205 protein-coding genes, 2 tRNA genes, 1 pseudogene and 1 riboswitch (2 of these 209 running past the window's edge) are annotated in these 230686 nt (G+C 62.9%); of the genes and pseudogenes, 131 read left to right on the forward strand and 77 right to left on the reverse strand.

Annotated elements, in window-relative coordinates:
- On the forward strand, positions 1 to 271 hold the 3' portion of the coding sequence (locus tag OK352_RS05975; protein ID WP_265140536.1) for a small multi-drug export protein. 200 nt of this gene lie to the left of the window's left edge; 271 of the gene's 471 nt are visible here — the last part of the coding sequence; the start codon falls outside the window, past its left edge; it ends in the stop codon at positions 269 to 271.
- Here OK352_RS05975 and OK352_RS05980 read toward each other — a convergent pair whose 3' ends face one another.
- Both OK352_RS05980 and folE read right to left on the reverse strand, forming a co-directional pair.
- A complete protein-coding gene (locus OK352_RS05980) occupies positions 272 to 1486 on the reverse strand; it encodes an NAD(P)/FAD-dependent oxidoreductase (protein WP_265140537.1) in 1215 nt (404 codons plus the stop codon).
- 45 nt (positions 1487 to 1531) lie between these two features.
- Positions 1532 to 2116, reverse strand: a complete 585-nt coding sequence (gene folE / locus OK352_RS05985; protein WP_265140538.1) for a GTP cyclohydrolase I — start codon at positions 2114 to 2116, stop codon at positions 1532 to 1534.
- Positions 2117 to 2204: 88 nt separating this feature from the next.
- Between folE and OK352_RS05990 the strand changes: the two genes are divergently transcribed.
- The 6 genes from OK352_RS05990 (at position 2205) to OK352_RS06015 (ending at position 9764) form a co-directional block, all read left to right on the forward strand.
- Positions 2205 to 2906, forward strand: a complete 702-nt coding sequence (locus OK352_RS05990; protein WP_265140539.1) for a helix-turn-helix transcriptional regulator — start codon at positions 2205 to 2207, stop codon at positions 2904 to 2906.
- Positions 2907 to 3027: 121 nt separating this feature from the next.
- The gene (locus OK352_RS05995; RefSeq protein WP_265140540.1) at positions 3028 to 4950 is read left to right on the forward strand and encodes a M3 family metallopeptidase; all 1923 of its coding nucleotides are present in this window, start codon (positions 3028 to 3030) and stop codon (positions 4948 to 4950) included.
- Between the two features lie 125 nt (positions 4951 to 5075).
- A complete protein-coding gene (locus OK352_RS06000; protein WP_265140541.1) occupies positions 5076 to 5774 on the forward strand; it encodes a DedA family protein in 699 nt (232 codons plus the stop codon).
- A gap of 118 nt (positions 5775 to 5892) precedes the next feature.
- On the forward strand, positions 5893 to 6408 hold the full coding sequence (gene purE, locus OK352_RS06005; protein WP_372338081.1) for a 5-(carboxyamino)imidazole ribonucleotide mutase: 516 nt from the start codon (positions 5893 to 5895) through the stop codon (positions 6406 to 6408).
- On the forward strand, positions 6405 to 7763 hold the full coding sequence (locus tag OK352_RS06010; protein ID WP_265140543.1) for an LCP family protein: 1359 nt from the start codon (positions 6405 to 6407) through the stop codon (positions 7761 to 7763). Before purE ends, OK352_RS06010 begins: the two co-directional genes overlap by 4 nt.
- 9 nt (positions 7764 to 7772) lie before the next feature.
- Positions 7773 to 9764, forward strand: coding sequence for an acyltransferase family protein (locus tag OK352_RS06015; protein WP_265140544.1), 1992 nt, complete (start codon positions 7773 to 7775; stop codon positions 9762 to 9764).
- Positions 9765 to 9774: 10 nt separating this feature from the next.
- Here OK352_RS06015 and OK352_RS06020 read toward each other — a convergent pair whose 3' ends face one another.
- Both OK352_RS06020 and OK352_RS06025 read right to left on the reverse strand, forming a co-directional pair.
- Positions 9775 to 10959, reverse strand: coding sequence for a MarP family serine protease (locus tag OK352_RS06020; protein ID WP_265140545.1), 1185 nt, complete (start codon positions 10957 to 10959; stop codon positions 9775 to 9777).
- A gap of 14 nt (positions 10960 to 10973) precedes the next feature.
- A complete protein-coding gene (locus OK352_RS06025) occupies positions 10974 to 12107 on the reverse strand; it encodes a glycosyltransferase family 4 protein (RefSeq protein ID WP_265140546.1) in 1134 nt (377 codons plus the stop codon).
- Between the two features lie 106 nt (positions 12108 to 12213).
- Here OK352_RS06025 and OK352_RS06030 point away from each other — a divergent pair, with 106 nt between their 5' ends.
- The 4 genes from OK352_RS06030 (at position 12214) to OK352_RS06045 (ending at position 18073) form a co-directional block, all read left to right on the forward strand.
- Positions 12214 to 14184, forward strand: coding sequence for an LGFP repeat-containing protein (locus tag OK352_RS06030; RefSeq protein WP_265140547.1), 1971 nt, complete (start codon positions 12214 to 12216; stop codon positions 14182 to 14184).
- Positions 14185 to 14252: 68 nt separating this feature from the next.
- Positions 14253 to 15206 (forward strand): glycosyltransferase, encoded by a 954-nt coding sequence (locus OK352_RS06035; RefSeq protein WP_265140548.1) that lies wholly within the window; start codon positions 14253 to 14255, stop codon positions 15204 to 15206.
- A 5-nt stretch (positions 15207 to 15211) separates the two neighbouring features.
- A complete protein-coding gene (locus OK352_RS06040) occupies positions 15212 to 16081 on the forward strand; it encodes a glycosyltransferase (protein WP_265140549.1) in 870 nt (289 codons plus the stop codon).
- Positions 16082 to 16123: 42 nt separating this feature from the next.
- Positions 16124 to 18073 (forward strand): DUF6541 family protein, encoded by a 1950-nt coding sequence (locus OK352_RS06045; protein ID WP_265140550.1) that lies wholly within the window; start codon positions 16124 to 16126, stop codon positions 18071 to 18073.
- Here OK352_RS06045 and OK352_RS06050 read toward each other — a convergent pair.
- Both OK352_RS06050 and OK352_RS06055 read right to left on the reverse strand, forming a co-directional pair.
- Positions 18070 to 18453, reverse strand: coding sequence for a DUF2304 domain-containing protein (locus OK352_RS06050; protein ID WP_265140551.1), 384 nt, complete (start codon positions 18451 to 18453; stop codon positions 18070 to 18072). The genes OK352_RS06045 and OK352_RS06050 overlap by 4 nt on opposite strands.
- A 7-nt stretch (positions 18454 to 18460) precedes the next feature.
- A complete protein-coding gene (locus tag OK352_RS06055; protein WP_265140552.1) occupies positions 18461 to 19165 on the reverse strand; it encodes a glycosyltransferase family 2 protein in 705 nt (234 codons plus the stop codon).
- An 84-nt stretch (positions 19166 to 19249) separates the two neighbouring features.
- On the opposite strand from OK352_RS06055, the gene OK352_RS06060 reads away from it, so the two are divergent.
- From OK352_RS06060 to OK352_RS06080, 6 genes are read left to right on the forward strand one after another with little or no spacing between them, the layout of a single operon-like run.
- Positions 19250 to 19837 (forward strand): acyltransferase, encoded by a 588-nt coding sequence (locus tag OK352_RS06060; RefSeq protein ID WP_265140553.1) that lies wholly within the window; start codon positions 19250 to 19252, stop codon positions 19835 to 19837.
- Positions 19834 to 20937, forward strand: a complete 1104-nt coding sequence (locus tag OK352_RS06065; RefSeq protein WP_372338085.1) for a DegT/DnrJ/EryC1/StrS family aminotransferase — start codon at positions 19834 to 19836, stop codon at positions 20935 to 20937. The genes OK352_RS06060 and OK352_RS06065 overlap by 4 nt, the downstream gene beginning before the upstream one ends.
- Positions 20937 to 21926: a Gfo/Idh/MocA family protein gene (locus OK352_RS06070; protein WP_265140555.1), complete on the forward strand. Its 990-nt coding sequence runs from the start codon at positions 20937 to 20939 to the stop codon at positions 21924 to 21926. The genes OK352_RS06065 and OK352_RS06070 overlap by 1 nt, the downstream gene beginning before the upstream one ends.
- Before the next feature lie 3 nt (positions 21927 to 21929).
- Positions 21930 to 23117, forward strand: a complete 1188-nt coding sequence (locus OK352_RS17690) for a glycosyltransferase family 4 protein (RefSeq protein ID WP_372338082.1) — start codon at positions 21930 to 21932, stop codon at positions 23115 to 23117.
- A gap of 8 nt (positions 23118 to 23125) precedes the next feature.
- Positions 23126 to 24286: a glycosyltransferase family protein gene (locus OK352_RS06075; RefSeq protein WP_265140556.1), complete on the forward strand. Its 1161-nt coding sequence runs from the start codon at positions 23126 to 23128 to the stop codon at positions 24284 to 24286.
- Positions 24283 to 26091 (forward strand): ABC transporter ATP-binding protein, encoded by a 1809-nt coding sequence (locus OK352_RS06080; protein ID WP_265140557.1) that lies wholly within the window; start codon positions 24283 to 24285, stop codon positions 26089 to 26091. Before OK352_RS06075 ends, OK352_RS06080 begins: the two co-directional genes overlap by 4 nt.
- Here the strand turns inward: OK352_RS06080 and OK352_RS06085 are convergent.
- Positions 26077 to 27213: a glycosyltransferase family protein gene (locus tag OK352_RS06085; protein ID WP_265140834.1), complete on the reverse strand. Its 1137-nt coding sequence runs from the start codon at positions 27211 to 27213 to the stop codon at positions 26077 to 26079. The genes OK352_RS06080 and OK352_RS06085 overlap by 15 nt on opposite strands.
- A 94-nt stretch (positions 27214 to 27307) precedes the next feature.
- Here OK352_RS06085 and OK352_RS06090 point away from each other — a divergent pair, with 94 nt between their 5' ends.
- Genes OK352_RS06090 through OK352_RS06110 form a run of 5 tightly spaced genes read left to right on the forward strand, consistent with a single transcriptional unit; the run spans position 27308 to position 32554 of the window.
- Positions 27308 to 28603 (forward strand): nucleotide sugar dehydrogenase, encoded by a 1296-nt coding sequence (locus OK352_RS06090; protein ID WP_265140558.1) that lies wholly within the window; start codon positions 27308 to 27310, stop codon positions 28601 to 28603.
- Positions 28604 to 28635: 32 nt separating this feature from the next.
- Positions 28636 to 29613 (forward strand): UDP-glucose 4-epimerase GalE, encoded by a 978-nt coding sequence (gene galE, locus OK352_RS06095; protein ID WP_265140559.1) that lies wholly within the window; start codon positions 28636 to 28638, stop codon positions 29611 to 29613.
- A 46-nt stretch (positions 29614 to 29659) separates the two neighbouring features.
- On the forward strand, positions 29660 to 30805 hold the full coding sequence (gene glf / locus OK352_RS06100) for a UDP-galactopyranose mutase (RefSeq protein ID WP_265140560.1): 1146 nt from the start codon (positions 29660 to 29662) through the stop codon (positions 30803 to 30805).
- Positions 30806 to 30815: 10 nt separating this feature from the next.
- A complete protein-coding gene (locus OK352_RS06105; protein ID WP_265140561.1) occupies positions 30816 to 32345 on the forward strand; it encodes a class I SAM-dependent methyltransferase in 1530 nt (509 codons plus the stop codon).
- 2 nt (positions 32346 to 32347) lie between these two features.
- Positions 32348 to 32554 (forward strand): DUF6752 domain-containing protein, encoded by a 207-nt coding sequence (locus OK352_RS06110; protein WP_265140562.1) that lies wholly within the window; start codon positions 32348 to 32350, stop codon positions 32552 to 32554.
- A 226-nt stretch (positions 32555 to 32780) separates the two neighbouring features.
- Here the strand turns inward: OK352_RS06110 and OK352_RS06115 are convergent, their stop codons facing one another.
- The gene (locus tag OK352_RS06115; RefSeq protein WP_265140563.1) at positions 32781 to 34355 is read right to left on the reverse strand and encodes a polysaccharide pyruvyl transferase family protein; all 1575 of its coding nucleotides are present in this window, start codon (positions 34353 to 34355) and stop codon (positions 32781 to 32783) included.
- The gene (locus tag OK352_RS06120; RefSeq protein WP_265140564.1) at positions 34355 to 37858 is read right to left on the reverse strand and encodes a bifunctional glycosyltransferase/CDP-glycerol:glycerophosphate glycerophosphotransferase; all 3504 of its coding nucleotides are present in this window, start codon (positions 37856 to 37858) and stop codon (positions 34355 to 34357) included. Before OK352_RS06120 ends, OK352_RS06115 begins: the two co-directional genes overlap by 1 nt.
- Before the next feature lie 306 nt (positions 37859 to 38164).
- On the opposite strand from OK352_RS06120, the gene OK352_RS06125 reads away from it, so the two are divergent.
- Positions 38165 to 39646 carry a polysaccharide pyruvyl transferase family protein gene (locus OK352_RS06125; RefSeq protein ID WP_265140565.1) on the forward strand — a complete coding sequence of 494 codons (1482 nt, stop codon included), beginning with the start codon at positions 38165 to 38167 and terminating at the stop codon, positions 39644 to 39646.
- On the opposite strand, the gene OK352_RS06130 is transcribed toward OK352_RS06125, so the two are convergent.
- From OK352_RS06130 to OK352_RS06140, 3 genes are read right to left on the reverse strand one after another with little or no spacing between them, the layout of a single operon-like run.
- Entirely contained in the window at positions 39638 to 40744 is a 1107-nt protein-coding gene (locus tag OK352_RS06130) for an acyltransferase family protein (protein ID WP_306387780.1), read from the reverse strand. The genes OK352_RS06125 and OK352_RS06130 overlap by 9 nt on opposite strands.
- A gap of 10 nt (positions 40745 to 40754) precedes the next feature.
- Positions 40755 to 42164 (reverse strand): bifunctional cytidylyltransferase/SDR family oxidoreductase, encoded by a 1410-nt coding sequence (locus tag OK352_RS06135; RefSeq protein WP_265140566.1) that lies wholly within the window; start codon positions 42162 to 42164, stop codon positions 40755 to 40757.
- Positions 42137 to 44047 carry a glycosyltransferase gene (locus tag OK352_RS06140; RefSeq protein WP_265140567.1) on the reverse strand — a complete coding sequence of 637 codons (1911 nt, stop codon included), beginning with the start codon at positions 44045 to 44047 and terminating at the stop codon, positions 42137 to 42139. The genes OK352_RS06135 and OK352_RS06140 overlap by 28 nt, the downstream gene beginning before the upstream one ends.
- Before the next feature lie 181 nt (positions 44048 to 44228).
- On the opposite strand from OK352_RS06140, the gene OK352_RS06145 reads away from it, so the two are divergent.
- Positions 44229 to 45089 carry an ABC transporter permease gene (locus OK352_RS06145; RefSeq protein WP_265140836.1) on the forward strand — a complete coding sequence of 287 codons (861 nt, stop codon included), beginning with the start codon at positions 44229 to 44231 and terminating at the stop codon, positions 45087 to 45089.
- Between the two features lie 10 nt (positions 45090 to 45099).
- Positions 45100 to 45840, forward strand: coding sequence for an ABC transporter ATP-binding protein (locus tag OK352_RS06150; protein ID WP_265140837.1), 741 nt, complete (start codon positions 45100 to 45102; stop codon positions 45838 to 45840).
- Positions 45841 to 45844: 4 nt separating this feature from the next.
- Here the strand turns inward: OK352_RS06150 and OK352_RS06155 are convergent, their stop codons facing one another.
- The 4 genes from OK352_RS06155 to OK352_RS06170 form a co-directional block, all read right to left on the reverse strand.
- On the reverse strand, positions 45845 to 47179 hold the full coding sequence (locus tag OK352_RS06155) for an O-antigen ligase family protein (protein WP_265140568.1): 1335 nt from the start codon (positions 47177 to 47179) through the stop codon (positions 45845 to 45847).
- Positions 47176 to 48513 (reverse strand): O-antigen ligase family protein, encoded by a 1338-nt coding sequence (locus OK352_RS06160; protein ID WP_265140569.1) that lies wholly within the window; start codon positions 48511 to 48513, stop codon positions 47176 to 47178. The genes OK352_RS06155 and OK352_RS06160 overlap by 4 nt, the downstream gene beginning before the upstream one ends.
- Positions 48514 to 48584: 71 nt before the next feature.
- Entirely contained in the window at positions 48585 to 49091 is a 507-nt protein-coding gene (locus OK352_RS06165) for an SMI1/KNR4 family protein (RefSeq protein ID WP_265140570.1), read from the reverse strand.
- A 137-nt stretch (positions 49092 to 49228) separates the two neighbouring features.
- Positions 49229 to 50407, reverse strand: a complete 1179-nt coding sequence (locus OK352_RS06170) for an acyl-CoA dehydrogenase family protein (protein ID WP_265140571.1) — start codon at positions 50405 to 50407, stop codon at positions 49229 to 49231.
- A gap of 214 nt (positions 50408 to 50621) precedes the next feature.
- Between OK352_RS06170 and manA the strand changes: the two genes are divergently transcribed.
- Complete coding sequence (gene manA, locus OK352_RS06175) at positions 50622 to 51815, forward strand: mannose-6-phosphate isomerase, class I (RefSeq protein ID WP_265140572.1); 1194 nt, start codon at positions 50622 to 50624, stop codon at positions 51813 to 51815.
- Between the two features lie 13 nt (positions 51816 to 51828).
- On the opposite strand, the gene OK352_RS06180 is transcribed toward manA, so the two are convergent.
- Both OK352_RS06180 and OK352_RS06185 read right to left on the reverse strand, forming a co-directional pair.
- The gene (locus tag OK352_RS06180; protein ID WP_265140573.1) at positions 51829 to 52236 is read right to left on the reverse strand and encodes a type II toxin-antitoxin system VapC family toxin; all 408 of its coding nucleotides are present in this window, start codon (positions 52234 to 52236) and stop codon (positions 51829 to 51831) included.
- Position 52237: 1 nt separating this feature from the next.
- A complete protein-coding gene (locus tag OK352_RS06185) occupies positions 52238 to 52495 on the reverse strand; it encodes a type II toxin-antitoxin system Phd/YefM family antitoxin (protein ID WP_265140574.1) in 258 nt (85 codons plus the stop codon).
- Positions 52496 to 52601: 106 nt separating this feature from the next.
- Between OK352_RS06185 and OK352_RS06190 the strand changes: the two are divergent.
- From OK352_RS06190 to msuE, 4 genes and pseudogenes are all read left to right on the forward strand, one after another.
- Positions 52602 to 53126 (forward strand): annotated as a pseudogene (locus tag OK352_RS06190) (ribonuclease H); the annotation flags it as partial.
- 99 nt (positions 53127 to 53225) lie between these two features.
- The gene (locus OK352_RS06195; RefSeq protein WP_265140575.1) at positions 53226 to 54065 is read left to right on the forward strand and encodes an aldo/keto reductase; all 840 of its coding nucleotides are present in this window, start codon (positions 53226 to 53228) and stop codon (positions 54063 to 54065) included.
- A gap of 95 nt (positions 54066 to 54160) precedes the next feature.
- Entirely contained in the window at positions 54161 to 54952 is a 792-nt protein-coding gene (locus tag OK352_RS06200) for a DUF1684 domain-containing protein (protein WP_265140576.1), read from the forward strand.
- A gap of 92 nt (positions 54953 to 55044) precedes the next feature.
- Positions 55045 to 55641, forward strand: coding sequence for an FMN reductase (msuE, locus tag OK352_RS06205; RefSeq protein ID WP_265140577.1), 597 nt, complete (start codon positions 55045 to 55047; stop codon positions 55639 to 55641).
- Positions 55642 to 55913: 272 nt separating this feature from the next.
- Here msuE and OK352_RS06210 read toward each other — a convergent pair whose 3' ends face one another.
- Positions 55914 to 57383 (reverse strand): hypothetical protein, encoded by a 1470-nt coding sequence (locus OK352_RS06210; protein WP_265140578.1) that lies wholly within the window; start codon positions 57381 to 57383, stop codon positions 55914 to 55916.
- Between the two features lie 528 nt (positions 57384 to 57911).
- Between OK352_RS06210 and OK352_RS06215 the strand changes: the two genes are divergently transcribed.
- A complete protein-coding gene (locus OK352_RS06215) occupies positions 57912 to 59762 on the forward strand; it encodes an HNH endonuclease signature motif containing protein (protein ID WP_265140579.1) in 1851 nt (616 codons plus the stop codon).
- A gap of 919 nt (positions 59763 to 60681) precedes the next feature.
- Here OK352_RS06215 and OK352_RS06220 read toward each other — a convergent pair.
- Positions 60682 to 61320, reverse strand: a complete 639-nt coding sequence (locus tag OK352_RS06220) for a TetR/AcrR family transcriptional regulator (protein ID WP_265140580.1) — start codon at positions 61318 to 61320, stop codon at positions 60682 to 60684.
- 156 nt (positions 61321 to 61476) lie between these two features.
- Here OK352_RS06220 and OK352_RS06225 point away from each other — a divergent pair, with 156 nt between their 5' ends.
- The 4 genes from OK352_RS06225 to OK352_RS06240 all read left to right on the forward strand — a co-directional run bounded on the left by OK352_RS06225 (position 61477) and on the right by OK352_RS06240 (position 66443).
- Entirely contained in the window at positions 61477 to 62016 is a 540-nt protein-coding gene (locus tag OK352_RS06225; protein ID WP_265140581.1) for a hypothetical protein, read from the forward strand.
- A gap of 20 nt (positions 62017 to 62036) precedes the next feature.
- Positions 62037 to 62735 (forward strand): VC0807 family protein, encoded by a 699-nt coding sequence (locus OK352_RS06230; RefSeq protein WP_265140582.1) that lies wholly within the window; start codon positions 62037 to 62039, stop codon positions 62733 to 62735.
- A complete protein-coding gene (locus tag OK352_RS06235; RefSeq protein ID WP_265140583.1) occupies positions 62732 to 64222 on the forward strand; it encodes a carboxylesterase/lipase family protein in 1491 nt (496 codons plus the stop codon). Before OK352_RS06230 ends, OK352_RS06235 begins: the two co-directional genes overlap by 4 nt.
- 292 nt (positions 64223 to 64514) lie before the next feature.
- Positions 64515 to 66443, forward strand: coding sequence for a thioredoxin domain-containing protein (locus OK352_RS06240; RefSeq protein ID WP_265140584.1), 1929 nt, complete (start codon positions 64515 to 64517; stop codon positions 66441 to 66443).
- Positions 66444 to 66717: 274 nt separating this feature from the next.
- On the opposite strand, the gene OK352_RS06245 is transcribed toward OK352_RS06240, so the two are convergent.
- The gene (locus tag OK352_RS06245) at positions 66718 to 68073 is read right to left on the reverse strand and encodes an L-serine ammonia-lyase (protein ID WP_265140585.1); all 1356 of its coding nucleotides are present in this window, start codon (positions 68071 to 68073) and stop codon (positions 66718 to 66720) included.
- A gap of 84 nt (positions 68074 to 68157) precedes the next feature.
- Here OK352_RS06245 and OK352_RS06250 point away from each other — a divergent pair, with 84 nt between their 5' ends.
- The 4 genes from OK352_RS06250 to OK352_RS06265 all read left to right on the forward strand — a co-directional run bounded on the left by OK352_RS06250 (position 68158) and on the right by OK352_RS06265 (position 72934).
- On the forward strand, positions 68158 to 68955 hold the full coding sequence (locus tag OK352_RS06250; protein ID WP_265140586.1) for a fructosamine kinase family protein: 798 nt from the start codon (positions 68158 to 68160) through the stop codon (positions 68953 to 68955).
- Positions 68956 to 69024: 69 nt separating this feature from the next.
- On the forward strand, positions 69025 to 69771 hold the full coding sequence (locus tag OK352_RS06255) for a sulfite exporter TauE/SafE family protein (protein WP_265140587.1): 747 nt from the start codon (positions 69025 to 69027) through the stop codon (positions 69769 to 69771).
- 55 nt (positions 69772 to 69826) lie between these two features.
- Positions 69827 to 71392: an SLC13 family permease gene (locus OK352_RS06260; RefSeq protein WP_265140588.1), complete on the forward strand. Its 1566-nt coding sequence runs from the start codon at positions 69827 to 69829 to the stop codon at positions 71390 to 71392.
- A gap of 216 nt (positions 71393 to 71608) precedes the next feature.
- Positions 71609 to 72934, forward strand: a complete 1326-nt coding sequence (locus OK352_RS06265) for an acyltransferase family protein (RefSeq protein WP_265140589.1) — start codon at positions 71609 to 71611, stop codon at positions 72932 to 72934.
- Between the two features lie 44 nt (positions 72935 to 72978).
- Here OK352_RS06265 and OK352_RS06270 read toward each other — a convergent pair whose 3' ends face one another.
- The 3 genes from OK352_RS06270 to OK352_RS06280 are packed head-to-tail and all read right to left on the reverse strand — an operon-like array spanning position 72979 to position 75646.
- Positions 72979 to 73458, reverse strand: a complete 480-nt coding sequence (locus OK352_RS06270) for a hypothetical protein (RefSeq protein WP_265140590.1) — start codon at positions 73456 to 73458, stop codon at positions 72979 to 72981.
- The gene (locus OK352_RS06275; protein ID WP_265140591.1) at positions 73455 to 74960 is read right to left on the reverse strand and encodes a sensor histidine kinase; all 1506 of its coding nucleotides are present in this window, start codon (positions 74958 to 74960) and stop codon (positions 73455 to 73457) included. Before OK352_RS06275 ends, OK352_RS06270 begins: the two co-directional genes overlap by 4 nt.
- An 11-nt stretch (positions 74961 to 74971) precedes the next feature.
- The gene (locus OK352_RS06280; protein ID WP_265140592.1) at positions 74972 to 75646 is read right to left on the reverse strand and encodes a response regulator transcription factor; all 675 of its coding nucleotides are present in this window, start codon (positions 75644 to 75646) and stop codon (positions 74972 to 74974) included.
- Positions 75647 to 75758: 112 nt separating this feature from the next.
- Between OK352_RS06280 and OK352_RS06285 the strand changes: the two genes are divergently transcribed.
- From OK352_RS06285 to OK352_RS06300, 4 genes are all read left to right on the forward strand, one after another.
- Positions 75759 to 76586: an SGNH/GDSL hydrolase family protein gene (locus OK352_RS06285; protein WP_265140593.1), complete on the forward strand. Its 828-nt coding sequence runs from the start codon at positions 75759 to 75761 to the stop codon at positions 76584 to 76586.
- Between the two features lie 136 nt (positions 76587 to 76722).
- Positions 76723 to 77703 carry an ATP-binding cassette domain-containing protein gene (locus OK352_RS06290; protein ID WP_265140594.1) on the forward strand — a complete coding sequence of 327 codons (981 nt, stop codon included), beginning with the start codon at positions 76723 to 76725 and terminating at the stop codon, positions 77701 to 77703.
- Positions 77700 to 78557 (forward strand): ABC transporter permease, encoded by an 858-nt coding sequence (locus OK352_RS06295; protein ID WP_265140595.1) that lies wholly within the window; start codon positions 77700 to 77702, stop codon positions 78555 to 78557. Before OK352_RS06290 ends, OK352_RS06295 begins: the two co-directional genes overlap by 4 nt.
- 175 nt (positions 78558 to 78732) lie before the next feature.
- Positions 78733 to 80679: a cation:proton antiporter gene (locus OK352_RS06300; RefSeq protein ID WP_265140596.1), complete on the forward strand. Its 1947-nt coding sequence runs from the start codon at positions 78733 to 78735 to the stop codon at positions 80677 to 80679.
- Between the two features lie 71 nt (positions 80680 to 80750).
- On the opposite strand, the gene OK352_RS06305 is transcribed toward OK352_RS06300, so the two are convergent.
- Complete coding sequence (locus OK352_RS06305; RefSeq protein WP_265140597.1) at positions 80751 to 83996, reverse strand: AfsR/SARP family transcriptional regulator; 3246 nt, start codon at positions 83994 to 83996, stop codon at positions 80751 to 80753.
- Positions 83997 to 84037: 41 nt separating this feature from the next.
- Here OK352_RS06305 and OK352_RS06310 point away from each other — a divergent pair, with 41 nt between their 5' ends.
- On the forward strand, positions 84038 to 84652 hold the full coding sequence (locus OK352_RS06310; protein ID WP_265140598.1) for a class I SAM-dependent methyltransferase: 615 nt from the start codon (positions 84038 to 84040) through the stop codon (positions 84650 to 84652).
- Positions 84653 to 84851: 199 nt separating this feature from the next.
- On the opposite strand, the gene OK352_RS06315 is transcribed toward OK352_RS06310, so the two are convergent.
- Entirely contained in the window at positions 84852 to 85409 is a 558-nt protein-coding gene (locus tag OK352_RS06315; protein ID WP_265140599.1) for a MarR family winged helix-turn-helix transcriptional regulator, read from the reverse strand.
- Positions 85410 to 85500: 91 nt separating this feature from the next.
- Here OK352_RS06315 and OK352_RS06320 point away from each other — a divergent pair, with 91 nt between their 5' ends.
- Positions 85501 to 87750 carry an MMPL family transporter gene (locus tag OK352_RS06320; protein ID WP_265140600.1) on the forward strand — a complete coding sequence of 750 codons (2250 nt, stop codon included), beginning with the start codon at positions 85501 to 85503 and terminating at the stop codon, positions 87748 to 87750.
- A gap of 263 nt (positions 87751 to 88013) precedes the next feature.
- Here the strand turns inward: OK352_RS06320 and OK352_RS06325 are convergent, their stop codons facing one another.
- The 5 genes from OK352_RS06325 to OK352_RS06345 form a co-directional block, all read right to left on the reverse strand.
- Positions 88014 to 88766 (reverse strand): tyrosine-protein phosphatase, encoded by a 753-nt coding sequence (locus OK352_RS06325; RefSeq protein WP_265140601.1) that lies wholly within the window; start codon positions 88764 to 88766, stop codon positions 88014 to 88016.
- A 189-nt stretch (positions 88767 to 88955) separates the two neighbouring features.
- On the reverse strand, positions 88956 to 89912 hold the full coding sequence (locus tag OK352_RS06330; protein WP_265140602.1) for a CPBP family intramembrane glutamic endopeptidase: 957 nt from the start codon (positions 89910 to 89912) through the stop codon (positions 88956 to 88958).
- 95 nt (positions 89913 to 90007) lie between these two features.
- Positions 90008 to 90910 (reverse strand): CPBP family intramembrane glutamic endopeptidase, encoded by a 903-nt coding sequence (locus tag OK352_RS06335; RefSeq protein ID WP_265140603.1) that lies wholly within the window; start codon positions 90908 to 90910, stop codon positions 90008 to 90010.
- A 159-nt stretch (positions 90911 to 91069) separates the two neighbouring features.
- Positions 91070 to 91588, reverse strand: coding sequence for a CoA-binding protein (locus OK352_RS06340; protein ID WP_265140838.1), 519 nt, complete (start codon positions 91586 to 91588; stop codon positions 91070 to 91072).
- 155 nt (positions 91589 to 91743) lie between these two features.
- A complete protein-coding gene (locus OK352_RS06345; protein ID WP_265140604.1) occupies positions 91744 to 93033 on the reverse strand; it encodes an O-acetylhomoserine aminocarboxypropyltransferase/cysteine synthase family protein in 1290 nt (429 codons plus the stop codon).
- 192 nt (positions 93034 to 93225) lie between these two features.
- Between OK352_RS06345 and OK352_RS06350 the strand changes: the two genes are divergently transcribed.
- From OK352_RS06350 to OK352_RS06380, 7 genes are all read left to right on the forward strand, one after another.
- The gene (locus tag OK352_RS06350) at positions 93226 to 94260 is read left to right on the forward strand and encodes a LacI family DNA-binding transcriptional regulator (protein WP_265140605.1); all 1035 of its coding nucleotides are present in this window, start codon (positions 93226 to 93228) and stop codon (positions 94258 to 94260) included.
- A gap of 126 nt (positions 94261 to 94386) precedes the next feature.
- A complete protein-coding gene (locus tag OK352_RS06355; protein ID WP_265140606.1) occupies positions 94387 to 95796 on the forward strand; it encodes an aminopeptidase P family N-terminal domain-containing protein in 1410 nt (469 codons plus the stop codon).
- Positions 95797 to 95833: 37 nt separating this feature from the next.
- Complete coding sequence (locus OK352_RS06360; RefSeq protein ID WP_265140607.1) at positions 95834 to 97354, forward strand: M81 family metallopeptidase; 1521 nt, start codon at positions 95834 to 95836, stop codon at positions 97352 to 97354.
- Positions 97355 to 97437: 83 nt separating this feature from the next.
- A complete protein-coding gene (locus OK352_RS06365; protein WP_265140608.1) occupies positions 97438 to 98766 on the forward strand; it encodes an ABC transporter substrate-binding protein in 1329 nt (442 codons plus the stop codon).
- A 26-nt stretch (positions 98767 to 98792) separates the two neighbouring features.
- On the forward strand, positions 98793 to 99782 hold the full coding sequence (locus OK352_RS06370; protein ID WP_265140609.1) for a carbohydrate ABC transporter permease: 990 nt from the start codon (positions 98793 to 98795) through the stop codon (positions 99780 to 99782).
- Positions 99779 to 100684 carry a carbohydrate ABC transporter permease gene (locus OK352_RS06375; RefSeq protein ID WP_265140610.1) on the forward strand — a complete coding sequence of 302 codons (906 nt, stop codon included), beginning with the start codon at positions 99779 to 99781 and terminating at the stop codon, positions 100682 to 100684. Before OK352_RS06370 ends, OK352_RS06375 begins: the two co-directional genes overlap by 4 nt.
- A gap of 412 nt (positions 100685 to 101096) precedes the next feature.
- Complete coding sequence (locus OK352_RS06380) at positions 101097 to 102437, forward strand: CynX/NimT family MFS transporter (protein WP_265140612.1); 1341 nt, start codon at positions 101097 to 101099, stop codon at positions 102435 to 102437.
- A 58-nt stretch (positions 102438 to 102495) separates the two neighbouring features.
- On the opposite strand, the gene OK352_RS06385 is transcribed toward OK352_RS06380, so the two are convergent.
- The 3 genes from OK352_RS06385 to OK352_RS06395 all read right to left on the reverse strand — a co-directional run bounded on the left by OK352_RS06385 (position 102496) and on the right by OK352_RS06395 (position 106381).
- Positions 102496 to 103392, reverse strand: a complete 897-nt coding sequence (locus OK352_RS06385; RefSeq protein ID WP_265140613.1) for an aminoglycoside phosphotransferase family protein — start codon at positions 103390 to 103392, stop codon at positions 102496 to 102498.
- Between the two features lie 164 nt (positions 103393 to 103556).
- Entirely contained in the window at positions 103557 to 104561 is a 1005-nt protein-coding gene (locus OK352_RS06390) for a YeiH family protein (RefSeq protein WP_265140839.1), read from the reverse strand.
- Between the two features lie 77 nt (positions 104562 to 104638).
- On the reverse strand, positions 104639 to 106381 hold the full coding sequence (locus OK352_RS06395) for a dolichyl-phosphate-mannose--protein mannosyltransferase (protein ID WP_265140614.1): 1743 nt from the start codon (positions 106379 to 106381) through the stop codon (positions 104639 to 104641).
- Between the two features lie 56 nt (positions 106382 to 106437).
- On the opposite strand from OK352_RS06395, the gene rsmI reads away from it, so the two are divergent.
- On the forward strand, positions 106438 to 107253 hold the full coding sequence (gene rsmI, locus OK352_RS06400; protein ID WP_265140615.1) for a 16S rRNA (cytidine(1402)-2'-O)-methyltransferase: 816 nt from the start codon (positions 106438 to 106440) through the stop codon (positions 107251 to 107253).
- Between the two features lie 117 nt (positions 107254 to 107370).
- Positions 107371 to 108717 carry a hypothetical protein gene (locus OK352_RS06405; protein WP_265140616.1) on the forward strand — a complete coding sequence of 449 codons (1347 nt, stop codon included), beginning with the start codon at positions 107371 to 107373 and terminating at the stop codon, positions 108715 to 108717.
- Positions 108718 to 108819: 102 nt separating this feature from the next.
- On the opposite strand, the gene OK352_RS06410 is transcribed toward OK352_RS06405, so the two are convergent.
- The gene (locus tag OK352_RS06410; RefSeq protein WP_265140617.1) at positions 108820 to 109938 is read right to left on the reverse strand and encodes an FAD-dependent oxidoreductase; all 1119 of its coding nucleotides are present in this window, start codon (positions 109936 to 109938) and stop codon (positions 108820 to 108822) included.
- Entirely contained in the window at positions 109935 to 110456 is a 522-nt protein-coding gene (locus OK352_RS06415) for an ASCH domain-containing protein (protein WP_265140618.1), read from the reverse strand. Before OK352_RS06415 ends, OK352_RS06410 begins: the two co-directional genes overlap by 4 nt.
- A 47-nt stretch (positions 110457 to 110503) precedes the next feature.
- Between OK352_RS06415 and OK352_RS06420 the strand changes: the two genes are divergently transcribed.
- Positions 110504 to 110872: a hypothetical protein gene (locus OK352_RS06420; protein ID WP_265140619.1), complete on the forward strand. Its 369-nt coding sequence runs from the start codon at positions 110504 to 110506 to the stop codon at positions 110870 to 110872.
- A gap of 253 nt (positions 110873 to 111125) precedes the next feature.
- Here the strand turns inward: OK352_RS06420 and OK352_RS06425 are convergent, their stop codons facing one another.
- Positions 111126 to 111983, reverse strand: coding sequence for an aldo/keto reductase (locus tag OK352_RS06425; RefSeq protein WP_265140620.1), 858 nt, complete (start codon positions 111981 to 111983; stop codon positions 111126 to 111128).
- Positions 111984 to 112118: 135 nt separating this feature from the next.
- Between OK352_RS06425 and OK352_RS06430 the strand changes: the two genes are divergently transcribed.
- The 6 genes from OK352_RS06430 to OK352_RS06455 all read left to right on the forward strand — a co-directional run bounded on the left by OK352_RS06430 (position 112119) and on the right by OK352_RS06455 (position 120046).
- Positions 112119 to 113945, forward strand: a complete 1827-nt coding sequence (locus OK352_RS06430; protein WP_265140621.1) for a thiamine pyrophosphate-requiring protein — start codon at positions 112119 to 112121, stop codon at positions 113943 to 113945.
- Positions 113946 to 114057: 112 nt separating this feature from the next.
- Positions 114058 to 115641, forward strand: coding sequence for a methionine--tRNA ligase (metG, locus tag OK352_RS06435; protein WP_265140622.1), 1584 nt, complete (start codon positions 114058 to 114060; stop codon positions 115639 to 115641).
- Positions 115642 to 115681: 40 nt separating this feature from the next.
- Positions 115682 to 116608 carry a TatD family hydrolase gene (locus OK352_RS06440; protein ID WP_265140623.1) on the forward strand — a complete coding sequence of 309 codons (927 nt, stop codon included), beginning with the start codon at positions 115682 to 115684 and terminating at the stop codon, positions 116606 to 116608.
- A gap of 8 nt (positions 116609 to 116616) precedes the next feature.
- A complete protein-coding gene (locus tag OK352_RS06445; protein WP_372338083.1) occupies positions 116617 to 117678 on the forward strand; it encodes a ribosomal RNA small subunit methyltransferase A in 1062 nt (353 codons plus the stop codon).
- Positions 117679 to 118329: 651 nt separating this feature from the next.
- Positions 118330 to 118875, forward strand: a complete 546-nt coding sequence (locus tag OK352_RS06450) for a hypothetical protein (protein ID WP_265140625.1) — start codon at positions 118330 to 118332, stop codon at positions 118873 to 118875.
- Between the two features lie 235 nt (positions 118876 to 119110).
- Complete coding sequence (locus OK352_RS06455; RefSeq protein WP_265140626.1) at positions 119111 to 120046, forward strand: 4-(cytidine 5'-diphospho)-2-C-methyl-D-erythritol kinase; 936 nt, start codon at positions 119111 to 119113, stop codon at positions 120044 to 120046.
- Between the two features lie 24 nt (positions 120047 to 120070).
- Here OK352_RS06455 and OK352_RS06460 read toward each other — a convergent pair whose 3' ends face one another.
- On the reverse strand, positions 120071 to 120937 hold the full coding sequence (locus OK352_RS06460; RefSeq protein WP_265140627.1) for an SDR family oxidoreductase: 867 nt from the start codon (positions 120935 to 120937) through the stop codon (positions 120071 to 120073).
- Between the two features lie 133 nt (positions 120938 to 121070).
- On the opposite strand from OK352_RS06460, the gene OK352_RS06465 reads away from it, so the two are divergent.
- The 5 genes from OK352_RS06465 to OK352_RS06485 all read left to right on the forward strand — a co-directional run bounded on the left by OK352_RS06465 (position 121071) and on the right by OK352_RS06485 (position 126838).
- On the forward strand, positions 121071 to 122861 hold the full coding sequence (locus tag OK352_RS06465) for an ABC-F family ATP-binding cassette domain-containing protein (RefSeq protein ID WP_265140628.1): 1791 nt from the start codon (positions 121071 to 121073) through the stop codon (positions 122859 to 122861).
- A 299-nt stretch (positions 122862 to 123160) separates the two neighbouring features.
- Positions 123161 to 124081, forward strand: a complete 921-nt coding sequence (locus OK352_RS06470; RefSeq protein WP_265140629.1) for an ABC transporter ATP-binding protein — start codon at positions 123161 to 123163, stop codon at positions 124079 to 124081.
- Positions 124078 to 124899, forward strand: a complete 822-nt coding sequence (locus tag OK352_RS06475; protein WP_265140630.1) for an ABC transporter permease — start codon at positions 124078 to 124080, stop codon at positions 124897 to 124899. Before OK352_RS06470 ends, OK352_RS06475 begins: the two co-directional genes overlap by 4 nt.
- 32 nt (positions 124900 to 124931) lie before the next feature.
- On the forward strand, positions 124932 to 126104 hold the full coding sequence (locus tag OK352_RS06480; RefSeq protein WP_265140631.1) for a sensor histidine kinase: 1173 nt from the start codon (positions 124932 to 124934) through the stop codon (positions 126102 to 126104).
- A gap of 23 nt (positions 126105 to 126127) precedes the next feature.
- The gene (locus tag OK352_RS06485; protein ID WP_265140632.1) at positions 126128 to 126838 is read left to right on the forward strand and encodes a response regulator; all 711 of its coding nucleotides are present in this window, start codon (positions 126128 to 126130) and stop codon (positions 126836 to 126838) included.
- A 7-nt stretch (positions 126839 to 126845) separates the two neighbouring features.
- Here the strand turns inward: OK352_RS06485 and OK352_RS06490 are convergent, their stop codons facing one another.
- On the reverse strand, positions 126846 to 127817 hold the full coding sequence (locus tag OK352_RS06490; RefSeq protein WP_306387775.1) for a LysR family transcriptional regulator: 972 nt from the start codon (positions 127815 to 127817) through the stop codon (positions 126846 to 126848).
- A 70-nt stretch (positions 127818 to 127887) separates the two neighbouring features.
- Here OK352_RS06490 and OK352_RS06495 point away from each other — a divergent pair, with 70 nt between their 5' ends.
- The 5 genes from OK352_RS06495 to OK352_RS06515 all read left to right on the forward strand — a co-directional run bounded on the left by OK352_RS06495 (position 127888) and on the right by OK352_RS06515 (position 133506).
- A complete protein-coding gene (locus OK352_RS06495) occupies positions 127888 to 129624 on the forward strand; it encodes an L-aspartate oxidase (protein ID WP_265140633.1) in 1737 nt (578 codons plus the stop codon).
- Positions 129625 to 130033: 409 nt separating this feature from the next.
- Positions 130034 to 130543 (forward strand): hypothetical protein, encoded by a 510-nt coding sequence (locus OK352_RS06500; RefSeq protein ID WP_265140634.1) that lies wholly within the window; start codon positions 130034 to 130036, stop codon positions 130541 to 130543.
- 138 nt (positions 130544 to 130681) lie between these two features.
- On the forward strand, positions 130682 to 131683 hold the full coding sequence (locus OK352_RS06505) for an ABC transporter substrate-binding protein (protein WP_265140635.1): 1002 nt from the start codon (positions 130682 to 130684) through the stop codon (positions 131681 to 131683).
- Positions 131684 to 131707: 24 nt separating this feature from the next.
- Positions 131708 to 132709 (forward strand): ABC transporter permease, encoded by a 1002-nt coding sequence (locus OK352_RS06510; protein ID WP_265140636.1) that lies wholly within the window; start codon positions 131708 to 131710, stop codon positions 132707 to 132709.
- Between the two features lie 5 nt (positions 132710 to 132714).
- Entirely contained in the window at positions 132715 to 133506 is a 792-nt protein-coding gene (locus OK352_RS06515) for an ABC transporter ATP-binding protein (RefSeq protein WP_265140637.1), read from the forward strand.
- 4 nt (positions 133507 to 133510) lie between these two features.
- On the opposite strand, the gene OK352_RS06520 is transcribed toward OK352_RS06515, so the two are convergent.
- Both OK352_RS06520 and OK352_RS06525 read right to left on the reverse strand, forming a co-directional pair.
- Complete coding sequence (locus OK352_RS06520) at positions 133511 to 133837, reverse strand: hypothetical protein (RefSeq protein WP_265140638.1); 327 nt, start codon at positions 133835 to 133837, stop codon at positions 133511 to 133513.
- A gap of 216 nt (positions 133838 to 134053) precedes the next feature.
- Positions 134054 to 134260 (reverse strand): cold-shock protein, encoded by a 207-nt coding sequence (locus OK352_RS06525; RefSeq protein ID WP_166984301.1) that lies wholly within the window; start codon positions 134258 to 134260, stop codon positions 134054 to 134056.
- Positions 134261 to 134570: 310 nt separating this feature from the next.
- Here OK352_RS06525 and OK352_RS06530 point away from each other — a divergent pair, with 310 nt between their 5' ends.
- The 3 genes from OK352_RS06530 (at position 134571) to OK352_RS06540 (ending at position 137242) form a co-directional block, all read left to right on the forward strand.
- Positions 134571 to 135473: a MetQ/NlpA family ABC transporter substrate-binding protein gene (locus tag OK352_RS06530; RefSeq protein ID WP_265140639.1), complete on the forward strand. Its 903-nt coding sequence runs from the start codon at positions 134571 to 134573 to the stop codon at positions 135471 to 135473.
- Between the two features lie 81 nt (positions 135474 to 135554).
- The gene (locus OK352_RS06535) at positions 135555 to 136583 is read left to right on the forward strand and encodes a methionine ABC transporter ATP-binding protein (RefSeq protein ID WP_265140640.1); all 1029 of its coding nucleotides are present in this window, start codon (positions 135555 to 135557) and stop codon (positions 136581 to 136583) included.
- A complete protein-coding gene (locus OK352_RS06540) occupies positions 136583 to 137242 on the forward strand; it encodes a methionine ABC transporter permease (protein WP_265140641.1) in 660 nt (219 codons plus the stop codon). Before OK352_RS06535 ends, OK352_RS06540 begins: the two co-directional genes overlap by 1 nt.
- Here the strand turns inward: OK352_RS06540 and OK352_RS06545 are convergent, their stop codons facing one another.
- Positions 137243 to 137743, reverse strand: a complete 501-nt coding sequence (locus OK352_RS06545; RefSeq protein ID WP_265140642.1) for a MarR family winged helix-turn-helix transcriptional regulator — start codon at positions 137741 to 137743, stop codon at positions 137243 to 137245.
- Between the two features lie 84 nt (positions 137744 to 137827).
- On the opposite strand from OK352_RS06545, the gene OK352_RS06550 reads away from it, so the two are divergent.
- The 3 genes from OK352_RS06550 (at position 137828) to OK352_RS06560 (ending at position 140350) form a co-directional block, all read left to right on the forward strand.
- A tRNA-Gln gene (locus OK352_RS06550) sits at positions 137828 to 137899 on the forward strand.
- Between the two features lies 1 nt (position 137900).
- A complete protein-coding gene (gene glmU, locus OK352_RS06555) occupies positions 137901 to 139334 on the forward strand; it encodes a bifunctional UDP-N-acetylglucosamine diphosphorylase/glucosamine-1-phosphate N-acetyltransferase GlmU (protein ID WP_265140643.1) in 1434 nt (477 codons plus the stop codon).
- 38 nt (positions 139335 to 139372) lie between these two features.
- On the forward strand, positions 139373 to 140350 hold the full coding sequence (locus OK352_RS06560; protein ID WP_265140644.1) for a ribose-phosphate diphosphokinase: 978 nt from the start codon (positions 139373 to 139375) through the stop codon (positions 140348 to 140350).
- Between the two features lie 79 nt (positions 140351 to 140429).
- Here the strand turns inward: OK352_RS06560 and OK352_RS06565 are convergent, their stop codons facing one another.
- Positions 140430 to 141359, reverse strand: coding sequence for a LysR family transcriptional regulator (locus tag OK352_RS06565; RefSeq protein ID WP_265140645.1), 930 nt, complete (start codon positions 141357 to 141359; stop codon positions 140430 to 140432).
- A gap of 126 nt (positions 141360 to 141485) precedes the next feature.
- Between OK352_RS06565 and OK352_RS06570 the strand changes: the two genes are divergently transcribed.
- The 4 genes from OK352_RS06570 to OK352_RS06585 are packed head-to-tail and all read left to right on the forward strand — an operon-like array spanning position 141486 to position 145409.
- Positions 141486 to 142394, forward strand: coding sequence for an ABC transporter substrate-binding protein (locus OK352_RS06570; protein ID WP_265140646.1), 909 nt, complete (start codon positions 141486 to 141488; stop codon positions 142392 to 142394).
- Positions 142391 to 143344: an amino acid ABC transporter permease gene (locus OK352_RS06575; protein WP_265140647.1), complete on the forward strand. Its 954-nt coding sequence runs from the start codon at positions 142391 to 142393 to the stop codon at positions 143342 to 143344. Before OK352_RS06570 ends, OK352_RS06575 begins: the two co-directional genes overlap by 4 nt.
- Entirely contained in the window at positions 143341 to 144162 is an 822-nt protein-coding gene (locus OK352_RS06580) for an amino acid ABC transporter ATP-binding protein (protein WP_306387776.1), read from the forward strand. Before OK352_RS06575 ends, OK352_RS06580 begins: the two co-directional genes overlap by 4 nt.
- A gap of 53 nt (positions 144163 to 144215) precedes the next feature.
- Entirely contained in the window at positions 144216 to 145409 is a 1194-nt protein-coding gene (locus OK352_RS06585; RefSeq protein WP_265140648.1) for a MalY/PatB family protein, read from the forward strand.
- Between the two features lie 59 nt (positions 145410 to 145468).
- On the opposite strand, the gene gndA is transcribed toward OK352_RS06585, so the two are convergent.
- Positions 145469 to 146920 (reverse strand): NADP-dependent phosphogluconate dehydrogenase, encoded by a 1452-nt coding sequence (gene gndA / locus OK352_RS06590; RefSeq protein WP_265140649.1) that lies wholly within the window; start codon positions 146918 to 146920, stop codon positions 145469 to 145471.
- Positions 146921 to 147232: 312 nt separating this feature from the next.
- Between gndA and manD the strand changes: the two genes are divergently transcribed.
- From manD to mfd, 6 genes are all read left to right on the forward strand, one after another.
- Positions 147233 to 148471 (forward strand): D-mannonate dehydratase ManD, encoded by a 1239-nt coding sequence (manD, locus tag OK352_RS06595; protein ID WP_265140650.1) that lies wholly within the window; start codon positions 147233 to 147235, stop codon positions 148469 to 148471.
- Positions 148472 to 148490: 19 nt separating this feature from the next.
- Positions 148491 to 149030 carry a gluconokinase gene (locus OK352_RS06600; protein ID WP_265140651.1) on the forward strand — a complete coding sequence of 180 codons (540 nt, stop codon included), beginning with the start codon at positions 148491 to 148493 and terminating at the stop codon, positions 149028 to 149030.
- A gap of 58 nt (positions 149031 to 149088) precedes the next feature.
- Positions 149089 to 150180 (forward strand): hypothetical protein, encoded by a 1092-nt coding sequence (locus OK352_RS06605; protein WP_265140652.1) that lies wholly within the window; start codon positions 149089 to 149091, stop codon positions 150178 to 150180.
- 186 nt (positions 150181 to 150366) lie between these two features.
- Positions 150367 to 150984 (forward strand): 50S ribosomal protein L25/general stress protein Ctc, encoded by a 618-nt coding sequence (locus OK352_RS06610; RefSeq protein ID WP_265140653.1) that lies wholly within the window; start codon positions 150367 to 150369, stop codon positions 150982 to 150984.
- Between the two features lie 81 nt (positions 150985 to 151065).
- A complete protein-coding gene (pth, locus tag OK352_RS06615) occupies positions 151066 to 151650 on the forward strand; it encodes an aminoacyl-tRNA hydrolase (RefSeq protein ID WP_265140654.1) in 585 nt (194 codons plus the stop codon).
- Positions 151651 to 151685: 35 nt separating this feature from the next.
- Positions 151686 to 155306, forward strand: a complete 3621-nt coding sequence (mfd, locus tag OK352_RS06620; RefSeq protein ID WP_265140655.1) for a transcription-repair coupling factor — start codon at positions 151686 to 151688, stop codon at positions 155304 to 155306.
- Positions 155307 to 155312: 6 nt separating this feature from the next.
- Here the strand turns inward: mfd and OK352_RS06625 are convergent, their stop codons facing one another.
- The gene (locus tag OK352_RS06625) at positions 155313 to 155801 is read right to left on the reverse strand and encodes an HIT family protein (RefSeq protein ID WP_265140656.1); all 489 of its coding nucleotides are present in this window, start codon (positions 155799 to 155801) and stop codon (positions 155313 to 155315) included.
- 352 nt (positions 155802 to 156153) lie between these two features.
- Between OK352_RS06625 and OK352_RS06630 the strand changes: the two genes are divergently transcribed.
- Positions 156154 to 156279 carry a hypothetical protein gene (locus tag OK352_RS06630; RefSeq protein ID WP_265140657.1) on the forward strand — a complete coding sequence of 42 codons (126 nt, stop codon included), beginning with the start codon at positions 156154 to 156156 and terminating at the stop codon, positions 156277 to 156279.
- 48 nt (positions 156280 to 156327) lie between these two features.
- Here the strand turns inward: OK352_RS06630 and nhaA are convergent, their stop codons facing one another.
- The gene (gene nhaA / locus OK352_RS06635) at positions 156328 to 157662 is read right to left on the reverse strand and encodes a Na+/H+ antiporter NhaA (protein ID WP_265140658.1); all 1335 of its coding nucleotides are present in this window, start codon (positions 157660 to 157662) and stop codon (positions 156328 to 156330) included.
- Positions 157663 to 157921: 259 nt separating this feature from the next.
- On the opposite strand from nhaA, the gene OK352_RS06640 reads away from it, so the two are divergent.
- From OK352_RS06640 to OK352_RS06685, 10 genes are all read left to right on the forward strand, one after another.
- On the forward strand, positions 157922 to 159382 hold the full coding sequence (locus OK352_RS06640) for an aldehyde dehydrogenase family protein (RefSeq protein WP_265140842.1): 1461 nt from the start codon (positions 157922 to 157924) through the stop codon (positions 159380 to 159382).
- Positions 159375 to 160259 (forward strand): MazG nucleotide pyrophosphohydrolase domain-containing protein, encoded by an 885-nt coding sequence (locus tag OK352_RS06645; RefSeq protein WP_265140659.1) that lies wholly within the window; start codon positions 159375 to 159377, stop codon positions 160257 to 160259. The genes OK352_RS06640 and OK352_RS06645 overlap by 8 nt, the downstream gene beginning before the upstream one ends.
- Positions 160260 to 160286: 27 nt before the next feature.
- Positions 160287 to 161612, forward strand: coding sequence for a histidine--tRNA ligase (hisS, locus tag OK352_RS06650; RefSeq protein ID WP_265140660.1), 1326 nt, complete (start codon positions 160287 to 160289; stop codon positions 161610 to 161612).
- Positions 161613 to 161707: 95 nt separating this feature from the next.
- The gene (gene eno / locus OK352_RS06655) at positions 161708 to 162988 is read left to right on the forward strand and encodes a phosphopyruvate hydratase (RefSeq protein WP_265140661.1); all 1281 of its coding nucleotides are present in this window, start codon (positions 161708 to 161710) and stop codon (positions 162986 to 162988) included.
- 78 nt (positions 162989 to 163066) lie between these two features.
- Complete coding sequence (locus OK352_RS06660) at positions 163067 to 163630, forward strand: FtsB family cell division protein (protein ID WP_265140662.1); 564 nt, start codon at positions 163067 to 163069, stop codon at positions 163628 to 163630.
- A gap of 4 nt (positions 163631 to 163634) precedes the next feature.
- Complete coding sequence (locus tag OK352_RS06665) at positions 163635 to 164159, forward strand: DUF501 domain-containing protein (protein WP_265140663.1); 525 nt, start codon at positions 163635 to 163637, stop codon at positions 164157 to 164159.
- A gap of 14 nt (positions 164160 to 164173) precedes the next feature.
- Positions 164174 to 165466, forward strand: coding sequence for a S8/S53 family peptidase (locus tag OK352_RS06670; protein WP_265140664.1), 1293 nt, complete (start codon positions 164174 to 164176; stop codon positions 165464 to 165466).
- A gap of 99 nt (positions 165467 to 165565) precedes the next feature.
- Positions 165566 to 166867 (forward strand): S8 family peptidase, encoded by a 1302-nt coding sequence (locus OK352_RS06675; protein WP_265140665.1) that lies wholly within the window; start codon positions 165566 to 165568, stop codon positions 166865 to 166867.
- A gap of 46 nt (positions 166868 to 166913) precedes the next feature.
- On the forward strand, positions 166914 to 168473 hold the full coding sequence (locus tag OK352_RS06680; RefSeq protein ID WP_265140666.1) for an NAD(P)/FAD-dependent oxidoreductase: 1560 nt from the start codon (positions 166914 to 166916) through the stop codon (positions 168471 to 168473).
- Between the two features lie 89 nt (positions 168474 to 168562).
- Positions 168563 to 168639: transfer RNA gene (locus OK352_RS06685), tRNA-Leu, on the forward strand.
- 277 nt (positions 168640 to 168916) lie between these two features.
- Here OK352_RS06685 and OK352_RS06690 read toward each other — a convergent pair.
- Complete coding sequence (locus OK352_RS06690; RefSeq protein ID WP_265140667.1) at positions 168917 to 169552, reverse strand: SGNH/GDSL hydrolase family protein; 636 nt, start codon at positions 169550 to 169552, stop codon at positions 168917 to 168919.
- Between the two features lie 170 nt (positions 169553 to 169722).
- On the opposite strand from OK352_RS06690, the gene OK352_RS06695 reads away from it, so the two are divergent.
- Positions 169723 to 170370, forward strand: coding sequence for a nucleotidyltransferase domain-containing protein (locus OK352_RS06695; RefSeq protein WP_265140668.1), 648 nt, complete (start codon positions 169723 to 169725; stop codon positions 170368 to 170370).
- Positions 170371 to 170460: 90 nt separating this feature from the next.
- Here the strand turns inward: OK352_RS06695 and OK352_RS06700 are convergent, their stop codons facing one another.
- Positions 170461 to 172026 carry a bifunctional hydroxymethylpyrimidine kinase/phosphomethylpyrimidine kinase gene (locus tag OK352_RS06700; protein ID WP_265140669.1) on the reverse strand — a complete coding sequence of 522 codons (1566 nt, stop codon included), beginning with the start codon at positions 172024 to 172026 and terminating at the stop codon, positions 170461 to 170463.
- Positions 172018 to 172109: riboswitch (TPP riboswitch) on the reverse strand. Its footprint overlaps the gene before it by 9 nt.
- Positions 172110 to 172156: 47 nt before the next feature.
- Positions 172157 to 173815, reverse strand: a complete 1659-nt coding sequence (locus OK352_RS06705; RefSeq protein ID WP_265140670.1) for a bifunctional 3'-5' exonuclease/DNA polymerase — start codon at positions 173813 to 173815, stop codon at positions 172157 to 172159.
- 53 nt (positions 173816 to 173868) lie between these two features.
- Between OK352_RS06705 and OK352_RS06710 the strand changes: the two genes are divergently transcribed.
- Positions 173869 to 174177 carry a rhodanese-like domain-containing protein gene (locus OK352_RS06710; protein WP_265140671.1) on the forward strand — a complete coding sequence of 103 codons (309 nt, stop codon included), beginning with the start codon at positions 173869 to 173871 and terminating at the stop codon, positions 174175 to 174177.
- 2 nt (positions 174178 to 174179) lie between these two features.
- Here OK352_RS06710 and OK352_RS06715 read toward each other — a convergent pair whose 3' ends face one another.
- Entirely contained in the window at positions 174180 to 176216 is a 2037-nt protein-coding gene (locus OK352_RS06715; RefSeq protein ID WP_265140672.1) for an Ig-like domain-containing protein, read from the reverse strand.
- A gap of 315 nt (positions 176217 to 176531) precedes the next feature.
- Here OK352_RS06715 and OK352_RS06720 point away from each other — a divergent pair, with 315 nt between their 5' ends.
- The 5 genes from OK352_RS06720 (at position 176532) to OK352_RS06740 (ending at position 182879) form a co-directional block, all read left to right on the forward strand.
- Entirely contained in the window at positions 176532 to 177785 is a 1254-nt protein-coding gene (locus OK352_RS06720; protein ID WP_265140673.1) for an amino acid deaminase/aldolase, read from the forward strand.
- Positions 177782 to 179095, forward strand: a complete 1314-nt coding sequence (locus OK352_RS06725; protein WP_265140674.1) for a D-arabinono-1,4-lactone oxidase — start codon at positions 177782 to 177784, stop codon at positions 179093 to 179095. The genes OK352_RS06720 and OK352_RS06725 overlap by 4 nt, the downstream gene beginning before the upstream one ends.
- 122 nt (positions 179096 to 179217) lie before the next feature.
- Entirely contained in the window at positions 179218 to 179784 is a 567-nt protein-coding gene (locus tag OK352_RS06730; RefSeq protein WP_265140675.1) for a LemA family protein, read from the forward strand.
- A 73-nt stretch (positions 179785 to 179857) separates the two neighbouring features.
- Positions 179858 to 180751 (forward strand): M48 family metalloprotease, encoded by an 894-nt coding sequence (locus OK352_RS06735; protein ID WP_265140676.1) that lies wholly within the window; start codon positions 179858 to 179860, stop codon positions 180749 to 180751.
- 292 nt (positions 180752 to 181043) lie between these two features.
- Positions 181044 to 182879: an HNH endonuclease signature motif containing protein gene (locus OK352_RS06740; protein WP_265140677.1), complete on the forward strand. Its 1836-nt coding sequence runs from the start codon at positions 181044 to 181046 to the stop codon at positions 182877 to 182879.
- 682 nt (positions 182880 to 183561) lie between these two features.
- Here the strand turns inward: OK352_RS06740 and OK352_RS06745 are convergent.
- Together OK352_RS06745 and OK352_RS06750 are read right to left on the reverse strand one after the other, a co-directional pair.
- Positions 183562 to 184959 carry a zinc ribbon domain-containing protein gene (locus tag OK352_RS06745; protein ID WP_265140678.1) on the reverse strand — a complete coding sequence of 466 codons (1398 nt, stop codon included), beginning with the start codon at positions 184957 to 184959 and terminating at the stop codon, positions 183562 to 183564.
- Positions 184960 to 185059: 100 nt separating this feature from the next.
- Positions 185060 to 186289: a winged helix-turn-helix domain-containing protein gene (locus tag OK352_RS06750; RefSeq protein ID WP_265140679.1), complete on the reverse strand. Its 1230-nt coding sequence runs from the start codon at positions 186287 to 186289 to the stop codon at positions 185060 to 185062.
- An 84-nt stretch (positions 186290 to 186373) separates the two neighbouring features.
- Here OK352_RS06750 and OK352_RS06755 point away from each other — a divergent pair, with 84 nt between their 5' ends.
- Together OK352_RS06755 and ilvA are read left to right on the forward strand one after the other, a co-directional pair.
- Positions 186374 to 187612, forward strand: coding sequence for an AI-2E family transporter (locus OK352_RS06755; RefSeq protein ID WP_265140680.1), 1239 nt, complete (start codon positions 186374 to 186376; stop codon positions 187610 to 187612).
- 13 nt (positions 187613 to 187625) lie between these two features.
- Positions 187626 to 188858 carry a threonine ammonia-lyase gene (ilvA, locus tag OK352_RS06760; protein WP_265140681.1) on the forward strand — a complete coding sequence of 411 codons (1233 nt, stop codon included), beginning with the start codon at positions 187626 to 187628 and terminating at the stop codon, positions 188856 to 188858.
- A 59-nt stretch (positions 188859 to 188917) separates the two neighbouring features.
- Here the strand turns inward: ilvA and greA are convergent, their stop codons facing one another.
- Together greA and OK352_RS06770 are read right to left on the reverse strand one after the other, a co-directional pair.
- A complete protein-coding gene (gene greA, locus OK352_RS06765) occupies positions 188918 to 189406 on the reverse strand; it encodes a transcription elongation factor GreA (protein WP_265140682.1) in 489 nt (162 codons plus the stop codon).
- 82 nt (positions 189407 to 189488) lie between these two features.
- Positions 189489 to 189947: a DUF4307 domain-containing protein gene (locus tag OK352_RS06770; protein ID WP_265140683.1), complete on the reverse strand. Its 459-nt coding sequence runs from the start codon at positions 189945 to 189947 to the stop codon at positions 189489 to 189491.
- Between the two features lie 71 nt (positions 189948 to 190018).
- Between OK352_RS06770 and mca the strand changes: the two genes are divergently transcribed.
- Together mca and OK352_RS06780 are read left to right on the forward strand one after the other, a co-directional pair.
- Positions 190019 to 190894, forward strand: a complete 876-nt coding sequence (mca, locus tag OK352_RS06775; RefSeq protein WP_265140684.1) for a mycothiol conjugate amidase Mca — start codon at positions 190019 to 190021, stop codon at positions 190892 to 190894.
- Entirely contained in the window at positions 190891 to 191322 is a 432-nt protein-coding gene (locus tag OK352_RS06780; protein ID WP_265140685.1) for a hypothetical protein, read from the forward strand. Before mca ends, OK352_RS06780 begins: the two co-directional genes overlap by 4 nt.
- Positions 191323 to 191328: 6 nt before the next feature.
- Here the strand turns inward: OK352_RS06780 and OK352_RS06785 are convergent, their stop codons facing one another.
- Entirely contained in the window at positions 191329 to 192060 is a 732-nt protein-coding gene (locus OK352_RS06785) for a PAQR family membrane homeostasis protein TrhA (protein WP_265140686.1), read from the reverse strand.
- Positions 192061 to 192142: 82 nt separating this feature from the next.
- On the opposite strand from OK352_RS06785, the gene OK352_RS06790 reads away from it, so the two are divergent.
- From OK352_RS06790 to OK352_RS06810, 5 genes are all read left to right on the forward strand, one after another.
- A complete protein-coding gene (locus OK352_RS06790; protein WP_265140843.1) occupies positions 192143 to 192907 on the forward strand; it encodes an isoprenyl transferase in 765 nt (254 codons plus the stop codon).
- A 1-nt stretch (position 192908) separates the two neighbouring features.
- Positions 192909 to 194033, forward strand: a complete 1125-nt coding sequence (locus tag OK352_RS06795) for an aminotransferase class V-fold PLP-dependent enzyme (protein ID WP_265140687.1) — start codon at positions 192909 to 192911, stop codon at positions 194031 to 194033.
- Between the two features lie 205 nt (positions 194034 to 194238).
- Positions 194239 to 195591: a PhoH family protein gene (locus tag OK352_RS06800; protein WP_265140844.1), complete on the forward strand. Its 1353-nt coding sequence runs from the start codon at positions 194239 to 194241 to the stop codon at positions 195589 to 195591.
- 157 nt (positions 195592 to 195748) lie between these two features.
- Positions 195749 to 196333, forward strand: a complete 585-nt coding sequence (locus OK352_RS06805) for a prepilin peptidase (protein ID WP_265140688.1) — start codon at positions 195749 to 195751, stop codon at positions 196331 to 196333.
- Between the two features lie 9 nt (positions 196334 to 196342).
- A complete protein-coding gene (locus tag OK352_RS06810) occupies positions 196343 to 197326 on the forward strand; it encodes an aldo/keto reductase (protein ID WP_265140689.1) in 984 nt (327 codons plus the stop codon).
- 236 nt (positions 197327 to 197562) lie between these two features.
- Here the strand turns inward: OK352_RS06810 and OK352_RS06815 are convergent, their stop codons facing one another.
- The 5 genes from OK352_RS06815 to xseA form a co-directional block, all read right to left on the reverse strand.
- Positions 197563 to 198957: a class II fumarate hydratase gene (locus OK352_RS06815; RefSeq protein WP_265140690.1), complete on the reverse strand. Its 1395-nt coding sequence runs from the start codon at positions 198955 to 198957 to the stop codon at positions 197563 to 197565.
- Between the two features lie 69 nt (positions 198958 to 199026).
- Entirely contained in the window at positions 199027 to 199671 is a 645-nt protein-coding gene (locus OK352_RS06820; RefSeq protein ID WP_265140691.1) for a carbonic anhydrase, read from the reverse strand.
- A gap of 20 nt (positions 199672 to 199691) precedes the next feature.
- Positions 199692 to 200345: a DUF4245 domain-containing protein gene (locus tag OK352_RS06825; RefSeq protein ID WP_265140692.1), complete on the reverse strand. Its 654-nt coding sequence runs from the start codon at positions 200343 to 200345 to the stop codon at positions 199692 to 199694.
- On the reverse strand, positions 200342 to 200569 hold the full coding sequence (locus OK352_RS06830) for an exodeoxyribonuclease VII small subunit (protein ID WP_265140693.1): 228 nt from the start codon (positions 200567 to 200569) through the stop codon (positions 200342 to 200344). The genes OK352_RS06825 and OK352_RS06830 overlap by 4 nt, the downstream gene beginning before the upstream one ends.
- A 32-nt stretch (positions 200570 to 200601) precedes the next feature.
- On the reverse strand, positions 200602 to 201819 hold the full coding sequence (gene xseA / locus OK352_RS06835) for an exodeoxyribonuclease VII large subunit (RefSeq protein WP_265140694.1): 1218 nt from the start codon (positions 201817 to 201819) through the stop codon (positions 200602 to 200604).
- A 70-nt stretch (positions 201820 to 201889) separates the two neighbouring features.
- On the opposite strand from xseA, the gene OK352_RS06840 reads away from it, so the two are divergent.
- Both OK352_RS06840 and OK352_RS06845 read left to right on the forward strand, forming a co-directional pair.
- Positions 201890 to 202924: a 4-hydroxy-3-methylbut-2-enyl diphosphate reductase gene (locus OK352_RS06840; RefSeq protein ID WP_265140845.1), complete on the forward strand. Its 1035-nt coding sequence runs from the start codon at positions 201890 to 201892 to the stop codon at positions 202922 to 202924.
- A gap of 6 nt (positions 202925 to 202930) precedes the next feature.
- A complete protein-coding gene (locus OK352_RS06845) occupies positions 202931 to 203644 on the forward strand; it encodes a DUF6264 family protein (protein ID WP_265140695.1) in 714 nt (237 codons plus the stop codon).
- 501 nt (positions 203645 to 204145) lie between these two features.
- On the opposite strand, the gene OK352_RS06850 is transcribed toward OK352_RS06845, so the two are convergent.
- Complete coding sequence (locus tag OK352_RS06850) at positions 204146 to 204919, reverse strand: alpha/beta fold hydrolase (protein WP_265140696.1); 774 nt, start codon at positions 204917 to 204919, stop codon at positions 204146 to 204148.
- 122 nt (positions 204920 to 205041) lie between these two features.
- Between OK352_RS06850 and OK352_RS06855 the strand changes: the two genes are divergently transcribed.
- Positions 205042 to 205878, forward strand: coding sequence for an AraC family transcriptional regulator (locus OK352_RS06855; RefSeq protein ID WP_265140697.1), 837 nt, complete (start codon positions 205042 to 205044; stop codon positions 205876 to 205878).
- A gap of 398 nt (positions 205879 to 206276) precedes the next feature.
- Here the strand turns inward: OK352_RS06855 and fbaA are convergent, their stop codons facing one another.
- Positions 206277 to 207308: a class II fructose-bisphosphate aldolase gene (gene fbaA, locus OK352_RS06860; RefSeq protein WP_265140698.1), complete on the reverse strand. Its 1032-nt coding sequence runs from the start codon at positions 207306 to 207308 to the stop codon at positions 206277 to 206279.
- Positions 207309 to 207405: 97 nt separating this feature from the next.
- Between fbaA and OK352_RS06865 the strand changes: the two genes are divergently transcribed.
- Positions 207406 to 208350 carry a fructose-bisphosphatase class II family protein gene (locus OK352_RS06865; RefSeq protein ID WP_265140699.1) on the forward strand — a complete coding sequence of 315 codons (945 nt, stop codon included), beginning with the start codon at positions 207406 to 207408 and terminating at the stop codon, positions 208348 to 208350.
- 198 nt (positions 208351 to 208548) lie between these two features.
- Positions 208549 to 209544 (forward strand): class II fructose-bisphosphatase, encoded by a 996-nt coding sequence (gene glpX / locus OK352_RS06870; RefSeq protein WP_265140700.1) that lies wholly within the window; start codon positions 208549 to 208551, stop codon positions 209542 to 209544.
- A gap of 93 nt (positions 209545 to 209637) precedes the next feature.
- Here the strand turns inward: glpX and rmuC are convergent, their stop codons facing one another.
- On the reverse strand, positions 209638 to 210945 hold the full coding sequence (rmuC, locus tag OK352_RS06875; RefSeq protein ID WP_265140701.1) for a DNA recombination protein RmuC: 1308 nt from the start codon (positions 210943 to 210945) through the stop codon (positions 209638 to 209640).
- Positions 210946 to 211024: 79 nt separating this feature from the next.
- On the opposite strand from rmuC, the gene ychF reads away from it, so the two are divergent.
- Positions 211025 to 212098: a redox-regulated ATPase YchF gene (gene ychF / locus OK352_RS06880; protein ID WP_265140702.1), complete on the forward strand. Its 1074-nt coding sequence runs from the start codon at positions 211025 to 211027 to the stop codon at positions 212096 to 212098.
- A 164-nt stretch (positions 212099 to 212262) separates the two neighbouring features.
- On the opposite strand, the gene OK352_RS06885 is transcribed toward ychF, so the two are convergent.
- The 3 genes from OK352_RS06885 to OK352_RS06895 are packed head-to-tail and all read right to left on the reverse strand — an operon-like array spanning position 212263 to position 215268.
- Positions 212263 to 213672, reverse strand: a complete 1410-nt coding sequence (locus tag OK352_RS06885; RefSeq protein ID WP_265140846.1) for an MFS transporter — start codon at positions 213670 to 213672, stop codon at positions 212263 to 212265.
- Entirely contained in the window at positions 213672 to 214271 is a 600-nt protein-coding gene (locus OK352_RS06890; RefSeq protein ID WP_265140703.1) for a TetR/AcrR family transcriptional regulator, read from the reverse strand. The genes OK352_RS06885 and OK352_RS06890 overlap by 1 nt, the downstream gene beginning before the upstream one ends.
- Before the next feature lie 10 nt (positions 214272 to 214281).
- Positions 214282 to 215268: an arsenic resistance protein gene (locus OK352_RS06895; RefSeq protein ID WP_265140704.1), complete on the reverse strand. Its 987-nt coding sequence runs from the start codon at positions 215266 to 215268 to the stop codon at positions 214282 to 214284.
- Between the two features lie 105 nt (positions 215269 to 215373).
- Here OK352_RS06895 and OK352_RS06900 point away from each other — a divergent pair, with 105 nt between their 5' ends.
- The 4 genes from OK352_RS06900 to OK352_RS06915 are packed head-to-tail and all read left to right on the forward strand — an operon-like array spanning position 215374 to position 217216.
- Positions 215374 to 215802, forward strand: a complete 429-nt coding sequence (locus OK352_RS06900) for a MerR family transcriptional regulator (RefSeq protein WP_265140705.1) — start codon at positions 215374 to 215376, stop codon at positions 215800 to 215802.
- Positions 215803 to 215835: 33 nt separating this feature from the next.
- Positions 215836 to 216195 (forward strand): Cd(II)/Pb(II)-sensing metalloregulatory transcriptional regulator CmtR, encoded by a 360-nt coding sequence (locus OK352_RS06905; RefSeq protein ID WP_265140706.1) that lies wholly within the window; start codon positions 215836 to 215838, stop codon positions 216193 to 216195.
- Entirely contained in the window at positions 216192 to 216884 is a 693-nt protein-coding gene (locus tag OK352_RS06910; protein ID WP_265140707.1) for a cation efflux transmembrane domain-containing protein, read from the forward strand. Before OK352_RS06905 ends, OK352_RS06910 begins: the two co-directional genes overlap by 4 nt.
- 17 nt (positions 216885 to 216901) lie before the next feature.
- Positions 216902 to 217216 carry a hypothetical protein gene (locus tag OK352_RS06915; protein ID WP_265140708.1) on the forward strand — a complete coding sequence of 105 codons (315 nt, stop codon included), beginning with the start codon at positions 216902 to 216904 and terminating at the stop codon, positions 217214 to 217216.
- 225 nt (positions 217217 to 217441) lie between these two features.
- Here OK352_RS06915 and OK352_RS06920 read toward each other — a convergent pair whose 3' ends face one another.
- The 10 genes from OK352_RS06920 to OK352_RS06965 form a co-directional block, all read right to left on the reverse strand.
- Positions 217442 to 218230, reverse strand: a complete 789-nt coding sequence (locus OK352_RS06920; protein WP_265140709.1) for an ABC transporter permease — start codon at positions 218228 to 218230, stop codon at positions 217442 to 217444.
- An 11-nt stretch (positions 218231 to 218241) separates the two neighbouring features.
- On the reverse strand, positions 218242 to 219039 hold the full coding sequence (locus OK352_RS06925) for an ABC transporter permease subunit (RefSeq protein ID WP_265140710.1): 798 nt from the start codon (positions 219037 to 219039) through the stop codon (positions 218242 to 218244).
- Positions 219040 to 219046: 7 nt separating this feature from the next.
- Complete coding sequence (locus OK352_RS06930) at positions 219047 to 219925, reverse strand: ABC transporter ATP-binding protein (protein ID WP_265140711.1); 879 nt, start codon at positions 219923 to 219925, stop codon at positions 219047 to 219049.
- Positions 219922 to 220539 carry a TetR/AcrR family transcriptional regulator gene (locus tag OK352_RS06935; RefSeq protein ID WP_265140712.1) on the reverse strand — a complete coding sequence of 206 codons (618 nt, stop codon included), beginning with the start codon at positions 220537 to 220539 and terminating at the stop codon, positions 219922 to 219924. Before OK352_RS06935 ends, OK352_RS06930 begins: the two co-directional genes overlap by 4 nt.
- 669 nt (positions 220540 to 221208) lie before the next feature.
- The gene (locus tag OK352_RS06940; protein WP_265140713.1) at positions 221209 to 222780 is read right to left on the reverse strand and encodes an ABC transporter permease; all 1572 of its coding nucleotides are present in this window, start codon (positions 222778 to 222780) and stop codon (positions 221209 to 221211) included.
- The gene (locus OK352_RS06945) at positions 222773 to 223669 is read right to left on the reverse strand and encodes an ABC transporter ATP-binding protein (protein ID WP_015069808.1); all 897 of its coding nucleotides are present in this window, start codon (positions 223667 to 223669) and stop codon (positions 222773 to 222775) included. The genes OK352_RS06940 and OK352_RS06945 overlap by 8 nt, the downstream gene beginning before the upstream one ends.
- Positions 223666 to 224289: a TetR/AcrR family transcriptional regulator gene (locus OK352_RS06950; protein ID WP_265140714.1), complete on the reverse strand. Its 624-nt coding sequence runs from the start codon at positions 224287 to 224289 to the stop codon at positions 223666 to 223668. The genes OK352_RS06945 and OK352_RS06950 overlap by 4 nt, the downstream gene beginning before the upstream one ends.
- A 169-nt stretch (positions 224290 to 224458) precedes the next feature.
- Positions 224459 to 224962, reverse strand: coding sequence for a TetR/AcrR family transcriptional regulator C-terminal domain-containing protein (locus OK352_RS06955; protein ID WP_265140715.1), 504 nt, complete (start codon positions 224960 to 224962; stop codon positions 224459 to 224461).
- A gap of 89 nt (positions 224963 to 225051) precedes the next feature.
- Positions 225052 to 225465, reverse strand: coding sequence for a hypothetical protein (locus OK352_RS06960; RefSeq protein WP_265140716.1), 414 nt, complete (start codon positions 225463 to 225465; stop codon positions 225052 to 225054).
- Between the two features lie 91 nt (positions 225466 to 225556).
- Complete coding sequence (locus OK352_RS06965; RefSeq protein WP_265140717.1) at positions 225557 to 225844, reverse strand: hypothetical protein; 288 nt, start codon at positions 225842 to 225844, stop codon at positions 225557 to 225559.
- A 164-nt stretch (positions 225845 to 226008) separates the two neighbouring features.
- Between OK352_RS06965 and OK352_RS06970 the strand changes: the two genes are divergently transcribed.
- From OK352_RS06970 to OK352_RS07000, 7 genes are all read left to right on the forward strand, one after another.
- Complete coding sequence (locus OK352_RS06970) at positions 226009 to 226428, forward strand: PIN domain nuclease (RefSeq protein ID WP_265140718.1); 420 nt, start codon at positions 226009 to 226011, stop codon at positions 226426 to 226428.
- 170 nt (positions 226429 to 226598) lie between these two features.
- On the forward strand, positions 226599 to 226832 hold the full coding sequence (locus OK352_RS06975) for a FitA-like ribbon-helix-helix domain-containing protein (protein WP_265140719.1): 234 nt from the start codon (positions 226599 to 226601) through the stop codon (positions 226830 to 226832).
- On the forward strand, positions 226829 to 227254 hold the full coding sequence (locus tag OK352_RS06980; RefSeq protein ID WP_265140720.1) for a type II toxin-antitoxin system VapC family toxin: 426 nt from the start codon (positions 226829 to 226831) through the stop codon (positions 227252 to 227254). Before OK352_RS06975 ends, OK352_RS06980 begins: the two co-directional genes overlap by 4 nt.
- A 153-nt stretch (positions 227255 to 227407) precedes the next feature.
- Entirely contained in the window at positions 227408 to 227851 is a 444-nt protein-coding gene (locus OK352_RS06985) for a DUF6357 family protein (protein ID WP_265140721.1), read from the forward strand.
- Positions 227852 to 228091: 240 nt separating this feature from the next.
- A complete protein-coding gene (locus OK352_RS06990) occupies positions 228092 to 228532 on the forward strand; it encodes a DUF6357 family protein (RefSeq protein WP_265140722.1) in 441 nt (146 codons plus the stop codon).
- Positions 228533 to 228624: 92 nt separating this feature from the next.
- Positions 228625 to 228750, forward strand: a complete 126-nt coding sequence (locus OK352_RS06995; protein ID WP_265140723.1) for a hypothetical protein — start codon at positions 228625 to 228627, stop codon at positions 228748 to 228750.
- A gap of 607 nt (positions 228751 to 229357) precedes the next feature.
- On the forward strand, positions 229358 to 229543 hold the full coding sequence (locus OK352_RS07000) for a hypothetical protein (protein ID WP_265140724.1): 186 nt from the start codon (positions 229358 to 229360) through the stop codon (positions 229541 to 229543).
- 484 nt (positions 229544 to 230027) lie between these two features.
- Here OK352_RS07000 and OK352_RS07005 read toward each other — a convergent pair whose 3' ends face one another.
- A protein-coding gene (locus OK352_RS07005; RefSeq protein WP_096160935.1) for a TetR/AcrR family transcriptional regulator crosses the window boundary here: on the reverse strand, positions 230028 to 230686 show its 3' portion. The gene runs 31 nt beyond the window's last position; only the last 659 of its 690 coding nucleotides appear in the window; its start codon lies off the right edge, out of view — the gene reads right to left on this strand; the stop codon is at positions 230028 to 230030.

Below are 230686 nucleotides of genomic sequence, written 5' to 3' on the forward strand. Positions count from 1 at the left end.
CGCTCATGCCGTCCGGCGGAAGGTGACAGCGCGGGCCGAGCCGAGGGAGGAGTCCGCGCGGCGTCGCAAGCTGCGTGAGCGCTTCGACCGCTACGGTGTTGCGGGTGTCAGCCTGGCAGGCCAGGCCCTGCTCCCCAGTCAGATCACATCGGCGGCGATGGTCTCGTTCGGGGCGTCGAAGAATGCTGTGGTCTTCTGGCAGATCATCTCGATCATCCTGTGGGGCGTGGCATTCGGCGTGTTGGCCACGCTGGGCGTCAGCTTCCTGTGATCAGCCGGCGAGGTCGCCGAGGGCGACGCTCTCGTCCGTGAGGCGTGCGGCGTCGACCTCGCGGCCGATCACGGCGCGCAGGTCGTCGTTGACATCCCAGATGTTCACGTTCATCGCCGCAGTGACACGGCCGGCGTTCGTCCAGAACGCGATGAACTCACCAGTGCTCAGGTCACCGCGCACGTGCACGTCGTCGTCAGAGCTGCCGTGCCCGACATACTCCATGCCGAAGTCGAACTGGTCGGTGAAGAAGTACGGCTGCCAGTCGTAGGCCGCGCCCGTTCCCATGATGGTCGATGCCGCAAGCTCGCCCTGGCGCATCGCGTTATCCCAGTGCTCGACGCGCAGCGGACCGCCGACCGCCGTGTTCTGGGCGCGGGCGATGTCGCCCACGGCGAGCACAGCCGGGTTTGCCGTGCGCAGGTGCTCGTCGACGACGACCCCGTTGTCGACAGCAAGACCAGCGGATGCTGCCAGCTCCATGTTCGGCGCGGCACCCACCCCGATCACCACGGCGTCGGCGTCGAAGTGCCCAGCCGAGCTGTCGACGCCCGTCACCCGTCCGTTCTCTCCGATGATCGCGGTGACACCGACATTGGTGCGCAGGTCGACGCCGTTCTCGGTGTGCAGGTCGTACATGTAGGCGGCGAGCGTGTTGCCGAGCACCTGCTGCAGCGGCAGCGGCGCATACTCGAGGACGGTCACGTCGGTGCCTGCCAGGCGCGCAGCGGCGGCCACTTCGAGGCCGATCCAGCCGGCACCGATGATCACGATCTTCTTCCCCACGCCGAAGTGCGCCTTGATCGCTGCCGTGTCGGGCATGCGGCGCAGCGTGTGCACGCCAGCGAGGTCGGCGCCGTCGAGGGGGAGAGTTCGCGGCGTCGACCCCGTGGCCAGAACAACGTACTCGTAGCCGATGACATCGCTGTTCTCGAGCGTCACGGTGGAGTTGGCGACGTTCAGCGCCACCGCCGCGGTGCCGAAGCGCGTGGTCACGGAGTTCTTCGCGTACCAGTCGGCGTCATGCACATAGAGGGTCGACGCATCGTCCTTTCCGAGCAGGACTTCTTTCGATAGGCCCGGGCGCTCGTAGGGGCGTTCCGGCTCGTCTCCGATCAGCGTGATCGGCTCGGTGTAGCCGCTGGCGCGCAGCTTCTCTGCGACCTTCGCTCCGGCGAGGCCGGCTCCGACGATGACGGTTCCCTGTGTACTCATGACTGCTCCTCTGTGCGTGTTGGTCTGTCTTCGCTCCGGCGGCGCTCAGCGCGCGGATGCGAGAAATTCTGCCCGCGCGGCCGGGTCGCGAAGCTCTCCTGTGACGGTCACGGTGCGCGTGCGCGCCGACTCTGCCCGTACGCCTCGCAGCGACATGCACGCGTGCTCGGCCTCGATGACGACGCCCACCCCGCGTGGCTCCAACGTGGAGTTGAGCCTGTCGGCGATCTGGCGGGTCAGTGACTCCTGCGTCTGCGGCCGGTGGGCGAACGCCTCGACCGTGCGCGCGAGCTTCGAAAGCCCCACGAGATGTGCGCCGGGCAGATAGCCGACGTGTGCGACGCCGGTGAACGGCAAGAAGTGGTGTTCGCACAGCGACTGCACGGGGATCGACGACACCAGCACGAGCTCGCTGTAGCCCTCGTCATTGTCGAACGTCGTCATCTCGAACGGGTCGCTCGACAACATCTCGAGATACGCCTTCGCCATCCGTTCCGCACTCGTGCGCCGCGCCGGCGTATCAAGATCAACGCCGAGAGCTTCGAGAAACCCGCGCGCGTGTTCGGCTGCACGCTCGACGTCGGGCAGGGTCTGCTCCACGGTGCGAGCAAGAGGACTGGTCAAGGTCATGGCGCATCTGCTTTCTAACGGATATCATTGTCTACGTTAGAACCGACGGGCAAGACCGTCAAGGGCGACAGCAACGTGACGAGCGGAAATGATGGCACAGAACGAACAGCTGGCGGGCAGCATCGCGGGAGTGAGCGCGCTCGCCGATGACACGAGGCGCTCCCTGTATCTGTATGTGTGCGCCCAGCCGCATCCGGTTTCTCGTGATCAAGCGGCACGGGCCGCGCAGGTGCCCATGCACACGGCGAAGTTTCATCTCGACAAACTCGAGTCCGCGGGGCTTCTGCGTTCCTCCTACGCGCGCACGACCGGCAGATCGGGTCCGGGTGCCGGTCGCAGCGCCAAACTCTACGAGCGGTCAGACGTCGAGCTCGACGTGTCGTTGCCCGAGCGCGACTATGTGCTGGCGGGGGAGCTCATGGCGCAGGCCATCGCCCGGTCGGCGCGAGAGGGAGATGATATCGCCTCTGCGCTCACGGCTGTGGCCCGCGAGCGGGGAGCACGTCTTGCGGCGAACCAGGCCAGCCAGGGGGCGGATGCTGTCGCGGCATTCGCTATCGCAGAGACGACGCTGCGCGGGCTGGGGTATGAGCCGCGCGTTGAGGATGAACGCCTCGTCATGGCGAACTGCCCGTTCCATCAGCTGGCGGGTGCGCACACCGAGCTGGTCTGCGGTATGAATTACGACATGCTGAGCGCCTACACCGAGACGGTGGCGCCCGGGGTGCTGCGCGCCGATCTCGATCCGGCGCCCGGACGCTGTTGCGTCACGCTCTGCGCTCGCCGGTAAGGTCCCTCCCGCATCTCCCCGTCACAGGTTGATCGGTTCGGCGATGCACGTGAAAGGGGGTATCGAAACTCGTCGTCGAGCGTGAACCCGCTGTCGCGATGGTCGCCGTAGAGTGGCGTTCATGACTGTGGAACCACTCGCTCTGCCCACCTCACCCGCCGCCTGGGACACCTTCATCCGTGAGGGTGCCGAATCCGCGCTCGCCGCAGCCTGCGACGTCGGAGCTCAGTTGAAAGACGGCACGCTCCGCACCGCGAACGAGGTGCTCGAGCTGTGGAACGACGCCGAGGCACAGCTGGCGACAGCATCCGGTTTCACCTCGCTCTTCGCCGAGGTGCATCCCGAGCCGAGCATCCGCGAACTGTCTGAGCAGAAAACGCAGGAGATCACCGCCTTTCTCACAGAGCGCGGGCACGATCGCGCCCTGTACGAGGTTTTCGCGGCGCTCGACCCCTCCGAGCTCGACGCCGAGGCCGCGCGCCTGCTCGAGCACGTGCTGCGCGACTTTCGCCGCAGCGGTGTTGACCGTGACGACGCAACGCGCGCCCGGCTCACCGAGATCAGTGAGCGCTCGACGCTTGTCGGGCAAGAGTTCTCACGCAACATCCGTGACGACGTGCGCACGCTGCGGCTGCGCCCCGAACAGCTCGACGGGTTGCCGCAGGACTACATTGACGCGCGCCCGGCCGACGCGGATGGACTCGTCGCCATCACGACCGACTACCCGGACACCGTGCCGTTCCTGACGTTCGCGAACGATCGCGAGGCACGCCACGCCGTCTCGCGCCAATTCAACAACCGTGCCTGGCCCGCCAACGACGAGCTTCTGCACGAGCTGCTCGATCTGCGCGCCGAGCAGGCCCGGCTGCTCGGGTACGATTCGTGGCCCGACTTCGACGCCGAGGTGAAGATGATCGGCACGGGAGACGCCATCGGCACCTTCATCGATCGCATCACCCAGTTGGCCGACGCGGGTGGTCGCGCCGAACGGGAGACGCTCCTGCGCCGCGCGCAGCAGGATGCCCCGGGCATCACCGAGATCACGTCGGGGGACTGGGCGCACTATGCCGAGCTCGTGCGGCGCGAGCAGTACGACGTGGATGCTCAGCAGGTGCGTCGCTACTTCGACTTTGAGAATGTGCGCGCCGGTCTGCTCGAGGTGACGGGGCGTCTGTTCGGTATCAGCTACCGTGAGCGCGATGATGTGCCGCGCTGGGCTGACGACGTGACCTGCTACGACGTGCTCCGCGACGGCGAGCGCATCGGCCGCATCTACCTCGACCTGCACCCGCGCGAAGGCAAGTACAAGCACGCGGCGCAGTTTGACCTTGCCACCGGTGTGCACGGACGCCAGCTTCCGGAAGGCACGCTCGTCTGCAACTTCCCGCGCGGCCTGATGGAGCACGATCAGGTGGTCACGCTCTTTCACGAGTTCGGCCACCTCGTGCACCACATTCTGGGCGGGGACCAGCGGTGGGCGCGCTTCTCGGGGGTCGCCACCGAATGGGACTTCGTCGAGGCACCGTCGCAGATGCTCGAAGAATGGGCGTGGGATGCTGACATCCTGCGCACGTTCGCTGTCGATGCGGACGGCGAGTCGATTCCCGCGGATCTGGTCGCGCGCATGCGCACGGCCGAAGACTTCGGGCGTGCCTTCCGTGTGCGCACCCAGATGCACTATGCCGCGGTGTCCTACCGTCTGCATCTGGAGCGCCCGGACGATCACGACGCGGCGGTGGCAGAGCTCGCGCGCCAGTATTCGCTCATCACACCGCTGCCCGACACGCACTTCCAAGCCGCGTTCGGGCACCTCGAAGGCTACGGCTCCGGCTACTACACCTACATGTGGAGCCTCGTGATCGCGAAAGACCTGCTCTCAGCGTTTGACCCCGCCGATCTCTTCAACGTCGACGTGGCCTCGCGCTACCGCGACACGATCCTCGCGCGCGGTGGGTCGCGGGATGCCGCGGACTTGGTCGCCGACTTCTTGGGAAGGCCGTACTCGTTCGACGCGTTCGGGCGGTGGCTCAGTGGGGACGCCTGAGCACAGGCCACATTGCGCGGCGCCCGTGTGACGGTCATCCGCACGGCTGAATGACGACAGCATCCGGTCATTCTGGATGATGACAAACGGGATTTCGTCAGCGACGTTCGGCTACGGTGAACATCATGCTGATCGCCGCTTCTGACTCCGCGCTCTCGGGCGTTGCCGCCTGGGCCGTGTCACTCATGGAGACCCTCGGAGGAGTCGGAGCCGGCATTGCCATCGCGCTCGAAAACCTGTTTCCGCCGCTGCCGAGCGAGATCATCCTGCCGCTGGCCGGCTTCACCGCGAGCCAAGGCAACATGTCCCTTGCCGAGGCGATCATCTGGACGACGCTCGGCTCGGTCGTGGGCGCTTTCGCGCTCTACGGGCTCGGCGCCTGGCTCGGCCGTGAACGGCTGATCAAAATCGCCGACTGGATGCCGCTGGTCAAAGTGTCCGAGGTCGAAAGCGCCGAGAAATGGTTCGCCAAACACGGCAAGAAGGCGATCTTCTTCGGGCGCATGCTGCCGATCTTTCGCAGCCTGATCTCGATTCCCGCCGGAATCGAGCGCATGGGGCTGGGTGTTTTCGGAGTGCTCACCCTGGCGGGCAGCCTCATCTGGAACACCGTGTTCATTCTTGCTGGCTTCTACCTCGGCGAGAACTGGCACATTGTCGAGCAGTACGCCGACATCCTGAAATACGTGGTCATCGCGGGCGTCGTCGTCGCGCTTGCCGTGTGGATCATCTACCGCGTGCGGTCGGCGCGGAAGGCCCGCGGTCGCGCAGATTCATCGGCACCGGAGTCGGATTCCACGGCGGGTGGCACAGACGAGGCGTAGACGAACAAATCACCTGGTTGTGGCTCCCGAACAAACCGGTAATCTGCCGCCGGCACCTCGCAATACAGGCGGATAAGCGTGCCGTAGCCGCGAATTTCCAGCCAGCGCCCGTAGCATTATGCGCATGCCACACCACGATTCCGAACGCCCTCTAGTCGGCGTCGTCATGGGAAGCGATTCCGACTGGCGCGTCATGAGCGATGCGAGCCAGGTGCTGAGCGACTTCGCGATTGATCACGAGGTCGAAGTCGTCAGCGCGCACCGCACCCCCGAGAAGATGATCGCCTACGGCAAGGATGCTGCTGCGCGCGGCCTCAAGGTCATCATCGCCGGTGCGGGGGGCGCCGCTCACCTGCCCGGCATGCTCGCCGCGGTGACGACGCTCCCGGTCGTGGGAGTTCCCGTGCCCCTGGCAAAACTCGACGGGCTCGATTCGCTGCTCTCGATCGTGCAGATGCCCGCGGGCGTCCCCGTCGCCACTGTGTCGATCGGCGGTGCCAAGAACGCCGGTCTGATTGCCGCGAAGATTCTCGCCACGGCAGATTCAGCCCTGCAGTCACGACTTGAAACGTACGCCGCCGACCTCGCCGCCCAGGTCGAGGTCAAGAACGAGAATCTCAAAAACTCTCTATGAGCTCACTGGTCGCAAATCCGATCAGATATCCGGATACCGCGTCGTCACCCCTGATGACGCGGCGCGCGTGGTGGCTGCTCGTCGTGGGTTTTCTCATCCCCGGCTCGGCGCAGGTTCTCGCCGGAAACCGTAAGCTGGGGCGCTTCGGACTCGGAGCGACGCTGGGAATGTGGGCGGCAGCGATCATCGCCGTGCTGCTGTTCGCGTTTCTGCGTACGCCGTTCATCACCCTGGCCACGCAGGGCTGGTTCCTCCTGCTCGTGCAGGCTGTGCTCATCGCGTATGCGCTGCTCTGGCTCATCCTCACGCTCAACACGTTCCGGCTTCTCAAGATCATCAAAGCGCGGCCGGGTGCACGCTTCTGGATCGCCGCGGCGACGGTGATCCTCCTCGTGCTCTCGGTGGGCAGCGCCAGCGGTGCGGCCTATTACGCGGGAATCGCTCGCGGTGCGCTCGGCTCGATCTTCGGCAACTCGGCACCGGTCGCGCCCGTCGATGGCCGCTACAACATTCTGCTTCTCGGCGGTGACGCCGGTGAGGATCGCGAGGGTCTGCGACCCGACAGCATCTCCGTCGTCAGCATCGACGCGAACACGGGAGCGGCGACGATCATTGGCCTGCCGCGCGATATGCTCCGCGTTCCGTTCTCCGAAGGCCCGTTCCACGACGCGTACCCGGACGGTTATCAGCACTGCGACGTAGGCGTCTGCAAGCTCAACTCGGTCTATACAGAGGCTCAGCTGCGGCATCCTGACTGGTACCCGGATGCTGAAGCGCAGGGCAGTTCTCCGGGCATCGAAGCCACGCGCGATGCGGCTGAGGGCATCACCGGCCTCACCGTGCAGTTCTATGTGCTGATCGACATGGCCGGATTCTCACAGCTGATCGATGCGCTGGGCGGCGTCGAGATCGACGTGAAGGAGCGCCTGCCCATCGGGGGAGACGAGAACCTCAACAACGTCGACGAGTGGATCGAACCGGGCAAGCAGAAGCTCGACGGCTACCACGCCGAGTGGTATGCGCGCTCGCGGCACTCGACGAGCGACTGGGATCGCATGCGCCGTCAGCACGAACTGCAGGAGGCGATTCTGCGGCAGTTCACTCCGGGCAACGTGCTCTCGAAGTTCCAGGCGATCGCCGATGCCGGCAGCCAGGTCGTGAAGACCGATGTGCCGCAGTCGATGCTGGGGTATTTCAGCGACCTGGCGCTCAAGACCCGCAAGCAGGAGATCACCAACCTGGAGCTCTCGCCGCCCACGGTGCCGGATCAGGACAACCCGAACTTCGAGCACATCAGGGGGCTCGTGGAGGACGCCGTTGCACCGCCCGAGACCTCGTCGAGCGATAGCAAGTAACGTCTACGTGTGAAGGTCAGGCGAATCGGGTTCCGCCCGGATATTCAGGCGCTGCGAGCAATCGCCGTGCTGCTTGTGGTGATCTACCACGCTGGAGTGCCGTGGCTTTCTGGCGGGTACATCGGAGTCGATGTCTTCTTCGTCATCTCGGGCTTCCTCATCACGGCACACCTGGCGTCTGAGCTCAGTACGCACGGCCGAATTCGATTCGCCACGTTCTACGCCCGCCGCATCCGCCGTATTCTGCCCACCTCGCTCGTCGTCGTCGCACTGAGCGTCGTCGCAGCTGCAATCTGGATCCCACCGCTGCTGCAGTCCCGATCGTTCAAAGAGTCGGTATTCACGGCCCTATACGTTCCGAACTTCTATTTCGCCGGTGAGAAGGTCGACTACTTATCCAATCCCAACCCGTCGATCTTCCAGCATTTCTGGTCGCTCGGCGTTGAGGAGCAGTTCTACCTGATCTGGCCCGCCGCGATCGCCCTGGTGTTCTTCCTCACGCGCAAGTCGACCTGGGGCCTCATCGCGACGCTTGGAACGGTGTTCGTCATCGGGCTCGTCGGATCAATCTGGCTCACGGAACGGTCACAGCCGCTCGCTTTCTTCATGATGCCGAGCCGGGCATGGGAGTTTGCCCTTGGTGGGCTGCTCGCGTTGCTGGTGACGGCAACGTCGTTCGCTCTCGCACCTGCCGTCAGGTGGCTCATCGGATGGGTCGGCGTCGTCTCGCTTGTCGTGTGTGGAGTCGTTTACGACGGCGCAACTATTTTCCCCGGCACCGCGGCGATCGTTCCCGTGGTTGGAACCGTGCTTGTGATTGCCGCAGGCTCGCGCGTTGATGACACCGAGAGCGTTCTGGACCGCACATCGGCTACCGGGCTGCTATCAAACCGACCGATGATCTTCATCGGCACAATCTCGTACTCTCTCTACCTTGTGCACTGGCCGCTGCTCACGATTCCTCAGATCGCGGTCGGAGACCAACGACCACTGTCACCTGTCGTCACGCTGGCCCTCGCCGCGGCAGGGATCCCCCTTGCTTGGCTGCTGTACCGCTACATTGAGACCCCTCTCCGCGTGTCTCGGGACAAGTCCTGGCCGACGATCGTGATCGCTGCGGGCGTTACGGTGTGCCTGGTGCTCGCGTGCGGCGTGACGTATCGGGGATCGCTTGACCGGCAGTTCCACACCGACAGGAATGTGGCCGTTTCCGCGCCATCAACGCGGGTCAAGGCAACGCAATTTGTGCCTGCCAACATGACCCCGACCGTGAAAGACGCCAGTGATGATAATCCTGACGTGTACTCCGAGGGATGCCATCTCAGCGACGGGGAATCAACGGTCGACGAGTGCCGAGTGGAAACGAATGCTGACGCGCCAACGGTCATGCTGTTCGGAGACTCGCATGCCGCCCAGTGGTATCCGGCCCTGCAGGCACTCGCTGAGCGCGGCGACATCACACTCGTATCGAATACGAAGAGCAACTGCGCTGCATATGATGTTCCGAGCTCAAACGAGTGCCGCACATGGCGAGCAAACGTGGTCCGGGCGATCGGCGACGAGCAACCGGAACTGACGATCATCGCCGGCTATGTTGGCGCAACCGGAACGCAGCTTCCTCCCGACACGTGGGGGCGAGACGTGGGTAAAGGAATTGAATCGCTTACATCAGCGACGAACGTTGCTGTCATGATTGACAATCCTCAGTTCGGCATGGATCCAGCGACGTGCCTTTCCGCCAATATCAATAACGCCACCGCGTGTGGAGCGCCGCCGAACCAAGCGCTGTTCGCCGACCATGGCGAGGCTATGCGGCAGGCTGCTCAAGCGCACGACGCAACCGTCCTCGACATGACCGACTACCTATGCAGCGACGACTTGTGCCCCGTCGTGATCGGAGATCGTCTCGTCTATCGTGATGCCCACCACATCTCTGCCACATATTCTCGGGCCCTCGCCGATGCGGTCTGGACGCAGATTGAGCCAGCGCTGGGAGCATGATTATAACTGGCTAATCAGCAGAACACGCGCCCGTCGCTACGGGCGAGGTCAGGGACTCGGCCTGCGCGAGCACGGGGGAGAGCTCGGCCATTGAAAGTGCGAAGCCCACGTCGGGCTGGCTCACTGCCTTCGCGAAGATCATTCCGACGACGGCGCCGTCCGCATCGAGGAGCGGGCCGCCCGAATTTCCGTGGTCGACGTCGGCAGCGATCGTCGTGACCGAGCGTGTCGCGCCCGGCTGGCCATAAATGTCGTTGACGCTCATCTCACCCGTCGTGACGACAGCAGCGCTGCGCGAGGCAAAAGGGCCGCCAAACGGGTACCCCTGAAAGAACACCGTCGCGCCGTCGTCGGGCGTCGCGCTGAAGGGCAGCGGCCCCGCACTGAGCCCGTCGACTGCGAGTACCGCGATATCGGCCTCGGCGTCGAAATAGACGACGGATGCTGCGCGCGGCAGTTCGCTGCGCGGCTCGACGACGACGGTGCTGGACCCCGCGACGACGTGAGCGTTGGTCATGACCAGGTCATCGCCGATGACGAACCCGCTCCCTGAACTGCGTGTGCCGCATGAGGGAGCGTTCGCGGTGATCCGAGTGACGGATTCGGACGCGACCTGCAGCGCGGGTGACTGGGTGTCGGCGACGGGAATTTCGACGTCGTCCGGCACCCCGGCGGCATCGAGAACCGAGGGGATGCCGTCGGAGATCACGATCCCGCGAAACTGCGAGATCGCACCGAGCACCGGTGCAGGAGTCGCGTTCTGCAGCGACTTCATCAGAGTCGATGACGCCATCGCCTGTGTGAGAGCGGGGATGCCCAGTGCACTTGTGCTCATGCCGAGCATCAGTGCAACCAGAAGCGTGACGATGCCGCTCACGGCAGCGCCGAGAAGCCGATCGACGGCTCCGAGCTTCAGCTTGCGCACCGGGCCTGCGACGAGCCGCCCGATCCACGAGCCGAGGCTGATGCCGAGACCGACGATGATCACCCCACTCGCGAGGGCCGCGGCGACGTTCCATCCCGCCGCAGGCACGGCGCCTGAGACGACAGGCATGACGAGGAGGGCAATCACGCCACCGACGATCAGCCCGGCGATCGCGCCGATCGTGTGCAGCATTCCGCGCTGCCACCCACCGACGAGCGCGACAAGAAGGGCGACGACCAGAACGACATCGACCACAATGCCAGTGACCACGGGCATCCCCTCACTCAGAGATCAGCGTGCAGAGCCCAGATGGACTCTGCGGCAGACGACCAGCTGAACGAGTGCCCGCGGTCCTGCGAAAGAATAGTGAGCCGCTCGCGCAGCTCGGCATCCTCGACGACACGGCTGACGGCTTCGGCCAGTCGCTCCGGGTGACCGGGACCATCGGCTTCGACGACGAGCCCGCTTCCCCCCGCCGTTTCCAGAAGTGCGCTGTCGTCCGAGTGGATGACCGGGGCCCCGAACGTGAAGGCCTCGACGAGCGGAAGACCGAATCCTTCCCCCACGCTGGGGAAGACGAACGCTGTCGCGCGGGACAAGACCAGAGCGAGGTCGGCATCCGAAAGCTGGCCCAACCCGGCAACGCGCCCTTCAGGCACACCGGCTTCGTCAGCGACGGTTTCGATTGTGAGTTCGCCCCAGCTTTCGGGCCCGATAATCAGCAACGGGATGTCGGGTGCTGACGGTAGCGCCATCGCTGAGATCAGATCGACGATCCCGTGCCGCGGATCAAGGGACCCCTTCGCGATGATGTATTGCGGTGGTAGCCCTAACTCGAGGGCACGCTGCTCAGGAACGACAGGAAGGCGCAGCGAGCTTGGGGCGGCTCCGGCGACCACGCGCACGCGGTCACCGAAGTCAGCGATGTCGTTGAGGCGTTCGGCGACGGCGTGTGTGGGAACGACGATGGCGTCGGCGTGCTTGCGCGCACGTTTTAAGAGCGCCTTTTGTAACGCGATCGTTGTCGGTGTGAATGACTTCGGATGGGTCCAGGGAAGTGTGTCGTGCACGGTGACGGTGGTCTGCGAACCCGCATCGGGGTCGTGTTTAACCAAGGGGGCGAGCAGCGTGGGGGAGTGCACGAGGCCCGTGGCCCACGAGGCGGCTCCGACTCCCATCTGCCAGGCGGCGCTTAATTCGCGACGGCGCAGTGTGGTGGGGGTCAGGCGCGCGAGCCCGCCGAGACGGGTCGTGACCGCCGCGACATCCTCATCGTCGTGAGCTGCCATGACGCCTTCCACATCGCAACCAGAGGGAGCATGTCGGATGAGAGCGCGGGTCAGGTCGCGAGTGTACGAACCCAGGTCCCCCCGTACAGGGGGCACCATATCGTCCACCACTACGCGCATTGTGACCATGCAAGCCCCCTCCGTGTGCCGTGTTGCCGCGAAAACAACTAGACACAGTCTTACTTAAGAGAGGTGGGAAAACCTGAATTGGTTCGGGGCCGATATTGTGAAAGGTGTGGCGTTTGTGAAAGATGTGAATATTATGGGAATCATGTCAACACGCGCCCGAGGTATTGGCCTCCGCACAATTGTGCTGTTTGCGGTCGGAATCATGGCTGCCGCCGTGCTGACAGCAATGCCCATTGCGACCCCGAAAGCTGAAGCGGCGTCGTTCGATGCTGGCCACATCATCGACGATGAGGTCTTCTACGATTCGACGACGATGACCGAGTCGCAGATTCGGTCATTCATCAACAGCAAAGTGCCGAAGTGCCGCTCGGGCTATACCTGTCTCGATGCGTACAAAGAGAACACGACGGCCCGGTCGGCGAACAAGTACTGCAAGGCGATCTCCAGCGGCAAGAACGAGGATGCCGCTCGCATCATCTACAAAGTGTCGCGAGCGTGTGACATCAACCCGCAGGTCATTCTCGTCACTCTGCAAAAAGAACAGGGGCTCCTGACTCACGAATGGCCATCCGAGTGGCGCTACACGATCGCCATGGGCTTCGGCTGCCCCGACGGTGCTGATTGCAACTCAAAGTATTTCGGCTTCCAGAACCAGCTCTATCTCGGTGCGCGGCAGTTCCAGATCTACCGCCTGTACCCGAATGACTTTGGCTACCGCGCCGGCCGTACGAACACGATCAAGTGGCACCCCAACTCCTCGTGCGGGACGAGCCAGGTCCACATCGAGAACCAGGCCACGGCTGGCCTCTACAATTACACGCCGTACCGCCCGAACTCGGCTGCGCTGAAGGCAGGCTACGGCGTCGGAGACTCGTGCTCGTCGTACGGGAACCGCAACTTCTTCCTGTATTTCACCGATTGGTTCGGCAGCACATATAAAGGGCCAGCATTGCACCCGAAGCTGCAAAGCTACTATTCGCAGAATGGCGGAGCCTCAGGACTCCTGGGTAAGCCAGTAAGCTCTGCAAAGACCTACTCTGACGGCGGGGTGGGGCAGAAATTTGAAAAGTATGTTCTTTACCGCACCCCGCAGGGCAAGTACCTGAGGACGACGGGGACCGTGGGAGATCGTCATTGGGCTCTCGGCGGGGGTGGTGGGGTTCTCGGATATCCGAGTGGTAACTACACCAAGCACTCAAACGGCGGCCGGAGCCAGGCCTTCGACAACGGAACGCTTTACTGGATCAGCAAATACGGAACTGAGTACACAACCGGCGTAGTTCGTACAAAGCATGACCAACTCGGTGGTGGCGATGGAGTCTTAGGATTCCCGAAAGGTAAGTACACCGTGGTTGGTGAGGGTCGGTCCCAGGTTTTTGCTTATGGCGGTATCTACTGGTCACCAAGGACAGGTGCACGATTCATTCTTGGTGGAATGGCTAAGACGTTTGAAAAGGCTGGCGGGCCCAACGGAGATCTTGGATTCCCGACGAGTGACTACATCACACACGAGAGCGGTCTGAGATCCCAGAGCTTCCAGTCGGGAAACATGTATTGGATAGCGGATCGTGGCGGCGTGCGCTACATTCTCGGTGGAATGGCTAAGACCTATGAAAGGGCTGGCGGGCCCATGGGGGAGCTTGGTTACCCGACGAGCGATTACATCAAGAATAAGGATGGGTCGCGGTTCCAGAGCTTCGAATCGGGTGCCATGTACTGGGCTCCTGGCAAAGTGGTCAGGTATATGCTCGGCGGTTTTGCCACCGAGTATGCATCCTCTGGAGGACCTGGTGGGGATCTAGGCTATCCGACGAGCGATTACGTCAAGAATAAGGATGGGTCCCGGTTTCAGAGCTTTGAAGTAGGCGATATGTACTGGGCTCCTGGCAAGAAAGTGCGCTACATCCTCGGTGGTATGGCAAAGGAATATGCCGCAGCCGGGGGACCTTCGAGCGAGCTTGGGTACCCGACGAGCGCGTATATGAAACACAAGGATGGTTCTCGTTCCCAGACCTTTGAACATGGAACTATGGAGTGGGCCCCAGGCGGGTCTGTCATCATCTCACTGTCCGAATGACGGTCGTACACCACGTTCTGTGGGGTAAACTCACCACGCGTTGCCCTCCATAAACGAAAGGTCTCGACTTGGTCACTCCGCCGCGGGTCGTTGCGGTCGTTGTCGCTTACAACCGACGAGATCTGTTGGTGGAGGTTCTTTCAGCGCTTTCGAAGCAGACACGTCCCGTAGAGGCGATTGTGGTGGTGAACAACGCATCCACCGATGACACCTCGCAGGTAGTTCGTACCTGGGCCGAAGCAATTACCCTTATTGATCTTGCTGAAAATACTGGGGGGGCCGGGGGCTTTGCTGTTGGAATGGCAGCTGCAGTTACTAGGCACAATCCAGACTGGATCTGGGTGATGGACGATGACACCGTCCCTGAGAGGAATGCGCTCCTCGGGCTGATGAACACGGCTACTGCCTATCAGGGCAAGAACCTCGCGGCTGTCGGATCCCGTGTGGAGTGGACGGACGGTGGCGAACACCCCATGAATACTCCTCGATTCAACCCGTTTGCAACAGCACGTGAGAAGAGAGCCGCTCATACAGTCGAGGCGATGCCGGTGCGATCGCTCTCTTTCGTCTCATCGATGTATCGCGCTGATGTCGTCCGATCAGTCGGATATCCCATTGCTGATTATTTCCTCTGGAACGACGACTTCGAATACAGTACCCGTGTGCTGAAGGGACGGTGTGGCCTCTCGTCGGCCGCAAGCGTGGTCGTGCACAAGACAGCACGTCGCGGATCAACTGACGACGACCCGGGCGCGCGCTTTCGGTTCGAAGTCCGGAATAAAATCTGGCTCTTTCGCTACTCTCAGTCGCTCAGGCCTGGGGAGAAGGTCGTATACGGCGCATCAAGTGTGGCGCGCTGGGCGCGAACCTTTATGCGTTCCGCAGAGAGAAAAGTGCTTCGCGAAGGTTTCACGCAAGGTAGGCGAGAAGCTGAGGAGCGGCCGCCTCGCTCGAATGCCGAAACTCTGAAGGATGCCGGTGTTCCCGAGGACATCTTCGCCGAGCTGCGGCGTGCGGAGTGACGGACATGTCAGCAGATCAGAAATTTTCTTTGCTGCTTCCGGTGTACGGCAATGACGAACCGGACCAGTTTGAACGAGCATTCGCAAGTGCGACGTCGGGTCAGACGTTGCAACCTACGGAAGTAGTGCTTGTTCAAGATGGTCCAATTCCCGACCGTCTTGAGCGTTCCATCGATCATGTGAAGGCTGAATGTCCAATGCCGGTGACGCACATTGTGCTTGAGGAGCGGGGCGGGCTGGCTCAAGCTTTGACGATCGGCCTCGAGCACTGCTCATTCGACATCGTCGCGCGCATGGACGCCGACGATGTGGCGTTGTCAGAGCGGTTCGCGAAGCAGATGACCAAGATGTCCGAAGGCTTTGACCTTGTCGGAACCGGAATGTATGAGTTCGCAGACGACACGAGCGAGGTTTTGGGACGCCGAACACCTCCCATCGGTGCCGATGCGATCGCGAAGTACGCACGATTTCACGACCCGTTCAACCATCCGACTGTGATGTACCGCAAGGCGACAGTGGCCCGTGCAGGCAGCTATGACGATATCGGTCTGATGGAGGACTACTGGTTGTTCGCACGCATGATCCATGCCGGCGCACGGGTGGAGAACCTACCCGACCCGCTCGTGATGTACCGCGTCGGTGACGGTGCCTACGCGCGCCGAGGCGGACGCCGTCAGTTTGAAGCCGAATGGAACCTGCAACGTGCGCTACGCCGCATCGGGTTCACGACCCGAGCCCAGTTCACACGTAACATTGCCGTGCGCGGCATCTATCGGTTCGTTCCCGTTGGATTGAGAAAACTGATGTACCGCCGCATGATTCAACGAGGCTTCTCGGACGTCGGTCCGGAGGCAGCCGAATCGAGTGAGAACTGATCGTGACACGCGCAGCATGAGAGTGAGGGAGAGACTGCGGCCATGACCTGGCTTGAAGCTATCCCGGTAGCGCTACTCGCGGTGCTGATCATCTACATTCCGGGTGGCCTCATCGCAGCTGCAGCTGGCGCTCGGCGCCTTCTCCTTTCTCTGGCTGCACCTGCCGTGACGATTGCCGTTCTGGCCGTGGCTGCAATCGCTTTCGGCTTAGCTGGGGTGCCGTGGACGTTGATCTCGGCTCTGGGTGCGTTCGTCGTCCTCGCCGCGGCGACCTTGGTGATCAGACGCGCGATCACGGGCGCGTGGTTCCCGAAGTCAGTGGTGAGTGTCGTGGGTTTTTCGCCCGCCTTCGTCGCTGGAACTGCGATCGCTGTGGTGATCATCGGCGTGCAGTTGGGGTTCGCAATTGGTGCCCCGGGCAATGTGTCGCAGACGTATGACGCGCCTTTCCACCTCAATGGAGTGCGATACATCATCGACACTGCAAACGGGTCGTCGTTGAATGTGACCGGGCTGATCCTTCCTCCTGGCCGATCGACCTTTTATCCAGCGGCCTGGCACGATCTGGTGTCGGTTGTAGCGATGGCAGCACCGTGGGCTGGTCTCGTCGAGACCGCGAACATCGTCAACGTGGTTGTTGCCGCCCTGGTGTGGCCGGTGGGCGTTCTCGCACTCGTGCGTCTTCTTGTTCCGGCGCGACGTTCTGCGCTCGTAGTTGGCGGGGTCGCGGCCGGAGCTTTTCCAGCATTTCCCTTGGGAATGCTTGACTACGGCGTCTTGTTCTCCTACTTCCTGGCGCTCGCGCTGCTGCCTGCTGGCTTCGCAGTGGGACTGAGCCTGTTTCGACTCGTGAATGGTCGTCGGCTCGGCTCTGTGACGTTGCAGATCTTGAGCTTGGCGTGTGTCGTTGTGGCGATCGGTCTGTCGCAGCCCTCCGTAGTTTTCGGGCTCGGTTTGTTCGGCGTCATCGGACTCGTCGCTGTCGCTGCGAATTGGATACACGCAGCGAAGAGCACAGGTGTGCGAGTGACGCTCGTCATCGGGGTTCTCGTCGTGGTTGCCGGCTATGCGTTGATCTGGCGTCGTATCGGTAGCTTCGGTTACACAGCGCCGTGGAACCGGTACGGGTCAGTTCCGGAAGTGCTGCTCGATACCTTCGGATTCTCTCGCGGTGACCGACCTATCGCCATTGTGGTCGCCGTGTTCATCATCGTGGGACTCGTCGTCGCTCTTCGGCGTCGGCAGTGGTGGTTTGTCGTCATGTGGGCGGCGGCTGCCGGACTCTTCTTTCTCGGTGGGGTACTGCCGGCAGGAGACCTCAGGAATCTCTCGCTTGGAATGTTCTATAAAGATGTTCCCCGGCTCGAGGCGTTCCTCGTCCTACCGGCCCTCGTCCTTGTCGTTGTCGGGGTAGAAGCTGTCTGGCGGTTGCTCGCCCGACGAATGTCGCGGAGTTCTCGGCCCGTGCGATTCGTGACAGCATCCGCGGCACTTGTTGTTCTGATCGCTTCGACGCAGCTCACGGCAATGACGCATGCCGTCGCACACGCGGCAGATGCGTACCGGCTTGACGGTCGCTCACGCATTCTTGATGACGACGAATACGCGCTCATTCAGAGGCTGCGTGACGAGGTCGGAGACGACGCGATCATCGTGGGTAATCCATGGACGGGAACATCCTGGGCGATGGCGCTCGCTGATCGGGAGGTGCTCAATCCCCACTTCAACACCTCGCACGCCGAGCCGAATGTCGTCGTGAACACGGAGCTCAATGAGGCAGGGGACGACCCGAGCGTCTGCGATGCGATCCGTGAGACGGGCGCGCGCTACGTTCTCGACTTCGGCGCTGACCGCTTTAATGGCAGCCGGCTCGACGTCAAGACGTGGATTGGCTTCGAGGGTCTGCTTGATCTTGAGAACTCGGATGCTGTTGAAGAAGTCGACCGCGAGGGTGACAAAGTTCTGTATCGGATCGTGGCCTGTGGGCTCTAGGAGCCGTCGGTCTTCGGGCTCGGGCGCGTCGAGTCGTCACTCGCCTCGACATTGTCGATAGCAGCAGTAGCGAGTGTGATCTGCCGCGCGAGGCGAGTGATACGGCGATTGACCTGAACATTGCGCCGATACGTCGTCGACACAAATACGAGGAAAGCGAGTACAAGAGCGTAGAGAAGAAGGTCGGCACCGCGGCCGACTCCGATCAGGTTTGCAAACCACGTGAGCCAGGTCGGAAAGATGATCGAGAGGATCGCAACGATGACGAAGGCTCCGAGGAACAGTCTTCGGAGCGCAAGATGGCTGTCGCTTCCGGTCGGCCGGGTAAAGAATATGCCGACGGCTATGACCCCGATGACAAGAATAATCTGAATGAGCACGATGCGCCTAACGGACGATGAGGTCGACGAGGATGTTGATCGAGTTCAAAACTGACTGTCCCTTCGCCTTTGAATAGTCGGTGTAAAGCAGCTCGACGGGGTACTCGCGCCACGGGAGTTTTGTGCGCCCTAGTTTCAGGACGATCTCCGTCGCGTGCGCCATACGGTCTTGCACGAGAGCGATCTTCGAGAGCGCGTCGGTGCGGATGACGCGAAGGCCGTTGTGGGCGTCGGTGAGCCTCAGTCCCGTTGTCATGTTGGTCACCCAGACCGCAGTCTTCAGGATGATTCGTTTGAGAACTCCAGGACGTGTGCGCTTATCAAGGAATCGAGAACCGAAGACAATCGCGAGGTCCTCCGAGCGCGCAAGAGCCACCATGCTGACGGCGTCCTCGACGCGATGCTGTCCGTCAGCGTCGAAGGTGACGACGTAGCGGGCGTTCGGCTGTGTCAAAACGTACTCAAAACCAGTCTGAAGCGACGCACCCTGACCGAGGTTCACCGGGTGCCGGAGTACCTTCGCACCCGCTCGACGTGCCACATCCCCCGAACCGTCCGAACTCCCGTCGTCGATACAGACAATCTTGGTGAACTCTTGGTGAAGATCGTGAATCACCGTCTCGATGACACTTTTTTCGTTGAACAGCGGGATCACTACCCACGTATCTCCGGTGCCAACGCGGCTGTTGGCACGGGGTTCGGGTGGCGTCATGGCTCCATTCTGGCAGACCCGCTAGTCTGAGACGCGCCCGGACCGTTCGACGAAAGCGAGAAAACGGTGCAACAAAGACCAAACGTGCGAATTGTCGACTCCGCGGACGTCGCGCAGAGCGCTGAAATCGGCGCAGGCTCGTCGGTCTGGCACCTCGCTCAGGTCCGCGAAGACGCGATGCTGGGGGCAAACTGCGTGATTGGTCGGGGCGCCTACATTGGCACAGGAGTGCGCCTGGGCGACAACTGCAAGATTCAAAACTATGCCCTCGTCTACGAGCCAGCCGACCTTGCTGATGGTGTCTTTATCGGGCCCGCCGCAGTATTGACGAACGACACATACCCGCGTGCAATCAACGCTGATGGCACGCAGAAGTCGGCCGACGATTGGGAAGCTGTCGGCGTGACGCTCAAGCGGGGTGCTTCGGTCGGGGCTCGTGCCGTCTGCGTCGCTCCCGTGACAATTGGTACGTGGGCGACGGTGGCGGCTGGAGCCGTCGTGACGAAAGACGTTCCGGATCACGCTCTTGTTGCCGGCGTTCCTGCTCGGCACATTGGATGGGTCGGCACGTCGGGGCATCCGCTCAGTGAGCGTGACGGATACTGGATGTGCCCAGTCACGGGCGATCGTTATGCTGAAATCGATGGCGAGCTGAAAGAGGTATCAAAATAGTGACGGACGACTTCATCCCCCCGGCGAAGCCGATCATCGGAGACGACGAGAGGGCTGCTGTCGACCGTGTTCTGATGAGCGGGATGGTGGCGCAGGGGCCAGAGGTTGCAGCGTTCGAGACCGAGTTTGCAGAGCATTTCGTGCCTGGCCGCACCGTGGTTGCGGTGAACTCAGGCACGTCAGGATTGCACGTCGGTCTTTTGGCCGCCGGAATCGGTGAGGGTGACGAAGTCATCGTGCCATCCTTCACGTTTGCGGCGACGGGAAACGCTGTCGCGTTGACCGGTGCGACCCCTGTTTTCGTCGATATCGAACCGGATCAGTTCACTCTTGATCCGATCGCTGTCGAGGCCGCGATTACCTCGCGGACAAAGGGCATCATGCCGGTCCATCTATACGGACACCCGGCGCATATGCACGAACTTAGGGGCATCGCAGACAAGCACGGGGTTGCTCTCTTTGAGGACGCCGCGCAAGCTCATGGGGCATCTCTTGACGGGCGCACCGTGGGCAATTTTGGCGCATTCGGCATGTTCAGCCTTTATCCGACGAAGAACATGACCAGCGGCGAAGGCGGCATGATTTCTTTTGACGACGCCGAACTCGTGCGCCGAGCCAAACTGCTGCGCAACCAGGGTATGGAGAAGCAGTACGAGAACGAGCTCGTGGGGTTCAACTATCGAATGACTGATATTCATGCGGCGATTGGTCGCGTCCAGCTGAGCAAGGTTGACGCATGGACGGCAACTCGTCAGCAGAATGCGGCATTCCTCGATGCCAACCTGACTGGAGTGGTCACTCCACCGGTCGCAATCGGAGCCGTACACGTCTATCACCAGTACACCGTGCGCGTTCCTGACGACCGCGACGGCTTCGTCGCGGCACTTCGGAGCGAGCATAACGTGGGTGCGGGTGTCTATTACCCGGTGCCCAACCACCGACTTCCATCGCTGGCGGGATTCGCACAAGGTCTTGAGCTCCCAGAGACAGAGCGCGCAGCAGCGCAGGTCGTCTCGCTTCCCGTCCATCCTTCGCTCACATCGGATGAGCTCGAACGCATCATCACGGCTGTCAACGCTGTCTCGCAGGCTGGAGCATAATGGCTGACGATCTACGCGCAGGTCTTCTCGGAATTGGGATGATGGGGAGGCACCATGCACGCGTACTCCGCGAGATTGACGGGGTTGATCTCGTCGCGATAGCGGATCCCGCCGGAGATCCTCACGGTGTGTCTGGTGACCTAGACGTCCATCCAGATGTTGAGGGGCTCATCGCGGCAGGCATCGACATGGCAGTCGTGGCAGTGCCCACGCGCTTTCATGAGGACGCGGCATTGAAGCTTGCATCAGCGGGTGTGCACACGTTTGTCGAAAAGCCGATTGCCGAGACTGTTGAGGCGGGTCGGCGCATGACTGAGGCATTCGCGCAGGCCGGTTTGGTCGGTGCCGTCGGGCACATTGAGCGATTCAATCCAGCGCTGCAGGAACTGCGTCGCCGTCTGGCCGCTGGCGAATTGGGAAGCGTGTATCAAGTGGCGACACGACGCCAGGGGCCGTTTCCGGCTCGAATCGCTGACGTCGGCGTCGGCAAAGACCTGGCCACACATGACATCGACCTCACTGCATGGGTGACACAGAGCGACTACACCCGGGTGTTTGCCCAGACGGCATTCAAAAGTGGGCGCAAGCACGAAGACATGATCGCGGTCACCGGACGACTTGAGTCGGGCGCGGTTGTAAGTCATCTGGTGAACTGGCTCAGCCCGATGAAAGAGCGCGTCACGGTCGTCACCGGTGAAAAGGGCGCCTTCGTGGCAGACACGGCGACGGGCGATCTCACGTTCTACGCCAACGGAACAATTCCGCTCGAATGGGAGTCCGTGAGCGCATTCCGCGGGGTTTCGGAGGGCGACGTCACCCGGTATGCCTTTGCCAAGCGCGAGCCGCTTCGGGTTGAACACGAAGCATTCCGCGATGCAGTGCTCGGTGAACCAAGCGATATCGTCACGATGCAGCAAGGGCTCCGGGCGCTCGAGGTCGTTGAAGCAACGCTCGAATCGGCGAGGTCGGGTGAAGCAGTCGCTGTGTGACCTATGCGGATCTCACTCGTCACCAGAATATTTTCCCCTGAGCCCGGTGCGGCGTCGTTTCGACTGAGTGCAGTCGCTCAGTCGTGTGCAGAGAAATCACACGCTGTCACTGTGTTCACTTCGACTCCTCCGCCCGGGCTGTCGAGCGACGTTGAGCTCGACGAGCCCGCCGTAACGGTCAGGAGGGCGCGAGTCCTTAGAGATCGTGCCGGTTATGTGCGCGGATACCTGCAGTACATGAGTTTCGACATACCTCTGGTTCTGAGATTGATTGTGTCGCGGCGGGCTGACGTCGTCCTAGTCGAACCACCGCCGACGACCGGGGCCGTCGTACGACTAGTGTGTGCTCTTCGACGAATCCCGTACGCGTACTACGCTGCCGATATCTGGTCTGATGCTTCGCAAACGGCCGGAGCTCCCGGGCTTGTCGTCACATTCGTACGTTGGCTCGAGAGATTCGCAATGCGCGGGGCGCAGCTCGTGCTCTCCGTCAGCGACGGCGTCACACAGCGGCTTCGTGAGCTGGGTGTGACAGCGAACGTCCGAACTGTTGGGAACGGGTCAGATCTCACAGCGTTCTCACCGGAAGGCCCTACTCAACGGATCAGCGCTCCGTATTTCATTTATACAGGTACAGCGTCAGAGGTCCATGGCGCACGAATCTTTGTTGATGCGTTTCGGAAGGTTCGCCGCGATCACCCCGAGGCAGCCCTCGTGTACGTCGGCCAGGGGAGTGACTTTCCCGCGATAACCGAAAGTGCAGAATCAATGGCCGATGGAGCCATTCAAGTGTTGCCTCGTACGAGCCCCGCGGAAATTGCACGCTGGCTCAGAGGAGCGACTGCTGCCCTTGCCTCCGTGAAACCCGGTGTTGGGTACGACTTCGCCTTTCCGACCAAAATGTACGCGGCCACGAGTTGCGGCACGCCCGTGATCTACGCTGGAACGGGCCCGGGCCGGGACTTCATCGATGAGGTTGGCTACGGAATCGCATCCGACTACGATGTCGATTCAGTCGCCGCTGCGATGCGTGACATGCTCGACACAACAACAACCGTCTCTGACAGAGGCCGCGCTGCCGCGTGGGCTCGTGAGAACGTAGATATCACCGCAGTTGCAGCTCGAGTTCGAGGAGCCTTGGAAGCCATCGCCTCTAGCCGCACACGACGCCACCAGCAGAAACCGATATAACAGTGAACGTGCCCGGCAAGAAGCGAATCCTCGTCCTTACGTATACCCCGATAAAGAGCGCCCCGCGTGCTCTGAAGCAGATCAACAAATTCGTCGAGGACTACGACGTCACCACAGCAGGTTTCGGGGAGTCGCCCCACCCTGATGTCGTCGAGCACATTGAGTTCAAACAGCCAGCGCTGAGGCGCGGTCTGCCTGGTTTGTGGGATCGTTTCATCTATCCCTTTACGTTACTCACGCGCCTCTACACGCTGACTTATCGTACGGCGCCGCGGAACAAGATGGCGGCTAAGGCGCTGAAGGGCCGAGAGTGGGATCTCATCATCACTCACGACGTTGCCACCACACCTCTGGCGATGAGCCTTCCCTCCACTCACGGAGTCATCGTTGACCTGCACGAGTACGCTCCGCGGCAAAACGAGCATTCGCGGCTCTGGCGGTTTCTGATCGCACCGTACTTTCGTTGGATTCTGCGCGCCCATGTCGCGCACGCGGCCGGAGTCGGGACCGTCAGCCAGGGCATCGTCGACGAGTATTCCCGCAATTTCGATTTCGTCCCTGAGCTGATAACTAACGCAACCCCCTATCAGGATCTTCCTATCGGCGAGGTGTCTCAGACCATCAAACTGGTACATAGCGGGATCGCGGCTCCAGCCCGCAAGCTGGAGGTCATGATCGAGGCAGTGCGTGACGCAGATGCTGACGTCACGCTCGATCTGTACCTCATGCATAAGATCCCGGAATACTCTGACAAGCTTCGGGCTCTTGCACAAGGGAGCGACAGGATTCGCTTTATGGATCCTGTGCCATACAGCGAACTCGTGCAGACGCTTAATAACTATGACGTGGGAGTGTCTATTATCGCGCCGACGACGTTCAATCTGGCGTGGTGCCTGCCCAACAAATTTTTTGACTACATTCAGGCGCGTCTTGGCATCATCATCGGCCCATCTCCTGAGATGATGCGGATTCTTGACGAGCACAAGCTCGGCGCGGTTGCGGGAGGATTCGAGGTCGCCGAGTTCAAGCGAACACTTGAGTCGATGACCGTCGACGACGTGAAATTGTGGAAGCGAAACTCTGACGCGAATGCTCAGAAACTCTCGGGTGAAGAGCAAGTTGCGATCTGGCAGCAGATGGTGCGCCGCATCCTCGAGGACGACCGATGAAAGCACTCTACGGGCTTTATAGAGATGTCCTGAAAATACTGCCGGGCAACGCCAAGCGGTTCTTGACCGGTTATTCCATCGGACTGGGAATTCTTGCGATTCTGGATGCCGCAGCGCTCGGTGTGCTGGCGATCGTCATCTCACCTTTGATCAGCCAGACAACGATCACGCTCCCCATAGTGGGTGAGGTCGGAGGACCTGGTCTGATCGGTGCCATTGCGCTTGTCTGCGGGCTCATCGTGTTTAAGGGTGTCGGTGCGGTCATCCTTCTGCGAATCGCGACGAAGCGCTTTGCGGTGTACGAGCTCGAATTGGGAACGATGCTGTTTGAGTCCTTCACTGCGCTTCCCTGGACGGAGCGGCTGAAGAAGAACTCCTCCGATATCGTCAGGCTTACGGATGGAAGTGTGGGGGCGATCGTCGCTGGATTCCTGCTTCCAGGGTCGACTGTGCTGGGCGAGACGATGAGTTTTGTCGCCGTTGTTGCCGTCTTGGCCGTGGCACAGCCCGTTGTCGCGATCATCACGCTTGTCTATATGGGCTTCCTCGGTTTTCTGCTGTATATCGTCGTCGCGAAGCGGTCACGGATTGCGGGAAAGACCAACCTCAAATTTACGCTTCGCACGTCGCGTCTCATCACCGAAATGGTTGGTGCGTTGAAAGAGGTGACGCTGCGCAACAAGCTTGGTGAGGTCTCAGACGTGGTGCGCGCGGGCCGAGTTCACAGTTCGCGGGCCCGGGCGAATGTTCAGTTCTACGGACAAGTTCCCCGGTATGTGCTTGAGGCGGGCATTGTTGGCGGATTTGTCCTCGTCGGAATCGCTGGGTTCCTCGGGGGCGGCGTGGAGCAAGCCATGGCAGCCATCGCCATGTTCGGTTTGGCCGGATTCCGTGTCGCACCATCGATCGTCAGGGTCCAGACGATCGTGAACAAGATGACGGCAAACGCTCCCCACGCAGAGCTCGTACTCCGCGAGATCAAGGGCGGTGAGAGCGCTAAACAATCTGTCGCTGAGAAGGACTCGTCTGCGCTCCCTGACTCACCCGAGAAGATTGATCTGCACGATGTCTCGTTCTCGTATTCAGACGACGGAGTGCGTGCCCTCGATTCTGTGCGCTTCACCATTCCCTTTGGCTCCACCGTGGCCTTCGTCGGGTCATCGGGCGCAGGCAAATCGACAATGATCGATCTGGTTCTCGGGCTCATCGTCCCGACGGCCGGCACTGTTTCAATCGACGGGACAAACCTGAACTCGATCAGACGAGCCTGGCGATCACGAGTCGGTTACGTCCCTCAAGATGTCGCACTTTTCGACGCGACGGTCGCACAGAACGTTGCGTTGAGTTGGACCGACGATGTGGACCGGGAGCGTGTTCGCGAGGTATTGCGGCAGGCGCAGCTGCTCGAGACAATCGAGACGCGTCCAGGCGGAATCGACGCCCGAATCGGCGAACGTGGCCTCTCACTTTCCGGCGGGCAACGTCAGCGACTCGGGATCGCTCGGGCACTGTACGGCCGTCCGCTGGTCTTGGTCATGGACGAGGCCACGAGCGCCTTGGATTCCCGCACAGAAGCCGCCGTGTCGCACGCGATTTCCGAACTGCAAGGCGAGGTCACAGTCATCTTGGTCGCGCATCGGCTGTCGACGATCAAGGACGCAGACCAGATCTACTTCCTGCGTGAAGGCAGAGTCGATGCGCAGGGCACATTCTCAGAGCTTGTTCGCGACGTTCCGGATTTCGCCGAGCAGGCTGCGTTGTCCGGAATAGGACAGGTCGGTGACGGCGAGTCAGAGGCGAAGTAGCTTCGACACGATTGCGCGCTCGGTTGTGACATCGGTCTCTGCACTCAAAGCGGACGCCGCCTCGTTCGCATTCTGCTTGAAGGAGGCGATCTCTTCCCGGGTGAGCTGTTTGAGGGTTACGGCCATATCGTCCGCAGTGAAACCGGGCGTGACCGCGCCAAGACTGTACGCGGATATGACGGCGTCTGTTTCGACGGAGGGGCTGAACACAACAGCGAGACGCGCCTGAACGAAATCAAAGAGTTTGTTCGGCAGCATGAGGCGGTGATTAGTCGTTCGCGGGGGAAGGTTGAAGATTCCGACGTCGTATTGATTCAGAACGCGCGGGAGCTCCGCGGGAAGGACCGCGTCATGAAAGCGGATCCGCTCGCTGTCCGCGGCCATCGCGCGAAGCGATTTCCAGTAAGCCCCACCGTCTCTCCCTTGAATGAGATAGAGGTCAAGGCTAAACCGATGGTCCAAGCTCAACGTAGCCGTGATGAGACTCTCGATATCGCGCCCAGGCACGGCCGCGCCACTGTGCACCAGACGAATACGGTCAGGCTCCATCCTCGACGGGGAAAGATCCTCAAAGCCACGAGCATTTCGCACGACCTCGGCAGACGTTCCGAACTGTTGATCGTACAGGCGAGCAATTGACGAATTCACTGTCGTCACGGCATCGGTCAATGGAAGGTATTTCTCGCACACGTGGCGCATGTACGGTGCCACGAGCAGCCTCCACGACAACACGTGAGTACGTTCCTCAGGGGCCCATTCATGCATGTCACCCCAGACTGGGGCTTTCCCCCTCACCGCATGCGCGAGCGGAAGTGCACGTGCCTCATTGGCGACGACAAGGTCGAAGGAGCGTGATCCGATGAGGTCCAGCGCCGCTACTTCAGCGGGGGCGGTCAACTCGGCCCAGCTATGACGTCTGAGCCCCAGCTTGGCCGCGCCCGGAATGGTTTGAGGAAGCGAGGCGCGGTCACGTGGGATCTCGAGGTGGTCGCTCGCGCCGTGCGGCAATGGTCCATAACCAATTGTCGTGACATCGCCAAAATCCTTCAGCACATCGAGCTGTCGAAGTACTCGTGCGTCAGAGCTGAAATCTGAGAACGAAATGGCGAGGATCCGAGGCATGCGGGGCACACTGCAATGGTAATGCTCTGGCTTCCGAGAACCCGAGCCTCCAGAGCCACCATTCATTCATCTCAGTACCCGTAGACTGATGCTCATGCAGATTGCGGTTGTCGCCCTTGGGAAAATCGGTCTACCTCTCGCCGTTCAGTTCGCTGATGCCGGTCACGATGTGATCGGCGTCGACGTCAACCAGAATGTGGTTGATCTTGTGAACAAGGGGGCCGAGCCATTCCCTGGTGAGGCACACTTGCAAGAGAAGCTTTCAGAGCTCGTGCCGGCCGGTCGGCTGAAGGCCACGACAGACTATGCCGAGGCGATTCCGAATGCGGATGCCGTGGTTCTCGTCGTTCCTCTCTTCGTCAACGACGAGACCTGGGACCCAGACTTCGCCTGGATGGATGCTGCAACTACGTCGCTCTCTGAGCACCTCACCAAAGACACACTCGTTTCGTATGAGACGACGTTGCCCGTGGGAACCACGCGCAACCGGTGGAAGCCGATGCTTGAACAGGGCTCAGGGCTCACGGAGGGAACGGACTTCCATCTCGTGTTCTCGCCGGAGCGGGTTCTCACGGGACGCGTTTTTGACGACCTGCGCAAGTACCCCAAGCTGATCGGCGGTCTGTCTGAGGAGGGTGCACGCCGCGCGAAAGAATTCTACGAGGCTGTACTTACGTTCGATGAGCGGCCGGATTTGTCTCGCGAGAACGGTGTCTGGGATCTCGGCACGGCGGAAGCAGCCGAGATGGCCAAGCTTGCCGAGACGACCTATCGCGACGTCAACATCGGCCTGGCCAACCAGTTCGCCGTGTACGCCGACACCGTCGGCGTTGACGTGTACCAGGTGATCGAAGCCTGCAACTCGCAGCCCTACAGCCACATTCACCGCCCGGGGATCGCCGTAGGCGGGCACTGCATCCCGGTCTACCCGCGCCTGTACCTCTCGACAGACCCGAATGCCGACATTGTGCGCCAGGCACGGCTCTTCAATGCATCGATGCCCGGCCGCGTCGTTGACAAGGCAGAAGAAGTGCTTGGCAGCCTCGCCGGGGTCAATGCCGTTGTGCTCGGTGCTTCGTACCGTGGCGGAGTGAAAGAGACAGCGTTCTCCGGGGTCTTCGAGACCGTCAACGCGCTCCGTGGCCGCGGTGCGACCGTCACAGTGCACGACCCGATGTACTCCGATGACGAACTCGCTGCTTTCGGCTGGGACGCCTATCACCTAGGCGACAACGTGGATCTCGCCATCATCCAAGCAGACCACGCCGAGTATAAGACGATGACCGCAACTGACCTTCCGGGCGTGAAGCTCCTGATCGACGGACGCAACACCACCGAGCCTTCGGTGTGGGCGGGAACGCCGCGCCTCGTCATCGGCGGCGGTCAGTGATCATCCCGAACGACATTCACTGAGGGGGTCTTGTGAGCGTTCTCGTTACGGGGGGAGCCGGCTACATCGGCGCCCATATCGTTCGGATGCTGGAAAAGAACGGCGACGTTGTCGTTGTCGACAACTTCAGCACCGGAGACCGCGATCGCATCGGGGACGTTGATGCGTATGAGCTGGATCTGACGGCGCCCTCGGCGGTTGCCGAATTGCGCCATATTCTGTCGAAGCATCGCATCGACGCAGTGATTCACATGGCCGCACTCAAGCAAGTCGCGGAGTCTGTCCAGCATCCGATTCGCTACTATCGCGAGAACATGCAGACGCTCGCTCACATGCTCGAGGCGATGCAGGCGGAAAGCGTGCCGATGCTCGTGTTCTCATCATCCGCCGCCGTGTACGGAAACCCGAAGAACGCGCTTGTCAGCGAAGATGACGAGACGACGCCGGTGAACCCGTACGGTGCGTCGAAGCTGACGGGGGAGTGGCTGGTACGAGATGTTGCCCGGGCGTCGTCGATCCGCGCCGTGAGCTTGCGCTACTTCAACGTGGCGGGAGCGGGTGCCCCTGAACTCGCAGACATGATCCCGGCGAATCTGGTCACGCTCGCTGTGGAAGCACTGGAATCAGGGGATGTTCCGCAGATCTTCGGCGACGATTACGACACGAGAGACGGCACCGGCGTGCGAGATTATGTGCACGTACAGGATCTCGCGGCTGCCCACATTGCCGCGGTCGACTACCTTCGTTCTGCACGTGAGAGCTATTCGGTCTTCAACGTGGGCACGGGCCAGGGTGCCAGCGTGCGTGAGGTCCTGACAGAACTCTCAGCGGTGAGCGGAATGCCGTTCGAACCTCGGGTTGTCGGGCGACGGCCGGGGGATCCGGCATCTGTCGTTGCCGATTCTCATCGAATCGAGTCCAGTTTTGACTGGTCACCGACGCATTCGATCAGGGACATGGTCGAATCGGCGTGGGCCGCGCGAAGCTGCGCCCAAGCTGACTCAGACTAGAGTCATTACTGACGTTTGCACGTGCTACCTAGGAGTATGAACACCCGTGGACTGTGACCTTCTTGTCGTGGGTTCAGGTTTTTTTGGCCTGACCATCGCTGAACGTGCTGCTGAAAGCGGCCGCAAGGTCACGGTTATCGACAGGCGACCGCACATCGGTGGGAACGCGTATAGTGCGCCGGAGCCCGATACCGGCATTGAGGTGCACCAGTATGGAGCCCACCTCTTCCACACGTCGAACCCGTCAGTGTGGGAGTACGTCAATCGGTTCACAACGTTTACGAACTACGTGCACAAGGTCTATTCGACCCACAACGGTGTCGTCTACCCGATGCCCGTCAACCTCGGTACGATCAACCAGTTCTTCCAGGCCGCATATTCGCCGACCGAGGCACGAGAACTTATCGCGGAACAGGCCGGCGAATTCAACGTCAAAGATGCAGCGAACTTTGTCGAGAAGGGGATCGCCTTGGTGGGCCGCCCCCTCTACGAAGCGTTCTTTCGCGATTACACAGCCAAGCAGTGGCAGACAGACCCTGAGGAACTGTCAGCATCAATTGTGAGCCGACTTCCCGTCCGGTACACCTACGATAACCGCTACTTCAGCGATAAATGGGAGGGACTGCCCACCGAGGGGTACACAGCGTGGCTGGAGCGCATGGCAGACCACCCAAACATTGATGTGAAGCTGAACGTTGATTTCTTCGACGAGAGCCAACCATTCAACAAGAAGGACACGGTGGGGCAGATACCGATCGTCTATACGGGCCCTGTCGACAAGTACTTCGACTACGCCGAGGGTGAGCTGTCATGGAGGACTCTCGACTTCGAGCAAGAAGTCCTGCCCGTCGGAGATTTCCAAGGCACTCCAGTGATGAACTATCCCGACATGGACGTCCCCTTCACTCGCATCCATGAGTTCCGGCACTTCCACCCCGAGCGCGACAACTATCCCAATGACAAGACAGTGATCATGCGAGAGTTCTCGCGTTTCGCTGAGCGTGGCGATGAACCCTACTATCCGGTGAACACCTCGTCAGACCGTGAGGGTCTTCTGAAATATCGCGAGCTGCAGGGCGGCGAGCCGGACGTCTATTTCGGCGGCCGGCTGGGTACCTACCAGTACCTCGACATGCACATGGCGATCGGCTCAGCGCTGTCGATGTGGAACAACAAGCTTGCAACGCAGTAGAGTCGCCATCGTGAAAGCAGTGTTGCTGAACAAACGGGGGATGCTCGTACGTCCCGGTATCGGTGCCAGAGAGCTGAATGTCTACTTGGACGGTGAGCATCTCTGGACGGTGTCTCCTGAGTCCGCGACCCGCAGAGCGGGCGTTCTTGTGCCATGGCCCGATGAACTCCTTCGAGTTATGGACGGGCGGAGCCGATTTGAAGTGCGGGACGGCAGCGATACCGTTCTTGATCGTCGCACGCTAGCCTTCGGCACGTCTGATCAGCCGATCGTGCTGAGGGATGCCGATGGGCGAGGCCTTACCGTCAATAAATGGGGAAGACTCACTCACGGCTTCGAACAGCAGACTCGAGAAGACAAAGACCGACTAATTCAGCGAACCGCGGAGGTTCTTCAACAACTTCGCGAGTTCGGATTTGACGCATTCATTGTTGGCGGGACGCTGTTGGGCGCAGTTCGTGACGGCGACGTGCTGCAGCACGACGACGATGCAGACACCGCCTACCTCAGCAAACATTCTCACCCGTCCGACGTCGCCCTGGAAAGCTTTAAACTCCAGCGCGACTTCGAGGCCCTCGGATATTGGATTGTTCGCCACAGCGTCAGCCACTTCCAAGTCATGTTCAAGACTGAGTCTGGGCACATCGACCATTTCGTGGATGTATTCACCGCACTGTTCAAGGACGGCCAGTTCTTCGAGCCGATTCACGTGGATACTGATGAGATCGCCCCAGATGACATTGTTCCCACCACAACGTTGTCGCTTGGAGGCGTCGACCTTGCGGCACCGGCAGACCCGGAGAAATGGCTCGCCGCTTGCTACGGGCCCCACTGGCGAACTCCAGACCCGACGTTTACCTTTGAGACCCCGGAGGACACAGTTCGGCGTTTCCACTTCTGGTTCGGGCGTCAGAGTCTCCATCGACTTTATTGGGACGCCCGGTACCAGAGCATCGCTGAGTTGCGGAGTCCATCTGACGCGGTGAAGCGGTTTGCGGAGCGGCTGCCGCCAGGCGCTCTTGTCCTCGAGGTTGCGTGTGGTGCCGGAGCCGATGCCGCGTATTTGGCGGCACAAGGGCACGAGGTTGTTGCCTTTGATTTCTCGTGGGTTGCAATTGACCGGGCGAGGAAAGCGGCAGAATCAAGACAGGCTCAGGTCGACTATCGCGTCGCGAATCTCTATGACCGCAAGGAGATGCTGTCCCTTGCGATCGAGTTGCGAGCCAGTGAACGACCGATCTATATCTTTATGCGTCATGCGATTGATGGAGTTACAAACTCGGCGCGTATCAATGCCGCGTTGCTCTGCAAATATCTTCTGCGGGCTGATTCTTTCGCGTTTATGACGTCATTTGCATCGCCCGGGCGAGGCTTTGACATGGAGCGCCCGCAGACATGGCACATCCCCCTCAACGCGATGTACAAGACTGCTGCGGAACTCGGCTTGACAGTGCGCATTGATCGTTCGAAGACTGAAACGAGTGGTGAAGGCAAGAGACTGGTCACGGATGCGGTGATTGGGTTGAGAACGGAGAGGTAGTAATGGGTATAAAAAGTAGGCTTCAACAACTTGCGTGGTCAGCTGCACCGGAAGGATTGGTCGCGAGCGAAGAAATCCAGGTTTTGCGCCGTCAAGTTGCCGATCTTCGGCTTGAAGTGGAGCGTTTGAAAAAGGATGTCGACGAGGCCCGTCGCGATAGCTTACGAATAGCCGAGCTCACGGACCTCGTCGTCGAGAAGATCGCTTGAGAGTGTAGTTAAGCAATAGCAAACGCCAGGAGACTTCTTAGTACACTCGCTGAAAATTTTGCACCCGGAGAACCATCTGGGCTCGTTACGGTCTTGAGTTTTCGCGATAAGAGAGAACTCGCAGTACTCTGTAGGTAATGTACAGCCCCAATTTGACTCATCAAAAATCAGGGTGTCGTCATTAAAATCCCTCATTCCCGCCCGCTTGGGCAAGAAGCAGCAAACGTTACCTTCTAACGAACGATCGAACAAGTCTTCCCAACGTATCGGCGATACGGACAACTTTGCGAGAATTGGCTGCGCGCAGCTCCTCACGTAGGGACCGAGATTCCGCGTCAGACTGCCTCTTAGCCACACTCAGCGCATCCCGATCCCGTTTCGCTTGGGCTGCCGACTTCTCCGCACGTATCCGCGCATTACTTTCCACCTGGAGTGATTTAGTCACGACGCTGAACTCGTTATACGCATCGAACTCACAGCGGCTAATCATTGGAACATGATCGAGGTGCAAAGCATCAACCTTCGCGAAGCTCAGTTTTGGGATGTCAGATGGAGCCTTTATTTGTTCGACTAACGTGTCCCACCACCTCGATGATTCCTCTTCACGGGTTTTTTTGATCGCGTCGATATGGCTAACGAACTTCTGACGCTGAAGAGTAAGTTGTTGAGCCATTGAAGCCACTGTTTCGGGTGTTGCACGTTTTGCAGGCAAATGGAGTGCTTGAGTTCCGAAGTTTTGTTGAGCACCATGCATACGCACGAAGGAATAGGGGTCCATCCCAATTGAGATCGTCGGGATCCCGACACGCTGTCCGAGCACAATGGGGTGATAGCGCGTACTAATTGCCATCGTAGCCTTGGCCATGATTGCAAGAGACTGAGTGGCAGAGATGACCGGGAGGGGCCGTAGACGGCCTGAAGTTGAAAGGCTTACCACCTGTTGGTGAGAGAGCTGATCATGCTTCTCGTCGTCCGGGAGCGGGGAACCCGCGTGCGGAATCAACAGTATTTCTTGCCCCATCTGATTTGCGACTGCGTCCAATATCTCTGCCATCTGCTGATAGTAGAAATCTTTAGCCCAAAAGGCGTTAGCAATATGTGGTGACACCGATGCAACCGCATAGCCCTCATCCAAGTCAAGACTAGCCGACCATTGGTGGTCTGCCTCCGTGGCCTTTAAAAGGAAGGCGTCGTCCACCGATCGATATGCCGGCGCTCTTCCCTGGGTGAGGTCGTTGATCAACTCGAACGTGTGATTCTCACGGGCGGCTACCATCTGAGAACCCTCGAGGATCTCGGCGATAATCCCACGATGATCATCATCGATCGAGGGGCCTATGGTTTGGCTCGTAAGGAAAACAGGTTTTCTGGCTTCTTTGGCAATCTTTACGAGGACAGATCGCTCATACACGTGGTAGAGGTATCGAGAGGTGATGTTACCTCCACCCGCAATGAGGACTGCGTCTGCGGCTCTCAGAAGCGAGAGAATCGCATGCGCTGGATCGTTCTCTGGGAGTGAACCGAAGTCATTTTCGATATCTGCCACCAAGGTTCGATATCGATCATCGAGCTTTGTTCGACTCCAACGAGGGCCAAATCCCAATCTGTCAATCGCTTTCACACCGTATCGTTCGCGCGCGGGCCTAGCCTCGGCCGCGATCAAAGTGATGTCCGTCACCCCGCGATCCTGCATCGCTTTTATCGCGGCTTCAGTCATTGCCTCGTCACCGAGGTGGTAGAGTCCAGCCCAACCAACATCGCCGATCATTGCGATCTTGGGGCCTGCGCTGACTTGCGGCATTATGCATCCCCGCGCGAGGCGAAGACAGCATCAACGAGACGTTCAGTAGCATGGCCGTCTTCTAATTCCATGTATCGGGAAACGAACAGTTCACGCTGGGGTTCGAATGTGCGTGCAACGTCATCCGCGTTGCCAATTGACTCGACGAGGTCAGCTGCTGTGCGAACAAACGGGCCGGGCGCAGTCTCCTCGAACGGTACAAAGCTCTCACGGCCTGTGAAGTAGCGCTCGAAATCGGGGACGTAATACAACGATGGCTTTCCCGTAAGCGCGTAGTCGAAACGTAAGGACGAGTAGTCAAGAACACCTATATCCGATGCCAATATGAGGTCATTGATGTCCGGGTAGTCCGTCACGTTGATGATGTCTTCATCAGCGGAGGTACCTTGGCGAGCGTTGAAGGGATGCCCCCGTAGCAAGATAACGTAGCCGCTGCCAAGCGCACGCACGAGCTTTGTGAGGTCGATAAATTCGACCATCGCTGCAGACATATCGTCAGCTGATACATAATCGCGGAAGGTCGGGGCGTAAAGCACGGCTTTCTGACCTGGACGAATTCCGAGACGTTCACGAACCCTATTCCGAACACTATCGGCGTCGGTGGCGAGCAAAGCGTCGTTTCGCGGGTAGCCAATCTCGAGAATGTCCGACTCGATCGATGAGCCAGGGCGGTAGAACTCTTTCAAGAACGGGGTTGCATAGCTAGCAGGGGAAACGAGGTAGTCCCATTCAGACGCGCGTTTGAAGAAAGACTCTTGGCGTTCGGCAGTGAATCCGAGCTTCTGCCACCACTTATACCCGTTCAGTTTAAAAGGATACCCATGGAATGTTTCGATCAGAATCTGGCCTTCTCGCTTGACGTACCAATCAGGCTGGTGGACGTTGACCATGACATAATCTGCAGTCCCGAATGCCTCGTAATAACGCCGAGAATCTTCAAGGACAACTCGTGCACCGTCTGGGACTTCAATGGAATGATCCCTTACAGCCCAAATGAGCTCGAGGGGACTATCGCGACGTTGCAACTCCTTGTGCACGGCGAGTGCCGAATCATTCGCTGCTTCACCATACAAGTTCCGGAACACAATCGACTTTGGTTTTCTCGGTGAGAGCGTGTAGAACCAATCCTTCATTCTCCAACGATTGCCCCCACCGATCTCATCGTCCCGTAGTGGGGGTTCCAAGCTAAGTCCAAGTCGCCCGCCGTGTTCGCGCGATACATTGATCCGAAGCTGATCTGTCTCAAATGATTGGGGCAGGTCGGGCGCGAGCGCATCATGTACATCGAGTGCAACCGAGCCTGACTCCGAATTCTCGAGTTGAAAAATATAGTCGCCACTTGGGAAAGCACGCTGATCGTGACCCCACTTCGCGGCCGAGAGTGGCACATGGATTGACACGCCGTCGGCCGTGAGTACGATCGGGAGATCGAACGTCGTAGAGCCAACGTGGGCAGTTGCTCGAACTGGGTCAAGGCTTGTGCGCGTGCGACGACAATTGATCACGAGCCCGTTCAGGTCATCGAGCCCGACACTGACTACGTTCAGGCAGTTTCGCTTATCTACAAGTGTCAGGCAGCCGCTGGTGAACTCTTGGACCGTATTTCCCCGGGAATCTTCTGAGTTGCGCGTTCTGACCCGCCTGGACCATACGAAGCGCCCATCGGCGTTGATTTCGTTTACATTGGGTAATTGCGGGGAGACATAGACCGTGTGTGGTGTACCGTCCGGCTCGACGACTCTAAGGTCATACGTCACACGTCCGTAACTCGATGCGAGGCTACGAGGCACGTTGATGTTGGCTGTCCACAGTCCTTCAGAAAACTCCAGTTTCTGGACAGAACGGTTGAGGCTGAATCTGTCACCGTCTCGGACCAGCGAGACTTGTGCCAATGGAACTGCACTTCGTAATGCGATATTTGCAGTGCCCCCGTCCAAGCTCGCGTGCTCAGCTGTGACTTTGGGGGTCGAAGTTTTGAAGATTACTGATCTATCAGGTCGTCGAATGGTAACGAGGACTCTACTATCAGCCAGTTCGAGTGCCGTTGATCGTATTGATTTCCAGTCAGTTGTTACGCGCGACCATCGGCGGAGCTCGCCGCACGTTGCGCTCACCTGTATTTCATACTCGCCATCCTGTTCAAAGGCAACATCAGGGATTGTGACGTTGAACAGAGCATCCCGCATATCCGCGTATCGACGTGTGTGCCCCAGAACCGCGCCCTCAACAGTTGTTGTCGTACTTGCGAGGGCACGGCGTTCACCGTTCTTGATATTGACGAGTTCAAATAGCATCGAATCGATATCGTCCGGACGAATCCGGTCCACATACGCGATAACCGTGAGCTCGATTTGATCCGTCGCCGACCTGCTCATTTTTCGAGCGACTGCTCTGAGCATTGTCTCAGTTGGCGAAAGCACGAATGTATTGTCGTCGAGCACTGATTGGAGTTCTTCTCGGAGTGGGAAGCTCCCAAGGATCTGCTGACCGTGGACGACACCAGCGAAGTGATCAGGCTGCCAGCCCTGATGTTCAAGAAATTTCAACGCGAGTTCACGATTTTCTCGGGCAACTAGACCTAGAAGGATCTTTTTCCGGGCGTCCACTAGATCCCACAACTCAGTGTCCGTGACTTGGGAGAGTAAATATTCTATAAACTCTACGAAGATCGGCCACGCCTCGGCATCCATCTGGCGAATGTTGGGGAGAAATTCGCCAAGATTGTTGTTGAGGATCTGGCGCAAACGTTCTTGGCGAACTTCCGAAGTGCTGTATTTCTCCAATGCATCGAGCGAATCTCGCACCGCGATGTGGTGATGTTGAATGTTTCGTGCGGAAGTTACTTGTTGGGTGATAGACGATTGATCGTCTCGCTGGCGCCAATTGATGCTGACACGAGATAGCACGTCGAAGCATTCGGCACGGGCAAAAGCTTCCATAGAGATGGCTTGATCCTCGTAAAGCAGACCCTCCGGGAATGTGAAGTTGCACCTGTCCCAGAAGTCCCGTCTGTATACCTTGCTCCACGCGACTGCATTGACAAGTATGTCGGGAAATTCGGGGAGCGTTGTTGCTTTGCGTTCGGTGCGGTGAGCAGACCTAATCCACGGTGCAGCTGGAGGAAACGAACCTTTGAGTTCGCGCCGGTAAGGCATTACAGCAAAGCTTGACCCGGATTCCTGCAGGATACTCATCGCGTCCTGATAAGCGTGGCGATCGACAAAATCGTCGCTGTCGAGAAAAGCGAGGAACTCGCCGCGAGCATGGGCCACCCCTGCATTTCGTGCCGAGCTTAGCCCGCCGTTCTTCTTCTGTACGACTCGAATCCGAGGGTCTCGCTTGGACCAGCGTAGCGCGATGTCATAGCTTCGGTCTGGAGAGCCGTCATCGACGACGATTACTTCGACTCTGCGGTAGTTTTGCACGCTGAGCGACCGGAGACATTCATCAATGTAACGTTCAACTTCGTACGCGGGGACTACGATGCTCAGCAGACCAGGCACGTACGCACCTTTGTCTCGCGCTAGAAGCGAACGTAGTTTGACTCCAGAAGCCCAACGCCCGAGGTTTCGAACCCTTTCACGGGCCGACAACAACTCTGGACGAGCTAGAAAATCGACTGCGAGATTTCGGAAACTGCCCAATATACGATCCTCAACATCCGTGGCGGCCCTTCAGCTTCCCTGACGGCCGACGTTCTTACGTCCGGATCAGTCTAAACGTGGTCTACGTCTGGGATCTGAAAGAGTCCGCTGAGCAGATACAGTTGAGCGGGCATAGTCCGATTCAGCTTGGAGGCGTGAATAGTCGTGAGGATTCTTGTACGAGCCGGAAAAGCTCCGCACGATGTGGTTAGTCCGGAAGCGTCATTCGCGCGAAACCGTTCGGGAGTATTTGGCGCCAATGTCGGCAATCTTCTGTTCACGAACGCCGTATACCGCGCTATTTACGTTCCAGGCAGCGAGGTCGTTGTCGATTCGCTCGAAACTGAATCTGTTCGAGTCAACGACAAGTACGTCGATAGAATCAATAGCGAATTCGATGTATTTGTCTTGCCGCTCGCCAACGCCTTCCGGACACAATTTCTTCCCTGGCTTGATCGACTTTCCGCAGTGATTGAAAGACTAAAGATTCCGGTAGTCGTTGTTGGTGTTGGGGCTCAGCTCGGGTTGAGTGGGGACTATTCCGGAGTATCTGACAAAACCAATGCGTCAGTCGCTAGATTTATGCGTGCAGTGCTAGATCACTCGGCCTCTGTCGGAGTTAGAGGCGAGATCACGGCTGATTATCTGAATTCTCTCGGCTTCGGGGAAGAGCATGTAGACGTTATTGGGTGTCCCTCAATGTACGACAACGGACGCCAAATGACGGTTGAAAAGAAGACGGTGCCGCCGTCAAAAGGTGCCCGACTGGGGCTGAACGTTACGCCTTCCATCCCCGGTATGGGGAAGAACCTAATGGCAGTTGCAGAGCAGTATCCAAACTCGGTCTACATACCGCAAGAGCACAGAGAACTCGCCTTGCTCTTGTGGGGGCAGAAGGTAGCAGGAAAGCTAGCCCAGGGAGTACCCGGCGATACGTCCCACCCGCTTTACAAACAAGACCGCATTCGATTTTTTCTTGACCCTCAAACGTGGCGCGACTATTTGTCAACATGTGAATTCGCCTTCGGGAACCGGATTCACGGCAACGTCGCAGCTCTTACAGCTGGTACTCCAGCTGTGTTGCTATCGCATGATTCGCGAACTCTCGAACTAGCGCAGTATCACGGTATACCGTACCGTCCTGTACCTTCTGCCGAGGAAGGTATTGACGTTGGTCATTTGTACGCCGATGCAGATTTCACCGAGCTCAATCGAGTGAGCTCGGAGAATTTTGACCGGTATACCGCGTTCCTTGGTAAGAACAACATCTCGAATATATTTGACCACGGGCAGGCCAACTCCGACTACGAGCGCCAGCTGTCGTCAACCTCGTATCCACGGCCGGTCGGGACATTGTATGCGGACGATCGTGAAGCTCTTATCTCCCGTGTGCGCTGGCTTTGGCAAGGAGTCGAGGCGGATCAGGGTCGAAGAGTTGGCGCATATACGCCTCCATTTGCCCCGCGTCCGTCCTCGAGTGCCGATGAACTGGCTGCGTTAAAAGCCGAGGTAAGTCGACTGGAACATAAACTCAATGAGCACGAAGGCACTCTAACGTACCTTCGTCAGCCTGCAGAAAAGCGAGTCATCGAAGGTCTGAGAGTCCGCGCAGGACGGTTTCGACGTCAACACCGCAAGTCACGCTGATTTTCGAGGTTCACTGCCGGCCGTAACCAGAGCAGCGAGATGGCGGTTCAATATTTTGCGCATTCGGGGGCCGATCGGCTTCTCGATCAACACATTGATCAGCCAAGCAATAAGAAGGACTCCGAAGGTTGCCAAACACAAGGCGATCCAGTTTGGCACAGACTGAAGGTTCGTGAGCATCCACCACCCCCAGTGCTCGTGAATAAGATAAAGGGGGTAAGTCATTAGCCCAAGGACTGTCATCCAACGTGCCCGCACTCGATTTAGCCTTGTCAGCGCAAAGGCGCAGATTGCGGAAGCGCCTACGCCAAGGACGAGCGCGATGATGATCGGATTTAAGGCGTCGTCTGTATTTGATTGGGCCCCGAGTCGAGTGCCCCCATTTGTCTGGAAGACTGAAAATACCCAATTAACAGCGAGCGTGGCCCAGAGGACAAAGTTTCGTGGCTGTTTGACGAGCAGGTAGATGATGATCCCCATGCAAAATAGCGGTGCCTGCTCAGGCATGAAGATCATGTCGACAACATCCGAATTCAAACGCTGAAAGATGGCCGCGATCGGTGGCCAGAGCACAGCAACCGCTAATGCAACAGCTCGAGTCAACCCGATTGTGATGAGGCCGAAGACGAGAACGTAAAACCGAAGTTCTGCCCACAGCGTCCAGTAGACGCCATCAACGTGCGGCACGTCAAAGACTTCTTGCAACATCGTCAGGTTGATGAGTGATTGCGCGATTGAGATGTCTTTGCCTGCTGGCCATAGGAATAGGAGCAGGAGAGACGTCAATATGACTCCTGCCCAGTACGCTGGGTAAACTCTGCTTACTCGTGAGGCAATGAATGCTATCGGTTTGCGCCCCTCGGCGCTCAGCAGAATCACAAATCCGCTGATAACAAAGAAGATCTCGACGCCGAGGAAACCGTACTTTGCAACCGGAAATAGCTCAGGAAATACCTGGTCGACAGGTTCGTCCCAAGCATCATTATCACGAGCAACGAAATGGTAAAGCAACACAGCCGCGGCGGCGGCAAATCTCGTGAGATCAATAAGTGCGAATCGTGGTCGTGCCGACTCGGCCGAGGATGAAGCGAGTTGGATAAATGCTTCCTTACAGACGAACGCTGATGACCTGACCGGTCATCGTGGAATCCATGACACGTGTCGAGACTTCAGCCACCGCTTCTGCAGATAAGAGCGTGTTCTCGGGCTCTTTGCCGAAAGCCTGCGTTCTCATGGGCGTGTGAGTGCGTTGCGGATTGACGCAGTTCACGCGCACGTGATCCTCATCCCACTCCTCTGCGAGGGCCTGAGTAAGGTTGACGACGCCTGCCTTAGTTGCCGAATACAAACTGTAGCCCGCCCGCCCACGTGTGTAGGAACTAGACGTGAAAAGCGTCAGTGAACCTTGGGACTCCTTCAAGAAGTCGAAGGCTTCTTGAGCAACGATGGCCGGAGCCGTCAGGTTTGTTCTAATGGTTTTCTTGATTTCCTTCTTCGGCGCGCTCACCAATGGTGCGACCGAAAGCACTCCCGCCGTCAGGATCACGTAGTCAACGGATCCCGCCTCAGCGTGGGCTCGATTCAGCGCCCTGCGCACACTGCTGCGAGACGTCACATCGGTGTCCGTTTCGCTGCGGCTGAAGGCAAATACTCGCGCCCCCAAGTTCTCGGTAAGCTCAGCGATGCTTTTGCCGATTCCATAGCTACCGCCGAAGACCACCACAGACTTGCCTGTGAGAGAGGGAAGGTCCGCCGAGTCGGCCGAGAGGCTCTTCGACTGAAGCTGGAAAAGCTTGTCTGCGATATGAATGTCGATCGGCTCGGTGACCTTCATGTTCTCCGCCGTGCCGTCGACTACGTAGATCTTCACGTCTGGCAGGTAGGTGAAGATCACGCCACAGTCGTCGGTCGCTTTGAAGTTGGGGTCGTCTGCAGCGATCTCATATGCTCGGCGAATCGTTGAAAGCTTGAATGCCTGAGGAGTTTGGCCGCGCCGGAGGACGGACCGATCAGGCATGTCGGAGATGCAGCCATCATCATCAACCTGAATAATCGTGTCTGCCGAACGTATGGCGGTGTCAACGGCGTCATACGTGTCCAGAGCGCTGACACAGTCGTCAAGGATCCTGTCGTCAATGAACGGACGCACAGCGTCGTGGAAGAGCACCTTGCATTCATTATCAGGAAGCGCGGCAAGCGCGAGCTTTGTCGTGTCGTTGCGCGTCTCGCCACCCGGGAGCACACGTGTCAGCTTGCTGAACCGATCATCCTTCCGTAGGTGATCCAGCTCGTGAATTGACTCGGCATTCATCATGATGATGATTTCGTCAATATTCGAGTTGTTCTCAATGGCTTCGAGCGTGTGTTCAACGATTGCTTTCCCGGCAATCTTGATGAGTTGCTTAGGGATGCCAAGTCCGACACGCACGCCGACTCCGCCGGCAAGGATGACTGCGACAGTTCTCATTCTTTCCTCGTTGCTCTCTACGGTCACTTCGCTGTGAACGACTTGTTCCACTCATCAACTGACGTCAATGTCGGCATCACCCGTCGATAGGTCTTGGACAGGGAGTTCCAGTTGCTGCGCAATTGGCGGTGAAGCGAAAAACTTTCTGCCAGCAGGCGCCGGAAAGTCGCTCGGTCACGTTGGAACAAGGACTTTCCGGAGCCATCTGCCGTCGATACAAGTGCGCTGTCATAATGCGGGGTACGGAACCAGGTTGCGTCTCTTTTTGCGAGTTCGACTTGTGGGCGTTTCTGGTTTGCTGTAGCCGGACGGGTGAACCAGTGCCGAAGCGACATCTTGGCTGTGAAGACAGCGAGACTGATGCCTCTCGGCCCGGGACTTGATGAGTGGGGCGGCGGCACGGGAAAGACGGGCTTGCCCTGGTTCGTCGGCGGAATCTCGTCGTCAGTGCGTAGCACCTTCATTTCTGAGAAGGACGCCGCAGCATTACGTAGCACTGAGAGTTGAGTCGGAAGCTGCTGGTGCATGTGGTCGGGACCGCTGAGAAGATCTCTCAGTGCCATGTGGCGAAGAGTTACCGCGTAATACTGCATCGAGAGCAGATGCTTGAGGTCAAGCCGGAAACTATCGAGCAGGAGGTCCCCGCTCTTGGGCCTGCGAGAGTGGAGCAGGCCAGTAACGATGCGGTTGCGTGCGTGGAAGTACGCCTGCCAATCGATGGAGTCATCTTTGTCGAGCCACGACACATGCCACAGCGCGGCTCCCGGCAATGTCACCGTAGGGATGCCCTGTTCCCGAGCACGAAGGCTGTACTCGGCGTCATCCCACTTGATGAATGCGGGCAGTGACAGGCCGATTTCTTGAATGACCTTCTTGGGGATCAGGCAGAACCACCAGCCGTTATAGTCGGCATCCATGCGAGAGTGCATCCATCGTGTCTGCCGAAGGTTTGTGGTGCGGAAGTCATGCGGGAAAAGCTCCCGGTGCTGCGGACGCCAGATAAACGGCTTCTCATCCACGATTTCTGCATATGCGTGGAGAACTGGTCGATTCAGTAGGTCGAACATGTGGCCGCCCACGAGGGTCGGACGCTTGCTATGACGGGCGAACGCGATAGCCCGAAGAATGCTTTCAGGCTCGATCTTGACGTCGTCGTCGAGTAGCACGAGGAAATCGCTGTCATCGCGCTTCAACACCTCGGACATAGAGCGTGAGAAGCCACCTGAGCCACCGAGATTCGCCTGCTCGATGATCTCCAGCTGGTCGCCGAGTGCTTCACTGACGGCGTCGAATCCGGCTTCGTCTGAGACTCTCTGCGTTCCCTGATCGATGATGAATATGCGGTCGATGAGATCAAGGACCTCGGGACTCTGCGCGAGAGCGTCGAGGGTATTCACGCAGTAATCGGGCTTATTGAACGTCGTCGTCCCGAGAGATGCTTTGCCAGACACCTTCTGTTTTGCGTCAGTCATCCACGTTCCGCTCTCGAGTACGAGACCGTCATCGTCCGCCTCAAGCTCAAACCAGTACCAACCCCCATCGCCGAATGTCTTGAGGGCAAGATCGAACGTACTCATCTCATTGCCCGCAACTCGTCGGGACTCGACGCGCTGCTGAGCTCCCTGGGAATTCGATCGGTACACAAGAATTGTGCCCGAACCAGACGTCTTGAGCTCGAGCCGCACATTCTTGACGTTCGTCCAGTGCTGCCAATACGAGGCGGGGAACGCGTTGAAGTAGCTCGCAAACGACACGCGCCGTCCGCCATTAACCCGCGCACTTGTGCGCGACAGCACATTATCAATGTGGGCGTGATTGCTGACCTTCACGTTCTGCCCGTCGATGGTTGTCCAGGTCTCGGGATCAGCGTAGAGAGGAAGGACGTCTGGGTCGCGATCCAGCGGGAAGACGACGTTCTGCAGCGATGTCCACATGCGCGGCGTGTGACTCCTATTCTCGTGGTTGATCTGCCTAATGCCACTGTCGAGCCTAGCTTCCACGATCCATGAAATGCTGGCAGGACTCTGCAACAGGCGGGAATTCAGACAGACAGCGCTATGATTCCAGTTGGCCCCCACCGCTAAACTCGAGAGCACAACGACATTGGCAGACGGATTGACGAACCCTCACCTGAGCGACTTCAGGACCCCCGGTAGGGGTAACGGTATCCTCGATATCTTCACGAAACGATATCTGCTCAAGGTGCTCGTGAAAAAGGACGTCAGCACTAGATATCGGAATTCGATATTTGGTTGGCTCTGGTCGTACGCAAAACCTCTGGCGCAGTTCCTGGTCTACTTCTTAGTTATCGGGATCATCCTGCAGATGGACCGGGGAGTAGATAACTTCCCGGTGTACCTGTTCTCAGGACTCGTTGTCGTCAACCTTTTCAACGAAGCATTCAACAACGCGACGCGTTCAATCGTTGGGAACAAAGCGCTCGTCAGGAAGATTTACCTTCCCCGCGAGCTGTTCCCCGTCTCTACCGTGATCGTCGCATTCGTCCATTTCCTTCCGCAGGTCGTGATCCTGATTCTGGCTGCCCTGCTCTACGGCTGGGTGCCGAGCCTCCTTGGGATCGTCGCGGCACTCGTGGGTATGCTCCTGATCACCTTGTTCTCGACAGGGCTCGGACTGTTGTTCGGAGCCCTGAACGTTGCATATCGGGATGCACAGAACTTCGTTGAGATTATCCGCACTTTCTCAACGTGGAGCGCGCCGGTGCTTTACTCATGGGACATGCTGGCGCATCGTGCTCCAGACTGGCTATTCCATATCTATATGTCGAACCCGCTGACCGCGTCCGTTGAACTCTTCCATTACGCATTTTGGTTCGACACCTCTGATGGAAGCCTCGCGACTCCGCCGCTTCTGCTGATCTACGTCGCCGTGGCGTTTGTTATTGCCATCGCTTCGATCTTCATCGGACAGTTCGTATTCCGTCGCTTTGAGCGCAACTTCGCACAGGACCTGTAAGCGCATGACCATGACAGACACTCGACCGAGCATCATCGTCGACAACGTTCGCAAGACGTTCCTCATTAGGCACAGCCACTCAATGAAGGAAGCTGTGATCGGAAAGATCCGTGGCCGCAAAGTCGGGTCAACTCCTTTCCAAGCACTCGACGAGGTCTCGTTCACGGTCAACGAGGGGGAATCCGTCGCGATCCTTGGCCACAACGGCTCGGGTAAGTCGACAATGCTGAAGCTCATTTCGGGAGTTCTAGAGCCGAACGCCGGACGCATTCTCGTGCGTGGCCGACTTGCCGGACTCATCGAGGTGGGCGCCGGCTTTCACCCCGATCTTTCCGGGCGCGAAAACGTCTACCTGAACGCCGCGATTCTCGGTATGACGGAGAAAGAGACCGACGAGCGGTTTGACGACATCGTTGACTTTTCCGGCATCCGGGAGTTCATTGACCAGGAGGTCAAGCACTACTCATCAGGCATGTTCATGCGCCTCGCCTTCTCCGTGGCGATCCACACGGAACTTGATGTGCTTCTCGTTGATGAGATCCTCTCGGTCGGCGACGCACCTTTCCGCGAAAAATGTAACCAAAAGATTCGCGAGCTCAGCGACGCGGGCAAGACGATGGTGGTCGTGAGCCACAGCGTCGGCACTGTGCGAGAGCTGTGCACGCGAGGGATTGTGTTGCGCAAGGGTAAGAAGATCTTCGACGGGCCCATCGAAGAAGCACTCGAGGTTCACAAAGCGAAGAACAAGTAGATCGTCACGGAATCTGGTCCGGGTGATTCAGTGGCATTGAGGACGGTCCCGCGGGCCGTTTATCGATCCTCTGCCGCCAACTCTGCGATTGCGATGCCTTAGCCGCGCAGATCACGAGCAGGAACCAGCCGGCTCCAGTCAGGATGTGGCTCTCGGCTGACGATCCGGCGAGAAGCGTCACCAGGACGAGCGCGGGCCACGTGTAGATGAGACTCCGGCGGTTCGAGGCGAGGTTCCACGAGCGCAGGAACGCGAACAGGCACAGCACGAGGAAGAGGAAGATCCCGACGAGCCCAACCTGCAGATACACGTCGAGGTACGCATTGAGCGCAGACGCGTGGACGCGGTCAACCTGAATATTTATCAGGATGTACGGGAAGGTGTCATCGCGCCACGAGCCGATCCATCCCCACCCCTCGAGGAAGTTGTCCTTCACCAGGTCCCACGTGGCTCGCCACAGATGGTAGCGCACACCGAACTCGCTGCCGGCATCCAGCATCCGGATGATCAGGTTGCGCGCGATATAGACGGCCACGAACCCGACGAATCCCACCGTGAGCAGGAACGCTTGAATCAGCGTTCGGCGCTCGGCTGACGACTTGCGCAGCCACAGGAGAGCGAGCGTGGCCACCAGCACCACGAGAATCAGGAGCTGGTTGATGGGGGACTGCGAGAGCAGAAGGCACAGCACCGCGAGTGCGATGGATCCGATCGCGAGCGGCCGGTCTACAGAATGCGTGCGCCACTCGATCACGAACGTGATGAGTCCGATCACCGCCATCAGGCCAAGCAAATTGCGGGTGACGAAGATCCCCTGAATGGGCCCGCCGAGAGCAATGTTTCCCTCGATGCTGAGAAACGGGATCGGCACGTCAAAGAAGATGCCGCTGAGCATCTCGAGGCCGATCGAGACGGCGAGAAGCAGGCGCAGCACTCCGCCGACAGCGCGCACGATCTGGATCATGTCGCGCGTCAGCGCAATGGTCATGGCGAGAATGACGACGACGACTTGATAGCCGAGGCCGATGAGCCCCGATGTCGTGTAGTCACTCCAGAACATGCTGAGCGCGCACCAGGCGACGAAGGCGAAGATCGACAGCGGCCACCAGCCCCGCCATTCGATGTAGTGCCGGCGCCCGATGAGGACGACAGCGGCCAGCACGACGAGGGTGCACAACGCGCCGACGACGCCTGGCCAGCCGAGTAGATTACGGATGAGCGGGATCGAAAATGTTGTCCCAATCGCACACAGTGCAAACGCCTGGGCGAAGGGGGCCGAACTCACGAGCTCGTCAAGCCCGCGGGGGACACGCCCGGATGCTCCGCCGGTTCCCGTCATATTGCCCCGTCTGGAACGATCGTGCGCTCACGTTTGGTCTTGAGCGAGAAGAGGACGACGAGCACCCAGCCCGATTCCACAAGGATGCGGCTCTCGGCGAGGCTTTGCACGACGAGCACGACAACGAACAGCAGCGGCAGAAGCGAGAGCGCCGAATACGGTCGGTCGGTGCGCAGGTCGAACCGGGGACGATCGATGCTGGTGAACCACGAGCGCCACAGCAGCGACACGATGATGGCGGCGAAGATGACCACGCCGACGATGCCGAGCTGCAGCCACACATCAAGCCAGGCGTTGTGCGCGTGAAGCTGCACGACGTGATGCCGGACGAGCGGATCGTCGAGGGGGAGTTGCCCGGGTACCCAGGGACTGGAGTATCCCCAGCCGAACCACGGACGCTCGGATGCTCTGTGGATGACGCGCGTCCAGAACTCCGTGCGGCCCGTGAGATCTTCGCTCTTGCCGAGCAGGTCGAGAAGGCGGTCTGAGAACAGGGCGACGGTCGTGACGATCGAGGCCACGATGACGACGCCCACGGCGTACAGCGTCACTCGTCCGCGTGGGTTTGCCCGCCGTGCAACCATCACAGTGAGCCAGACAACGGCCACTACGAGTGCGGCGATGATGATCGTGCTCGAGCGCGTGAGCACGAAGGTGGCAACTGAGAGCACCATCCAAAACCAGCCCCAGCGGCGGCGAACCGAACCGATGGCCAACTGAATGCCGACAGCGATGATCGCGAGAAGGGCGCAGATGCACAGCAGGTTCGAATTGCCGAGGATCCCCTGGATCTTGCCGCCCGAGAACAGTAGGTTGCGTGACCAGTACGCCAGAAGCGGCGGATCATCGCCCACGTAGACGCCGCCCGAGAGCGGCAGCACCATGTCGCGTACGAAGACCGACACCCAGAGCTCGAAGGCGAGCGAGAGGCCGACGACCCATTTGAGGGCGTTGGCGAGCCGTGTCAGCACCTCCTGCCACGTGAACATCAGCGCCACGAACACACCGACCACGGTGCACATGAACGCGCCCAGATACGTGAGGAGTGTCGCGCCTGCGTAAGACGACCAGGTCACCGAGATGAGTGCGTACGCCAGGAAGGCGAGCAGCGCTTTCGGGAGCATCCGTGTCGTGAGACGCGGGCGTGCCCGCACTAGAACGATCAGCGAGATGACCGTGTACAGGCTGACGATGACGACGTAAGCGGGCCAGCCGACAAGATTCCGGATGCCGTCGCCGCCGAACGCCACAAAGAGCCCGAACGTGCCGTGCGCCGCAGTGACCCGAGCCCTGGTGGACAGGGTCGAGGGTGGGGCGACGACGGGCGAGCTCATTCCTACAATCTATCGCGTGCTCCACGGAGAAAGCCGAAGTGTGCGTAGCCGCGTCGCACATGTCACACGGGCTACCTGTTGTAGCGCCCACTCTTCATATCGGTAAGTAGCTTTCTGGCGTAGAGGATCATCGACGCGAAGTACTCTCCGAAGCTTGTGTACGTATCGATGAGTTCGCCTTCGGCGAGCCAGTGAACGATCGGATCCACGCGGCCATTCGTGATCGGCATCACGAAGACGTCAGCCTCGACGGGAGTAGCTGCGATGGGAAGAAGTCGTTCTGCCGGAATGCGGAGATCTTCTTCAAGCACTTCTGGAGCGTACGTAAATGCCTCAAGCGCGGCGTCGCGGTCCGGACCAGAAACCAATGCTGCCGTTCCCATGAGGTTGACACTGTGATGAAAGCATCGCCAGCCGTCAGCGAAGCTGAGGAACGAACGGTGCTCCGAGTCGAGCACGACTCCAAGCGCAGATTCGGTCTGTGCAATGGCTTGCTCTGACGCTGCGACCTCGGGGAAGAAATTCGGGAAAATTCCCTGTGGATCCCACTGGGCAATGTCATTCTTGACTGTATGCATTTCGACGATCAGTGGTCGCCAATCCGTTAGTCCTCCCACACGTCATCGCCTCCATCAGCATCCGAATGAATTGTGCATTGCTCAAATGCTAAGTTCACGGCGGGAAAACCGCATGGGGGAGAAGTGCCCTTTTGCGGTTACACGAAGGCGTTGTGGCCCGTGATCGAGCGCCCCACGATGAGGGAGTTCATCTCGTGCGTTCCCTCATACGAGTAGAGCGCCTCTGCGTCGGCGAAGAAGCGTGCTGCTTCGTAGTCGAGCACGATGCCGTTGCCGCCCATCGCCTCGCGTGCCCACGCCACGGTCTCGCGCATCCGCGCCGTGCAGAAGCCCTTCGCCATCGCCGAGTGCTCATCACGCTGCGTTCCCTCGTCGAGCATCTGCGAGACACGCACGCACATCGCAATCGATGCCGTGATGTTGCTGAGGCAGCGGGCAAGATGATCCTGAATCAGCTGGTGCTGTGCGATCGGCTTGCCGAACTGCTCACGCTCCTTCGCGTACGCGACAGCGGCATCGTAGGCTCCGATGGAGACGCCGATGGACGACCACGCGACCTGAGCGCGGGTGAGCCGCAGCACACGCGCGGTGTCGCGGAACGAGGTAGCCTCTTGCAGGCGCAGGCTCTCTGGAACGCGCACGTTCTCAAGCGTGATGTCCGCGTTGATGACAGAGCGCAGACTGATCTTCCGCTCGATCTTCGTCGCTGAGTAGCCCGGCGTCGATGTCGGGACGATGAATCCCTTCACCTGGCCATCGGCCTCGTCTTTCGCCCAGATGATCGTGATGTCGCTAAACGTGGCATTGCCGATCCAGCGCTTGGCGCCGTTGATGACCCACTCGTCACCCTCACGCCGCGCCGTCGTACGCAGGCCCTTGGCGCTGTCGCTGCCGGACAGCGGTTCCGTCAGCCCAAACGCTCCGATGACCTCACCAGAGGCGAGCTTCGGCAGCCACTCGGCCCGTTGCTCGGCAGAGCCCGTGACGCCGATGGACCCCATCGCGAGGCCTTCCTGCACGCCGATGAACGTCGCCATCGAAGCATCCACTCGAGACATCTCGAGCGCCGCGAAGCCACGGAAGACCGCCGAATTCTCAAACGGGGCTGTCTCGTCAAACGCATACCGTGCGACATCCGTCGCCATGAACTCCGGGACCAGCTGGCTGGGGAACTCGGCGCGCTCCCAATAGTCATTGATTACGGGGCGAACGCTGGTCTCCATGAAGTCACGGATGCGCTGGAGTGCCTGTTTCTCGTGATCGCTGAGCAGCGTGGAGAATCCGTAGAAATCGGCGGTGATGGGTTCGAACGTCATGGGCTGGCTCCCGGTGATGAGTGGCTCTGCGCAGCGGGTGTCGTTGCGGCGGTGCAGTGAGCCTATGCGGGGTGTCGCGCACGTGGGAAACCGTTGGTAGGTTGATGCAAGTGCTCCCTGCCGGGTTCCGGCGTGATTGTGGGGAGGCAACAAGCCCCAGTCGCACGAGACCGGCAGATGTGCCGACCGCGTGCCCTGATAGTGAGGTGCAGAATTGTTCGTTGCCATTGAGAACACGCCGCGTCCCTACGCCTGGGGCTCGCACACGGCGATTGCCGAACTGCAGGGCCGAGAGCCCTCCGGTGAACCAGAAGCCGAGCTGTGGCTCGGTGCCCACCCCGGCTCTCCGTCGCGGATCTTCCCCGGATCGGGTGTTGGATTTCCCGACCTCGCCGAGTGGATCTCTGCCGATCCGGCATCGGCAGGTGTCGCGAGCGGCCGGCTGCCGTTTCTACTGAAGCTGCTGGCCGCGGAGTCCCCGCTCTCGCTGCAGGCGCACCCGTCACCCGAGCAGGCCGAGGCCGGTTATGCCCGCGAGGATGCGGCAGGCATTCCCCTGGACGCCCCGCACCGCAACTACAAGGATGCTTTTCACAAGCCGGAGCTCGTTGTCGCCCTGAGCGAGACCTACGATGCGCTGTGCGGATTCAGGCCGGTCTCTGAGGCGATCACCGACATCGACGCGCTGGTCGCGGTGGCCACGGACGCTGGGCAGGCGCTCGCCGCTGCCGAACTGACCGGGCTGCGTGAACGGCTCGACGGTGACGACGCCGACGTGTTGCGCGACGTAATCGAGTACCTGCTGGGGTCGGACGTGTCGGCGTTGGTGTCGGCTGTCACGGACGTGGCAGCATCCGCCCCTCTCACGCCCGCCGTCGACACTGTGCGTCTGCTCGCCGAGCACTATGCGGGGGACCCCGGCATCGTCGTGTCGCTGTTCATCAACCGGGTCACGCTGAAGCGAGGCGAGGCGCTGTATCTGCCCGCCGGGAACATTCATGCCTACCTGCGCGGCTTCGGCGTGGAGCTGATGGCCGCAAGCGACAACGTGCTGCGCGGAGGGCTGACGCCCAAGCACGTCGATGTTGCCGAGCTGCTCACCGTGCTGAACTTCGACCCCGTTCCGGTGCCGTACCTTCAGCCTGCGTGGGTGAGCGACGGAGTCGACCGGTTCGCCGTCGATGTGCCGGATTTTGAGCTGTACCGCATGGAAGTGCAGGACACCGACGCGACGATGGACCTGGAAAAGGCGGCGATCGCTGTCGTGACCCGTGGCGAGGCGGAACTCACTGGCGGGCAGGGGGCGGCGACGCTGACAGCCGGGCAGGCCGTGTACGTGACCCCGGATGAGTCGGCGCTGTCGGCGACAGGCGACGGCGAGGTGTTTGTCGCGACGTCGCGGGTGTGACGGGCGAGAATCCTCAGTGGAACGGGTTCAACACAGCAAGTTCGGGAACGTCAAAGTCACGCTCGTTCCGCGTGACGACCGTGAGGCCGCGCTGGAGAGCCGTCGCCGCAATAAGGGCATCAGCAAATGGGAGACGATCAGGAACGTTGAGGCCTGCGCACAGCCGCGCCGTCTCGGGATGAACCGGCAGGATTCGGTCGGCGAAAACATCACGGACACCCTCAAGCCATCTGCGATGCCTGGGCGCTCGCTGCCCGTCTTTTCGTTCCTTCATCAGAACTCCGAGCTCGAGCTCATATTCGGTGATAGCGCTGAGAAAGAGATGTTCTTGCTCAATGGAGTCGATCCACGTGAGAACGGCGCGATTTCCCGTCTGAGGCAGACGGGTTTCTGAAATGACGTTGGTGTCGAGAAGAAACATCTCAGAACTCGACGACGTCGCGACCGGTGCTGGTATCGCGAGGGAACTCGATGTCGTCGAGATCGTGGCCATCTGCTGGGGCCAGACGTTCGCTGAGACGCGTGGGATTCGCTCGTGACGTCAATCGCCGGTAATCCTCGATGCGCATCAAGACAAATGCGGGTTCGCCGCGACGCGTCACGATGACGGGCTCGTCCGCAGCACTGCGCTGGGCAGCGGCAACAGACTGGTTGAACTCTCGCGCTGACATGGTGACCATCGTGCCTCCCTCGCCGATGTCGTGATGTTGCTACATCACGTGTAGGGAAATCCGCGCACGACACCGCTGATGTGGATGACGAGTGCAGCCGTGGAAAGATGGACGCATGACGATCACGGCTGCCGCTGACGGCTCTGCACTCGGGAACCCCGGCCCCGCCGGCTGGGCCTGGTACATCAACGACTCTTCGTGGGCGGCGGGCGGATGGCCCCACGGCACCAACAACATGGGTGAGCTCATGGCCGTTCTCGATCTGTTCCGCGCCACGGCTCACGTCGCCGATGAACACCTGCACATCCTCTGCGACAGTCAGTACGCGATCAACTGCATCTCGAAATGGATGCCGGGCTGGAAGCGCAAGGGCTGGCGCAAAGCCGACGGCAAGCCCGTCATGAACGTCGATCTGTTGAAGCAGCTCGACGACGCCATCGCGGGCCGCGACTACTCGTTCGAGTGGGTCAAGGGCCACGCAGGGCACGACATGAACGAGGCAGCGGATGCTCGAGCGCGCGCCGTTGCGACGGCGTATCAGAACGGCACTGAGATCCCGACGGGGCCCGGCTTCGACGGGCGCGGCACAGCGGTTGAGCGCACCACAGAACCCGCTGCCGCGGACGCGCCAGGCGAACCGGACCTCTTCAGCGGTCTCGAAGGATTCGACATCGGCCGGTGATCGTTCGCCCGTCGCGGAACCTCGTTCAGCGGCATCCGATTGTGATTAGCTGAGATCATGACTCACGCGTATGTCCCTTCTATCGAACTGAACGACGGTCACCACATTCCGCAGCTGGGTTTCGGCGTCTTCCGCGTCGACCCCGAGCAGACGGAGCGCATCGTCACTGACGCTCTCGAGGCCGGCTACCGGCACATCGACACGGCTGCGATCTATGGCAACGAGGAGGGCGTCGGTCGCGCGATCGCCGCAAGCGGCATCCCGCGTGACGAACTGTTCATCACGACAAAGCTGTGGAACGACGCTCAGGGTACGCAGTCAGCCTTCGACGCCATCGACACGAGCCTCGAGAAGCTCGGCCTCGACCACGTCGACCTGTACCTGATCCATTGGCCGGACCCGGAGCGCGACCTCTACGCTGAAACGTGGCGCGCTCTGGAACGGATCAAGGCTGACGGCAAGGCGCGTTCGGTCGGCGTCTCGAACTTCCTCCGCCCGCACCTGGAGCGCATCATGGCCGAGAGCAGCACGGTTCCGGCCATCGACCAGATCGAACTGCACCCGGCGCTGCAGTCCCGTGAGCTGACCGAGTTCGCCCGGTCGCAGGGGATCCACATCGAAGCGTGGGGCCCGCTCGGCCAGGGCAAGTACCCGCTGTTTGAGGAGAAGGCCGTTGTCTCGGCGGCCGAGGCACATGGCAAGACTCCGGCACAGGCGGTCATCCGCTGGCACCTGCAGAACGGCACGATCGTGTTCCCGAAGTCGAACAACGCCGCGCGCATCGCCGAGAACTTCGACGTTCTCGACTTCACGCTCACCGCCGACGAGATGGCAGCGATCGACGCGCTCGAGCGCGGCCAGCGAGTCGGCTCCCACCCAGACCCGACACTGCAGTGACGCGAACTGCATCCATCGCCCGGCTGACATAGGCTGGGCGATGTGCGTACGGCGGTGCTCAGCGCTGCCGCGGCCCGTACGACTCGAGGAGAAGCATGACTGATACCAACGATTTCGCCGCCACGTGGGCGGACTGGCACGAGTCGCGGGTTCGCGCCACGTCGTCTCCGCTCGGCCTGGCATCGCTGGTTGCAACACACTGGCTGACGGCGGAGCCGGCAGAGTATGAGGGCGTGCCGGGAACCTGGCAGGCATCCGGCGAGACGATCGTGGGAACAGCTCCGGGCCTGCACGGCAAGACCATCCTGCAAGACGGTCGCCCCGTGGGAACCGTCGAGGGCGCCTCGATCTCACTCGAGACGGGCCAGGACATCGAGTGGGGCGACAAGCGGGTGCGGTACTTCTCGCGCGACGGAGCGCTTGCCCTGCGGCTGATCGATCCGGATGCTGTGACACGCACCAGCATCCGTGATCTCGACGCCTTCGAGCCCGACGAATCATGGGTGGTCACCGGCCAGTTCACGAGTGCTGGCGAGGGCGCCACGCAGAACGTCGAGGCGATTGACGGACACGTGAGCGAAGACGAACTGGCCGGACGCGTTGACGTGACGCTTCCGGGCGGAGAGCACGCGACACTGGCGGTGACGACGGATCCGCGCGGTTTGCGCGCTGTGATCAGCGACGGCACGAGCGGAGCAGAGACCTACCGTTTCCGCTTTCTGCCGATCACCGCTCCGGATGAGCGCGGCGCTGTGACTGTGGACTTCAACCGGGCATACCTTCCGCCGTGCGCGTTCGCCGACCACTATGTCTGCCCGCTCCCGCCCGCCGAGAACCGGCTGACGACGGCAGTGCGTGCCGGAGAGAAGTCGGTCGTCCGCGACTGAGATTCGCTGGCGCGCGTGGCGCGACAGCATCCATTACGTCTTGTGTCAGCGTGAGATGTCGCTCGCGTGCCTCACTGGCGTACTGTCGCAACATGCCTGAACACGACGCAACGACTCTGAAGGTGGTCGCCGTCTCGGGGAGCCTGCACGAGCCCTCGAAGACCACGGCCTTGATTCGCGCAATCGCGGGCGAGGTGGCGCTGCGCGAGACCGTGAACGTTGAGCTGATCGAGCTTGTCGAGATCGGTTCCGGATTCGCGGGTGCGCTGACGCGCGACCAAGTGTCGCCGCAAGCTGAAGCCGCGCTGCGCTCGATTGAGACAGCGGATCTGCTGATCGTGGGAAGCCCTGTCTACCGTGGCTCGTTCACCGGGCTGTTCAAGCACCTGTTCGACTTCGTGGGACAGTACGAGCTGATTGACACTCCGGTGCTGCTGGCCGCCACGGGCGGGGGAGAGAAGCATGCGCTCATTCTGGAGCACCAGTTCCGGCCTCTGTTCGGGTTCTTCCAGGCGTTGACACTGCCGATCGGCGTCTACGCGTCCAACACCGATTTCGCGGGGTATGAACTGACGAGCGAGTCTGTGCAATCACGTGTGGAGCTTGCCGTGCGGCGCGGTCTGCCGTTTGTGCGACAGCGGGGGATTCCTTCTGAGATTCCGGCATCCACCTACGTGGGCACCTGGTAGGCCCCTGGCTCGAGTGTGGTCGCTGTCCGAGTGGCACACTGCCTTGGTGACGGCTGCGCTGTGGTGACGGGCCCGTCGTGCTGACGGGGCTATCTTGCTGACGGGGCTGTCGTGCTCATGACCTGGCTTCGGTTGCGCCGCTTTCTAGGTGATGGCGCCTTCTATGTGACAGCAATTTCTGCGTGACAGCATTGTGTTGGTGGCGAGCATGTTCGGGTATCGGGCCCGCTTTGGTCACGAACGATGGGCTGGTTGGACGATGAGCGTGCGATTCAGACGATGTCGTCCTGCTCCGTCCCCGGAGTCAGTGCGGGCCCGACTCGTGCGGGGATCTTGCGTTTCTTGCCTCCCGAATTTAAGAGTGACTCGGTTGTCTGTTTGGGAAGTTGCGGCCAGCGCGCCATGAGCAGGGCACGCAGGTCGGCGTCGCGCTGGAAGGCCACGGCGTTCCAGATCCACGCGACAATGACGAGAAGCACACCGACGGCGGTCGCAATTGCCGAGATCGACGACGCTGGTGCGAACATTGACGATGCGCCCTCAAACGCTTCGTTATCGGTGACGCTGAGGATCAGCGTTGTTGACCCGGCGACGAGCAGCGCCGCTGCGAGTGCCGTCATCACGCTCGCCAACTGTATGGAGCTGCGCGTTGCGTAGTCGGCGACGAGCGATGCCTTGGTGCGGAGTGAATCAGGGTCAGATGCCGCTTTGAGTAGGGCATGACGTTCAGCCCGGCGCCCTGCGCCCTGAACGATGTGGCCGATGACCATTCCTATGAGCGAGACGGTGGCGCACGCGAGGATGACAAGGAGGGCGAGTGTCAGGAGGGACTCGAATCCAGGGCTCAGATTGATTCGTTCCCCGGCGCCATGAAATTGCGAGCCATTCGGATACAGGACGAACATGATCGCGAAAATCGCGATAATGCTCGCGGCGAAGAGAAATCCTGCATATTTGACGATCTTCGCACCTCGATCAGCGCGAGGGTCGCGTTCGACGCGGGTTGAGTTCGACGTGGTCTTCTCAGATCCTCGCGCCGACGCACGAGCGGCCGCCCACGCTTGCTTCTCATCTTCGGTCGTCCACCATTCGCAGATGATGAGCCGGCGGCGGTGATGCGCTGGATGGAGGACGGCGCTCATGAACCACACAAGGGCACCGAATAGTGCGGCGACTCCGAGCGTGAGGAACCCGATGCTGCTGAAGTCTGAATACCCCTCGGTTGTGGCGACGATGATCATGATGATCGCGAATAATGCGAGCGCGCCCGTCGTGTAGATCGACAGCAGCCACAGCCCGTTGAACCGCTTCTTGATGACGGACTCGACCTGTGCGGGGGAAGGAACCGCTATGCGTGGCTCCTCGGAGCGTGCTGCCTTCACAAGGGCTTTCGACGTCGCGATGTCACGAATGCACATCGCGACAGCGGCGGCGAGCCCGATCGCGTAGGCCAGGAGAAGCATGGGGAATGCAGACATCCGGGTCGCATAGTCGAGGAGGTCCGAGATCGGCTCCCAGTCGTTATATGTCACCCCGAGATTCAGCAAGGCGTTGAAGATGGCGTCTTCTTCGTAGGTGATGCCGACGACCAGGACGAGCAGAAACGTGAAGACGATGCCCACGCCGAACGGGGCCAGAATGCGCAGCGTTGACTGCGCGCCTTCCCCGACCGCGCCGATCGGATACTCGCGCCAGTGCGGTGTCGAAGTGGTCAGGGACTCACCATCGTGTTCCTGGTGCATGTGCAACACGTTACCAATGCGTGCATCGTCGACTGCGGTACCCGCGCCCTCGGTGGAAGGCGCAAAGCCTTCTCGGGTTTCTCTGGCGTGGGTGTTCGGATCATCACCGTAAAGGGAATTGTGTTTCCTTGGGCACGCAAGGCAGATATCTCTCTCGTGTCGATCAGGTCGAGGGTGAGAAGCGATTGAAAATCGCGGTATTGTGCAGGCTCCGAGAGTCCTGATGTGGAGCCCGTTCCAGATCTCGCGCTCAACTCTGCGACGCGTCTTCGGTGTTCCTGGCGAGATCATCGAGGCTCGTCCCGTCAGTTCCGTCAACCAACCGCTGGCCGTCCCATCCACACCTCCGTAATCAGAGTCTTGCAACCATCGGTTGAATCCGTCTTGAGTGCTGAGTCTTCTGTTCGCGAGGCATCACGAGTACGTGATCTATCCACAAAGTTAAGTCGAATATGGCTTCGAAAAAGAGTTATCCACAATGCCATAATTTATCGAACAAATGTCGGTGGTCTGTGCTGAAATTGATGCATGGATGATTACAGAGAGTCCCCTTCGGACCCCGGCGATTGGGTGTCACGAGGTGGGCATGAAGTTGAATATCACGGGCCTCCGTCATCGCTCGAGAGTGCTGCTGAGGCTCAGGCAGAGGGCCGCGAAGCTGGCGGTGACGCTTCTGACGACAACTCCGCTGGGGATGGCGATATGGAGGACAGTGTTGCGGCTGATAACTCCGGTGACGATGAGGCCGCTGACAACGGAATCGGTGACGATGAAGCCGCTAACGATGAAACCAGCGATCATGAAGCCGGTGACGACGGAACAGCAGATGATGGAACCGGTGATGGCGGAACGGCCGACGACAAAACCGGTGACGATGAAACCAGCGATGATGAAACTGGTGACGACGGAACAGCAGATGATGGAACCGGTGATGGCGGAACGGCCGACGACAAAACCGGTGACGATGAAACCAGCGATGATGAAACTGGTGACGACGGAACAGCTGACGACGAAACCGCTGACGACGGCCTTGACGCTGTCGTGTCCGGTCTTCGTTCTCGGCTTGATGCTGTGGTCGATGACTCGCGCCTGATCGCGGCAGCCGAGGCGTCTCGGTTCCGCAACATGTATCTGATGCTTCAAGATGCGCTCGACAACCCCGGTGTTTTCATTCCGAATGCTGACGGGATCACGAGAAAAGAATTGACGGGCGATTCTGAGGGGTGGGTGCGGTCGTCATTGGCTCAAGAGATCGGCGCTGCTTTGGGCATTACGAAGGGACAAGCGGCAGGACTCCTCATGGATGCTGAAGCCCTCTGCGAAACGCTCCCAGAAACGCTGGATGCGTTGGAAGAGGGTGAGATTACGCGGCAGCACACGAATGCGATGCTTCGCCAGGCATCGGGATTGAACGCCGAGGAGACAGCAGCGTTGGAAGACGTGGCGTTGCCGAAAGCCGCCGCCCAGTCTCCGACTCAGTTCGGGCGAGCCGTAGTCAAGATTCGTGAAGGCTTGTTTCCGGACACAATCACGGAGCGCCGTCGCGAGGCGGTGAAGGCACGTCGTACGGAGTGTTATGGAACTCCTGACGGCATGGGCGCTCTCACGGTGCATGCTCCGATCGAGGTCGTGCAGAGCCTGCACAACGCCGCTCGGGCAACAGCACGTGCGTTGAAAGCGGCAGGAGACGATCGGACACTTGCACAGATCGAAGCCGATGCGCTTGTGGATGCGATCATGATCGGATTCACCCAAGACGCCGGACAGAACCCTGGCGTCGATGCTGCAGGGACAGGGGCGAATCGGATCGGCAAGATCCGGCCGAACGTGCATGTCACCGTTCCCGTTCTCACTCTCCTGGGCACATCAGAGGAGCCGGGGCATCTTGATGGGTACGGGCCGATTGCTCCCGATGTTGCGCGGCAACTGGCTGCACAAGCACCAAGTTTTATCCGGTTGTTGACACATCCGGAGACCGGTGCGGTGCTCTCAGTCGGACGAGACAGCTACAAGGTTCCCGCTGATCTGAAGCGCAGTATCCAGTTGAGGGATGAGACGTGCACCGGGATCGGCTGTGATCGGTCTGCTACGACATGTGATCTGGATCACGTGCGGGAATGGCAGAACGGTGGGGAAACCCGTTTGACGAATGTGGCGAGTGAGTGTGAACAGCACCATATGATTCGACACCATACGACCTGGCAGATCCGTATCACCGATGTGGGTGAGGTCGAATGGACCTCACCACTCGGGCTGATGTATCGGGTGCCGAGAACATCTAACGTCCAATTTGCCGAAACGACGGACAGCGAAGAGAACAGCAGTGGGGGAGGTCGCGTGGCAAATACGAACGAGTACGGCAGTGCGCCGTCGTTCTAAACAGAATCCGCGCAGACGGCGTATCGATGTGGGTTCTGTGTCGTAGGCGACGATGAGCGGGATGCGGGATGCGGGATGCGGGATGCGGGGTGCCGGGTGGTGAGCGTTGCAAGCTGCACTCCGAAGGTTGAGCGTTGCAAGCTGCAACGTGCAACGTGCAAGCTGCATGGTGACGTCGACACTGACACTGACACTGACACTGACGTTGACGTTGACGTCGGTCGTTGAACGATGCGGGTGCGACGTCGAATGTCGCACGCTGAGTTCTCGATGCCGTATTTTGAACGCCGTTCGGTTCACATCGAATGCTTCAAGCTGCGCATCGAATGTCGGTACACAGACGCGGCACTGAACTCGACTCTGCGACGGGGTGCCGGGTGTCGCCACGCAGACGTGGCATTGAACTCGGCACCACGATAGAGCCGTCGACCCGGTGAAAACGTACTCGAGTGCAGGTAGAAGTGCACTCGAGCCTGTCGCCATGCCCGAAAACTGTGTGAATAAGTGTCGTGATTGTCTCATCCCGCTTGTGCCAGCAGTCCCTCGATTCTGCCCAGGCTCCTTGACTCTGCTCGGTGCCCCGACTGCACCTGGCGTAGGTCGATGCTGGCCGGCGTACTTCGACCCAGCCTCGGCATCCCGACTCTGCTTTAGCTCGCTGACGCTGCCCAGGCGCCTCAATGCTGCCCGGCGCGCCTCGACGCTGCCCAGGAACCTTGACTCTGCTCGGGAACCTTGACCGTGACCGGGTGCCCTGTGAGTCCGCCCTGGCGCCTCGACTCCGCCCGACGTGCCTCGACTTTGCCCGGAGCCGCGATTCTGCCCGGGCGCCCAATCTCTGCCCGGGCGCCCAGTCTCTGCCCGGCGTACCCGACAGTGCCCAGAATCAACGACAGTTCTTCCAGGACCTTGCACGCAACTAGTGATTCAGAATGAGCGCACATTCAAAGATGTCGGCAAGCTCCTCAGCATCCGCTATCGCGTCATAGTGAGCATCAGCACGCAACTGCACCAGCAGGCCGTCGAGCGCACTACGAACAGTTCGCGCCATAATCGGCGTCGAGAATTGCCGAAACTCGCCACTCTGCTTTCCACGTTCCAGCAGCTCACCGACAGCCGAGAGTTCCTGATCGTTCGCCCGAGACTGCTCGGTATGCTGCAATGATCCATCGTCACTGCGGGAATGGCTGACGATTTCGTGAAGAGCAGCCATATGAGTGGGAAAGTCCTGATAGAACTGTGCGCTGCCGACAATAAACCTTCGGACCGCCAGCAGCGCCGTCGGCTGCGACTGAATCGACACGCTGAGCTGCTCCGTTGCGATGCCGTATACCTCGGCAACGACAGCGTCGAGCAGCTCGCCACGATCAGCAAAGTGGTAGGGAATGACACCTCGACTCACACCCGCACGCTTGGCAATGCGTGAGAGTGAGGCAGCCGCATAGCCGTCTTCGGCAAGCACGTTGATTGCGCACTCGACAAGCTGCGCTCGCCGAGTGCGCTGAATAAACGTCAACGTGGACGTTTCGTCTGCAGTCTGCTCTGTCATGTCAGTCATGTCGCTCTGGAAACCATCATCGCTCATCGGGCCGCACGCACGAGCGCGTATGCGACGCGGAGCCTGACGTGTTGTGAGGGTGAACGTTTCCCGAGCATTTTTATCACCATAGATAAAAAACTATCACCCCTGCTAATTTTTTGCTAACCTGCCCGCATGACTGACCACACACGTACCGATTCACCCGACGAGATCGGCGTCACACAGATCTCTCGCCGCTTCGCGTGGGTCGAGATCCCGACACCGCTTCGCTGGCTCGTCCCTGCCGTGGGCGTCGGCATTGCTCTGCTGATCGCACTGCCGATTGCCATGATGATCGGCAGAGACGGTTTTCTCGCCGACAGCATCCGGGCCAATGATCCGAGCCTCGACCCACGGCACATGGAATTCGCCATCAACGCCTCGATCATCTACGCCGTCGTGCTCCACGCCATTGACGTCGCACTCTCAATCTGGCTGGTAGTGAAGCTGCTGCAGGGACGACAGTGGGCGCGCATCGCACTCTCGGCCTACCTGGTGATTGCGACGCTGTGCAGCCTCTACTCGGCGGCGGCAGGAAGCGCCTACCTGTGGGCGGTGATCCCCGGCGACAGCATCCACGTGATCATGCTCATCCTGCTGTGGGCACCCGCATCCGTTCGTCGTTTCTTCGCGGAACATCGGCGAGGACGCGCTTCCTCTCGAGCCAACGCATGACGCACACGGAAAGGAGCGCGATGGCCGAGCCACGCAGCACGCCACGGCAGAACTCCGGTCTGGGCGGTCAGATCGGCATGATCGTGACCGATCTCGTGGTTCCCGTCGCCGGCTTCTACATCCTTCGCGGGTTCGGCGTCGATCAGATGCTGGCGCTAATCTTCGCGGGATCTCCCACGGTCGTCGCGATCGGCATCCGCTCGATCAGACAGCGAAAGGTCGGTGCACTGGGGCTCTTCGTTCTGATCGTGCTCGCGGGAAGCGTGTTGCTCTCGTTTGTCACGGGAAGCCCGCGCTTTTTGTTAGCGAAGGAAGGCTGGTTCACAGGCGCGATCGGCGTGGCCTTTCTCGTCAGCCTGCGTTTTCGGCGCCCGGTCGCATTCACATTTGCCCGCACGATGATCGAGCCGACACCCATGACGACACGATTGCGCCCCGATCTCTGGGACGAGATCTGGGATGCCGACGCCGCGTTCCGGAGCATCTGGCGCACGGCGACAGTGTTGTGGGGAGTCGGGATGATCGCCGACGCCATCGTTCGCGTGGTGATGGCCTACGCCCTGCCGGTGGACCTCGTTCCGGTGATTGCCGGTGCGCTGTGGGCAGTGACATTCGTCGTGCTGCAGATCGTGCAGCACCGCTACTTCACACGCGTCGGACTGTGGCGACGCGTCTCTGAATACGCCACAGCGCGCACAGACCAGAAGAGCCCCGAATGACACATGAGCCGCTCAACGTCAGGATCGATACCGGGCGCGTCCGGGGCAGACGCACCCGCTGGGCACGTGTCTTCGAGGGAATTCGCTACGCGCAGCCACCGGTCGACGAACTGCGCTGGCATCTGCCGAAACCAGCTGTTGCCTGGTCGGGCACCGTCGACGCGACGCGGCCGGGACCCCTGTGCCCTCAACCGGGACAGCCGCCCGAGCTGACAGACGAGGACTGCCTGTTCGTGAACGTCACGACACCGCTCCCGCACGCACACGAACTGCGACCCGTGATGGTGTGGCTGCATGGCGGCGGATTCACAACGGGAGGCGGGCATCTGTACGATTCGCAGCGACTTGCGAAGCAGGGCGACGTCGTCGTCGTGACGGTCAACTATCGGCTTGGTGTCTTCGGGTACTTCGGACATGATGGTCTGGCAGGCTCGGGAAATTTCGGGTTCGCCGACCAGCTCGAGGCGCTGCGCTGGGTGCAACGCAATGCCGCAGCCTTCGGGGGCGACCCGAGCAACGTCACGGTTTTCGGACAGTCCGCCGGGGCCATGAGCATCGGGGCACTGCTGGCGACCCCGAGTGCGGCGGGCTTGTTCCACAAGGCGATTCTTCAGTCAGGGTCGCCGATGCTGCACTGGGGGCGCGGCGTGATGTTTCCCCGCTCGCCCGAGCACACGCCGTATCTGCCGGTCTCGCAGGTTGCGCAGAGGGGAGCAGGGCTTGCCAAGACGTTGGGAGCCGAGGGAGCGGATGCTGTTGCCGCGCTGCGAGCGATGAGCGCTGACGTGCTTGTCGAGCACACAGCTACGTTCGCAAACTGCCTCGCGTGCGAAACGGAGCTGCTTCCACAGCATCCGTCCGAAGCGATTCGTCATGGCGGCGTGCTTCGCGTTCCGATGATTTCGGGCATCACTCGCGACGAGTCGAGAGCGTTCATCGCGGGAGCACACACAGTGAATCCGATCACCCGCGCAAGGCTGCCCGAACTGCTCGTGAACTCGTTCGGCGACAATGCCCCACGTGTGGCCGATCGCTATGAGTCTGCGGATGACGCGGCAGTCATGACCTGGTCAACGATCACGACTGACGCATCATGGGCGTTTGCGGTGCATCGTGAACACGAACTGCTGTCAGAACGCGCACCGGTCTTCGCCTACGAGTTCGCCGACCGTACGGCCCCCACCTTGGCGGACGACGACGGCGTGCCCGGTCTGCCGTTGGGAGCGACGCACGCGACAGATCTTCCCTACATCTTCGACCTCGGGGGAATCGACATGCTCACTCCAAAGCAAAGGATGCTGTCTGACCTGATGATCGACTACTGGACGTCGTTCGCGCGCAGAGGGGTGCCTCAGTCGCAACGCGGTCCGGGCTGGCAGTCATTCGGCGGCGGGCAGAATGCGTTGGGCTTTGACGATCGTGTGGTGGGGTCCATCGACTTTCGACGACGGCACAACGTTGATTTCTGGGCGAGCTTGCGGGTTTAGTGACGCACAGGGCTTGCGGGGCGAGGCATCTGCGATTGATGCGGGGTCACGTGGTGGGAAACATGTGATGGCGCTTACGCGGTGGGGCGCCCGTGCTGGGCCTCATGCGGCAGGAGCATGCGGCAGGGGCATGTGGCGGGGCCCTGCGGCAGGAGCATGTGACGGGGCCCTGTGGCAGGGCACATGCAGCGGGGCACGTGCAGCGGGGCACCTGCAACGGGGTACAAGCAGCAGGGCACATGCAGCAGGGCACGTTCTGTTCACGAGCAGACGACGGTCGTAGTGTGGGAGCATGGTCAATCGCCTCGCTGGAGCGATGAGCCCGTACCTCAGGTCTCACGCCGAAAACCCCGTTTCCTGGCAGCCATGGAGCGGGGATGCCTTTGCGGAGGCGACAGCTCGTGACGTGCCGGTCTTCATCTCGATCGGCTACGCAACCTGCCACTGGTGCCACGTGATGGCCCGCGAGTCGTTCAGCGATCCGGATGTCGCCACCTACCTGAACGACAACTTCGTCTGCATCAAAGTCGACCGCGAAGAGCATCCCAGCGTCGACGCAAGCTACCTCGCACAGGCCGCCGCCTTCACACAGGGCCTGGGGTGGCCACTGAGCGTCTTCGCGACACCCACGGGCGCGGCATTCCATGCGGGCACGTACTACCCACCCGAGCCAATGGGCGGGCGCCCCTCGTTCCGGCAGGTCCTGGAGGCCGTCGTCAGCGCGTGGACAACACGCCGGGACGTGGCCACAAACACCGCGGCAGCCGTTGCCGATGCAGTGCGCGCGGCGGGAGAGAGCAGTGCTGAGGTTGCTCCGCTGCCCACACATGAGCAGCTGACAGCATCCGTCGGTCGTCTGGAAACAGCCGAAGACGAGCTCTTCGGCGGATTCGGCAGCGCCCCAAAGTTTCCTGTCGCCCCAGTGCTCGGATTTCTGCAGACCTACGGAGCCGACGACCTCGCGACACGAACGCTCACAACAATGGCCCGCTCGCCGCTGCGAGACCGCGACGGCGGGTTCTTCCGCTATGCCACCCAGCGCGACTGGTCAGAGCCACACTATGAGCGGATGCTGTACGACAACGCGCTGCTGCTCGGAGAGTACACGCGGGCGTGGCAATCCGGAGACGAGGATGCTGCGGCGACAGCCACGGGCATCGCCGATTTTCTTCTTGACACCCTGCACCTGGGCTGGGGGTTCGCCAGCGGGCAGGACTCCGAGAGCACGATCGACGGAGTGCGCACCGAGGGCGGGTATTACACAGCGTCGAATCGTGACGCGCTTGAACCGCCGCCCCTCGACAGAAAGGTGCTCACCGGATGGAACGGCCTCGCGATCGAGAACCTGGCCCGGGCCGGCGTCGTTCTGGCCAGGCCCGACTGGGTCGAGGCCGCCCAGACAGTGGCCGATGAGTTGCTGGCCCGCCACGATGACGGTGACGCCCTCGTGCGGGCATCGACGGAGGAGCAGATCTCGACGGCCGTCGCCGCCCTCGAAGACTACGGAATGCTCGCGTGCGGCCTCATCGAAGTGGGTTGCGCGACCGGCGACGGAACGTATCTGGAACGGGCGCGCGACCTGATCGACCGCGTGACGAGCGCCGACGGATTCGTTGAGCCGCAACAGGACGCCGTTCTCGCCGCGAACGGGCTCGCGCTTCTCGACGACCCGAGCGAGGGCGCCTACCCATCCGGTCTGAGCGCCTGTGCTCGAGCGAGCCGGATGCTGTGGCTGCTGACCGGCGACCGCGACCTGCGCGCGCGGGCCGAGGCCGCCATCGCCCCGTTCGTCGAGCAGGCACTGCAGAACCCTGTCGGTTTCGGAGCGCTTCTCGAGGAAGCGTGCCGGCTCGGATCTGCCGCCCGCCAGATCGTCGTCATTGTGCCCGACGGCGCGGACGGCGCGGGCGATGCAGATGGTGCGAACGGCGCGGAGGACGCGGGCGGCGCGGATGGCGCGGACGATGCGGGCAGCGTGGGGAGCGCGGACGGTACGGAGGACGCGGGCGGTGCGGACAGCGCGCAAGCCGCGGAGTCCACCCTGCCGGAACGCGTACGACGGCAGCAGGCTGATGTGGTGTTGATCGTCGCCGAATCGCGTGCGCGTCAGCTGGCAGCATCCGGATTCTCTCTTGCCGAGGACCGACCCGTCATCGAGGGTCTGCCGACACTGTACGTCTGCGACGACTTCACATGCCAGCTGCCTGAGCCGCTGCGCTGACGGCCTGTCGGCTAGTGACGTGTGCGGTTGTTGCTCAGCCGTCTGCCGACGTGCCGCGCTGACGGCCACCCGGCTGCTGCGCTGACGGCCAACCGTTCGCTGAGGTGTGCGGCTGGTGCTCAGCTGATTGCCGATGCGGACTGCAGGCGTTCAGCCGTCTGTCGACGTGCTGCGCTGACGGCCAGCCGTTCGCCGAGGCGTGCGGGTGCTGCTCAGCTGATTGCCGATGCGGACTGCAGGCGTTCAGCCGTCTGTCGACCCGTGCCGAAGTCGTTCAGCACTCAATGACGTTCACCGCGAGACCGCCCTCACTCGTCTCCTTGTACTTAGTCGACATGTCGAGGCCGGTCTGACGCATCGTCTCAATCACAGCATCGAGCGAGACCACGTGAGTGCCATCGCCATTCAACGACAAACGCGCCGCCGTGACCGCCGTCGACGACGCGATGGCATTGCGCTCAATGCACGGCACCTGCACGAGACCCGCGACCGGGTCACACGTGAGGCCCAGATGATGCTCCATTGCGATCTCAGCAGCGTTCTCGACCTGCGCCGGCGTCCCACCGAGAACCGCACACAGCGCCCCGGCCGCCATCGCACACGCAGAACCCACCTCGGCCTGGCAGCCGCCGACAGCACCCGAGATCGACGCATTCGCCTTGAACAACGTCCCGATCGCCGTTGCCGTGAGCAGATACGTACGCATACCCTCCACGCTCGCGCCATCCACAAAGGTCAAGTAGTAACGCCCCACCGCAGGGATGATGCCGGCCGCACCGTTGGTGGGTGCCGTGACGACCCGCCCGCCTGAAGCATTCTCTTCGTTGACCGCAAGCGCGTAGGCGAGCAGCCACTCACCGGGAAGAGAGCGTCCGTTCTCGGCCTCGGTGGTCTCAAGCTTTTCACGCAGCGCCTTGGCACGCTTCGCCACCATGAGGGGCCCGGGAAGCGTTCCGCCTGTCGCCAGACCGTTGTCGATGCAGGCATCCATCACACGCCAGAGCTCGTCGAGCCCGGCGTCCACCTCATCGCTTCCGCGCAGCGATTCCTCATTGCGGCGTGCGATCTGAGCGATATCGGTGTCATGCGCGGCGCAAAGCTCGAGCAGTTCCTCCGCACTGCGATACTGCAGCGGAACCTCGTTCGTTGCCTCGTTATCGTCGTCGCCCTCGCGTTGGATGAACCCGCCGCCGACCGAAAAGTAGGTGTGTTCCATCAGCGGAACCGCGCTGTCAGACCAGGCAGCAAGCGTCAGGGCATTCGGATGCTGGAGGCGCGTACGGGGTTCGAGCGCAACGTCGTCGTGTTCGAAGTCGATACGGTGCTCGCCACCGAGCGCGAGGGCACCTGCTCCGGCGGCAGCATCCCAGGCCCCGCGAACGAGGTCGGGGTCGCAGGTTGTCGGCTCGAGCCCCGCAAGGCCCGCGACAATCGCATCAGGTGTTCCGTGGCCGAGGCCCGTCGCTCCGAGGGAGCCGTAAAGAGCGCATCCAATGCGGCGCACGTGGGGGAGATCGCCAGACTCGCGAAGCCGCCTGACGAAGTCGATGCTTGCCCGCATAGGGCCGACTGTGTGCGAACTCGACGGTCCGATGCCGATCGAGAACAGGTCGAACACTGAAACGTACATGCTCCTCCTTGAACCGCCTCCAGGTTACGTCTCATTCACTGACTCTCGGGCGATCTGCGCGAACTCACGGCGTACACTGCCGGTGTGACCGAGACGTTCGTGAAAGCAGGACCGAACCCACCAGGAGAAGCCGCCGGATTACGGTGGCTGGCCGAAGCGCAGGCGAACGGCGGTGCCCGCATTGCCGAGGTCATCGATGTGACAGATCAACGTCTGGAGATCGAGCACATCGAGGGCGCTCCGCCGAGTTCCGACGGTGCGCGTGCCTTCGGGCGAGCACTTGCACGCACCCACGCGGCAGGAGCCGACTGGTGGGGGTGCCCGCCGGATGGCTGGCAGGGCCCGGCGTGGGTCGGGAACTCACAAACACCACTCGTCGTCGACCGGGACTTGGCTCCGAGAACGTGGGGGCAGTTCTACGCACGGCACCGGATCGAGGATTTTGCGCGACGTCTTCGGCAGAACGGTGTGATCGATGCCGATGATGCGCGGCTCTACGATCGGCTGGCTGCGCGGCTCGACGACGGTGCCTACGATGCGGCACAACCGCAGCTCGTCGCCGAAGCCGGTCACGATGTGGCCCGCGTTCACGGCGACATGTGGTCGGGGAATGTGCTGTACGACGGAGCGTCGTCGGGTGCAGCACTCATCGACCCCATGGCCCACGGCGGCCACGCCGAAACCGACCTGGCGACGTTGTCAGTGTTCGGTTTTCCGTTCCTCGACGATGTGTACGCGGGGTATGACGAAGCGTCGCCGCTCGCCGACGGCTGGCGCGACCGCATCGGCCTGCACCAGCTGGGCATCGTGATCATGCACGCGCACCTCTTCGAAGGCAGCTATGTGACAATGTCGGCGCGGCTCGCCGCGCAGTATGCGTGACGTCGCGTGCGCAGCCGAACGTCAGATGTAGCCTGAGCAGATGCCAGCGATTGTGACCGCGGAGACCGTGTGGATCTGACCACCGCCCTCATCGCCGCCGTTGCGATTTTCATCGGAACAATCCTGCAGCGGTTGTCCGGCACCGGCGTGGGGCTCGTGGTCGCACCGATCCTGACCGTGCTGCTCGGGCCGGTCGCGGGCATCCTCGTGACCAATGCCACAACCGTCGTCTCGGGTCTCCTGATTCTGCTGTCACTGCGCCGCAACATCGAATGGAAACGGTATTTGGGCTTCCTCCCGGGAATCATCGTCGGTGCCATTGCCGCGTCCTTCGTCGTCCGTGCCGCACCCGCCAGCTGGCTGCAGATCCTCATCGGAGCGATCGTTCTTCTCGCTCTCGCGACGACGTTCGGTGTTCCGAATCTGCCCGTGGTTAGAACCCGAGCACTTGGCCCCGTCACCGGTGCCGTCGGTGGGTTCTTCAACACGTGCGCCGGCGTGGCGGCACCAGTCATGGTGATTGATGCCACGCTGACGCGCTGGAACCAGACCTCGTTTGCCGCAACGATGCAGCCCACATTCCTGACGATGGGACTGCTTTCGGTCATCTCGAAGATCAGCCTCGGTGCCACGACGTTGGCGGAGCTACCTCCGCTGTGGACGTTCGGCGTGATCATCGTCATCGTCGTTGCGGGCATCGTCATCGGCAGCATCCTGAGTTCTCGCGTGTCCTCGCGCGCCGCCCGCAACACAGCGATTACCCTCGCCGCGATTGGAGGTGCTGCAGCCCTGATCAGAGGTGTGGTGGCGTTGTGAACCCGATGGCGTCGCCGTCTGCAACCACTGTCGTCAACTCAGCGAAGGAGCTGTCATGTCAACGTCAGAACGTGTGAAATCACCGGGCCAGCTCGATACCGGAATCGAAAAGAAGACAAACAGACGACGATGGACCGGCTTCGCACTCGGTCTCATCCTCGCTATCGTCGTGTTTCTCGCGATGCCCGCCGATCTCGATCATTCTCCAAAAATCACGGCGGCCACGGCCGTGCTCATGGGCGTCTGGTGGATGACCGAGGCGATTCCCATCCCGGCGACGGCGCTTTTGCCCGTACTCATCTTTCCCCTCGCAGCGATGGTCGACTCCAACGGGGATTCCATCGGGTTCGATGATGTCGGAGCCTCCTACGGAAACCACATCATCTTCCTCTTCATGGGGGGATTCCTCATCGCCCTGGCGATGCAGCGCTGGAATCTGCATCGGCGTATCGCATTGCACATTGTGCGCCTCATGGGCGGAAAGTCGCAGCCGATGATCGGCGGTTTCATGATCGCCACCGGATTCATCAGCATGTGGGTGTCGAACACTGCAACCGCCGTCATGATGCTGCCGCTCGGCACATCCGTGCTCGTCCTGGTCTCAGAGCAGATGTCAGACGGGAAGGAGACGGCGGAAGGCCCTGAGAAGGGCGTGGCGAGCAAGGTTCACGATGTGATCCGCACGAATTTCGGGACCGCTCTGATGCTCGGCATCGCATACTCCGCCTCGCTCGGGTCGCTGAGCACTATTATCGGCACGCCGCCCAACACGTTGCTGGTCGGATACCTGGCGAGTAACCACGATATTCACATTGGCTTTGGCCAGTGGATGCTGGTGGGGCTGCCAATCGCCATCGTCTTCACGTTCTTGTGCTGGTTCCTCCTCACGCACGTCCTGTTCAAACCAGAGATCTCGGAGATTCCCGGGGGTCGCGAGCTCGTCGCCAATGAGCTGCGCAAGCTGGGCCCGATGGCGACGGGGGAGAAGCTCGTGCTCACCGTCTTCGCATTGGCCGCCGTGAGTTGGATCTTCATTCCCGTCATCTTCGAGGACCCGCCCATTGACGATGCGGGAATCGCGATCGCGGCCGGGCTTGTGCTCTTCCTCTTCCCCGCGAAGGCCAACCGAGGGGTCAAGCTACTCGACTGGGACTCAGCGGTCGAGCTTCCGTGGGGAGTGCTGCTGCTTTTCGGAGGCGGACTCGCCCTCTCGGCGCAGTTCACGGAGTCGGGGCTGTCGAAGTGGATCGGCACGCAAGCTGAAGCTGTTGGCGTGCTGCCGGTGGTCCTGATCGTGGCCATCATCACGACGCTGATCATCTTCCTCACCGAGCTGACGAGCAACACGGCCACGGCGGCGACGTTCCTGCCCGTCGTCGGCGGTGTCGCTCTCGGCGTGGGCCTCGACCCGCTGCTGCTCACCATCCCGACGGCTCTCGCCGCGTCGTGCGCGTTCATGCTCCCGGTCGCCACACCACCGAACGCTGTCGCCTTCGGTTCCGGGTATGTGACGATCGGCTCCATGATCAAGGGAGGAATCTGGCTGAACCTGATCGGGATCGTTCTCGTGACGGCGACCACAATGACCCTTGCCGTCTGGGTCTTCGGCATCAGCTACTGAGGCCAAGCGCGTGCGGCCGGTGCTGTCACCGGCTGCACGCGCATGTCAGCGGGGGTGCGCGCCTCGTACCCAGACTGCGCGCTCTTCCACGGCAGAAAGATGCTCACACTGTTCGCTCTGTGAGGCGCTGCCGTTGTTCAGCTGGCCCTCCCGCTGTGACACAGTTGCGACATGGCCGCGATCATGCGGTGAAGACGCGTGACCAGACTCGTGTCTATGCCCCAACAGACACCATTACGCGTTCGCGAGCAATCACGCGGACGGTCAACGCAATCGTACGTGTCCGCCCTGGACGGTTTGCGCGGCGCCGCCGTCAGCGGAGTCGTGCTCTTCCATACCGGGTATCTCTCCGGCGGCTTCCTCGGCGTCGACTTGTTTTTCGTGCTCTCCGGTTTTCTCATTACGGGACAGCTCGTGAACGAGGCAGCAGACACTGGTCGTGTTCACCTTGTGCGTTTCTGGGGGCGCCGACTGCGACGGCTCTTTCCCGCGTTAGCGCTCATGATGGGCGTCACGGCTCTGACAGTGTGGGCGCTGGAGCGAGCACGAATCGCACCTTGGCGCAGCGGCCTGGTCAGCACAACGCTATCTGACGGGCTCTGGGCCCAGTTGAACATCATTAACTGGCACTTGATCGCTGAGGATGCAAGCTACTGGGATGCGTTCGGGCAGTCGCGTGTCTTCGAGCATCTCTGGAGTATCGCTGTCGAAGAGCAGTTCTACCTGGTCTGGCCACTCATTATCGGCCTCGTCATCGCGGTCACGGCGTGGGGGCGCCGACACGGGCACGCGCAGTTTGATGTCTCGGTCATCGTCATAGCGGGAGTGTTCTCGGTTGCGTCTTTCATTGTGATGATCGCCGCCGTCGACCCCGCGGATCCCACCCGGGTCTATACGGGAACGGACTCCCGGGCATTTTCTCTCGTGATAGGAGCAGCTGCTGCGACCCTTCCCATCCGTCGGCTCTGCGAACGTGCGGTGACCGCTTATCCGAGAGCAGCGACCGGAGTGATCGGAGCTCTCGGGGTGGCGCTTGCTGCGGCATGGGTCGCAGCGGACGGAATATCGACGCCGGGGCTCTTTACCGGAGGTCTGTTCGTTCACGCAGTCATATGTGCCGCGCTCATCGCGCTTGTTGCCACGGTGACACGGCAGCATGTGACGAACAATGACGGGTCTCAGACTGACGGGGCTCAAAGACTGCCGGTTCCCGTGCGCTTGCTGCAGAATCGTCAGCTGGTGTGGCTCGGAGGAATTTCCTACAGCCTGTATCTGTGGCACTGGCCGGTGATCACGCTGATTCCCGCTCACGGCGACTCAGAGATCGGGATGCTGATGCACACCGCAGTCGTCATTGGAATTTCGCTCGCTGCGGCAGCGGCGTCACGGTACTTCGTGGAAGACCCCATTCGGTTCCGCGCTCGGTGGGCACGCGGACGAGCCGGGCTCGGTGCTCTTCTCGCAGTTTCAGTCCTGCTGCTTCTTTTCTGGGTGGTCGTGCCTCACATGGAGTCAACAGTCATCGACGTCAGCGTGTTGTGACGCGCGGGATTCATTGATTGGCAGTGTCTGCGGTGAGCAGCAGCTTACGGAAGCACTGGGCAGGTGCGCGTCGTGTCAGAACCGACGGTGAAGTGGACGGTCACCGTGGTATCGGGCGATCCGCCCGACTGAATGTGGCTCGCGAGTGCGGTGCAGACGATTTGATCCGTGCCCACATCAGTCGCCTCCGTCGCCGTCAAAGGAACGACGATTGACATCTGATCACCGCTGAGCCGTACTTCGGTGCGGGTGACTGTTGTGGGCGTCAGGGCGGTGGTCAGCCCAGACGAACCTGGGCCCGTCAGCAGGAGCGCGATGGCGTCCTGCACGCTTCCAAGCCGACCGGTATCACGCTGCTGCGCGGTGAGGGTGCCGGAGGAGTCGTAGAAGTACAGCGTCATCCCCGCCGAAACACCGGTTGGTGCAGCCGCACCCTGCTCGACGCCAGAAGGCCCGAGCCCGCATCCTGAGAGCGCGAGCGCGATGCTTCCTATCGCAAGTGCGCTCACGATTCGCTGTCTCATCTGTGATCCTCCTCTGGCGTCTCGCTCGCGTCTGGCTCGCCCAGCGGGAGCCACAGCGTAAACACAGCTCCGCCGCCATCTCGGTTCTCTGCGGTCAGAGTTCCGCCGTGCGCGAGAGCGTTCTCGCGGGCAATGGCCAGCCCGAGACCGCTCCCGTGCGCGCGCGTGCGCGTCGTGTCTGCTTTATAGAATCGCGTGAAGACATGTGCGAGATCGTCCGGCGGAATCCCCGGGCCCGAGTCGATCACGGCCACACTCACACCACCATCGCGCGTTGACATCTCGACGTGCACGGGGGCGCGACCATGCGTGAGGGCGTTCCCGATGAGGTTGGCGAGAATCACATCCAGACGAGCCCGATCTGCGCGCACGGTGACGGAGCGCCCGTTGGCGCTGCGTGCGGGACCTCTGGTGATGCGAACATCATCAGACCAGCCGCGAACGCTGACGCATTCGCGCGCGACCTCGGCGATGTCGACTGTCTCTCTCCGCACCTGCGTGGTTCCCGCGTCGAAGCGAGCGACCTCCATGATGTCTTCGACGAGAGCCACCAGACGCTGTGTCTCGTGAAATGCCAGCTCGGCGGATTCGCGAGCGTCGTCGTCGCTCAGGTCGGCGTGATCCGCGCGCGCGAGCACGTCATGGAGCACCTCGACAGCCGCAGTCAACGTGCTCAACGGAGTGCGGAGCTCATGCGAGACATCGGCGGCGAAACGACGAGAGCCTTCCTCCATCTGCGCCAATGACTCCATTGAGCTCTGAAGCGACTCGGCCATCTCATTGACCGTCCGGGTGAGCTGTGCCAATTCGTCGACTCCTGCCGACTCTGAACGTGCCGTGAGATCCCCAGCGGCGAGGCTCTGCGCCGTCGCGCGAAGACGAGCGATGGGGCGCAAGACGCTTCGCGACGCGAGGATCGCGAGAAGCACGGCCAGTGGGAGGACGAGTGCCGTCGTGACCGCCGCGCCTCGCACAAGAGCATCCACTTGCTGGCCAACGTCGGTGAGATCGTATGCCGCGTACACCTCGATTCCCGAGGGCGCCCGCTCTCCCTCGGGGGACGTGATCATGACCGGTGTGCCGATCACGAGCCAGGAGGTGCCGTCGGCTTCCACTCGCTGCGTCGATACGCGAGCGTCATCGCTGCGCTCCTGCGCCGTGATTGCCGCGCGCAGATCTGAAGGAACCGATTCCCATCCCGATGCGAAGAACCCGCTGCTTGAGGTGTTGCCGTCGAAACCGACAAGAGCGTTCACCCCCACGGCGTTTCTGAGCTGATCGAGCGAGTCTTGGCGCGGGGGATAGCGCACGGACGGGGACACCTGGGTGACGCGACTGATCAGATCTGCCGCTGCGGAGTCGGTATGGGAGCTGATGAGCGATGCTGTGGACTGCTGAACACCAGCCCACGCGGCAGCTGCGGCGCCCAGCACCATGACCGCAACGAACGTCCCGATGAGGCGGCCACGCAGCCCAGACGAGGCGCGGAGTGCTCTCAGCATCCACGAGGGCATCATGCTCGCCTGAACCTATAGCCGAACCCGCGGACGGTCTCGACATACTCGGGTTGTGCGGGGTCGCGCTCGATCTTCGAGCGCAATCTCATCACGCCGTTGTCGACGAGCCGAGAGTCTCCGAGATACCCCTGCTCCCACACCTCTTCGAGCAGCTGTTCACGGCTGAATACCCGACCGGGAACACGCGACAGTGTCAAGAGCAATCGCAATTCGGTGGGAGTGAGGCTCACCGCGTGACCGTCGACGGTGACGGCGAGCGACACCGTATCGATCTGCAGGCCACCGTGTACGCGAACCCCATCGACATCGCTCACCGAACGGCGCAGAACGGCGCGAATGCGAGCGTCCAAGACCGTCGGCTGCACGGGCTTCGTGACGTAGTCGTCAGCGCCCGCCTCGAGCCCGGTGATGATGTCGAAGTCATCACCACGAGCCGTCAGCATGATGATCGGCGTCTGGGCGCGTTCTCGGATTCTGCGGCACACCTCGAACCCGTCGATTCCGGGGAGCATCACATCGAGAATCACGACGTCGACATCGCCCTCGCCAAAGCGCGTCAGCGCGGCCTCACCGTCTTCTGCCGTCTCGACATCGTGGCCGTGTCGCTTGAGAGCGAGTTGCATGCCGCGGCGCACAAACTCGTCGTCCTCAACCAGAAGGGCCACAACCATGCCCACATGCTACGTGCTCGCCCCCGAAACAAGGAGGCCGAGACAGGATCTTGTGACAGGACTGCGACACGGCGAGGGTGGAGCTGCGACATCGGCTTGTGAGAGTCGAACTATGACAAACCCAACGAATAATTCAGATGCAACTTCGCCCTCGAGGCATCGCGTCGCACAGCCGGTTCGTGCTGTCGCTGCGCTCACCACAGCTTTGGCTGCGTTCGCGCTGACCGCCTGCGGAACCAACCCCAACGCGAGCTCCGCGGAAAGCCAGGGCTGGACGGAATCATCGCAGGCCGCCGAGGCAGGCCTCTCGCCCGTGCTTTTTCTTGGTGATTCCGTCGCAGCGGGTCAGGCAGCGGCGCTGAGGCAGGGCCTGGCAGAGAGCGGCGTGAAGTTCGTCGACGCGACGTCGGTGGGAGGGGGAAACGTTGTGGGCCCCAACGCCGAGAAGCAGTGGGACACCCTTCCAGACCAGCTTGAGGATGCCGACGGCGGGGTCGTGATGTATCAGGTGACGACGTACGACTGGGGGTCTCCGGATGAACAGCGTGACGCCTACCGGCGACTCGCAGAAGCGACGTCGAGGAATGATGCCGACCTGATCTTCATCTCGATGCCGCCGCTGGCGCCCGACGATTTCTACGCGCCCCATATGGATGAGCTCGCGGCGGCGAACGAGCAGGCCAAGAGCGTCGCAGACGATCTCGACGGTGTCGAGTATCTCGATGCCAGCGCCGTCTGGGGTGATGACTTCTCGCGAAAACACGATGGCGCGATCGACCGAAGCGACGACGGCATCCACACGTGTCCGCAGGGAGCCGCGCGCTTCACCAGCTGGGCTCTCGACGAGCTCGCGGCGCTGTATTCGGGATTCACTCCCGCGGAACCTGACGCCTGGGCGAACACGGGCTGGGCAGACAGCGATGTGTTTCATGGCTGCTGATCCACACGGCGGCGGCTCGTGCGAACGGAATCTCGTCCGCACGAGCCGCTGTCACCGGCCGCACGCGCATGTCAGCGCCATGACAGTGCCGTGAAAGTGGAGCGTCGGAGTCTTGTTCCTGATGAAAGGAACACCTATGACATCCACAGAACTCGCCGTCGATGCGACCGGGCTCGTCAAGACCTTCGGCACAAACCGCGCCGTCGACGGCGTCGACCTCGCCGTCCGTGCCGGGAGCATCTACGGAGTTCTCGGCCCCAACGGGGCAGGCAAGACCACAACCATCAGCATGCTCGCCACGCTTCTGAGGCCAGACGGCGGAAGCGCCCGCATCTTCGGGCACGATGTTCAACGCGACGCCGGCATCGTCCGCCAGCTGATCGGCGTGACCGGGCAGTACGCTTCGGTCGACGATTCCCTCAGCGCCATCGAGAACCTCGTGCTCTTCGGCCGGCTCCTCGGCCTGAGCGGCCGTGACGCCAAACGCATAGCGAAGAACCTGCTCGATGAATTCTCACTGAGCGATGCGGCCACCCGCCCGCTGAAGAAGTTCTCGGGCGGAATGCGCCGGCGCCTCGACCTCGCAGCCAGCCTGATCGCCCAGCCGCCGCTCATCTTCCTCGACGAGCCCACGACCGGGCTCGACCCGCGCACCCGCAACCAGATGTGGGACACCATCCGTCGCCTGGTCGCAAACGGCTCCACGGTCATGCTGACCACCCAATACCTCGATGAAGCCGACCAGCTGGCCGACCGCATCGCCGTGATCGACACGGGACGAGTCGTCGCCGAGGGAACGGCGGACCAGCTCAAAGCATCCGTCGGTGCCTCCGCCCTGCAGGTCACGCTGACCGATGCACACGACACGGATGCTGCCGTGCAGACCATGCGCGATGTGCTCGGTTTCCGCGGCAACCCCGCCTTCCGCGGCGATCAGATCAGTGTGCCCATGGCCGATGCCGATCGCGTGACAGACCTGCTGGTCGAACTGCGATCTCGCGGCATCCACCTCGCCGAGATGAGCGTGCAGAAGCCGACGCTCGACGAGGTCTTTCTCTCCATTACCGGCCACGGCGCTGAGCCCGCAGCCGACGAGCTCGAAGGAGCACACGCATGAGCACAGCATCTCTCGATACAGCATCCCGTGGCCCGGCATCCCCGGGCTCCCCGTCAGACAGCGTTCTCGGCAGGCCGCTCACCAACTCGGTCAGCCTGGCCGACACCGTTTCGCACTCTCTCTCGATGGCCAAGCGTGGGCTTCTCAAGATCAAACGCACGCCGGAGCAACTCATCGATGTGACCGTGCAGCCGATCATTTTCACCCTGATGTTCACCTACATCTTCGGCGGCGCGATCTCCGGGGACATTGCGAGCTACCTGCCCGTCATCATCCCCGGCATCCTCGTGCAGACAGTCATCACCACGTCCGTCGTGACGGGAGTTCAACTGCGTGAAGACATGGACAAGGGCGTGTTCGACAGGTTCCGCTCGCTGCCCATCGCCCGCATCGCGCCGCTCGCCGGTGCGCTGCTCGCCGACACCGTGCGCTACACGATCGCCACGACCCTCACATTCGTGATGGGCTTCATCATGGGATGGCGTGCCTCGGGCGGCATCGGCAGCGTCGTGCTCGCGGGCCTCGCGGTCATCGTCTGTGCGTGGGCGATCAGCTGGATCTTCGCCTTCTTCGGCGTCATCGCACGAACAGCATCCAGCGTTCAGGGCATCTCAATGATCATCCTGTTCCCACTGACATTCCTGTCAAACGCCTTCGTTCCGGTCGAGACGATGCCCGACTGGCTGCAGGGCTTCGTGCACGTCAACCCGATTTCGCACCTCGTGACAGCGGTGCGAGAACTGGCCAACAACGGTGTCGTGGGTGCCGACCTCGTGATCTCGCTCATCGGCGCCGCCGTGATCGTTGCCGTGTTCGCCCCGCTGACCGTACGTGCATACATGCGCAAGGCGTAGTCGCGAAGACTGCCCGGGTACATCCCACCGTGCCCGGGCCGGAACGGATGCTGTCACCCCGGCAGCATCCGTTCTACGCTGTGAACGGTACCTGCGCGCGAACATCGCCTCCACGGGTTCGCTCGGCCCGCACGCCGAGCAGACCGCTCAACATCTCAACCTGAAGGGAGACGCGATGGAGACGATCCTCATCATCGCCGTCCTCGGTCTCATCGTGATCGCGGCCGTCACCACGTTTGCGTCGCGGCTCGGCGTCGCCGCTCCGCTTCTGCTCGTCGTGCTCGGCATCGGAATCACGCTGTTCCCGGCCGTTCCCGCGATCGAGATCGACCCCGAATGGATCCTCGCCGGTGTGCTGCCCCCGCTGCTCTATTCGGCGTCGGTGTCCATGCCGTCCGTCGACTTCCGCCGCGAGTTCACGGCGATCGGCGGGCTATCCGTCGCTCTCGTCGTCGTCAGCAGCATCCTGTTGGGCCTGTTCTTCTGGTGGGTCATCCCCGATATTTCTCTCGCCTGGGGCATCGCGCTGGGAGCCGTCGTCAGCCCAACGGATGCTGTCGCCACATCGATCGTCAAGGGGCTCGGCGTCTCACCGCGCATCGTCACAATGCTCGAGGGCGAAAGCCTGCTGAACGACGCGACGGCGCTGGTGATGCTGCGCACCGCAATTGCAGGAGCAGCGGCTGCCGTGTCGTTCTGGGGTGTGCTGGGCGACTTCGTCTATGCGATCCTCGTCGCGACGGCGATCGGTGCCGTCGTCGGCTGGCTGAACCTCGCCGTGCGCTCGCGAATCACCGATGCAACAGTGGGCACGGTGATCTCGTTCGCTGTGCCGTTTATCGCGTCGATTCCGGCCGAGATGCTCGGGGCGTCTGGTCTCGTCGCCGCCGTCGTCGCCGGGCTGGTGACCGGGCGTGGCGCGCTGAAACGCCTGACGCCGTGGCACCGGCTGACCGAGCAGCAGAACTGGCGCACGATCGAGCTGCTGCTCGAAAGCGCTGTCTTCCTGCTGCTCGGACTCGAGCTGATGGGCATCGTGAAAGACGTCATCGCCAGCCATGACGGTGTTCTTCCCGCCGTACTCGTGGCACTCGCGGCGCTCGTTCTCACCGTCGTCGTGCGCAGCGGCTACGTGTCGCTTCTCGTGAACTCACTGCAACGGCGTGCCCGGAGACACGAGCGGATGCGGAAGCGCATCACGATCATCAAAAAGCGGTTCGACGAACGCGACGCCTTCCTCTCGGGAGCGCCGCTGCCCGAAGACTCACCGTTGCGCGGGCTCAGCGCAGGACCCTTCGGCGGCTCCGCTCCGGGCCACAACGAGGAATCCACCGGAGAGGGCACCGCTGGAGAGGGATCTGCCGGAGAGGGCGCCGCCGGAGAGGGCACTGCCGGAGAAGGCGCCCCAAACGACACCGGACCGTTTCTCGCTGGATCAGCCCCTCAGGACGCTGTTTCTCCGATCGGACCCTTCTCACCGGGTCAGCGCCCTCCCTTTCCCGCAGCAGCCGGACGCCCGCCGTTTCCCGGCCGCGAGGGCCAGCCGTTCCTCGGCCGCGAGGGCCAGCCGTTCCCACGACCGACGATGGGAGCACGTGCCGTGCAGCGCATCGAGCGCCTCCGCGCGCGCATCACGCGGATGGTCGCCGATGTCAACTACTTCCTCGAGAGGCCGTTCGGCTGGCGCGAGGGAACCGTCGTCGTGTGGGCCGGTATGCGCGGCGCCGTGACCGTTGCTGCAGCACAGACCTTCCCCGCCGACACGCCGCACCGGTCGACGCTCGTCCTGATCGCATTCCTCGTCGCCGCCGTCTCACTGCTGCTGCAGGGCGGGACGCTGAAATGGGTCATCTCCCGCGTGAAGCCGCGCCCCGAACCGGCCGGTGCCTTAGCCGACGAACGGCGCCGTCTGGCGACCATGCTCGAAGAGACCGCTGAGGCGAAACGCGCGGCGGCTGCCGCTGACGGGGGAGAGGCTGACGAGATGATGATCATCACGGCACAGCGCGATGCCCTGCTGCGCGTGCGTGACGACGGCACGTTCTCGACGGACACGCTCTCGCGCGCGCTGGACGTGCTGGACGCCGAGCAGATCAGCGTCGAGCTGCGCCACGGTCAGTGACGGCTGGCCGCACCGCCACGCTCGGTGACGGCTGGGCGCACCGCCACGCTCGGTGACGGCTGGGCGCACCGCTACGGTCGGTGACGGCTGGGCGCACCGCTACGGTCGGTGACGGCCGATCGCGTTGCCGCGAGGTTGTCAAGCAGCGTGACGATGCGGTCGAGCCGCCCGATCGGGGTGTGGGATGCTGCCCGAGCACGTGCCTCGGCGACAGCATCCGCCCCGCAGGTCGCCTCCGCACGGTCGAGCAGTGTCCGTTCGGCAAGCACAGCGAAGTCGCGCCGGTAGCCCATGCGCTCGGCCAGCAGAATCAGCTCGACCCCGATAGCCGCGGATTCGGCATCGTCAAGGGCGATCGCTCCGATGGCAGCGACTCCCGATCCGACGACGGGCTGATCTGTCGACCAGCCCCGCAGGCGGATCAGCGCGCGGATCCGAGCCGATAGGCGGTCGCCGTCGGCGATGATCGATTCGCGCGGTGCACCGGCGCGCTGCCGCGTCAGTGCACGTGTCGCCATCGCCAGCACGAGCCACGGCGCTGACCGCCCGCCCGTGGTCTCCAGCAGCGCTTGCGCATCGTCGAGCGAGGCGACGGCGTCGCTGTACCGCTCCTCGTGCACAGCGAGCTCGGCGTCCAGGGTCAGGAGGAGCCCCCGCAGTTCGCCCGGAGCGTCGTCGTTGAGTTCGTCCAACATGCTGCGGGCGACGGACGGATCACCCAGTTGAAGCTGCGTCAGCGACAGCATCCACCGGGCCTGCGCTCTGTCGCCGTCTGCGTCGATCTGGGCGAGAGTATCTGCCGCCCTGTGCGCCCAGGGGATGACTTCGCTCGCGCGCCCGTTCTGACTGAGCAGCTGCGCGACTGTCGAGGCGGCCGCGCTCTGCAGCCACGTGTCGCCGAGAGCAATGGCTCGGCTGTAGGCGGCACGACCGTAGGCGACGGCTCGCTCGAACTCGCCGAAGTTCTCGGCTCCGTTCGCGCCGAGAGAGCCCGCGTAGGCTGCCCGCGCATCATCAGCCGAGCGCAGCTGTGCATCGAACCAGGCGAACATGCTCTCCATGCCGTCGTCGGTGTTCGCAGACGGCAGCGATAGCAGCTCGGCGAGGACCAGCGCACGGGAGTCGGTGACGGTGCCGGTACGCACGAGGTGCCGGATGCGCGAGATCGCGAGGTAGGCAACACGGCGCGCTCCGACGAGCGTGAACGTCGCCGCCAGCAGAGCCAGCCCGTGAACGGCGACGTTGGCGATGTGGGGCGAAGTCGGGCGCTTCTCCGTCGCGCTCAGAACGTCAGATCCGAACGCCAGGAACTCTTCGTGCTCGCCCCTGATCGACCAGAACAACGACAAGAGCCCGAACAGTGTGTAGACGACATCGCTATGTGCCCGGGCGATTGCGTGACGCAGCGCCGCGACAAGGTTCTCGCGTTCTGAGATCGCGACGGCGAGGGCGTCAAGCTGACCCGGGCCGAGCAGCCGGTCGAACAGGTCGAGCGCGAGGCCGGTGATCCACTGCTCGTATCGCTCCTCGATGGTGGCGCTCTCAGCGGCCTCGTCGAGGCGCTCGCGCGCGAACTCCCGCACGGTCTCCAGAAGGCGATACCGCACGGTGTCGGCGTCTTCGTGCACCTGAACGAGCGATTGCATCACGAGCGCATCGAGATCATCGACAATGTCTGTGCCGTTCGCGGCCATGTGCGCGGCAGCATCCGCTGTGAACCCGTCGACGAAGAGGGACAGACGCCTCAGTGTCTGCCGCTGTCGGGGCTCCAGCAGTTTCCAGCTCCAGTCGATCACGGCAAACAGCGTGCGATGGCGCGCGGGTGCTGAGCGGTCAACAGTCGTGAGCAGCGCAAAGCGGTCACGGAGTCGACGCTCGATGTCGGTGAGCGACAGGGAGCGTACCCGGGCCGCCGCCAGTTCGATGGCCAGGGGGAGGCCGTCGAGGCTTGCGCAGATGCGGCTGACGGCGTCCAGAGGAAGATCGGCGCCCGGGCGCACAGCGCGGGCACGCTGCAGAAAGAGGGCGACCGCGGGACCGGGCGCGCCGCCCTCCGTGAGGGCGAGGGCGGGCAGAGCCACGACCTGCTCACCTTCGATCGCGAGAGGGGAGCGGCTTGTCGCGAGGATGCGCAATGAAGGAACGGCGCTGAGCAGGTCGTCTGCGAGATCTGCTGCCGCGTCGACGAGGTGCTCGCAGTTGTCGAGAATGAGAAGTGTCTCGTTGTCGGCAAGCGCGGCGATCACCCGCGAGCGCACGTCGGTGCGCACCATGGGGTCGGACATTCGGGCGACCGAGCTGATCGTGCGGATGCCGAGGGTCGTCGTCACCGTGATGAGAACGTCGTCTGGGCTCGTCGCCCCCGCGAGCTCGACGACGACAGTGACGGGCGCAGTCGACCGGCGCGCGACCTCCTGCGCAAGGCTGGTTTTTCCGAGCCCGCCGACTCCGAGGATCGTCGTCAGCCGATGCGTTGCAATGCTGTGCTCGACCTCGTCGATGTCACCGTCGCGCCCGATCAGCGGGCTGCGGCGCGTGCGCACGCCGACCTGCTGCTGCCGCTGCTCGGTGCGCGCCTCACCGCGCAGCAGGCGCGTGTTGAGCGCGACGGCTTCGGTTCCCGGGTCAGTTCCCAGCGCGTCGGCGAGGGATTCGCGCAGCCGGGCGAAGGCGGCGAGGGCCTCAGTGCGTCGTCCTGCGTTCTCGAGCGCGGTCATGAGGCCTACAGCGGCGGGCTCGTCGATCGGGTTCGTCGCGACGAGGTGCTGATAGGCAGTGACGGCTTCTGCCCACTGTTGGCCATCGGCAAGCTGGCGAGCCCGTTGCCGCAGGAACGCGCCGTGCAGCCGGTCGGATTCGCTCCGCAACTCCGTGGCCACCGGCGCCTCACCCAGATCTGCAGCGGCGTCGCCGTGCCAGAGATCATCGCGCCATGCCTCGCCGACCTGCGAGTCGCTGCCTCCGCGAGCGGGTGCATTGACGGCATCCTCGCCCTGAGCCATCGTCCGAGCAGCATCGAGATCTGACGTCACGGTGAGCCGGTACCCGGCGGCGGAACGCTCGATGGCGTCGGAACCGAGCACGGCCCGGGTGCGAGAGACGAGGGTCTGCAGGGACGCCCGCACGTTCTCCGGCAGGTCGTCGCCCCAGACAGCATCCGCGAGCGCATCCGTGCTGAGCGGGTGCGGGCGGGCCAGAGCGAGAGCGGCGATGAGTCGGCGGGGGAGCAGCCCCGTCACCGATGCGTCGTCAACGAGCACCGGACCGAGGACGCGCACGCGCATCGGATCGTCTGTGCTGTCTCCACGCTCGGTCACGTGGCAAGTGTAGTGTCGCCGGACTGTGTAAGCATGGACTCATGACGACGACGCCGTTCGATTGGGATGCCTATTACGAGGCGATGTCGGGGCGCCCGCTGCGCAAGAACCTCGTCGCCGCCCTCGAGCACTGGGGTGATCGGCCGCCCGGGAATGCCGTTGACCTCGGCGCAGGCGACGGTCTCGAGACACGTGAGCTTGCCTCGCGCGGGTGGCAGGTCACGGCGATCGACGGCCATGCCGATCTGAGCACACAGCTGGCCGGGGTGGAAGGCGTCGTGGCACAGCACGCCGATTTCGCGCAGATCACCGAGCTGCCAGCATCCGATCTCGTGGTCGCCGCCTTCTCGTTGCCGTTCTGCCCACCCGCGCATTTCGACCCACTGTGGGGTGCGATCCGCACGTGTCTGCGCCCGGGCGGAATTCTCGCCGTCGAGTTTTTCGGTGTGCGAGATAAGTGGGCCGGAACTCCGGGAATGACCTTCCACACGCACAACGATGTCGAGAGGATGCTGTGGGGGCTTGAGACGCTGCTGCTCGACGAAGACGAGCGCGACGGTCGCGCGTTCGACGGGCCGAAGCACTGGCACGTCTTTCACGTCATCGCCCGATGTCCGGAAGGGGAGCGTCACTCACCCGAACCCTCAACGGACTGAGCAGGCGGTTGACCGAGCGGACGGCGACAGGTGGTCGCGGGCCCGGTAGGTGGGTGCAACGATCAGTAAGTCTGCGGTCTGCGGTCTGCGGGTTGTGGTCTGCGGGTTGCGGCCACCGGTTCAAAATCAGCGGTCAGCAAGCGGTGTGCGATCCGATCAGTATTCTGCGATCAGATCAGCGGTCTGAATCTGCGTTCGCTCAGTCCGCATCAGTGAGGGCGATCTCGTTCGCCATGTCATCGAGAAAGCGAGCGACGATCTGACGCTCGTCGCTCGAAAGTCGTGCCGCGGCGTAGAAGCGCTTTGCCTGCTGGCGGCCGACAGTGTTCAACGCCGCTTCTCGCGTCGTCGGTGTGATCGAGATCGCCAGGGCGCGCCTGTCGTGGGGGTGAGGCTGCCGTGTGATGTGTCCGGCGCGTTCGAGTCGGTCGAGAAGTTTCGTCGTCGACGCCGTCGAGATGGCGAGGTGCGTGGCGATGGCTCCCGGTGTGGCGATCGTGTGACGGTTCTCGGCCACGATCAGGTAGTGCAGGGCGCGCATGTCCGACTGATTGAGCTTCATATACTGCAGAGATGCCTCGGTCAAGCGCTGCTCGGCATCGCGCAGGCGCGCGAGCGAGGCCATGAGGGTGTTGATCTCGCTGACGTCAGCATCCGAGAGGGCAGACCTGTCGACAAGTTCGCTGAACGGATCACTCGCGTCAAGGTCATAGATGCCCGATGACGTTGTCTCAGAATCGTCGCCGGAAACCGTCATGCCGCAAGTCTAGCGGGGCGTGAAGCACACTGAGATTTCTGCATGCTACCGTTATAGCTAGCCTAGCTAGTGAAATCTCGGGGGAAACCGCATGTCCACAAAGCACCCAGCGACGGACGAAAGAGTCGGGTCACACGGTGCCGAGCGTGCGCGTTCTCGCGTGCCGCGCTGGCTCCGGATCGTGCTTCCCGCACTTCTGATCATCGTGTGGCTCGCCGCTGCTTCCGTCGGCGGACCGTACTTCGGCAAGGTCGACGAGGTGTCGTCGAACGACCAGACGGCGTACCTTCCCGAATCCGCTGACGCAACACAGGTGCACGAGCTTCTCGGAGAGTTCAGCGACTCAGACGCGATTCCCGCGATCGTCGTGTTTGCAAGCGACGACGAGCTGACTGATGAGCAGATCGACGCGATCTCCGACAGCATCGAGGATCTCGATGGCACCGCGGGCATCGCCTCAGACATCTCGCCGGCGATTCCCTCCGATGACGATCGCGCCGTCCAGGCATTCGTGCCGATCAACTCAGACGCAGAGGTGGGAGATGTTGTGACGGAAATCGGAGATGCCCTGCGCGCGTCGGCGCCCGACAACGTCTCTGTGCATGTCACGGGGCCAGCCGGATTCTCGGCCGATCTCGTGGAGAGCTTCGCGGGAATCGACGGGCTGCTGCTCGGCGTCGCCCTGCTTGCCGTCTTCATCATTCTGATCCTCGTATACCGCTCGTTCCTTCTGCCGATCGCCGTGCTGTCGACGAGCCTCTTCGCGCTCTGCGTTGCCCTGCTCACCGTCTGGTGGCTCGCGAAGGCGGACGTTCTTCTGCTGAGCGGTCAGACGCAGGGAATTCTCTTCATCCTCGTGATCGGAGCGGCGACGGACTATTCGCTTCTCTACGTCTCGCGCTATCGCGAAGAACTGCGGGTGAGCTCTGACAAATGGGAGGCCACGCTGCGCGCTTTGCGCGGAGCGGTCGAGCCCATTGCAGCATCCGGCGGCACCGTGATCGCGGGGCTGCTCTGCCTGCTTTTGAGCGATCTGAAGTCGAATAGCACGCTGGGCCCCGTCACCGCCATCGGCATTGTGTTTGCCATGCTTGCCGCTCTGACCCTTTTGCCCGCGCTGCTCTTTGCCTTCGGCCGTGCCGCGTTCTGGCCGCGCCGGCCGCGCTACGAGCCCGAGGTCGTGGACGCCGAAAACGGTATGCCCGCACGGGGCCCCTGGGTGCGCGTTGCGCGGCAGGTCACGCGCCACCCTCGACTGATCTGGACAGTGACGAGCGTCGTGCTGCTCGTCGGTGCATTTGGCGTGATGCAGCTGAATGCGTCGGGCGTTCCGCAATCGGACCTCGTGCTGGGTCAATCGGAGGCCCGTGACGGCCAGGCGGTGCTCGGCGAGCACTTTCCCGGCGGATCAGGAAGCCCCGCGCAGATCGTCGTCGACGAGTCGGCTCTGGACGAGGCATCCGACATCCTTCTCGACCACACGGGCATCGACAGTGTTGCCGTGGTGACGGCGGATTCGCCAAGCGGAACGGCCCCCGTCACCGAGGACGGAATCAGCGCGCTCGGACCTCCGGGGACGCCTGTACCCGAACCGACGGTCGTCGACGGTGACGTGATGCTGCAGGCTACCCTTTCGGACGCCGCGGACTCGGATGCTGCCGCCGAGACGGTGAGCGATCTGCGAACCCAACTGGCGGATGCTGTTCCCGGAGCGCTTGTCGGGGGAGTGACAGCGACGGCAATCGACACGAACGATGCGTCGATTCACGACCGCAACCTGATCATTCCCGTCATTCTCGTCGTGATCATGCTGATCCTCATGTTGCTGCTCCGCTCGATCCTTGCGCCGCTGCTGCTCATTGCCACCACCGTTCTGTCGTTCGGGACGGCGCTTGGCATCGCAGCGCTGATGTTCAACCATGTTTTCCAGTTCTCGGGTGCCGACCCCGCTGTTCCCCTTTACGGGTTCGTGTTCCTCGTGGCGTTGGGAATCGACTACAACATCTTCCTCATGACACGTGTGCGCGAAGAGACGATCAAACACGGCACGCGTGACGGCATCGTGCGCGGACTCGCGATCACCGGCGGCGTCATCACGTCTGCCGGCGTGGTTCTCGCCGCGACATTCGCCGCGCTTTCCGTGATCCCCGTGCTCTTCCTCGTGCAGATCGCGTTCATCGTCGCCTTCGGGGTGCTGCTTGATACGTTCATCGTGCGGTCACTGCTTGTTCCCGCACTGACGTACGACATCGGGCGAGCCATCTGGTGGCCGTCGAAGCTTTCGCGACGCGCAGCCGAGAACGGGTTGCTGACACAGCGGTCGCACAAGCACGCGCGGTGAAGCTCATGCTCTGCTCCGTGGCATCGGCGAGGATTCGCGGTGTCACGCGTCGTTGACTTGAGTCTCGAGCCCTGGGCCCTGAGCCCTGGGCCCTGGGCCCTGAGCCGCGGGTCCTGAGCCGCGGGCCCTGGGCTCTGAGTAGTGAGCCGGATGCCCGAGTGACCTGTCTGGCGCGGCGATTCCAAGTCGACCTGGCCGTTGCGCGGCGCCGGGGTCTTAGCCCGTGAGCCCTGAGTTCCACATCGTGCGCGAGCGTTCGATGTTCACCGGGTCGAGGCAGTGTCCTCGACGAGACTGTTGCGCAGTGCCTTCAGGGTCTCATCGTCGAGCCCATGAGCGGCAAAGTATTCGCGAGAGCCGCCATACTCGGCATCGACGTGCGCGAGCGTCGCGTGCATCGCGTCGGCATCGGTACCGCACACCACCATCTCGATCTCCTCGGTCACCTCAATACCCATCTGGCGCACAAGAGCCAGCATCTTCTCACTCCACACACCGGCGAGATTCTCGGCCGAGACGACATAGTCACTGACAATCTCCGAACGATGCACACCGACGGCATCCAGCATGAGTGCCACGGCGACACCCGTACGGTCTTTGCCCGCCGTACAGTGCACGAGCACGCCTCCTGCCGCTCGCAGAGCCACCCACTCGGCGATCCGCGCGAAGCTCTCGCCGGCTTCGGCGACGAGGTCCGTGTACAACTCGGTGAGGGTTGGAACGTGGGTGACGGTGTCGTGAACCGCGCCCTCAAGAAGAGGAAGCGAGATATAGTCGGCCAGTGTCGACTCGTCGAGCATCGGCTGAGTCTGCTCGACTTCGACACGGCTGCGCAGGTCGAAGATCGTCGTGATTCCCGTCTCGCCGAACTGCGTGCGCCCCGCCGGACTCATCGCCATGAGAGCATCCGATCGGAAAAGACGGCCATACCGGATGCTGCCGCCCGCAGCCGTCAGCCCGCCAACGTCCCGAAAATTGCTGAGCCCCTCGGGCGCCGGCACTGCTGACTCTGTCATGAGAACTCCCTTGCGATCACGGCACCTGCCAGGGTAGCGGGTCGCTTCCCCGTGGCGGCATCCGGGTGCTGCATGCGCCTACCGAATGCCTGCGTGGGAGTCAGCACCTATTCGGTGACGAATTACGGGGTGGTCGGCGCGATGAGCTCGCTTCTCTCGTCACGGGTCTGGGCTGTGGGCGCGGCACCGTCAATTCTCCGCGCGATCGCTTGCCGGGACCGTTGCGGTTGGAGCGCCCGCGAGCTCGAGCTGACGCCGCGGCTGCTTCAGCAGTACCAGCGCCACGATGACGATGCCCATCGCGATCCAGCCGGGAGCGCCGAGAATGGTTGAGAATGCCGCGTCGAAGTTCGCCGGAAGCCAGAGGAAGGTCAGCGATGTGACGGAGTTGAGCGCACCGTGGCCGACCGCGGCGGGCCAGATGTTGCCCGTCCAGTAGCGGGCCCACTGCAGCAGCACTCCCACGCAGAGTGTGAACCCGCACATCCAGAGCAGCCCGGTCAGATCCGTGCGGTTGAAGTTGTAGCCGAGCAGGATGATCGGCGCGTGCCACAGCCCCCAGATGACGCCGATGATGCCGGCGGACTTCCAGAAGCCGAGGGGTGCGAGGGCCGACGTGAGGAAGCCGCGCCAACCGAGTTCTTCGCCGAATGCGGACACGGAGCTCATCAGCACCGTGAGGGGCAGCCAGGCGAACGAGGCAGCCATGTACGAGGCGACGGTCATGTCACCGCCGAGCGCGCCTTGCAGGCTTGACGACGACCAATCGGGCGTCGTCCACCCGAGCAGGACGGCGATGAAGAAGGCTCCGAACGCCAGGATGAGAAAGATGATCGGCCACCCGAGAAACAGCACGATGTTGCGCCAGACCGGGCGGAACGGAACGAAACCGAGGTATCGCGCTTTCTTGGCGGGGCGCACCATCGTGAAGGTCACGATGAGCGCGGCGACAGACGGCGTGAGCATCATCGCGCCGATCAGCGGCATCGCCATCGGACTCGACAGCCCATTGCCGAGCCAGAGCGGTAGCATGACGAGCCACGCAAGTCCGCACGCGAGCACCGTGTACACGACGACGGCGGCCCAGGGCACTCGTGCGGCGTGCCCTGCAGAAGATGCCTGTTGAGTCTGCGTTGACGTATCCATACCACCGACGGTACGAAGAACGGATGCTGCAGACATCCGCACGCAGACGGAACTTTGCTCTCCGCCTCACGGGGGAGAAACGCCGACGGCGCCGCCTATCTGCCGGGTGGAGGAGCTTCGAGCTCCAGGCTGCGGCGCGGTTGCCGAAGAAGCGCAAGAATAGCGATTGCGACCCCCATCAGCATCCACCCGGGTAAACCAAGAAGCGTCGATGTCACGACCGATGCCTCGCCCGACGGCCAGAGAAGTGTGTGTGGGATCACGGCGTTCACGGCACCGTGACCGATCGTCGTCGTCCAGATGTTTCCGGTGGCATAGCGTGCCCACTGCAGAATGACCGTGAGGCCGATCGCGAAGACCATCATGAACAGCGCGCCTGCAGCATCCACGCGGTCAAAGTAGTACCCGAGCATGATGAGCGGCGAATACCAGACGCCGGCAATCACACCCGTGAGAAGCGCTGACTGCCAGAAGCCGAGCGGAGCAAGCGCGGAGGCGAGGAAGCCGCGCCAGCCGAGTTCTTGACCGAATGCGGTGAGCGACGAGACGAGCGTTGAGAATGGGAGCCCGGAGAGCAGAACCAACGCGTAGGTGCTTACCGTGATTTGGTCGCCGTACAGGTGGTACATATCGCTCGAGAACCACTCGGTTGTCGTCATGCCGAATTGCACGGCTAAGAAGAAGGCGAGGACGCCGATGACGGCCCAGAACACCGGCCAGATGACGATCAGGACGACACTGCGCCACGCCGGTGTGAACGGAAGGAAGCCGAGGAATCGCGAGGGTCGTGACGGTTTCACCATCGTGAACGTGACGATGAGCGCGGAGACGGCCGGGGTGAACATCATCGCCGCGGTGAGGACGATCGCGAATGGTGACGAGAAGCCGTCGCCCAACCAGAGGGGGAGGAGCGCGAGCCAGGCCAACGCCCACGACAGAAGCGTGAAGATGCCGACAGCTTTCCACGGAACCTGCGTCAGACGCGCTGCAGTGTCCATGTGCGCGACACTAGGGGATCTGCGGGCGGCTCGCCACCGACAGGCCCGATTGCACGTGAATCTGTGAGGGGTGCGCGCTGGCGTCGAGCCCGGATTCCGACGTCATTCGGCTCCAGCGTACGCACCCTGCGTGCGTGCTCCCTCGGCGGGGCCACGTGGTTAGCGCAGACCCTTCTTCGACGAGATCACGCCGGTGTCGAAGCCGAAGAGGTACAGTCCGCGGTGGAAGCGTGCGTGCTCCACCTTGATGCAGCGGTCCATGACGACGGTGAGGCCCTTCGCCTCGGCATCGTAGGCGGCTTCTTCGTTCCAGATGCCCAGCTGCACCCAGATCGTGTCGATTCCCGCTGCCTTCACCTCGTCGACGACCTGAGGAATGTCGCTCGGCTTGCGAAACACGACGGCGATGTCTGGCGTCTCCGGCAGTGAAGCGAGATCGGGATAGGCCTTTTCGCCGAGGATCTCGTCAGCGTTGGGGTTGACGAAGTACAGCGTATAGTCGCTCGACTGCTGCAGGTACGTTCCCACAAAGTAACTCGCGCGCGCCGGGTTCGCCGACGCTCCGACGATCGCGACGGATTTCGCTGCCTTGAGGATGGCCAGGCGCTGCTTGGCGTCGGGGCCCACCCAGGTGCGCTGCGACTTCAGCAGTTTGGCGAGGGGCGAGTCGGCGGGCATCTCGCAGCTCAGCCTGTTCTGCAGGGTGACGATGTCTGTGGCGTCCGGATCGGCCGCTGCGGAGTGCGTCTCGACGTCGCCCTGCGTGGCGTGTGCTTGTTCTGTGTTGTCCTTGGGCGCGCCGACGTCTGCCACGCTGTTCTGCTCTGCCATGATCATGCCTCCACTGCCTGGCTGAGAGCCTGGTCGAGATCGTAGATGATGTCTGCAGCATCCTCGATGCCGACGCTGAGCCTCACGAGACCCGGCTGCACACCAGCATCCTCGAGCTGCTGTTCGGTCAGTTGCGCGTGAGTCGTCGATCCCGGGTGAATGATGAGCGTCTTCGTGTCGCCGATGTTGGCGACGTGGCTTGCAAGGTTGACCGACTCGATGAGGGCCTGGCCCGCCGCACGCCCGCCCTTGATGACGAAGCTGAACACCGAGCTGGGGCCGAGCGGCAGGTACTTCTGGGCACGCTCAAAGTGTGGGTGGCTCTCGAGCCCAGCCCAGTACACGGATTCGATGCGGTCGTCGGCCTCGAGCCAGGCCGCCACCTCGCGGGCATTCTCCACGTGCGCGCTCATGCGGAACGGCAACGTCTCGATGCCCTGCGCCAGCTGCTGCGCGCTCGTTGCCGACAGCGCCGGTCCGATGTCGCGCAACTGCTCGGCGCGCAGACGCGTGAGGAACGCGTATTCGCCAAAGTTTCCCGCCCACTGCAGACCGCCGTATGTGTGCACGGGCTCGTGGAACAACGGAAACTTCTCGCGCGAATATGTGAACCGGCCCGACTCCACGACGAGTCCGCCCATGGTGGTGCCGTGGCCGCCGAGAAACTTCGTCGCCGAGTGCGTCACGATATCGGCGCCCCACTCGATCGGCCGGTTGAGGTACGGAGTCGCGATCGTGGAATCGATGATGAGTGGCACGTCGTGGGCGTGCGCGACGTCGGCGAGACCAGAAATATCGGCAATCTCGCCCGACGGGTTCGCGATGGTCTCGGCGAAGATGGCCTTTGTCTTGTCGGTAATTGCCGCGGCGTAGTCGGCTGGGTCTGTTGAGTGCACGAATGTGGTGTCGACGCCGAACCGGCGCAGCGTGACGTCAAGCTGCGTGATCGAGCCGCCGTAGAGGCTCGACGAGGCGACGATGTGGTCGCCCGCGCCGACGATGCTGGCGAACGTGATGTATTGGGCCGAGAGACCGGATGCTGTCGCGACGGCGCCGAGCCCGCCCTCGAGGCTCGCCACGCGCTCTTCGAGACTCGCGACTGTGGGGTTCGCCAGGCGTGCGTAGATATTGCCGTACTTCTGCAGGGCGAAGCGAGCCGAGGCATCCGCTGAATCGTCGAAGACGAAGGCTGTCGACTGGTAGACGGGGAGCGCTCGGGCGCCGGTCTCGGGGTCGGGGATGTTGCCCGCGTGGATTGCCCGCGTGCGGAAGCCATACTCGCGATCTGCCATGCTTTGAGGCTAGCGGGGCGGATGCCGCGGAGGCGAAGCAGCGCGTAACACTGTTACCGGCTAAGGGCCTCCGTATGGAAGTGTTTTGATCTACGCAATTTGCGCAAAATACGAGTATGCTTTGATCGACATTCAGTGAGACTCAGGCAGTTTCATCGACGCAAACGGCGAGGTATGTGAGGAGCCCTAGAATTGGCGAAGCGCAAAGCAACCCTGAATGATGTTGCTCATGAGGCCGGCGTCTCCGCGTCCACTGTGTCTCGATACTTGAAGGGCGAGCTGAACCTGCGCCCCGACACCGAGCGCAAGATCATTGACGCAATCAGCTCTGAGGGATACGTCCGACCATCCAGTCGAAGCAACTCAGCGCAGAGCGAGTCGTCTGTTGGAACAATTGGCGTTGTGGTGCCCGAGGTTGGGAATGACTACTTCAGTCGCATCGCAGACCAGGTGGTCGCGGCCGCAGAAGCAAATGGGTATTCGGTTCTGATAACAAGTACCTCAAACAATTCGCGTCGTCAGCTTGACTACGTGCGGTTGCTGACAAGCCTGGGCGTCGATGGGCTGGTCTACCTCGGAAACTATGCATCGAACGCGGCTCTAGCGGCCGAAGTAGCGGCAGATTTTCCAGTGGTGGTCGTTGATGAGCAACTAGCGGGAATTCCATCCGTCGATACAGTTCTCGTTGATGATTACGCGGGCGCGTACCAAGCAATCACGTATCTCAGCTCCCTCGGGCACGAGCAAATAGCCTTCGTCGGGGGGCCCGCATGGCTCCATTCGGTTCAGGAGAGAAAACGTGGATGGCGAGATGCGTTGACGCGCTCAGGGGCAGATGCTGATGATCAGCTCATTCTCAACGGCACGTTTAGCGAAGAGTTTGGGGCTGCGTCGCTCTCCCACATCCTGGCGACAGCGAGGAACCCGACAGCCGTATTTGCAGCGAGCGACACGATTGCGCTTGGGTTGATGGCGGCTGCGAGGAGACTTGGAATGTCTATTCCGAAGGATCTGTCGATCGTCGGCTTCGACGACGTACCGGCCGCAAACCTCGTAACGCCGAGACTCACGACCATCCATACACCGGTCGGGCAGATGGCCTCGACTGCCGTCACCATGCTTACGGAACGCCTTGACGGGTCTCGCAGTGCTGCCGCGTCCCGAGTGACCAGCGTCTCGCTCGTTGTTGGGGAGTCTGCGGCGGCACCTCGCCAGCGATCCAGCTGAGTCAAGGCAGCCAAACGTTCGTTAGAGATAACGTTGCGAAAGTATTGCGCAATTAGCGCAAACTTAGTAGCGTGTGATTCACACACGACGCAAAGCAGCGTTGTGGGCGTCTAACGAAGGAGCACAGTGACTGACTTGTCGGTGGCAGATTTTGGCGTAGAGCTTGCGTCGGTCGACAGGCCGAACATCACGTTGCCGAGGGACCTGCCCGAAATTCCAATTGACGTTTACGATTCTCGCCTAGCGGCCGCGATGCAGCGCGCCCAAGATCTCGGAATCGATGCGCTCGTCGTATATGGAGATCGGGAGCATTTCGCCAACACGTCCTACCTGACTGGATTCGACCCACGGTATGAAGAGTCCATTCTTATCTTGGTTCCGGGGCGCAGACCACGATTGCTGGTCGGGAACGAGTCCGTAAATTATGCGAACTCTACTGTTTACCCCACCGAGGTCATCCGCTATTCGAAACTTTCGCTTGTGGGGCAGCCGGATCCGGAAGACCTGGCACTCGCCGACCTCCTAGCGGATGCGGGCCTCGGTTCTCCGTCAATTAAAACTGTCGGAATGGTCGGCTGGAAGTACTTTGAAGGAAACGGGGCAGAGGACTACATCGATTCCCCTCATTACCTCACTCGAGAAGTGGGAGCACTTGTCGAACGCGTGGTCAATGCTTCAGGAATCTTCATTGACCCCGACCGTGGGCTAAGGTTCGACAACGAAGTGGAGCAGATCGCGTACTTCGAGTTCGCCGCAAGTCACGGGTCGCAGGCAATGATCCGGATGCTTGAGGGAATTCGCCCTGGAATGACCGAACTCGAGGCTTCTGGCCTCATGAATCCGATCTTGATGCCCTTCAACTATCACCCGACAATGCTCTCGGGTTATAGCCGAGCTCCTCTGGGCGTCGCGTCGCCGTCAAGTCGTGAGCTTGCGCTCGGCGACCCTGTATCGGCAGGAATTGGATACTGGGGCTCGAACACTGCACGCAGTGGTTTTCTCGCAGCGTCAGAACAAGACTTACCAGCAAATGCCAAAGACTACGTCGAGAAGTTGATAGCGCCGTATTTCGCCACCGCTGCGGCGTGGTACGAGACCGTGCGCATCGGTCTCACTGCCGGTGAACTCTACGAAGTGACAGCATCCCGAATCGGTGATCCTTGGTTTGGCGTATTCCTCAACCCCGGGCACTTCATCCACCTTGACGAGTGGCCGGCCTCGCCCGTGAGGAAGGGGAGCCGAACTGTGCTGCGATCGGGGAATGCGATGCAGCTTGACATCATCCCGGCGACGGGAACGGAATACCACACGGCGCAGATTGAAGATGGCATTGTGCTCGCGGACGAAAACCTCCGCTCGCGTATTCGGGAAGTGTATCCGCAGATGTGGGACAGGGTGCAGGCACGTCGGGCGATGCTGGCTGACATCTTTGGCATTCATATCCACGAAGATGTGCTCCCGCTCTCAAACACAGCCGGCTACCTTCCTCCTTACTGGATGCGCCCCGACTTGGCGATGCGCAAGGTGCGCGCCTGACATCGGACACGCAGCGTAGACAAGGAGGTCTTTAACAGTGAGAATCGCGGTCTGTGGCATCTCGGTCGAATGCAGCACATTTAGCAGCCATGTGACTGAACTCGACGATTTCATCATTAGGCGGGGTGACGAAGCACTCGCCGGGATCGCCACAGACGAGTGGGCGCCGGGAGCTGAGATCTTCGGCATCGTCGTTGCGACTGCGGGCGCAGGAGGTCCGATTAGACAGGACGCCTTTGACAGTCTCGAAGCCGAGATGCTGTCGGGTCTGCGCTCCGCAGGGCACATCGATGGCGTGTGGATGCAGTTCCACGGCGGCATGTCTGTTATCGGTCGCACCGGCGCCGAAGAGCGGCTGGTGCGCAAGGTCCGTGAGATCACTGGCCCGGATACCGTTATCTCGGGATCGTTCGATACGCACGGGAACATGTCTCGCGAGCTCGCTGGTCTCATTGACCTAGCTGCGTTCCACAGGCATGCCCCTCATGTCGACTCGGAGGTCACCCGGGAACGTGCGGTGAAAAATCTCGTGCGCGTTGTCGAACATGGGATGAAGCCCTACAAGGCGTGGGTGGAGGTGCCGATCCTTCTCGCTGGGGAAGCTGCGATGACATCCGTAGAACCTGGGGAATCAGTATTCGGCGCGCAGCTCGAGGTCATACAGCGTTATGGCCTTGTCGACGCCGCGATATGCATAGGCTTCCTCTGGGCGGATGAAGCGAGGAATTCCGCGGCTGTCTTTACGACGTCGTGGGTTGCTCAGGACGCGGCCGCCGCGGCCTCTGAACTTGCGACAGAGTTCTGGCGACGCCGCGCCGAATTTCATATCGACGACAGCAATTCCGGTACATGGGAGGAGGCGCTTGCGCACGTTCGAGCGCGACGAACGAAACCGCTCTACATCTCCGACTCGGGTGACAATGTGACCGCTGGAGCGAGCGGAGACATTACTTACGCACTCTCGCGGACACTGAGCAATCGTGAGCTTGTCGCCTCCGGGGCCCAGATTCTATTTGCAGGTCTTTGGGATCCCGATGCTGTCGCAGCAGCAGTCGCGGCGGGTGAAGGCGGCACAATATTTCGAGCTATCGGTGCCTGGAATGACGCGCGGCATGGTGAACCGGTGCTGGGGCCCTGGCGTGTCGTGCGTATTATTCCCGGGCCCTCTGGCGACGCCGAAGAAGCACTGCTGCGTGGCAAAGGCGTCGACCTTACCGTGCGTACCAGTCGGATGCCATTTGCACATCCAGATGACCCTGCCTTTCCCCCGGACATGTTCGTCGGCCCGGAACCGATCGAGACTGCCGCCTACGACGCCGTCGTCGTGAAAAATGGGTATCTATTTCCGACCCAGCAAGCGAACGCTGGGGATCATTTCATGGCACTCACACCTGGTGGCACTGATCTGGTCATCGGCCGCCTCAACTATTCGCATCGGCGTCGCCCACTCTATCCATGGGAGAGCGACGCAGATGCCCCAAACTCTGTCGAGATCATCCACCCGCTCCACGGCGAGATGGTCGAGGCCGAGATGTCCTTCGCGCCGCCGTCGCCGTGACGGCGCCCCCTCACTAACGGAACGAAATCTGAAGAGAATCGGAGTTGATCTCAATGAGGACGGAATCCACAACACACAATCGCATGCTCAAAGTTGGAGCGGTTGTGGCATCCATAGCGATGCTGATGGCCGCATGCGCCTCGGAAGAACAGGCGAGAGGTAAGCAGAGCGGTGGTGATGCTGAATACTACAAAGCGGCTGTTGCAGAAGCTGAAGCAATTGCAGAAGGAAAGGACCTCAACACATCCTTGGAGATGGTTGGCCTCAACAGCGGAGGCGATGGGCAGGCACTTCAGGAGCTGTATAAAGCCTTCACTGAGGGCACCGGAGTGAAGGTCAAGTACACCGGAGCTCCCGATGTCAACAACATAGTCCAGTCCCGACTGCAGGCAGGCAACCCGCCCGACGTCGCCGACCTATCGCTCGGGATAGGGCTCAGCTACGCGAAGAAGGGAGACACGATCGATCTCACCAGTGCCTTCGGCGACGAACTGAGGGAAAACTTCAGTGAAGAAGCGCTCGACAATACCTCGGTAGACGGAAAAGTATTCGGCGTTTACCAAGGGTTTAACAACTTCATGCTCTGGTACAACCCCGAGACATACACGGGGCCAGAAGATCCCGCATCATGGGAGCAGATCAAGGAGTGGACGTCTGAGCAAGCTGACGAGGGCAACTCGGTCTGGTGCGCGGCACAGAATGCCGGTGCACAAAGTGGTTTTCCCGGCGCGCAGTTCCTCGAGAACATCTTCCTAAAGAAGTATGGCCCCGAACTGTATCGGGAGTGGGGCGAGGGCAAATTGCCGTGGACTAGCCCCGAAGTGAAGGATGCATTCGAGGAGTTCGGCGAGTTGATCGGCAACGACAGCAACGTAGACGGTGGGGTCTCAGGAATTCTCTCAACGCAGATCGCCACCGGTTACAACGGGCTCACGTCCGACCCAGCGACCTGCCAGGCGATACTTTGGGGTGCGTGGGTGCCAGGATATCTGGGTGATTCAGTCCGGCCCGGCGAGAACCTCGACTTTTACCGAGTGCCCGCGACGAATGAGGAATTCTCTGACTACGAGCTGTTCCAATCCTCGGCAAGCGTCGGATTCACAGACAACGACACCACAAAGGCATTCTTGCAGTTCATTTCGTCTACCCCCGCACAAACGTACCTTGCGTCACTTGGACGTTGGCCAGTGGCAAACGAGAATGTGCCGAGCGACGCCTATCCGACGACGATTCTGAAGAAGATCTCGAAGGAGTACTTCGGTTCGGGTGAGACCAAGCCGGCGATCGGCCCCAACGCTTTGGCAGATCCCGAAACACAGAATGCCTATTGGAAGGGCGTCGTCACCTACCTGCAGAACCCCTCTCAACTAGACGGCGTTCTCAAGACGATCCAAGCTGCGTCCGAAGAGTAATCGGGCAAAGACACGGATTTGGACACATGCAGATGATGGAATTTATCGAGAACGTACCGCTTCTGATCATCGTTGGTGCGATCGGGCTGCCCATCGCTGTCTACGCGATTCTCGGTGTCGGGGAGCGGATGCTTACTCTGCTCCCCGGCCCGTTCGCAAAAAGCCTGCGGCCGTGGTTGTGGCTTCTGATACCGCTCGTGCTGATCGCGCTAATTCTTGTGTATCCGCTCCTGAGCACCGTGGTTACGGCCTTCTTTAGCCCGGATTCGTCAACTTACGTCGGGATGGACAACTTCATCTGGTCTTTCACGGGCGAGATGGTCGGAGTCATCGGGAACAACCTTCTCTGGCTTGTCGTGTTCCCGGTTGTCACGCTAGTTCTCGCCCTGCTGGCGGCTGTGTTTTTTGACAAAGTCAAGTACGAGAAATTGGCGATGACACTGATCATTCTGCCCACCGCGATTTCATTCACCGCGGGAGCAGTGATCTGGACCCACATGTATTCATACCAGCCAGCTGGAGCGACGCAAATTGGCACAGTAAATGCTGTTTTGACCACACTTGTGCCGGGCGCAGAGCCCGTCCCCTGGCTTCAGACACCGTTTATCAACAATCTTGCACTCATCGCGGTTGCGGTGTGGCTCTCGCTCGGTATTGCGACGCTGATTCTCTCCGCCGCGGTTAAGAACGTGGCAGGGGAGCTGCTGGAAGCGGCGAGGCTTGATGGAGCAGGAGAACTTCGTGTCTTCTTTTCTGTCACGCTCCGCAGCATCCTGCCAGCTGTTCTTGTCGTCATTACGACCGAGATCATTGCGGCTCTCAAAGTGTTCGACATCGTCTACGTCATGACAAATGGCAACTTGAACACGGACGTGATCGCCAACCGAATGTACAACGAATTGTTCGCCGCGAACGATCTTGGCCATGCGAGCGCAATCGCAGTCATTCTTTTGATCGCAGCCTTGCCTGTCGTGTTCATTAACGTTTTCCAATTCAGAGCGGAGGCGCAGTCATGACTGTTCGAGCACCGATCGCGACAGCTGAGGTGGTGAACGCCAAAAAGATCCCCACGCATATCCGTCGCTCTCATTGGTCGTGGCGTTGGCTTATCCACGTCGTAGTCGTCGTTTTCATCGTCAGCTGGTTTGTGCCAATCCTCGCGCTGCTGGTCTCGTCGCTCAGAACTCAAGATGATACGGCGAGCTCAGGGTGGTGGATGGCCTTCATCGAGCCTCTGTTTACGATCTACAATTACGAGCTCGCACTGGACGGTGCCGGGGTGGTCGGGAGCCTGACGACGTCGCTGGCGATCGCGGTTCCGACTACAGTTCTGACAACTGTGTTATCGACTATCGGTGCATACGCTTTGACCCGAATGCGCTTTGCTGGGAGGGCTGCGCTTTCGCTGCTGCTCGTCTCTTTGTTGGTGACTCCACCGCAAATCACGCTCGTGCCTCTCCTCAAGGTGTACAACGACATTGGGCTGTCTGGCACTGTTCCAGGGATTTGGGTGTATCAGGTTGGCTTTACTGTACCGTTCGGAATTTTTCTGATCCGTGGGTTCATCTCCAGCATCCCAAACGAACTGTTCGAATCGGCGAGCGTCGATGGGGCGAGTCCACTACGCATGTTTCGGTCAGTTGCAATTCCGTTGTCGATGCCTGTGATGGCGTCACTCGCGATCATGCAGTTTCTTTGGTCGTGGAACGACCTGCTCGTGCCATTGATTTTTCTCGGGGGCTCGCAGCTTCCGAATCCGATTACCGTCGAGCTCGCGGGCATGGCACAGCAGATTTCGCAAGGGCAAGGAACCTTACTGGCAACAACCTTCCTATCGGTGGCGGTGCCGCTCATCCTCGTTATCTCACTCCAGCGCTATTTTGTCCGAGGCGTCCTGGGAGGTGCTGTCAAAGGCTAATCCGCGTGAGTAGGGAACGAAGCGTTGCGTGACAGTCGCACTTTCGTCACTGGGCGAGTTCCCACAATGCGGGCAATGCTAATAGACGAACAGCTGTAGCAAAATTACTGAGCAATACTGGTTACTCAAACGTAATTTATCGCGGGAGTACGTGCGCAGGAATTTGAGTTTATTTGGCGTTGGCACGCGGCGTGGGGACCAAGAGCCTTCAACAGCACTCGGACCTGCCGTTCGCCACAAACACCTGAGGCGGCAGGCTCGCGCCACGGGTTCATATGGCGCAAATGCACGAAATATCCGCGGAATCACGCCATCTTTGCCACCTGAACACGGCGGACCCACAGGATCGGCGGCTGGATTCCACATGGTGGAGGATTTCAGAGCGCCAGCGGAAAAACTATAGAGTTGAACAATGACTTCTCGCGGCTCCGAATCAGACGGTGGAGCCTCGACGCCCGCAGACAACAGCGGAGCAGGCTCTGGCGGGTCTCGCAGTTCCGGCAGCGCACAGGGCGGCGGCCCCGTCTCTGGCGGAGGTAGCGGCTCAGCAGAGGGCGGGGGAGCGGCACGTCGCCTGCGGCCCGGGTTCGTCATCATCGGCATCCTGCTCGTCGCATCAAACCTGCGTGCCTCCATCACCGCCGTCGGACCAGTACTCGACCAAGCGCGCGCCGGCGCAGACCTCTCGGCCATCGAAGCATCCGCACTCATCAGCGTCCCACTTCTCGCCTTTGCCGTCTTCTCGCCGATCATGCCGGCCATCGCCGTGAAGCTCGGCCTTGAACGCACCATCGGAGCCTCGCTCATCGTTCTTGCCGCGGGTATCATCGCGCGGTCGGTTCCGGGCGATGGCTTCCTTTGGGCAGGAACGCTGGCGCTCGGTGCCGCGATCGCCGCCATCAATGTGCTGCTGCCGTCTGTGCTCAAGCGTGACTTCCCACGCGAGATCGGCCGGCTGACGGGCGTCTACTCGGCCGTGCAGTCCGCCTTCGCGGCCGTGGCTGCCGGAATCGCCGTTCCGATCGCTGGACTCTCGGACGACGGGTGGCGGCTGGCATACGGTGTCTGGGCGGGTCTGGCACTCATCTCGTTCGCTGTGTTTGCTCCGCAGATGCGCCGGCCGGGTACGGTAACGCTCGAGATGCGTGCCGTGCAGCTGGCCGACGAGCCGCCACGGGGCCGGTCGCCGTGGAAGCAGGCGCTCGCCTGGCAGGTGACGGTGTTCATGGGCCTGCAGTCGACGATCTTCTACGCGGTGATCACCTGGATGCCCGCGATCGAGCACTCCGCCGGCTTCGACGCGTTCACCGCGGGCTGGCATCAGAGCGCATTCCAGGTATTCGGGATCGTCGGCACACTCACAGCAGCCGGGATGCTGCACAAGTGGCAGCGCGACCAACGCATTGTCGTCACGATCTACTCCGTCTCGTCAGCGCTCGGGATCCTCGGCGTCCTGCTGCACCCCGCGTTCGTGCTGCTGTGGCTCGCCATGATCGGCTTCGCCCAGGGCGGTCTCATTGTGCTGTCGCTCGCGCTCTTCGGCCTGCGCACCAGCAATCACCGCGCGGCGGCCGCGCTCTCCGGAATGGCCCAGTCGATTGGCTACCTGCTCGCGGCGATCGGCCCGATCCTGATCGGTGCGATCCATGACGCGACCGGTGCCTGGGAGCTGCCGCTCACCGTCATGTTGGGCGTCGTCGCCGTGCAGTTCGTCTGCGGTGTGCTGGCGAGCCGTCCGCGTGTGCTGACGTAGCACAACCGGACTCAGCTCCCACGGCGTTCCGTGCGCTTGTCAGCACACGCTGTCGACGTCAGGCGTTCTCGCTCGCTGCCTCGGCAAGAACCTCCGCGATGACGTGGCGGGCGTTGGTCGCGAGTGCCAGGTTCGTTGTTTTGTAATACGGGAGCTGCACGAGGGCCTGCGCCAATGCTCGGGCACGCGCTCGCAGCCAGGTCGCCTCATCGACGCCGCTGGCCTCGCGCAGCGTCGGGCGTATGTCGCGAGGCAGCAGGTTCCACGCAACCTGCAGATCGATCGCGGGATCGCCGACGCCGCACCACGAGAAGTCGATCATGCCGTGCAGCCGGCTCTCACGTAGCAGAAGGTTGCCCGGGGCGATATCGCTGTGCACCCAGGTCAGAACCGCCGCGTCGGGCAGCGTCAGCGCGTCATCCCACACCGCTGTCACAGCATCCGCGTCGATCTCATCGCGCAGGGCGTCGATATCGCGCCGCACGTGGGCATCCCGATCGGCGAGAGTGCGGCCCGTCGCGGGTGCTCCGTCCGTGTCGATCGCGCGCATGGCTCGAGTAACGGCGCCGATGTCGCGTGCAAGAGCGTGCGGATGCTGCAGCTCACCGACACGCGGATTCTCGCCGTCCAACCACGTCATAATGAGCCACGGATACGGGTAACCGCGACCGGGAGCGCCCAGCGCAACCGGCTCAGGGACAGCGACGGGCAGATGCGGAGCGAGCTCGGTCAGCCAGCGATGCTCGTGGGCCGGACGATCGTCCATGCCCGGGCGCCGCGGCAGCCGCACCGCGAGGTCAGCGCCAAGCCGGAACATCGCATTGTCCGTGCCCGATGACGACACGGGGGTGACGGGAAGGCCCTGGAAGCGCGGATGCTGGTCAGCGATGAGCTGCGTCACCTGCGCAGCATCTGGGATCACCTCGTCGTCGTGCGTGCGTGGGATCGCGGTCATGCCTTGACGATACAGAATCCGGATGCTGGTCGGCACCGCGTGGCAGCGTGCACAATTTCGGAAAAGTCGTTGGGGTCGCGCGGGGGATCCGCGTGATTGCGGGGATCGACGCCGACGGCTCTGAAAAGCGAAGCGAGATTTCCGAAATACGTGCGCGGCCCGCCTCAGGAGAGGTGCACGGCCCCCAACGCGAGAGCGGCAATGAGCACCCACGACAGCAGTCCGACAGCGAGAGCACGCCATCCGGTGGTGAGCAGCCGCTTGAGGTCGACAGCGGTGCCGAGGCCGAAGAGCGCCATCGCGAGCAAAATGGTCTGCACGACGTCTGCGCCACTCAGAACCGCTTCGGGAAGCGGAACGAACGAACGCAGCAGGATCGCGACAATGAACCCGGCGACGAACAGCGGCACGATCGGAGGACGCTTCGCATCAGGAGCGGTCTCGGCTCGTCGCCGCTCCAGCGCGCCCGTAATGGCGACGATCGGCGCAAGCATCAGCACACGGGTGAGCTTGACGACGAGCGCGATAGCCAGTGCAGAACCACCGGCGATCTGCGCCGTCGCGACAACCTGCCCCACATCGTGAACTCCAGCACCGACCCAGTGCCCGAACTGCTCATCGGAGAGACCGAGCGGCCCCCACAGGGCAGGAAGAACGAAGATCGCGAGGGTTCCGCAGAGCGTGACAAGCGCCACCGGATGTGCCTGCTCACGGCGCTTCGCACCCACGACGCCCGACATGGCACCGATCGCGCTGGCCCCACAGATCGAGAAGCCGGTCGCCATGAGCAGAGGTTCATGGCCAGGCAGCTTGAAGAGCCGCCCGAGACCGTACGTTCCGGCGAAGGTGATCAGAACGATGGCGATCGTCGTGAGCAGTGTCACCCAGCCGAGTCCGGCCACATCGACAAGGCTCAACTTCAACCCGAGCAGCACGATTCCGGCGCGCATGAGCTTCTTCGACGAGAACGCCAGCCCCGGAGCGAAGACGCCGCGGATGAGCGCCTGCGTTCCCGGAAGCTGGGCGAAGATGATCCCCAGCGCGACGCACGCGGTGAGCAGCGGAATTTCCGGCACCCCAGACGAAATGCCCCACGACACCAGCGCGGCCGCCCCGCACGCGGCGATGCCCGGCAGCATCCGGATGCTGTTTTTCAGCGAACCGCCCATCGAGCTCTTCGTCGTGACTGTATCCACGAGCCTCCTCATCTTTGCCCTACGTCAGGCTACGCCGTTGCGGCACGCGGTCAGATCCAGCTCTGCAGCCAATAGTGCAGGCCGACGAACCAGGTCGGCACAGGCGTCGCCGTCCACATCGGGTACCAGAACGCGGTGAGCAGCATACAGAGGACACCGAACACGCCGACAGCCAGGATGACGCTGGTGCGACGGTCTGGCGGCGAATCGGGTCTGCCGAGCAGCAGCCCGATCACGAGGGTGAGCGCCAGCACCAGGTACGGTTCGAACGCGATCGAGTAGAACTGGAAAACCGTGCGGTTGGTGTACAGCAGCCACGGCAGGTAGCCGCCGGCGAAGCCCATCAGGATGAGCCCCGTCGTCCATTCGCGCTTCAGCACGAGCCGCACCAGAAGATACACGGATGCCGCCGCCCCGGCCCACCAGATCAGCGGGTTCGCGATCGATGTGATGTCGACGACGCAATCGCTGGAGCATCCGCCTGTGCCGGCGGGAACGCCGTCGTACCACATGGCGACGGGCCGCAGCATGAGCAGCCACGTCCACGGGTTCGACTGGTACGGGTGCGGCGTCGAGAGGCTGACGTGGAAGTCGTACATCGACTGGTGGTACGCGACGAGACTCTGCACAGCCAGCGGCATCCACGAGAACGCGCCCGCCCAGGCATTGCCGTCAGCCGCGTACTGCCGGTCGTAGCCGCCGTCGGTGACGAACCAGCCCGTCCAGCTCACGACATAGACGACGAGCGCGACGGGAACGAGCAGCAGGAACGTCGCGGGGCCCTGCTTGAGAATCGCCGCGGACGCCCAGAACGGCACACCGGCGCGGCGGCGGTCGAGAGCATCCACGGCCACCAGATACAGCCCGAACGCCGCCAAGAAGTAGAGCCCCGACCATTTCGTCGCGGTGCAGAGGCCGAAGGCCACTCCAGCGGCGACCACCCAGGGTCTGGCCCAAATCGCCGGGCCCCACGTGAGAGGGCGGCCGGATGCTGTGCGGGCAGCGAGAGCGGAGGCCAGGCGTCTTTCATGCCAGCGCCTGTCGAGCAGCACGCACGCGAACCCGCACAGCGCGAAGAACATGACGTAGGTGTCGAGGAGGGCGACGCGGGACATCACGATCGCGTGACCGTCGATGGCGAGGAGGCCTCCGGCGATCACACCGAGCAGCTTCGACTGGAACAGCTGGCGCGCGATCAGCGTGACCAGAAGCACCGCGAGAATGCCGACGACCGCCGTGGAGATGCGCCAGCCCACACTCGAGTCCGCGCCGAAGATCGCCATGCCGAGGCCGATCAGCCACTTCGCCAGGGGCGGGTGCACGACGTACGAGCCGGTGGTGCTGTACTGGTCGGTCTCTCCGTTGGCGAAAGCGGCGTCGGCGTTCTCAGGCCAGGTCGTGGAGTAGCCGTTGTTCCACTGAGACCAGGCGTCTTTCACATAGAACGTCTCGTCGAAGACGAGCGCGTGCGGAGTGCCGAGGTTCCAGAGACGCAGCACGGCGGCGAGCAGTGTGACGAAAACGGGTCCGCCCCAGCTCCAGAGTCGCTGGCGTGCGGGGGTCGACAGCATCCGGTTCCACCAGAGGTCGATGCGCGAGAGCGTGCCTGTCGCGCTGTCGCTGGGTGTGCTGTGGCGTGGAGTGCTGTGGCTTGGTGTGCTGGGACTTGGTGTGCTGGGAATGGCTGCAGTGGGGGCGGGTGCCGTGGCGCCCAATGTCTCGGGAACGCCACGGGAGCCGTGCACGACGGAATCGAACGAATCGTCGTCTGCGGGAGTCTGGCGGCCTGGCACTCTGCCATGCTAACGAGCGATCGGCTGAGAAGATCGGGCGATGGCAGACTTACAGCATGATCATTCTTGCGGCAACGCCCATCGGCAACCTCGGTGACGCCTCACAACGGCTGATCGAAACACTCGGCAGCGCCGAGTTCGTGGCGGCAGAAGACACCAGGTCAACCGTGCGCCTGCTGGCGGGCCTCGGCATCGAGAACCGACCGCACATCGTGGCGCTGCACGACCACAACGAACGCGAAAAATCGGCTGAGCTGGTGGAACGGGCTCGTGACAGCGACATTGTGGTGATGAGCGACGCCGGAATGCCCACCGTGTCTGATCCCGGCTACCACCTGGTGCAAGCGGCCATCGCCGCCGACGTCGATGTGACCGTGATTCCCGGCCCGAGCGCCGTCGTCACCGCCCTCGCGCTGTCCGGCATGCCCACCGATCGGTTCACATTCGAGGGGTTCCTGCCGCGCAAGCCCGCGGATCGCCGTAAGACGCTGCGCGCGCTCGCCGACGAACGACGCACCATGGTCTTCTTCGAATCACCGCAGCGGATTGCGTCAGCACTCGGCGATGTCGCGTCAGAGCTCGGAGATGAGCGTCGCGTCGCTGTGTGTCGTGAGCTGACGAAGCTGTTCGAACAGGTGAAGCGCGGCACGGCGTCAGATGTCGCCGCCTGGGCGGCGGACGGTGTGAAGGGCGAGATCGTCCTCGTGATTCACGGTGCGGACGCAGCATCCTTCTCGCTTGACGACGGTCTCGCTCGGGTGACGGATCGCGTCGCCGCGGGGGAGAGGCTGAAGGATGCCGCTGCCGCGGTCGCCGCCGAGACGGGGCTCGGCAAGCGCGACCTCTACCAGGCAGCCCTTGACGCGCGATAGCGGGCAGCATGCCGCGGGGTCACCGTGCCTGCACCCCCGAAAAGGGGGTCGCGGGGAGTCTTACGTCTGTGCGCAGAATATACAGTTGCGCTTTCTTGCGATCGAAGGGGACGACCTGTGACTGTTGCACCACCAAGAATCCGTGTTGTCAAAGTGCTCAGTCTGGGTCTTGCAGCGGGCGCGCTGGTTGCCTCTCCGGCACTTGTCAGCGCAGAATCTGCTCAGGCAGCTCCCGAGCGAACAGCATGGACTGCGTCCGGCCCTACTGGCACATTCTCGCTTGACTCGGATGGCACCGCAGCACCCGCGCAGTTCTCATACGACATGGATCCCGCCGGTCAGGAACAACTACGCACCTGGTCGATGATGACAACGGCGACTCAAGACAGCACAGTGACCGCTGAGTACGAGTGGGTGGGGAATCACGCGTGGTGCGACGCTGTAACACTCCTTGACCAGGTGATTGACTCCGGCAGCGATCGCACAACGACATCCATCATCGATGAAGGGCCGAATTGTGCGTCTCAGCCTCCCAACGGAAGCTTCACGTACTCCGGCACCGTGACATTCGATGTTTCTGCCGGAGACAGCTACGGCTTTGAACTGAGCGGCCAGAACAGAGATCTCAACAACTTCTTACGAGGCACGCTGCGGATCGGCATCCCCGAGCTTCCAGAATCGCAGACGATCACGTTCCCCGAGATCGCCGATACGCCTCTTGACGCGGGACCTGTTGATCTGCAGGCGACCGCGAGTTCTGAGCTCCCCGTCAGCTATGCCAGCACAACACCGGCAACATGCTCAGTTGACGAAGGCGCCGTCACCCTGCTCGCGGTGGGTACCTGCAGCATTGAAGCGACACAAGATAGTGCTCCATTCGAGTTCGATCCTGCTCCGGCGCAGACACAGTCGTTTGAGATTCTCCCGGTCACGACGCAGTTCAGCGTGGGTGCGACTGGGCAAGCCACGATCGGGGACAGCATTGCCGGATCGGCAACGGTGATACCCGCATCATCGGGGCAGGTGCAGTTCGCCGTCTACAGCGACGAACTCTGCCAGACGGAGCCGGTGTTCACGTCGACCGCTCCGCTCTCCGACGACGGAACTGCGGAGTCGGATGAGTTCATCCCGGAAGACGCGGGAACCCTGTATTGGCTCATCTCTTACGAAGGTGATGTTCCATCGACATCCGTCGAGTCCGCCTGTGGCGACCTTCAGACTGTCGTGACTGCTGCAGAGAACCCGGCGACACCCGCACCGACAGAATCGGCGACCCCGCCCTCTGCAACGCCAGACAACCCGTCGACGGGCGAACAGGACGCCGTCAACGCCGAGTCGGAGCTCCCGAGAACGGGTGCCGAGGGGGCAGGAACCGCCGCCGCACTAGCGTTCGCCCTGCTGGCCTCCGGGCTTGTGCTGCTGATGACACGAGTTTTCGGCCGGGTGCGTGCGCGTCGACGCTGACGCGACGTCGTGAGTGGAAACGCCCCTGCGGGTGCAGGTTGGGCGGGCAAGACACCGATGCGGTTGCCTGCCCGGCCTCGCTCGGGAGGCGGCTGCCGTTCGTCAGTGTTGCCGACGACGCCCCGACGCGAGCGCCAGCCCGGAGTTTCGCAGCCACAGACCGGACCGACTCGTCGGTACCAGAAAGTGAGAACTGACACCGGCAAACCGTTGCAGAGCGCGCAGCCGCCGGCGATGGACGGCCTCGTAGGCGGCAAAGGCGTACGGCTGGTCGTTCGGATGAGCCGCGAGGGCATCAGAGAGCGTCTTCGCCGCCACGATGGCGGTGCTCGACCCCTCACCCAAAAGTGAGATGCAGTTGGCGGCGTCTCCCAGCAATCCGACCCGGCCACGTGACCACGACGGCATGGCGATACGCGTGACCTCGTCGAAATAGACGTCGTCTGATGCACACCACTCGGCGACAGCCTCGTCGGTCTGCCAACCCTGGCCGGAGTACGCCGACGTGACGAGGTGCTTTCGGGCTTCAGCGCTGTGCCTGTCGTATCGTTCTCTGCTGCGGAAGATGAACGCGGCCAGAGGCTCCCCGCCTGCGGGGTGCACAGACAACGAGATGTTCGGCCGGTTGAACATCACGACCTCAGAGGCATCGCCGCCCTCGAGCGTCGTGCGCATCGTCCCGACAAACATGCCGAACGGCCGAGAGAAATCCCCTTCGGGACCGAACACGAGCCGTCGAACGTTGGAGTGCAGCCCGTCGGCACCGAGAACGATGTCGAAACGTCGACGACGTCCCGAGGCGAACCCGACGTCGACGCCACCAGCATACTGAGCGATGTCGGAAATCGAGTCACCGACGATCAGCTCAGCATCGTTCGTTGCTGCCTTCAGAAGCACCGAGGCAAGCGTCGCCCGGGCAACCTCGACCTCCTTCTGCGGGTCCGGCGTCGTTCGCGTGGCAACCGTCGCTCGACGTCTGCCCTGCGCGTCCACGACCACGAGGGTGTCCACTCCCGTTGCGGACCGCTGAATCTCTGGCCACAGCCCCATCTGGTGAACGATCGACGCCGCCTGTCCGCGCACATCGATGGGATTGCCGCTTGAGCGAATCTGCGCGGCCTTCTCAACGATCGTGACATTCCACCCCGAACGGCTGAGCCAGAACGCTGCTGTGGCACCGGCGATCCCGGCCCCAGAGATCAGGACAGACTTTTGCGTCATGGCTGCAACGGAACCGCGTCGGCGACTTCGGGAGGCCACACCACGGCGAAGCGTTCAAGAATCAGCTCGTCGTCTTCGCTGAACGTTGCTCGGCGGGCCGCGCAGACGCGACTGAAGAAGCGCCAGTGCTCGTGCCGCCACGATTCGAGTGTCCGGTCGTCCTCGCCCTCGTCGTACGCGAACTGTGCGTCCACTGCGGCGAACGGTGCCACTCGCAGCTCGACGATGCGGCGAATCGCCCGGGGGATGCCGCTGCCATCGCACGAGATCCAGTGCGAGCCGATGGCAGGGAACTGGTCACCATCGTTGCGGTACTCGGCGGCGTGCGATGACGTCGCGCGCTTCCGGCCATCCAGAATCAGGGCGAGCAGCTCGTCAGCCATCTCGGCCGAGTCGCCGAACTGCTCAGCCTCGTAGATGTCGAACAGCTGGGCGACGCCAGGATTCGCTACGGCATAGTCGCGCCACATGGCACTCGCAGCATCCGCATCGATGGGAGTCATCGGAGTCGTTTCCACGGCTCCGAGCCTAGCCGCGATGCGGGCAGGCGGCGTATCGTGACGCCATGTCGACTTCGCGCACACGATCGTTCATCGCCGGAGTGCTTGTTGCAAACAGCGCACCGCACCTCGCCACCGCTGTCGCTGGCCGGCAGCACCTCACGCCTCTGGGAGGTCGGCGGTCCGGACCCGGCATCAACGCGATTTGGGGTGTACTGAACCTCGCCGGAGGGCTTGCTCTGCTCGCGAGAGGCCGAAGCAAATCGGATGTTCAGCGACGCGCGGGGTCAGCGCGCTGGACCGACGATCTGCCGAGCTTTGAAACGGGCTACCTGGTGTTCGCCGCCTGGATGGCCATCTCCGAACGCCTCATGAAGACGAACCACGACGAGAGGATGGGGCAGCAGCCCGACTCCCGACGTTCGCGACGGTGACAGGCAGGATGCCGCGGCCGCGGTTGCCGCCTCGGCAAGCGCGACCTCTACCAGGCGGCACTCGACGCGCGGTAGCGTGCGATGGGCTCCGTACGCGACGTGGCCTCTGTGCTGCTCGATACTGTGCGTCGAGGGTGCCGCATGTGCACATAATCGGAAATCTCTGGCGACACGCCGGTTAGACAGCGCTTTCCATCGGCGTGTCGCACGAAATTTCCGAATGTAGGCACGAGTCATACGCAGAGCTCGTTGGTCACCTGCCGAGTCGGGCGAGCTGTTCGTCACTGAGCTCGAGGTCCGCCGCCTTCGCCGAGTCGATGATCGACGACGGTCTGCTGGCTCCCGGAATCGGCACGACGACGTCGGCAAGCGAGAGCTCCCACGCCAGCGCAACCTGCTGCGGGCTCACATCGAGCTCAGCAGCCACATCGCCGAACGCCGTGTGGTCTTCCGCCAAGTCGCCCGCCCGGCGAATACCGCCAAGCGGGCTCCACGGCAGAAATGCCAGCCCCAGCTCGGCACACAGATCAAGCTCCGCGCGGCTGTCGGTGTGCGCGGGTGAAAACTGGTTCTGCACCGAGACGAGATCGTCACCCAGGATGCTGTGAGCCTCACGGATCTGATCGGTGTCGGCATTGGAGATACCCGCATGCACGATCACGCCCTCCTGCACCAGGTCTTTCAGCGCGCCAATCGACTCGGCATACGGAACATCCGGGTCAGGGCGGTGGAACTGGTACAGACCGATCGCGTCGACGCCCAGACGCGCGGCTGACTGTTTAGCAGCATCCGTGAGATAAGTCGGCGTCCCTCTGCGCGCCCAGGGGCCCGGATCTGCGTAAATCAGGCCGCCCTTTGTCGCAACGAGGACGGACGACGAATCACCGCCGTAGCTGGAGAGCGCCTCAGCGATGAGCTCTTCATTGTGGCCCTGGGCATCACCGGGGGAGGTGTAGGCGTCGGCGGTGTCGATGAGGGTGACGCCGGCGTCGAGGGCGGCGTGCACGGTGGCGATCGACGTCGCGCGGTCTTTGCGTCCGGGAATCGACATTGGCATGCCGCCGAGGCCGATCGCGCTGACAGAGAAAGATCCGATGCGTCGTTGTCTCATGGTGCGAGCCTACGCCGCAGCATCCGGTTCTTGACCCTGAGCATGGCACGCGTTGTACTGAGGCTGTGGGGTCGAGCGCTGCTGCCCGGTTGCACCACGGTCGTCCGTGACCGCGCCGAACGCGAGGAGGAAAGCATGTCGACAGTGAGCGATTTCATCATTCAGCGGATCCGTGAGTGGGGAGTGTCGCGCGTCTTCGGGTACCCGGGCGACGGAATCGGCGAATTCGACGGGGCTCTCGGCGCAGCTGAGCGCGACGGCGACGGTCTCGAGTACATTCGCCCGACGCACGAGGAGATCTGCGCGCTCATGGCGACCGCGCATGCCAAGTTCACCGGTGAGGTCGGCGTGTGCGTCTCGACGTCGAGCCCCGGCGCCTTCCACATGATGAACGGTCTCTACGACGCGAAGATGGACAACCAGCCCGTCGTCGCCATCGTCGGCCAGCAGGGGCTGAACTCGCTCGGAACAGGCAGTCAGCAGGAGAGCAATCTCGAGCGTGCACTGGCTGACGTCGCCGAATACGTGCAGACCGTCGTGTCTCCCGAACAGGCGCAAGCGGTCATCGACACCGCATTTCGCACTGCCCGCACCCGGCTCGGGCCGACAGCCGTGATCCTGCCGCACGACGTGCAGGGCATGACGATGCCGGATCTGTCGCCGGAGAGCTGGGTGTCGCGCTCAAGCGCTGTCGCCCCGTCGACGCGCGTGGTGCCGCCTGAGACCGACATCGTGCGAGCCGCTGAGGTGATCAACGCGGGATCGAAAGTGACGTTCCTCGTCGGGCACGGAGCGAACGGCGCGACGGACGAGGTGCTTGAAGCGGCGCGGCTCGCGGGAGCCGGCATCATCACGAGCCTGCGCGGCAAACAGGTCGTCCCTGCCGATGTGCCGCATCACACGCAGCAGCTCGGTCTTCTCGGCTCGCTCGCCAGCTACACGCAGATCAAGAACTGCGACACCCTCGTGCTGCTGGGCACGAACTATCCGTATGGGCAGTTCCTGCCGAAGAGCGGCCAGGCTCGCGCCGTGCAGGTGGATCTCAAACCCGAGCACACCGGCGTGCGGTACCCGACCGAGGTTGCCCTGTGGGGTGATGTGAAAGAGACGCTGACGGCGCTCATTCCGCATCTCAACGAGACGACGGATCTCTCGTGGCAGAACTCCGCCGCCGAGGACATGCGCGACTGGGAACGCGAGATGGACGCTCAGGCGAGTGTCCGATATTCGGATGGCGTCAATCCCCGCGGCGTCTTCCACGAGCTCAACAAGCGTCTGCCGGCCGGGGCGATCGTGACAGCGGATGCTGGGACGACAGCCGACTGGTACGGCCACCACATTCGCCTGCAACGCGGTATGACGGGCGACCTGTCCGGGCGCCTCGCCACAATGCTCGCCGCCATGCCCTATGCGGTGGCGGCGAAGTTCGCACATCCGACGCGACCCGTGATCTGCACGATCGGCGACGGCGCGTTCCAGATGCTCGGCATGAACGAGCTGATCACCGTCAAGAAGTACCTGTCGCGGTGGGAGAATCCGCAGTTGATCATCCTCGTCGTGCACAACGACGACCTCGGGCAGGTGTCGTGGGAGATGCGCACCGAAGACGGCAACCCGCTGTGGCGCACGTCGCAAGATGTTGAGTCTGTCGACTATGCGGGGTGGGCCGAGCTGCTGGGCTTCACCGGCATCCGGGTTCACAGTGATGACGATGTCGCCGGTGCCTGGGACCGCGCGTTCGCGACACGCGGCGTCACGCTCATCGACGCATATGTGAGTCGTAACGTGCCGCCGCTCCCGCCGCACATCACGTTCGAGTTCGCGAAGAACACGGGAGAGGCTCTTCTGAAGAACGACCCGTTCGCGTTCGATGTCATCAAGGACTCCGCCGAGGCGATGGTGACGGAGGGCGTGCAGCGTCTCAAGAACAAATTCCGCTCGGACGACGACGAGGATCGCTAGCCTCACCAGCACGAGCCCAGCTGCCGACGGCACGAGCGTGCGTGTGTGGTGCCTGTGACGATCCGTGTCATGTGGGGCGAACCAGCAGGAGTGTCGCTTTAGGATGGAAGCCATGCGCTCAGGCAATTCCTTTTATGTCACGACCCCCATCTTCTATGTGAACGACGCCCCGCACATCGGGCATGCGTACACCGAGGTCGCGGCCGACGTGCTCGCACGCTGGCACCGGCAGGCGGGGGACGACACCTGGATGCTGACGGGCACAGACGAGCACGGTGAGAAGATCCTGCGCACGGCCACCGCCAACGGCGTCAGCCCGAAGGAATGGGCGGACACGCTCGTCGAGAAGAGCTGGCGTCCGCTCCTCGAGACGATCAACGTTGCCAATGACGACTTCATCCGCACGACCGAAGAGCGGCACGAGAGCGCCGTCCAGAAGTTTCTGCAGAAGCTCTACGACGACGGCTACATCTACGCGGGCGAGTACGAGGGGTACTACTGCGTCGGCTGCGAGGAGTACAAGCAGGAGTCCGACCTCGTCGCGGGTACAGGGCCCTACGAGGGGCAGCAGGTCTGCGCCATCCACTCAAAGCCCGTCGAGCTGCTGCAGGAGCGCAACTACTTCTTCCGCATGAGCGAGTTCGCCGACCGTCTGCTCGCGCTGTACAGTGAGCGGCCCGACTTCGTGCAGCCCGAATCGGCGCGCAACGAGGTCACGCAGTTCGTCAGGCAGGGGCTGAGCGACCTCTCGATCTCACGCTCCAGCTTCGACTGGGGCGTCAAGGTTCCGTGGGACGACACACACGTCGTCTACGTCTGGTTCGACGCCCTGCTGAACTACATCACGGCCATCGGCTACGGCGACGACGCGTCAGACCAGCTCGAGCGCCTCTGGCCCGGCGTCCACATCGTGGGCAAAGACATCCTGCGCTTCCACGCCGTGATCTGGCCGGCCATGCTCATGGCTGCCGGCCTCGAGGTGCCGCACCGCGTGTACGGTCACGGGTGGCTGCTCGTCGGCGGCGAGAAGATGTCGAAGTCGAAGCTCACGGGAATCGCGCCCACCGAGATCACCGACACATTCGGTTCCGACGCCTTCCGCTACTACTTCTCGCGCGCCATCGCGTTCGGCCAGGACGGCTCGTTCAGCTGGGAGGACCTCTCGGCGCGCTACCAGTCCGAGCTCGCCAACGGTTTCGGCAACCTCGCATCGCGCGTTCTGGCGATGGTGACGAAGTACTTCGAGGGCGTCGTGCCCGCAGCATCCGAGTATTCAGACGCCGACCTCCATGTGCAGCAGGTGGTGGCGGATGCTGCCAGCGCAGCTGATGCCGCCATCGAGAAGCTCGCGATCCACGACGCTCTCGCTGAGATCTGGACGATCGTCGACCAGCTGAACGGGTACATCACCGAACAGCAGCCCTGGGTGCTCGCCAAGGACGAGAGCACACGTGACCGCCTCGCTACCGTGCTGTACACGGTGACCGAGGGGCTGCGCGCGCTCGCCGTGCTGCTGGCCCCGGTTACGCCGATCGCAACGGCTAAGCTGTGGGCGGCGCTCGGTGTCACCGATGCGCTCGGCGCGCTGGAGGATCAGCCGCTCCGGGACGCGGGACGCTGGGGGCAGCTGCCCGCCGGCACGACGGTGGGTCGTCTCGAAGCGCTCTTCCCGCGCATCGAGACGACAACGGATTGAGGACACAACGCGAAAACGCGAAGCGACGAACGGAGCAGTGATGAGTGGGCGCTCGGCGAAGAAGCACCGTGACCGGAGCTACCCGCCCGTTCCCGAGGAACTCGTCGTTCCCGTCTACGACAATCACACCCACATCGACCCGTCGATCATCGACGACTTCCCGGTCGACGGCGACTCCCTGAGTCCGGCGGAGCAGCTCGATCGGGCCTCAGCTGCTGGCGTGCGCGGCATCGTTCAGGTGGGCACCGACGTTGCGTCGTCGCAGTGGTCTGCGGATGCAGCATCCACCGAACCCCGGATGCTGGCGGCCGTCGCCATCCATCCGAACGAAGCCCCGGTGCTCGATGCCGCGGGTACGCTCGACGACGGACTCGCGCAGATCGCGGAGCTCGCGCGACGCCCGCGGGTGCGCTGCATCGGTGAGACGGGACTCGACTACTACCGCACAGAGGAGGACGGCCGGGGCGCGCAGATCCGCTCGTTCGAGGCGCACATTGAGATCGCCAAGCAGAACGATCTCGCGCTGCAGATCCACGACCGTGACGCGCACGATGATGTCGTCTCCACGCTCAAGCGAGTGGGGGCGCCGGAGCGCACCGTGTTTCACTGCTTCTCGGGAGATACCGAGCTTGCCGAGATCTGCACCGAGAACGGCTGGTACATGTCGTTCGCCGGAACCGCGACGTTCAAAAACGCGAAGAACCTTCGTCGTGCCCTCGACGTCGCGCCGCGTGCGCTCGTGCTGGTCGAGACTGACGCGCCGTTCCTCACCCCGATGCCGTACCGCGGGCGGCCCAACGCCTCGTATCTGCTGCCCCACACCGTGCGCTTCATCGCCGACCACCTGGACACCGATGTGACGATGCTGGCGGCGCAGATCCTCTCGAACACCGAGTACGTGTACGGGCGGTGGGACACCGACCCGGTCGTCGCACCCGGGGATCCCTACGCACCGGGCCCGCAATGAGCGACGTGATGCTTCTCGGTCCTGCTGAGATCCGCGACCTCGCGCAGCTGCTCGGCGTGCAGCCAACCAAGAAGCTCGGTCAGAACTTCGTCGTCGACGCCAACACGGTGCGCAAGATCGTCGCGTCGGCTCACGTGAAGACGGGCGATCGTGTGATCGAGGTGGGGCCCGGCCTCGGCTCGCTCACTCTCGGGCTGCTTGAAGTCGGGGCCGATGTCCTCGCGATCGAGATCGACAAGCGCCTCGCCGAGCAGCTGCCGCGGACCGTCGCGGAGATGGCTCCGGGCGTTGCCCTCGGTGACGGTGCGCCCGACTCGGTATCCGGTGATGTGACCGCTGTGGCATCTGACCCGGTTTCCGACGGTGTGCCTACTGAGGCGTCCAGGCTGGTTTCCGGTGCCGCGGCCGACGCCGAGCCTAGTGGTGTGTCTGGTGGTGCGGCCGGCGCCGAGTCTGGTGGTGTGTCTGGTGGTGTGGTCGATACCGAGCCTGCGGCACGCAGCGAGGCGTCAGCGGGCGCTGCTCTGACGGTGCTGGCCGCAGACGCCATGCGGGTGCGCGACCTCTCCGGCAATCCGACACGGTTGGTCGCCAACCTGCCCTACAACGTCTCCGTCCCCGTGCTGCTGCATCTCATGCAGACAGTGCCGAGCCTTTCCGCCGGAGTCGTGATGGTGCAGGCCGAGGTGGGCTACCGTCTGGCTGCCGACCCCGGCTCGAAGGTCTACGGCAGCCCCAGCGTGAAGGCGGCTTGGTACGGATCGTGGCGCACCGCGGGTACCGTGAGCAGGCAGGTGTTCTGGCCGGTGCCGAACGTTGACAGCGTGCTCGTGGAGTTCGCGCGGCACGACGAACCGTTCGGCACGGAGGCCGAGCGCGAGAGAACCTTCGCCCTCGTGGATGCTGCGTTCGCGCAGCGCCGCAAGATGCTGCGGCAGTCGTTGGGCTCCGTTCTGGGCAGCTCGGCTGACGCATCCGAGGTCCTAGAGCGCGCTGGCGTGGCCCCGACGGGCCGTGGCGAGACGCTCACTGTTCACGACTTCCTGCGGATCGCCCGCGCTGCGTTGTAATTTCTGAGGGTCGCCCGCACTGTGTGGTGAAGATTTGTAGGTCGCCCGCGCTGCGTGATGACGTGCGGGGGCTTGGGCTACGTGACGTTCCTTGCGGGTGCATGCGCTGGGTGGCCTTCTCCGCGAGGGCTCGGGCTGCGTGACGTTTTCTGCGAGGGCTCGGGCTGCGTGACGTTTTCTGCGAGGGCTCGGGCTGCGTGACGTTTTCTGCGAGGGCTCGGGCTGTTCTTGATTGCCGAGGGGTGCCTGCACTGCGTCGTCGTTCGTGCCAGTCGCCCCGCACAAAGTCTCGCTCTGTACACGCGGCGCAGCGAGCGCATCTGGTTCCTTCATTCGGAGATTTGCGGCGACACGCCGTTGAATACACGCGACACGCCGGTTTTGCACGAAAAATTCCGAATTTAGTGCACGCTCGAGTGCTCGCCAGAACGTGATTGAGTGACGTCGGCCCAAGCGGGCGCCGTGTATAGCTGCGACTGTGCCGAGCCACGTCCGCTTCGCCGAGTCTCATCGGAGCAAGCTTTCGTGAGTAGGGCCTGCGTGGAAGCGGGCAGAGGAAGCTCAGCGGGACGAAAGTGGCAGCAGAACATTGAACAGATACCTGCCGGACGGATGCTGGACGAGCGGGCCCGCACCCGGCACACTAGTGGCATGGGGCAGACAGCAGCGCACAGTGACAGCGTCGGAAACGCGGCGCTCGAGCGTGCCACAGGTAAGACCAGAGACGAGTGGAACGCGATTCTCGCCGATGCGGGAGCCCAAGACTGGGACCACCCGACCATCGCCACATGGCTCGTCGAGCAGCACGGCGTTGACGGCTGGTGGGCTCAGGGCATCACCGTCGGCTTCGAGCAGCACATTGGGCGCCGCCAGCCGGGGCAGCGGGCCGATGGCACATTCGAGGCGAACGTCAGCCGCACACTGCCTGTCTCGCGTGACGCCGCGCTGACTGCCATCGTCGACACCGTGACCGAGGCGGCAGGCTGTGAACCAGCATCCGTCAACTCGACGGCAAAGAACGCGAGCGCGCGCTGGAAGCTTCCCGACGGCCGCACCGTCGTCGCGGGCGTCTACCCGTCAGGTGTGAAGACCCGTGTCGCGCTCACCATGCCGAAGCTGGCCTCGGCTGACGAGCTCGCCGACGCGAAAGAGCTGATGCGCGGGTGGCTCCCCGCCGCGGGTGACGTCTCCGGGTAACGCCGCTCCGGGTAAGGCCGCTCCCGGCGCAGTGGGGCAGGTGCCCGGTGGTGCGGCGTGATGACCCCAACCGGGGCAGCATTGTGTCGAAGCGAATGCCGGGCGGCGAGCCACGACGGAGCGTTGAGCGGTGTCGTGGTGGTGCGGTTGTCTGGCTGCTGCGACGACGGCAAAACGAGGTGCCTCGCTGAAAAGCGAAATATGCGCGTCACGCTGGCTCCACTAGGTTGGAGGTATGAGCGATCTGCACGGCGTCCCGCACGTTCACGTTCGCGCCCCGGGCAAGATCAACGTTTACATGAACGTTGGTCGCCGCCGCTCGGACGGCTATCACGACGTCGCCACCGCGTACCAGGCGGTTTCGCTGTTCGAAGACGTTCGGGCGTTCCCCTCTGACACGTTCTCTGTTGCGTTCAACGGCCCGATCGACACGCGTGGCCTGCCGACCGACCGCTCGAATCTTGCGATCAAGGCTGCCCGGATGCTGGCGAAGAAGACCGGCATCACCAGCGGTGTTCACCTGCAGATCGAGAAGAACGTTCCAATTTCGGGCGGAATGGGCGGCGGGTCGGCAGATGCTGCGGCCACACTGCTCGCGTGCGATCACCTGTGGCAGACCGACATCGGCCGCGACGAACTGGTGAAGCTCGCGGCGAAGCTCGGTGCTGACGTTCCGTTCTCGCTCGTGGGCGGTACAGCGATCGGAACCGGTCGCGGCGACAGCCTCAGTCCGGCACTGGCCAAAGGGACGTTCCACTGGGTTCTTGCTCTCGCCGACGAGGGGATGTCGACGCCCGAGGTTTACGGTGAGCTCGACGCACATCGAGCCAAGCATGCCGCTGACATCGCGCCGATCGACGAGACCCCGTCCGTGGACACCGGCGTTTTGCAGGCGATTCGTGCGGGCGACGCGCAACTGCTTGCCGACGTGCTGCACAATGACCTGCAAGTAGCGGCGCTTCACCTGCGACCCGAGCTGACGCGGACACTTGAGGTGGGAGACGACAACGGTGCGCTCGCCGGCATCGTCTCGGGCTCGGGGCCGACAATCGCGCTGCTCGCCTCCAGCGCTGAGGCGGCCATCGATCTGCAGGTGAGCCTTGCGGCATCTGGACTCGCCGTCAAACACGTCACGGGGCCCGTCGCGGGTGCCCGGGTGATGGAGGCGTGACAGCTCGCACGGCCTGGTGAGCGTTCAGCTGAGACTGAAGCCGCCGTCGCTTGTCAGCACCTGCCCGACGACCCAGCTTCCGGCCGAGGTGGACAGCCAGCCGATCAGTTCCGCTGGATCTGATGGTGTTCCGAACCGTCCGAAGGGCGTGGTCGCCAGATAGTCGTCGAGGGCATCGAGCGAACGGTCTGTGGTCTCTGGGTCCATGTATCCGGTGTTGACCGGGCCGGGGTTCACCGTGTTGAGAATGATGCCGAGTTCGAGCAGCTCGGATGCAACGGAGCCGGTGACTCCGGCGAGAGCCGCCTTGCTCGTCGCGTACGCGATTTCGCCCGGCATCGGCCCCTGCACCTGTCCAGACGTCATCCAGAACACGTGACCCTGCGGGCAGTCGTAGGGTTTGCTGCCCGAGAGACGCTCACCGGGGCGTCGTGCCGTCTCGGGCGGCGCGCTCAGGCGACGAGCGAACTCCGCGGTGAGAAGCAGCGTTGACCGAGCATTCACCTCCCAGTACGCGTCAAGCCGGTCGGGCGTCATATCGAGGATGCTGCCGTCATCGCCGCTCTTCGCGTGATTGCAGACGAGAATGTCGACGGAACCGGTGAGGGCGGACGCATGGTCGATGACCGAGGTGATCATCGATGGATCGGCCAGGTCCGCGCCAATGTCGCTGCTGAGCGCCCGATCGGTGAGATGCTCGCGGATCTCGTCTCGCACGGCCTGGAGGTCATCGGCTCCCCAGGGCTGTTCGCGATCATGTTCGCGATGATGGTGCGTGACGATATTCGCCCCGAGCGCTGCCAGCTTGGTAGCAGTGGCAAAACCGATTCCGCGGCGGCGGGAGACCCCGGTCACCAGTGCCGTTCGTCCGCTGAGCGGCAGATCCGTCATGAGCAGTCCCTTCCCACACGTGACACGTCCACAGGCTGATGCTGGGTCATCAGCGCGTCGCGGGAACGAGCCTACGCGACAGCATCCGCGCATGTCGGTCGAGCCCAGCCCGACCCTCTACGCTTGAAGGGATATGGCTCATCTTCTTGGCGGGGAGAACCTGCATCTCGAGTTCCCGACCCGCGTCGTCTTCGATTCCGTCACCGTCGGCCTCAACGAGGGCGATCGCGTCGGCATCGTCGGGCGCAACGGCGATGGTAAGTCGACGCTTCTCGCCCTTCTGGCCGGCCGCCTCGACCCCGACGACGGCCGCGTCACGATGCGTCGCGGCACGACGATCGGCGTCCTCGACCAGCGCGACAGCATTGCCGACGATGCCACCGTCGCCGAGACGATTGTCGGCACCATGGCCGAGCACGAGTGGGCTGGCGATGCACGCATTCGTGACATCATCACGGGCCTGGCACGCGACATCCCCTGGCAGGCTCCAGTCGGATCCCTCTCCGGTGGGCAGCGCCGACGCGTCGCGCTCGCTGCTCTGTTGGCCGGGGACTGGGACGTTTTGTTCCTCGACGAGCCCACAAACCATCTCGATGTCGAGGGCATCGCCTGGCTCGCCGATCACCTGAAGCGGCGATGGGGCGCCTCCAGCGGAGGACTCATCGTCGTCACCCACGACCGGTGGTTCCTCGACGAGGTGTGTACGGCAACGTGGGAAGTGCACGATCGCATCGTCGAGCCCTTCGAAGGTGGTTATGCCGCCTACATCCTGCAGCGTGTGGAACGCGACCGACTGGCGGCCGTTGCCGAGGAGAAGCGGCAGAACATCATGCGGAAGGAGCTCGCTTGGCTGCGTCGCGGCCCGCCCGCACGCACGTCGAAGCCGAAGTTCCGCATCGATGCGGCCAACGAGCTGATCGCGGACGAGCCGCCCGCGCGCGACACGGTCGAGCTCACGCAGCTGGCCACGTCGCGCCTGGGCAAGGACGTCGTCGATCTCATCGATGTGGGCGTCACATATGGCGACCGCACGGTTCTGAATCAGGTGGAGTGGCGCATCGCGCCGGGGGAGCGCACCGGCATCCTCGGCGTCAACGGAGCGGGAAAATCGACGCTTCTCGGGCTGATCACAGGAGAGGTTGAGCCCACAAGTGGCAGTGTCAAACGCGGAAAGACTGTGCGCATCGCGAGCCTCACGCAGCAGCTCGACGAGCTTGACGAGATCGCGCATGAACGTGTGCGCACGGTGATCGGCCGCCTGCGGTCAGGCTACGTCGCCGGAGGTAAAGAGCTGACGCCCGGGCAGCTTCTCGAGCGTCTGGGGTTCTCGAGCGCCCAGCTGTCGACACCGATCAAGGACCTCTCGGGTGGCCAAAAGCGGCGCCTGCAGCTGCTGCTGATCCTGCTGGACGAACCGAACGTGCTGATCCTCGACGAGCCGACGAACGATCTCGACACGGACATGTTGACGGCGATCGAGGACCTTCTCGACTCGTGGCCCGGCACGCTCATCGTCGTCTCGCACGATCGTTATCTCGTCGAGCGCGTCACCGATCAGCAGTACGCCGTCATCGACGGGCATCTGCGGCACCTCCCCGGCGGCGTCGAGGAGTTTCTGCGGTTGCGTGGTCGACAGAAAGCGGATGCCGGTGACGCGACGATCGCGCCCCTGGCAGCATCCGCTCCAGCCAGTTCTGGCCTCAGCGGCGCTGAGAAGCGTGCGGCAGAGAAGGAGCTCTCGGCCGTCGATCGCAAGATCGCGAAGCTGCAGAAGCAGGTTTCCGGAGTGCATCAAGAGCTCGCTGATCACGACCAGAGCGACTATGAGGGGCTCGGTGAGCTGACGGCGCGCCTGCAGGGTCTTGAGTCCGAGGTGAGTGACCTCGAGACGCGATGGCTCGAACTGTCGGAACAGCTGGAATAGCCCGGCGGATGCTGTCGAGCCGAGCACGTGCGGCGAGTCTCGACGTCTCCGAGCGTCGTGCAGTTCGGTGAGGACGACGTCGTTGGATCTGCGTGCCTTTCGGACTGCGGATCGGCCCCGAGGCGATTCCGGAAATGGAGCGATTCGGTTGCTGACGGAGAGCAATTGTTTTTGGAGCTGCCTGGGCTGAGCGCTCACGGAGCAGTACCACGGTACGCATTCCGGGGTACTGAGGAGGACCGTCAGGTCACTACCACAGCGAGATTCGAAGGAGTCATGCTGCTGGATAGCCTCTGGACATGATCGTCTCAGAACACCTCACAAAACGATACGGCGAGAAGATCGCCGTCGAAGACCTCTCCTTCACCGTTCGTCACGGCGCCGTCACAGGATTCCTCGGACCGAACGGCGCCGGAAAGTCCACAACCATGCGCATGCTTGTGGGTCTCGACCACCCCACGAGCGGGACCATCACTCTCGGAGGGAAGGTCTACAGCGAGCTTCCGGACCCATTGCGGCATGTGGGCGTCATGCTTGATGCCCGAGCCGTGCATCCGGCGCGCAGCGCCTATCATCACCTCCTCTCGATCGCTCAGACACAGGGATTCCCGAAACAGAGGGTCAACCACGTCCTGGAAATGGTCGGTCTGTCGTCCGTGGCCCAGAAGCGGACCGGGGGATACTCGCTGGGGATGAGCCAGCGCCTCGGCATCGCCGCTGCCCTGCTCGGAGACCCCGACGTTCTCGTTCTCGATGAACCAGTGAATGGACTGGACCCTGACGGAGTGCTCTGGCTGCGCGAGACCCTGTCCGGGCTCGCGCGGGAGGGCCGGACCGTCTTTCTCTCGTCGCACCTGATGAGCGAACTCTCGCTTATCGCTGAGGACCTGATCGTGATCGGGCAGGGAAAGCTGCTTGCTGCCGGTTCGGTGGACGACATCGTCAGCTCGGTGGCCCCCGACTCTACGCGTGTCGTGTCCAACGACGCGGAAAAGCTCGCCACCGCGCTTCAGGGCACTCACGTGAGTGTGACCTCCACGGGCCGCGAGACCCTCCTTGTGCAGGGACGCAGCGCCCGAGAGATCGGTGCGATTGCGGCGGCGGAACGGATCACCCTGTACGAGCTCGCCACCGAGCGGCTCTCGTTGGAAGAAGCGTTCATGCGGATCACTCGCAACGCCATCGATTACGGCATCAACCAGCAGGAGGTTGCAGCATGACGTCCCACACCGCACTCGCGTCCGCGCCGGCGGGCGCCGACCTCGGGGCCGCCCGAATCAGCGCCGTAGGCATGCTGAAGTCGGAGTGGACGAAGCTCTGGTCTGTCCGCTCACTGTGGATCAGCCTGACCGCCGCCTTCGCTCTCACAATCGGGCTCTGTTCCTACATGATCATCGACGGGCAGATGCTCGGCAGTGACGACGGGGGCGGAAGCATTCCCTTTGGCTGGACAGCCATCTACCCGATCGGCATGCTCATCCTTGTGATCCACGGTGTGCTGACCATCACCAGCGAGTACAGCACCGGCTCCATCCGCACGTCGCTCGTGGCCGCTCCCCGGCGGACCGGGTTGCTGCTGAGCAAGGCTGCGGTCCTGACCGCAGTGACAACGGTTCTCGGTGCCCTCATGTCGGTTCTGCTGTACACGCTTCTGCAGTTCGCCGGCACTGTGCCGTCGGCACGAGGGATGTCGCTGTTCGATCCCGACATGTTCTGGGGCGTCCTCGGCGGAACCCTCGTGCTGCCCTACGGTGCGCTCTTCGGGCTCGCGCTCGGAGGGCTCCTTCGCAACGCGGCTGCCGCGATCGCACTGTACTTCGGAGTCTTTCAGCTGGGCCCGCAGATCTTCCCCGCCTTCTTACCCGACGGGCTCGCTCACCTGGTGGACTACATGCCCCTGGCGGCGATCGATGTTATGCGGGCTGCGGGACTGTCCACTGAACCGTACGGTGTCGGTGTCGCGGTTGTCGTCCTGCTGGCCTGGCTGGTTATGCTCGGCGGTGCCACCTGGTGGCTGCTCAAGCGGCGCGACGTCTGACCCAACTCCGCGAGCGCGAGAGAATGGTCACCATGACTGGACTGCTGCAGCGGGTGCGTGCCTTCGATCGGCAGCATCCGCTGTGGTGGGACCTCGCTGTGGCAATTGCGGTGACCGTCATCGCGCTCATCGCCAACTTGCCCCGTGATCCCGTCGGGGCTGCCTTCGTGGCTGTGGTCGCCATCGGAGTCATGCTGCGACGGCGGAAGCCCGTCCCTGCGCTGCTCACGGTGCTGTCAGCCGTTGTCTTCAGTGCTGTGGTCTCCAGCCTGACGGGTGTTGGTGGTGCCTGGTTGTACCTCACCATGTGGGTGATGCTGTTCAACGTCGGCCTCAGGGTCGGCAGCCGACGCATGTGGGCCTTCGGGGTGATCATCCTCGTCGCCGGGCTCGCGGCCTTCGTCGATCCGGTCAACGGCTTCTCCAGTGATCTGCTCGAACGGATTCGCTCGTCAGTGGGCGTGACGGCGATGTCTGCCGCGTCGTACCTCGTCGGAGTGCAGATCAACATCCGCAGGCAAGCACTCGTCACTCATCGGCGGGAGGCGGCACGAGAAGCCGTGATTGCGGAGCGATCGCGAATTGCACACGAGATGCATGACATCATCGGGCACAACCTGTCGGTGATCACATCACTCGCCAACGGAGGTTCCGTTGCCGTGCGAAACTCACCGCCAGACGCCGAGCATGCGTTTGATGCCATTGGGGAAATCAGCCGATCGTCTGTGCAGGAGGTTCGCCGCATCCTCACGGTTCTCCGGTACGATCAGAGCCCCGACGGCGCATCGTTGACCCCACAGCCCGGGCTCGACGATGTCGCTGCGCTTGTCGACACGGTCAGGGCGACAGGTGTCAATATTGCTCTTGAGCGTTCGGGGGATCTGGAGAGGATTTCACCCGGACGACAGCTCGTCGTCTTTCGAATCGTCCAGGAATCCCTCACCAACGTTCTGCGCCACGGCGGCCCTCGGCCGCACGTGAGCATCAGCATCGCCAGCGTTGTCGCGGAATTGACGGTGATCGTCGAGAACACCGGCACACGCTCCAGGTCGACGCCGAGTGACTCGAGCACTGAGCCGGGGCACGGCATCGTGGGGATGCGCGAGCGCGCCGCAGCCTACGGTGGCACAGTAGACGCGCACGCAACGCCCGTGGGGTGGCGCGTGAGCGCACGAATTCCCGACGATCGAATTGGCAACCGGTGAGCACAGGAACGGAGACCTCGGCAATGGCCATCACAATCCTGATCACAGACGATCAGCCATTGCAGCGCATGGGCATGAGGATGTTCCTTGATGGGCAGCCGGACATCGACGTCGTCGGCGAAGCGGCGAACGGCGACGATGCTGTTCGGCTCGTTGCCGAGCTGCAGCCCGACGTCGTCCTCATGGACATTCGAATGCCCGGCATGGACGGCATCGCCGCAACGCGGAACATTGTGGACAAGAAGTCGGGGACGGCTGGCCCGTGGGTCTTGCTTCTCACGACCTTTGATCTTGATGAGTATGTTCTTGCGGGACTCGAGGCCGGAGCGAGCGGTTTTCTCACCAAGGATGCCGAGCCGGCTGACCTGCTCTCAGCAATTCGCGCCGTAGCGGCCGGTGACGCTGTGATCGCTCCCGCTGCCACACGCCGGCTCATCGACCGGCTGGCAGCGCAGAGCAGGCAGGCTCCGCTGCGGCAGGGGGCTCACGCTCCAACAACGGTGAATCAGCTTTCCGCTCGTGAACGTGAGATTCTCATTGCGATCGGACACGGTCTGACGAACTCCGAGATCGCCGCACGACTGTATCTCGCAGAATCGACAGTGAAGAACTACGTCGGACGAATCTTCACGAAGATCAACGCCCGCGACCGCGTGCAGGCGGTCATCATCGCATACCGCGCCGATCTTGTTCGCGCTGACGACGATCCGGATGCTGTCGAACAGAACCCGTGAGTGCTCGTCACTGCTCGCGCTGGCTCTCGTCGGAGCGACCACTCGTCACCAGTAGACGCGCAGCCGGCGTCCGCCTGACCACACCCTCGGCGGTCGCGAGGATCGCACGCTGCATCTCCGCAGACGCACGAGAGAGCGTGACATCGGCCCGGTGCGCGAGGCTCACCGTTCGCTCGAGCCTGGGCTCCGAGAGACGGGCAGAGCACAGGCTCGGCCGGTCGATGAGCACCATGGCGGGCACGAGCGCCACTCCGAGCCCGCGCTCGACGAGCCGCAACGCCGCGTGCATTTCGACACCGGTGATCACAGGAGAGGGCATGAGGCCAGCGCTGCGAAATGCGGCGTCCGTAGCGGACCGCAGATCGTAGCTCTCGGGGAACACGATGAGCGGCAGCCGGCTCAGGTCCTGCAGGCTGATCACCTCGTTGTTGGTGGGTGCCGGCCGATCGGATGACCACACGACGACAAGCTCCTCGGCCAGCAGTGGCTCCTGCGACAGGCTCACTCCTGCGGTTGTCGGCCCCTCGGACGTCGTGATCATGGCGATGTCGAGCGCCCCGATGGCGAGCTGCTCCTGCAGCATCCGCGAGCCACCCTCGGTGAGCTCAAGATCGATGCCGTCATGCTCGGCGTTGAACGCCGTGAGCACTTCCGCGAGAAGGCTGATGCACAGCGTCGGCGTGGCACCGATGCGCACGCGTCCCCGGCGCAGCCCGCGAAGCTCCGACATGTCGTCGCGCACGGCATCGGCGTCGGCAAGCATGCGTCGGGCCCGAGGAAGCAGTGCTTCCCCGGCCGTCGTCAGCGAGATGTGTCCGCGAGCACGATGAAACAGCTCGGCACCGAGCTCGCTCTCCAGCGTCGAGATCTGCCTGCTGAGCGACGGCTGCGCAAGATGGAGACGCTCGGCGGCTCGCGTGAAGTGGCCGAGTTCGGCGATCTCGACGAAACCGCGCAGCTGCTCCAAATTCATACTCATAGCGTAACGCTATTGATTCGAGTAAAACTATGCATTGGACGTATCACCAGGACGTTTCTAGCGTGGAAGCATGACTGGAAACCTTCCCGAACGTCAGCTGTCGACCAGCGTCCTCATTATCGGAACCGGTGGCTCCGGGCTCCGTGCCGCGATCGAGGTCGCGCAATCCGGAGTCGATGTGCTCGCCGTCGGCAAGAGACCCCGCGATGACGCCCACACTTCGCTCGCCGCCGGCGGTATCAACGCGGCGCTCGGCACGATGGACCCCGACGACTCCTGGCAGCAGCACGCAGCAGACACCATCACCGAAAGCTATCTGCTCGCCAACCCCGAGACTGTCGAAACGGTGACTCGTGGTGCCGAGCGCGGCATCCGCGATCTGGAGAATTGGGGCATGGACTTCGCCCGTGAAGACAACGGGCGCATCTCTCAGCGATTCTTCGGCGCCCACACATTTCGGCGCACTGCGTTCGCCGGAGATTACACCGGGCTGGAAATTCAGCGGACGCTCGTGCGCCGCGCCGAACAGCTCGATGTGCCGATCCTCGACCACGTGTACATCACCCGCATCCTCGTCCGCGACAACGTCGTCTTCGGCGCGTACGGCTTCGACCAAAACACAGGCACGCGCTACCTCATCAACGCCGATGCGGTGATCCTCGCCGCAGGCGGTCACACGCGCATCTGGCGACGCACATCGTCGCGCCGCGACGAGAACACCGGTGACTCCTTCCGTCTCGCCGTCGAAGCAGGAGCTCGCCTACGGGACCCCGAGCTGGTGCAATTCCATCCCTCGGGCATCATCGAGCCGGAAAACGCCGCGGGAACGCTGGTCTCCGAGGCCGCGCGCGGCGAGGGCGGCATCCTCCGCAACGCCCTGGGCGAGCGATTCATGTCGCGCTACGACGCGGAGCGCATGGAACTCTCGACGCGCGACCGCGTGGCGCTCGCCGCCTTCACCGAGATCGCCGAAGGCCGCGGCACAGAGGCAGGCGGCGTGTGGCTTGACGTCTCACACCTGCCGCGCGAAACCATCATGACCCGGCTGCCACGCGTCTACCAGACACTGCTCGACCTGCAGATGCTCGACATCACGACAGATCCGATCGAAATCGCTCCGACCGCCCACTATTCGATGGGCGGCATCTGGGTGCGCTCGCACGACCACAGCACGGACGTCGACGGGCTCTACGCCATCGGCGAGGCATCCAGCGGGTTGCACGGAGCGAACCGGTTGGGCGGCAACTCCCTCATCGAGCTGCTCGTCTACGGGCGCCTCGTTGGTCAGGCTGCGCTCGAACACTCGGCGAGCCTGGGGGAGCAGCGGCGTTCGGCCGCCGCCGTCGCTGAGGCGCGGGCTGAGATTGACGGGATGCTGGCTGCCGACGGACACGAGAACGTCCGAGCGCTGCAGCGGGCCGTGCGCAACACGATGACGGATTACGCGGGTGTCGTGCGCTCAGACGAGGGGCTGCGGGCCGGGCTGGCAGAGCTCGATGCGACCGAGGAGCGTATGAGCCAGGTCGGAATTCATCCGGACATCGCCGGGTTCCAGGATCTCGCCCACGCGTTCGATCTGAGGTCAGCAGCCCTCGCGGCGCGGGCGACGCTGGACGCAGCGTTGGAACGCCGAGAGAGTCGCGGATGCCACAATCGCAGCGATTTTCCCGACGAAGACCCGTCGCTGCAGGTGAATCTCGTATGGTCGCCCGACACCGGCGTGACGCGTGAAGAAATCCCGCCGGTTCCCGACGAGATCGCGGCGCTGATGCGGGATGTCTCCAGTGAGGGAAAGCTGGTGGAGTGACGACGCGACCTCAGAATCCTTCACGAGTGACGCTTCACAGCTACCTGTGGGGTCGGCTGAACTGACTGGGTAATTGCTGCACATCGCCACCTGCTGCACATTGCCACCTGCTGCGCCCGTGAGCGCGGACTGCGCATTCGATGACCCGGAAACGTGGCGGTTGTGTGCTCCGCACGTGGATGGGCTATGCAGATTCGGACGTGAAACCGGCGAGGTAATTGCGTTCGCTGCTGAAGGCTCCCATCGCGCCGCCAGCAGCATTCATCCCCAGCCCGAAGAACGCGACGTCTTCACGCTCGGATGCCCCTCCCGGTGACACATGCGGTCCTCGCGCACGTCACGTGAGCGTTGTGTGAGTGGTTGCTGCCAGAATCCGGCACAGGACACTGACGAACTCTGGAGGGTCACTATGGAAAAAGCACAGGGCCGGATGCTTCGGACGCCCGGTGTGATCATCGCGTTGGTGGCGGTTTTCGCCCTGACGGGCTGCTTCAGCTTTCCCGGGGGAGAAGGGCTTTCTGAGGAGGCCGCGAAGGAAGGAGCCGAGAAGCTGGTCGAGGAGTTCTCAGGCGGAGACTCTGATATTGAGATCGGCGAAGAACTGCCCGACAACTTCCCCGACAGCGTCCCACTCATCGATGCACCGATTGTGTCTGCGTCGTATCTAGATATGGACGATTCCGATGGAACCGCGGTCAGAGGGTGGATTGTGGCGATGACGGCAGACGTCAACTCGGCCGCCGCTGAAGAGGCTCGCCAGCTCTTGTTGGACGCCGGCTTCACAGAGGAGATGTGGAACGAGTCGACGGGAATGACCACCGGAATGTTCTCGAACGACGACTTTGGCGTCACGTTGGGCGTGATCAGTGAGGACGGAACTGTGAGTTATACGGTCATTCCGAAGAAGAACGACGAGTAGACCCGTCGCTGGGGTTACGGGTTCACAACGACCTCGGGAAAAATCATTGTTCGGTGCACGATTCGTGCGGCAATGCCCCGCTCTCCCGGTACTCTCGAGAGACGTGCTTTCCCTCTCGGGCGTCTAAGGAGAACCTCAATGAAGAAGACCAGGGCGATTTCGGGCCTTGCGATCGCGGCTGTCGGCGCGCTCGCGCTCGCTGGATGCAGTAGCGACGATTCGAGCGGCGGCGGTGACGACGGAGGCAAGGAGAAGCTCACCATCGGCATCAGCCAGCTGGTACAGCATCCTGCTCTTGACGCCGCGACCGAAGGGTTCAAACAGACATTCCTCGACGCCGGCTATGTCGAAGGCGACACGATCGAGTTCGACGTGCAGAACGCGAACGGCGAGCAGTCCACCGCCGTCACGATCGCCCAGGGCTTCGCGTCGCAGGATCTCGACATGGTGCTTGCGGTCGCGACACCCGCAGCGCAGGCTGCGGCACAAGCGATCACCGACATCCCTGTGCTGTTCACTGCCGTCACTGACGCCGAATCAGCGGAACTCGTCGATTCGAACGAGGAGCCGGGTGCCAACATCACGGGAACAAGTGATGCTGCGCCGATCGGTGATCAGCTCGACCTGCTCAGCCAGATCGTTCCCGACGCGTCGTCGATCGGCATCGTCTACAGCTCGGGCGAAGTGAACTCTGAGGTGCAGGTGAAGGCCGCTGAAGAGGCCGCGGGCGAACGGGATATGACCGTTGAGACGCAGACCGTCACGACGGCGAACGACATTGCGCAAGCGGTGCAGGCGCTGGGCGATGTCGACGCCATCTATGTGCCCACCGACAACACTGTCGTGTCGGGAATCGCATCGCTCATTCAGGTGGCCGAGAAGAAGCAGATCCCCGTGATCGGCGCTGAGTCTGGGACGGTCGAAGGCGGTGCGATCGCGACTCTGGGTATCGACTACACGGAGCTCGGAAAGCAAACAGGTGAGATGGCGCTGAAGATTCTCACCGAGGACGCTGACCCGGCGACTATGCCCGTCGAGGTCTCAAAGGAATTCACCTACGTTGTGAACCCGGGCGCAGCCGAGCGCATGGGCGTCACCATTCCCGAAGAGATTCTCGACAAGGCAGAGACCGTCGAATAATACGGAGCGCAGGCAAGGTTCACGATGATCGGCGCACTTGAGCTCGGAATCATTTACGGCGTGATGGCGCTGGGGGTGTACCTCACCTTTCGCGTCCTCAACTTCCCCGACCTGACCGTCGACGGGAGCTTCACAACGGGCGCTGCTGTCGCGGCCGCGATGATCACCAACGGACAGAACCCGGTGATCGCTACGCTCGCCGGTGGCGGTGCGGGGTTGATCGCGGGTGCGGTCACTGGCGTGCTGCACACAAAGGGACGCATTGACGGGCTGCTCGCGGGGATCCTGACGATGATTGCCCTGTGGTCGGTCAATCTGCGGATTATGGGCACGGCGAAAGAAGGATCGACCGTCGCGGCGAACCTGCCCCTGCTGCGTGCGGATACCGTGTACACACCGCTGAGGGACGCCGGCCTGTTGAGAACGTGGGCAGGAGTCGCCGTGCTCTTCGTCGCCGTCATGGCGCTGAAACTGATCGTCGACTGGTTCTTGTCGACCAAGCTGGGCCTGGCGATCCAGGCAACGGGCGACAACGGTCCGATGATCCGCAGCTTCGGGGTGTCAACGGACGGCACGACGATTCTGACGCTCGCCGTGTCGAACGGGTTCGTCGCCGCCTGCGGTGCTCTCGTGGCGCAGTATCAAGGGTTTGCCGATATCAGTATGGGCATCGGCCTGATTCTCGTCGGACTGGCATCGGTGATTCTCGGTCAAGCGGTTCTCGGGCAGAGATTCATTTGGGTGTCGACGTTCGCCGTTGTCTTCGGTGCTGTCCTCTACCGTCTCATCATCTTCTACGCCATGCGGGTGGGGCTCGATCCGAACGACATGAAGCTCGTGACCGCGGCACTCGTCGTGCTCGCACTGCTTCTGCCCCGCTGGGGATTCCTCAAACGCATCCCGTCGCTGCGCGGTCGTGGTGGCAAGGTGCCGCCGCGCGATGCCCCTCCCGCCGACGGCCCCGCCCCGTCCGTGGACGAACCGGTGGGAGCCACAGCTGCCACGACGCCGGGCGAAGGGAAGTAATCACCATGCTCGTCATTGATTCACTGTTTAAGACGTTCTTTCCCGGAAGCGTCAACGAACGGCGTGCTCTCGTAGATGTGAGCCTCACGCTTGAGGAGGGCGACTTCGTCACCGTCATCGGCTCGAACGGCGCGGGGAAGTCCACGCTTCTCAACGCAGTCTCGGGCCGGTATACAGCGGATGCTGGAACGATCTCGATCGACAATCGCACGGTGAATCGGCTGAAGGAGCACCGGCGCGCGCGGTACATCGGCCGTGTGTTTCAGGACCCGATGGCGGGAACTGCCCCGAATCTGACAATTGAGCAGAACCTCGCACTCGCTGAGAGGCGTGGGCTGTCGCGCGGTCTGGGACCGTCTCTTGGGGCCAAGCGCCGCGAGCGTTTCCGCACCGAGCTGCGTGCTCTCGAACTCGGCCTCGAAGACCGTCTCTCAGCGAAAGTCGGTCTGCTCTCGGGTGGGCAGCGTCAGGCTCTGTCGCTGCTGATGGCCGGATTCACCAAGCCGCGTATTCTGCTGCTCGACGAGCATACGGCGGCGCTGGATCCGCAGCGTGCCGCCCTCGTCGCCCACCTCACGGAAACCATCGTGGCTCAGGGGCGCCTGACGACGCTCATGGTGACGCACAACATGGAACAGGCACTGGCATTGGGCAACCGCCTCGTGATGATGCACGAAGGTCGGATTGTTTTCGAGGCATCCGCCGACGAGAAGAAGAAGCTAACGGTGCCCCTGCTGCTGGACGAGTTCGCCAAGATCAAGGGCGCAACGTTCGACGATCGCGCTTTGTTGAACTAGCTGATCATTCGAGTCCGTAGCTGCGCCGAGTCAGTGCCTGCACGTCGCGGTCGAGTGAATCGACGCGAGTATCGAGACGCTTGATATCGGAGCGCACAGAGGTAATCCCGGTTTCCATCTCGCCGCGCATGCCCGCCATCTCGCCGCGCAACCCAGAGATCTCGCCGCGCACCTCATGACGGAGCGCCGTGATCTCGCCAAGCACCTTGCCACGCAACCCAGAAATTTCCCCACGGAGAATGCGGATGAACATCGTGGACATCAGCGTGAGAATTCCGAACAGTGTAGCCGCGAAGACGCCGATCAGTGTCCACACCTGGGGTTCGGTCATCTCAAACACACCTCCATTGTCCGTCACGCTCCATAAGAACGCCAGCATCCGTGATGCGTGCAAGCCGGGCGTCCCCGTGCTGTTGGTACCACAGTGTGTCCGCAAGCCTGCGGACGAGAAGTGCCTGCACGGTCACCACTCCTCAGATATGTGCACTCAACAACGGCGAAAGCCTCATGGACGTGATGTCCATGAGGCTTTCGCGGTGTTCAGTGCTCAGTCGAGCGGGCGAATGTTCTCCGCCTGCAGGCCCTTGGGGCCCTGAGCCACGTCGTACTCGACCTGCTGGTTCTCGTTGAGCGTACGGTAGCCGCTCGTTGCGATGGCCGAGTAGTGCGCGAAGACGTCAGACGAGCCGTCGGCGGGTGTGATGAATCCAAAGCCCTTTTCGGCGTTGAACCACTTGACGGTGCCGGTTGCCATTGGTGTTACTCCTTGAGTTTGCGGGCCCCGACTGTCGGGACGCGCGATTGCCGCGTTTCTGTCCGCTCCCTCAAGTGCACTGACCGTCACCCTTCGACAGTCGGTGCGCAAAAAATCACTGCGTACACAACTACTGCGACTCTCAACCTAGTGCAGACAACCTGGTAATACGAGGTCTGTGACCAAACCGACATGAGAAATTCGCGAATCCGCTGCCGATACACAGGTTTCACACTGTTACGACCCCATTTCTCCGCCTCATCCACATCTGCCTATCGTGAGTGCATCCCCCTCAAACGAAGGAACTCGTGTGTCAAAAAAGAAGATTTTCGCCGCCCTCGCGGCGCTCCCGCTGATTGCAACCCTTGCCGCCTGCTCATCGAGCACCTCGGCGGATGAAGCCGCCGAAAAAGGCACAGCAGACAACCCGGTGAAGATCGGCGTCGTCGGTGCGAGCGATCCGTACTGGCAGACCTACACAGAGGCGGCTGCTGACGAGGGAATCACCGTCGAGATCGTCGACTTCGGAGAGTACACGCAGCCGAACCCGGCGCTTGCCGAAGGTGACATCGACATCAATCAGTTCCAGCACATCATCTACCTCGCACAGTACAACGAAGCATCCGGTGATGACCTCACGCCCATCGGCGCGACAGCGATTTACCCGCTTGGGCTCTACTCAACGCAGTACGACTCCGTCGAGGACATTCCTGACGGGGCAGAGGTAGCCGTGCCGAACGACGAGTCGAACCAGGCACGCGGACTCCTCGTCTTGCAGTCGGCCGGCCTCATCGAGCTCAAGGACGGCGGAAGCGTGTTCTCGACGGTCGCTGACGTCGACGAAGCAGCATCCCGTGTCACAGTGACCGCTCTCGAGGCCAGCCTCACGCCGACGTCGCTTCCCGACCTGGCTGCAGCGATCATCAACAATGATTTCATTGAGGATGCCGGGCTGAAGGCCTCGGACGCCATCGCGCAGGACGACCCGGCTGACCCGAACGCCGTTCCGTACATCAATATCTTCGTGACGAAGGCTGAAGACGCCGACAACGAGGTATACAACAAGCTCGTCGACATTTACCACAACAGCCAGGACGTACTTGACGGCGTTCAGGAGACCGCGGGCGGCACAGCCCAGTTCGTCGACACCCCGGCGGATGAACTGCAGGCCTCCCTCGACGACGTTGTTGCGGATATCAAAGCCAACAGCTGATCTTCCCCTCTCCACCAGCGAGGCGGTCCGGCGAGCACTCTGCGCTCGCCGGATCGCTGTGACCAGATAAGGACGCGCATCGTGTCGATCGTCAGCCTCACCGACGTGACGAAGTCCTACCCGGCAACCGATCGTTCCGGCGGGGTCGTTCACGCCATCGACAACGTCAGCCTCGATATCGAGCAGGGTGAGGTGTTCGGGATCATCGGCTATTCCGGCGCCGGCAAATCAACCCTTGTGCGGCTCGTCAATGCGCTCGAGCCGGTGACGAGTGGAACCGTCGAGGTCGATGGCACAGACATCACGCGCCTGAGCGAACGACGGCTGCGCGAGATGCGGCTCGAAGTCGGCATGATCTTTCAGCAGTTCAACCTCTTCTCGTCGAAGACGGTCGCGAAGAACATCGCGTACCCGCTCGTGGTCGCCGGTGTTCCTCGCGCAGAGCGTGTCCGGCGCGTTGCTGAGCTTCTCGACTTCGTCGGCCTCGCCGACAAGGGCCGCAGCTACCCGGACCAGTTGTCGGGTGGGCAGAAGCAGCGAGTCGGCATTGCCCGTGCTCTCGCCTCGAACCCGCGCATCCTTCTCGCCGATGAAGCGACGAGCGCGCTTGACCCCGAGACAACGCACGAGGTTCTCGGTCTGCTCGACCGTGTCAATCGCGAGCTCGGCATCACGATCATCGTCATCACACACGAGATGGACGTCATTCAGTCCATCGCCACGCGCGTGGCCGTCATGGAGAAGGGGCGCATCATTGAGCAGGGAAACGTCTTCGATGTGTTCTCTGACCCACAGCATCCCGCCTCTCGGCGTTTCGTCTCGACGGTGGTCAAGGGAATTCCGGATGCTGCCGAGGTCACCGCGCTCCGCTCGCGCCATACGGGCCGCATCGTGACGTTTTCGTTTCGCGACGGAGACCGCTCGCAAGCCGACGTCTTCGTCGAGCTCGCCCGCGCACAGGTAGGGTTCGAGCTTGTCTATGGTGGCATCAACGACATCAGGGGGCAGGCCTTCGGGCATCTCACCCTCGCCCTGCGTGGTGATGACAGCGCGATCGATGAGGTGCTGCGCACCATCGGCCAGACGATCGCCGTGACGGAGGCTGCCTGATGGAGCAGATCATTGACCTTCTGCCCACGCTTCTCGAGGCGACAGGAGAAACCCTCTACCTCGTCTCGATCAGTCTTGTCTTCGGCGGCGTCGGCGGGCTCATTCTCGGGCTCGCCCTGTACGTCACGCGTCGCGGCGGCATTTACGCGAATCGCAGCGTCTTCACCGTGCTGAACGTCATCGTCAACTTCTTTCGACCCATTCCGTTCATCATCTTCATTCCGGCGATGCAGCCGCTGATTCGTCCGGTGATCGGAACAGGGATCGGCAACAACGCCATGATCATGGCGATCTCGCTCGCCGCGATCTTTGGGATCAGCCGGATCGTCGAGCAGAACCTCGTCACCGTTCCGCATGGCGTGCTCGAAGCCTCACGAGCCTCCGGCGCGAGTCGGTTGCGCACCATCTGGTCGGTCGTGCTTCCCGAAGCTCTCGGCCCGCTGATTCTCGGGTACACGTTCATCTTCGTGGCGATCGTCGAGATGTCGGCGCTCGCCGGGTACCTGGGTGGCGGCGGACTTGGGTCGTTCGCCATCCAATGGGGATTCCGGCAGTTCGAGCCTGTTGTCACCTGGTCTGCCGTTGTCGTGATTGTGATCATCGTGCAGATCGTGCAGTACCTCGGCAACACGTTGGCGCGGAAGGTGCTGCGGCGCTGATCAGAGCGCGTCGAAGCCGAGCAGGAGTCGTCGCAGCAAGGAAGCGAGGATCTGCTGGTCGTCGTCGGACAGAGAGCTCAGCAGCTCGGATTCGGCGTCGACGAGCCGCGTGATCGCGGCATCCACTTGCGCTTGCCCTGTCGCCGTCATGACGACGAGGATGCCGCGCCCGTCGTGCGGATCCGTTCGCCGCTCGACGAGACCGCGCCCGACAAGGCGATCGATACGGTTGGTCATGGTGCCACTGGACACCAAGGTCTGCGTGAGCAGTTGCTTCGGACTCAGCGTGAACGGCTTGCCAGCCCGCCTCAGCGCGGAAAGCACATCGAATTCCCAGGACTCCAGCTTCGAGCGTGTGAAGGCATCGCGCCGCGCATGGTCGAGATGGCGTGAGAGGCGCCCGACGCGAGACAACACCTGAAGGGGCGAGAACGTGAGATCGGGGCGCTCACGTTCCCACGCCGTCACGATACGGTCGACCTCGTCGTGTTGATCTGCCATTCGTCCATTATCTCGTGCAGAAGATCGACGCGACCACTCGAGACATCTGGCAAACTGGGACGTGCGCATTTTCATGATGCGTGGTCCGCCTTGGTGTAATGGCAGCACGACAGCCTTTGGAGCTGTGAAGTCTAGGTTCGAGTCCTGGAGGCGGAGCATGAGCGATAAGAAACTGGCCATCGTCATCCTCGCCGCTGGTCAGGGGACGCGAATGAAGTCCCGGCTGCCGAAGCTGCTCCATCCGATCGCCGGCGCCCCCATGCTCAGCCACGTTCTCGCGACCGCGCAAGCCCTCGACGCCGAGCATGTTGTCACCGTGGTGCGCCATGAGCGTGACCGCATCGCCGAGGTCGTGCAGAACGAGCTCCCTACAAGTCTCATCGTCGACCAGGACGAGATTCCGGGAACAGGGCGCGCGGTCGAGCAGGCCGTCGACGCGCTGCCCGGAGACTTCGATGGCGACGTGCTCGTGGTGAACGGAGACGTGCCGTTGCTGGACGCCGGAACGCTCTCTCAGCTGATCGGCAAGCACCGGTCGGCGCAGGCCGCCGCGACGCTGCTCTCCGCCATCCTCGATGACGCGACCGGGTATGGTCGCGTCATCCGCGAGAAAGACGGCTCACTCGACCGCATCATCGAGCAGAAGGACGCGTCGGCCGCCGAGCTCTCCGTCACCGAGATCAACGCGGGTGTGTACGTTTTCACGGCCGCGCCGCTGCGTCGTGAGCTCCCGAAGCTCACGACGGACAACGCTCAGGCGGAGAAGTACATCACCGACGTGATCGGTGCGCTGAAAGCATCCGGTCAGTTGATCTCCGCCGTCCCGGTTGCAGAGCCCTGGGTTGCTGAGGGCGTCAACGACCGGGTACAGCTGAGCGCGGCAGCGGCTCGGCTGAACGCACTGATCATCAGTGGATGGCAGCGCGAAGGCGTCACCGTGCAAGATCCGTCGTCAACCTGGATCGACATCAAGGCGACGCTCGCCCCCGACGTGACCATCAAGCCGGGCACTCAGATTTTGGGGTCCACAACCGTCGCCAGCGGCGCCGAGGTTGGGCCAGACACCACGCTTGTCGACTGTGAGATCGGCGAGGATGCTGTCGTGAAGCGCACGGATGCAACGCTCGCCGTGATCGGTGCCGGAGCAAGCGTCGGCCCGTTCGCCTACCTGCGCCCCAACACCGTGCTCGACGCCCGTGGAAAGATCGGCACCTTCGTCGAGACCAAGAACTCGCACATCGGCGCAGAGAGCAAGGTGCCGCACCTCTCATACGTCGGCGACGCGACGGTCGGGGAAGGCGCCAACATCGGTGCCGGCACGATCTTCGCCAACTACGACGGCGTCAACAAGCATTCCTCCACGATCGGGTCGCACGTGCGCACCGGATCACACAATGTCTTCGTCGCACCGATCACGATTGGAGACGGAGCCTACACGGGCGCCGGAACCGTGGTGCGCAAAGACGTCCCTGCCGGGGCGCTCGCCATCAACGTGGCGCCTCAGCGGAATATGGACGGCTGGGTGGAAACCAATCGTCCGGACACGGCAGCCGCACATGCAGCAGCAGCAGCCGCGGAAACTGAAGAATAATAGGCTGCAACGTCGCACCGCGACAGAAAGCAGGGGTTGTGTCAGGAATCAAAGCTTCGGGGCAGAAACGGCTCGTCCTCGTCTCAGGACGAGCGCACCCGGAACTCGCAGAGAATATCGCCGGTGAACTCGGCTCAGAGCTGGTCCCGACCGATGCCCGCACTTTCGCAAACGGCGAGATCTACGCGCGGTTCGACGAGAGCGTCCGCGGGTGCGATGCGTTCGTCATTCAATCGCACTCCACGCCGATCAACGAGTGGCTCATGGAGCAGCTCATCATGGTCGACGCGCTGAAGCGTGCCTCGGCCAAGCGCATCACCGTCGTGGCTCCCTTCTACCCGTATGCGCGTCAGGACAAGAAGGGGCGCGGTCGTGAGCCGATTTCGGCACGCCTTGTCGCTGACCTCTTCAAGACCGCGGGTGCTGACCGCATCATGTCCGTCGACCTGCATGCGGCGCAGATTCAGGGGTTCTTCGACGGCCCCGTCGACCACCTCTTCGCCATGCCCGTGCTCCTCGAGTACTTCAAAGAGCGGCTCGACCCCGAGAACCTCACCGTGGTCTCGCCCGACATGGGGCGCGTGCGTGTTGCCGACAACTGGAGCGATAAGCTCGGCGCTCCGCTCGCCATCATCCACAAGCGTCGTGACCCGCTCGTTCCCAACCAGGTTTCGGTGCACGAGATCGTCGGAGATGTGAAGGGTCGGGTGTGCCTGCTCGTCGATGATCTCATCGACACGGGGCGCACCATCGTGAAGGCGGCTGAGGCGCTGAAAGAGAACGGCGCCACCGGCGTCGTCGTCGCGTCGACGCACGCCGTGTTCAGCGACCCGGCACCAGAGATCCTGCAGTCGTCGTCGATCGACAAGGTCGTCGTCACCGACACACTGCCGCTCTCGGATGCGCAGACCTTCGAGAAGCTTGAGGTGCTTTCGATCGCCCCACTGCTGGCTCGTGCCATTCGCGAGGTCTTCGAAGACGGCTCGGTCACGAGTCTCTTCGACGGTGCCGCCTAGCGGCCTGAATCATCACAGCAGGGGTGCCTCCGCGGATCGTCTTCTGCGGGGGCACTTGCGCGTTATCTTCTATTCGAGGTCATGAACGGGGCGAAACGGGCAAGATCAGATCGTCGGCGAGCATATCGATATTGTCGACCAGGGTGCGCACGCTGATGTCGTCGCCTGCTTCACGCCGGTGGACGAGTTGGACCTCAAGTGACCATTCGGGCATTCGGAGGGGGAGCGTGACGGCTCGACCGTCGAGAAGCGCGGATCGTGCGGCAAACTCGGGGACGATGCCGACGACGTTCGATGTCTCGACGAGCTCGAGCACGGTCGATGGCAACCCGATGAGATGAACGTTGTTCTGGCCTGTGTGCGGCGTCTCGTCGAACGTGCCGGCGAGCGCGACAGCCTCGGGACCCCATCGGTAGATGGCGACCCCAGATGCTCGAGCGTCGTCCAGTGCTGCGGCATCAGCCTCAGCGAGCGGATGCTGCGCCGAGACAACGGCGCGCATCGGTGAACGGCAGACCTCATGTCCCGTCACACTGGCGGGCAGCGGAGTGTTGATGACCAGCCCCGTGGATGCTGTTCCATCGAGGATGAACTCGATCACCTCTTTGCTGTGTGCCACGCGGCAGTCTCCGGTGATGTTCATCGTTGACCACAGATTGAGGATGCGCGGGTAGACCACCCAGCCAAGACTTGCGGGAACAGCTGCAACCGCTCGTCGTGACTGGTCAGACAGCACGGCGTGATGCGCCTCTTCGAGAATTGTCAGCGTGCGCTGCGCGTATGAGAGAAACGTGCGGCCCTCCGCGGTCAGCTGCGATCCACGCGGTGTCCGGATGAAGAGCTGACAGCCGAGCTTCTCTTCAAGCCGTGTGATCCGTGTGCTTGCAGACGGGGTGGCGATGAGAAGCTTTTGCGCTGCGCGCCCGAAGCTTCCGGAGCGGGCGATCTCGACGAAAACCGAGAGATCGAGGGTCTCCACGTTCTCCATGCGACTTGTGTCCATCGGCATACAGCATCCATTTCTTCCGCGCTCTTAGCCTGTTGCTAACACTGACCTTAGTCAAGTGATGTCTAGTGCACTACCGGTTCGTTTGGAACACTACTGAAGAACCCGTCATCGACAGAGGAGGAAACAATGAAGTTCCCCAAGACCATCAGGCGTGGGGTGCTCGGAGCCGCCGGGGCGTTCTCCGCCATGAGCCTGCTCGCCGCGTGCAATGCCGTCGTGCCCAATCAGGCAGACGCCGCTGACCAGGATTCGAGCTCCTCCAGCTCGTCCGGCCTGCCGGAGCGCATTGTCGACGCGGGGCAGATCGTTATCGCTACGGGTGAGAACACCGTGCCCACTCACTTCCTCAAGGATGGCGAGCTCGTCGGATTCAACATTGACATTGCCGAGGCTCTGGAAGAAGAGCTCGGCGTCACCGTGAAGCTCGTCGTCGTTCCGTTCGACAGCCTCCTTGGTGGAATCGCTGCGGGCCGCTACGACGCCGGTCTGTACAACGTCAGTGATCGGGCTGATCGCCGGGAGGTCGTGGATTTCGTCGACTATGCGAATTCTGGCTCGGTTGTTGTGACGCGCAAGGGAGAAGCGAACGGCATCGGCACCAGCATCGAGTCATTGTGCGGACACACCATCGGGGTGAACGGCGGCGGAAACGAGTTCTCGATACTCGACGATCAGAAGAACACCTGCGCCGATAACGGGAAAGAGCCGTACGCCTTAGAGACGTTTCAAGATGATGGAGCGACGCGACAGGCGCTCCTCAGCGGACGGATTGAAGCCATCGTCGATGGGATGACGGCTACGCCGTACATGGTCTCCCAGCACGAGGACGAGATGGAGCTGATCGGAAAGCTCGAGGGCGACAGCGCGCCACTCGGAATGCCTGTGGCGAAAGATCAGCCGCAGCTCGTGAACGCGCTCATGGCCGCGTGGGAAAGCCTTCTCGAGAGCGGGACCTATAGCGATGTCGCTGAGAAATGGTCTGAAGAGGCGCTCGTCCCCGATGAGATCACGATCAACGACGGGGAGGGGCTATGACTGCCAACGTCGCCGTGCCTTCGCCGACAAAGCGAGACGAATTCGCGCCGCTGCCTCCCATCAAGGCAAAGAGCCGCATCAGCTGGAGCCGGGTTCTGACACTCGTGATCCTGCTCTGGGTCGTGATCGCATTCGTCGTCGGGGCAGCGACAAATGAACGCCTGGACTGGGGCGCCGTCGCCACCTACCTTTTCGACCCGAGAATTCTCGAGGGGCTTCGGACAACGCTTGTCCTTACCGCCGTCTCCATGGCCATTGCCACGGTGCTCGGTGTCGTCCTGGCGCTCATGGCACTCACGAAGGACCCGACACCTCGAGCGTTCGCCCGCACGTACATCACGGTCTTTCGCAGCATCCCTCCAATGGTGCAACTGCTGTTCTGGTATTTCCTCGCCGCGATCCTTCCGACAATCACCATCGGGATTCCCTTTGGACCGGATCTCGTCACGTTCGACACCAACCTGCTGATCACCCAGTTCGCGGCGGCTCTGCTCGGCTTGAGCCTGGGCGAGGCAGCGTTTCTCGCGGAGTATATCCGCGGCGGAATCCTTTCGGTGCCCCGCGGCCAGAGTGAGGCGGCTGCCGCGTGCGGACTCACACCGGCGAAGACGTTCTTCCGGGTGGTGTTCCCACAGGCAATCCGCGTGATCCTGCCGGCCTACGGAAACTCGCTGATCAGCCAAGTGAAGAACACGGCGATGGTCTTCGTCATCGGCGCTGGCGACCTCATGACCGAAGCACAGCTGATCTACTCGCAGAACTTTCAGCAGATACCACTCCTGATCGTCGTGAGCATCTGGTACCTCGTGATCGTCGTCATCCTCACGCAGGTGCAGCGACGAATCGAGAACCACTATTCGCGTGGCTACACCCGACGCACGGAGAAAAGTCCCGCTCGTCGGCAGCCGCTTACCGCTGACTCAGATCGACCCCGCGAGGTGACGTCATGACCGCTACACAGCCCACGCTTGCCGAGACGCGCGACTCGGATCCCATCATTCACGTCCGCGACGTTCACAAGTCGTACGGACAGGTCGAGGCCCTGCGCGGGGTCTCACTCCAGGTCAAGCGAGGAGAAGTCGTTGCCCTGATCGGCCCGTCGGGCTCGGGAAAGAGCACGCTTCTCCGGTGCATCAACCATCTCGAGACTCCCACCGGGGGAGTCGTCCAGGTAGCAGGTCACGTCATGGGATACGCGGAGAAGCGGGGGTATCTGCGCGAATGCAATCAGCGCACCCTCGCGCGTCAGCGTCGATCGACGGGCATGGTCTTTCAGCACTTCGACCTATTCGCTCATCGCACGGCGCTGGAGAATGTCATGGAGGGGCCGACGAGTGGGTTGGGCGAGGCTCGGGGAGCGGCCCGTGCTCGTGCTCACGAGCTTCTGGCGCTGGTGGGGCTGGCTGAGAAAGCCGGAGCGTATCCATCCGAACTGTCGGGAGGGCAGCAGCAGCGCGTCGCAATCGCGCGTGCTCTCTCCACACGGCCCGACGTTCTGCTTCTTGATGAGCCGACGTCCGCGCTCGACCCCGAGCTTGTCGGTGAAGTCCTCGACGTCGTCACAGATCTCGCTCGCCAGGGCGTGACCATGGTGGTTGCAACGCACGAGATCACCTTCGCCGAAGACGTGGCGACGACCGTCTACTTCATGGAGAAGGGATCGGTCGTCGAATCGGGAAGCCCCCGTGAGGTGATTCGGAACCCCGTGGAAGCGCGTACAGCGCAGTTTCTCACCCACATCAGCGCGGCTCGAACGGCAACGACCTGACTCGGCACCGTTTCGGCGGCGCCACGCACGCATCGACACGAGAAAAGGAAGAAATGAAGATCAGCGACTGGACCATTGACGACTCGCGGGCGCGGGGTTGCAAGCGATGGGGAGTGTATCCGTCCTCGACGATCGACCTGACGGTCGCCGAAATGGATTTCCCCGTCGCCGAGCCGATCCAGAATGCGGTACAGGATGCTGTCGGCAGGCAGGCCTTCGGATACCCGATTCCGGACTCCGACAGCACCCTGCCGGCGGTGGCCAGCCAGTGGCTTGGTACACAGGGCGTGTCCGTCCCTCCCCAGCAGGTTCGGCTGATTTCCGACATCATCAAGGGACTCACGAACGCGATCCGGTACTTCACTGCTCCCGGAACTCCTGTCGCTGTGATCACTCCGACGTACAGTCGGTTTCTCGATGCGATCACAGCGGCCGAGAGGCTGATCTACCAGGTGCCCATGACGAGGAAGCCCGATCGCTATGAGCTTGATCTCGACGCCCTCGAGAACGCGTTCAAGAACGGCTCGGGCTCGCTGATCCTGTGCAACCCCGTGAACCCGACAGGGCATGTCTTCACGCGCTCGGAGCTGACGGCGATCAGCGATCTCGCTGAGCGTTATCGGATACGGGTCTTCGCCGATGAGGTGCATGCCCCGATCCGCTATGGTCGAGAGTTCATCCCCTACTCAAGCATTGGATCGCGGGCGGCGGAACACAGCATCACGTTCACAAGCGCCAGCAAAGCGTGGAACATTCCGGGTCTTCGATGCGCGTTCATCGCCTTCACGAATGAGGCCGACAACCGCACGTGGGAGCGGATACCGCGCGCGGCTAAGGGAGGGATCTCGCCCCTGGGGATGGTCGCAACCGAAGCCGCACTGACGTCAGGTGGACCGTGGCTCACCGAGGCGATCGAGGTTCTCCGCGGAAACCGGGACGCCATGGTCACCGCGCTCAGCGAAAACGGGCTAGGTCACATCATGATCCCGCCAGATGCCACCTATCTCGCCTGGCTCGATCTGCGCGAGTTCGAGCTTTCTGACGCTGCAGAGTATCTGCGCGACACGGCAGCTGTTGCCACGACTCCCGGAGGAGAGCACGGAGCTGTGGAGAGCAGCTTCGTACGCGTCAATTTCGCGACACCGCGAGACATCCTTCTTGAGGCCGTCGATCGGATGACATCGGCGCTTCTGGGCACACGTCAACGAGACACGATTCTCGGTGAGTATGAGGTGGCGTCCCACTGACACAGGAGAAAAGCCCCGCGGACCAGATCCGCGGGGCTTTTCCTGTCACTCGATAGTGCTCAGTGCGTGTCTTCGGCATTCACTTCACTGCGGTCACCGGACCACAGCGTGTGGAACGTGCCCTCTTTGTCGACGCGCTTGTAGGTGTGCGCACCGAAGAAGTCGCGCTGGCCCTGCACGAGTGCAGCGGGCAGACGGTCGGCACGCAGCCCGTCGTAATACGACAGCGACGATGAGAACGCAGGCGCCGGGATGCCGGACTGGGCAGCGCCCGCGACGATGCGCCGCCACGAATCCTGCGCCGTCGAGACGATCTCGGTGAAGAATGGTGCGGTGACGAGAGCGACAAGGTCGGGGTTCTCTTCGTACGCCTCCGTGATGCGATTCAGGAAGCGCGCGCGAATGATGCAGCCGCCACGCCAGATCTTCGCGATGTCGCCCTTCTTGATGTCCCATCCGTACTGCTCGGCACCGGCGACGATCTCGTCGAATCCCTGCGAGTACGCGATGATCTTCGATGCGTAGAGCGCTTGCCGCACGTCTTCGATGAATGCGTCAGCATCCTGAACCTGCCACGCACTGGAGGGCCCGGGGAGCGAGGATGCCGCCGCGCGCTGCGCCGGCTTCGACGACAGCGACCGCGCGAACACGGCCTCGGCGATTCCCGAGACGGGGATGCCAAGATCAAGCGCCGTCTGCACGGTCCACGCTCCGGTGCCTTTCGCTCCGGCCTGGTCGAGGATGACGTCGACGAGCGGCTTGTCTGTGGTCGCGTCAACCTGACGGAGCACCTCTGCGGTGATCTCGATGAGGTACGACTCGAGCTCGCCGGTGTTCCACTCGGCGAAGATGTCGGCGATCTCTGCCGGGGTCTTGCCCGTGCCGCGGCGGATGAGGTCGTAAGCCTCGGCGATGAGCTGCATGTCGGCGTATTCGATGCCGTTGTGCACCATCTTGACGAAGTGGCCGGCACCGTCGGTACCGACGTGCGTGACGCAGGGCTCGCCTTCGGCGACGGCGGCAATCGACTTCAGGATCGGGCCGAGCGTTTCCCAGGCTTCGGCCGAGCCGCCGGGCATGATGCTCGGTCCGAGCAGTGCGCCCTCTTCGCCGCCCGAGATGCCAGCGCCGACGAAGTTGATTCCGGTGTCGCGCACAGCCTTCTCACGGCGAATCGTGTCCGTGAACAGGGCGTTGCCGCCGTCGACGATGATGTCGCCGGGCTCGAAGTGCTCGGTGAGCTGGTTGATGACAGCATCCGTGCCCGCACCGGCCTTGACCATGATGATGGCTGTGCGCGGAGTCGACAGCGATGCCACGAAGTCCTCGATCGACTCGGAGGCGATGAACCCGGCGTCCGGGAACTCCTCGACGACGGCGCGGGTCTTCTCGGGCGAGCGGTTGTAGATTGCGACAGTGTTTCCTTCGCGACTTGCCAGGTTGCGCGCGAGATTGGAGCCCATCACCGCCATCCCGATGACGCCGATGTTGGCCTGTGCGGTATCCGCCATGAGATCTCCTCGTTTGTCTGTGGGCGAAAGGGAAAGTCGTATGCGCACGCATGACTGGCAGGTGCACCGGAGTTCTGCAACGCTGGAGATTCCAGGGTCAACGCTAGCAAATGGGGTGTGCAGGGTCGCGCAGATGACGACATGCTCTTCGTTGCGCGAGTGACTGAGGCTGAGCGCGACGGTGTGCGGAGCCCGTGGAGCGCAGTCTCCGGCATACTCAAGCACAGACGTCGCCACTGCGCCGAAGCGGAAGTTCCTTCTCCGTAACTGAGGTGTACCTTTCATTCTGAACCGAAACAAGGAGAGATCCCCGTGAAGATCGACAAGGCCGAGGTCGTTGTCACCAGCCCGGACCGCAACTTCGTCACCCTCAAGCTGACGACCGACGATGGTCTCACCGGCGTGGGCGATGCCACGCTCAACGGCCGTGAGCTTGCCGTCGTTGCCTACCTTAAAGAGCATGTCGTTCCGCTCTTGATCGGGCGGGACGCCTCCAGCATCGAAGACACTTGGCAGTTCCTCTACCGCAGTGGCTACTGGCGCCGCGGCCCCGTCACGATGGCATCCATCGCCGCCGTGGACATGGCACTGTGGGACATCAAGGGTAAAGCAGCTGGCATGCCGGTCTATCAGCTCCTCGGCGGAGCAAGCCGCACCGGGATGATGGCATACGGCCATGCCTCAGGTAAAGAATTGCCCGAGCTCTTCGACTCGATCCGTGAACACCAGGCTCTCGGTTACCGTTCGATCCGCGTACAGACCGGCGTCCCCGGTCTCGAGTCGATCTACGGCATTGCCTCCAACAGAGGTCTTCCCGGCAACGAAGGTGTGCGCTACGACCACGAGCCGGCTCAGCGCGGCGCACTGCCCGCCCAGGAGGATTGGGACACTCGCTCGTACCTGCGCCACGTGCCGACCGTGTTCGAGGCCGTGCGCAACGAATTCGGGCCCGAGCTGCCGCTGCTGCACGACGGCCACCACCGGATGACCCCGTTGCAGGCGGCGAAGCTCGGCAAATCGCTCGAACCGTACGACCTGTTCTGGCTCGAGGACTGCACGCCCGCTGAGAATCAGGAAGCTCTGCGCCTCGTGCGCCAGCACACGACAACGCCCCTCGCGATCGGCGAGATCTTCAACACCGTGTGGGACTTCCAGTCGCTCATCTCAGAGCAGCTCATCGACTACGTGCGGGCAGCATCCACACACTTCGGCGGCATCTCTCCGCTCAAGAAGGTCATGGACTACGCGGCAATGTTCCAGATCAAGTCCGGCTTCCACGGGCCAACGGACATCTCGCCCATCGGGTTTGCTGCTCAGCTGCACGTCGGACTCGCGATCCACAACTATGGCATCCAGGAGTACATGCAGCACGGCGACAAGACGAACGCGGTCTTCCAACAGTCGATGACCTTTGAGGACGGATACCTGCACCCGGGTGACAAGCCAGGGCTCGGGGTGGAATTCGACGTCGACGAGGCCGGAAAGTACCCGTACGCCACCGCTTACCTGCCCTACAACCGCCTCGCCGATGGAACAGTTCATGACTGGTGACCCGTTAAGCTCGAGGGACATGACTTCCACGACGAGCCCGCGGCACACACCCCAGATTGTGGTGATGGGCGTCTCTGGGTCGGGCAAGAGCACAGTTGGCGCGCAGCTCGCCGAGGTGCTTGACGTGCCCTTCATCGACGGGGACGGGCTGCATCCCGAGTCGAACATCGAGAAGATGGCTGCGGGGACACCGCTCACCGATACCGACCGCTGGCCGTGGCTCGCCGAGGTAGGGCGTGTGCTGCGCGATTCGGGGGAGTCGGGGGAGGGCGCCGTCGTCGCTTGCTCGGCACTGCGGCGCGCGTATCGCGATGCGATTCTGGACGCCGCCCCCGATGCCCTGTTCGTGCACCTCACCGGCGACCATGACGTTTTGGCTCGGCGGATGTCGGGCCGCAGCGACCACTTCATGCCGACAACCCTCTTGGACTCGCAGATCGACACCCTCGAACCGCTCGATTCCGACGAACCCGGTATCACCATCGATATCGACCAGTCCGTCGACGGCGTTGTCGAAGCGGCGCGGGCACAGATCGCCCGGGAGATCGCGCACCGCTGATCACCGAACCCGAGTGCCTGTCGACATGTCGCTGGTGGTTCCCTCTACACTCAGTGGCATGAGCGAGAATCCGGATGCTGCCACGAGCAGGCGCGCCTCGACGGGCGCCCCTCCGTGGCAGCGACGTGTCGCGAGCGCCGTCGTGGCGATCGTCGCACGGTTTCTCGGCCTCGGTCTCGTGTACTCCGGTGCAGCGTCCGTACCGAACGGCGGCACGGGCGATGCCCTGTTCGGGACAGCAGACTGGGTGAGCATCACGGCAGGACTCGTGTTGATCGGAATCTCGGCGGCCACGCTTGTCGTCTCGACGATCGGCATGGTGATCGTCGCTTCGGCCGAGATCGTCGTTTCGCTCCTGGCAGTCGTGATTCCGTTCTCGCTCGGCAGCCGCGACATCCACCCGGTGAATTGGCCGCGGGCCGTCTACGCCGTCGTGTTTCCGGACGGCGCCGAGGTCGCTGGCCTCGCGACAGCATCCGGATTTCTGCTCGTTCTGGGCGGAGTCTCTCTCGCGGCAGCACTCGCGCACCGCGGTCGGCGGCGCTCCGGCTCGCGCGTCTCGCAGCTGGGTCGCATCATCGCTATGGGGGCGGCCGTCATCCTCAGCGTTCCCGCAGCGGCATTCGTCTGGGCAGGCGGATATGAGCTGATCGTTGAATATCGCGTGTTCGCCGTGTCAAACGCCCCGATCGGGCCCGTCGTCATGGTCATCGTCGGTGCCGTACTGGGTACAGCGGTGGCGGCAGCTGGCCGTCTCTCGGCGGCGGCGCTCTACGCGCTCGGTCTGTTCTGGGTCATGATGTCGGTGGCGCTCGGTCTGTTCCTCTCATCGGCAACGACCGAAACAGCGTCGATCATCCCCGTGTGGGCGACGACGACAGCCGTGTTCTGGTGTGTGAGCGGATTCGGAGCCGTCCTTGCCGTGTTCCTGTTGGTGGCGGGCGTTGCCATGCGTGTGGTGTCTCGATCGGCCCGGATGCGGCTCGGTGGAGTTTCTGCCGGCGACGAGAAAGTTGCATTGGGAGACGAAACGGGCGACGCCGCGGACGATGCCACAGCCCGTCGCAACGCAGTCGACGACGCAACCCGCGGCGATGCAGACGACGACGCACGCGTTGACGATGAGAGCGGCAGCCCGGGCGAATACTGAGCCTGCGCTGATGCTGTAGACTTGCGGATTGAACTTCGGCGAGGGACACCACGGTGTCCGTTATCGACGCGGTGGATGGGCACAGGCTTGTCCTCACGCTGACATGCGTTCGAGTCGACACCACAATCGTTACCTGGGCCCCGTGCCCAACCGACCAGCCGGCCCCGCCGGCAAGGAGACATCACCATGGCTGATCAGCTCACACTCGACGCCGACGCGCGCGAGTCCTTCGGCAAGGGTGCGGCGCGCAAGCTCCGCGCCGCAGGCAAGATCCCCGCAGTGGTCTACGGCCACGGCGCAGCCCCCCTGCACGTCACGCTTCCCGGCCACGAGACCATGCTTCTGCTGCGCCGCAGCAACGCGCTCATCGAGCTCACCGTCGACGGCAAAAAGCACCTGACACTGGTCAAGGACGTTCAGCGTGACCCGGTGACGCAGATCATCGAGCACGTCGACCTCATCGTCATCAAGAAGGGCGAGCGGGTTGACGTCGAGGTTCCGGTCCACCTCGAGGGCGAGTCCTTCAGCGGAACCATCGTCATGGTTGACGTCACCACCGTGCGCCTCAACGTGGCTGCCACGAACATCCCCGAGAGCCTGACCTTCTCGATCGAAGGGGCCGAAGAAGGCACGCAGGTTCTCGCGGGCGACATCGAGCTGCCCGAGGGCGCCGAACTCGCCGAAGAGGCAGACCTGCTCCTCGCACAGGTCACCGTGCCGAGTGCTCCCACGGAGGAAGAGGAAGAGGCAGCAGAAGAAGCCGCTGCCGAGGCCGACGCTGCCGAGGGCGAGACCGAAGAGTAGTCACCGTCAGTTCCGGGCTCGCAGCTCGCCTTCCCTGGAAGCGCGGGCGCGGGCCCGGATCTGTCTGCGAGGAGGGCAGGAATGGCAGCCGACACTTGGCTCGTCGTGGGACTGGGAAACCCGGGCTCCCACTATGCGAGCACGCGCCACAACATCGGCCAGATGGTCGCTGACGAGCTGGCACGCCGCCTCGGCACTGGCTTCTCGCGGCACAAGGCGCACGCCCTCGTCGCCGAGGGGCGCACGGCTCCCGGCGGGCCCAAGATCGTTGTGGCAAAGAGCATGTCCTACATGAACACGTCGGGCGGTCCTGTCGCCGCCCTCCTGTCGTACTACTCGCTCGACGTCGACAGGCTCATCGTGGTCCACGACGAACTCGACATTCCCTTCGACACGATCAAGCTCAAGACCGGCGGCGGTCACGGCGGACACAACGGCCTGCGCGACATCGGTAAGGCAGCATCCGCCGACTTCACCCGTGTGAGGGTCGGCATCGGTCGGCCCCCGGGCCGTCAGGATGCTGCCGACTACGTGCTGCGCTCGTTCTCTGCCGCCGAGCGCTCCGACCTGCCGTCCGTGATCGCGGATGCTGCCGACGCGGTCATGCTGATCATCGACGACGGCCTTCTGGCGGCCCAGCAGAAGGTGCATGCACCGCGCGCGTGACCCGCGACCCGCTTGCTCCCGCGTAGAATGCTCGAGTGAAACTCCAGGGCCTCAGCCGCATTCTCGCCCACGACTCCAGCTTCTCAACAGCGCTCACGTATTCGGGGCAGAACGCCGATTTCTCCGTCATCGACGGGATGCGTCTGCCCCTGCTCGCGGGGCTCATCGAGCGGCGTCGGGCCGCGGGCCAACCGCCGGCCGTTCTTGTCGTGACGGCAACGGGCCGAGAGTCCGAGAGCGTGCAGCAAGCGCTGCCGAGCTTTCTTCCTGATGCCGAAGTCGTTCCCTTCCCGGCGTGGGAGACACTGCCGCATGAACGTCTGAGCCCTAGCTCCGAGATCGTCGGCCGTCGCATCGACGCCCTCTGGCGCATGGCCGAGTGGACAGGCGAGCGCCCCCTCGTCGTCGTGGCCTCCGTGCGTGCAGCGCTGCAGCCGATCGCGCACGACCTCACAGCCATCGAACCGATCCGGCTGCGTACCGGAAGCCGCGGACACGAGCTGAACGACATCGTCACGCGCCTCGTCGAGCTCGCGTATTCGCGCGTCGACCTGGTGTCACGTCGCGGTGAGTTCGCGGTGCGCGGCGGCATCCTCGACGTCTTTCCCACGACGGCCGACCACCCGGTGCGCATTGAGCTGTTCGGCGATGAGGTCGACCAAATCAAGCCGTTCTCGGTGTCTGACCAGCGCTCCAGCACCGAAGAATACGACGACGTCACACTGCTACCCAGCCGTGAGCTGCTGCTCACCGCGAATGTGAGGCAGCGTGCCACCGAGATGCTGCCCGAGTTTCCCAGTCTCTCGACGATGCTCGAGAAGGTGGCAGCGGGCATCCCGGTCGAAGGAATGGAGTCCCTCGCCCCGGCACTCCTCGACCGCCTCGTCTCGATCGCCCACTATCTGCCCGAGGGCACGGGCGTCGCCGTGCTCTCGCCCGAGCGTGTCGTCGCCCGGTCTCTCAGCCTGTCCGAGACGAACCGGGAGTTCCTCGAGGCGGCGTGGAGCGCGGCGACAGCGGGTGCCGAGGCTCCGATCGACCTCGGTGCGGGCGAGTTCATCTCGCTGAACACGCTGCGCGATGATGTTCTCTTCACACGCCCGGGGGAGCAGAAGGCAGAGAACCCGTGGTGGACGTTCAGTCCGTTCCAGCAGGGCCCGGATGATCTGCTGCCCGAGGAGCTCGAACTCGACGATCTGATGGAGGTTCGCGTCGCCGCGGATTCGGTTCCGAGCTTCCAAGGCAATGTTGATGGTGCCATCGCGCACATCGACGAGCGCCGGAAGGCCGGCTGGTCGATCGTCGTCGCCGCGCAGGGGCAGGGGCTCGTCGAACGCGGCCTCGATGTCTTGTCCGAACGCGGTGTTCCCGCGCGCATCGTCGAAGAGATCCCGGATGCTGCCGAAGCCGGCGTCGTGTATCTGGTGCAGGCTGTCGTTGAGAACGGCTTCGAACTCGCCGACGTCTCGTTCGCTCTGCTTGGCGAGGCCGAGTTCTACGGCCGCTCCGTCGGCTACGACTCGCGTGCGGTGAAGAAACTTGCCACCCGACGCAAGAACGTCGTCGACCCGCTGCAACTGAAGGCGGGAGACCACGTCGTGCACCAGACGCACGGCATCGGGCGCTTCGTGGAGATGACCCGCCGCGAGGTGTCGACGGGCGGGCGCAATGCGGTGAAGACGATGCGCGAGTACCTCGTGCTTGAATACGCGCCGTCGAAGCGCGGCTACCCCGGCGACAAGCTCCTCGTGCCCACCGACCAGCTCGACCTGCTCACCCGCTACGTCGGCGGCGAGGCTCCGCAGCTGTCGAAGATGGGCGGAAGCGACTGGTCGCAGGCGAAGAGCCGTGCGCGCAAGGCCGTGCGGGACATTGCCGTCGAACTGGTCAAGCTCTACGCGGCGCGAATGGCGGCCAAGGGGCACGCTTTCGGCCCGGACACCCCGTGGCAGCGCGAGCTCGAGGACGCCTTCCCGTTTGCGGAGACACCCGACCAGCTCACCACGATCGACGAGGTGAAGCGCGACATGGAGCGCCCGATCCCCATGGACCGTCTGCTGTCGGGGGACGTGGGCTTCGGCAAGACCGAAGTCGCGGTGCGAGCCGCGTTCAAGGCCGTGCAAGACGGCAAACAGGTGGCGATCCTCGTGCCCACGACACTGTTGGTGAAGCAGCACGGTGAGACGTTCCAGGAGCGCTTCGCCGGCTTCCCCGTGCACCTGCGCCAGCTCAGCCGCTTCCAGTCGGACAAAGAGGCGCGCGAAACTCTCGAGGGTCTGGAGCAGGGCACCGTCGACGTTGTGATCGGCACTCACCGGCTGCTCACTTCGAAGGTTGCATTCAAGAACCTCGGTCTCGTCGTCGTCGATGAGGAGCAGCGCTTCGGTGTTGAGCACAAGGATGCTCTCAAGAAGCTCAAGACGAACGTCGACGTTCTCGCGATGAGCGCGACGCCGATTCCGCGAACGCTCGAGATGGCCGTCACCGGCATCCGTGAGATGTCGACGCTCGCGACACCGCCGGAAGAGCGGCATCCGATTCTGAGTTATGTGGGGCCCCGCAACGACAAGCAGATCGCCGCGGCCATTCGTCGTGAGCTGCTGCGCGAGGGCCAGATCTTCTTCGTGCACAACCGGGTCGCCAACATCACCCGCATCGCGAACCAGCTGGCAGAACTCGTGCCCGAAGCGCGCATCGCCGTCGCGCACGGAAAGCTCTCTGAGGCGACGCTCGAGCAGGTCGTCGTCGACTTCTGGGAGCGCAGATTCGACGTTCTCGTCTGCACGACCATCATCGAGACGGGCCTCGACATTCAGAACGCCAACACGATCATCATCGACCGGGCGGACAAGTATGGACTGAGCCAGCTCCACCAGCTGCGCGGCCGTGTCGGGCGCGGGCGTGAACGCGCATACGCGTACTTCCTCTATGACAGCGACAAGCCGCTCTCCGAGACCGCGCAAGACCGCCTCGAGACGATCGCGGCGAACAACGAGCTCGGCAGCGGAATGCAGGTGGCGCTCAAGGATCTCGAGATCCGCGGCGCCGGCAATCTGCTTGGCGGCGAACAGGCCGGGCACATTGCGGGTGTCGGCTTCGACCTGTACCTGCGCATGATCGGCGAAGCTGTCTCCACATTCCGCGGTGATGTCGCTGAAGGGCAGACCGAGCTGCGTCTGGAGATCCCCGTGGACGCGAACCTGCCCGAGGACTACATCGACAGCGAACGGCTGCGCCTCGAGGCCTATCAGAAACTGTCAGCGGCGGCCGCTCCGACGGCGGCAGATGACCAGATCGACCTCGTGATCGATGAACTCGTGGACCGCTACGGCCCGCTGCCCGAGCGTGCATTGAACCTCGTCGCCGTCACGCGGCTCCGGAAGCGGGCGCAGCGCTCCAACCTGTCTGAGGTCATCACGATGGGCACGAACTTGCGCCTCGCGCCGGTGGACCTTCCCGATTCGATTCAGGTGCGGCTCAAGCGGATGTACCCGAAGGCGCGAGAGCTGCGCCAGGCGAACGCCCTCATTGTGCCCATTCCGCAGCCGAACGGCGAATCGTTGTCTGACACCGACCTGATTGCCTGGGTGGAGCAGCTGTTTGACGCGATCTTCCCGGTGAAGGCGAAAGAGCCGGACAGCGCAGCGACGACGTAGATCGGGTCAGCCGATGCGCACGTCGTCGTGTGCCGCAAGCGTTCTCACGGTCTCGGTGATGCGTGAACGCAGCTGGGCGTGTTCCGGGCCGAGTGCGGTCGCCGGGTTGCTCCAGTTCGATGGGTCGTAGTGCCAGACGGGTTTTGGAATAAGGTGTTCGGGCTCCCATTGGTAGCGCGGCCACACGTGGGCGTGAACGAAAGCATCGGTATTGCCCAGGATCTCGAGGTTGATCCGACGAAAATCCGCGTCGATTTCGCGGCAGGACTGCTCAACAGCTGTTGCGAGAAGATCGGCATCGGCGAGAAACTGCACACGCTCCCGCCTTGGCATGTCGGCCAGGGACCGTGCTCGGGGGTCGCGCCCGAGCAAAACGCAATACCCGGGCAGAAACTGTACGTCGCCGATAACGGCGAAACCGCTCGTCAGTTCTGCGATGACTGTCGGGTTCTCGCCCCGGGCTGCTGATCCGATGCGGTCATGACGCCAATCCATGGTGACACCCTACTGCGTGTATCGAACGCGACTCTTTTCACAACGTCAGTTGTTCTTTGGAGATCGAACACGGGCGGGGTCTCGGTATCTGCGTACGTAGCTGGGAGGTACCCTGCTCAAAAGTGAGATGCCACGATCGGCCCCTCGGCAGCGCGGCGGAATCATATGGTCGACGCAATGCTCTGATTGATTGGAGTACTGATGTCGAAGTCGGATCGTGGCAATCGTTTCGGGCAAGAGACGCGTGATGCGTTCGTTGATCTGGTTTTCTCCGGAGCGAATCTGGCTGAGGCCGCGATCGAGCTGGGCACCTCGGTGGCGACAGCGGAAGTTTTCACGGAAGAATGGGGCAATGACCTCGACCTTCACCCTCGCATCGCCGATCTTCGGGCGTCTGGCGGAACGCATCGTACTTGTGCCCTACCTCCGTCGCCTGATCGTCAAGCGAAACACCGAGCTCATCGCCGCGCTGAGCTGATTCGACGCATCGCTGACCCGTCATCCCGTGTGAACGGCGGGGAACCGGTCAATTGTCGCCGCGATTCTCGTAGACATCCGGGATGCCGTTTTCGTCTGCGTCGATCGTCTCCCGTTCAGCGAGGCGACGGTAGTGCCTGTTGCGTGCGCGAAGGACGACCGCGGCGAGCAGAGCGGCAAGAACGGATGCTGTGAAGATGGCGATCTTCGCATGGTCACCGTGCGGGCTGTCGTACCCAAAGCTCAGCTCAGCGACGAGCAGTGACACCGTGAATCCGATGCCCGCCAGCATCCCGACACCGATGACGTCAATCCACGCGAGAGAACCATCGAGCCTGGCCTTTGTGAAACGTGTGAGCAGCCACGTGGTGAGCGTGATTCCGATCGGCTTGCCGACGACGAGACCGGCAAGGATGCCGATCATTACCGTGTCGGTGAGAGCCTCGACAAAACCCTCAGGACCGCCGATCGCAACACCGGCCGCGAAGAACGCGAAGACCGGCACGGCGAACCCGCTGGAGATCGGACGCAGCCGGTGCTCGAGCACCTCGGCAAGACCGCGACCGGCATTCGGGCCACCATGCTTGGCGAGGCGGCGGACAGGTACGGCGAACCCGAGGGCGACGCCCGCGATTGTCGCGTGGATGCCGGAGGCATGGAGCAGCGCCCACGCGACGACGCCGATCGGAAGAAGAATGACCCACGATGCCCATAAGTGACGCCCGAAGAACCGCGGAAACACGTGCGTGAGCGCAGCGTATGCCGCAAGCGGAATGAGCGTGAGCAGCAGCGGCGTGAGCGCAAAGCCCTCGGCGTAGAAGATGGCGATGATGACGATCGCGATGAGGTCGTCGACGACGGCGAGGGTGAGCAGGAAGATGCGCAGCGCGCTGGGCAGGTGAGAGCCGAGGATCGCCAGAACCGCGACGGCGAACGCGATGTCCGTGGCCGTCGGGATCGCCCACCCCTGAAGTGCGCTGGGTGAGGTGGCATTGACGATGACATAGAAGAGAGCAGGAACGGCGACACCGCCAAACGCGGCTGCGACGGGAACCAGCGCGGTTGCAGGGGAGCGGAGATCGCCGATCACGAACTCCTTCTTGAGTTCGAGTCCGGTGAGGAAGAAGAAGATCGCGAGCAGGCCATCTGACGCCCACTGCCCGATCGACAGCTCCAGATGAAGCTCGGGGATGCCAACCGTGATATCGCGCACTGTGAAATAGCTGTCGGCCCAGGGAGAGTTCGCCCACACGATGGCGATGACGGCCGCGCCGACGAGCAGGAGACCGCCCACGGTCTCGGTGCGGAGGATCTCGCCGACCCTCGATACCTCGGCAAAGCTGCCGCGGCTGAGAATTGTTCGGGTGCGTCCTGACGGTGACATACGGCCTTTCGGGGTCGACGACGGGAATTGCCGACCAGACTTCCCGGCGCACCGCTCCCAGTATAGGGAGGTGGCAGGAAAGCGACAGAACCCGATCGAGGCCCGCCCGGAGACGGTGAGGGCCGGAGCCTGTGGAGACCGGAGACAGTGTTGACCAGAGACCGTCAAGGTCAGCACACGTAAAGGCCAGGCCAGGTGGTGTCGGTCGGCTGGGTTGACGGGAGAGTGGCCGCGTGATGCACAGGGCCACCACGTAGTGTTGTACGAACCGGAACCGAACCGCATAAAGGGGGAGCCCATGTCGACGAAGACGACGGATGCCGCCGCTGCCGTGACGCACGTCCGTGGTGCGTTCGAGCGGGGCGTGACGAAGCCCTATGCCTGGCGGCGTGAGCAGCTCGAGGCACTGCGGTCGATGATCCTCGACAACCAGGAGATTCTCGAGCGCGCGCTGTTCCGCGACCTTGGCAAGCACGCGACCGAGGCTCAAACCACAGAAATCGGGTTCGTACTCACCGAGCTGGACCACACGCTGCGACACCTCCGCCGCTGGCTGCGCCCACGGCGCGTCGCCGTTCCGCTGGTGCTGGCACCAGCATCCGCTCGCACCGTGTACGAGCCGCTCGGCACGGCGCTGATCATGGGGCCGTGGAACTATCCGGTGCAGCTGATCCTCGCACCGCTCATCGGGGCGCTCGCCGCGGGCAATGCCGTCGTGCTCAAGCCCAGCGAGCTTGCTCCCGCGACAAGCGAGGTGCTCGCCTCGCTCATTCCCGTGTACCTCGACGAGCGCGCCGTGACGGTTGTGGAAGGCGATGTCTCGGTCGCGAGCGACTTACTCGCTCAGCGCTTCGACCACATCTTCTTCACGGGGAGCACGGCCGTCGGACGGATCGTCGCGAAAGCGGCATCCGAGAACCTGACGCCCGTCACCCTGGAGCTGGGCGGTAAATCACCGACGTTCGTTGATGACACGGTTGACCTTGTCGCTGCCGCACGCCGCCTCGTCTGGGGCAAGCTCATGAACGCGGGACAGACGTGCGTCGCGCCCGACTACGTGCTCACGACGCCACGCACAGCAGACGTGCTGATTCCGCATCTGCGCCGGGCAATCGCCGAGTTCTACGGCGAGGACCCATCGCTCAGCGTCGATTACGGGCGCATCATCACCACGCGACACACAGAGAGGCTGCGTGACCTGCTCGACGGGCACGATCCCGTGATCGGAGGCCGCGTCGACGTCGACGAGCAATACGTTGACCCCACGGTGATCAACGGCGTCGATCCGGATTCGGCGATCATGACCGAGGAGATCTTCGGGCCGATTCTGCCGATCGTGCACGTGGCCGATGCGACGGAGGCCGTGCGTTTCATCAGCGCGCGCGACAAGCCCCTGTCGCTGTACGTGTTCTCTGACGACCCGGCGGTCAGACGGCGCTTTCTGCGCGATACCTCATCCGGAGCCATCGCGTTCGGTGTGCCCGCCGCGCATCTGACGGTTCCGGATCTGCCCTTCGGGGGAGTGGGCGCGAGCGGCATGGGCGCCTACCACGGCGAACTGTCGTTTACGACGTTCAGTCACGCGAAGGCTGTGCTGTCGAAGGGATTGATTCCTGACACGCTCTCGCTCGTGTACCCGCCGTTCACCGAAGGAAAGAGCGCCATAGCCCGGCGCGTCATCGCCCGAACGTCGCCGCTCCTCGGGGGTGACGATGACTGACGCAGAGCCGCAGCGTTCCACGCGCGGCACTGCACTCGGCACGACGGTCGCCCGCACAGGCAGTTCCGAGGTCGACATCGACGGGCACGTGTCGTCTGCTCTGCCCGATTCTCCGCACACGGCGCAGCTTCTCGCCGATATGACCGAGGTGCTCGATCGGTGCGTGTGGAGTCAGTCGATGACACACGAGTCGCTCATCACCTACCTCGTCGAAGAGAGCTACGAGCTCGTCGACGCGATCGAGGAGGGCGACCCGCAGGCGATGCTCGAGGAGCTGGGCGACGTGCTCTGGCAGGTGGTGTTCCACGCGGAGATCGCGGCACGCACCGCGGGCGAGAACTTCTCGTTCGACGACGTTGCCCGTGTCGCCCACGAGAAGGTCGTGCGTCGGCATCCGCATGTCTTCGGTGAGGAGTTTGCACCGACACTTGACGATGTGTTCCGGGTCTGGAGCGCCGCCAAAGCACGTGAGAAGAGCACGCGCACGAGCGCGCTTGACGGCATCCCCGCCCAACTGCCTGCTCTCGCGCTCGCCGACAAGGTGATCGGGCGTGCCACACGGGCCGGTGTTCTCGCGCCGACGTCCGAAGCCGCTGGCGCCGCGTCGATGCCAGGGGCTCCGGATGCTGTCGCGACCGTGAGCCGGGACGCCCGCTCACGCACCGTGGCGGACGCCGCTACAGGAACGGATGCTGATGCGGGCACGGATGCTGTCGCAGGCCAAAGCCCGGATGCTGATGCAAACGAGACCGCGCTCGGCGACCAGCTTCTCGCGATCGTCCGCGACGCCCACGAACGCGGGCTCGACGCCGAACGGGCCCTCCGCTTGGCCGTGCGACGCCTCAGCGCCGAGGTCCGGGAACGCGAACAGGGGTAACCGGCGGACCGTGCCAGAATTGAACGCATGGCCTCCTCAGTGACACCTCCGCGCGGCATGCGCGATTACCTCCCCGCAGACAAGGCAAAACGTGAATACGCGCTCGGTCAGATCCGCGACGTGTACACGCGTTACGGCTTCGATGAGATCGAGACCCCGGTCGTCGAGGACTATGGCCGTCTGCATGGAGGTCTCGGAGGCGACAACGAGAAGCTGACATTCAACGTCCTGAAGCGCGGCCTGAGCGCCGATGACCTGCGCGCCGCCGCCGACTCCGGCGATACCTCAGCCATCGCCGACCTCGGTCTGCGTTTCGATCTCACCGTTCCTCTTGCCCGGTTCTACACGACCCACCGCGGCGAGCTGCCGCCGGTGTTCCGTGCCATTCAGATCGCCCCCGTGTGGCGCGCCGAGCGGCCGCAGAAGGGCCGCTACCGGCAGTTCGTGCAATGCGACATCGACATCTTCGGCGAGCCGGGCCCGCTCGCCGAAGTCGAGCTCATTTCGGCGACTGCTGCTGCTCTACGCGAGCTCGGGATCACCGGCTTTACCTTCCGCCTCAATGACCGGCGCATCCTCACCGGCATGCTCGACGCGTTCGGCTTCGACCCCGCCGAACACCCCGGAGTCTTGATCACAATCGACAAGCTCGACAAGATCGGTGTCTCCGGCGTCATCGCCGAGCTGCGCGATCGTGCGGTGACAGCATCCGCCATCAATGAGCTCGAGGCCTACCTCGCGCGCATCGAGACTGCCGAACGGAACGGGTTCGGCGTCGAGCAGATCCGCGCGCTCCTTCCCGAGGGAGTAGACGAGCACGTCATCGCCGAACTGGCGAGCATCGGTGAGGCCGTGGCGCACTCGTCGGCCGTCGCCGGAGCAGGTGGCGCTGAGGGGTCGAGTGCTGCGCCGCTCGTGCAGTTCGATCCGTTCCTCGTGCGCGGCATGGGGTACTACACCGGCCCGATCTTCGAGATCCACCACCCAGAACTGGGTTACTCTCTCGGCGGAGGCGGGCGCTATGACGGCGTCGTCGGGCGCTTCCTCGGGCAAGACGTTCCCGCATCGGGCGCATCGCTCGGATTCGACCGCATCGTCGACCTCATTGACACGGATGCTGTCACACGCGAAGACGCGCTCGTTCTCGTGCATGAGAAGGGCGCTGACCCGGCTGCGCTCGTCGCTCTCAAGACGCAGCTCGTGGCGCGCGGAACCCGTGTTCGCCTGGAGAAGCGGGTGAAGAATCTCAAGGGTCTGCTCGACCGCGTCACGGCCGCGGGCTTCACACGATTTGCCCTCGTTCCCGCGGACGCGACGGGCATCGAGGACCTGGAGATCAAGCCGCTCGGCTGAGCCGACCGTGAGCTTTGCTCGTGGTGTGGCTAGACTTGGCCGCGGGCCAACGACGTTCCATGCACACACACATTCCGGCATAGAGGAGACATCCCGTGGCATTCATCGAGGCGACAATCGCCCGAGAGATTCTGGATTCCCGTGGCAACCCCACCGTTGAGGTCGAGGTCATTCTCGACGACGGAGAAGTGGGCCGTGCTGCGGTTCCCTCCGGCGCATCAACCGGTGAGTTCGAAGCCTACGAACTGCGCGACGGCGACAAGGACCGCTACCTCGGCAAGGGCGTTCGCACGGCCGTGACCGCGGTTCTCGACGAGCTCGGCCCCGCCATCGAGGGTTTCGACGCCTCAGAGCAGCGCCTCATCGACAACGCACTGCGCGAGGTCGACGGCACAGAGAACAAGAAGCGCGTCGGCGCCAACGCCATCCTCGGTGTGAGCCTCGCTGTTGCACACGCAGCCGCCTCATCGGCTGACCTGCCGCTGTTCCGCTACCTCGGTGGACCCAACGCGCACGTCCTGCCCGTGCCGCTCATGAACATCATCAACGGTGGCGCACACGCGGACACCGGCGTCGACATCCAGGAATTCATGATCCTGCCGATCGGTGCACCGAGCTTCTCGGAGGCTCTGCGCTGGGGTGCCGAGACGTACCACGCCCTCAAGGGCCTGCTGAAGTCGAAGGGCCTCTCGACCGGCCTCGGCGACGAGGGCGGCTTCGCTCCTGACCTCGAGAACAACCGCGCGGCGCTCGACCTGATCGTCGAGGCAATCCAGAAGGCCGGCTTCACGCCGGGCACCGACATTGCGCTGGGCCTCGACGTCGCCTCGAGCGAGTTCTTCGAGAACGGTTCGTACCGCTTCGAGGGCAAGGACCGCACGAGCGAGGAGATGACCGCGTACTACGAGGAACTCGTCGCGAACTACCCGCTCGTCACCATCGAGGACCCACTCGACGAGAACGACTGGGAGGGCTACGCCCACCTCACACCGGCACTCGGAGACAAGGTCCAGATCGTCGGTGACGACCTGTTCGTCACCAACCCGACGCGCCTCGCAGACGGCATCGCCAAGGGCGCCGCCAACTCGCTGCTCGTCAAGGTCAACCAGATCGGCACGCTCACGGAGACGTTCGACGCCGTGTCACTCGCCCAGAACTCCGGATACACGGCGATCCTGTCGCACCGTTCCGGCGAGACCGAAGACACGACGATCGCTGATCTGGCTGTGGCGACGAACTCCGGCCAGATCAAGACCGGTGCGCCTGCACGCTCCGAGCGCGTCGCGAAGTACAATCAGTTGCTGAGAATCGAGGAGGAGCTGGGCGAGGCCGCTGTTTACGCGGGCCGCTCTGCTTTCCCGCGCTTCAGCGCGTAAAACCTCGCGTGACAACGCTCCCGGTGCCGCGCTGAGGCGCAGCGCCGGGAGCGTTTCCCGTTTCACCAGGAGGATGCCATGGCACGACGACCCGCGAACCCGCGTCGTACAGCGTCGCGCCGCAGCCGTGATGACAGCGTGGTGATGGAGCAATCCGAGAAGGGACGCTGGGTCGGCGGCATCCATTTCTCTGGGTTCTCGCTCATGATGATGGTGCTTCTCGTGCTCGGCGTCGTGGTGCTCGCTCCGAACCTGAAGGCGCTCGTCGAGCAACGGCAGCAGATCGCCGACCTCAGACAGCAGGTGGCCGACCAGAAAAGCGACGTCGAGAGCATGCAGCGTGAGCGCGAACGCTGGAACGATCCCACCTATGTGCAGACGCAGGCCAGGGAGCGCTTCTTCTACGTCAGCCCCGGCGAGATCAGCTTCATCGTCATCAATGACCTCGACGAGGCGCTCCTCTCAGATACGTCTGAGCCGATCAGCGACCAGCTCACGACCACGGACGTCGATTGGGCATCGTCGCTGCTGAGCTCGATCATGACATCCGCATTCACCCCGGTGAAGGACGACACGGGCGGCGATGAGCCAGGCTCGACGTCAACACCGAGCCCCACCCCGACCTCGACCGAGAAGAAGTGACAGCGTGACAACCCCACCCTTCACTCCCGTGACGGATGCTGACATCGCACAGGTCTCGGCACAGCTCGGGCGTCCCGCCCGCGACGTCGTCGGCATTGCCGCCCGCTGCGTCTGCGGACGCCCCACCGTGGTGTCCACGCGGCCCCGGCTGTCAGACGGAACGCCGTTCCCGACGTTCTACTATCTCTGCCACCCGGGAGCGACAGCGGCGGCGAGTGCGCTGGAAGCCGAGCACGTCATGGTCGAATACAACGAGATGCTTGCAGAGGACGAGTCGCTTCGCGAAGCCTACGCGGCGGCGCACGAGTCGTACCTCCGAGATCGCGAGAGCATTGCGCACGTCTCAGAGATCGACGGGATTTCGGCAGGAGGAATGCCTACGAGGGTGAAATGCCTGCACGCGTTGCTCGCGCACGCACTGGCCGCGGGTCCCGGAGTGAATCCGATCGGTGACCGTGCGCTCGAGCGCTCACGATGGTCACCAGAGACCTGCACGTGCACAGGTGACGCGTCGACGGGAAAGGGCTGATGAAATACAGGGTGATGAAAAACCAGAAAGGCCTACGCCCCACACTGCTGTGGGTGCGACGCAGCATTGCCGTGCTCGCCGTCGCAGGTGGTTTCCTCAGCGTCGGGGTGGCACCAGCGGCCGCCGCGTCAATTGACCGCAGCGACCAGTACTGGCTCGACAGCGGATACGGCGTTCAGCGTGCCTGGGACGTGACCAAGGGCAAGGGCGCAGTCATCGCGGTCATGGATACGGGGATCAAAAAAGGGCCGAAGGAGTTTTCCGGTGTGATTGGTGGCACCGACGTCTCAGGCGTTGGAAGTTCTGACGGACGCACCCCCCTCGGCGACGACATGGAGAAGAATCACGGCAGCTGGGTGGCCTCACTCGCCGCGGGCCGCGGCGATGGAACAGCAGACGGACTTCTCGGAATCGCACCCGAGGCATCGCTCCTGTCGATCTCTCTCGGCTTCCCCTCGAGCGGCAGCACGGTCTCGTTTGTCGACCAGGTTTCCGAAGGCATCCATTGGGCCGTTGACAACGGCGCTGACGTCATCAACATGTCGTTCACGACAAACACCAAAGAGTGGGACCCTTCCTGGGACGAGGCTTTCCAATATGCGTATGACAACGACGTCGTTGTCGTGGCAGCAGCAGGAAACCGGGGCAGCGGCACGGATGTGATCGGTGCACCGGCGACGATCCCCGGAGTTCTCGTTGTCGGTGGAGTGGACAGGCAAGGCGAGATCAGCGTCAGAGCTTCAACGGACGGCATCACGATCGCGGTCACGGCACCCAGCGAGAAACTCACGGGTGTGAGTGCCGATGGCAGCCATGTGGAATGGGCGGGAACGAGCGGCGCGTCTCCGATCGTCGCGGGAATGGTGGCTCTGCTCCGCGCGAAGTACCCGGACATGAACGTGGATAACATCATCAACCGTCTTATTCAGACCGCGAATCCCTCTGTCAACCAAGGAGACGAGGTTCCCTCGCCTGACTACGGGTATGGATTCGCAAGCATCGGCGCGGCATTGACCGACGACATCGAGCCCGTCGACGCGAACCCCATGGGCAGCCTGGCCGATTGGGTGAAGGTCAACAGGCGCGCGGAAGCAGACGACGTGACACCGCCAGAGGACACATCGACGGTGAAGGCACTGCCCTCGAGGAAAGAAGCGACGGCGAGCGAGTCGCCCCTGCTCCCAACACAGCAGACGTTGCGCTACGTCAGCGTTCCAGCCGCTTTCATTCTGGGCGTGGGGTCCCTCATCGTACTGGGCCTCATCGGGGCCCGGCGCCATTGGGCACGCGTCGAACGTGAACGGTAAACGTGGAGTCCTCCCCATGGGCAAAGCCCACCTCCTCGTGGAAGTATGAGTGATGATGGCGTCGTTTTGCCTAATGGTTTGATGCAGAGGAGTGCTGAGATGACCCAGCGACCACGGATGCGCGATCGCTTACGCGTCAGGGGAGTGATCGGTCGTGCCGTCGCCGTCGTCGCAACGGCGGGAACGCTACTGGTTCTCACCGCGTCGCCCGCCGCGGCGTTCTCAGGAACGCGCGCCGATCAGTACTGGCTCGACAGCGGCTACGGCGTACAAGAGGCCTGGAAGACGACGAAGGGCAAGGGCGCCGTCATCGCCGTCATGGACACCGGAATCGGCAAAGGCCCCAAAGACTTCGCCGGCGTGACAGGCGGCACTGACGTTTCCGGCGTTGGGTCCTCCGACGGTCGCACCCCGCTGGGCAGCGAAGAAGAGAAGAACCACGGCAGCTGGGTTGCCTCGCTTGCGGCCGGTCGTGGTAACGGCTCGGCTGACTCTCCGATCGGAATTGCGCCCGAGGCCACGCTGCTTGCGATCTCCATCGGCTTCCCCTCCAGTGGTGCGACGGTGCCCTTCGTCGATCAGGTCTCTGAAGGCATCCATTGGGCCGTCGACAACGGTGCCGATGTCATCAACATGTCGTTCTCGACGAACACGAAAGAGTGGGACCCCTCGTGGGATGAAGCGTTCAAGTACGCGCACGACAATGACGTGATCATCGTCGCTGCGGCGGGAAACCGAGGAAGCGGAACCGAGATGGTCGGCGCGCCCGCAACGATTCCTGGCGTCCTGACCGTCGCTGGGGTCGACAAATCAGCGAAAGTTAGCCAGGGAGCATCCACCGAAGGCATCACGATCGGCGTCTCCGCTCCCAGTGAGGAGCTGACGGGTGTGTCTGCCGATGGCTCCCTCGTGCAATGGGCAGGCACAAGTGGCGCCTCACCGATTGTTGCGGGAATGGTGGCGCTGCTGCGCTCGGCCTACCCCGACATGGACGCGAACAACATCATCAACCGCCTTATCAAGACCGCGCACCCGACCGAGGGCCAGGGAGACGAGGTTCCGTCTTCCGATTACGGTTACGGCCTCGCGAACATCGGTGACGCGATCGACAAAGACATCGAGAACGTCGACGCGAACCCGATGGGCAGTCTGGAGGAGTGGATCACGGTCAACAGACGTGCCGACGCCGAGAATGTTGAGCCACCCGTCGACAAGACGAAAGTCAAGGCCCTGCCGCCGATCGAGAAGGCAAGCCCCAGTACAAATCCGTTGCTTCCCACCGCGGATACCCTCCGGTACGTGAGCGTTCCTGCAGCCCTCCTTCTCGGCGCTGGTACACTAATAACGCTTGGTGCCATCGGCGCTACCCGGCATGCCAAACGGGTGGCACGCAAGAAGTAGTACGCTCGTTTGCTGTATCTGCGATCCAGTAGGAGATTATTTCACCGTGCCCAAGATTCTCGTCGTCGGCGGAGGTTACGCCGGCTTTTACACCGCATGGAAGCTCGAGAAGCACCTGCGTGCAGGAGAGGCAGAGGTCACCGTCGTTGACCCCCGTCCCTACATGACGTACCAGCCGTTCCTTCCCGAGATCGCGGCCGGCTCGATCGAGCCCCGTCACGCTGTCGTTCCGCTGCGCCGCCACCTCAAACGCACCGAGGTGATCACGGCGAAGGTGACGTACATCAACCACGCCGAGAAGACGGCGACGATCACTCCGGATGTGGGTGAGTCGTATGACTTCGAGTACGACCAGGTCGTCGTGACCGGTGGCGCTGTCTCGCGGACATTCCCAATTCCGGGTCTTGCCGACGAGGGCATCGGGCTCAAGACCGTTGAAGAGGCCGTGGCGATCCGAGACCGCGTGCTCGACAACTTCGCCAAGGCGGCGCACCTGCCTGCCGGGCCTGAGCGCGACCGCCTGCTCACGTTCGTCGTCGTCGGCGGAGGTTTCGCCGGCATCGAGGTATTCGCCGAGCTGCGGTCGTTCGCGAGCGCGCTGCTCAAGTTCTACCCGCAGATCGAATTCGACGACATCAAATTCCACCTGGTGGAGGCCATGGGCCGCATCATGCCCGAGGTGTCACTCAAGACCAGCCACTGGGTGCTCAAGGACCTCGCCAAGCGAGGTGCTCTTGTGCACCTCGACACGCAGTTCTCATCGTGCATCGACGGCAACATCGAGCTGTCGACCGGTGAGAAGTTCGAGTCTGACCTCATCGTGTGGACGGCGGGCGTCATGGCGACGCCACAGATTGTGCGCCACACTGACCTCCCGATCGAAGAGCGCGGGCGTATCATGACGCGTGCTGATCTGCGCGTGGGCACGGACGACGAGCCGATCGAAGGTGCCTGGGCCGCGGGCGATGTGTCGCGCGTTCCTGACCTCACCGGCGGAGGTGTCGGTGGCTACTGCGTGCCGAACGCGCAGCACGCCGTGCGTCAGGGCAAGCTTTTGGCGACGAACGTCATCGCCGTGCTCCGGGGCGAGGAGCCGAAGCAGTACATCCACAAGAACCTTGGTGCCGTTGCCGGTCTTGGCCTCGGAACTGGAGTGTTCCAGTCGGGAAAGATCGCGATCAAGGGCTTCCCCGCCTGGGTTGCGCACCGCGGCTACCACGGTCTGGCAATGCCGACGTGGGAGCGCAAGTTCCGGGTCTTCTGGGGCTGGGTGAACAACTTCTTCCTCGGCCGTGACATCGCCTCGCTGTCTGCCCTGCAGCAGCCGCGCGCCTCGTTCGAAGAGTTCGCCGCGCGGCCGAAGCCTCCGGCACCCGCTGAAGAGAAGCCAGCCGAAGAGAAGTCGACCGAGGTGAAGTCCGCTGACGCGGTCGCCGAGAAGAAGGCCCCGGCGAAGGCTGAAGAGAAGGCTCCGGCGCAGAAGACTCCGGCCAAGAAGCCCGCTGCATCGAAGGCACCCGCATCCTCGTCTTCTGCGAAGAAGCCGGCGACTAAAAAGCCGGCGGCGAAGAAATCAGAGCAGAGCACGAGCGATTCTGTCGCCTAGCAACGCCCGTTTTCACGTGAGGACCTACCCCGAAGGGGCGGGTCCTCACGTGCATGACGGGTCTGCGATTCCCGTAATGTAGGGGAGTGGCCCCTATAGCCCAACCGGCAGAGGCAGGCGACTTAAAATCGCTACAGTCTGGGTTCGAATCCCAGTGGGGGCACCAGAGCGTCGTTGTTCACACCAGTGACGATCCCAGATTTACCTGTCTCGGTTTCGCCTCCTGTTTGGAGGACGAGAGGGGTGGCCGGGGGCCCGGAACTGGACAAAACATCGACGGGGCGCTTGCGGTTCGGCGTCAATGCCATCCTCATCGGTGAGGTGAGTCGAGGAATGCACTTCTCGGGCGAGTTCGCCTCGGTAACCGTGCAAGCGATGGGTGTTGTGCCAGCCCACCCAGCGCGTTTCAGCGAGGTGCTCAGGTGATGGTCGCGCCGCGAGGTTCAGAGGGCAATCTGTTCCCAGAGCGCCTCGGCCCACAAGGCGTGACCGCGTTCATTGGGGTGGAAACGGTCACTGGCAAAGGTACGCAGATACCTGGCAAGGGAGAGGCTCTTGGTTGCGGTGTGGATGTCGGCGATCGAATGACCGCTGGCTTTAGCCGCTGCGCCGATGGCCTCGTTGGCTTTGCGCGCGCGGCCTTCATACGGCCAATGCAGAAAATACGGCACGAGGCCCACGACGAACCCCTCGGGCAGTCGGGTGGTGATGGCCTGCATTGCCTCGGCGAACTCACGGGTGCGGAATAACGGTGCCCAAGCCACGTCGTTTCCACCGATGACGCAGGTGAGCACATCAGGCGTGGCCGTTGTTGAGAGTTGGGGTATCTGTGTGTTCAGAACGTCGTGTGCCCGCGCGCCACTGACCGACAGGTTGACGGTGCGCACAGAGTGCCCCGTCGTCTCCGCGAGACGGTCGGCGATAACGCCGACGTAGCCGCGCTGAGGGTCATCGACCCCGACGCCGACCCCGGCCGAGTCACCGAGTGCCACATAGGTCAACGTCCCTGTCTGCGGGCGAGCCCAGTACGCCAAATGGTTGCGGGCCTGGCCCCTGCTGCGTCGTGCTGCGGGTCCCATACCTGTAGACCATACCCCAGTGGGGTATTAAATAGAACCCGACGAATCGCCGTCGGTAGTGGCACGTGCGAGTTTGAGAACCGCCCAACGAGGCGCACCGGACGCCGTACGACGGCTGGGGTGCGAAAGATTTGCTTCCTCGCGTCGGACGCTGGTCGTAGAATTCCGGAGTGACGGAATTGACGGACGACGAATTCACCCGGCTTTACGGCGAGTGGGCCGGACACACTCCCACCGATGCTGCCGCCTTCTTCGCCGAATACCAGGGAACGTGGTGGGTCGCTGGAGGATGGTCGATCGAAGCCTTCACCGGTGTGACGCGTCCGCACGACGATATCGACATCTCCATGCTGTCGGCAGAGCTCCCTCAGCTGCGCCGGTTTCTTGCCGGTCGGCTCGATGCCTGGATGGCCTCGTCAGGAACGCTGACGCCGCTGCTCGCGGATGACCGACCAGATGCTCCGGCCAACGAACTTCTGCCCGAAGGCGGTTCGCAGCTGTGGACGCGTGCTGACGCAGCATCCGCATGGGAATTCGATATTCTCCTGTCGCCCGGCGATGAGCACACCTGGGTGTACAAGCGCGATCCCACGATGCGGATGCCGATGAGCGATGCCGTGTGGAGCCGCGACGGAGTGCGGTACCTGCGCCCCGAGATCCAGATGCTCTACAAAGCCAGGGGCGACCGGGCCAAGGACCGTGCGGACTTGCGGGCCGTCGTTCCGCTGCTCGAGCCCGCACGCCACTCCTGGCTGATTGACGGGCTCACTCGCGCAGACCCGCAGCACCCGTGGCTGGCCATGCTCGAGCAGCCCTGAGTCGGGAAGGTCCGGGCCAGGGCGCTATAGGCCAGGCTGTCCGCGGCAGAGCGTCCTGCGGCAGGCCGTTCCGAATGGGAGTGCCCTGGGTCAGCTGGCTGCCACCTGCGCGAACTCGAGCGGCTCGGCGAAGAACCGCAGTTCGTGCTCGGCCGACAGCCGGAACGCACGCCACATGCGGTCGCGCGTTGCCGAGTCGGCATCCGCGGCCAGACGCGTCACAATCTCGATCGCGCGCGTGCTCGCGTTGGCGAACGTTGGGTCTTCGTAGGTGCTCAGCCACGGCATGTACGGGGTGTCCGAGGCCGCATTTGGCAGCATCCGGGTTCCGACATCGACGTAGATCCAATAGCAGGGCAGCAGCGCAGCCGCGAGAACGGCATACGAGTCCCGCGCAGCCGTCGCGGCGAGATGGTTCGTGTAGGCGATGGTCGCCGGGGCCTTCGGCGCGGCGTCCACGACCGAAAGATCGCCGAGGAAATGCGCGTGCACGGCCGTCTCACCCGCGAGAGCATTGAGCGCACCGGATGCCCAGAACTCCTGCTCGGCGACTGTTGGAGCCAGCGTGCTGGCCGCCGCGAGCATCCGCGAATAGTCCCGCAGATACAGGGTGTCCTGCACCAGATAATGGCGGAACGCGGCCGGGTCGAGTGTGCCGTCGGTAAGCCCGGTGATGAAGGCGAGGTCGTCAATATCGGCGCGCACATCGGCGATTCCGCTCCACCAGTGCTCGGCGATCTCACCCGCCGTGAGCGGTGCTGCTGCCCGGCGCCGGAGCGTGGCGAAATGATCGACGGGGCCATGGCCCGAGCCGACGTTCAGACGGGATCCATTCCGGATGCTGTCGGCGAGCCACTGCTTCGCCTGCTCCAGCGCGCTGGCCCATTCGCCCGTTTGCGCGTACAGCGTTGCGATCGCCGACGAGAGCGAGCATCCGGTGCCGTGCGTGTTCGTCGTATGGATGCGTGCCGCCGTGAACTCTGCAATGACTCCGGATGCTGACACGAGGGCATCGTGCACGGCGTCGCCGTTCGCGTGCCCGCCCTTCGCGAGCACGAGTGTGTCGTGGTGTTCCGCGACGCGCTGCGCCTGTGCGATCACGTCGGACCAGGCGCGCACGCGGGGTTCACCCGCGAGCACGGCGAGCTCGGGGATGTTGGGGGTGACGAGGTCGGCGTGCCGCAGCATCCGGCCGAGCGCTTCCTCGGCCGACGCGTCCAGCAGCCTGTCGCCGCTTGTTGCGACCATGACCGGGTCGACGACGACAACGGGTGCCTGCGTGCGCTCCAGCCAGCGGTCCACGACCTCGATGTATTCAGCCGTGGCCAGCATCCCGATTTTCACGGCATCGATCTGCACGTCGTCGCTCACCGCATTGAGCTGCTCGGCGAGGAACTCGGGCGGCGGCGTGTGCACCGAGTTCACCCCGCGCGTGTTCTGCGCGACGAGAGCGGTCACCACGGCCATGCCGTAGCCGCCGTGCGCGGCAATCGATTTGAGGTCAGCCTGGATTCCCGCTCCGCCCGACGGATCCGTTCCGGCAATGCTGAGCACCCGAGGAATCACCGCCACATCATGCGGACCGGGGGAGCCCTGACGAACGGTCGCCTCGGGCGGCGTGAGCGTGGCTGACTGTGTTTTCGGCGTACGCGACATTCGCGACATCCCTTCGCTAGTACGAGCTAGATCAGGTTCGACGGGTCTTATCTCAGCCCCGAAGGGCACCCCGTGTCACTGGTGACGGCCACTCTACCCGATGCTCGAGCTGCTTGTGCTCCCACCTGGGTCACGCATCGGCGTAACAGCATTCGATCGCGACGTCGAGCGGAAAGTCGATGGGGAAGTCGCCGAAGAGTCCGCGCCCAGCCGCGGCTGCGGCATCACGAACGGCCTCAGCGACGAGCGATGCCGACTGTTCGGGCGTGTGGATCACGAGCTCGTCGTGCAGAAAATACACGAGATGCGGATGCTGCTCGCCGCTGCCGAGCGGTCGCAGACGGTGGCGCAGCTCGGCCATCCAGCACAGCGCCCACTCGGCGGCCGTGCCCTGCGCGACGAAGTTGCGGGTGAAGCGGCCCCAGTCGCGGGCTGCTCGGCGTGCGGCGCGTTCGTCTGCAGGCGTTGCCGTGACCTGCGCGCCGGCGCGTGTGACAGCGCGCCAGCCCTCTGACGGCTCGGGGGAGCTGCGACCGAGCCACGTCGTCACTTGCTCACCACGTTCACCCGCGCGCGCCGCGGCTTCGACCAGGCCCGTGGCACGTGGATACGCGCGCATGAGGCGCGGCATGAGCCGGGCACTCTCGCCGGTCGTGGCACCGTACAGCGCACCGAGCATGGCGATCTTCGCGTGCTGACGGGTGTCGACGGTTCCCGCGTCGACGAGCCCCTGATACAGATCTGTTCCGTACCCCGCCGCGGCCATAGCAGTGTCGCCAGCCATGGCCGCCACAATACGTGGCTCCAGCTGCGCGGCGTCCGCGATCACGAACGTCCAGCCCTCGTCGGCGACGACAGCGGGCCGGATCTGCGCGGGCAGCTGCAGGGCACCGCCGCCGTCCGTCGCCCAGCGCCCCGTCACCACGCCCGCGACAATGTATTCCGGGCGGAACCGGTCGTCATGAACCCACTCGTCGAGCCAGGCCCAGCCGTTCGCCGTCATCAACCGTGACAGGGACTTGTAGCGCAGAAGCGGCTCGATCACCGGATGCTCGTGGCGCTGCAGTTCCCATTTGCTTGTCGACTCGACGGTGATTCCTGCTGAGCGCAGAGCCCGCAACAGGTCAGCGTGGGAATCCGGATTGAGCCCCGGAGCATCGAGCTCGGTGCGGATGCTGTCAGCCAGCCTTTCGAGCACGGCGGGGCGACCGCCGAACACCGGCCGGGGGCCCAGCGCCTCCGTGAGGAGCCGCTCGTGCACGTTGCGGCGCCACGGCAGACCGTCGTACCGGATCTCGACGGCGATCAGCGCGCCGCACGACTCCGCGGCCAGAAGGCTTCGGAGCCTCGCGGGCCTGGTCGACGCGGCGACGGCAGCGAGCTGGCGCTGCAGCTCAGCGACAGCATCCGGTCTCTCGGACCCGCCCGTCAGCTCAGCGAAGCCCGTCAGGCCATCGTCGCCGCGGGCGGCCTCCCACGCGGCATCCCATTCATCACCCGTCTCGGGGAACACCTCGCCGGAGGGCACAGTCGTCGACCGTCGTAGGATCGTGCGGCAGAGGGCAAGGTCGTGGCTTCGGCTGAGTCGCACACCGCGTTCGACAAGCTGCGGATAGAGTTCAGCGGTGTGGCCGAACACCCAGCGGACGCCTTCCTGATCACGCTGCGCCAGCACAGTCGGCGCCTCGTCCCAGCTGACGTCGACCTCGCCTGCCGCCTGCCCGGTCTCGTCTGCATCGACCAAGCGCAGCCCGGAGATCGTGGGCGAGGGTTCGATGACGACATGCACGTGTCCATTCTGGCGGCACCCGATGACATGCTGCGCCGTGTGAGGATGGAAACATGAAAGAGATCGCCGTCACCGACCTTGCCGCACGAGTCAAGCAGGGCACCGCCACCATCGTCGACGTCCGTGAGCCTGACGAATGGCAGAGCGAGCACGTTGAGGGCGCGGTGCACATTCCGATGTCGCAGTTCATGGAGCGCGAAGGCGAATTGCCGGATGCTGACGAGCTGCACATCATGTGCCACTCGGGCGGCCGCAGCGCGCGCGTCGCGCAGTATCTCGAGCAGAAGGGCATTGACGCTGTCAACGTCGACGGTGGCATCGTCGCGTGGCAGCAGGCCGGGCTTCCGGTCGTCTCGGGCTGACTCTAGGAGTTCGCGAGAAGCGGCTGAACGTAGCGCTTCCACAGCCACACGGAGATGCCCAAGGCCGCGAAGGCGAACACGAGGGCGAGTGCGGCAAGCAGGTTGCCCGTCGCCCGCCAGTTCTCGATGCTCGGGCCCAGCATGACGAAGAGGGCTGTGAGGATTGCGAGAACCGAGGCGAGCCACAGGGGGCGTGACCAGGCGAAGATCGCCCGTCCGCTCAGCCGCCCGAGTGGAACCATCATGATCGCGGATGAGCCGATGCCGACGAGCGCCGTGATGTTCGCCGTCTCGATGAGCAGCTGAGTGAAAAAGCCGCCGCCCTGCGGCACAAGCGCGGCGAGCAGCCAGGCGAGCACGCCGACGACGAAGACACCGCCGATGCGCGTGAGAGCCAGGCGCGCGAGAACCGTGCGGTTTAGCACCGTTGGCACGCGAACCGTCGTGACGAGAGCGAAGAGCAGCGCGGGGTGCAGATCGAAGACCCGTGACGCGAGCACGGCCGCGGCCACGAGGAGCAGCCAGCGGGGGTTGAACTGCACTTCGGTGAAGCCGCATTGCCACACGTGCGACAGGATGCGCGGCACCCACGCGGCCACGGCATTGACGAGGGCAGCCGCGAGAATGGCGGCGATGAGCAGCCTCAAGAACGCGGGTCTGCCGTCGACGGGATTCGCGAAGATCGTGAGTGTTCCGGTGGCGGCGATTCCGATGACGATCATGGCGACGCGGCTCGGTGTGGCGAGCATCGGTGCTCTGTCGAATTCGGCCGCGGAACGGTTGCGCCCGGTGACGGAGATTCCGGATGCTGCGACGCGCCGCCGTGCGAGTGTGCCGGCCAGCATCCTCGCGGGAATCAGAATGAGCGCGACGGTCAGCAGGGCGAGCAGCAGGGCGCGGAGCCACCCGGCGATGGCCTCGGCACCGACGGCGGACGGCAGAGACTCCGTAAAGGGTGTCGCGTGGTTCCACGGACCGGGACCGTTCGGCGGTGCGGCGGGTGGCGGCACTGCTTCGTCTCGTGAGTCGCTGTCGTCGCTCTCAGATGGTTCGGGCTTCTCGTCCTTGGGGGTCGTGGAGTTGCCATCGTCGGGCGAGCTGTTCTCCTCACCCGGTTTGTCTGAGGGAGTCTTCTCTGGCGGATCCGACGGCGACGACGAGGTGCCGAATATTACGGTGATGGCGGGACCGTCGCCGCTGGAGTTTCCGGCGTTATCGTCAGCCTTCGCGACGATCTTTTGCGAGCCCGATGAAGCGATCTCGGCAGCCGTGCACGACCATTGTCTCGAAGAAGACACCTCGACGGTGCACAGTGTCTGCGAGCCCGCGAACACCTTGACGGTTGAGCCAGGCTCACCGGTGCCGGAGATTTTTGCTCCGGATGCTGGCACGTTCGAGCCGTCCGCAGGGGAGGTGATCGTCGGTGCTTGTGGGGCCGTGAGATCGACGGTGATCTTTACAGCGGGACTCTTGTCGGAGTTTCCATCCGCCCATGATGTCGTTTGCGTCGCGGTGGCTGAGATGTTGGAGAATTCACGATCGACGCTGATCGACCATTCGCCCTGAGAACTCGCGGTCGCGGTGTACGAGTGCCCGTCGATCGATACCGTCACATCGGCGTCGGAATACGCCTTGCCTCGAATAACGCCGCCGCTCCCGATCGGACCCTCCGGCTTCTCAATAGTGGGCGGAAAGAGAACGTCAACCTTCGCATCGGCTGCAGTGCCCACGTTCGAGTCGGCAAAGCTGGCGGTGACTTTCTGCTCGGGACCCTCGGATACGTCTACGTCTGTCTCGAACTGGTTGCCGTCAACTTCTACGGATTGTGAGTCCACGGCTGACGCGACGGTGATGGTGGTGCCGTCGGGGACCGAGTCGTCAATCGACCCCACGACGTGAACCGATGAATCCGGCGAGAAATCGTCAACCTCGAGCTTGATAGTGGGCGTCGAGGTCTCGTCATCCGTGTCCTTGTTCGCATCATATGACGGCGGAGGCGTCCCATCATCGGTCTCGGCAGCGAGGGGAGACGACGGCATTGCAGCCGAGGCTGGACTTGCAAGCGCGACGGGGAGTGCCAACGCTGCGACAGCGATCAGTGTGACAGCCAGAAACCGCCATCGACCACGCGATCTCACCGGTACGTCCGGAGAGATGTGCTGTGCTGTGTCTGTGAAAGTCCGCCCCACTTCATCATCCATTCACGGCGATGAGACGGGCGATGTCAAGCGGGCGCGACGCATTATGACGCGCTTCCCAGCCCTACTCCAGCCTGATGCGCGACAAACGTGAGAATACCTCTCTTTGCTCGCCGAGGGAAGGCCGATATCGTGGCAGAGGACGAAAGGCTCTCAATGGCGATTTCCCTAACCGCACAACACGAGCGCATCGGAGTGAACTCGGCACCCTGGCGCTCGCCGGAAGCATATTGGTCCTCGATCGACAGTGCGACAGCTGCTGAAGACCCGCCGTTCGGCGTCCTCCACCTCGACGCGCTTCGCTTCAATGCGCACGACATGATCCGCCGCGCATCGGGCACCCCCATCCGCATCGCCAGCAAGTCAGTGCGCGTCCGCTCGGTTCTGGATGCTGCGCTCGAACTGCCGGGATTTGACGGTGTTCTCGCCTATACACTTCCGGAAGCCCTGTGGCTTGCCGAGACGATCGATGACGTCGTCGTCGGATACCCGACAGCGCACCGTGCGGCCATCTCACGGCTCGCGGAGTCCGAGACTCTCGCGTCACGCGTCACGCTCATGGTTGACAGCGCCGAGCACCTTGACGCGATCGACGCGGTTCTTCCGCCCGAGAAGCGTCAGTCGATCCGGGTGTGCCTCGAGCTCGACGCCTCGTGGGATGCCCCTGCGCCCCTGGGCCGGCTGGGAATGTGGCGCTCGCCGATCCATACGCCCCAGGCCGCGCGTTCCCTGGCGGAGTACATCGTCAGCCGCCCCGGTTTCACGCTCGTTGGCATGATGGCCTACGAGGGGCAGATCGCCGGTGTGCCAGACAAGGCTCCGGGTAAGGCAGCGATGAACGCCGTCGTGGGGTGGGTGAAGACCCGCTCGCGAGCCGAACTCGCCGAACGACGAGCCGAGGCCGTGGCGCTGGTGCGCGAGGTCGCCGATCTTGAGTTCGTGAATGGCGGTGGGACGGGCTCACTCGAGAGCACGTCCAGCGATGACTCTGTGACGGAGATCGCCGCGGGCAGCGGTCTCTTCGCCGGGCACCTCTTCGACGGGTTCGGTGCATTTCAGCCTGCCCCGGCAGCATCCTTCGCTCTCTCTGTCGTGCGCAAGCCACGACGTGACATGGCGACGATCCTCGGCGGCGGCTGGATCGCCTCCGGCCCGCCCGGACCCGAGCGGCTGCCCCAAGCTGTGTGGCCAGAGGGGCTGCGCATGATGCCGCGCGAGATGGCCGGTGAGGTGCAGACTCCCGTCGAGGGCGACGCCGCCGCACGGCTGACCTTGGGGGATCGTGTCTGGTTCCGCCACAACAAATCGGGCGAACTGAGTGAGCGGCTGAACGAGTTCGTCGTCGTTCACGGTGACGAGATCGTCGAACGCGTACCGACATATCGCGGCGAGGGGAAGGCATTCCTATGACGGTGACCGGTGGAACCTGGACGAACTGGGGGCGCACAGAAGAAGCGAAGCCCATTCGTGTCGAGCGCCCGCGCACCGCAAGTGCCGTGCAGCGCGCTGTCGCCGCCGCGGCTGGAAGCGGGATTCCGATCAAGGCGGTCGGTGCGAGCCACAGTTTCAGCGGTATCGCCGCCCCAGCCGGCGTCCTGATCGAACTCGACGACCTGAGCGGGCTGATCGACGTTGACGAGACCCGCGGCTACGCGACGTTCTCTGCGGGGACTCGGCTGCGTGATGTTCCACGCCTTCTCGCACGCCACGGGCTCGCCATGGAGAACCTCGGCGATATCGATAGCCAGTCGCTCGCGGGTGCCATTTCGACGGGGACGCACGGCACGGGCGCGGGGTTTCGCGGCCTTGCCGCTCAGGTAGCTGGGGCGACGCTTGTGACGGGCGCGGGGGAGCTGTTGCATGTCGACTCCGAGAACAACGCCGACCTTCTGCCAGCCGTCGCGCTCGGGCTCGGTGCTCTCGGCATCCTCGTCGATGTAACGCTGCGCTGCGTGCCCGCGTTCGACCTCACCGCCGTCGAAAAGCCCGAACCGCTCGATGCCGTTCTCGAATCGCTGACCGAGCGGGTCGCGGCGGCCGATCACTTTGAGTTCTACTGGTTTCCGCACACCGAGACAGCGCTGACGAAGACAAACACGCGGATGCCGTCGGGTGCCGCCCGCCGCCCGCTCTCTCCCGCCAAACGCTGGATCGACGACACTGTCGTCTCCAACGGGCTCTACCGCGTGACGTGCGGGCTGGGCTCTGCCGTGCCCGCGATCGTCCCGACCGTCAATCGAATGGCCGACAAGCTCACGGGAAACCGAGAGTTCAGCGACGCGTCGCACCGCGTCTTCACGACGAAACGCACGGTGCGCTTTGCCGAGATGGAGTATGCGTTGCCCGCGGACCGGGTCGTCGATGCGCTGCGCGCCGTGAAGAGTCTGATCGACACGTCGGGGTGGAACATCTCGTTTCCGGTCGAAGTGCGCTTCGCAGCATCCGATGACCTGTGGATGTCGACCGCGACGGGGCGGGAGACGGGATACATTGCTGTGCACCGGTATGTGCGAGACGCTCCCGCAGAGTACTTCCGGGCCGTCGAGGAGATCATGCGTGAACGCGACGGGCGCCCGCACTGGGGCAAAATGCACTGGCGCGATGCCGAGAGCCTGCGGAGCACGTATCCGCGATTCGACGACTTCGTTGCGGTGCGTGACCGGCTCGATCCGGCTCGGCTCTTTCGCAATCCGTACCTTGACCGGGTACTCGGATCCTGAGAAACACGCGTGCAACCGGCGTTGGCAGCCGGATTTGACGGTGAATTTCAGCAAGCTGAACGTAGACTAGGCAAACGCGGCTCCGACCGAGTCGCACACAGCACAAAGGGAGTACGCAAAGCATGGAATGGCTCATTCCCGTTCTGATCGTCGTGGCGTTGGTCGTCATCATCGGTATTTACCTGTGGGTGACGTACAACTCGCTCGTGACACTCGGGGTACGCGTCAATGAGGCATGGAGTGACATCACCGTGCAGCTCAAACGTCGTGCCGACCTGATTCCGAACCTCATTGAAGCCGTCAAGGGGTACGCTGCGCACGAGAAGTCGGTGTTCCAGAACGTCACCGAGGCACGTGCGGAAACTCTGAACGCGCAGGGTCCAGCCGAGGCTTCAGCGGCAGAGAACCACATGCAGCAGGCGCTCAAGTCGATCTTTGCGGTCGCCGAGGCTTACCCGCAGCTTCAGGCGAGCAACAACTTTCTGCAGCTGCAGAGCGAGCTCGTCGACACGGAAGACAAGATCCAGGCTTCGCGCCGCTTCTACAACGGCGGCGTTCGCGAGCTGAACACGAAGATCCGCGTGTTCCCGAACAACCTGTTTGCGAAGGGCCTCGGCTTTCAGCTGCGCGAGTTCTTCGAGGTCACCGACAGCGCAGCAATCGCTGAACCGCCACGGATCCAGTTCTAGGCTGCGAGCGGCGGCTCCGGGCTGCCGACGACAGCCTCGTCTTTCCCACTCGTCGCCTGCGTAAGGGTCACTGATGTATCGCGCCATCCGCAAGAACAAGATCAACACCGTGGTGATCATCTTTGTGTTTCTTGTGATCATCGGCGGGCTCGGTGTTCTTGCCGGCTACGTGTACAACAGCTGGACGATCACGATCATCGTTCTGGCCGTGGCGACCGGGTACGCGCTGCTTCAGTACTTCATGGCTTCGTCGCAGGCTCTTGCGATCAGCGGCGGCAAGCAGATCAGCAAGGCAGACAATCCGCGTCTCTATCGCGTCGTTGAGAACCTCAGCATCGCGACGGGAACGCCGATGCCTAAGGTGTACATCATCAATGATCCCGCGCCGAACGCTTTCGCCACAGGCCGGGATCCTGAGCACGCCTCCGTCGCGGCAACGACGGGTCTGCTCGAGATCATGACCGATTCCGAGCTCGAAGGCGTCATGGCGCATGAGCTCGGCCATGTGCGCAACTATGACATTAGGGTCTCGATGATCGTCTTCGGGCTCGTGGTCGCGATCGGCTTTATTGCAGACCTCTTCCTGCGGATGATGTGGTTCGGCGGAGGCCGAGGCGGGAACAATCGCGGTGGGGGAGGGAACCCCATCATCATGATCATCGGCATCGTCGCGATGCTGATTGCGCCCCTAGTTGCGATGCTAGTGCAGCTTGCCATTTCGCGGCAGCGTGAGTACCTCGCGGATGCGACGGGTGCGTTGACCACGCGGCATCCGGATGCTCTCGCGAGCGCACTGCTGAAGCTGGACTCGCACGCGCGGCCGATGAAGCGGCAGAACACGTCGATGGCGCACCTGTGGATCAACGACCCGCAGAAGAAGCCCGGTGTCGCGAAGCGGCTGATGAGCTCGCACCCGCCCATTCCGGATCGCGTGCAGCGCCTCCGCGATATGGGCGGCAGCTTCTAACGACGACCCCTGGGCCGCGCACTCTGGGCCCGGCGCGAGGGGTATCGGCCTGCTGTGAGAGCGTCTCGTCGTTGTCATGGGCTCACTGAGCCGGCCCATTGTTGTGGCTGTTGTTCGTGCTCTGGGGAGCCGAATGTTTCTGCCTATTCTGCTCCGTTAAGAGCATCACTGAGGTGCTCTGCATACTGCTTCTCCGTCCACAGGCATGCGACTTTTGGAGTTATCCACATTGGTGTGTTGATCGGGGGTTTGTGTTGGTGGGAATGTCGGTGGCTGCTGTCACAATGTGTCCATGGTTAACGCAGGTTCGGCACCCGGGTTTGGGTCTTCGGAGGAGCCGGAGAACCATGCCCGGCGGGCGGCTCCGGGTGTGCCTGAGAGCTCAGAGTGTCAGCAGTCTCAGGGGAGCCTGGATGCTGTTGCGTGTGCTGCAGGTGAGCGGCTTCTGGATGCTCTGACTGATCTGCGTGATGTTGATCCGCATGGTCTGAGCTCGGACGGGCTGCTGCATTACGTGGGCCTTCTGGGTACCGCGACCCGGTTCCTCGAGGGTCGTCAGGTCGGCAATGTTGGTGATATTGCCCGACGGTCAGACACGGGCGCGGGGTTGGATGGTCTTGCTGCTCGTCACGGCTCCGCGTCACCGGCGGCACTGTTTGAGAAGGTCACGGGGGTGAAGAACTCCACCGCCCACCGGTACACGAAGCTCGCTCAGCGCACCACTCCGCGGGTCTCGGACACGGGTCTTCCTCTGGAGCCGGTGTTTGCCCAGACCGCCGAAGCACTTGCCGAGGGCACCATCGGTTTGGACGTTGCCGAAGCAATCACCTCCACGCTTGCCCCGGTTCTTCCGCGTGTGGCGCCGGAGCAGATGGACTGGGCCGAAGCCACACTTCTCGGTAACGCGACCGGTGCTGATGGTGAGGTTCCGGTGGCGGCGGATGCGTTGCGGGGTCAGGCGCGCATGTTTTGTGCCGTGTTGGATCCGGATGGTGTGCAACCGTCGGCGAAGGAACTTCATGAGGCCCGGAGTTTGGTGTTTCGTCATCTGGATGATGGGAGTATGCGTCTTACCGGGGTGCTCTCTCCGGAACAGGCAGCACACGTCACCCCGGTGTTTGACGCGTTCATGTCCAAACGCACCAGCCCGGCGTTTATGCAGGCGGATGAACTCGCCGATAAGGAACAGGCACCGGAGAACCGGTCGAGGCCGCAGGAACGTGCGGACGTGTTCACCAGCATTATTGCTGGCACCGGCACACAGGACAGCACCCCGAAACTGCACGGTCGTGCCCCGACGGTGTTGGTGACCGTCAAAGACACCGACCTGGAGAACGGGAACGGTGCGGCATGGTCGCCGGGGACACCGGCAGCGTTGCCCATGAGTTTTGTGAAACAAATGCGGTGCAACGGCAACACGAGACGGGTCACGCTGGATCAGCACGGGGATGTGTTGAACCTGGGAGACACGGAACGGTTTTTCACTGCGAAGCAGCGCCTGGCTCTGGTTGCGCGGGATGGGACCACGTGTGCGGCAGCGGACTGCGACATCCCCGCCTGGTTGTGTGAAGCACACCACATTCAGGGGTGGGACAACGGCGGCCCCACCAACCTCGACAACGGCGTCCTGCTCTGCTGGTTCCACCACCGGTTAGTCGAACACGGCGAATGGGCGATCACCCGCAACCACGACGGCCACCCGAAACTCGTGCCACCAGGCTGGTACGTGAACCGGAAGTATCTCGGCAAACGACACCGGCCAGGCGATCATCCAGGCGACGACCCCGGCGACAATCCCGGCGGCGATGCTCCCGGCGAGAATCCACGCGGCGGCGGCTGCGGCGACGGTCCCGGCGAGACCCCAGGCTGCGGCGACGGTCCCAGCGGCGGTGACCGACCAAGCGGTAGTGACCGGCTCAGCGATGGTGGCAACTCCGAAGGCGGTGGCCATCCAGGCGGTAGTGGCCGTCCCAGAGGCAGTGGCAGCTTCGGAAACGGTGGCAGTTCCGGAAGCGGCGCCGGTTACGGAAGCGATGGCGGTTCCGAACAGAGAGGTAATCCCGAGGACCCAGACAGTCCCGGAGGGCACCCGCCCGATGATGGGCGAGATACCGGGCCGCGCACCTAACGTACGCGGCGGCCCCGACACCTGAGACGCACAAGCAGTACAGCTTGAAGCGCTACTCAACGTGCGCTGCTGCCGCGAGAGTCGTCCCCGGGCAATTGCAGTGATGGTACTTGAGCACCAGACCGCCTGCCTCGGCTGGGGCAGCCGGTGAGAAGGGAGCCATCCGCTACGACGCGTAGATCGCACCGGTGCTGACCGATGACGATCACTGCGGCTGACGAGATGACGAGCGTCTAATGCGTCGGTATACCGCCAGAATCGACGCCCTGCGGGCATGTGAGCGACGGCCGCTGGACATGCGATCCCGGCGGCGGCCCCAACACACACAACCCACGAGAAGACACCCCTGCAGCGCTATTAGGCATGTCCAGGCGCCGAGAGACGAATCGTCTGATCAGTTCGAAGCGTGGCGAAGCGTGACCTAGAGCAGATAGGTAAACCGCCTGAGCTGTTTGAAAGGCCCGTGGAATACCCACACACCTGCCGCTCTCATAGTCTCCGACAGACTCACTGGGCCCGGGTAAAGCTGATCCGCTTTTTCGCATGATGCGCGTTCAAAGCTATTTGGCCACAGAGCTCGATCCCGTCTGCCGGGCCGGTCACCGTGAGACGCACGAAAGCGGGGGCCGGTCCACTGGACCGACCCCCGCTAGACGGTGGTGCTACAGGTAATTCGTGCGGTTTACCAGTACTCGATGACGACCTTGTCGCCGTCAATCGTGATGTCGCCGTAGAACGTCCAGTAAGTGCGGGGCTCAAGGTCGCCCGTTACTTTCTCACCGGAGTAGTCCTTACCGGTAACGGTGTACTTGACCTCGCCGCCCTCGGTCTCGAAGCTGCGCCCAGAATCGTCAACCGTAACTGTGGGGTACTCGACGACCTTACGCTCGACCTTGGTCACTTCGGACATACCGATCACATACGTCACATCCATGTCGCAGTTCTCGTCGACCTCCTTCGAAGTCTCCTTTGCGCACTTGTCGATCATGGCGTTGAGCTGATTCTGAACCTCTTCCGTCAGCGCATCAGTCGGTGCCAGGTTCAACTCGGCCGGCTGGTAGCCCGCCTTGGAGCCTGTGGCAGCAACGACTGTCTGGTCCTCAGCCTCAAACCACTTGCTGTCGGGAGCCCCGATCTTGTAGACGCCGGGGTAAGCCTGAAGCGTGCCCTGTTCACCAAAGTCAACGTTTACCCCGTTGACCGTGGCCTCGGTTCCCTGCGAGATGTAGACGCTGACGTCGACCAGCAAAGGCTTGTCGATCTTCCAATCGTCAAAGAACACGGCCTGCTTGCCCTGGTTGCTGAGCGTCAGCGTACCGTCGTAGGTCGTACCGTCGAGCTTGTAGCTAAAGGCAACGCGTGCACTGTCGCCCTCGGTCGCGGTCTTGGTGACCTTCGGGTCCGAGATGCGCGAGCTCTTCTCCTTGAGGATCTTGTTGTTGAGCAGCGCGGCCTTTTCCTTCTTGACGCCCGTCTTCACCAACGAATTGGCTTCCTTGGCGTTACCCGCGGAGATCGTCGTGAGGTACTTCTCAACAACCGCCTGCGGACCATACGTCGATCCGTTGATGACGTTGATGACGACCGTGGCGATGATCAGGAGGACCACAACAGCACCAGCAATCGAGCTGATGAGGATGATCTTCTTCTTGTTCGGGTTTGGCGCGGCTGGTGCTGCGGCACCGTAGGCACCTGCCGGGTAAGCCCCGCCCTGAGGGGCGTACTGGCCTTGAGGCGTGTACTGCCCCTGCGGCGTGTACTGACCCTGGGGTGAATACTGGCCCTGTGCAGCATACTGGCCCTGCGGTGCCTGCTGCTCCTGCGGTGCCTGCTGCCCCTGCGGAGTGTATTGACCCTGCGGCGTGTACTGGCCCTGCGGCGTGTACTGGCCCTGCGGCTGCTGCGTATTCGCGTCTGGCTGCCCCTGGGGCGTGTACTGACCGCCCTGCGGTGCGTACGATGCCTGGTCGCCCTGCGGTGCGTACGACGCACCCTCGTCGCCCTGGGGCGGCTGGGCGCCGCCTGTGTTGTCTGCCGGGTTGCCCCCCTGAGCGCCCGGTGCGTTTTCGTCCGATGCCATTGTGCGTCACTTCCCCTTCAACATGAATGTGATAACAGTAAAGCTATCAGCGCAGGTGTGTACAGAGCACTGGGGAGAACTGCCCATGCGCCAGTGGGCGTCAGGGCGATTCATGCCGTGGTGCGACGAGGCTCTGCGCCAGAGTGTCGGCCGCGTTTCCCCGTGACCCGACACTGATCGAATCGTGTTCTTGCCACTGTGCGGTGGCGCGCAACACCTGCGAGAGTCTTTCTACCGTATCAGGCGGCGCACCGGACTCTCGCCATGCGGATTGCACACGCAACACGTGTGCCTGTCTGTCGCTCTTCAGATCGACTCGAGCGACGAGGCGATCCCCGATCAGTACCGGGAGAACGTAGTAGCCGTGCACCCGCTTGTGCCGTGGAGTGTAGATCTCAATTCGATATCGAAAGCCGAAAAGACGCTCAGCACGCTGACGTGACCACACAACAGGATCAAAGGGCGAGAGCAGAGCGTCTGCCGTCACGGCTCGCGGCCGCACCAGCCCTGCCGGCATCCATGCATCGAGTTGGCGATCACCCGCACGCCAGCCGTCGACATGGACGCGCGTCAGCACACCAGCATCCTGCAGCTCTCTTATCGCTTGAGCGGTTGCGTTGACGGGAAGGCGATAGTAATCAGCCAAATCGGATGCTGTCGCGACACCGGTCGCGACAGCGGCGCGCCGGACCAGCTCGCGCACGGCATCCTCACGGGGGATCTCCGTGGCTCGCACGTGACTCGGGATGATGTGATCGGCCAGCGCGTACCGGCGCTCGAACGTCGACGTACGGCCCGCGATTGCCACTTCACCCCACCGAAACAGTGTCTCGAGGGCCCGCTTCACCGTCGACCAGTCCCACCAGGTGCCTCGTGACCGACCGACATCCGTCTCCATCTCACGCGCGAGCGAGGGCCCGCGTGCGGCGAGCTCACCCCGCACCCAATCAAGCTCAGCCGTGTGCGCCTTCGCCCACGAGTCGCGTTCAGCGAGGTCGCGCTCGCGCAGCGCACGCATCTTCCAGCCCCAGAGCGGAAGGTCTTCCGTGCGAACGAACGTCGCCTCGTGCGCCCACCACTCGGTGACCCGCTCGGGGCGACTGTGCGTCAGAGCGTCCAGAGCCGACTTGTCGTACGCGCCGAGACGCGCGAAGACCGGAAGATAGTGGCTGCGTTCGAAGACGTTCACCGAGTCGATCTGGAGAACACCCAGAGAATCCAGCACGCGCGAGAACTGGCGCAGGCCGGGGCGGGCAGGGCGGGGCCGCGTGAATCCCTGAGCGGCAAGAGCGATGCGCCGAGCAGCATCCTGAGAAATCGTCTGTGACATCTCGATGACGTTATCAGCGACCTCCGACAGGCGTGTAGTCGCATATTCCGTCCTCGCGCAGCGGGGCATCGTAGACTGTCACGCGTGTCGGAATCACGCAGGCCCCGCTGGTGGGCACGCATGTTCGCCGCCCCTGCGATTGAGCGAGATGCCGTGGAACCGGAGCCGGAACGGCACGTCTCGTCAGACGAGATCGTCGACACGATTCCGCCGGGCATCCGGATCGCTGCCGCGTGGAGCTGGCGGCTCATCCTGATCGCGATCGCCACCGCGATCCTCGTGTTCCTGATCGTCCAGTTGAGATTGATCGTGATTCCGGTCTTCGTGGCCGTGCTGCTGTCGGCGCTTGTGCTCCCGTTCGTGAACTTCCTCGTGGGGCATCGGTGGAACCGGGGGCTCGCCGTCGCGGTCGCCATGATTACAGCGATCGCCGCGGTGGGGGCGCTTGTCTGGCTCGTCGTGTGGCAGGTGGGCGCCCAGGCAGGAGAGGTGCGTACACGCACGGTCGAGTCCATCGAGTCGTTTAAATCGTTCCTGCTCCACTCGCCGCTGCATCTGACCGACAACAAACTCGGCGTGATCTTCGACGATGTCTGGGCGGCGATTCAGGAGGACACCAGCACGTTGCTGTCAGGGGCCCTGTCGATCGGGAGCACGTTTGGGCATCTCGCCGCAGGTATTCTCCTGGCGATGTTCTCGCTGCTGTTCATCCTGATCGACGGCAAGAACATCTGGAAATGGCTGATCCTCTTCGTGCCGCGTCGCGCACGTGCCGCCGTTGACGGTGCTGGACAGGCCGGATGGACCACTCTCGAGAATTACACGCGCACGCAGATCCTCGTCGCCTCGATCGATGCGACAGGTATCGGCCTCGGCGCGTTCTTCCTTGGGCTTCCACTGGCGATCCCCATCGGCGTGCTGGTGTTCCTCGGAGCCTTCGTTCCGATCGTCGGTGCGATCGTCACCGGTGCCGTCGCTGTGTTCATCGCTCTCGTGTATAACGGTCCGATCATCGCCGTCATCATGCTCGGCGTCGTGCTTCTTGTTCAACAGGTCGAAGGGCACATTCTGCAGCCTTTGCTCATGGGCACCGCCGTCAAGGTGCATCCGCTCGGCGTCGTGCTCGTGGTGACGGCGGGTTCGCTTGTCGCGGGCATCCCCGGTGCGCTCTTCGCCGTACCCGTCGCCGCCGTCGTGAACGTTGTCATCGGCTACATCTCGTCCGGAGCGTGGAAAGACCCGGAAGCCACGTACAAGGTCGATACGATCTGGCGCACCGTCCCCGCTGAGGGACGACTGCGTCGAGACACCTCGTCTAGGTAAGAAGGAATCGCGAATGTCGCAGACAATCCCCTCGCTCAGCTCGATCGAGCAAGCGCAGCAGCTGGTATCCCGTGTCGCCCAGCACACGCCGATGGAGAGCTCCCGGTACCTCGCCGAGGTGCTTGGCGAATCGGTGTATCTCAAATGCGAGAACCTTCAGAGAACCGGGTCGTACAAGATCAGGGGAGCGTACAACCGCCTCGCCCAGCTGAGCGATGAGGAGCGCGCCAGGGGAGTGGTGGCCGCATCAGCGGGGAACCACGCGCAGGGTGTCGCTTTTGCCGCACGCGAGCTGGGCATTGCCGCGACGATCTTCATGCCCGTCGGAGTTCCGCTGCCTAAATTACAGGCGACGCGCCGCTATGGTGCAGACGTGGTCCTGCGCGGACACACTGTCACAGAGCCGCTGCAGGCCGCCGCCGAGTATGCCGAGAAGACGGGGGCCGTGCTCATCCCGCCGTTCGATCACATTGACGTGATCACCGGTCAGGGGACGCTGGGGCTTGAGATTCTCGATGACGTCCCGGATGCTGCCACGATCGTCGTTCCGATCGGCGGCGGTGGCCTCATTGCCGGTGTCGCGGCGGCGGCGAAGCAGCGTGCCAAGCGCGAAGGGCGTGAGATCCGCATCGTTGGCGTGCAGTCGCAGAACGCGGCAGCGTATCCACCCTCGCTTGCCGAAGGGCACCCCGTCGACATCGAGATCCAGCCGACGATCGCCGACGGGATCGCCGTCAGCCGACCCGGCGCTCTGAACTTCGATCTCATCCGCGAGCTCGTCGACGATGTCGTGACCGTGACGGAAGATGAGATCGCCAAGGCACTGCTGATGCTCCTCGAGCGGGCGAAGCTCGTCGTCGAGCCGGCTGGGGCTGTGACTGTTGCGGCAATCATCGAGGGCCGGGTCAAGGCCACGGGTCCGACCGTCGCGATCCTGTCGGGTGGCAACATCGATCCGCTCCTCATGCAACGGATCGTCGCCCACGGCCTCTCAGCCGCCGATCGGTACATGACACTGCGCATTCCGCTTCCGGACCGGCCGGGCCAACTGGCGCGCATCGCAGAGATTCTCGCGCACGCCAATGCGAACGTCGTCGAGGTTCTGCACACCCGTCACGGCACCGGAATGCAGATCAGCGAGGTCATGATCGACCTCAGCGTCGAGACGCGGGGTGCCGACCACAAAATGAGCGTCGTTGAAACGCTGCAGGCGGCCGGCTACAACCCCGCGATCGTCGAGGGCTGAAACTGCTGATCGGTGATCTGGAGGATCCAGGTTCGAGAGCTGGAACTCGAGGCTGAGGCTCAGCCGGTGTACGCCTCGACGCCCGTGATCTTCACCGAGATCGACTTGCCGTTGGGTGCCTCGTAGCTCGTTGAGTCGCCGACCTTCATGCCGATGATCGATTCGCCGAGCGGGCTCTGCTCGCTGTAGACATCGAGGTCAGAGTCGCCCGAGATCTCACGGCTGCCGAGAAGGAACTTCTCTTCGCCACCGGCGACGATGGCGCTGATCACTGTTCCCGGCTGGACGGTTCCGTCGGCCTCGGGGGCCTCGCTCACCGTCGCAGTGCGCAGCAGTTCCGTCAGTGTGCGGATCCGTGCCTCCTGCTTGCCCTGTTCATCTTTGGCGGCGTGATATCCACCGTTCTCCTTGAGGTCGCCCTCCTCGCGCGCGGCTTCGATGCGCTTGGCGATCTCGTCGCGCCCGACGGTGGACAGGTGCTCAAGCTCGGCCTGGAGGCGGTCGTAGGCCTCCTGAGTGAGAAACGTGACCTGTGACGCATCAGTCATTGGAAACTTCCTTACATGAACAGGCGCCCCGACGTCCGTCAGGGCGCTGTGAACCAACCCACCTCGTGGGTATCAGAAGATCTTAAGGCAGCCAGCAGCGGTAAATCAAACCAGTGACGGCCAGATCCACGGTCTTCACGGTGTCGGTGAGCTCCCGCGTGCGGGTGTCGGAGGCGGGAAGTTCGACGATCTTCCACCCCACAATCGAGTGATTGTCGTCTTGCGCCTGCAGCGCGCACATCGCATCGGTGCCGGGCTCCACCGAGAGTCGGTATGTGATCTCGACGGAGTGCTCGTCGACGACGGTGTGCGCCACGTCGACAGCATCAACGTTCGCTGCGGGCGTGAGAAGCCCGGCCCAGATCACCCAGGCGCCAAACACCACGGTGATGAACGCACCGAGCGACCACAGCAGCGCCTTCACACGCAGACGCGATCCGCGGGTGTTCCCGTAGCGGGCATCGAGCCGCTGCGACGTCGTGAGATTTCCGTTCGCTGACGTGCTGCCGACAGCATCCGTCGGCTCGTGCCGATCTGACATTCACCCCACCCACACGTCGCAGCGATTACTCTTGTTACTAGGTTATTCGCTCCCACCTGAAAGCAGGCCACGTGACGTATCGTCTCCTCACCGTGCACGCGCATCCGGATGACGAATCTTCGAAGGGATCCGCGACGCTCGCCGCCTATCGGGCGCGCGGCGTCGAGACCATGGTCGTCAGTTGCACGGGAGGCGAGGGCGGCGATCTTCTGAATCCCGCGCTCGCCGACGTCGCGATGATCGAGCGCGACATGGCGGGCTACCGTCGCTTCGAGATGGCCGCCGCGCGTGAGGTTCTCGACACACAGCACCGGTGGCTTGGCTACCACGATTCGGGCATGCCGAACGATGACGGCACAGCGCCAGCGCGCTCGTTCGCCGCGATTCCCCTGCACATTTCCGCCGGTGTTCTCGTGCGGGTGATTCGTGAGTTCCGGCCTCACGTGATGATCACGTACGACGAGAACGGTGGCTACCCGCATCCCGACCACATCCGTTGCCACGAGGTGTCGATGGAGGCTTTCGAGGCGGCGGCCGACCCCGCCCGCTACCCGGATGCTGGTGAGCCGTGGTCCGTGTCAAAGCTGTACTACGACCACATCTTCAACTTCGCCCGCGTCAAGGCGAACTACGACATGCTGTTGGCGACGACGCCCGACGATCCTCTGGCCGAGCGGCTGGGCGAGATGCTGAGCTGGCGTGAAGAGCGCAGCGGCACCGAGGACCGCACGACGACGCACATTCCCTGTGGCGATTTCTTCGAGACACGGGATGCTGCGCTGCGCTCACATGCATCGCAGGTTCCCGCGGACAGCCCGTTCTTCTTCTGGTCGAACGACCTGCAGCGCGCGGCCTGGCCGTATGAGGACTACGAACTGGCGCGCACGCGCCTGGACACGCCCGAGGACGAGCACGACTTCTTCGCGGGAATCGAGGACGACCGGTGATCGCGCACATTTTATGGAGATCAGAGTCGACGCCCACGCCCACGCCGTCGTCCGATCTTGACCCGAACGCCGTGACCCCCGGGGTGATCGGCTTCATTGCGATCTTCGTCGTCGCCGTTCTCGTTGTTCTGCTGATCCTTGACATGGTGCGTCGTGTCCGGCGCGTCAACTACCGGGCGCAGGTCAACGAGCAACTGGATGCCGAAGAACGCGAACACGCTGCGGAAAACGGCGGCTCACAGCATCCGGATCATGCCGGGAACCCGGGGAACGCGGGTGATCCTGGGCAGCGGCATGACGCCGAACCTCGGGACGGCACGGGGGACCACGGCGACGTGGGGCAGCAGAGCGACGCCGAATCTCCGGACGGTGGCACAGACCGCACGCAGGATCGTGATGATCCTCGGGGAACCAACGACTCGGAGTGACGACTCTCAGCCGTAAAGCGGGTGGATCGTGATCAGGAGGATCCCGGTCCAGTGGCAGAGGAATGCCAGCACGGTGCAGACGTGGAAGATCTCGTGGAACCCGAAGTTTTCGGGCCACGGATTGGGGCGCTTGATGCCGTAGACGACGGCACCGCCCGTGTAGAGCAGCCCGCCGGCGATGACGAGCACCATTGTGGCAAAGTTCGCGTGGGCAATGTCGACGATGTACGCGACAGCGGCCCAGCCGAGCGCGAGGTACAGCGGAACGTACAGCCATCGTGGCGCGCTCGTCCAGAAGACGCGGAATCCGATGCCGAGCAGGGCTCCGGCCCAGACGATCACGAGAAGCAGAATTCCCGTGTCGCGCGGCAGTGCAACGGCGGCGATCGGCGTGTACGTGCCGGCGATCAGCAGAAAGATGTTCGCGTGGTCGAGGCGGCGGAAGACCATGCGTGTCTTCGGCTTCCACGGGATGCGGTGGTAGAGCGCCGAGATTCCGAAAAGCAGCAGCGACGTCGTCATGAAAACAGCGCTTGACCACTTCGCTACAGCGCCGTCGGCCAGAGTGATGAGCACGATGCCCGCGGCGAGGGCGACAGGGAAGGTGCCCACGTGGATCCAGCCACGCCATCGGGGCTTCGCCTCGACATGGTGCGCTGCAGCATCCTCGATCAGCGGGATGCGGGGCAGATCAGGTCCCGCTTGGCCGGGGGGCTCGGGGGAAGCGCGACGCGTCATGAATCAAGAGTACGGCAGGCGGCTGTGTGGGGTGTGTCTCGACGTGCACTAACGTATTCGTGTGAGGATCGCGACGGAAACGATGGGGCGCGGGTTGCTGTACAACCTGTACCAGAAGCGACTTCGCCGTGCCTTGAACCCACAGATGATGCCGCATCACGTGGGGATGATCATCGACGGGAATCGCCGCTGGGCCAAGCAGCTCGGCTACACGACAGCGGCACACGGGCATCGAGCCGGTGCCGCCAAGATGCGGGAATTCCTCACCTGGTGCGATGACCTCGGCATCAACGTGGTCACCCTGTATCTGCTGTCTGCCGACAACCTCGCCCACCGCGCGAGCGACGAGATCGACGATCTGCTCGAGATCATCGCTGACCTGGCCGACGACGTGTCGCGATTCCGTGACTGGCGCATCAAGCATGTGGGGAACGCCGACTGCCTTCCGACACGGCTCACCGAGGTTCTCGAAGCCGCCGAGCACCGCACCGAAGGCAAAAAGGGCCTCCACATCAACCTGGCCGTCGGGTACGGGGGCCGTACCGAGATCGTGGATGCGATGCGCCAGATCGTCCGTGAGCACGAACTCGAGGGGCGCAGCCTCGAGGAGCTCGCGAAGATGCTCACGCCGGATATGATCGGCGAGCACCTGTATACGGGAGGACAGCCGGACCCCGACCTGGTGATCCGGACGTCGGGGGAGCAGCGGCTGTCTGACTTCATGCTGTGGCAGAGCGCGCACAGCGAGTTCTACTTCGTTGAGGCGCTGGGCCCGGACCTGCGTGAGGTCGACTTCCTGCGCGCACTGCGTGACTATGTCGGCAGAAGCCGGCGTTTCGGGGGCTGACATGACAACGATTGACGCTTTTCGCGAGACATTCCTCGAGGATCCCGGCTACCTGAACTACGCGTCCATTGGTCCGGTCTCGTCGACAGTGCGCGCCGAGGCACTCGCTGAATACGACAGCCTCTCGCGCATGAGGTTCGGCGCGGGGGAACGCACGACGAGTCACGATGAGCGACTGGCCAGTGCCGTCAGCGCCATGACGGGCCACGATGCCGGAAACGTCATCGCCGTGCCGAGCACGAGCACCGGCCTGCTACGTGTGCTGTTCGGGCTGAACGGACACATCCTGATGTCGCGAGACGAGTTTCCGAGTCTTCCCGTCGCCGCCGTCCGAGCGCAGAGCGCTCTCGACCGGCTGTCGATCACCTGGCTCGACGTCGCCGACGGTCGCGTCACACCACGCGCACTCTCACAGGCGCTGAGCGATGACGTCACGGTCGTCGCCGTGTCACTCGTCGACGCCCGAACCGGATACCGCGCCGACCTCACCCGCATCCGTGAGACCATCGGCGACCGCCTGCTGATCGTCGATGCCATCCAGGGAGCCGGCGTCATCGACGCCGATTACGCGGCAGCCGACGTCGTTGCCACGGGCGGTCAGAAATGGCTGCGCGCCGGGTGGGGGACGGGATTTCTCTCGTTCAGCGACCGGGCACTTGAACGTCTCGACCCGGTGATCTCCGGGTATACGGGTACAGACGAGTACGAGCCGTGGGGGCACGTTCCCTCACCGTCACGCGCGGCCGCGACGGCGTTCACGGAATCGAATCCGGACTTCCTGGCTGAGGCGCTCCTTGCATCCGCGATCGAGGAGGTAAACGCTGTCGGCACCGACGCCATCGAGAATGCGGTACTCGACCGCGCTGACGAAGTCATCGAAATGCTCGACGGCGCCGATCTTCCCCTCGTCTCGTCTCGCACACGGGACGAACAGTCCGGCATTGTCGTCGTCCGGCCAGACGAGGGGCGGTTGGGGCCCTTGGGCGCAGCCTTGCACAACACCGGGCTGACGACGACGTCCCGTCTGGGCACTGTGCGCTTCAGCATCCACGCGGGCACCTCCGATTCGACATTCCGGATGCTGAGACAGGCTCTGTTGGTCTATCGGTCATCGATCGCCTCCTGATGTTCATCGCGCCGACAGCGGCCGTTTCGGCGTGGCGAGGCTGAATTGTCGTCGCCGAGTCGTAGCGTCGGGCATATCAGGTGCATTACCTGATCGAGCCGGCCGGGAGATCGACTCGAACCACGGGCCCGGACGACTCGCCATGTGAGCCGAGCGGATTCGCTCGGGGTTGGAGCCGGACGTGACTGCCAGCGATACCACGCAGATGACACCGTCGACAGAGGGCCATGCGCATTCGCTACCCTCGAGCGATTCCTCGCTTCTTCAGGCCGAACGGACGTACGTGCTCGACACGTCGGTTCTGCTGTCTGATCCACGGGCCATGTTCCGCTTTGCCGAGCACTCTGTGGTGATCCCCGTCGTCGTTGTCGGTGAACTCGAGAAGAAGCGGCATGACCCCGAGATCGGGTATTTCGCCCGTCAGGCTCTGCGGCTGCTCGATGACCTGCGAGTGAAGAACGGGAGGCTCGACTTCGCCGTTCCCGTCGGGGACGGCGGAAGCCTCCGCGTGGAACTCAACCACAGCAACATGACGGTTTTGCCGAGCGGACTGCAGCTGGGGGACAACGACTCGCGGATACTGGCCGTCGCGCAGAACCTGGCCAATGACGGGCTCGCCGTCACCGTCGTGTCGAAGGACCTTCCGATGCGCGTCAAAGCGTCGTCAATCGGGCTCGCGGCCGAAGAGTATCGTGCCGAACTTGCCGTGGATGAGAGCTGGACAGGCCTGGCGCAGGTTCACGTCGGAGCCGACGACATGGCGACGCTGTACGAGACCGAGACGCTGCCGGGCGAACACACTGACGGTCTGCCGGTGAACACCGGTCTGGTCATCCACTCCGAACGCGGATCCGCGCTTGGGCGGATTTCGTCAGACGGCAGCGCCCGGCTGATCAACGGAGACCGTGAGGTTTTCGGTCTGCGTGGCCGCTCGGCCGAGCAGCGCATCGCCATTGACTTGCTTCTCGACCCGAGCGTCGGGATCGTTTCGATGGGAGGGCGAGCCGGAACAGGGAAGTCTGCTCTCGCGCTCTGCGCAGGCCTCGAGGCGGTTCTCGAACGGCAGATGCACCGCCGGATTATGGTATTCCGCCCGCTGTACGCCGTCGGCGGTCAGGAACTCGGATACCTTCCCGGTGACCAGGGCGACAAGATGAACCCCTGGGGCCAGGCCGTCTACGACACGCTCGGCTCGGTCGTTTCGCAGAACGTCGTCGACGAGGTGATTGAGCGCGGACTCATCGAGGTGCTGCCGCTCACGCACATCCGGGGGCGCTCGCTCCACGATGCCTTCGTCATCGTTGACGAAGCGCAATCGCTCGAGCGGAACGTGCTTCTGACGGTTCTCTCACGAATCGGGCAGAACTCACGCGTTGTACTCACCCACGATGTTGCACAGCGCGATAACCTCCGGGTCGGACGGCATGACGGTGTCGCCTCGGTGATCGAGACGCTCAAGGGTCAATCGCTCTTCGGACACGTCACGCTCACGCGATCCGAACGCAGTGCGATCGCGGCGCTCGTGACCGAGCTTCTCGAGGGCACCGAGATCGGCTAGCCCACAGCGCAGCGCGGCTCAGCTGCGTACGGCAGCGGAGTAGGGCACAGCACAGTACCGCTCGGCACCGGGCGGGAGGCACAGGACAGGCTGCACATCCGACCCGCCCTGTGGATAACTTTTACGCGCTCTCGATGCCGATACTAGAGTCCTTGGCATGACCGAGGGCCAGACCGTGCACGCCGTACAACCGGTGGCCCGGTGGATGCCGGTGGCGGCCACGTTCGTCACTCTCATGGCGATGACCGTCCTGGCCGTCGGCTGGAGCTGGCTGTTGCTGGGCCTCGCGGCTGTTGCGCTGGTAACGTGGCCGCTTGTCGTCGCCGACACCACGGAACACCGGCTGCCCAACCGGATCGTGCTTCCCTGCTATCCGGTCGCCATCATCAGCGTCGGGCTTCACACGGTCGTCACGGGAGAATCAACGGTCGTGCCGATTATTGCCGGTGCCGGAGCGGTCGTCTTCTTTGGGCTTATGCACGTGCTGGGCGGCATGGGAATGGGCGACGTCAAACTGGTCGGCATCCTCGGCCTCCTGCTGGGCTCGTTCGGTCTGACGCCCGTCATCGTGGGCTGTGCCGCTGCCTTTCTCTTCGGTGCAATCGCCGGTGCCTGGGCGATGGCGACCCAGCACCGGGCGGCGACACACCGCATCCCCTTCGGCCCGTTCCTGCTCGCGGGTTTCTGGCTAGGCATTGTCGTGCCCGCACTGCCCGCACTGCCCGCCGGGTGGGGCCCATAGACTTGTTGCATGGAACAACGAACTTTAGGACGCACAGGTCGTCCCGTGTCACCCGTCGGCTTGGGCACGTGGCAATTGGGCGGCGACTGGGGCGACGTCTCTGACGCCGATGCGCGTGCCGTTCTCGAGGCGTCAGCTGAGGCCGGCGTCACGTTCTTCGACACCGCTGACGTCTACGGCGACGGACGCAGCGAAAAGTCGATCGGACGCTTCCGCGCGGCGAATCCGGGCACAGAACTCACAATCGCCACGAAGATGGGGCGACGAGCCGATCAGATTCCCGAGAACTACGTGCTCGAGAACTTTCGGGCCTGGACGGATCGTTCGCGCCGCAACCTCGGCATGGACACGCTTGACCTCGTGCAGTTGCACTGCCCGCCGACGGCCGTTTTCCACAGTGACGAGGTGTTCGACGCGCTGGACACACTCGTCGACGACGGTGCGATCGTGCACTACGGCGTCAGCGTCGAGACGTGCGATCAGGCGCTCACCGCAATTGCACGACCGGGCACCGCGACCGTGCAGATCATCATCAACGCCTTCCGCCTCAAGCCGTTCGACGAGGTCGTCCCCGCAGCGCAGACAGCCGGGGTGGGGATCATCGCGCGCGTACCTCTCGCCTCCGGCCTGCTCACGGCGCGCTACACCGAAGACACCGAGTTTGCCACGACAGACCATCGACACTTCAATCGCGCCGGCGAGGCTTTCGACGTGGGCGAGACCTTCTCAGGCGTCGACTACGCGGAGGGGGTGCGCGCGGCAGGGGAGCTTGCGGCGCTCGCTCCAGAACACGCGACACCGGCGCAGGCAGCGATCGCGTGGGTGGCGCAGCAGCCGGGCGTCACGTCGGTGATCCCGGGCGCACGTTCCGTTGAACAGGCACGGGCGAACGCTGCGGCGGGGGAACTCGATGCGCTTCCGGAACGCTACACGGATGCTGTCACTTCGCTCTATGCGTCCCGGTTCAAAGCCTCAGTGCACCCTCGCTGGTGAGACTGCCGCAGCGTCCCAGGCAGGTGAGGCAGGGTTGCGCGCTGCTCCGTACACGGTCAGCCGCGTGTCTGTCACTCGCGTGATCTTCTGCTCTCGGTTCCACGCGGACGTGCGCCAGTGTTGTTCCATGCTCACGGGCGGCCACTTGCTGCGCCTCACCCGTCGGCAGTGCCACATGCGCCGTCATGCAGTGAGGGCGGAGAGCCGAAGCTGCTCCGCCCTCCGCACGTGTTCGCTCAGTTCGGGTGCGTCATCGAGAGCAGGTCAAGAGCAGCATCCAGCTGTTCCTCGGTGATCTCGCCGCGCTCGACGTAGCCCAGGTCGATGACGGCCTCGCGCACAGTGATGCTCTTCGCAACCGAGTGCTTGGCGATCTTCGACCCAGCTTCATAGCCGATGATCTTGTTGAGCGGCGTCACCGTCGAGGGCGACATCCCCGCGAGCTCTGCGGCCCGTTCGGTGTTCGCCTCGAGGTCGTTGATCGTTTTGTCTGCCAGGACGCGTGACGCGTTCGAGAGCAGACGAATCGACTCGAGGAGCGCCGTTCCCATGACCGGGATCTGCACGTTGAGCTCGAATGCTCCGGATGATCCGCCCCAGGCGATGGTCGCATCGTTGCCGATGACCCGTGCGGCCACCATCAGCACGGCTTCGGGGATGACCGGGTTGACCTTCCCCGGCATGATCGACGATCCGGGCTGAAGGTCGGGGATGTGCAGTTCGCCGAGACCCGTGTTGGGGCCGGATCCCATCCACCGAAGGTCGTTGCAGATCTTGGTGAGGCTCACGGCGATCGAGCGCAGCGCACCGGAGCTTTCCACGAGTCCGTCGCGGTTGGCCTGTGCCTCGAAGTGGTCTTCGGCCTCGGTGATCGGCAGCTCTGTCTCGTCCTGCAGCAGCGAGATCACCAGCTGCGGGAATCCGGTGGGTGTGTTGATGCCCGTCCCCGTCGCCGTGCCGCCCAGCGGCACCTCGGCCACACGTGTCAGGGAAGAACGCACCCGCTCAATGCCCAGGCGGATCTGCCGGGCGTAACCACCGAACTCCTGGCCGAGGGTCACGGGCGTCGCATCCATGAGGTGCGTGCGACCGGACTTCACGGCGTCCTTCCACAGCTCGGCCTTCGCCTCGAGGGCGACGGCGAGGTGGTCGAGGGCGGGGACCAGCTCGTCGATGAGCGCGCCAGTCACGGCGATGTGCACGGAGGTGGGGAAGACATCGTTCGACGACTGCGAGCAGTTCACATGGTCGTTCGGGTGAACCGTGCTGCCGTGACGCTGCGTGGCGAGCGTGGCGAGCACTTCGTTCATGTTCATGTTCGATGACGTTCCCGACCCCGTCTGATAGGTGTCGACGGGGAACTGCGCGTCGTGCGCGCCGGAAATCACCTCGTCTGCTGCCGAGGCGATGGCGTCAGCGATGTCGCCGTCGAGCACGCCCAGCTGCTTGTTCGCCAGAGCCGCCGACTTCTTGATGCGCGCCAGCGCGGCGATCTGGGCGCTCTCGAGACCCGATCCTGAGATCGGGAAGTTCTGCACGGCACGCTGCGTCTGCGCGCCGTAGAGCGCGCCTATGGGCACGCGCACTTCGCCCATCGTGTCGTGTTCGATGCGGTACTCGGTGTCGGCCACGGATTCCTCCTCTATGGTCTGCGCATCACTGCGCGGTTGTGTGTTCGGGGATGCCTGTCGCATCACATGTCAATCGTCGGGCAGCTCGGAGATTCCCACCATCGCATCGGCGACGACGCGGCCTTCGGCCAGCTTGTAGTTCGCGCCAACGATTCCGAGCGTGTTCGCGGCCACAGCCTCGCTGATCATCTCGGACCGTTCGAGAATGTCGGTGATGGTCTGGCGGATGTGCAGCCGGCCGGATTCGAAAGGATCAGCCTCTCCCGGGGGAACGGATGCTGACGCGGCAGCCTGGCGGACCGACGGGACGATCTGCTGCACGAGCCCGTCGATCGCCGGTGGCAGCGGAGCGGCATCCGGTTTCAGCGAATTGATCGCAGCGGCGACCGCACCGCAGCCGTCGTGTCCGAGCACGACGAAGAGCGGAACGTTGAGGATGCCCACGGCATACTCCAGCGAGCCGATCGCGGAGTCCGAGACGACCTGCCCGGCATTGCGCACGACGAAGAGGTCGCCCAGGCCCTTGTCGAAGATGATCTCGGCGGCCAGGCGCGAGTCAGAGCAGCCGAACAGTACGACGTCAGGATGCTGGACATCAGCGAGCGACTCGCGGCGCCCGATGTCCTGCCGCGGGTGCCGCGGCTCACCCGCCACGAATCGCGCGTTGCCGCGCATCATCTCAGCCCATGCTTTGCCTGGTCGCTTCTGTGGCATCAGTTGTTTCCTCTCATCGCCTATGCGTTGGCCTTGACCTGCTCGGCGACGGCCTCCGCAACGGTGCGGATGTCATCGTCTGTCGCTGTGCCGTAGATCAGAATGGTGCTGGTGCCAGACTCCGTTGCGAGCGCGTACTCGACGTTGCCCTGATCACTGGGGCCGCTGCCATCCCGGTTGTCGTACACCGTCCACTCAACGCCGTCGATCGTGACGGTGGTGTCCGCAAGCGAGTCGTTCAGTTGCCTGGCCATCCACGTGGCGTCGGCGTCAAAGCCCTGTTTGATGCCGACGAACTCTTCATCCGGTGTGATGAGGCCGATGTACCAGTACGAGATCTGCGGCGCCTCGACCGAGTTCAGCTTGGCCTGATTGCTCGTCCAGCCACTCGGGAGTTCTGGATCGAGGATCACCTCGTCGCGCGCCGACTGGGCATCCTGCGCGGCGGAGTGGAAATCAACGTCGGGAAGCAACGACGTCTCAGAGCGGGGAACGATGAGCACGATCACGAGAACAAGAGCCAGCGTGGCGAGCAGCGAATACACGAGGTTGTTGACGGTCTTGCGCTTGCGGTAATTGCGCGAGTTCTCGTCTTTGCGTGCCGCTGTCTCTTCGGGCGTCTCAGGGCGCCCGAGCTCCGCCACGACGCGAGGCGGCTTGTTCCGTGGGCTCATTCGTCTTCCGCGGACTCAGCCTGGGCGACGCGGGCAGCCTCCAGGCGCTTCTTCGCTCCCAGCAGCCACTCTTCGCACCGCCCGGCAAGAGCCTCACCGCGCTCCCACAATGCCAAGGACTGCTCGAGCGTCGACGCGCCCTGCTCGAGCTCGGCGACCACGCGCACCAGTTCGTCGCGGGCGTCCTCATAGCTCAACGTCGATACATCGGGGGAAGAAGACATGGTTCCATCCTAACCGCGGCGTAGCGCCGTCTTCATCGTTCGGCCGGGCCCTCCGACGTGGCGGCGATCGCGCCATCTGCGAGGGTGAGGGTGAGCGACGTGCCGTGTGGAGCATCGTCCGTCGAGCGGGCGACCCGGCCATCGCTTGTCTGCGCGATGGCATACCCACGATCCAGCGTGCGCTGCGGTGAGAGTGCCCGAACGGATGCTGCCAGCTCGCTCACCCGGTTCTGCTCGCGCTCGAGCTTGCGGTCAACGAGCTCGGCCCCCCGCGCCACATAGCGGGTCAGCTCTTCGGCACGCTGATCGATGATCCAGGTGTGTGAGGCCAGTGCGGGGCGCGAGCGCAGCTGCTCCAACCGGCCGATCTCGTGAGTGATGAGCGTCGTCATGCGCCCGGTGATGCGTGCTCGCGCCTGCTGAATGATGAGCTGCTGCTCTGCGACGTCAGGGACGACGCGTTTGGCAGCATCCGTGGGCGTCGAAGCGCGAAGATCGGCGACATCGTCGAGCAGCGGCCGGTCGGCCTCGTGTCCGATGGCGCTGACGAGCGGTGTGGTGCACGCGGCGGCCGCGCGCACAACGGCCTCGTCAGAAAACCCGAGGAGATTCTGGAAGTCGCCACCGCCGCGCGCGACGATGATCACGTCGACCTCCGGGTCGGCGTCCAGCTCAGCGATCGCCGCGACAACGTCAGCTACCGTGCGCTCACCCTGGACAGCGGCGTGGCGCACGCGGAACTCAACGGCGGGCCACCGCAGCTGCGCGTTGCGCAGGACGTCCTTCTCAGCATCCGAGTCTTTCCCCGTGACCAGTCCCACGCAGTCGGGAAGGAACGGCAGTCTCTTTTTGCGTGCCGGGTCGAAGAGTCCCTCGGACGTAAGCTGGGCGCGCAGGCGCTCCAGGCGCTCGAGGAGGTCGCCGAGGCCGACATGCTTCATCTGCAGAACTTGCACCGTGAGCGTGCCGCCCTTGACCCAGAAGTTGACCTTGACGAGGGCGACGACCCGGTCGCCCTGCTTCAGATCGGCCGGGATTTTCTGCCGGACGGACTGCCAGATCGTGAAGCTGACCGTCGCATCGGCAGAAACGTCCTTGAGCTTGCCGTAGACGTTGCGGCCCGAGACGCCCCACTGGGTGATCTCGCCTTCGATCCAGACCGTGCCGAGCCGCTCGATGTAGTCGTGGAGCTTATGGCCGAGCTCGGCGACCGGCCACGGATTCTCCATCGTCGCGGGTGCGTTCGCCATGTTCTGGGTCCTTCCTCAGTCGCTGCCGCCTAGAATCGGGGGTGTGAGCGATGTGACAATCAACCTTCCGATGCCGAGAGTCCCCGGAGCTACGTCAAAGCTCAAGGATATCCCGGTCGACGGCAGCAAGCGGGTGCTCCTGGCCGCACCGCGGGGGTACTGCGCCGGGGTCGATCGTGCCGTGATCGCCGTTGAGAAGGCTCTTGAACGCTACGGGGCGCCCGTCTACGTGCGCAAGCAGATCGTGCACAACATCCACGTCGTGACCGAACTCGAGACGAAGGGCGCGATCTTCGTCGACGAGGTCGATGAGGTTCCGCCGGGCGCGCACGTCGTCTTCAGCGCCCACGGCGTGTCACCGGCCGTTGTGAATGCGGCATCCGATCGTGGGCTTCAGGCCATCGACGCGACGTGTCCCCTTGTCACCAAGGTGCACAAAGAGGCTGTGCGATTCGCGCGCAACGACTACGAGATTCTGCTGATCGGTCACGACGGTCACGAAGAAGTCGAGGGAACTGCGGGGGAGGCACCCGACCACGTCACGCTCGTGGGCAGCCCGGACGAGGCCGACACGGTTGAGGTGCGCGACCCGGACAAGGTGGTGTGGCTGTCGCAGACGACACTGTCTGTCGACGAGACCATGCAGACCGTCGACCGGCTGCGTGCCCGATTCCCGAACCTGCAGGATCCGCCGAGTGACGACATCTGCTACGCCACCCAGAACCGGCAGGTCGCCATCAAGAAGGTGGCGACGGATGCTGACCTGGTCATCGTCGTCGGATCGGCGAACTCGTCGAACTCGGTGCGGCTCGTTGAGGTGGCGCTTGAGCAGGGCGCACAGGCCGCGCACCGCATCGACTACGCGTACGAACTCCAGCAGGAGTGGTTTGACGGTGTGCGCACCGTCGGAGTGACAAGCGGAGCATCGGTTCCCGAGGTGCTCGTCGACGAGGTTCTGCTCGCGCTCGCCGAGGCGGGCTATGCCGATGTCGAGCAGATCACCACGGCCGAAGAGGATCTCGTGTTCTCTCTGCCGAAAGAGCTTCGCACGACAGTGAATGGAGATCGCGATGCGCGTGCGCTTGGTGGGCGCACCCGCAGCTGACAGCCTATGAGTGACAACGAATCAGACGAACGCCCTCGCCCGGCATACGGCGAGTATGCGAATGAGAAGCGGAAGCGTCCGCAGTTCGGGGAGTATGCGACTCCCGAGCAGCAGCGCGCCGCGATCCGCGTGCCGGCGAGCGATGATAACGAGTCAGTTCCGATCGAGAAGCACGACGACAGCGTCCGCACGGATGACCGGACGCGAAACGAGGGCACACGCCCGGACCACCGTGCCGGCAACGCGGAGCAGGAACCCGACCAGCGTCCCCATCAGTGGCCGAATCACCAGAAGAACCAGCAGGCGGCACCCGCAGACACCGATCCGGTCGCCGAAGCCCGACGCCGGACTGATCGGTTCTCGACGTACATCCTGCTCGGCGTCGGTCTCTTCAGCGTGCTGTCGACGGCGCCGTCACTGCTGCAGCTGCCGAAGATGCTCACTCAGGCGTACGGACAGTTCGGCATGGGGGAGTACACGAACACCGAGCTCGCCACGACGATCGGGTGGGTCATCCTGATCGTCTACGCCGGTCTCTGGGTCGTCGCACTTCTGCTGTCGCTGCGGCGGCTCGCCGCGCGCAAGACCACGTGGTGGGTCCCGTTCGTCATCGGCGTCGTCGCGAACCTGGTCTATCTCATTCTGCTGACGGTCGCGATGGTGAACGACCCGGCCTTCATGCAGTACGTGAACGGCATCGCGCAGGGAACAGCAGGCTGACCGTTGTTTGATCTGCAGGTCAGTTGACCTGATGAGGTGTCGGGGCTGGCCGCCACGCGAACCGCAGACGGAGTCAGACCTGCCTTCTGCATCGCGTCTGTGTGGGTGATCGTGCGGCACGGACGCAGTGAGGCGGTAATTCACAGCCATTCTCTGCAACTCACGTGCCAGCGCGCGGATGCGGGGTGCGGGGACACCCGGTCTGACGAGAGGGCGGAATGCTGTCGCGGCATGCTCCGTTGTCGCTCCGCAACGTGAGAAGACACGATCGGCCCCTGTCGAGGTGCGGCAGAAGGGCCGATCGTGGAGTCTCACCTGTGGTGAGAGATAGAGCCCCAGGCGCCCAGGCCCACACGCATACCGAGGGCAATGCACTAACGACGAGCAGGTGGTCAATCTCGTGTACGTCGCCAATTCGTCTGAACCGCCTTTCGCGACGAATGCGGACCGTATCTGCGTCGAGGGCAGGGGACTCCCCGACACTCGCGAGCTTGGTCAGCGTCATGCGGCCGAGAGACTGTTCGCGAACGACTCGATCACCGAGACCAGTTCGGTCGGAGCCTCCAGGGGGATGAGATGGCCGGTACGCGGAATAACAATCAGCTCGGAGTGCGCAAGGTAGGGCAGCAGATTGCGGCGCAGCACGTCCGTCGGCTCCACCTGGTCGTACTCGCCAGTGACGACCAGGGCAGGAACCGTCGCTTGCGAGGTCTCCGCGCTGATGTCCTGGGCGATGCCGTGGAGCGGCCATTCTGCCGCGGCAGCCGCGGCACTGCTTCGGGAATCTTGCACAATCTGCGTCTTCACAGTGTCAGCGAGGGACGTGGCGGTGAGGACGTTGTCGCGTGCCCATGCAGCGGATTCGTCGCTGTCGTAAGCGTGTGAAAGTCCTTCCTGATGTTCGGGCGTGATCTCATCGGCCGGCCTGGCCGGCGCTGAGCCGACGAGTACGATGCCGCGCAGGCCATTCGGATGCGCCGACGCGACGAGCTGGGCTACCTTGCCACCCATGGAATGTCCCACCAGCATGTAGTCGGCGATCTCGGCATCCGCGATGACATTCAACGTGTCGTTCGTGAGCTGCTGCAGCGAATAGGGACCGGGGAGAGAGCTCGACCTGCCCCATCCTCGGGAGTCAATGGTGAGGATGTCGCGTCCGCCGAGGCCGGTGATGACGGATGCCCAGGTACGAGCCGAGCCACCCCAGTAGTGCACGAAGACCAGTGTTGGTCCGGTTCCGTGCACATGGTCGTACACCGGTAAGTCGTTTGTCATTGATGCGTTCATCGCTGGCTTCCCATCGATTGTTTTTTATGGTCTTGGTGCTTTACAGTCAACAGCGATATTTGCGACGTGGCAGTAGGTCTTGTGGACAAGGAATGGTGAAAACTGGACCAGTGACAACGATTCAACAGATGACCTACCATCCGGTTGACGGATCGTCCGCTCCCCTAGAGATGATGACGTTCGATGCGCTCCGGGCGGCGAACGACGGCGGCACCCAGAGAGCTGACTTTGTCGTCGTTGCTGTCGTTATGGCGGGGCATGGCCTGGTCGACATCGATTTCGCCACCCACGCCCTTTCGGCGCGATCTGTCGTGTGGATCGCGCCCGGCGCAGTTCACCGCTGGTCCGATATCGATGATCTGCGCGGTGAGCTTGTGCTGTTCACACCAACTGCACCAGTCTCATTCGCGACTCGAGAGCGTGCAGTGACGTTCGACGCCGACGCCGCGTGGACGGCAAGTGGCGAGTCGTGGCCATTCATCATCGCGGGTCTTGAGCACCTCCGTGTGGAAGCTTCGTCGCAAGCAGGGGGAGCCGCGGCGGAAATCCCGACGATCCTGCTGTCCGCACTGATCGCCAGGCTCGGACCGTCGGCTCCGTCGAGCAGCCCACGTGACTCTGCGTATCAACTGTTCCGCGCCTCGGTCGAGGAGAACTTTCGCGCGCATCATGACGTCGGCTTCTATGCGCACAGGCTCGGGTATGCAGCGCGGACGCTGTCGCGCGCATGCGTGCGGGCCACAGGGCGTACAGCGAAGGCGGTGATCACGGAGCGTGTCATACTCGAGGCGAAACGCCTGCTCGCGCACGATCGGCTGACAGCAGCGCAATGCGCCGCTGCACTTGGATTCGCCGATGCGTCGGTCTTCTCCGCTTTCTTCCACCGCGAGTGCGGAATCAGACCGGGTCGCTGGCAGGCCCGGACATTCGCGAGTCAGCTGACGTGAGGTGCAGAAACTGGCCGCTGTGGGAACCGCCGACGGATTCAGAACTACCGTCTGTAACGCGTCTGTGTGGGTGATCGTGCGGCACGGACGCGATGAGGCGGTAATTCACAGCCATTCCCTGCAACTCACGTGCCAGCGCGCGGATGCGGGGTGCGGAGACACCCGGTCTGACGAGAGGGCGGAATGCTGTCGCGGCATGCTCCGTTGTCGTTCCGGAAAGTGAGATGACACGATCGGCCCCTGTCGAGGTGCGGCAGAAGGGCCGATCGTGGAGTCTCAGCTGTGGGTGAGGGATGGTGAGGGACGAAGCTGCGTTCCGCGACGTGGTATACACAAAAAACGGCGGATGCTGTCGGGCGAGGCCCGACAGCATCCGCCGTCTGTGAATCCCGAGCGACTCAGATCGTGAGCGAGTTGCCTTTCGAACCGAGGTGGCCCGCCGACTCGACAACGCGAGCGGCCATCGCCGTCTCAGCCACCTTGCCCCAGGCGCGCGGGTCGTACTTCTTCTTGTTGCCGACCTCGCCATCGATCTTGAGAACGCCCTCGTAGTTCTCGAACATGTAACCGGCGATCGACCGCGTGAACGCGTACTGGGTGTCGGTGTCGACGTTCATCTTGATGACGCCGTTGTTCACGGCCTCAGCGATCTCAGCATCCGTCGAACCGGAGCCGCCGTGGAAGACGAGGTCGAGCGGCTTTGCTCCCGTGCCGAACTTCTCGGCGATGCCGGCCTGGATCTCGCCAAGCAGCTCCGGGCGCAGCTTGACGTTGCCCGGCTTGTACACGCCGTGCACGTTGCCGAAGGTGAGCGCCGCGATGTAACGACCGTTCTCTCCGAGCCCGAGGGCCTCGACAGCCTTGGTGACGTCGCCGACCGTCGTGTACAGAGCCTCGTTGGTGCCCTCGTGCTTTACGCCGTCTTCTTCGCCGCCCACGACGCCGATCTCGACCTCGAGGATGGCGTTGATCGCCTTCGTGCGCTTGAGCATGTCTTCGGCGATCTGAATGTTCTCGTCGAGCGGCACGGCCGAGCCGTCCCACATGTGCGACTGGAAGATTGGGTTGCGACCGGCCTTGACCTCTTCTTCGCTCGCGGCGATGAGCGGCATGACGAAGTCGTCGAGGGCGTTCTTGGGGCAGTGGTCCGTGTGCAGTGCGACCGTGATGGGGTAGTTGTCGGCAATCTCATGAACGAACTTGGCGAAGGCGAGAGCGCCCGACGCTCGGTTCTTGACGGTGTGCCCGGCGAAGTAGTCTGCGCCGCCCGTCGTCACCTGGATGATGCCGTCTGAACCGGCCTCCGTGAGTCCTTGCAGCACTGCGTGAATGGTCTGCGAGCTCGAGACGTTGAACGCCGGGAACGCAAAGCCCTTGGACTTGGCGTTGTCGAGCATCTGTGCGTACTGCTCCGGGGTTGCAATGGGCATGACTTCTCCTAGCGGGGCGTGACTTTGGTTGCCCCCACAGCTTACTGATGCCGCGCAGCACCTCGCACCCCGTGACGCGCTGCGGGATGATGGGCAGATGAACTTCGAGGCGAGCAACCGGGCGCTGCACGACCATTTCCTCCGGATTACAGAGCAGGCTGCCGTCGCAGCATCCGCGTATGTCGGCTCGGGCGACAAGCTCGCTGTCGACGACGCGGCCGTGCAGGCGATGCGCCTGGCTTTTGAAGAGGTCCCGGTGAGCGCGCGGATCGTCGTGGGCGAGGGCGAGAAGGACCGGGCACCGATGCTGTACACGGGGGAAGAGCTGGGAGCCGGTGGACCGGAGGTCGATGTCGCCGTTGACCCCGTCGACGGCACGCGGCTCGCCGCGCAGAACCTCCCGGGCTCCGTCGCTGTCATGACGCTTGCGCCGCGCGGGAGCCTGTTCGACCCCGGGCGCGTCTTCTACATGGAGAAGCTCGTCACCACTGCGGCAGGAGCGACACTTTCGCTCGAACGGTCGCTGACCGAGAACCTGATGATCCTCGCCTCTGAGCTCGGCCGACCGGTCAGCAAGCTCCGGGTGGCGGTGCAGGATCGCCCGCGAAACAGGCGATATCTCACCGAGATTGCGGATGCTGGTGCCGAGCCTGTGCCGTTCGCTGACGGAGACGTCGTGGAGTCGCTGCGCGCGGCCCGTGGCGACGGCATCGACATGCTCATTGGTATCGGAGGAGCGCCCGAGGGGGTGCTGACCTCCGTCCCCGTCGCGGCGCTCGGCGGCCATATGCAGGGGCGCCTGGCTCCGCAGACCGACGGGGAGAAGGCCCAGGCGGATGCTGTCGGCCAACGCTATGGCGACATTCTGCGCCTCGGCGACCTCGCGGCCGAGCCGGGGGTCTTCGTGCTGTCGGCGGTCACTGCCGCTGCTGGACTCGACGGTCCGACGCGCGAGCAGGGCGAGGTCGCCGTGCACAGCCTGGTGATCGACGCGAGCGGCGAGCCGCGGCGCGTCGCCTGGCGGCATCCGGTCACGCGCTGACTCTAGAACGTCGAATGATTCTGGCGCCACTGAAGGATTCTGAATACGCACGGGATTCGGGGCATACGTGACCTGCGCGACACCGTGCACACCCGTGCACAGTTGTTCATGTGGTCATGCCAGAACAGTGACGCGGTTAGGCTGATAGTGGCGTGGACGTCCGGCCAATTCGTTATCACCGCCAAAACAGAGGACATCGTGAGCACAACTGACTCCGCATCCCACTTCCGTCACCCTGACCGCAACCTCGCACTTGAACTGGTGCGCGCCACCGAGGCGGCAGCGATCCGCGCCGTCCCCTTCATCGGTCGCGGTGACAAGAATGCCGCCGATAAAGCAGCCGTCGATGCGATGCGCGCATTTCTGGGCACCGTCAACTTCGACGGCCGCGTCGTGATCGGCGAGGGGGAGAAAGACGAAGCCCCGATGCTGTTCAACGGAGAGGCCGTGGGCAACGGTTCGGGCCCGCACTGCGACATGGCCGTCGACCCGATCGACGGCACGAGCCTCACGGCCGCAGGCCGTCAGAACGCATTGTCCGTCATCGCCGTCTCTGATCGCGGAACGATGCTCGACGCGTCGAGTGTGTTCTACATGGACAAGATCGTCACGGGCGAAGAGGGGATCGGCGTCGTCGATATCCGCAAACCCATTGGCGAGAACCTGCGCGCACTCGCGACAGCCAAGGGCAAGAAGGTCGAAGACCTCACGGTCGCTGTTCTGGATCGTCCTCGCCACGAGCAGCTGATCAACGACATCCGCGCTGCTGGGGCAGGCACGCGACTTATGCTCGACGGTGACGTCGCGGGCGGAATCAACGCCGCGCTGTACGGAACACGCATCGATATGTGCGTCGGCACCGGCGGCAGCCCCGAGGGCATCGTCACGGCCTGTGCGCTCAAAGGCCTGAACGGGTTCATCCAGGGGCGGATGGCGCCGAAAGACGACGACGAGCGTCAGAAGGGCATCGACGCGGGTCTCAAGATGGATTACGTCTACGAGGCAGACGAGCTTGTCAACAGCGACAACACATTCTTCGTGGCGACGGGCGTCACCGACGGTGGTCTCGTGCAGGGCGTGCGTCGCCTCGGCCCGATCATTCGCACGTCAAGTGTTGTGTTGCGGTCGAAGTCGGGCACGATTCGGCGAATCTCAGCCGATCACCTGGCGAAGAAGTGGCTGGACGAAGAGTAGATCTCGCAGGGGTAGATCTCGCCCGTGACCTGTCCTCGCCGGTGACGTGCATGGGATGGCTGCCCACGCAGGACGTCAGGAGCTGCTGACCATTTAGACGTCATCGGATGCTGCCGAGCGACGTTCCTCGAGCGCGGCGGCGTCGAGCTCGGCCACCAGCTCGTCAGCGACCAGCTCGCGCGGTGCCTCTTCGACATCGCCCAACGCCGGGATGAGCCTCGACTCGTCCATCTTGTTGAGCTTGCGCGCCGAGGGCAGAACGGTGCGCTCGAGCGAGCCGACGAAGCGGTTGTAATCGGTGACGGTCGACCGGACCGAACGGCCGAGCTTGTCGATATGCCCGGCCATCGTGCTGAGGCGTGAGTACAGTTCGCGGCTGAGGTCGAACAGCTGCTTCGCCTCGGCGGTGATGAGTTCCTGCTGCCAGCTGAATGCGACGGTTTTGAGCACAGACCAGAGCGTGACCGGCGAGGCAAGGGCGACGCGCTTGCCGAATGCAAACTCCATGAGCGTTGGATCGGCTTCGAGCGCGCTGGAGACCAGCGACTCACTGGGGATGAATGCGATCACCAGCTCTGGGCTTGCGTCGAGGCCGTCCCAGTAGGCCTTGCCGCCGAGGGCGGTGATATGGTCGCGGACCGCCTTGACGTGTGCGGCAAGCAGCTTTTGGCGACGTGCGCCCTCGTCTCCCGTTGCCGTCACGGGGATGGCGCTTGCCTCGAGATACGAGCCCATCGGCACTTTCGAATCGACAGCAATGCTCTTGCCGCCGGGCAGGTGAACGACCATGTCGGGTCGTCCGGCACCGGCGTCCGAGGAAATCGATGTCTGAACGTCGAAGTCGACGCGCTCAATCAGCCCGGCCGCCTCGACGACGCTGCGCAGCTGCGTCTCGCCCCAGACCCCGCGCACCGAGTTGTTGCTGAGGGCCGCTGCGAGCGAATCGGCGGTCTGGCGCAAGTGCTCCTCTGACTGCGCGGCCGTCTTCAGCTGCTGTGAGAGCTCGCCGTGTTGCTTCTGCCGCTGTTCTTCCAGCTCGGTGACCGTGCGCTGCATGTCCTGAAGACTCTGTCGCACGGGTGCGATCGCCTGCAGAAGTGAATTCTCTGCTTTGTCGCGTTCGGCACGCTGCTCGCGCTCACGGGTGAGTTGCGTCACCTGCGTGTTCAACTGTTCGGCCGTGGCCTCCATGCGCGCAAGATCTGCCTGCAGATCTGCGCGGGCGGCTGACTCCTCGGCGCGCACGGCCTGCAGCTGCTGAGCATGGCGTGCCTCAAGAACGGCGGGGTTGGTAGCATCCGCCCCGCTTTTCGCGCGGATCAGGAACACCGCCCAGGCGAGGGCTGCGCCGACAAGGGCACCGATGACGAGACCGATGATGAGGGGGAGCGTTGCGTCCATGCTCACATGTTCTCAGGAGGCACCGACAACGACGGGACGAATGCGCGCCTGTCGCTTCGCACCGGTACGATAGAGCCTCGTGGCTCTCACTATCGGAATCGTCGGACTTCCCAACGTCGGCAAATCAACCCTGTTCAATGCACTGACCAAGAACGAGGTGCTCGCGGCAAACTATCCGTTTGCGACCATCGAGCCGAACGTGGGCGTGGTCAACCTGCCGGACGGACGCCTTGACGTTCTCGCGACAATCTTCGGCAGCGAGCGCATCCTCCCTGCGACAGTGTCGTTCGTCGACATCGCCGGTATCGTGCGCGGCGCGAGCGAGGGCGAGGGGCTTGGCAACAAGTTCTTGGCCAACATCCGTGAGGCAGACGCGATCGCCGAGGTCGTGCGCGGTTTCCACGATGGTGACGTCGTGCATGTCGACGGCAAGATCGACCCGCAGTCTGACATGGAGACCATCAACACCGAGTTGATTCTCGCCGATCTCGAGACGCTCGAGCGCGCGATTGCGCGGTATGAGAAAGAGGCGCGTGGCAAGAAGATCGGGCCGGAGGTGCTCGCTGCGGCAAAAGAGGCGCAGGAGGTTCTGCAGGCGGGAACGCCGCTGTCTGCGGCATCCGTCGATCTCGACCCCATCAAAGAACTCGGGCTCCTCACTGCGAAGCCATTTATCTACGTCTTCAATGTCGACGAGGAGATTTTGACGGATGCTGCCAAGAAGCAGGAGCTTGCCGCGCTTGTCGCTCCGGCCGAGGCTGTCTTCCTCGACGCGAAGATCGAGTCAGAGCTGATCGATCTTGACCCAGAGGATGCCGCCGAGCTGCTGGCCTCCACAGGGCAAGACGAATCGGGGCTCGACCAGCTGGCGCGTGTGGGCTTTGACACGCTGGGATTGCAGACGTATCTGACGGCGGGGCCGAAAGAAGCGCGTGCCTGGACGATCGGCAAGGGCTGGAAGGCGCCGCAGGCGGCTGGGGTCATTCACACCGACTTTGAGAAGGGCTTCATCAAGGCTGAGGTCATCTCGTTCGATGATCTCGTCGAGACCGGTTCGGTCGCCGAGGCGCGCGCCAAGGGTAAGGCCCGCGTGGAGGGCAAGGACTACGTGATGCGCGATGGTGACGTGGTGGAGTGGAGATTTTCAACCTGACATCTGACTCCCCGGCACATTCTGGACTGGGCGCGACCGGGTGTGAGCGACTTTCAACAGCACTCTGGGCGGGGTATGTCGAGGAGATTGACGCCGAGCGAGCTGCGGTCCGTCGTGGGAGTACGGACCAGTTGGTCATGATGGCCGCGTGGTGCGAGGCTCGTTCAGGATGTTGCCCGAGAATGCCCGATGGTGCCCACCGCCGCGATTGCAGCCCCGACGAGCGCGGCCGCCGCGCAGACGAGCAGCGCGCTGTTGACTCCGGATGCCACGTCAACGCCGATCGCCTGCCACACCGCCGAGACAACGGCGACGCCGGCCCCGATGCCGAGGAGATAGAACATGCGCCCGAGGGACCAGGCCGCTTCCTCAGCTCCAGCAGGCGTGTCAGAGGCGACGACCGCTTCGGCGGGCGACTCGACGGCACCGATGCCGGCCCCGACGATCGCCAGCGGAGCGAGGACGAACCACCAGGGCATTCCCGGCGTGACGTGCCCGAGCCAGACGACGCCGGCCGCGGTGCACACGAGTCCGGGCACAAGGAACCATGCGGCGTGGACCCGCCCCGCGTACCTCTCGGCGACCGGGGCAGTGAACAGAGCGCCCAGGACGATGGGCATCAGGAGTAGGCCAGCACTCAACGGCGAGTGCCCGAGGTCGTCCTGGAGGTACCCGGACAAGGGGAAGAACACACCCAGGCTGGCGAACTCCGTGAGCCCCCTGACGACGTTGCCGGCAGCGAAGCGGCGGCGGCGCAGCAGTCGCAGCAACAGCAGCGGACGGCGGCGTCGTGCCCCGGCGACGGCCAGCGCCGCGAGGAGACCGAGCGCGATGACCAAAGCCGCGGCGAGGGCGACGGGACTCGCGTCGAGCCGCGCGCCGTCGATCACGGCGAAGAACAGGGTCGCCGCTGCCGCCGCGGCGATCACGGCCTCAAGTGCGTCGCGCATCAGGACCGAGGACCGGCCTCCCGCAGCCCGAGCAGGCGGAAGCGCCCTCCAGACCGCCGCGGCCGTCACGACCGCGAGCACGACGTCCAGGCCGAACAGCGCGCGCCAGCTCGTCGCCGCCGCCAGCGCTGCGGGCAGGACCGGGCCCAGCGCCGCCGCGAGCAGAGCGGCCAGTGCCTGCGTCTGGGTGGCCTGCTTGGCATCGGGACCAGTGTCGCCTCCGCGCACGAGACGATGCACGGCCGGCTCCACGAGGCCCGCGCCAAGCCCTTGTGCGGCGCGGGCCGCGAGGAGTACCGAGATGGTGGGCGCGAACGCGGCGACGGCCGAGGCCAGGCCGAAGCCGAGAAGTCCGGCCAGCAGCACGCTGCGCGCGTCGAGGATCGCCGTCGCCCGCGCCCCCACGGGGATCGCCGCTGCGGCCACGATGACGAACGCGGCGACGACCCACGTCGACTCCGCGATGCCGGAGCCGAACTCGGCCTGGATAGACGGGAGGAGGATGACAATCCCTGCCAGGTCCAGGACCACGACGAAGGTCGCTGCGGCGAGCAGCAGAGGCCGTGCGGCCGCGCGTCGGCGGGGCCCGTGCCCCTCCGGCTCAACCGGGTTCGCCTCGACCATCACCGGCGGCCCTCCTCGGTGCCCGGCTTCGCCAGACGGCTGAGCGCTGCCGTCGCCCCGGAGACGTCGAGGCGAGGATCGAGCAGGCTGTGCAGCCACAGACCGTCGCCGGCCGCGACGATCGCGGTCGCGACGTCGGCCGCCGTCGACCCAGCGGGGCGGGGGGACGAGCCGCCCTCGACGGCGACGATCTCGGCGACCCGCAGGCGGAGGCGGCCCAGAACGGCGGCTATCCGATCTCGCAGCTGCTCGTCCCGCGAGGCCTCGCGCATCGCCTCGAGCAGCACACCGGCCCGCGCCGAGCCCGCACCGGCTTCGCTCGTCCACGCGAAGAGTTCCTCGACCGACTCCACCGCGGTGAGCTCGGAGTCGGGGAACATCTCCTCGACCGCCGCCGCGGCCGCCTCGACCAGCATCGACTGCTTCCCACGGAAGTGATAACTGACCGCGCCGTGCGGCAGTCCCGCACGCTCGGCGACGGCGCGGGTCGTGACCCTTCCCCACCCCATCTCGGCGATGAGGTCGGCCGCGGCAGCCAACAGCCTGCCTCGCGTCGTCGCGCCGTGCCCCTGCGGGTCTTGTCCAACTGGACTGTCCATACGGACAATTTTAGCGCACAGAGGCACTCGGGCGGGACTGGTCCGGCACAAGGCAAGGTACGAGGCGCACGAAGACCACCATGACGACCAGTTCGACCAGCGTCTGTGTGACCACGACGAGCGGGGCCAGGTCGAACGTCGCGGGAAGGGCGAGGACCAGCGGCAGCACGACGAGAGAATTCCGGGTCGCACCGCTGAACACGACTGCGCGCCTCCCAGGTACGTCCAGCCCGGCGGCCCTGCCGGCCAGCATGCCGACCGGCACCATGACGGCGGCGAAGAGGACGTAGACGGGCAGCGCCAGGAGCAGCGAGCCGATCCTCGCCCCGACTCCCGCGACCTGCGAGGCGACGACGACCGCGAGAGTGGCGACCATGAGCGGCACCATCGAACCCATGACGGCCTCCTCGACCCTCCGCCCGATGCGGGTGCGAGCGGCGGCGAGCTGCGTGAGCGCCGCGGCGACCAGCGGCAGGGCGATGATGAGGATGAACGCCTCGACGAAGGGCCCGAACTCGACGGAGCCGACGAACTCCGAGCCGACGAATAGCCACAGGTACACGGGCAGCAGGAGCATCTGGGCGAGCATGAGCAGCGGGGCCGCGGCCAGGAGCTTCTCCTTGTCGCCGCCAGCGAGTCCTGTGAAGACGATCACGTAGTCGATGCATGGGGTCAGCAGCACGAACAGCACCCCGACGAGGAGCACCTGGTCGTGAGCCACGATCCGCGACAGCAGCCACACGATCGCGGGCACCAGCATGAAGTTCACGACGAGGATCGTCGAGAGGAATCGCCAGTCGCGGAAGGCGTGCCCGATCCTGCCGAAGGGGATGCCGAGGAACGTGGCGTAGAGCAGCAGAGCGAGCACGGGGTGGATCGCCAGCTCGGCGGGGTGGGCGACCGCGGGCCAGGCCAGTCCGACGGCGGCCCCGAGGGCCAGGCCCACGACGTAGAGCGCCACCTGGTGCCGCTCCATCCACTCCACGCTCATCTGCATCTGTTCGCCCTCATCATGTTCAAGGGCGGGAAATCCCGCCTCCAGAAGAACGTTAGACCTTAAACCCAGGTTGAAGGTCAAGCCGGCGAAGCATAGGCTCGAAGCATGAAGATCTCCGAGGTCGCCGAGCGCAGCGGGGTGCCGGCGAGCACCCTGCGCTACTACGAGCGCCTCGGCATCCTCGCCGCGCGCCGGAGCCCGAACGGATACCGCGACTTCGACGAGGGCCATCTCGAACGCCTCGACTTCATCGCCGCGGCCAAGCGGCTCGGCCTCGAGCTGCCCGAGATCCGCCGGCTCCTCGAGCTCGCCGACACGGGAACCTGCACCGGCGTCAAAGCCGCGCTGCAGCCGCTGCTGGCCGAGCAGATCGCCGCCGTCGAGCGGCGGCTGAGGATCCTGACTGAGCTGCAGCAGCAGCTGAGTGCAGCGCAGGCCCACGTCGACGCCTGCCCGGACAGCGACGAGCCCTGCCGGTCGGAGTGCGCGTTCCGGGCCTTCGCGGGGACCGCGGCGGGACTCGACCAGGAGTAGCCAATAGGTCAGCAACTGCTGTATGGTCATTATGTGCTGACCATTGCCTCGCGCGTCGACGTCATGAACCGGCTGGGCCGCGCCATGGCCGACCCGACCCGATCCCGCATCCTGCTCGCCCTGCTCTACGAGCCCGGATACCCGGCGAAGCTCGCCCGCGACCTCGAACTCACCCGCACGAACGTCTCCAACCACCTGTCCTGCCTGCGCGGCTGCGGCATCGTCGTCGCCGAGCCCGAGGGCAGGCAGACCCGCTACGAGATCGCCGACCCGCACATCGCCGTCGCGCTCTCGGCGCTCGTCGACGTCACCCTCGCCGTCGACGAGAGCGTCCCGTGCATGGACCCGCAGTGCTCGGTGCCGGGCTGCTGCGACGCGGGAGTCGTCCGGTGACCGCCGCAGTGCTCACGGACGACCGTCGGGACGTCCTCCGGCGACGGATCCGCATCGTCGTCGCGATCGCGATCACTTGGAACGTCATCGAGTCAGTCGTCGCACTAATCGCCGGCCACGCCGCCTCGTCGGCCGCGCTCATCGGCTTCGGCCTCGACTCCATCGTCGAGGTGCTCTCCGCCGCTGCGGTCGCCTGGCAGTTCGCCGCGCCCGACCCCGAGAAGCGCGAGAAGGTCGCCCTCCGGGTCATCGCACTGTCGTTCTTCGCCCTCGCCGCCTACGTGAGCGTGGACGCGGTTCTCACCCTGCTCGGACTGCGCGAGCCGGAGCACTCGCTGGTCGGCATCGCGATCGCTGCCCTGAGCCTGGCCGTGATGCCGTTCCTGAGCTGGTTCGAGCGCCGCACCGGCCGCGAGCTCGGATCGGCATCCGCGGTGGCGGACTCCAAGCAGACGCTGATCTGCACCTACCTGTCCGCGGCCTTGCTGGCCGGCCTGCTGCTCAACAGCCTGCTCGGCTGGGCGTGGGCCGACTCCGTCGCCGCGCTTGTCATCGCGGTCTTCGCCGTCCGCGAGGGTGTCGAGGCGTGGAAGGGCGACGCCTGCTGCGCCGCGCCAGTCGCCGTCCTCAACGGTGAGCAGGAGGTGGACGCATGCGAGGACGCCTGCTGCGCCGCAGATGCATGCTGATCGAAGGAGGAACGCCCATGACCCACATCGGACCGCTGAACGGACTGCCGATCGCGTGCGCGCTCGGCCCGGATACAGGCGGGGCGCAGGTCGAGAAATGGCGAGCCTTCGACGCCGAGTACGCCCTCGGTGTCGAACGCAGCGATGCCGAGCTCGTTGTCTGCTACGAGAGGACCGACGACTCTGTGCGACGCTTGAGCAAGCTCGTCGCGACCGAGAGCGCCTGCTGCTCGTTCGTCGACTGGGTCGTCGACGACAGTCATGCCGATCTGCGTCTCGTCGTGTCCGGGACGCCGGATCAGCTCGCGGCACTCAACGTCGGCAACGGGTGATACTGGCTGTCGGCGCGGTCGGCGTTGACAGTAGCCCAACCGGCGCTCTCCCAGATGGTCTTCTGTACCGGAACTCGGTGGAGTTCCGGTTTAACGTCTAAAAATATCTTGCGACCGGGTGTGAGCTTGACGTCGAGTTCCGATCCAATATCTGTGGCGGGTCTCGAGGGCTGAATCACCGGTGGCCTCGGGGAGGGGCTTGCCCGGGGTCCTGTAGATGTGCCCTTACGCGTGCAGGTCGCGCTCTTTCCATCGTCTCGATGCCAACAGGGCTGTGCCGAGCGTGACGATGAGTCCGATCATGACCGGAATCGGCTCGATTCGTCCCGCCAGTGCATCGGTGGCGGGCACATAACGGAACGGAGAGATCGGGCCGAGAATGTCGATGCTTCCGACGTACTCAACAGTGATGGCGAGCCCGTATCCGATTGCGACGACGAAGACGGAGATAGCCAGAGCCACGCGCGCGTTCTGAGTGATGGCGGAGATCAGGAAGGCTATGCCGAAGAACGCAAGTTGTGCGAGCAGCATTCCCAACATGCTCAACAGAATCTGCCCGGTGATCTCGCCGTCAGGGTTGGTCGTCACAAGGGCGAGTGCTGCAGTGACTAGTGTGATCGTGATGATGTTGAGCGATGCTGCAAACAGCTTTGCGCTGACGATCTGCGAACGGGCGAACGGCTTCGTGAACAGGAAGTCTGCGGTGCGATCGCGCTCCTCCTTCGCCATGATTGTGGCCCCGAGGATCGCGGCGTGCGCGCAGGCGACGAGTGCGTACCAGGGGTAGAGGGCGGCATAGTAGCCCAGCGGCGTCGTGATGGGCTGTGCATCCAAGCCGAAGATCAGGCGCATGATTCGGGGCATGGCCTCGACGATCTCCCTGAGCTGATCGCCCATGCCGACTACGACAGGGTACTCGGCCGCGCCGATGATGACGAGGAACACCATGACGGCGCTCCAACCGATGAGAGGCTTGCGGTTCGCTCGCATCTCGTGTCGGAAGACTGCGTTCATTGCGATTCCTTTCAACGCGCCGTGGGGACGTCCTTGCGGACGAATATGAAGAACCCGATGACGCCTAGCGCGGCCAACCAACCGACATAGAGAATGACGAACAGTGGGGCATATCCCTGCCCCGAGAGAACGTCGCCGCTGGGGAAGTACTTGTAGGGGGAGAATGCTCGGGCAGCGTTGCTCTGTGCGACGCTCGCGAACATTCCGACGACATACAGCACGAAAGCGATCCCGAGGGCCACAGGGAGCGGCGCGCTCAATCGCGAAACCAAGGTACCGATCGTCATGCCGAGCACAAGAAAGAAGAGCTGGACGAGAGGGAAGACAAGGAAGAGCAGCACGAAGTGGTCGATGGCGAAGTCGTTGCCGATCAACGCAACCAGCGATGCTGCGAGGAAGACCGTCGAGGTGACGAACAGAGCGACCATCGCTGCTGCGCCCTTGGAAAGGTACACACCAGCGCGCGAGATGGGCTTGGTCAGCAGGAAGTCCGCAGTGTTCTGAACGTTCTCCTTGGTGATGATCCCAAGGCCGATACCTGCCCCCTGAACCGCTGCGGGCAGCAGCAGGAAGGCGATGAGAAGCGCGTAGACACCGAGTGAAGTGAAAAAGTACTGAGGATCGACACCGAGCGCTTGCGTAGTCGGATTTCCTTCGAGCAGAGCTTCGAGTTCAGCGCGATCATCGGCATTTCCGGCGATGATCGACTCGAATACCGGATACAGGAACAGGATCGCGATCGCGAAACCCACCGCCCATGCAACGAGGGATCGGCGATACTGGCGGAGTTCAGACAGAAAAACAGTCATGCTCTTCTCACTGGTAGTAGTGCAGGAAAATCTCATCCAGTGACGGTTCGGATATCAGCACGTCCTCTGGGTGCAACCCGTGGACGACATCGAACATCCGTGTAAAGTCGCCGTGATAGATGAAACTTGTCCATGCATCAGCGTGGGACAGGTCGGATACGCCCTCAATATTCAAGGCGTGCTCGGGGATTGGTGTGGTTGTGCGCACGCGCACGTGCTTGAAGCTGCGCTTGCGCAGATCATCGATACTCTGGATCTCCAGAACGCGCCCCTCTTTCAAAATCGCGACCCGATCGCACATCGCCTGCACTTCGCTGAGTACATGCGATGAGAACAAGATCGTGACCCCTCGATTGTTCTCCTCGTCCAGAATCTCGAACAGGGTGCGCTGCATGAGCGGGTCGAGGCCGCTCGTCGGCTCATCGAGGATAAGAAGTCGAGGCGAGTGCAGCAGGGCTGCGACGATGCCGACCTTCTTCTTGTTGCCGAGGGAGAGGTCCCGAATCTTCCGTGTGGTGTCGAGCTTCATACGCGATGCGAGTTCGGCGATTCGATCGCTTGCATCCACACCGTAGAGGCGTGCCGTGTAGGCGAGCAGATCGCGCACACGCATCCCGTCGTAGAAGAACGTCTCAGAGGGTATGTAGCCGACATGTCGGGCGATCTCCGGCGCGTCACGGATGCAGTCCCGCCCGAAGATGCGCGCTGTTCCGGATGTCGGGCGGATGAGAGCAAGCAAGGCGCGAATCGTTGTGGACTTACCGGCACCATTCGGTCCGATGAAGCCGAATATCTCGCTCTCTTCAACCGCAAAGCTCACGTCGTCGATGCCGCGATGTGTGCCGTAGCGCTTGGTCAGGCGATCGATGTCGATCACGGTGGTCATATCTGCTCCGTTTCATCGGCCTTGTAGAGCATCTTTCGGAGAACGGCCAAGTACTCGTCCAGCTCCGTCATGGCCTCCTCCGCGTGCTCCGCATAGGCCTCGAGGTCGTCGCCATACTTGTCGAGGGTCGCGGCGAATCCGCTGGTCACCCACAACAGAATCTGCTGGGCCTTCTGGGGATCGATGTCATCGCGAAAATGTGTCGCATCTGAAGACGTCATGATGTGGCCCAAGAGTGCACCAGCAGAGTCAGGAATATCCGCCGGCATGCCCTCGGGAAGAACCTCGGGCAGCGATATTCGCGCCTTGGCGATGAAGGCATAGACCAAGGGGTGTTCCGCGATCGATTGAATGGCGACACGTGTAACCGCGCGCACGTTCTCGATGAAGTCTCGCGAATCGAGTGTGACGCGCTCATACTCAGCATTCATCACCTCTGCCGAGTGGCGCAGCAGATAGACAAAGAGCCCCTTCTTCGTGCCGAAGTAGTGAAAGATGAGTCCCTTTGAGATGCCTGCTGCCTCGGCTATGGCGTCCGTATTCGCCGTGTGATAGCCGCCAGCGAACTCTCGCAGCGCCGCATCCGTCAACCGCGCACGACGATCGGCGTCCATAGGCGCGAGCTTCCGCGCGAACGAGTCTTGCTCTGAAGTGGTAGCGATGGTGATCTCCGGGTTTGCTAGGATTCGATTGACTTGCTGGTCAGTCGAGTTTATCGAGCGTTGACTAACAAGTCAATGGACAACGTGTTCGTGTTCGATAGAGGGGGTCGCCCGCGGTTAGAAGCTGGAGTGTGGGGGCTCGCGGACGTTCGCCATCGAGGCGGGAAACGGGAAAGATGGTGTCGTGCCGCGGCGGGCTCTGGCCGCGCGGTCGTGTTGGGCTTCGCGGGTCCGACCAGCCTTCAATGCAAGCGACGGAGAGGTTTGCCAACCGCGGCGACGTGGTGGAGTTCCGGTTCTCGAACTGAACCTTTGAAGCTGAATATCTAAGCTGGTCGTTGACCTGGGTCAACAGACCGGGCGCACGATCGACGGTTTCGACCCGCACGCGGAGCGTGCTTGCATCCATCTCCCAGCGCGAGCGAGATTCTGTGTAGAGCATGAGCAGACGTTCGGTCAAGAAGACAGTCGGGTACGTCGTCCTCCAAGGGAAGCTGCTGTGTCCACACATGACGGTTTCCCCGTCGCACGCGGATGCGCTGACCCTCGTTCAGGTATGACTCCTGTTCACGCATGCTGTACTGCGAGCGACTCTCTGCTTCAGGGTTGCACGTGCGGGCGTTATACAGAGGGGACGGTTCGGCGGGAGAACGCCCAAATTGCAATGCTCGTCAGCACGGCCGCGAGTGAGCACACCACCAGAAGCGGCGTGAGTGCGAAGTCCTCAACGGGGAGAGCTGGCATGTGTTGGGTAACGCTCAGTGCGGTGAGCAGTGCGGGCATGCCGAGGACGGCTCCGAAGTATTGGACGATCATGCTGATGGCGAGAGGAATCCACGCGAGTCCTTGCCATTTCGACCACAGCGCGTACAGGGCTCCCGAGAGGGCCAGGATCACGAGGACCTCCGGCAGACGTTGCGCGAGGGCACCGATCATGTCGGGCAGCAGTGACGGATCGGCGTTGGCAGCTGATGAGCCGAGCCCGACGGCGAGCCCAGTCACCATCAGCATGAGAGCGGAAGAGCCAGCAGTGACACCGAGCCACGCGCCGATCCAGGCCGGGCGGCTGGTCGACGTGCCGAGAGCTCCTTCCAGACGACCAGACGCCTCCTCCGAGCGCATGCGACCTATTGACGTCAGCGCGAAGACGCTGACAAGGAATCCCAGCGTCACGGCGATCGTGCTGAGGTAGTTGCGTACAAGGTCTCCCTCGCCGAACAGGCCGTTCGCGCCAGCGACGTCCATCGTCGACGACATCGTGCCCCATACGAGCCCCAGTGCTGCCAAAGCTATGGTCCACCAGAGGAAGGAACCGCGTAGAAGCCTCCAGACGAGGGACACGGGGCCGCGCAGGTTGCGCGACGCACGTGAGGGTCCCGGTCGCGGAGCTGTCATGGCCGCGCCGACGTCTCGCCTCGTGGACAGGGCGAACCCGATCCCTGCGAGCAACGCAGCGGCGGCGAAGGTCAAGATCACGGGCCACCAGGTCGGATCGGTGACAGGACGTGTGAGGTTCGGCCACGCCATCGGCGACAGCCACAGTGTGGGGTTGTCGTTTCCTGAGACAGCCAATGTGCCGCGCAGGAGAGACGAGGCCGCGAGGACAATTCCCGCGATTCCGCCCGCGGTGCGGGTGGTTCCTGCGATCTGTGCCGTGATCGCTGTCACGGCTCCGAAGAACAACCCCGTCGCTGCGGTGGAGATTCCGAACAAGATCGACGCATGGGTGCCGAGGCCGATTGTGAGTCCAGCGAGGGAGAGAAGCGCGGCGAGTATTCCATTGCCGATCGCAGCGATCGAAAGTGCGGATGCGAGCGGGGCATGCCGTCCGATGACGGCACCGCGCATCAGTTCCGCGCGACCTGTCTGTTCCTCGCCGCGTGTGTGGCGCAACACGATGAGGATCGTCATGATCCCCGCAGCGAGAACAAACTCCTGTTGGTACATGAAGAAGTAGCTCTGCAAGCTGCCGCCCTCGGTACCGTAGACCGGACCGGCGAACACGGCGAGCATCGGGCGGATCTCAGCCAAAGCTTCAGGCGCATCGATGAAATCGCTCATTGTCGATTCCAGCGAACCAAAAAAGAGGGGAACGAAGGCGGCTGTCGCGATCGTCCAGATCGGCAAACGCCATCGATCGCGGCGCATGCCGAGGCGGGTCAGCAGGCCGGTGCCGGTCAGAGCATCACGCATTGTTGACCGCCTTGTCATAGTGGCGCAGCATCAGCTCTTCCAGGCTCGGAGGGTTGCTCGTCAGGGAAGCGAGACCGAACGTTCCGAGATGCTCGAGAGCGAGTCCGAGGGCATCGTCCGTCACAAGGAAACGCGCTGCGGTACCGTCCTGCTCGAGGTCGGTGACCCCAGGTATGTCACCAATGCCCGTTGCTTTCCTTTCGGTCGTGGCCGCAATGAACGTGCCTGAGAGATGGCGCAGGTCCGCGAGCGTGCCGGATTCGACGGTGCCTCCCGCGCGCACGATCGTCACGCGGTCGGCGAGACGCTCGACCTCGGCGAGGATATGGCTCGAGAGCAACACAGTGCGACCCTGTTCGCGAACGCGGACCACCTCGTCCTGAAAGATCAGCTCCATAAGGGGGTCGAGGCCACTCGTCGGCTCATCGAGGACGAGAAGCTCAGCGGTTGATGCGAAGGCTGCAACCAGCGCGACTTTCTGCCGATTCCCCGTCGAGTAGGAGCGAGCCATCTTCGAAGGATCAAGATCAAACCTCTCGATGAGCTCATCGCGGCGGGTGGCATCCAGGCCACCGCGCATGCGGCCCAGCAGATCGATGGTCTCGCCTCCTGTCAGAGTGGGCCAGAGCTCGACGTCGCCGGGCACATGCACGACACGCCGATGGAGTTCGACCGCATCGCGCCATGGATCTCCACCCAGCAAGGAGACCCGCCCGGCTTCATGTCGGGCCAGACCCATGAGGATGCGGATCGTCGTGGACTTGCCTGCTCCGTTCGGCCCCAGGAATCCGTGGACCTCGCCCTGGTGGACAGTAAGGTCGAGCCCGTTCAGCGCGCGCTGCGTGCCATAGCTTTTGACGAGGCCGGATGCGTCGATGACAGTGGTCATGATCGTTCTCCAAGGTGTGCATTCTGGGTTTGGCAGGTGTAACCGACGGTGCGAAGCACCCGGTGTAGATACCTCTCGATGTCTTCGACGGGTGTGTCATCAGGTTCGGCGAGTAGATGCATGTTGGTGCAGCTCGTCACCACGGTGTATATGGCGTCGATGTCGCTACCCGCAGGGAACTGACCTGCTGCTGCTGCGCGCGTGAGCGTGGAGTGAAGCAACTCTGCCCGATCGTCGCTGCCTGTCTGCCGGAAACGCGCGTGGAGCTGGGGGTAGTCGTGCACAACCGTCATGACACGGCGCAGCAGCGCCCGACCGCGTGGGTCGGCCATAGCCGCAGCAGTGTCCGCCACCAACTCGTCGACGGTCGGTTTCGAGAGAGCTGGGCCGTCGAGATAGGCCCGAAAGCTCGCCTCGAACGCGCCGACCACGAGATCCTCGCGCGTGGAGTAGCGGCGGTACACAGTTGCCCGCGTCACCCCGGCGCGACGTGCCACGACGTCGACTTTCACCGAGTCAACTCCGCCGTCGAGCAACAGATCGATGGCCGCGCCCAGGATCGCGCTATCAGCCACCGTGCTGCGTGGTCGGCCGGGTTTTGCTTCGTCATTGGCGTCCATGCCGATAACAATACAGTACTGAGCTGTATTTATAAAAGTGGCCTGGAAGTGGCGGCCGGAGCCTTTGAGCTCTCGAGGTAATGGTTGGTACGTGCCGGAACTCGGTGGAGTTTCGTTTTGCGATCTAACTTCTGCTGATGTCTCTGGTGGCTCAGCGCAGACCTTCGACTTACTGTTCGGTGCCGGTGAGAAACAAGCCGACACCACGCCCGTAGGCACCTTCGGGGTCATTGGCTTTGCCGGTCAGTTCTCCGAGGGTGCGTGAGACACGCGAGGCGGTCGGGAACCGGGTCTGGTCGCCGATCGCGGCGGTCAGGGCCGGCCCGATGTTCGACCACCAGTCAGTGTCGTGGTCTTCGCCCGGTTCTCTGGAGCCTTGTGCGGCGAGGGTGGCGCGGGCGGTTCCCTGCACCAACGAGAGCAAGGCGGTGAGGGTGTGCTCCATGTCGATGTCGGTCAGCCCGATTCCGTCTAGGGCGCGCAACTCGGTCTCGTACTTCGTCGAGGATCCTGGTCCGGGGACGGGGCGTCCGGCGGCGAGGTCGGTGATCCAGGGATGGGCTTGGCAACTCGCCCAGTTCGCTTCGGCGATCGCGGTGACGCGTTCCCGCCAGTGCGCGCCCTCGGGGATCGTGACGGCCTCGTAGGTCACGCCCGCGACGTGATCGAGCATGAGCTCGACGAGTTCGGCAGGGCAACTCGCGGGACATATGTCTGGCGAGAGGCCACGTGGAATCTGAGTTCCTGCCAGGCGAGTGTCTGTCAGTCGTCGAAGACTGGCTTCAGGTCCTGCTGAATCTGCTCAAAATTGTTTGGGGAGACTTGCCAGCGCGATCGATCCGAATCCTCATACGTCGTGTCGTAGCTTCCGTCGGTGAGACGGAGCTGGAAGAGAATCTTCACCGGTGGGGTCTGCCCATTCGGGTAGCGATCGGCGACGAAATCAGCAAGAGGTTTCTCAAGACTTGCCGGTTCAGCAGAGATGGGCTTCACCCAGGCATCTTCTGCACCATACGCATAGCCGTAACTCTGCTGATACTCACCGTCGTCATCGAGCCCCAGAACGATGGCGAATGATTCCCAGTCGTCGGGAAGTGCATTGCCTCGTCTCGCTTGGCTGGCGTCGATGGCGGCCACGAATGCGTGCATCAGCGGGACGATGGGGTCTTCAGTCAAGAGCGTTCCTCTCGATCAGTCGAATATTCGGATGCCGTGTGACAGTGTACGAGTCACAGGCCGTTTGCCACAGAGGCCAGCGTTGCCGTCGTCACTCGTCGCGGGGCGGTCTGCGATCGTGATGTGCGGGCCCGAAGCCGTGCCACGGAACCGGACCGACACCACGCAGCATCAACCCCTGCTGACCTATCCAGACATCGAGACGTTCTTTCTCCCCGTTTGCGCGCTGACGCCGCCGAGCGAACACCAGCACGACCACGACACCGGCGAGCAGCAGCGTGACCATGAGGACGCCCGTGATCTGTGTTCCCATCAGCGCAGCGATCACGACGAACACGAGCCCGCCGGCCGCCACGACGGCGACGAGCCAGAGAAGCACGGTGAAGAGGCGGCGGCGCGAGGGCTATCGCGCAACGAGCTCCTGCGTCGACGACTGGAGCAGGACGCCTCGACTCCGGTCGCCGCAACAGTCGCTGCCGATGACTGGAAGCGCTCGGCGGCGGCCTTTGGAGACCTTGGTGATCCCGACGTGATAGATGCCGCTTGGCGGCGACGAGCTGGCTGGTCGACAAGTCGGCATACGTGCACCTGCAGGCGGGCCGGGCGGCGAGCACGGCCGAGTGGAACTCGCGCATCGAGCGTGGGCTGATGCATCTTTCGACGGTGACCCGGCTCGAACTCGGCTTCTCCGCCCGCTCGGGTGAAGTAGGTCGCGAGGCGTTCGGTCTGCCACCGCTGTCGCTCATGCCGGTCGAGCACCTCACGCCCGCGATGGAGGACCGCGCCTTCGCGGTGCAGATGCGCCTTGCCGACCGTGGCCAGCACCGCGCTCCGTCCATCCCGGATCTGCTCATCGCAGCGACCGCGGAGAAGTCCGGGCTGACGGTCCTGGCCGTTGACAAGGACTTCGACCTCATCGCCGAGGTCACCGGTCAGTCCGTGGAGACGCTCGCGCTGGTCTGACTGATCGAGGTCGTGCCGCCAGGGCACGAGATGGCTGTACGTACCGGAACGTGGTGGAGTTCAGATTCAACGTATAGCTCCGCCCGTGGTGACCGCTTTCGGCAATGAGGCGTGACTGCACGTCTCGCAGTTGCTATCATGACTGATAGCACATGAGGAGGTGGTCACTGATGTCATCCATCATCGTTCGCGGTCTCGACGACGCCGTGAAGCAGCAGCTCGCAACGCGGGCGAAAGAGCACGGCCGCTCGATGGAGGCCGAGGTCCGCGACATCTTGACAAGGGTCGCTCAGAGGCCGCACATTGGCATGGCGCTGCTGTCCGCCGCGCAGGGCTTCGGCGGCGTTGAAGATCTGCCGATCCCGGCGCGCGAGGACGTCGCGCAGGCGGTGGACTTCGAGTGATCATCCTCGATACGAACGTCATCTCGGAGATCTTCCGGCCGTCGCCAGAGGCGCGCGTGGTCGATTGGCTCGCGTCGCTCACGGGTGATGTCGCGATCACGTCTGTCACGCTTGCGGAGTTGTTGGCGGGTGTGCGGCGGCTCCCGGAGGGTCGGCGCAAGGAGGCGTTGACAAAGCGAATCGAAGCTGCGCTCGATCCGTATCGAGGCAGTCGCTCAGTGCTGCCGTTCGACGACTTGGCAGCCGACCGCTATGCCGACGTGCTTGTGGCTCGCGAGTCGGCAGGAGCGCCGATCAGCACGGCCGACGCACAGATCGCCGCGATCTGCCTGGCGCATGACGCGACGTGCGCGACGCGCAATGTTACGGACTTCGCGCACACCGACGTCGAGCTGGTCGACCCGTGGAGTGTTCATTGGTGAATCGTCGGTTGATCGACGTCGGCCCGCACGAAGAGCTCGTCTCGAGCGATCTCGGTGGGCTCCGCCAGCTGTTCGATGACGAGTATTGGGCACCCAGCGATGGTGAACGGGGCGTGCCCCCTGGTCCCTCGCACGGTTCGACGAAAGATGGGCATGGCGCGGAGATACGGCCTCGCACCGAAGTCGTTCACGTTCACCGACGGCGAGGAGCACGAGCGCGAGGCTGCTGAACAGGCGCTTTTGCTTCTGCTGAGCCACGGCGCTGTCGCCCGCATTGACGGTGCCGATGACCCGAAGACCGAGTACTGCGCGGTGGAGAACGTCAGGAGGTACTGGTCGTTCGTCATGCGGTTTGTCGAGGACGGCTATGCTGGCCTCGACTATGCAGGGCAGTGGTTCGCCGACCTCGCCGACCTCGCCGAATCGCCTGAAGAGCGGGGTGAACGGTGGGCCGCGGCGGTCTTGATCGAGTACGAAGCGATCGACGAGGTCTGTCGGATCTGGGCCGACTCCGGCATCGTCGACCCGAGCAACCAGTACTACGTCTTCTTCGATACGCACGCTCTGGAGGTGTCTCGAGCCGAACGTGCTGAATAGGTGAAGTTGATCGAGTTCCTCGGACTCGAACGTGTCGAGCCTCCCGCCGATGCTACCGACGGCGAGGTGTGGGTCCGAACCGACCCGCGCATCGACGCTGAGCTCGAGCACTGGTCGTAGACGGGTCCGACTTCCGATGAGCGTTGGTGTTCTCCGGCTGTCCACCTCACCGTGGCCCCCGCGCGTCCTCCGCGAGGACGGACGGCTGCTGGTTCGCATGCCCAAGTATGACGTCATGGGATGCTCGTCCATGAGCACTCGTTCTCGATCTCGCAGAATCACCTCGACGCTCTGCGTAGCAGCGTGCCGCGGCACCTGCTGCTGTGGTGCGCGCTCGAGCAGTTGTGTGAGGAAGCGAGCCGGCGAGTGAGCGACCCAGTATCGATCAAGATGCAGCTCGTGCCCAAGCCGAGCGAGGAGAAGGCCCGCCTGGTGCTTGATGTTGTGCTGCTGGCATCTGAGGGTGAGGTCGAGCGGTACTTCGCCGACGAGGGCGCTTCTACAAGGCGGCTCATCGCTCACGGGGCGGGTCCAGACCTGTTGCGTCAGGGCAAGTTGTTCGCCGCTCGTGGCGAGAGCCCTGACGCGACCTGGGACTGGAAGCTGGTCGAGCAGGAAGACGCCCGCCAGCGCCGCGCGCTTGCAACCAACCGTCGTCGACGACGAGCCTCGCGGCGGTGAGGTAACCCCTCTTCTCGGTGTTGCCGTTTCGTCTGGGAGGGCGGCATCGCGCCGTACGACGATAGCAAGGTGCGTGTGACCTGGCTCCAACGGTGCCGATCACCGAAGTCGAGTCGCATTTCATCGCCGAAATGGGTGCAGGCGCACTCGAGGATGCCTTTCTCCGTGGACAGCCCGACCTCTTCGCGATCGACCGCGCCGACGTGCCGCGCGGTTGACGAGCGACGAGCACGTGCATGCCGCCGCCCTCGGGCGACAACTCTGTGAGAATGTATGTCATGGTTGACACCTCTGGCGAGTCGCGCGCACCCGCATCCAGCCTCTGTGTGACCTTTCGGTTCGACGGCGCGCTGCTCCTTGAGTTGCTCGCGGATTCGCACACCGTCTTGGGCATCGCGGAGAGCAATGTCGAGGATGTGGAAGGTACTGCGACGATTCTGGCTTCCTGGGCGACTGGCGAGAGCTCGGAAGAGCGCTCACGGCGTCTTCCTGATCCGGGCGGTCCTCGCTTCGGCTTGGAGATTCGACGGGACTACTCGCGAGGCTTCACAACCAGTCTCGTCGGAGCGCCGCACGGGGGAATATCAGTAATGAACCACTCTTCCCATGTGCAGCTATTCGAGGAGATGTTCGGGAGTCAAAGACCCACTGACCAGGGTCGCCTCGAAGGTTTCACGAAAAGTATGACGCGTGAGATGGGCCGAGTGTTCCGGCGTCAGCGGGCCAAGGCGCGTCAGCGTCTCGCTGGGGGGTGCGTACCTCGCTGTCCTGAGATACCACCTCGAGCAATTGCGCGGAATGCATTCCGACCAGTCTGCCTATCGCGTGGTCGAGCGCACACTCGTGCCGATCCTCGAGGGGGAGCGTTACCTTCATCTCGCCGAGGACAGCCGTGCGCGCGAGCTCATCGCGGAGATTGATGACTGGTTGAGCGTCCTGTATGGGCAGTACATGGATCTGGAGCGGGGCGGCCAAGTTGGAATACGTCGTGCCCCCGCGCGTTGGTCGTGATTTGGGCACTGCGATGTTCCGCAGGTAACGAAACGCGGCGGAGCATTGACCTAGCCTGTGAGTTTCCCGACAAGCTGGCGGTGTTGGTGGGAGTGCCGCCGACGCGGACCAACGAGATCGTGCACGGCAAGCGCAGGCGGCGCGGAACGGTATCGACGCTTGGAGTCGAGACAGGCTTGCGGTGGCGGGCTGACTGCAAGTTGTTGCGAAAAGGTTGGTCTGTACCGGAACGCGGTGGAGTTCCGCTTTTCAAACTAACGTCTGGTGAGGTCTGACGGGCAACGGCTGCACATCGCCACACTCCACGTCCCCGTCGATCGGGACGTCGAGCCTTCCGAGCGCATCTACGACGGCCTAGTGTTGAGTTAGGCACTCTGTACGCGCGGCGCGAATCCTGCCCGCTGGCACGGCGTTGGTTTGATCGAAGAAGGTCTCTTGTCTACCTCCTGAACCGCTGTGCCTCTCCGAAGCTCGTGGCACTCGCCTACTGCAGCTTCTCAACCCTGCTCAACCGGCCGAGCCATTCGATGAGGAGCTGGGTCTCCGCCCTGCCGAGGACATCTGGTTGTGCTGCAGCGAGCTCGATGGCAGTGGTGAGCGAGTCGTTGGCTCGTGTTCCCTTGCCGGTGATCGCCGAGATAGCGCCTTCACGGACAGTTTGAGACAGGGCAGGATCCGGCGCTGCCAGGATGATCTGGCGCAGGGTGACGCCGATGTTGGTCACTAGGATGTGCGCGGCAGCCTGCTCAGAGGGCACCAGAAGCCTGCCCTGTTCGGCGGCCCGCGCCGTGAGCGCGCGCAGGATCTCGCTGGGACGGGACTGCGCCTCGGGGGAGTGCCCAGGGCGGACCTTCCCGTACATCAGAGTGTAGAACCCGGGGTTGGCCAGACCGAAGGCGACGTGGGCATCCCAGCCGGCACGGATGTCCTGGATGGGATCGCCCGAGGACTCCATCGACGACTTCTCGTTCAGGTAGAGGTCGAACCCGTGCTCGATGACAGCGTCGATCAGCCCTTGCTTGGAGCCGAAGAAGTGGTAGAGCGTCGGCATCTTCACCCCGACTGCGTCGCACACCGCGCGCAGGGAGAACTCCTCGCCGGGGGCGGCGGCGATGAGGTCGGCGGCTGCCGCAATCAGTCGCT

This window comes from Microbacterium sp. MPKO10 (assembly GCF_026107415.2).
Classification (GTDB): Bacteria; Actinomycetota; Actinomycetes; order Actinomycetales; family Microbacteriaceae; genus Paramicrobacterium.

Bases quoted from the DNA above. Each gene is read 5' to 3' on its own strand.
- OK352_RS06295 (WP_265140595.1), top strand. From the start codon at position 77,700: ATGAGCACAGCATCTCTCGATACAGCATCCCGTGGCCCGGCATCCCCG.
- OK352_RS06330 (WP_265140602.1), bottom strand. From the start codon at position 89,912: ATGGATACGTCAACGCAGACTCAACAGGCATCTTCTGCAGGGCACGCC.
- OK352_RS06630 (WP_265140657.1), top strand. From the start codon at position 156,154: ATGACCTCGACCTTCACCCTCGCATCGCCGATCTTCGGGCGTCTGGCG.
- OK352_RS06450 (WP_265140625.1), top strand. From the start codon at position 118,330: ATGGGGCAGACAGCAGCGCACAGTGACAGCGTCGGAAACGCGGCGCTC.
- OK352_RS06285 (WP_265140593.1), top strand. From the start codon at position 75,759: ATGACAAACCCAACGAATAATTCAGATGCAACTTCGCCCTCGAGGCAT.
- OK352_RS06430 (WP_265140621.1), top strand. From the start codon at position 112,119: ATGTCGACAGTGAGCGATTTCATCATTCAGCGGATCCGTGAGTGGGGA.
- OK352_RS06625 (WP_265140656.1), bottom strand. From the start codon at position 155,801: ATGGATTGGCGTCATGACCGCATCGGATCAGCAGCCCGGGGCGAGAAC.
- OK352_RS06600 (WP_265140651.1), top strand. From the start codon at position 148,491: ATGACTTCCACGACGAGCCCGCGGCACACACCCCAGATTGTGGTGATG.
- OK352_RS06700 (WP_265140669.1), bottom strand. From the start codon at position 172,026: ATGTCGCGTACGCCGAAAACACAGTCAGCCACGCTCACGCCGCCCGAG.
- OK352_RS06575 (WP_265140647.1), top strand. From the start codon at position 142,391: ATGACTGCCAACGTCGCCGTGCCTTCGCCGACAAAGCGAGACGAATTC.
- OK352_RS06375 (WP_265140610.1), top strand. From the start codon at position 99,779: ATGACTGTTCGAGCACCGATCGCGACAGCTGAGGTGGTGAACGCCAAA.
- OK352_RS06505 (WP_265140635.1), top strand. From the start codon at position 130,682: ATGAAGAAGACCAGGGCGATTTCGGGCCTTGCGATCGCGGCTGTCGGC.
- OK352_RS05995 (WP_265140540.1), top strand. From the start codon at position 3,028: ATGACTGTGGAACCACTCGCTCTGCCCACCTCACCCGCCGCCTGGGAC.
- OK352_RS06240 (WP_265140584.1), top strand. From the start codon at position 64,515: ATGGTCAATCGCCTCGCTGGAGCGATGAGCCCGTACCTCAGGTCTCAC.
- OK352_RS06310 (WP_265140598.1), top strand. From the start codon at position 84,038: ATGACGACGACGCCGTTCGATTGGGATGCCTATTACGAGGCGATGTCG.
- OK352_RS06155 (WP_265140568.1), bottom strand. From the start codon at position 47,179: ATGACGGGAACCGGCGGAGCATCCGGGCGTGTCCCCCGCGGGCTTGAC.
- OK352_RS06850 (WP_265140696.1), bottom strand. From the start codon at position 204,919: ATGACAAACGACTTACCGGTGTACGACCATGTGCACGGAACCGGACCA.
- OK352_RS06770 (WP_265140683.1), bottom strand. From the start codon at position 189,947: ATGTCAGATCGGCACGAGCCGACGGATGCTGTCGGCAGCACGTCAGCG.
- OK352_RS06710 (WP_265140671.1), top strand. From the start codon at position 173,869: ATGAAAGAGATCGCCGTCACCGACCTTGCCGCACGAGTCAAGCAGGGC.
- OK352_RS06720 (WP_265140673.1), top strand. From the start codon at position 176,532: ATGGCGATTTCCCTAACCGCACAACACGAGCGCATCGGAGTGAACTCG.
- greA (WP_265140682.1), bottom strand. From the start codon at position 189,406: ATGACTGATGCGTCACAGGTCACGTTTCTCACTCAGGAGGCCTACGAC.
- OK352_RS06265 (WP_265140589.1), top strand. From the start codon at position 71,609: ATGCCCCAACAGACACCATTACGCGTTCGCGAGCAATCACGCGGACGG.
- OK352_RS06180 (WP_265140573.1), bottom strand. From the start codon at position 52,236: ATGTTTCTTCTCGACACCAACGTCATTTCAGAAACCCGTCTGCCTCAG.
- metG (WP_265140622.1), top strand. From the start codon at position 114,058: ATGCGCTCAGGCAATTCCTTTTATGTCACGACCCCCATCTTCTATGTG.
- OK352_RS06945 (WP_015069808.1), bottom strand. From the start codon at position 223,669: ATGACCACTGTCATCGACGCATCCGGCCTCGTCAAAAGCTATGGCACG.
- OK352_RS06645 (WP_265140659.1), top strand. From the start codon at position 159,375: ATGACTGACGCAGAGCCGCAGCGTTCCACGCGCGGCACTGCACTCGGC.
- OK352_RS06365 (WP_265140608.1), top strand. From the start codon at position 97,438: ATGCTCAAAGTTGGAGCGGTTGTGGCATCCATAGCGATGCTGATGGCC.
- OK352_RS06345 (WP_265140604.1), bottom strand. From the start codon at position 93,033: ATGGCAGATCGCGAGTATGGCTTCCGCACGCGGGCAATCCACGCGGGC.
- OK352_RS06930 (WP_265140711.1), bottom strand. From the start codon at position 219,925: ATGACCACCGTGATCGACATCGATCGCCTGACCAAGCGCTACGGCACA.
- OK352_RS06025 (WP_265140546.1), bottom strand. From the start codon at position 12,107: ATGGTCACAATGCGCGTAGTGGTGGACGATATGGTGCCCCCTGTACGG.
- OK352_RS06140 (WP_265140567.1), bottom strand. From the start codon at position 44,047: ATGTGGACATCGCTGCAGAACGTCGTCTTCCCGCTGGATCGCGACCCA.
- OK352_RS06825 (WP_265140692.1), bottom strand. From the start codon at position 200,345: ATGAGCCCACGGAACAAGCCGCCTCGCGTCGTGGCGGAGCTCGGGCGC.
- OK352_RS17690 (WP_372338082.1), top strand. From the start codon at position 21,930: ATGCGGATCTCACTCGTCACCAGAATATTTTCCCCTGAGCCCGGTGCG.
- OK352_RS06570 (WP_265140646.1), top strand. From the start codon at position 141,486: ATGAAGTTCCCCAAGACCATCAGGCGTGGGGTGCTCGGAGCCGCCGGG.
- OK352_RS06500 (WP_265140634.1), top strand. From the start codon at position 130,034: ATGGAAAAAGCACAGGGCCGGATGCTTCGGACGCCCGGTGTGATCATC.
- OK352_RS06280 (WP_265140592.1), bottom strand. From the start codon at position 75,646: ATGGTTGTGGCCCTTCTGGTTGAGGACGACGAGTTTGTGCGCCGCGGC.
- OK352_RS06660 (WP_265140662.1), top strand. From the start codon at position 163,067: ATGGCACGACGACCCGCGAACCCGCGTCGTACAGCGTCGCGCCGCAGC.
- purE (WP_372338081.1), top strand. From the start codon at position 5,893: ATGCGCATGCCACACCACGATTCCGAACGCCCTCTAGTCGGCGTCGTC.
- OK352_RS06165 (WP_265140570.1), bottom strand. From the start codon at position 49,091: ATGCATACAGTCAAGAATGACATTGCCCAGTGGGATCCACAGGGAATT.
- OK352_RS06420 (WP_265140619.1), top strand. From the start codon at position 110,504: ATGTCGACTTCGCGCACACGATCGTTCATCGCCGGAGTGCTTGTTGCA.
- OK352_RS06840 (WP_265140845.1), top strand. From the start codon at position 201,890: ATGCCGAGAGTCCCCGGAGCTACGTCAAAGCTCAAGGATATCCCGGTC.
- OK352_RS06235 (WP_265140583.1), top strand. From the start codon at position 62,732: ATGACACATGAGCCGCTCAACGTCAGGATCGATACCGGGCGCGTCCGG.
- msuE (WP_265140577.1), top strand. From the start codon at position 55,045: ATGCCTGAACACGACGCAACGACTCTGAAGGTGGTCGCCGTCTCGGGG.
- OK352_RS06830 (WP_265140693.1), bottom strand. From the start codon at position 200,569: ATGTCTTCTTCCCCCGATGTATCGACGTTGAGCTATGAGGACGCCCGC.
- gndA (WP_265140649.1), bottom strand. From the start codon at position 146,920: ATGGCGGATACCGCACAGGCCAACATCGGCGTCATCGGGATGGCGGTG.
- OK352_RS06580 (WP_306387776.1), top strand. From the start codon at position 143,341: ATGACCGCTACACAGCCCACGCTTGCCGAGACGCGCGACTCGGATCCC.
- OK352_RS06750 (WP_265140679.1), bottom strand. From the start codon at position 186,289: ATGTCACAGACGATTTCTCAGGATGCTGCTCGGCGCATCGCTCTTGCC.
- OK352_RS06390 (WP_265140839.1), bottom strand. From the start codon at position 104,561: ATGGGCGGTTCGCTGAAAAACAGCATCCGGATGCTGCCGGGCATCGCC.
- OK352_RS06245 (WP_265140585.1), bottom strand. From the start codon at position 68,073: ATGTACGTTTCAGTGTTCGACCTGTTCTCGATCGGCATCGGACCGTCG.
- OK352_RS06085 (WP_265140834.1), bottom strand. From the start codon at position 27,213: ATGCCTCGGATCCTCGCCATTTCGTTCTCAGATTTCAGCTCTGACGCA.
- OK352_RS06055 (WP_265140552.1), bottom strand. From the start codon at position 19,165: ATGACGCCACCCGAACCCCGTGCCAACAGCCGCGTTGGCACCGGAGAT.
- OK352_RS06045 (WP_265140550.1), top strand. From the start codon at position 16,124: ATGACCTGGCTTGAAGCTATCCCGGTAGCGCTACTCGCGGTGCTGATC.
- hisS (WP_265140660.1), top strand. From the start codon at position 160,287: ATGGCCTCCTCAGTGACACCTCCGCGCGGCATGCGCGATTACCTCCCC.
- OK352_RS06270 (WP_265140590.1), bottom strand. From the start codon at position 73,458: ATGAGACAGCGAATCGTGAGCGCACTTGCGATAGGAAGCATCGCGCTC.
- OK352_RS06195 (WP_265140575.1), top strand. From the start codon at position 53,226: ATGACTCACGCGTATGTCCCTTCTATCGAACTGAACGACGGTCACCAC.
- pth (WP_265140654.1), top strand. From the start codon at position 151,066: ATGGCAGCCGACACTTGGCTCGTCGTGGGACTGGGAAACCCGGGCTCC.
- OK352_RS06540 (WP_265140641.1), top strand. From the start codon at position 136,583: ATGGAGCAGATCATTGACCTTCTGCCCACGCTTCTCGAGGCGACAGGA.
- ilvA (WP_265140681.1), top strand. From the start codon at position 187,626: ATGTCGCAGACAATCCCCTCGCTCAGCTCGATCGAGCAAGCGCAGCAG.
- OK352_RS06885 (WP_265140846.1), bottom strand. From the start codon at position 213,672: ATGGTCGAGGCGAACCCGGTTGAGCCGGAGGGGCACGGGCCCCGCCGA.
- OK352_RS06340 (WP_265140838.1), bottom strand. From the start codon at position 91,588: ATGCCCGCCGACTCGCCCCTCGCCAAACTGCTGAAGTCGCAGCGCACC.
- OK352_RS06845 (WP_265140695.1), top strand. From the start codon at position 202,931: ATGAGTGACAACGAATCAGACGAACGCCCTCGCCCGGCATACGGCGAG.
- OK352_RS06150 (WP_265140837.1), top strand. From the start codon at position 45,100: ATGACAGACACTCGACCGAGCATCATCGTCGACAACGTTCGCAAGACG.
- OK352_RS06210 (WP_265140578.1), bottom strand. From the start codon at position 57,383: ATGCACCAGGAACACGATGGTGAGTCCCTGACCACTTCGACACCGCAC.
- OK352_RS06490 (WP_306387775.1), bottom strand. From the start codon at position 127,817: ATGAGTATGAATTTGGAGCAGCTGCGCGGTTTCGTCGAGATCGCCGAA.
- OK352_RS06115 (WP_265140563.1), bottom strand. From the start codon at position 34,355: ATGCCGCAAGTCAGCGCAGGCCCCAAGATCGCAATGATCGGCGATGTT.
- OK352_RS05980 (WP_265140537.1), bottom strand. From the start codon at position 1,486: ATGAGTACACAGGGAACCGTCATCGTCGGAGCCGGCCTCGCCGGAGCG.
- OK352_RS06740 (WP_265140677.1), top strand. From the start codon at position 181,044: ATGGTTAACGCAGGTTCGGCACCCGGGTTTGGGTCTTCGGAGGAGCCG.
- OK352_RS06170 (WP_265140571.1), bottom strand. From the start codon at position 50,407: ATGACGTTCGAACCCATCACCGCCGATTTCTACGGATTCTCCACGCTG.
- OK352_RS06200 (WP_265140576.1), top strand. From the start codon at position 54,161: ATGACTGATACCAACGATTTCGCCGCCACGTGGGCGGACTGGCACGAG.
- OK352_RS06225 (WP_265140581.1), top strand. From the start codon at position 61,477: ATGACTGACCACACACGTACCGATTCACCCGACGAGATCGGCGTCACA.
- OK352_RS06670 (WP_265140664.1), top strand. From the start codon at position 164,174: ATGAAAAACCAGAAAGGCCTACGCCCCACACTGCTGTGGGTGCGACGC.
- OK352_RS06090 (WP_265140558.1), top strand. From the start codon at position 27,308: ATGCAGATTGCGGTTGTCGCCCTTGGGAAAATCGGTCTACCTCTCGCC.
- OK352_RS06900 (WP_265140705.1), top strand. From the start codon at position 215,374: ATGAAGATCTCCGAGGTCGCCGAGCGCAGCGGGGTGCCGGCGAGCACC.
- OK352_RS06745 (WP_265140678.1), bottom strand. From the start codon at position 184,959: ATGGCATCGGACGAAAACGCACCGGGCGCTCAGGGGGGCAACCCGGCA.
- OK352_RS06985 (WP_265140721.1), top strand. From the start codon at position 227,408: ATGGCGCGGAGATACGGCCTCGCACCGAAGTCGTTCACGTTCACCGAC.
- OK352_RS06425 (WP_265140620.1), bottom strand. From the start codon at position 111,983: ATGAGACAACGACGCATCGGATCTTTCTCTGTCAGCGCGATCGGCCTC.
- OK352_RS06610 (WP_265140653.1), top strand. From the start codon at position 150,367: ATGGCTGATCAGCTCACACTCGACGCCGACGCGCGCGAGTCCTTCGGC.
- OK352_RS06485 (WP_265140632.1), top strand. From the start codon at position 126,128: ATGGCCATCACAATCCTGATCACAGACGATCAGCCATTGCAGCGCATG.
- folE (WP_265140538.1), bottom strand. From the start codon at position 2,116: ATGACCTTGACCAGTCCTCTTGCTCGCACCGTGGAGCAGACCCTGCCC.
- OK352_RS06455 (WP_265140626.1), top strand. From the start codon at position 119,111: ATGAGCGATCTGCACGGCGTCCCGCACGTTCACGTTCGCGCCCCGGGC.
- OK352_RS06785 (WP_265140686.1), bottom strand. From the start codon at position 192,060: ATGACGCGTCGCGCTTCCCCCGAGCCCCCCGGCCAAGCGGGACCTGAT.
- OK352_RS06515 (WP_265140637.1), top strand. From the start codon at position 132,715: ATGCTCGTCATTGATTCACTGTTTAAGACGTTCTTTCCCGGAAGCGTC.
- OK352_RS06385 (WP_265140613.1), bottom strand. From the start codon at position 103,392: ATGACCGCGATCCCACGCACGCACGACGACGAGGTGATCCCAGATGCT.
- rmuC (WP_265140701.1), bottom strand. From the start codon at position 210,945: ATGGACGCAACGCTCCCCCTCATCATCGGTCTCGTCATCGGTGCCCTT.
- OK352_RS06690 (WP_265140667.1), bottom strand. From the start codon at position 169,552: ATGGGACCCGCAGCACGACGCAGCAGGGGCCAGGCCCGCAACCATTTG.
- OK352_RS06160 (WP_265140569.1), bottom strand. From the start codon at position 48,513: ATGAGCTCGCCCGTCGTCGCCCCACCCTCGACCCTGTCCACCAGGGCT.
- OK352_RS06185 (WP_265140574.1), bottom strand. From the start codon at position 52,495: ATGGTCACCATGTCAGCGCGAGAGTTCAACCAGTCTGTTGCCGCTGCC.
- OK352_RS06230 (WP_265140582.1), top strand. From the start codon at position 62,037: ATGGCCGAGCCACGCAGCACGCCACGGCAGAACTCCGGTCTGGGCGGT.
- OK352_RS06510 (WP_265140636.1), top strand. From the start codon at position 131,708: ATGATCGGCGCACTTGAGCTCGGAATCATTTACGGCGTGATGGCGCTG.
- OK352_RS06735 (WP_265140676.1), top strand. From the start codon at position 179,858: ATGTATCGCGCCATCCGCAAGAACAAGATCAACACCGTGGTGATCATC.
- OK352_RS06260 (WP_265140588.1), top strand. From the start codon at position 69,827: ATGTCAACGTCAGAACGTGTGAAATCACCGGGCCAGCTCGATACCGGA.
- OK352_RS06495 (WP_265140633.1), top strand. From the start codon at position 127,888: ATGACTGGAAACCTTCCCGAACGTCAGCTGTCGACCAGCGTCCTCATT.
- OK352_RS06040 (WP_265140549.1), top strand. From the start codon at position 15,212: ATGTCAGCAGATCAGAAATTTTCTTTGCTGCTTCCGGTGTACGGCAAT.
- OK352_RS06325 (WP_265140601.1), bottom strand. From the start codon at position 88,766: ATGACAGAGTCAGCAGTGCCGGCGCCCGAGGGGCTCAGCAATTTTCGG.
- OK352_RS06275 (WP_265140591.1), bottom strand. From the start codon at position 74,960: ATGCTGAGAGCACTCCGCGCCTCGTCTGGGCTGCGTGGCCGCCTCATC.
- OK352_RS06520 (WP_265140638.1), bottom strand. From the start codon at position 133,837: ATGACCGAACCCCAGGTGTGGACACTGATCGGCGTCTTCGCGGCTACA.
- OK352_RS06975 (WP_265140719.1), top strand. From the start codon at position 226,599: ATGTCATCCATCATCGTTCGCGGTCTCGACGACGCCGTGAAGCAGCAG.
- OK352_RS06935 (WP_265140712.1), bottom strand. From the start codon at position 220,539: ATGGACGCCGATCGTCGTGCGCGGTTGACGGATGCGGCGCTGCGAGAG.
- OK352_RS06865 (WP_265140699.1), top strand. From the start codon at position 207,406: ATGAACTTCGAGGCGAGCAACCGGGCGCTGCACGACCATTTCCTCCGG.
- OK352_RS06730 (WP_265140675.1), top strand. From the start codon at position 179,218: ATGGAATGGCTCATTCCCGTTCTGATCGTCGTGGCGTTGGTCGTCATC.
- OK352_RS06920 (WP_265140709.1), bottom strand. From the start codon at position 218,230: ATGAACGCAGTCTTCCGACACGAGATGCGAGCGAACCGCAAGCCTCTC.
- OK352_RS06440 (WP_265140623.1), top strand. From the start codon at position 115,682: ATGAGTGGGCGCTCGGCGAAGAAGCACCGTGACCGGAGCTACCCGCCC.
- OK352_RS06010 (WP_265140543.1), top strand. From the start codon at position 6,405: ATGAGCTCACTGGTCGCAAATCCGATCAGATATCCGGATACCGCGTCG.
- OK352_RS06410 (WP_265140617.1), bottom strand. From the start codon at position 109,938: ATGACGCAAAAGTCTGTCCTGATCTCTGGGGCCGGGATCGCCGGTGCC.
- OK352_RS06215 (WP_265140579.1), top strand. From the start codon at position 57,912: ATGGATGATTACAGAGAGTCCCCTTCGGACCCCGGCGATTGGGTGTCA.
- OK352_RS06795 (WP_265140687.1), top strand. From the start codon at position 192,909: ATGACAACGATTGACGCTTTTCGCGAGACATTCCTCGAGGATCCCGGC.
- OK352_RS06565 (WP_265140645.1), bottom strand. From the start codon at position 141,359: ATGCCGATGGACACAAGTCGCATGGAGAACGTGGAGACCCTCGATCTC.
- OK352_RS06895 (WP_265140704.1), bottom strand. From the start codon at position 215,268: ATGCAGATGAGCGTGGAGTGGATGGAGCGGCACCAGGTGGCGCTCTAC.
- OK352_RS06950 (WP_265140714.1), bottom strand. From the start codon at position 224,289: ATGGACGCCAATGACGAAGCAAAACCCGGCCGACCACGCAGCACGGTG.
- OK352_RS06445 (WP_372338083.1), top strand. From the start codon at position 116,617: ATGCTTCTCGGTCCTGCTGAGATCCGCGACCTCGCGCAGCTGCTCGGC.
- OK352_RS06810 (WP_265140689.1), top strand. From the start codon at position 196,343: ATGGAACAACGAACTTTAGGACGCACAGGTCGTCCCGTGTCACCCGTC.
- OK352_RS06605 (WP_265140652.1), top strand. From the start codon at position 149,089: ATGAGCGAGAATCCGGATGCTGCCACGAGCAGGCGCGCCTCGACGGGC.
- OK352_RS06480 (WP_265140631.1), top strand. From the start codon at position 124,932: ATGACTGGACTGCTGCAGCGGGTGCGTGCCTTCGATCGGCAGCATCCG.
- OK352_RS06925 (WP_265140710.1), bottom strand. From the start codon at position 219,039: ATGACTGTTTTTCTGTCTGAACTCCGCCAGTATCGCCGATCCCTCGTT.
- OK352_RS06300 (WP_265140596.1), top strand. From the start codon at position 78,733: ATGGAGACGATCCTCATCATCGCCGTCCTCGGTCTCATCGTGATCGCG.
- OK352_RS06525 (WP_166984301.1), bottom strand. From the start codon at position 134,260: ATGGCAACCGGCACCGTCAAGTGGTTCAACGCCGAAAAGGGCTTTGGA.
- OK352_RS06290 (WP_265140594.1), top strand. From the start codon at position 76,723: ATGACATCCACAGAACTCGCCGTCGATGCGACCGGGCTCGTCAAGACC.
- OK352_RS06545 (WP_265140642.1), bottom strand. From the start codon at position 137,743: ATGGCAGATCAACACGACGAGGTCGACCGTATCGTGACGGCGTGGGAA.
- OK352_RS06315 (WP_265140599.1), bottom strand. From the start codon at position 85,409: ATGACGGTTTCCGGCGACGATTCTGAGACAACGTCATCGGGCATCTAT.
- OK352_RS06915 (WP_265140708.1), top strand. From the start codon at position 216,902: ATGACCCACATCGGACCGCTGAACGGACTGCCGATCGCGTGCGCGCTC.
- rsmI (WP_265140615.1), top strand. From the start codon at position 106,438: ATGATCATTCTTGCGGCAACGCCCATCGGCAACCTCGGTGACGCCTCA.
- OK352_RS06790 (WP_265140843.1), top strand. From the start codon at position 192,143: ATGGGGCGCGGGTTGCTGTACAACCTGTACCAGAAGCGACTTCGCCGT.
- OK352_RS06805 (WP_265140688.1), top strand. From the start codon at position 195,749: ATGACCGAGGGCCAGACCGTGCACGCCGTACAACCGGTGGCCCGGTGG.
- OK352_RS06470 (WP_265140629.1), top strand. From the start codon at position 123,161: ATGATCGTCTCAGAACACCTCACAAAACGATACGGCGAGAAGATCGCC.
- OK352_RS05990 (WP_265140539.1), top strand. From the start codon at position 2,205: ATGATGGCACAGAACGAACAGCTGGCGGGCAGCATCGCGGGAGTGAGC.
- OK352_RS06380 (WP_265140612.1), top strand. From the start codon at position 101,097: ATGACTTCTCGCGGCTCCGAATCAGACGGTGGAGCCTCGACGCCCGCA.
- OK352_RS06465 (WP_265140628.1), top strand. From the start codon at position 121,071: ATGGCTCATCTTCTTGGCGGGGAGAACCTGCATCTCGAGTTCCCGACC.
- OK352_RS06955 (WP_265140715.1), bottom strand. From the start codon at position 224,962: ATGCTCGATCACGTCGCGGGCGTGACCTACGAGGCCGTCACGATCCCC.
- OK352_RS06890 (WP_265140703.1), bottom strand. From the start codon at position 214,271: ATGGACAGTCCAGTTGGACAAGACCCGCAGGGGCACGGCGCGACGACG.
- OK352_RS06800 (WP_265140844.1), top strand. From the start codon at position 194,239: ATGACACCGTCGACAGAGGGCCATGCGCATTCGCTACCCTCGAGCGAT.
- OK352_RS06320 (WP_265140600.1), top strand. From the start codon at position 85,501: ATGTCCACAAAGCACCCAGCGACGGACGAAAGAGTCGGGTCACACGGT.
- OK352_RS06460 (WP_265140627.1), bottom strand. From the start codon at position 120,937: ATGACGGATCTGCCGCTCAGCGGACGAACGGCACTGGTGACCGGGGTC.
- OK352_RS06000 (WP_265140541.1), top strand. From the start codon at position 5,076: ATGCTGATCGCCGCTTCTGACTCCGCGCTCTCGGGCGTTGCCGCCTGG.
- OK352_RS06715 (WP_265140672.1), bottom strand. From the start codon at position 176,216: ATGCCGTCGTCTCCCCTCGCTGCCGAGACCGATGATGGGACGCCTCCG.
- xseA (WP_265140694.1), bottom strand. From the start codon at position 201,819: ATGGCGAACGCACCCGCGACGATGGAGAATCCGTGGCCGGTCGCCGAG.
- OK352_RS06080 (WP_265140557.1), top strand. From the start codon at position 24,283: ATGAAAGCACTCTACGGGCTTTATAGAGATGTCCTGAAAATACTGCCG.
- OK352_RS06475 (WP_265140630.1), top strand. From the start codon at position 124,078: ATGACGTCCCACACCGCACTCGCGTCCGCGCCGGCGGGCGCCGACCTC.
- glmU (WP_265140643.1), top strand. From the start codon at position 137,901: ATGAGCGATAAGAAACTGGCCATCGTCATCCTCGCCGCTGGTCAGGGG.
- OK352_RS06940 (WP_265140713.1), bottom strand. From the start codon at position 222,780: ATGCGTGATGCTCTGACCGGCACCGGCCTGCTGACCCGCCTCGGCATG.
- OK352_RS06585 (WP_265140648.1), top strand. From the start codon at position 144,216: ATGAAGATCAGCGACTGGACCATTGACGACTCGCGGGCGCGGGGTTGC.
- OK352_RS06220 (WP_265140580.1), bottom strand. From the start codon at position 61,320: ATGACTGACATGACAGAGCAGACTGCAGACGAAACGTCCACGTTGACG.
- OK352_RS06725 (WP_265140674.1), top strand. From the start codon at position 177,782: ATGACGGTGACCGGTGGAACCTGGACGAACTGGGGGCGCACAGAAGAA.
- OK352_RS06335 (WP_265140603.1), bottom strand. From the start codon at position 90,910: ATGGACACTGCAGCGCGTCTGACGCAGGTTCCGTGGAAAGCTGTCGGC.
- OK352_RS06990 (WP_265140722.1), top strand. From the start codon at position 228,092: ATGCTCGTCCATGAGCACTCGTTCTCGATCTCGCAGAATCACCTCGAC.
- OK352_RS06110 (WP_265140562.1), top strand. From the start codon at position 32,348: ATGGGTATAAAAAGTAGGCTTCAACAACTTGCGTGGTCAGCTGCACCG.
- fbaA (WP_265140698.1), bottom strand. From the start codon at position 207,308: ATGCCCATTGCAACCCCGGAGCAGTACGCACAGATGCTCGACAACGCC.
- OK352_RS06070 (WP_265140555.1), top strand. From the start codon at position 20,937: ATGGCTGACGATCTACGCGCAGGTCTTCTCGGAATTGGGATGATGGGG.
- OK352_RS06370 (WP_265140609.1), top strand. From the start codon at position 98,793: ATGCAGATGATGGAATTTATCGAGAACGTACCGCTTCTGATCATCGTT.
- OK352_RS06820 (WP_265140691.1), bottom strand. From the start codon at position 199,671: ATGCCACAGAAGCGACCAGGCAAAGCATGGGCTGAGATGATGCGCGGC.
- nhaA (WP_265140658.1), bottom strand. From the start codon at position 157,662: ATGTCACCGTCAGGACGCACCCGAACAATTCTCAGCCGCGGCAGCTTT.
- OK352_RS06675 (WP_265140665.1), top strand. From the start codon at position 165,566: ATGACCCAGCGACCACGGATGCGCGATCGCTTACGCGTCAGGGGAGTG.